This window comes from Brevundimonas sp. MEB006b, from assembly GCF_030209705.1.
GTDB lineage: Bacteria > Pseudomonadota > Alphaproteobacteria > Caulobacterales > Caulobacteraceae > Brevundimonas.
This window is the reverse complement of record NZ_JARVRL010000002.1, coordinates 281,082-500,899: the sequence shown is the minus strand read 5'-3', so window position 1 is coordinate 500,899 and position 219,818 is coordinate 281,082. Positions and strand designations below refer to the sequence as shown.

Below are 219,818 nucleotides of genomic sequence, written 5' to 3'. Positions count from 1 at the left end.
CCGGTTTTGATCCTGACGGCGCGCGGCGCCTGGTCGGACAAGGTGGCGGGCTTCGACGCCGGCGCCGACGACTATCTGACCAAGCCCTTCCACACCGAAGAGCTGCTGGCGCGTCTGCGGGCGCTGCTGCGCCGCTCGGCGGGCATCGCCTCGGCGACCTTGTCGTGCGGCGGCTTGCGGCTGGATCCCCGCGCGGCGCGGGCCAGCGTCAATGGCGAGCCCCTGCGCCTGACCTCGCTGGAATACCGGCTATTGCACTATATGATGATGCATCAGGGGCGCGTCATCAGCCGCACCGAACTGGTCGAACACCTGTACGATCAGGACTTCGATCGTGATTCCAACACGATCGAGGTCTTCATCGGCCGGGTGCGCAAGAAGGTCGGATCGGACCGGATCGAGACCGTGCGCGGCCTCGGCTATCGGCTGACGCCGCTGGCGGGCGAATCCGACCCGGCGTGACTGAGGCGACGGCTTCGAAACCCAACGCCGACGCGCTCCACGACTGGGGCCGCTGGTTCGGTCGCCCCGGTCGCTCACTGACGCGCCGGCTGATCTGGCTGGCCTCGGCCTGGATCGTGGTCGCTCTGGTCATTTCAGCGCTGGTGCTGACCCAGGCCTTTCAGGAATCCGCGCTGCGGCGTCTGGGCGCGATGCTCAACGAAACGATCGACGAGATCGTGGTCGGCGCCAGCCGCACGCCGCAAGGCGAGGCCATTCCGCAGATCCAGGACGCCAGAACTCTGCGGCTGCTGTCGGGCAAATACTGGCAGATCATGGAGGTTCGCCCCGACGGACGGCTGGTCAGCCTGGCGCGTTCGACCTCGCTGTGGCGCTATGACCTGGCCCTGCCCGCCGACCTGCCTGCGCGCCTGGATGCGGCCTTCGGCGACGTCATCACCTTCAACACCACCGGGCCCAAGGACGACGCCGAGACGCGCGAGCCGCTGCGTGTCGCCGCCAGCATGAAGTCCATCCCCCGGCACGAACACCCGGTCATCTTCATCGCCGCGCTGGATCGCTCCGACGTCGACGCGGACACGCGCCAGTTCGCGCGCGTCACCTGGATCGCCTTCCTGATCCTGGGGCTCGGACTCGTATCGGCGGTCTTCATCCAGGTTCGGATCGGCCTGCGCCCCCTGTTCGATCTTCGCGATGAGATCGCGGATGTGCGCAAGGGCAGGTCGGCGCGGATCGGCCGCTCCTATCCGCAGGAAATCCAGCCGCTGGCCGAGCAGGTGAACCGCCTGCTGGATCACAATCAGGAGGTCGTGGATCGACAGCGCACCCACGTCGGCAACCTGGCCCATGCGCTGAAGACGCCGATCTCCGTCATGCTGGCCGAGGCGGGGACGAGCGAGGGCGATCTGCCCGAGTTGGTGCGGCGCCAGACCAAGATCATGCAGGGCCAGGTCGATCACCACCTGCGCCGCGCCCGCGCCGCCGCCCGCGCCGCCCACGGTCTGGGCGAGACGACGCCCGTCGCCGAGGTTCTGGACGAGCTGGCGGTGATGATCGAACAGGTGTTCCGAGACAAGAACGTCGAGATCGACTGGCGCGCGCCCGACAGCCTGTCCTTCCTGGGCGAGCGTCAGGATTTGCAGGAAATCCTGGGCAATCTGATCGAAAACGCCGCCAAGTTCTCCAGGCGTCGGGTGCGCGTCTCCGCGGGCGGCAGCGGCCTGGGCCAGATGATCCTGGTGGTCGAGGACGATGGGGCGGGCCTGCCGGCCGATCAGCGCGACACGGTCATGCAGCGCGGCGCGCGGCTGGACGAAAGCGCGCCGGGGTCGGGCCTGGGCCTGTCGATCGTGGACGACCTGACGCGCGCCTACGGCGGGCGGCTGATGCTGGCGGACAGCGACATGGGCGGGCTGAAGGCGGTCCTCGAACTGCCGGCCGCCCAGGTCGACTAGGGCTGCCGGTCTCCGCCCCGGCGGTAGCATTCGCAGGCCGCCCGCTCCAAGGCGGCGCGATCCAGCACCGTGATCCGGCCGCGCGAATAGGCGATGGCCCCCGCCTTCTGAAGCCCCTGCGCCGCCTCGTTCACCGTGGTCCGCTGCGAGCCCAGCATGGAGGCCAGATACTCCTGCGTCAGGTTCAGGGTGTCGCCCTCGACCCGGTCGTGGCAGCGCAGCAGCCATTTGGCGAACCGCTGCCCGGCGTGGTGCAGGGCGTTGCAAGCGGCTGATTGCTCCAACTCGCCCTGAAGCCGCGCCATGTATTCGGCGACCGCGTCGCGAACCCCCGGCCGTTGCGCCGACAGGGCGCGGAACTTGGCGGCGTCCACCCGGCGCGCCGTCCCGGCGACCTGAGCCACGCTGCGGGTGTGGGCATGGTGCGGCACGACCGAGGCGACGACGCCCAGCACGCCTTCGCGCCCGATCATCACGGTCTCCACGGTGCGGCCGTCCTCCAGCACTGCGACCGAGGAGCAGAAGCCGCTGTCGATGAAATGCAGATGTTCGATGGCGTCGTCAGGCTCGCTGAACACATGGCCGGGCGCGAATTCCACCGGAGTGGCGATGGCGAGGAGAGCGTCGCGATCGTCGGGGTTCAGCCCTTGGATCAATCGGTTGCCAGGCGAGAGGCGGTTCATAAGTTCGCGCATAAGGCGATCTGAGCGCGGCGTCTGTCGAAACTCGACACAGCGTTGCTATATGTCACGCGGCTTTCTGGGGAAAAGTCGTGTCTTTACCGCGTTGTGTACGCGATCGGGCAGAGGGTGGCCGAGGCTCAGCGGGTGACGCGGCCGACCAGGCGCCCGGCTTCCAGCACTTCGACGCCCACGCAGGAGGCATGGCGCGCCAGCTGCGACCGCGCGGCTTCCAACGCCGTGGCGTCGTCGGCGCCGTCGAAGAAGTCGAGCAGCGGACGGCGATCCGCCTCGTCGAAGAAGTGAAACTCGTAGATGTTCACGCGAACGGCTCCCAACGATGCGAACCGTAGCGGCATACGCCAGCCGGTGTCTGTCGGATGTCGACACAGCGACAAGCGGAGCCTTTGCCTCGGCCGGGGCGTTAGGGCGGCCTGACGTGGGAGACATCATGAACGCCGCCAAGACCCTTCGCCTGCCGCCGCTGGCGACCCTAATCGAATGGGCGGCGCGGGTCGGCTATGGGGCGCGAGGCTTCGTTTACCTGTCGGCTGGAGCGCTGACCCTGCTGGCGGCGACGGACCGGATCGGCGATGCGGTGGGGACCAGCGGGGCGGCGGGCTGGCTGGCCGAGCAGCCGTTCGGCAAGGTCTGGCTGGTGCTGCTGGGGCTGGGGCTTTGGGCCTTCGTCGGCTGGCGGGTGTTGCAGGCGGTGTTCGACGCGGATCACGAAGGGACGGACCTGAAGGCCTGGACGACGCGGGCGGGTCAGGCGGTCAGCGGTCTGTTCTACGGCGTACTGGCGTCGGGGGTGTTCGAATATCTGGACGAGTTCGGCGAGGCGACGAACGCCTCGGCGGCCCAGGCCGAGAGCGTGGCCGAGAACCAGGAGAAGGCGGCGATGCTGCTGGGGATGCCGTTTGGCGAGGTGCTGCTGATCGGGGCGGGGCTGGTGGTGCTGGGCGTCGGCGTGGGCAATATCGTCAGGGCGATCCGCGACGACTTCGACGACGCCCTGGCCTGCCCCAAGGCCTTCTGCGGCACGGCGACAGCGCTGGCGCGGGCGGGCTATGCGGCGCGAGGGTTCGCCTATCTGCCCTTGGGGGTGTTCGTGGTTCTGGCGGGGCTGCATGCGCGCTCGGGTGAGGTGACGACGACGGCGGCGGCGCTGGATGCCCTGGAGGCCCAGCCGGGGGGGTCGTGGATCCTGGGGCTGACGGCGGCGGGGCTGATGGCCTTCGGCGCCTTCGCCTTCGTGGAGGCGCGCTGGCGCCGGATACGCCCGCCACGGGATTTGAGTCTGGGCTGAGACTTGTCGCGCGGCGCGGCGTCGCCATATCCTTATGCAACACACGCTGTTCCAGAAGGCCGCGCCATGAACGCTCCGCTCAAGACCCTGAAGATCGACTTCGTCTCCGACGTCGTCTGCCCTTGGTGCGTGGTGGGGCTGGGCGGGCTGGACACGGCCCTGGACGCGCTGAAGGACGAGGGGATCGCCGCCGACATCGCCTTTCAGCCGTTCGAGCTGAACCCCCAGATCGCGCCCGAGGGCGAGAATATCGTCGAACACATCGGCCGCAAATACGGCGCGTCGCCTGAGCAGTCCGCCGCCAACCGCGCCATGATCCGCGAGCGGGCGGGCGAGGTGGGCTTCGACATGCGGATGACCGACGACAGCCGCATCTGGAACACCTTCGACGCCCACCGGCTGCTGCACTGGGCGCACGAGACGGCGCCGGAGAAGCAGAAGGCGCTTAAACAGGCGCTGTTCACCGCCCACTTCACCGAGAACCGCAACCTGACCGACGCCGGGGTCCTGACCACCGCCGCGGAAAAGGCCGGGCTGGACCGGGCCGAGGCGGGCGAGGTGCTGGCCTCGGGCCGCTACGCCCAGGCCGTGCGCCAGGCCGAGGACCTGTGGCGCGCGCGCGGCATCACCTCCGTCCCGGCCGTGGTGGTCGAGGGCAAATATCTGATCTCGGGGGGCCAGCCGGCCTCGGTGTTCGAAGAGGCCCTGCGCAAGATCGCGTCGGAGGTCTAGGCCGTCTCCTCCCTGCGCAGCGGAGAGGCGGCGCGGCGCCGCCTGGCGCCGTGACGGAGGGGTTTCTTCTGTAAAATCGACGTCTGTAGGGCCTCAAGAGCCCCTCCACCCCGCCCGAAGGGCGCGGTCCCCCTCCCCATCGCAGGCGATGGGGAGGAGACGGTCAGTCCGGCGGTCGGGCGACAAAAACACCGTCTATTTCGTCTAATTCGTCTGATGTCGGGGCCGGTTTCAGGTCGTCGAGCGCCTCGAGGCGGGCCATCAGGGCGTCGCGGCCGGCGTAATCGCCGCGTTTGAGGGCGCAGGCCTCGCGGGCGATCAGGCCGACCTGTTCGGCGACGGCGGCGGCGCGTTCGCCCAGGTCCGGTTCCTTCGGTTGGCGCGGGAGCTTGGCGGGCGGCGGCGCGGGCGGGGACGGCGGCGGGGCGGCCGCCATCCGGCTCAGGTCGGCGTGCAGCCGGACCCAGCGCGCGGCCTCCAGCGCGCGCCCGGCCTGAAGCGCCCGGTTCAGCCGCACCAGGGCGTGGGCCGCCATGGCCCCATAGTCAGGCAAACCCTCGGCCGTCTCGGCCTCCAGGTCGATGGGTTCGCGAAGGGGATCGGGCTGATCCTCGCGCCGCCAGCCTTCGTCCTTGGCGCGGGCGCGAAAGGTGCTGACCGCCATGCCATAGACGGCGCTGACCTCCTCGGCCGTGGACCTCGCCAGATAGGCCGTGCCCGCCGCCTCCCACGCCTCCTTCGACAGGCGGCGATAAGCCCGGTTCTGCACCCGGTCGACCGCGCGCGCGGCGGGGTCCGAGGTGACCAGATCGGGCAGCCGCAACAGATGCATCGGCAGGCCGTGCGCGCGCCAGAAGGCCGCCTCGGCCTCGGGCGAGGAATCGTGATGCAGGGCGTCGCGATAGGTCTGCTCCAGACCCGCCTCGCGCAGGATGCGGATCTGATCCAGCGCCTGCTGGGTCATCGCATCGTAAAACGGATCGCGCGGCCCCTCGAACCCGCCGTCGTCATAGCTGTGGTCGTCGTCCATCCCATCCCCGGCCTGTCGCCCGCGCCCGACACAGAACGCGCCGCCAGTCTAAGGCCGCCCCGAAGCGTGATCGGGTAGAGGGCGTCGATTTCGCGAACGGCGAGGGATTTCAACGGCTGGGGTAGGGACGTCGTGTATAGGTAGGCGGGCTAGCTGTGCATTCCCTCTCCCGTTGGGAGAGGGCTTGAAGCCCGCAGAGCGTCAGCGATGCGCCTTGGCTGACCCGCAGGGCGGCGCGAAGCCGCCAAAGGGTGAGGGTCGTGCGTCTCCGGCGAGGTCCGACCCTCACCCTTTCGCGCAAGTCTGATCGCCTGACGGCTCTCAGGCGCTCAAGCCCTCTCCCAACGGGAGAGGGAGGCCGCATGCGGGTTCACGAACCGAAACGCCTCCGCCCGCTGACGCAGGAAGCCGTTGATGAAGGTGGTCTTGCCGGCGCCGTTCGGCCCGGCGAGGAGGACGAGGGTAGGCATGGGTGTCCTGAAAATTTAGGTCTGGGCAGTATGAGTCTGTACTTGTTCGAATGAAAGTTTCTGGAGCGAGGACGGAGTAAGATGAAGTTGGCTGCGCAATATCTCCGAATGTCTACGGACCACCAGCGCTATTCTTTAGCCAATCAGGCCGCTCTCATTTCTGACTTCGCTGCAGCGGAAGGCTACGAAATTGTGCGATCCTATGAAGATGCCGGAAAAAGCGGAGTTACGACCACCGGTCGAACAGGGTTGAAAGCTCTACTGCGGGACGTCCTCAGCGGAGCGCCGTTCTCCACGATACTTGTCGTCGATGTCAGTCGGTGGGGGCGGTATCAAGATCCCGACGAAGCGGCTCATTACGAGTTCCTCTGCCGCGATGCGGGTGTGCGAGTTCGATATTGTGCTGAACCGTTCGATGACGATGGGTCGCCAACTTCTGCTCTAGTAAAGAGTATAAAACGGGTAATGGCGGCTGAATACAGCAAGCAACTATCTGATCGAGTCAGAGCCGCTTTGCGGCGGAAGATGATGGCTGGATCGAAGGGGGGAGGTAACCCGCCGTATGGGTTTGCTCGACAAGTGCTGAATGCAGACGGGTCTTGGGGAGCCGTGCTCGCGACAGGAGAGCGGCGATCTCGCGAGGATCAGAGCGTTTGCATAGTACATGGACCGCAGAACGAGATTGATGTCCTGAGGCGAATATTTCGACTTTTTGTCAAAGATTTTCGCGGGGTGACAGAAATCGCAAACATGCTCAACGCGGCAGGTGTGCCTTATCGGCGGCCAGGTCCGTGGGATGAAGGGCGTGTGCGCGCAGTCTTGAAAAACGAAATCGCGATTGGCGTGTTCGCGTTTAACCGAACCACTTCAGTCTTCGGAGAAATCTTTCCGAATGACCGTTCGGAATGGATACGAGTTCGTATCACGGAACCGCTCGTTTCACGGTCTGTATTCGATGCGGCTCAGAGAAAGCTTACGCTACTCAAACGACGCGAGCTTTCAGACGATGACATGATTGGAAAGCTGCGTCGACTTCTGAAAAAAGATGGCCATCTATGTAGAAGTCAGATTGATGCGTCGCCTTTAGTTTCAAACGCGCAAGCCTATGTTCGTCGCTTCGGAACCCTTGACGAGGCGATGCGCCTGGCAGGTTTTGTGAGAACTCGGCGGTACGGAGTTCATCTTTGCAAGGCAGTTTACTCTGCCGACGATATCGCAAACGGTTTGCGGAGGTTGCTGAGTGAGAAAGGCTATCTCAGCGCCGATCTGATCAAAGAAGCTGAATACCTGCCCAGTGAAACGACGATATGTAAGCGTTTCGGTAGCCTGTCAGCCGCTTACGAGGTCATCGGCTATAGCTCTTCCCTTAGTGAACTTGTTGCTGCCGCTTGGGTCAGGCGCAGAGACCGTGAGAAGCAAACTCCCGAGCAGTAGGCGGTCTTCAATCGACACTTCCACGATGCCGACTGAAGACCTCGCCGCAGGGCTTTCACATGCCTGATCCGCAGCTATTTGTAGCTTATCGCAACCGTGCCGAGTGTCTAGCCTAGCGTTACATGTCCCGCCGCGTGCGTTGAAGATATCTTGAGCAGGTGACCTGGAGTCATCCTCCATGGCGTGTGTGCCCTCACACCTTCACCTCCACCACCCCGCCCCCGGCCCGGAACTTCGCGCTCATTTCCGCCATGCCGGCTTCGGCTTCCGACAGGGAGGCGCCGGCGTCGTTCTGGGCCTTGGCGGCGTCGCGGATGTCCTGGCTGATCTTCATCGAGCAGAACTTGGGGCCGCACATGGAGCAGAAGTGGGCGGTCTTGTGCGCCTCCTTGGGCAGGGTGGCGTCGTGGTATTTGCGGGCGGTTTCGGGGTCTAACCCTAAGTTGAACTGATCCTCCCAGCGGAACTCGAACCGGGCGCGTGACAGGGCGTCGTCGTGCAGGCGGGCGGCGGGGTGGCCCTTGGCCAGGTCGGCGGCGTGGGCGGCGATCTTGTAGGTGATGACGCCGTCCTTGACGTCCTGACGATCCGGCAGGCCCAGGTGCTCCTTGGGCGTGACGTAGCAGAGCATGGCCGTGCCGAACCAGCCGATCATGGCCGCGCCGATCGCGGATGTGATGTGGTCATAGCCCGGCGCGATGTCGGTGGTCAGCGGGCCAAGCGTATAGAAGGGCGCCTCGTGGCAGTGCTTCAGCTGCTCGTCCATATTCTGTTTGATCTTGTGCATCGGCACGTGGCCGGGGCCCTCGATCATGACCTGGCAGCCCTTGGCCCAGGCGATCTTGGTCAGTTCGCCAAGGGTACGCAGCTCGGCGAACTGGGCCTCGTCATTGGCGTCGGCGATGGAACCGGGGCGCAGGCCGTCGCCCAGGCTGAAGCTGACATCATAGGCGCGCATGATGTCGCAGATGTCCTCGAAATGCTCGTAGAGGAAGCTCTCCTTGTGGTGGGCCAGGCACCATTTGGCCATGATGGAGCCGCCTCTGCTGACGATGCCCGTCACCCGCTTGGCCGTCATCGGCACGAACGGCAGGCGCACGCCCGCGTGGATGGTGAAATAGTCCACGCCCTGTTCCGCCTGTTCGATCAGGGTGTCGCGGAACACCTCCCACGTCAGGTCCTCGGCTATGCCGTTCACCTTCTCCAGCGCCTGATAAATGGGCACGGTGCCGATGGGGACGGACGAGTTGCGGATGATCCAGTCGCGGATGTTGTGGATGTTGCGGCCCGTCGACAGGTCCATGACGTTGTCGGCGCCCCAGCGGGTGGCCCAGACCAGCTTGTCCACCTCGTCGTCCACGGAGGACAGGACCGCCGAGTTGCCGATGTTGGCGTTGATCTTCACCAGGAAGTTGCGGCCGATGATCATCGGCTCGACCTCGGGGTGGTTGATGTTGTGCGGGATGATGGCGCGGCCGCGCGCGATCTCTTGCCGCACGAACTCGGGCGTCACGAAGTCGGGGATGGCGGCGCCGAAATCCTCGCCGTCGCGGATGCAGGGGCTGTTCTGCTCGCGGCGCAGGTTCTCGCGGATGGCGACATATTCCATCTCGGGCGTGATGATGCCGGCTTTCGCATATTCGTACTGGGTGACCGGGCGGCCCTCGACGCCCTTGAAGACGCGGTGGTTAGAGGTGTCGAAGCGCGGGGCCAGGTGGCGGCCCGACGCATGGCCGTTGTCCTCGGGCTTGACCTCGCGCGGATTGGCGACCGGGGCGATGTCGCCGCGATCCAGCTGCCAGCTGGATTTGACGCGGGGCAGGCCGCGCTTGATGTCGATGGTCACGGTCGGGTCGGTGTAGGGGCCCGATGAGTCATAGATGGTCACCGGCGGCTCGTTGGCGGATGCGTGGACGGCGACCTCGCGGAAGGGGACGCGAATGTCGGGATAGAGTTCGCCGGCGACATAGACCTTGCGGCTGCCGGCCCGTTCGCCGGTCGGGATGGTTCCGGTCTCCTTCATCACCTGTTCGCGCGCGTCCTTGAGGGCGAGGTCGACGTTCGGCTCTTCGGGCAGGGCGGGCGGGGTGACTTGGATGTTCATGGCGGCCTCAAACGGTTTGAGGTCCGCCGACGTCGGGCGCGAGGGTCCTGTGACGTCAGGACCGATAGCGTTACTCATCCCTTCGCCGGCATGACCCGGATCAGGTTCGACGGGTCAGAGGAGAAACCTCTATCTCAGCCGCTCGATTGCGACCCCCCGGAGAACGCCTGCAAGCTAACCCGCGCCGCGGCGGATGTCGAGTTGTCCGAAACCGCACATAAGTCCTTGTAGGCGCGGCGGATTTATTGGGCTATGCGCAAAGCTTGGGCCGTATGCCGGCGTCGGCGGAGTGAAACGAGGATATGAGCCTGAACCTGGAACGCGTCCTCTACACCAGCCGCGCGCGGGGCAATGCCGACAGCCTGCTGATGCAGGTGGACATCCTGGCCACGTCGCAGCGGAACAATGCGCGCGACGACCTGACCGGCGCGCTGCTGATCCACGACGGACGGTTCCTGCAGGTGCTGGAGGGCGCAGCGCAGGATCTGGACCGGCTGATGACGCGGCTGGCGGGCGATCCGCGTCATGACGAGGTGGTGGTGATCGAGCGCAAGCCGATCCCGGCGCGCGGCTTTTCCGGCTGGGCCATGGCCAGCGTGCGCGTGACCCCGGCGCTGGAAGAGACGCTGCGGGCCACGGTGGACGGCGCCGGCGCGCCCCAGCAAACGGTCGAGCGGATGCAGGACGCGGTGCTGGCCCAGGCGGCGTGAGCACCCTCTAGGGCGCCGACCAGCCCTTGACCGAGACGGCCGCCGCGCGCGGATCGGCGTCGAAGCGGAGGTAGGCCTTGGCGTGGCCGTGGCCGGGAACATAGTCCAGGCTGGCGGTCGCGGTCTGGTCGCCTAGAACCCCTTCGATATCCACGGCGGCGGCGGTGTCGTCGCCGTCGTTCTGAACCCGGACGGTCGCGACCTGGCCTGCGGGGGTGACGTCCACGGCGACGATGCGGGCGCTGAGCGCGGGCGGGGCTGTGGGCTGGAGCGCCTCCCACACCACGATGCCGATGGCGGTCAGGGTGATGACGGCGCCGAGCAGAGCCATGCCCCATTGCAGCAGAGGGCGGGTCGACGTGGCGGGCTTCTTCTTCGTGGGCATGGGTCAGACCAACAGACGGGCGGCGGCGGCGCCAATGGCGGCGGGGAAGCCCAGGACGACCATGGTCTGGACCACGCCGGCGACGGCATGGCCGTCGGTGCGGCCGAACAGGAACAGGGTGAACAGGCTGACGGCCAGGGCGATGGCGTAGCCGGGCAGGGTGAAATGCAGGAAGGCCTTGATCGGATGATCGGCCTCTTCCTGACCGGCGAAGCCCGCCTTGAAGACGATCAGGTGGAGCAGAAGGATGGAGACGGCGATCAGGGCCAGGATGTGGGCGGGCGTCGCCTTGTAGGCGATCAGGATCATCTCTTCGGTCGGGGCGACGTTCAGGGCGAAGAAAAGGGCGCCGGCCGCCATCAGGAACAGTTCGCCGAAATAGGAGGCCTGATCTTCATCCGTGTCGCCCCCGCCATCCCCGCTGAGCTGACGCCGGGCCAGAAGCGCGCCCATGGCGCCGGGAATGGCCTGAAGCGCGACCATGCCCAAGCCCTCGCGCGGCGGCGCGTCCCATTCGACGACACCAAACAGGATCAGCAGCACCGAGGCGGTGATGAAGCCGACCGCCAGGGCCACGGCGGTGTCCAGCGCATCGTTGACCGGCCCGCGCCGCTTGGAGAAGCCGGCGTAATAGGCCAGGCCGTAAAGCAGCGGCAGGCCGGCGACGATGAAGGTCAGCAGCCGCCAGCGGTCCATGATCACGCCCTGCGCCCACATCTCCATCGTCATCAACAGCGGGATGTTGAACACCAGGGCGCCGGCGAAGGCGCGCCCCAGATCGCGGACATAGGCGCGCTCACGTTGCAGATCCAAAGGGGGCGCGGCGGCGGTCATGCGGCGGCAACGCTTGGACGCCGGCTTAGCTCCGGACCACTTGTCGAACGGCGTTCAGGCGGCGTTCATTCTCAGCCAAGCTTGGTATCAACTCTAGGGAGAGGGAGCGATGAAACAGATCAAGACGACCGCCGTGATCGCGGTTCTGGCGTGCGCGGGCTTGACGGCCTGCGCCTCGGTGGATGTCGGCGGCGCGCCGATGGCCCTGTCGCCCTCCATGGCCGAGCAGGCGCGGATCGGCAGCGTCACGACGACGACCGGCTGGCTGGACGCCGAGGACGACTTCGCCGACACCTTCAACGACGAGGTGCTGAACGAAATGGGGCTGTGCGCCGGCGGCCGGCATCGGCTGAACCTGAGCATCCATGTCGAGGCGCTGAGCCGGGCGCCGCGCCTGGCCATTCTGGCCGGCGATCGCGCCGAACACCGGATGCGGGCGACCGCCGAACTGCGCGATCCGGCGCAGGGTGGTCAGGTGGTCGGGCGTTATCCGCTGGTCGTGACGGTGGATGCGGGCGCCGGGGTGCTGGACGCCTTGATGGACCGGCAGGCGGTCACGTCCCACGCCTTCGCCCAGGCCCTGTGCGACGCCGCCTTCGTCGCGCCGACGCGTGTGGCCGAGGCCGGCGCGCCGGGCTGAGGTCGAGGGCGGAGCGGAGGGGCCGCCAGGTTGGGTGTGGCGCTTTTGAATGTCACGGGCGCGGGCTATCAAGACGGCGAACAGGAAACCGTCCCATGCATCTCGCACGTTTCGCCCGCATCCGCCTGGCCCATCTGCCGACGCCGCTGGAGCCGCTGCCCCGCCTGTCGGAGGAGTTGGGCCTGGATCTGTGGATCAAGCGCGACGACTGCACCGGGCTGGCCGGTGGCGGCAACAAGACGCGCAAGCTGGAGTTCCTGCTGGGCGCGGCGTTCGAACAGGACGCCGACACCCTGGTGACGCAAGGGGCGGTGCAGTCCAACCATGTGCGGCAGACGGCGGCGGCGGCGGCGGCCCACGGCCTGGCCTGCGAAATCATTCTGGAAGAGCGGACGGGGTCCAAGGCGGCGGACTATGTCGGCAACGGCAATGTGCTGCTGGATCGGCTGTTCGGGGCGACCCTGCGCACCGTGCCGGGCGGGACGGACATGGTCGCCGAGCTGGAGAAGACGGCGGCCGAGGTGCGGGCGCGGGGCGGCAAGCCCTATGTCATTCCCGGCGGCGGATCGAACCCGGTCGGAGCGCTGGGCTATGTCGATTGCGCGCGCGAGATCGTGGTCCAGGCCGATGAGATGGATCTGGAGGTTCACCGGATCGTGACGGCGACGGGCAGCGCGGGCACCCACGCGGGCCTGGTCGCCGGACTGGCGGTCATGGGGGCGGACATTCCCGTGCTGGGCATCGGTGTGCGGGCGCCCAAGGACAAGCAGGAGGCGAACGTCTTCAAACTGGCCGAGGAAACGGCCGCCCTGCTGGGCCAGCCGGGCCGGGTGACGCGCGAGCAGGTGGTCGCCGACTGCGACTATGTGGGCGAGGGCTATGGCCTGATCGACCAGGGGGTGATCGACGCCCTGACCCTGGCCGCGCGTCTGGACGGGATCGTGCTGGACCCGGTCTATTCCGGCAAGGCGATGAAGGGGCTGGTCGCCCTGGCGCGCGCCGGCCGGTTCACTTCTGGTTCTGGGGGCGAGACGGTGGTGTTCCTGCACACCGGCGGGGCGCAGGGGCTGTTCGGCTATCAGACCGAGATCGAAGGGGTGCTGTAGGCGCGCCGTCCGTCATGGATCCGCGCGAGGCGACGCTGGCGCTGCTGGCCGCCCGGGCCGAGGACGCCACCGTCTGCCCCAGCGAGGTCGCGCGGGTGGTCGCGGGCGAGGGCGGCGCGTGGCGCGAGGCGATGCCTGACGTTCATGCTGCGGTGGACGCCCTGGTGAACGAGGGCGCGGTGCGACTGAGCTGGAAGGGGCGGCCGCTGGTGATGCGTGCGGGGCCCTATCGGATCGCGCGGGCTCGAGGCGGTGAAGACGGGGGCGGCGACGTTGGATGATCGCGTCTATGCCGCGCTGCTTGTGCTGGTTTAGGCTGACGCCAGTTTCATAGCCGGGCTGCGGATCGGAAGGCGACATTGACGAAGGTGAGCATCTTGAAAGTTCTTGTCCCCCTGCTTGTCGCCGCGGGCCTTTTGGGTTGCGGGTCAGAATCCGCCACTTCCGCCGAAAATAAGCGTGAAGACAGCGCTGGCCAGGGTATCCAGCCGGTTGCCTCGAACACCCTGGGCCAATGCTCGACATTTATTGGCGCCTCGCTATCCGACGCCGATCGTGCGGCGCTTTGGGACGGTCGTGGCGACGCTCAGCCTCTGTGTCTGTTCGTGGCTTCGGTGGCTTGGGCGGATCATGATCGACAGAAGGCGTCTGACCTCTACGCACTGGCGATGGTCCGTTATCGATACGACGCCGTGAGATGCGCGGCGCCTGTCCCAGACGCACTCGTGTCATCGATGGTCGGCGCCCGCATGGCCACCGAAAGTCGGCTTGCCGACCTTGGCATTTTTGTCGGGCCTCAAGAGATCGGCGCCGCAGCGCAGCGATCGGAAAGCTACGTCTATCCCGTGGGCCACCTTCAACAGCAATGTGAGGGCAAGCTGAGGCCCGAAAGCGAGTGGGCCGGCTTGAGGGTGGAGATGCAGGACGCGGTCGCAAGAGCCATGGCCAGCCCTCAGTAAGGGCTGGCCTGACTTGCAAACCCTTTTCGCGAGATCAGGACTGATCGGATGATTGCGCCGCAGTCCGAACCTGTCCCGCCGGCGCTGTCTTTGACGGCGGTGTTTCTGCGGTTCCTGCGGTTCGGGCTGCTGGCGTTTGGCGGGCCGGTGGCGCAGATCGCGATGATCCGGCGCGAGCTGGTCGATCAGGACGGGTGGATGTCCAGCGCGCGGTTCAACCGGCTGCTGGCGGTGTTGCAGGTCCTGCCGGGGCCGGAGGCGCACGAGCTGTGTGTGCATATGGGCATGCGGGCGCGGGGGCGGATCGGCGGCCTGCTGGCGGGCCTGGGGTTCATGCTGCCCGGGCTGATGCTGATGCTGGGGATCGGCTGGGCCTATGTGGCGCTGTCGCCGGTCGTGGGCCTGCTGGCCGGGGCGTTCCTGGGGGTTCAGGCGGCGGTGGTCGCCGTGATCGTGCGCGCCGTCTGCAAGATCGGATCGCATATCCTGGAGGATCGCTGGCTGTGGGCCGTCGCCGTCGTCGGCTTTGCGGCGACCCTGGCCGGGGCGGCGTTCTGGATCGTGCTGGCGGCGGGCGGGGCGGCCTATGTGCTGGTCCGGGCCGGGCGGATCGGCCTGGCCGTCGGGGTCGTCGCGCTGGCGGGCGTCGCAGCCTTGGCGATGCATGGGCTGGGAAACGGCGGGCCGGTCTTGGGACAGGCGTCGGGGCAGGGGGGCGACGTGGGCGCAGCCGCGATGTTCTGGACGGGGCTGAAGGCGGGGCTGCTGACGTTCGGCGGCGCCTATACCGCCATTCCCTATGTGCGCGCCGATACGGTGGGGCGCGGGCTGATCGACGATGGGGCGTTTCTGGACGGGATCGCCTTTGCGGGGGTGATCCCGGCGCCGCTGGTGATCTTTTGCACCTTCGTCGGCTTCGTGGTCGCGGGCTGGGGCGGGGCGCTGGCGATGACGGCCGGGGTGTTCGCGCCCGCCTTCGCCTTTTCGATGATCTTCTATGAGCGGCTGGAGGCGGTGGTCGAGGACCGGCGGCTGCACGATCTTCTGGCCGGGGTCGCCGCCGCCGTCGTGGGGATCATCGCCGCGACCAGTGTGGAGCTGGGCTGGGCGACCTTGCAGCGGGCGCCGTCGATGGCGGCGGCTGCGGCGATCTTTGCGGTCGCCCTGGCGGTGGCGTGGGCCTGGAAGAGCCGCTACGCCGTGCCGGCAGTTCTGACCGCCGCCGCGGTCGTGGGATGGGGCGTGATGCGATGAGCAAGATCCTGGGCGTGATCGGCGGCATGGGACCGGCCGCGACGGTGGCGTTTCTGGCGCGGGTGCAGGCGCTGACGCCGGCGGACGGGGACGCCGATCACATCCGTGTGGTGATGGACCTGAACCCCCAGGTTCCCGATCGCAACACGCGTCCGGGCGAGGCCGAGGTGGTGCTGGGACAGATGGCCGAGGGGCTGGCGGCGGCGGGAGCCGAGGTGATCGCCATGCCCTGCAACACCGCCCACGCCCAGGCGGGCGGGATACGTGCGGCGTGCGAGGCGAAGGGCCTGCGCTTCATCGACATGATCGCGGCGACGGCGGATGCGGCGGCGTCTGGATTTGCGCGGATCGGGGTGCTGGCGACGGCGGGGGGCGAGCGGCTTTACACGCAGGCGCTGGCGGCGCGCGGGGTCGACACTGTGCTGCTGGAGGGCGCCGACCGCGAGGCCTTCATGGGTCTGGTCTATGGGGTGAAGCGCGGCGATGTCGGCGAGGCGGCGCGGGCAGGGATGTTGCGGCTGGCCCAGGCCCTGGCGGATGCGGGCGCGCATGGGCTGATCGCCGGCTGCACCGAGGTGCCGCTGCTGCTGAAGGCCGAGGATGCGCCGATCCCGCTGACGGATTCGGCCGAGGTGCTGGCCCAGGCCTGCGTGCAGGCGTGTCGGGTGTGAGGCGCGGTTGCGGCTTGCTCCGCGCGGCGGGCCTGCCTAGTCATGGGTGGTGTCTATTCAGTCCCTGATCATCGATTGCGACCCCGGCGTGGACGACGCCGTGGCGCTGTTTCTGGCCTTCGCCGCGCCCGAGCTGGAGTTGCTGGCCGTCACCACGGTCGGGGGCAATGTTCCCGGCGCCAAGACCCAGCGCAATGCGCGCATCATCCGCCAGATCGCCGGGCGCGAGGACGTGCCGGTTTTCGGCGGGGCGGAGCGGCCGCTGAAACGTCCGCCGGCGGGGGCGGGCGAGTTTCACGGCGTCGAGGGTCTGGGCGATCTGGAGCCGTTCGAACCGACGGGGATCGTCGGCGACGGGCCGGCCGCCAACGCCATCGTCGATCTGGTGATGAGCCGGCCCGAAGGCTCGGTCGCCATCGCCGTCCTGGGGCCGATGACCAATCTGGCGCTGGCGATGCGGCGTGAGCGGCGGCTGGCCGAACGGCTGGGGCCGGTGGCGGTCATGGGCGGGGCGCGGTCGGAAGGCGGCAATGTCACCGCATCCGCCGAATTCAACATCTGGGCCGATCCGGATGCGGCGGCGGTGGTGTTCGGATCGGGGTGTCAGGTCGTCGCCTTCGGCCTGGACGCGACCCATCAGGTGCGCGCGACCGAGGCCCGGATCGTGGCGATAGAGTCCATCGACAGCGAGGCCGCGCGGGCGGCGGCGTCAACGCTGCGGTTCTCGCAGCGGGTGGAGCGCGAGATCGTGGGGTGGGATGCTGCCCCGTTGCATGACCCGTGTCCCATCGCCTGGCTGATCAAGCCCGACCTGTTCGAGACGAAGCCCTGCCGGATCGAGGTGGAGACGGGTTCGGATCTGACGCGCGGGCATACGGCGGTCGAGTTCCGGATCGATCCGGCGACGGCGCGGCATCGCTGGGCGGTCGCGGCGGACGCGCAAGGGGTGTTCGATCTGATCGTCGCCAAGCTGAAGGCTCAAGCTCTGAAGGCTCAAGCTCTGAAGGCCCAAGCTCTGAAGGCTCAGGCGCTGGAGGCCGGCGCATGAGGATCACCGTCGTCGGCTCGATCAACCTGGATCTGGTGGCCACCGCGCCGCAACTGCCGGCGCCGGGCGAGACGGTGACCGGGGCGACCCTGGCGCGCCATCCCGGAGGCAAGGGCGCCAACCAGGCTCTGGCGGCCGAGAAGCTGGGGGCCGAGGTCTGTCTGATCGGGCGGGTCGGAAACGACGCCATGGCCGGCGAGGCCCTGGCCCTGATGGAGGATCTGGGCGTCGATCTGGCCGGGGTGGAGGTCGATGTGGCGGCGCCGACGGGCGTCGCCTTGATCGCCGTCGATCCGACCGGCGAGAACCAGATCGTGGTCGCGGCCGGCGCCAACCACATGGTCACCCCCGAACAGCTGCCCCAGCGGATCGAGGGCGCGCTGATCGTGCAGCTGGAGCTGCCGATCGAGACGGTCGAGGCGGCGGTAGGCCGGGCGACGGGCTTCGTCTGCGCCAATCTGGCGCCCGCCGCGCCGGTGTCGGAACTGCTGCTGCGCCGCGCCGACCTGATCGTCGTCAACGAGACCGAGGCGGCCTTCTATGGCGACGGCCTGCACCGGGGCGGGGGACGGGTCGTCGTCACCAAGGGCGCCCGGGGCGCGGCCATGTATCAGCGCGGCGTCGAAATGGCCTGGGCGACCCCGCCGGCCGTCGAGGCGGTCGATGCGACGGGCGCGGGCGACGCCTTCGTCGCCGCCATCACGGTGGCTTTGCTGGAAGGCATGGACCCGGCCGAGGCGCTGCGCTTCGCCTGCGCCGCCGGAGCCTTCGCCGCGACCCGCCCGGGCGCGCAGCCCTCAGCGCCGGAGCGCGATCAGGTCGAGGCGCTGCTGGCGGGGTAGGGACGCGGTCTGAGCCTCTGCGTCGTGCTCAGACCCCTGGCGGCGGACCGGGGGGCGTGGGGAAGGCGAGCGGCGCGACGGTCGCGCCGGGAAAACCGGCCGTGACGGTCTGGTAAAGCTGAAGGCCGAGCGGCGACCAGGTGAGGGCCTCGATCACTGCGATCATGGCGATCTGAACGCCCAGACCCCAGAACCAGGCGGGGTGGATCCGGCGGGTCTTCGCCAGATCGATGATCATGCCGATGACTGGAAACGCCAGGGTGACGAGCGTGGTCGCCTCCCAGGCCCAGGGGATCAGCAAGGGCATGGGCAAAAGCCGACCGACGGCCGGCCCCAGCAGGATCGCCATGGCGGAATAGTGCAGGCGGCGGTGCCAGTCCGTTGACCGACGAAGCCACACCGCCGCGACGGTGAGGCCGACGAAGGTCGCGAGCGAGAGGGGGTCGAAGACCAGAAACTGCAAGGGCCGGAAGAAGAAGGGCACGTCGCCCCGACGAACCATGGCCTCGGTGACCAGCCAGCCCAGGATGAGCATGGGCGCCAGCCATGCGGCCGCCAGCCAGCCCAGCGGCCGGTGCCAACGCAGCTGGCCCGTGGCGATCAAGAGGTTCTGAACCAGGAAGATGACGACCCAGCCCATGAAGACTACGGCGTGGGCGTGCACCAGCAACGGAGCCTCGAAGCTGGAGCGGCCCATGGCCAGCTGAAGCGAAAAGCCCGCCACGACGACAAGCGCCATGACGACGGCCAGCCCCGGAAAGACGCGGTCCGGCGTGCGGTCGGCCCCGCCCATCCTGTTCGCAGTCGCCATGACACACCCCCCGATGTTTCCGGCGAAACTTAACGCCGAAGCCCGACTGCGGCAATCTGGAATATCAGCGATATGTCGAGGATCGACTGGGCCAGGCGCAGGCGTCGCCGCGCCAATGTGACACTGTAACGCCGAAACGGGTTGTCGGCGGTGGAAAGGCGGGGTTAGGTCTCGAGTTCGGGATTTGTGGGGACTTCAGACGATGATGATGCGTGGACGTGGGGTTGGGCTGGTTCTGGCGGCGGTGCTGCTGAGCGGCGTGGCGGGTGGGGCGTTAGCCCAGAACGCGGGGGCCCAGAACGCGGCGCCGGCTGCGGGGCCGATGGTCTATCAGCAGCCGCCGGCGCCGATCGCGGACATCCTGGACGCCAAGCCGACGCCTTCGTCGATGCTGAGCCCGGATCGGCGGACGCTGGTGTTGATGGACCGGTCTAACCTGCCCAGCATCAAGGCCCTGGCCGAGCCGATGCTGCGGTTGGCGGGGACGCGGATCAATCCCAGGAACAACGGCGCGGCCGAAAGCCGGGTGGCGTGGCTGACGGGTCTGAGCCTGCAGGCGGTGGATGGCGGGCAACCTCGCGTCGTGGCCCTGCCCGACGGCGCGCGGTTCACGGCGCCGCGGTTCTCGCCGGACGCCAAGTCGTTGGCCTTCGTGCTGGACCGGCCGACGGGGCTGGAGCTGTGGGTGGTGGACGTGGCCTCGGCGCGGGCGCGCAAGCTGACCGATCCGGTGCTCAATATGACGGGCGGGACGGGTTATGAGTGGCTGCCCGACAGTTCGGGCCTGCTGGTCGAGGCGGTGCCGGCGGGGCGCGGTCCGGCGCCGGACGTGACGGCCGCACCCACGGGGCCGAACATCGAGGAGACGGCCGGGCGGGTCGCGCCGGTGCGGACCTATCAGGACCTGTTGTCGAACCCCGGCGACGAGGCCCTTTTCGACCATTATTTCACCAGCCAGCTGACGCTGGTTCCACTGAACGGCCGTGCACGGACGATCGGGGCGCCGGCGGTCTATCTGGACGCGTCGGTGTCGCCGGACGGCCAATACATCCTGCATGAGATCGCCAAGCGGCCCTATTCCTATGCGGTGCCCGACGACCTGTTCCCGACCGAGATCGTGGCGACGGATCTTAACGGTCGCGTGGTGCGGACCATCGCCGATCTGCCGCTGCGGGACGATGTGCCGACCGCCTTCGACGCCGTGGCGCCGGGGCCGCGCGCGGTCGAGTGGCGGGCCGATGCGCCGGCGACCCTGACCTGGGTGGAGGCGCTGGACGGCGGTGACATCCGCCGCGAGGCCGAGTTCCGGGACCGGGTCTTCATGCAGGCCGCGCCCTTCACCAGCGAGCCCGTCAAGCTGATCGACCTGAAGGAACGGTTTGGCGGCGTCGTCTGGGGCAAGGACGACCTGGCCATCGTCAACAGCCGCTGGTTCAACACCCGGCACGAGACGCGGTTCGTGGTCGATCCGTCCAATCCGGGCGAGGGCCGGGTGCTGCTGGAGCGGAACTATCAGGCGCGCTACGACAATCCGGGCCAGCCCGTGACCCAGCCGAATGCGCAGGGCCGTTCGGTGATCCGCTTCGATCCGCAAGGGCGCATCCTGATGTCAGGCGCCGGCGCCACGCCGCAGGGCGAGTTCCCGTTCCTTGCCGCCATGGACCCGGCGACGGGACGCAGCGAACGGCTGTGGACCTCGGCCAATACGGATTACGAGGCCGTGGTCGGCTTCCTGGATGCGGACGGCAAGCGGGTGGTGACGCAGCGCGAGACGCGGCTGGATCCGCCCAATCTGCAGATCCGCGATCTGACGACGGGCCAGACGACGCGGCTGACCAACTTCCCCGATCCGGCGCCGCAGCTGGCCGAGGCGACGCGGCAACTGGTGACTTATGAGCGGGCCGACGGGGTCAAGCTGTCGGGGACGTTGTATCTGCCGGCTGGTTACGACAAGGACCGCGACGGGCCGCTGCCGATGCTGATGTGGGCCTATCCGGCCGAGTTCACCGATGCGGCGGTGGCGGGCCAGACGGTGGACGTACAGAACAGGTTCGTACGGCCCGGCGGGTCCAGCCATCTGTTCCTGCTGACCCAGGGCTATGCGATCTTCGACAACCCCTCCATGCCCATCATCGGCAAGGACGGGGCCGAGCCGAACGACACCTATGTCGAGCAGTTGGTCGCCGACGCGAAGGCCGCGGTCGATGCGGTGGTCAGCATGGGCGTGGCGGACCGCGACCGGATCGCCGTCGGGGGGCACAGCTACGGCGCCTTCATGACGGCGAACCTGCTGGCGCACAGCGATCTGTTCCGCACCGGGATCGCACGGTCGGGGGCCTATAACCGCACCCTGACGCCGTTCGGCTTCCAGTCCGAGCAGCGCAACTACTGGGAGGCGACCGAGGTCTATACCGAGATGTCGCCCTTCACCTATGCGAACAAGCTGAACGAGCCGATCCTGCTGATCCACGGCGAGGCGGACGACAACTCGGGCACCTTCCCGGTGCAGTCCGAGCGCTTCTATGCGGCGCTGAAGGGGCTGGGGGCGACGGCGCGTTACGTCACCCTGCCGCTGGAGGCGCATGGATACCGCGCGCGGGAATCGGTGGGCCACACCCTGTGGGAGATGACCCGCTGGCTGGACCAGTATGTGAAGAACGCCCCGCCGAAGCCGGCCGCGAACTGAGCGATCAGGGCTTGGACGCCGCGGCCTCCGCCGCGGCGTTGACGGCCGCGAGACGCGCGTCCTGCTCCGACTGGGGCGGGACGCCGAAGACGGCGCGCAGGCTGTCGGGGATCAGGGCGCGGTCGTAGGGTTCGAGGGTGGCGGGGGCGTCGCGGGTCTTGCGGGTCTGGGTGCCGTAGATCTGCGGCTTTTCGGTCATCTGCAGATAGCGATCCAGCGTCGCGGCGGCGATCCAGGCGCCTTCGGGCGAGCCCTTGGCGACGGCGGCGACGGCCAGGCTATGGGCCAGCAGATAATCCTCGGGCGTGGAGCCGTGCTGGAAGACGAAGGCGGCGGCACGGTAGTCCTCGCCGGTGCTAAGCGCGCCGGCGTCCAGCAGAGCGCGGGTCTGGACGCGGCGTTCGGCGTCGGCGGCGAGCATTTCCGTGACGCGGGCGCGGTCTTTGAAAAAGTCCGGCGTCAGGTTCTGCCTTACGGCCTGGTCGGCGGCGAAGATGGCGGCCATCTCGGCGTTGTTTTGAGGCGGAGTCTCTTGAGCCCAGGCCGGAACGGCGAAGGCGAGGACGACGGCCGACATCGCGGCGGCGCAGGACAGGCGAGACGGGCGCATGGAAGATCTCCGCTGAAGCTTGAGCGGACATTGGTCTGCGGATTTGCGGCCGAAACCGGGCGGCGGGATTACACTGTCGTCACGGTTGAACGATCAGCCGCACGACCTCGCCGGCGTGGAGGCGGTCGAAGCCGGTGTTGATGTCGTCCAGGGGAATGACGCCGCTCATCAGGCGATCGACCGGCAGGCGGCCCTGGCGATACAGGGCGACGTAGCGGGGGATGTCGCGGCTGGGGACGCAGGTGCCGATGTAGGAACCCTTCAGCGTGCGCTCCTCGCCGACCAGGGAGACGACATTGACGGCCAGCGCCGCATCGGGCGGCGGCAGGCCGGCGGTGACGGTGGTTCCGCCGCGTTTGGTCATCTTCCACGCCGCCTCCAGCGCCCGGACCGAGCCGGCCATTTCGAAGGCGAAGTCGGCGCCGCCGTTCGTCAGGGCGCGGACCTGATCGACCGCATCGGGGTCGGCGGCGTTGACGGTTTCGACCGCGCCGAGGGTGCGAGCCAGGGCGAGCTTGTCCTTGGACAGGTCGACGGCGACAACGGGGCTGGCGCCCGAGGCCAGGGCGCCCAGCACGCTGGCCAAGCCCACGCCGCCCAGGCCGATGACGACGACGCTCTGGCCCGCCTTGACCCCGGCGGTGTTCACAACGGCGCCGACGCCGGTCAGGACGGCGCAGCCGAACAGGGCCGCCTCTTCGAACGACAGGTCGGGATCGATCTTGACCAGGGAGCGGCGTGAGACGACGGCCCGCTCGGCGAAGGCGGAGCAGCCGAGGTGGTGGTTGACCGGCTCGCCCTCGCGGGAAATGCGGCGGGCGCCGGACAGAAGCTCGCCCCGGCCGTTGGCGGCGGCGCCCGGCTCGCACAGGGCAGGACGGCCGCCAGCGCAGGGATCGCAATGGCCGCACGACGGCATGAAGACCATGACGACGTGATCGCCGATGGCGAGATCGGTGACGCCATCCCCCAGCGCCTCGACCACGCCCGCCGCCTCGTGCCCCAGGGCCATGGGGAGGGGGCGCGGGCGGTCGCCGTTGATGACCGACAGGTCCGAGTGGCACAGGCCGGCGGCCTTGATCGCGACCAGCACCTCGCCGGGGCCGGGCGGGTCCAGCGTGACGGTCTGGACCGACAGGGGGCGGCTATCGGCGTAGGGGCGGGCGGCGCCCATGTCAGACAGGACGGCGGCGCGGGTCGTGAGGGTCATGCTTCAAGCCTTCGTCATCAACGACCTATCGATAGGCGCTTGACCTAACGTCGTCCAAGCTAGAGCGTCGGTATCGAGAGCGACGGTTCGCGTCGCCGAGGGAGACGACGATGCCGAAACGAGACGAGGGCGCGCTGGCGCAACGGGCGACCTACAAGGCCTTCCACATGGTCTCCACCCGGTGGGCCGACAACGACCAGTACGGCCATATCAACAACGCCAAATTCTACGAGTTCGTCGACTCGGCGGTGAACGCCCATCTGCTGATCGCCAATGCGCTGGACGAGTCCATCGGCCTGGTGGTGGATTCGGGCTGTCGCTACACCTCGTCGCTGAAGTTCCCCGATGTGATCGAAGTCGGCATCAAGGTCGATGCGATCGGCACCTCCAGCGTCACCTACGGCTTTGCGGTCTTCAAGCGCAGCGTCGACGTTCCCGCCGCCATCGGCCATTTCGTCCACGTCTATGTCGACGCCGAAACCCGCCGGCCCAAGCCGTTGCCGGCGCGGCTGAGGAGCGTGGTGGAGAACCTTCGCGCGGGGTAGGGGCTGTCGCCGTTTTCCGCCGTTCCACGTCCAATTCCTAGATTCCGATGTCTTCCGACCCCGCTGATCTTGATGACGCCTTCTATCTGAACGTCTCGGAGACGGATGTGGCGACGACCGGGGAGGATCCCCGCGCCAGCCTGGAGCTGGTCGTGTCCATGCGCATCGCCTTCGTGGCCCGGGCGTGGATCACGCGCGCCAATGCGCTGTTTCGCGGTCGAGGCTATACGGCGGCCCAGCGCGCGCACCTGTATGTTCTGGCGTCCAAGCCCAAGGGGATGACGCAGGCGGAGCTGGCGGCGATCCTGCGGATATCGGAGGCGTCGCTGTCACGCCGCATCAAGCTGTCGATCGAAGAGGGGCTGGTGTCGCGTCATCCGTTTTGCGGCGACGGACGGGCCAATCTGATCCGGCTGGAGCCCAAGGGGCTGGATGCGCTGAACGCCTCCGATCGCGTCGCGCGTGAGGATCGCACCCGACTGCTGGCGGGCGTGACCGATGACGAACTGGCCATCACCGCCAAGGTCCTGAAGCTGCTGACGGATCGCATCCCGCAGACGCCTGAACGGTCCGACGCCTGACGGCATCGGACCGCCCTGAACGTCAGTCACCCGCCAGGACCCAGGTGCGTTCGTTGGTGGGGTCGAAGACGAACCGGAACTTGCGCATCATGGGCAGGCCGACATTGGGGGTTCCGCCCTCGATGAAGCGCAGCTTGGGGCTGTCGATCTCGACGCCGCCGACCTTGACCGGGCCGTCGGCCTGGGCCTCGTACACCGGCTGGGTTCCGGCGGCCGAGGTCGCGATGCCGATCTTGCGCGGCTCGCCCTTCAGCTTGATCTGGCTGACCAGAGACAGCGGCAGGAGGAAGGCGCTGTCGTTGCCGGTGTCCAGGGTCGCCTCGACCGAGGCGCCCGGCAGATCCAGGGCGACGACCGGCAGCCGTTCGTCGTCGGAATAGGCGTGTCCTGGGCCCTCGGGACGCTGGGGCGCGTCGGGCGCCATGATGCGCAGCTCGCCTTTCGCCAGGTTCATCTCGACCAGTTTTCCGCGAAAGCTGTTGGGGCCGAAGATGCCGACTTCGTCCTCGTCCCTGAACTCGAAGACGGTGGCGGGGCCCTCGGTGATCGCATAGCCGCCCAAGGTCACGCCCTTCAGGCTGGTCGTATAGCCGGGCACCATCAGGCCCGTACTGCCGTCCCTGGACTGGGACGGCCCCACATTCGGCATGCCGATGTCGTCGGCGTAGGACTTGTAGATCAGATTGCCGTTGGTGCCGGTGTCGAAGACGACGGGCGCAGGATGGCCGCCGTTGATCCGCATCATCAGAAGCGCGCGGCCGTCCGAGACATAGAGCGGGATGCGGGCCACAGCGGCCGCCGGCGCGGACGCCTGAGGGGTCGCTTGAGAGACGGGTGCGGCTTGCGCCGCAGCAAGGCCAGCCGATAGGCTGGCCCCGGCCAGGCAGGACGCCGCCATGGCGCGTTTGAACAGGGACCGGATCATGCATTCCTCCATGGACGTCGATAGTCCGATTAGGACTATCGACCCGGATCGGGTCAAATGAACAATCGGCAAGGAAGCCTGACGGAGCTGGAAGGCGCCATCCTGTCGGAAATCCATCACCGCGGCGCCTTGACCGCCTTCAAGGTCCGCAAGGCGTTCCAGGAGTCGATGTCTCTGGAATGGAGGGGCAGCGCCGGCGCCGTCTATCCGGCCATTCGACGATTGACGGATCGTGGCGTGATCGAAGCGGTCGAGACGGGCTCGGGCCGGGGCACGGTTCTTCTGTCCCTGACGCCGCAGGGGGTCGCGGTGATGGAAGACTGGATCTGCGACGCCGAGCGCGCCGCCAGTGTCGGTCTGGATCCCTTCCGCCTGCGCTCAGGCATGTGGGACCGCCTGCCGCCTGTCCGAAAGGCCGAGGCCATGGCGGCCCTGAGGCGCACGGTGGAGGCGGAAATCGCCGCCCTGCGTCAGTATGTGGTGTCTCTCGACGCGATCGAGCGTCCTCGCATCGAACTGGCCATCAACCTGCAGCTCAGCCGTCTGGACTGGCTGGACAGGCAACGCGCGTCATAGACCTCGCGCCCGCCCCTAGGCGTCGAGAATGACTTGGCCGTTTTCCTTGACGAAGGGCTTGGCGAGATGTTCGGGCAGCAGCTCCAGCACCGCCTCGGACGGGCGGCACAGTTTGACGCCCAAGGGTGAGACGACGATGGGGCGGTTCATCAGGATCGGGTGCGCCGCGATGGCGTCCAGCAGCTGGTCGTCAGACAGGCTTGTGTCGCCCAGGCCGAGGTCGGCGTAGGGCGTGCCCTTTTCTCGCAGGATATCGCGCACCGATACGCGCATCCGTTCGACCAGTTGGGCCACCAGCGCGCGGTTGGGCGGGGTCTTCAGATACTCGATCACATGCGGCTTGATCCCGACGTGGCGGATCAGGGCCAGGGTGTTGCGCGACGTGCCGCAGGCGGGGTTGTGATAGATAACGACGTCCATTGGCCTCAGTCGCAGCAGGGGGCCAGTTCGGCCAGCAGGGGTTGGCAAAGCTCGGCGCGGCCCTGGCAGCAGTCCTTCAGCAGGAACAGCACGACCTCACCCAGTCGATCCAGATCGGCCCGGTAGATGATCGACCGGCTGCGCCTCTGGGACGCGATCAGCCCGGCGCGAGACAGCACGCCCAGATGCGCCGACATCGTATTGGTCGGAACGGCGAGCCGATCGGCGATCTCTCCGGCCGGCAGGCCGTCCGGCGCATGGCGGACAAGCAGCCGGAAGGCGTCCAGTCGCGTGGATTGCGCCAGGGCGGCGAGCGCGAGAATGGCGGGTTCGGATTCCATTATTCCAAGATACTGGAAATATAGTTTCGTGCAAGCTAGAGAGGGCGGTGCGGTCGTCGTTCGACCGGGATGGAACCGCCCATGGTCGTCGCCTTTCTGATCTTCGCGGTCACCATCACCCTGGTGATCTGGCAGCCGAAGGGGTTGCAGATCGGCTGGAGCGCGATGGGCGGTGCGGCGGCGGCGCTGTTGCTGGGCGTCGTCACCCTGGCCGACATCCCCGTGGTCTGGGACATCGTTTGGAACGCCACGGCGACCTTCGTCGCGATCATCATCATTAGCCTGTTGCTGGACGAGGCGGGCTTCTTCGAATGGGCGGCGCTGCATGTCGGGCGATGGGGCGGCGGCCATGGACGCAGGCTGTTCGTCCTGTTCGTCCTGCTGGGCGCGGCGGTGTCGGCGGTCTTCGCCAACGACGGGGCGGCGCTGATCCTGACGCCCATCGTCATCGCCATGCTGCTGGCGCTCGGCTATGGCCCCAAGGCGACGCTGGCCTTCGTGATGGCGGCGGGCTTCATCGCGGATGCGGCCAGCCTGCCGCTGGTGGTGTCCAACCTGGTCAACATCGTCTCGGCCGACTTCTTCGACATCGGCTTCGACCGCTATGCGGCGGTCATGGCACCGGTGAACCTGGCGAGCATCGCGGCGACGCTGATGGTGCTGTTTTTCGTCTTCGGACGCGATATTCCCAAGGCCTATGACGTGGAGCGGTTAGCCGCGCCGTCCAGCGCGATTAAGGACCGGGCGACCTTCCTGTGGGGCTGGATCATCCTGGCGTTTCTGCTGATCGGCTTCTTCGTGCTGGAACCGCGAGGGGTGCCGGTGTCCGCCGTCGCCGCGACGGGGGCGGTCGTCCTGTTGGTCGTGGCGGGCCGCGGCGCGGTCATCAGCACGACGAAGGTGCTGCGCGAGGCGCCGTGGCAGGTCGTGATCTTCTCTTTGGGGATGTATCTGGTCGTCTATGGGCTGGGCAACGCCGGTCTGACACGCCAGATCGCGGGCCTGCTGGACGGCTTCGCGCAGGGCGGAGTCTGGGGCGCGGCCTTCGGAACCGGGTTTCTGACGGCCTTCCTGTCGGCCATCGCCAACAATATGCCCACGGTCCTGATCGGCGCCCTGTCGATCGACGCCTCGGGCGCGACGGGCGCGGCGAGGGAGGCGATGATCTACGCCAATGTCATCGGCAGCGACCTGGGGCCTAAGATGACGCCCATCGGCTCATTGGCCACATTGCTGTGGCTGCACGTCCTGGCGCGGAAGGGCGTGAAGATCGGCTGGGGCTATTATTTCAAGGTGGGCGTGGTGCTCACCCTGCCGGTCCTGGGCGTCGCCCTGGCGGCCCTGGCCTTACGCTTGAGCGTCTAGGGCCTCAGTCGTCCAGACGGCCGATCAGGAACAGGGCGCCGACGGCGGTCAGGGCGCCCAGGGTGAAGGCGGTGACGATGGCGCCGGTGGCGACGGCGGTGGAGACGGTGACCGGGCGGGCTTCGTACCACTCGACAATGTCGGCCTCGTGCAGGTCCTCGTCCATATAGCCTTCGGCTTCATAGATGGTGTCGTCTGCGGTCATGGCTTTACGCTCCGTCTGTCTTGCCCGGATCAATACGCCCAAACGGTACAGGTTCCACCCCTCTCGCCCCCGATCGGCGTATCGTGACAGGATGCCGCTCTTCGTTTAGGAGGCGCTGCTCAGGTTCAGAACGCTCAAAGACGATCCCATGGCCGGCCACTCGAAATTCAAGAACATCATGCACCGCAAGGGGCGCGCCGATGCGCAGCGCTCCAAACTGTTCTCCAAACTGTCGCGCGACATCACCGTGGCGGCCAAGTCGGGCCTGCCGGATCCGGCGGCGAACCCGCGCCTGCGCCTGGCGGTCAACAACGCCAAGGCCGAGAGCCTGCCCAAGGACGTGATCCAGCGCGCCATCAACAAGGCCGCCGGCGGCGACGTCGATACGATGGAAGAGGTCCGCTACGAGGGCCGGGGTCCGGGCGGCGTGGGCATTATCGTCGAAGCTTTGACCGACAACCGCAATCGGGCGGCGTCCAACATCGGCGCGGCCTTCAAGAAGAACGGCGGCGCCCTGAGCGAGATGAACTCGGTCGCCTTCATGTGGGACAAGGTGGGCAAGATCACCTACGCCGCCGAGGCCGGTTCGGAAGACGCCGTCATGGAGGCCGCCATCGAGGCCGGCGCCCAGGACGTCGAGAGCGATCTGGTCAAGCCCGACATCTATGAGGACGCGCCGGGCCACACGATCTGGACGGCCTTCGAGGACCTGAACGACGTCGCCGAGGCCATGTCCAAGGTGCTGGGCGATCCCAAGTCCACCGCCATCGTCTGGAAGCCGCAATCCGAAGTGCCGGTGACCGGCGAGGCCGTCGGCACCCTGTTCAAGCTGCTGGACGCGCTGGACGCCGAGGACGACGTGTCGGCGGTCTATTCCAACGAGGACATCTCCGACGAGGACGCGGCCAAGTACGCGGGCTGATCCCGAACGACCGCGAGTCGTTCGCACGGAACCGGGTCGTGCGCCGGGCGTAACGAGGCTTCACCGCTACGCCTGGAGCCCCCTATGGATATCACCCAGCTGATCCTCGACGACCATGCCGAACAGCGTCGGCTGTTTGCGATCATCGAACAGATCGACCCCAAGGACACCGATGCGCTGAGCGCCGTCTGGTCGCGGTTGTCGGCGTTCCTGGATGTGCACGCCGAGGCCGAGGAGCGGTTCTTCTATCCCGAGCTGCTGAAGCAGGGCGAAGGCGCCAATGACGCCGAGGACGGCACGGTCGAGGGCGAGACCGAAGACGCCATCGAGGACCACAACAAGCTGCGCGACGCGGTCAAAGCGGTCGAAAAGCACAAGGTCGGCACCAAGGCGTGGTTCGACGCCGTGGGCGAGGCCAACGTCGTCAACTCCAAACACATGGGCGAGGAAGAGCGGCAGGGGCTGACGGACTTCCGCATGAACGCCGACGTCGAGACGCGCCATGAGCTGGCGGTGAAGTTCGCCGCCTTCGAGGCCGAGTACATCACCGGCGTCAAGCCGGTGAACAAGGACCCCGAGACCTATATCGAAAAGCACGGCTGAAGCGGTCGCTGCGACCACGATGTCGCAGCATCGTCCGTCCAAGGAACATCCGCGCTCGGCCCGTCGTTGAGCGCGGATGAATCTGGGTAGTCTGGAAGGCGCCGTCCTCCCGATCCTCGGCGCGGTGATCGCGGGCGGGGTCATCGGCTTCGAGCGCGAATGGCGGGGCCGGGCGGCGGGCCTCAGAACGCACATCCTGGTCAGCCTGGCGTCAGCCCTACTGATGCTGGCGGCCATGTCGCAGGCCGATTGGGCGTTCCGCGCCCTGCCCGACGAGAACATCGTCACAGACCCGACGCGGATGGCGCACGGCGTGCTGACAGGGATCGGGTTCCTGTGCGCCGGGGTGATCTTCCGCACCGGATTTTCGATCCATGGGCTGACCACGGCGGCGTCGCTGTGGATCACCTCGGCGATCGGCATTCTGTTCGGGGCAGGGCTCTATGCGCTGGGGACGGCGGCGACGGTGGTCACGGCGCTGATCCTGATCGGCTTGAGACTGATCAACGGGCGTTTGCCGGCGCGCACGGTCGTGGACGCCGAAGTCTGCTGGGAGCGGCGCGAGGAGTCGCCGGAGCCGGCGATCGAGGCGGCGCTGAAAGCCATCGATGCGGACGCGCGACACGACCGGTTCGAGCTGATAGATGGACAGACCGTTCGACGGACCTGGCGATTGAAGGCCGCCGAGGAAGGCCAGCTGAAGCGGCTGGCGGAACAGCTGTGCGCCATACCGGGCGTGGTCGCTTACAGCCTGGACCCGCGCGACGACTGAAACCGTTCATTGCCCGATAACCCTCTTTGCGGCATGAGGGGAACGGATGGCGAACGAACCTGTCAGAATCATCGGCCTGGACCCCGGTCTGCGACGCACCGGCTGGGGGGTCGTCGTGTCGGATGGCGCGCGCCTGAGGTGGGTGGCGCACGGGGTGGTGGCCCCGCCCGAGACCGCGCCGTTCAGCGAGCGGCTGCTGCATCTGTTCGAGGCGCTGGGAACGATCTGCGCCGACCACGGCTGCGAGGAGGCGGCGGTGGAAGAGGTGTTCGTCAATGTGAACCCGTCCTCGACGCTGAAGCTGGGTCATGCGCGGGCGGCGGTGATGCTGGCGCCGGCCAAGGCGGGCCTGACGGTGGCGGAATATTCGCCGAACCTGATCAAGAAGGCGGTGGTGGGCGCGGGCCATGCGGACAAGAGCCAGATCGCCTTCATGGTCAAACGGCTGCTGCCGACCGCGGGCGACGTGAAGGCGGATGCGGCCGACGCCCTGGCGGTTGCGATCACCCATGCGCAACTCAGGAAGCGGTCCTTGCTGGAAGCGATGCACCGGGGGGCGGCGTGATCGGGCGGTTGAGAGGCGTGCTGGCCGAGGTCGGCGAGGCGGAATGCCTGATCGACTGCGCGGGCGTGGGCTATGTCGTGTCGTGCGGGGCGCGGACGCTGGGGCGGCTGCCGGCGCCGGGCGACGAGGCGACGGTGCATGTCCATTCGCAGTGGAGCGAGGATGCGGGGCCGCGCCTGTATGGATTTCTGACGCGCGACGAGCGGCGGGCCTTCACGACCCTGCTGGCCATTCAGGGCGTGGGGCCCAAGGCGGCGCTGGCGGTGCTGGACGTTCTGCCGCCCGGCGAACTGGCGTCGGCGGTGGCGCGCGAGGACAAGGCGGCGGTGGCGCGGGCCAACGGGGTGGGGCCGAAGCTGGCGTTGCGGATCGTGACCGAGCTGAAGGGCAAGCCCTTGGGCGATGTCGGTTTTGCGCCTGTCGCACCCGGCATGCACGTCGAGATCGCACCGCCCGTTCCGTCCATCACCGGCGAGGCCGTGTCGGCCCTGCTTGGACTGGGCGTCGCCGAGGTCAATGCGCGCCGGGCCGTGGATCAGGCTTTGATCCGTCTGGGCGAAGAGGCGGAGCTGTCGGCGGTGATCCGCGCGGCGCTGCAGGAGTTGGGCCGATGAGAGCCGCATCGACATGACCCGCGTCATCTCCCCCGAGGCCGAGACCGGCGAATCCTTCGACCGCGCGCTGCGGCCGCAGACGTTGTCGGAGTTCGTCGGCCAGTCGCAGGCCAAGGGCAATCTGAAGGTCTTCATCGATGCGGCGCGCGGCCGGGCCGAGGCGCTGGACCATGTGCTGCTGTTCGGACCGCCGGGACTGGGCAAGACGACGCTGGCGCAGATCGTGTCGCGCGAACTGGGCGTGGGGTTCCGGGCGACCTCCGGGCCGATCCTGGCCAAGGCGGGCGACCTGGCGGCGATCCTGACCAATCTCGAGCCGCGCGACGTCCTGTTCATCGACGAGATCCATCGCTTGAGCCCCCAGGTCGAGGAGATCCTGTATCCGGCCATGGAGGATCATGTGCTGGACCTGATCATCGGCGAGGGGCCGTCGGCGCGTTCGGTGCGGATCGACCTGGCGCCGTTCACGCTGGTGGGGGCGACGACGCGGGCGGGTCTGCTGGCCACGCCGCTCAGGGACCGGTTCGGCATTCCGCTGCGACTGGAGTTCTACACCCCCGACGAACTGACGGCGGTGGTGCGCGGCACGGCGCGCAAGATGGGCGCAGCCATCGACGAGGCGGGCGCGCGCGAGATCGCGTCGCGGGCGCGGGGCACGCCGCGCATCGCCGGGCGTCTGCTGCGCCGGGTGCGGGATTTCGCCTCGGCGGAAGGGGCCGAGACGATCTCGAAACTGGTGGCGGCGCGGGCGCTGGCGCGGCTGGAAGTGGACGAGGCCGGGCTGGACAGCCTGGACCGGCGCTTCCTGAAGGCGTTGATCGAGAACTACGGCGGCGGGCCGGTCGGGATGGACACCTTGGCGGCCGCCATCGCCGAGGCGCGCGATGCGGTCGAGGACGTGATCGAACCCTATCTGCTGCAACAGGGCTTCATCATGCGCACCCCGCGCGGCCGCATGGCCTGCGCCAAGGCCTATGCACATCTGGGCCTCAGCGCGCCGGCGCAACCGGCCGCCGGACCCGTGCCGGGCGACCTGTTCGAATAGGCGTTGCCAAGCGGGGCGGGCGGGGGTTTGCTGGGGGCGAACCGGAGCCGTCGTCCCATGATCCTGCGCACCCTGGCCGTGATGGCGTTTGCGGCCGGCCTGACCGGTCTGGCGCCGCCTGCGAGAGCGGCGGCCCCCGTCTTCACCGACAAGGCCTGTCCCAGTGATTGGCCGACGGGCCTGCGCGAGGTGCGGTGCGGGATCCTGACGGTGGACGAAACGCGCGACGGCTCGGTCAGCGATCGACGCATCGAAATCGCGGTGGTTATCTTCAAGGCCAGCGCGCCCTACAAGAACGCCACAGGCCAGGCGCTGCCGCCGATGGTGATGTTCCACGGCGGACCGGGCGGGGCCCTGACGCCCGGAGCGGGACGGATGCTGGCGGCGCTGCGTCGCAATCCCGAAGCCTTTGCGGTGGATCAGGACGTGATCCTGTTCGACCAGCGGGGCGGCGGGGCGAGCAACCCGTCGATGGACTGTCCGGGCGTCGAACTGACCGATGCGGGGCCGCCGTCCGACAAGGACCGCGACGGGCTGATCGCCTGTCTGAAGGGGTATCAGGCGCAAGGGATCGACCTGAACCAGTACAACGCCGCCGCCATCGCCGACGATGTGAAGGACATGGCCCAGGCCCTGGGTCTGGCCAAGATCGACCTGTGGGGCGGATCGTACGGGCCGCGCATCGAGGCGGCGGTCATCACCCACCAGCCCCAGATCGTGCGCGCCGCCGTGATGGACAGCCCCTGGCCGCCCGAGGGCAACTGGGCCGTCGGCACGCCCGAACAGGTCTCGGCGGCGGTGAAGATCATCCTGGCCAAATGCGCGGCCCAGGCGGCCTGCGCGGCGCAGCATCCGGACCTTCAGGCGCGGTTCGAGGCCGAGGCGCGCAAATGGCTGGCCGGTCCGGTGACGGGCAAGGACGGGCGCACCTTCAACGTCGACGACCTGTCGGCCTTCCTCATGGACACGACCTATAGCGCGACGGGCGTGCGCAGCCTGCCGGTCGATCTGGACAAGATCATCGCCGGCGACCTGACGCCGGTCGCGGAGATCGCCGAGGACCGGACCTATTATTTCGAGGGCCAGCACATGGCCCACCTGTGCAAGGAAGAACTGCCGTTCGAGTCCAAGGCGCGGCTGGCGGCCGGGGCGGCCGGTGATCCGGTCGCCGAGGTGCTGGTCCCGTCGCTGTCGCGGCTGTTCGACGTCTGCGCGGCGGTGGGCGAACGGCCGGCGCTGCCGATTGAGAACCTGCCGGTCCAGACCGACATCCTGACCCTGTTCGTCGCCGCCGAGATCGATCCGGGCTGCCCACCGCCGCTGACCGAGGCCGCCGCCAAGGGCTATGCGAACAGCCAGGTGGTGATCGTGACCAATGCGACCCACGGCGTCATCAACGCCAGTCCCTGCACGCGCAAGATGGCGCGCGACTTCCTGCGTGATCCGTCCAAACCGGTGGATCGAACCTGCCTGCCCGCCGCCGACACGCCGCTGGACTTCACCCTGGATGCGCCCGCCGCATGAGGGTGATGCGCCATCGTAGTCCGCTTCAGCAGCGGCTGATGATCGCGGCGGCGCTGGTTCTCGCCCTGTGCGCGGTCGGCGTCTGGATGCTGATGCAGCCGGCGCACACCCCGTCGCCCGAGGCGGCCGATGCGCGGGTGATGCGCCAGATCCGCACCCAGGCGGGGCGCGGCGCCGAGCTGCGCTACGCCGAGAACGGGCAAAGGCGATCGGTATGCGGCTATGTCGGGCGCGCTGCCGGCGGGCCGGCGGTGGGCTTCGTTTCCATCCCCAACCGCATCCTGTTCAGCGACGACCCCCTGCCGACCGAGTTCCGCGAAATGCGCCAAAGCTACTGCCCCGGTTTCATGGCCGCGCCGAACCGCCAGCCGTGATCCGTCGTCGGTTGAAGCGACCAGTACTCGTCCTGATCGCACAGATCACGGCGACAGCGGCGATCAGCCTGCTGGCGATCCGTACAGCGGGGGCGGGGACGGCGTCGGTTGAGGTCCAGGCCGCGGCGTTTCTGATCGGGGCCGTGGCGCTTTGGGCGGCGTCGCGGATGGCGCGGCCGGGCCGGGGTTCGAAGCTGACCTCGGCAGCGGCGATCCTGGTCGTCGCCGTCGTGATGCTGACGATGGGCGTGGAGATGCAGGGCGCGCATCGCTGGCTGGCGCTGGGGCCGGTTCTGATCCATCCCGCTTCGCTGCTGGGCGCCCCGCTGCTCTGGCTCGTGGCGCAGGATGCAGACGATGTGTGGACGGCAGGCGTCGCGGCCCTGACGATCCTGACGTTCGGTCTCGGCTTCGACGGGGCCGCCAGCCTGGCCTTCGCGGTGGGAACGACCGGGTTGCTGGCGGCGGCGAGAGGGTCGTGGAAGACGCTAGCGCCGCTGGCGGCCTTGTCGTGGATTTTGGCGCTCTGGAGCCTGACGCGTTCGCAGGCCCTGCCGCGCGTTCCCTATGTCGAGGATGTCGTGCCGATGGTCTGGGCGGTGGCGCCGGTTCTCGGTGTGGCGGCGGTGATGGCTCTGATCCTACTGTCAGCCCCTTTGCTTTGGATGAGATGGCGCGCGCGCGGCATTGGAGCCGCCGTCGGATTGGCCATGGCCGGGTTCTGGATCGGTCTGTCGGCGGCCAATCTGCTGGGCACCTATCCGGCGCCGGTGGTGGGATATGGCGCTTCGCCCGTGATCGGATGGCTTGTCGCGATCGGACTGGCTATGGCGTCTGCACGACGCACGAGGTTTCAGTGACCGCAATCTCCGACCAACCCACCGCCGGCCGTTTCGAGGGGCGCGATCACCTGTTGCCGGTGCGCGTCTATTACGAGGACACCGATTTCACCGGCCTGGTCTATCACGCCAACTATGTGCGCTATTTCGAGCGAGGGCGTTCCGATTTCCTGCGCGCCATCGGGGTGGGGCACGCCGACCTGCTGGAGGAGGCCGAGCCGCTGGCCTTTGTGGTGTCCGAGCTGAAAATCAAATATCTCAAGCCCGCGCGGATCGACGACGCCCTGGTGGTGCGCACCGTCTATGAGCAGGTGAAAGGCGTGCGGCTGATCATCCGCCAGAGCGTGGAGCGGGCCGGCGAGGTGTTGTGCCGGGCCGAGGTGACGGCGGTGTGCATTCATCTGGACGGGCGGCCGCGACGGCCGTCGAAGGGGCTGGTCGAGAAGGTCACGCCGTGGCTGGCGGCCGGCGGGACCGGCGACTAGGATCGCTCCAACGAGGGGGAAACGTCATGGCCGCAGAAACCTACAAGATGTCCGCCAGCGCGGTGATCGTCACGATCCTGCTGTTCGTGCTGCTGGTCGGCGGCGGGCTGGTGGGCTGTCCCTATTATAAGGTCTGGGAACGCAAGATGGCGGGCCAGGCCGAGCTGCAATACCAGCAGGGCGCGCGCCAGGCCCTGATCGCGCAGGCTGCTGCAGAAGACGAGGCGGCGATCAAGCGGGCCGAGGCGGCGACGCGCCGGGTCCTGGGCTGGACCGACGCGGCCAAGCGCGGCTGCGCCGAACTGGGCCGGGCGGGCGATCGCCAGTGCGAGGAGCAACTGCTGAAGGACGCCGCCACCTATTCCATCGCCAAGGAGGGCCACGAGGGCGTCATCATCAGCGTCGGCGCCCCGGTCTCTGTTGCGGTCGATCCGAATGCGCGGCGCACGGCGTCCGAGTAACCTGCCGTTAACCCTTATGACGCGCCTGTCAGATGACGGGCGGACGGGTCGGGGCTAAACGGGCCGGACGCCACACAATGGTCACGTCCGCTCGGTCGAAGAGGGAACGTGACGATCTCGATTCCGCCCGGAGCGCCTGAATGACCACGCCTGTCGACGCCGCGATGATGAACCCGGTCGAGCTGTTCCTGACCGCCGACTGGGTGGTCAAGAGCGTGATGATCGGGCTTGCGGCGGCCTCGATCTGGTCGTGGACGATCATCATCGACAAGGCGGTTCGGTTCACGGCGCTGAACAAGCGCGCCGACGAGTTCGAAAAGTCGGTTCAGTCCGGCCGGTCGCTGGAAGAGGTGGCGTCCCAGGCCGGACCCGAGCCGGACCACGCCTTGCCGCGCATGCTGGTGATCGCCCTGTCGGACTGGCGCGAGGCGCGTCAGCGCGGGGCGTTGAACGAGCATCAGGGCGACCTGCTGCTGGTGCGCATCGACAAGGCGATGAACAGCCTGATCTCGCGCGAGGGCCAGCGGATCGAGAACGGACTGGGCGTGCTGTCGGTCGTGGCCACGGCCTCGCCCTTCATCGGTCTGTTCGGCACGGTGTGGGGCATCATGAATGCGTTCGGGCGGATCGCGGCGGCGGGCAACACCAATCTGACGACGGTGGCGCCGGCCATCGCCGAAGCCCTGTTCGCCACCGCCATCGGCCTGGCGGCGGCCATCCCGGCCTATATCGCCTACAACAAATTCTCGATCGACGCGGGCAAGTTCGTCGGTCGGCTAGAGGCGTTCGCCGACGACCTGCAGGCCGCCGTGGCGCGCCGACTGGGCAGCCCGTCGGCCCCGCCGCCTCCGCCCCCGCCGTCAAGCGACCTCAGCCTGAAGCGGGGCGTCTGAGCCATGGCCCTGGGCGGTGGTGCGAGCGGAGGCGGGCGCCGGGGACGCAGGGGGCGTAAAGGGCCCCTGACCGAGATCAACGTCACGCCTCTGGTGGACGTGATGCTGGTGCTGCTGATCATCTTCATGATCTCGGCGCCCCTGCTGACGGTGGGCGTGCCGGTCGAGCTGCCCAAGACCGAGGCCAGCGCGGTCGAGATCAAGTCCGAACCCCTGTCGGTCAGCATCGACCAGCAGGGCGCGATCTTCGTCGGCGACAGCGAGACGGCGTTCGACGCCCTGTCCACGCGCCTGTTGACCGAGGCCGGCGGCGCCGACAAGGCGGCCGAGCGGCCGGTGTTCGTGCGGGCCGACGGGCGCGCGCCCTATCAGGCGGTGGCGCGGGTGATGGCGCGATTGAGCGCCTCGGGCTTCACCAAGCTGAACCTGATCACCGACACGGCGCCGGAGGCCTGAATTCTTTGCGTCGGCCGAGCCCCGCCATCCTCGGATCGCTCGCCCTGCACGCCGGGGTGGTCGCGCTCGCCTTCGTGATGGTGTCGCACAAGACGGACGAGGACGAGACGCCGCTGGTCGCCTCGGTGCCGGTGACCATCGTCTCGGAGGAGGTGATCCAGGCAGCGCCGGCGGACAATCCGCAGCCCGAACCCTCGCCCGACGACGCGGCGACCGCCCCGGTGCAGCAGCCCGATCCCTTGCCGCCGACGCCCGAGCCGACGCCGCCGCAACCCCAACCGCGCCCGACCCCGACGCCGCCGCGGCCCACGCCGCCGCGCCCGGCCCCGACGCCCGCGCCGACGCCGAAGCCCACGCCGACCCCGACGCCGCCGCGTCCGACGCCTCGACCCCAGCCGCCGACGCCGGCGCCGCCGACCAAGGCCCAGCCGACCCCGCGCCCGGCGACGCCCGCACCCGCCCGCCCCGCGCCCCAGCGCGCAGAGCCGAGCCTGGATTTGGACGCCCTGGCCGGACCGACGCGCCCGACCAACAATCGCGGCCGCCCGGCGACGGGACAGCAGGGGGCGGGCGCCGCGTCCCAGGCCACGGGCCCGCAGATCACGGCCATCTTCAATCAGGTCTATCCGAACTGGATCCTGCCCTGCGACATCCCCGGCGCGGATCAGCTGCGCATCCAGGTCGAGCTGACCCTTTCGGCCGACGGGCGGATCACGCGCGGCCCGAGCCTGATCAACGCCCAGTCGTCGAACGTCTACCGCGCCGCCGCCGACGGCGCCCTGCGCGCCCTGCGCCAGACCGCGCCCTTCGACGTGCCGCAGGGTTTCCCCGGCGGCGTCTATCGCCCCACCTTCAACACCGAACGGGCGTGCCGCAATCGCTGATCCGCCACACCTGAAAAACGCCGTCCCGAATGTCGCCCTATTCCCCGTGAAGCTGGCGAAAGTGGAACGGCCCGGCGATAAGGGGCGGCGATCCTTCGAGACTTATGGGAGCATCTGATGCGTCTGAACCTTCTCCTGGCCTCCGTGGCGGCTGTCGCGATGGCGGCTCCTCTGACGACGGCGGCGCAGACGCCTCAGCAGAACCAGCCGGTCGAGGTCGAGATCGATCAGGGCGTGCTGCGTCCCCTTCAGATCGCGGTCGTGCCGTTTGCCGGAACGCACGGGTCGGACATCTCCAATGTCGTCAGCGCCAATCTGAAGCGGTCGGGCTTCTTTGAGCCGCTGAACCCGTCCAGCTTCATCGAGACCGGGCTGACGCTGGCCAATGCGCCGAACTTCCCTCAGTGGACCCAGATCGGGGCGCAGGCGGTGCTGTACGGCGGGGTGACGACGCGCGGCGACGGGCGGCTGGACGTGGGCTTCCGCCTGTATGATCCCTACCGCCAGTGCCAGCTGGTCAGCTATCAGTTCACCGCGACCCAGGAGCAATGGCGCCGGATCGCGCACAAGATTTCCGACGTCATCTATCAGCGCATGACCGGCGAGGCCGGCTTCTTCGATAGCCGCGTGATCTTCGTGTCCGAGGAGGGCACGCAGCTGAACCGGATCAACCGCCTGACCATCGCCGACCAGGACGGGTTCAATCCGACCTATCTGACGCAGGGCGACGAGGTGATCATGTCGCCGCGCTTCTCGCTGTCGCAGCCGGACGAGATCACCTATGTCGCGCTGGGCAAGGATTACAGCCGCATCTACCTGTATAATCTGACGACCGGCCGGCGCGAGAGCCTGGGCGAGTTTGATGGGCAGGTGCTGGCGCCGCGCTTCTCCAACGACGGCAACAAGATCGCGTTTTCGATCATCCGGGGCGGCAATACCGACGTCTATGTGATGGACCTGCGCAGCCGCCAGATCACGCGCCTGACCAGTGATCCGGGCATCGACACCTCGCCGTCGTTCAGCCCGGACGGCAGCCAGATCGTCTTCACCTCGGACCGTTCGGGTTCGGCGCGGCTGTACGTCATGCGGTCGGACGGATCGGGCCAGCGGCCGATCTCGCGCGGCGGCGGCATCTATACCGCCCCGTCGTGGAGCCCGACCGGCAATCTGATCGCCTTCACTAAACAGGGCGGCGGCCGGTTCTCGACCGGGGTGATGAACGCCGACGGTTCGGGCGAGCGCATCCTGTCCTCCAGCTATTTCGAGGAAGGCCCAAACTGGGCGCCGAATGGCCGCTACGTGATGTTCGCGCGCCAGACGCCGGGCGGAGACACGCGTCTGTGGACCGTGGACCTGTCGGGGCGCGTGGTGTCGCAGGCGGGCTATAACGGACGCGGGACCGACCCGGCCTGGTCGCCGCTGCTCGACCGTGGCCCGAGCAATCTGGGCGTGAACCAGGGCGCCGACAGCTGCCCCGCCTAAACGCCGCACCGACACCGTCGGAGCCTTAAAGCTCAACTGTGCGTTATCGCCTCTAGCGTCGAAAAATCGGCCGAGGCAGACAGTAAAGCCAAGCTTGAGGCCCGCCCCTTGCCAGAAACGATACGTCAGGAGACGACCCCATGAAGACTTCCCGCATTCTCAAACTGGCGATGGTCGGCTGCGCCGTCGCCGCCATGGCCGCCTGCACCCGAAAGCCCCCGGTCGAGACCGGCGTGCCCGGTCCGAACGACGGCACGACGCAACCGACGGGTCCGGCCTATCCGACCGCGCCCACCGGGCCGGTGACCGGCGGAAACATGGGTTCGGCCGCGCCGGGCACCGAACAGGACTTTGTCGTCAATGTTGGCGACCGCATCTACTTCGACCTGGATTCCTATGAGGTTCGTCCCGAGGCCATGCCGCGCCTGGACGCCCAGGCTCAGTGGCTGCAACGCTATCCGTCCGTGACGATCCGCATCGAAGGCAACGCCGACGAACGCGGCACGCGCGAATACAATCTGGCGCTGGGCGCCCGCCGTGCGGAATCGGTGCGCACCTATCTGATCAACCGGGGCATTCCGGCCGGCCGGATCGACACCATCAGCTTCGGCAAGGAGCGGCCGATCGCGGAGGGTTCGAACGAGGACGCCTTCGCCCGCAACCGCAACGCCCACACCGCCATCGTGTCGGGCGCGCCGCGCTGACGACCGGCTGATCGGCTGATCTGAAGGAGGCGCCGGCCGCAGGGTCGGCGCCTCTTTTCGCTTCGGCGCTTGTCCTGACGCCGGGCGGGCGGCAAGAACGTCGTCACAGGGATCGGGGGATCAGCGAATGGATATCGAAGGGGCGGGCGCGGTCGTCACGAGCGGCCTGGTGGCGGGCGCGATCGAAAAGCCGACGGGCAAGGCCGGCGAGGATCACGCCCATGGCGTCTGTTCCGACTGCGGGGCGGAAACGAGCGGGAACTTCTGCGCAAACTGCGGCCAGCCGACGCACGTCCATCGCAGCCTGCTGCATCTGGGCGAAGAGCTGCTGCACGGGGTCATGCATTTCGACGCCCGCATCTGGCGCACCTTGCCGCTGCTGTGGCTGAACCCCGGCCGGCTGACGCGCGAGTGGGTCGAGGGCAAACGCACGCGCTACGTCTCGCCGCTGGCGATCTTCCTGTTCACCCTGTTCGTGATGTTCTTCGCGCTCAGCTTCATGCCGCACCCGGAATCCAGGACCGGCGAGGCGGCGGAGATGAGCGAACGGATCGCGTCTCAGCGCGTCGGCCTGGCCGAGGCCGAAAAGGCCCTGGTCCAGATGCGGGCCGAAAGCGGCGCCCAGCCGGACCCGACGATGCAGATGGCGATCAACGCCGGACAGAAGCTGGTCGATGACCGCCGCGCGGCCCTGGCCCGGCTGGAGATCGAGCAGCGCGACGGCCGCGCCGACGGTCTGAAGCCCGGCAGCTGGCAGGCCAGCATCAAGGACATGGCGACCGGCGAGAGCGGCGAGACCAAGTTGAAGGTCATGGGCAAGGACGCCGAGAAGGAAGGCCACGGCGTCGGCGCCACCGTGCTGAAGAAGCTGCAGAACCCGGACCTGGCGGTCTATAAGTTGCAGCAGACGATGTACAAGTTCGCCTTCCTGCTGGTGCCTTTGTCCATCCCGTTCGTGGCCCTGCTGTTCCTGTGGAAGCGCGGCTTCACCCTGTACGACCACGGGGTGTTCGTTCTGTATTCGCTGACCTTCATGGCCATGCTGCTGATGCTGATGGTGATGTCGGCGACGATCGCCGGGTGGTTGGGCGGCATCGTCATTCCGCTGGGGCTGCTGGCCGTGCCCGTGCATGTGTTCGCCCAGATGAAGGGCGCCTATTCGCTGTCCTGGTTCTCGGCCCTGTGGCGGACAATCGCGCTGTTGGTGTTCTGCAACATCGTGGTCGGCCTGTTCGTCACGGCCATCATCTATCTGGGTCTCGGCCACTAGCTCGGCCTTGCGGCGGCCCCAAATCGGTGAAAGCTAGAAACATGACCAAGCTCTCGATCTCTCGCGTTCATCTCCTCGCCGCCGCCGCCCTCGGCGTCCTATTGATCGGGGGCGGCGCGGTCGCTCAGCAGGCCCAGCCCAACATCATGGAGCGGACCGAGTGGGACAATCGGCGCCTGGACCAGCTGGACCGCAATGTGCGCCGGCTTGAGCGTGCCCTGACCCAGAGAAACGCCGCCGGCCAGCCCGTGCTGGTCGAGCCGGACCCCGAGGTGGTGACGTTGCAGGGGCAGTTCGCCCTGATGGACCGACGCCTGGGCGACCTGGAGGCCACGGTGCGCCGGATCAACGGCGACAACGAGCGGCTGACCTTCCAGCTGGACGAGGCCACGCGCGAGAACGAGACGCTGAAGACGCGTCTGGCGGACGCCGAGGGCCGGTTGCAGAAGCTGGAGACCCAGGCCGAACTGAATGCGCCGATCGAGGCGACCTCGCCGACCGGCGATGCGACGCGGGATCTGGCGGCGGCGGTGGCCCTGTTGGCGACCGACAAGCCGCGCGGCGAGCGGGCGCTGGAAACGGTGATCGCGGCTTGGCCCGATACGCCGCAATCGCGCGAGGCCAACTCGCGCCTGGGCGACCTGCGGGTGGCGGCGAACGACAGGGCGGGGGCGGTGCCCTATTACGCCGCCGCGCTGAAGGACTGGCCGCGCATCGGCTGGGCGGCGGATACGACGCTGAAACTGGCCGACGCCCTGTTCGCGACGCAGAGGAAGCCGCAAGGGTGCGCGGCCCTTGCTGAATTCACGCGTCGCTATGCGCCCGCCGCCTCTGACCCGCAAAAGGCGCGGGCGGCTCAGCTGAAGACGACGGGTTCCTGCGCCTGACGTCTGACCCGGATCTCAGAGCGCGGGTCTTCGCGCGGCTGGATGCGCGACTGACGCGCGATACCGGGCGGCCGCTGGCGGTGGCCCTGTCGGGGGGCGGGGATTCCATCGCCCTGTTGCGGCTGACGACGGACTGGGCGCGGACGCGTGGGCGTTCGGTGCTGGCCCTGACCGTCGATCATCGGCTGAATGCGGACAGCGGCCGCTGGACCGGCTTTGCACGCCGGGCGGCGCGGGACGCCGGGGCCGACTGGCGCGGGTTGAGTTGGGACGGGAACAAGCCCGCCGCCGGGCTGACGGCGGCGGCGCGGGCGGCGCGCCATGGACTGATTGCGGATGCGGCGCGCGAGGCGGGGGCGTCGGTCGTCCTGTTCGCCCATACCGCCGACGATATCGCCGAGGCCGATCTGATGCGGAGCGAAGGTTCCACCCTGGGGCGGGTCCGCGAATGGTCGCCGTCGCCGGCCTGGCCCGAGGGTCGATGTCTGATGCTGTTGCGGCCGCTGCTGGGCGAGCGGCGGGCGGGCTTGCGCGACTGGCTGGCGGGGCAGGGGGCCGACTGGATCGAGGATCCCGCCAACGCCGATCCCCGTTTCGGCCGCAGCCGGGCGCGGCAGGTGCTGGCGGGCGCGGCGCCCCGGTCGATCGAGCAGGCGGCGGCGCAAACCAGGGCGCGGCCGATGATCGAGGGCGAGGCCATGGTGCGTGTGGACCGGGACGTGGGCGCGCGGGCGCTGGCGGCGGCCCTGGTCTGCGTCGGCGGCGGATCGACGCCGCCTCGCGGCGCGCGGTTGGACGCCCTGATGGCGCGGCTGAAGGCGGGCGAGGATTTCGCGGCGACCCTGTGCGGGGCGCGGATCGAGGCCGTCGGCGCGACGGCGCGGCTGATGCGCGAGGCCGGCGAGCTGCGCAGACGAGACATTTCGCCGCTGGCGCTGACGCCCGGCGTCGAGGCGGTGTGGGACGGGCGGTTCGTCTTCTGCGCCGATCGTCCCGGCTGGTCTGTGGTTTCGGCGAGGGGGCGGTTGGCCAGCCTGTCGGACGCCGACAGGGCCGAGATCAATCGGCTGCCGGCGGCGACGCGCGGGGCCTGGCCTGTGTTGATCAGGGACGACGCGGTGGCCCCGGTTCTTGCAGGCGAAGGGGTCGAACGGCGCGGCCTTGTCGCGGAACGGCTCAGGCTGGCGCTGGACGAAACGACGCACGAAGACGACCTGATTTCCGCCACCCGATAGCGTAACGCTGATTAAGCCCCTATTTTCCCAGACAGACACATCCAGACCGTCGATCCCACCGGGGTCGCGGACGACCGAGGACCTCAATGAACCTGCGTAATCTGGCGATCACCGGCGTGATCATTCTGGCGTTGCTGGCGGGCTATGCGGCGCTGTCGCAGGGCGGCGCCATGAACGGCGTGACGGGCCAGCCGGCCGGCAAGCCCGAGGCCATCAGCTATTCCCAGCTGGTGCAGCGCGTGAACGCGGGCGAGGTCAAACAGGTGACCATTCGCCTGGACAAGGTGAACGGCGAGCTGAAGAACGGCGAACGATTCACCTCCACCACCGTCTACCCGAACGAACAGCTGGTGGCCCAGATGCTGGCCGCCAACGTCGAGATCGACGCCAAGTCGGGCGGCCAGTCGATCTGGATGAGCCTGCTGCTGGGCATCCTGCCGATCGCGCTGCTGATCGGGGTGTGGATCTTCTTCATGCGCCAGATGCAGGGCGGGGCGAAGGGCGCCATGGGCTTCGGCAAGTCCAAAGCCAAGCTGCTGACCGAGCACAAGGGACGCAAGACCTTCGACGACGTCGCCGGCGTGGACGAGGCCAAGGACGAGCTGCAGGAGGTCGTCGACTTCCTGAAGGATCCGGGCAAGTTCCAGCGTCTGGGCGGCAAGATCCCCAAGGGCGCCCTGCTGGTCGGCCCTCCCGGCACCGGCAAGACGCTGCTGGCGCGCGCGGTCGCGGGCGAGGCGGGAGTGCCCTTCTTCTCGATCTCGGGTTCGGACTTCGTCGAAATGTTCGTCGGCGTCGGCGCCAGCCGCGTGCGCGACATGTTCGAACAGGCCAAGAAGAACGCGCCCTGCATCATCTTCATCGACGAGATCGACGCCGTGGGTCGCCACCGGGGCGCAGGCCTGGGCGGCGGCAATGACGAGCGCGAACAGACGCTGAACCAGCTGCTGGTCGAGATGGACGGCTTCGAGGCGTCCGAGAACATCATTCTGATCGCCGCGACCAACCGTCCCGACGTGCTGGACCCGGCGCTGCTGCGTCCCGGCCGTTTCGACCGCCAGGTGGTGGTGCCGAACCCCGACGTCTCCGGCCGCGAACGCATCCTGCGCGTCCACATGAAGGACGTGCCCCTGGCCGCCGATGTGAATGTGAAGACCATCGCGCGCGGCACACCCGGCTTCTCGGGCGCCGACCTGGCCAACCTGGTCAACGAGGCGGCCCTGACGGCGGCGCGCAAGGACCGTCGCATGGTCACCCACCGCGACTTCGAGGACGCCAAGGACAAGGTGCTGATGGGCTCGGAACGTCGCTCCATGGCCATGAACGAGGAAGAAAAGCGCCTGACCGCCTATCACGAGGCCGGTCACGCCATCGTCGCCATGAACGTCAAGATGGCCGACCCGGTGCACAAGGCGACCATCGTGCCGCGCGGCCGGGCGCTGGGCATGGTGATGCAGTTGCCGGAAGGCGACCGCTATTCGATGAAATATCAGCAGATGATCGACCGGATCGCCATCATGGCGGGCGGCCGCGTCGCCGAGGAACTGATCTTCGGGCCGGAAAACATCACCTCGGGCGCCAGCTCGGATATCGAACAGGCGACCAAGCTGGCCCGCGCCATGGTCACCCGCTGGGGCTTCTCCGATAAGCTGGGCACGGTGGCCTACGGCGAGAACCAGGAAGAGGTCTTCCTGGGCCACTCGGTCGCCCGCAGCCAGAACATCTCCGAAGAGACGGCGCGCACTATCGACGAGGAAGTCCGTCGCCTGGTGACCTCGGGCTGGGACGAGGCGCGCACGATCCTGACGACCAAGGCCGAGGACCACGAGAAACTGTCTCAGGCCTTGCTGGAATACGAGACCCTTTCGGGCGAGGAGATCAAGGATCTGCTGGAGAAGGGCGTCGCGCCGAACCGCGACGAGAACAACTTCCCCAACGCCGGGCCTTCGGTCTCGGTGCCGGTGACGCCGGTGTCGGACGGCACGGACATCGAAGTCCCGGTCGCCGCCCCGGCCGCGACCAGCGTGCCGACGGTTCACTGAGCCCAGGCCTGATCTGAAAACGAACCCGCCGGGAGAGCGATCTCCCGGCGGGTTTTTTTTCTTTGGGCGTCTGGCTGACCCACTGCCCACAAAAAGCATCATGACGAACAAGTTTGCAATTCAAACCTGTCTGTGAAATATGGCTGTCTCGATTTTGGGAGGGACGTCATGGTGATATCGCAAGCAGAGAAGGTGGAGCGGCTGCACGGACTGGATGCGTTGCGCGCCGGGGCGCTGCTGCTGGGGGTGCTGCTTCACGCCAGTATGTCCTTCTTTCCGCAGCAGATCTGGATCGTGGCGGACGACAGCCGGTCGATCGGCGCCGCCTGGCTATTCTTCGCCATTCATCTGTTTCGCATGACGGCCTTTTTCTTCATCGCGGGTCTGTTCGCCCATAGGATGCTGACGCGGCGGGGCTGGGTCGCCTTCGCCAAGGATCGCGTGGTGCGGATCGCCGGGCCGCTGGCGGCCTTCTGGTTTCCGGTCATGGCGGGGATCGTTACGGCCCTGGTCTGGAACGCTCATGCCAATGGTCTGGTGACGCCGGGGGCGCCGCCGCCCCCGCCGCCGACCTATGACTGGACCAACTTTCCGCTGACCCACCTGTGGTTTCTGTGGGTTCTGACGCTCTTCTACGCCGTCGTCCTGATCGTGCGGGCCGTGTTCGGCGTCTTGGATCGCGCGGGGCGAGCGGGTCCGGTCGTGGACGGGATCACCGGCGCGCTGATCGGCCCGTGGACGCCTGCCGCGCTGGCCGCCCCGCTCGCCCTGGCGCTGTGGCTGGATCCGAAGTGGATCGCCTTCTTTGCCGTGCCGACGCCGGACGCGGGCGTGATCCCGAACACCTCCGCCCTGGTCGGGTTCGGCCTCGCCTTCGGCCTGGGGTTCGCGCTGAACCGGCGGCGTGATCTGCTGGGCCGCATCGCAAAGGGGGCGCCGCTGTTCCTGTGCATGGCGCTGATTTCGGGCGTGACGGCCTATATCCTTGCGGGCGGCCCGAACATCACGCCGATGGGCGATCCGACGGGCGGCAAGGCCTTGGCCGCCGCCGTCACGGCGGTCGCCGTCTATGCCTCGGCCCTGGCGGCCATGGGACTGTGCCTGCGCTTCGCCTCGGGCCACAGTGCGGTTCGGCGCTACCTCTCCGACGCCTCCTACTGGATCTATATCGTGCATCTGCCGCTGGTCATGCTGGCCCAGGTCTGGGTGCAGGATTGGGCCGGGCCGTGGTGGGTAAAGCTGATCGGCGTGTCGGCGGGCGTCTTCGCCGTGTGCCTGGCGTCCTACGAACTGCTGATCCGCCACCGCTTCATGGGGCGGTGGCTGAATGGCCGGCGCGTGCCGTGGCGCAACCGGCCTGCGCCTGCCCTGATCCCCGCCGAATAATTTGCAAACCCTTCCGGCGGCGTCCATCCGAGGGACGCGCCCGTCGCACAGGAATCACACAGCGATGTCCGACAAGTTCCGCACCGGCCCCGAGGCCGACCTGGCCTTCATGAAGGCCATTGTTCAGGGCGGCAATAATCCCAGGGCGACCCTGACGCTGGGCGTCGCCTATCTGGCAGGCGGTCTGCTCTATGGTCTGCAATGCCTGTTCCATATCGGTCAGGTGTGGGGGATCGTGCGCTGGCCGCCGCTGGTGAATCTCAGCTTCGTGGTCGCCGTCACGGTCGCCTTCCTTGTCGTCCTGACCTGGGCCGTGCGTGAGGACCGCAAGACGGGAACGGCCGGCCCCATCGTCACCCGCACCCTGAATGCGGCCTTCAGCGGCGCGGGCATGGCCAATCTGGCGATCATAATCGTGTTCGGCGTCGGCGCGCGCCGCGATCAGGACTTCGCGGTCTGGCTCTATTATCCGGCGATGATCTTCGCGCTTCAGTCGGCGGCCTGGTTCGTGGCCTACAGCCTGAAGAAGAAGCCATGGATGCTGGCGACGTCGTTGGGCGGCTGGATCACGGCGGTCGCGCTGGGTGTGCTGGTTCGCGACGCGGTGATCTATCTCTACGTCTGCACCCTCGCCCTGTTCGTGCTGTTCGCGGGACCGGGCTGGATCATGACGCGTGCGGCGCTAAAGGCCCGCGCCAATGATGTGGACGCCGGCTGATCCATGGGACTGGACGCGCTCGGCAAGATCGACGAGGTCATCCACGGCCGGATGCGGCTGGGGATCATGGTCTATCTGGCCGACGCCGAGGCCGCCGACTTCACCGAGCTGAAGACGGTGCTGGAGGCGACGCAGGGCAATCTGTCGGTCCACATCAAGAAGCTGGAGGAGGCGGGATACGTCGCCGTGGCCAAGAGCTTCGTGAACAACAAGCCCCTAACCCGCGTGTCCATCACTCCGTCAGGGCGCAAGGCATTCGCCGCCTATCTAGAGGCGCTGGGCGGCCTGATCGGGCGGTCGGCCTGATGGCGCCGATGGTCGTTGATCCGGACAAGGTGCGGGCGTTCGAGACGCCCGTGGCGTTCGAGGCCTGGCTGGCGGCGAACCACGACCGCGAGACCGAGCTCTGGATCCGCATCTTCAAGGTCAAGTCGGGCGTCGCCTCGATCACCTGGGTCGAGGCGGTGGATGTGCTCCTGTGCTGGGGCTGGATCGACGGGATCAAGAAAAGCCTGGATGCTGACAGCTTCCTGCAACGTGTCTCGCCGCGCGGTAAGAAGAGCGTCTGGAGCCAGATCAACGTCGCCAATGTCGCGCGTCTGATTGAGGAAGGGCGGATGACGCCGCACGGGCTGAAACACGTCGAGGCGGCCAAGGCGGACGGGCGCTGGGACGCGGCCTACCGCATCAAGGGCTCGACCGCGCCGGACGACCTGATGGCCGCCATCGACGCCGAGCCGCAGGCACGGGCGACGTTCGACACCCTGACGGCACAGAACCGGTTCGCCCTGACCTATCGCGCCGAGGCGCCGAAGACCCCGGCGGGCCGCGCCAAGGCCATCGATCGTCTGGTGGAGATGCTGAAACGGGGCGAGACGCCCCACCCGCAGAAGAGGGCATGACCGTGTTGTTTTCGCAGGTGATGGGCATCGTCAATGTGACGCCCGACAGCTTCTCGGACGGGGGGCGATGGGCCTCTACTGAAGGCGCGATTGATCAGGCCATGCGGCTGGTCGCGGACGGGGCCGATGTGCTGGACATCGGCGGGGAGAGCACCCGGCCGGGGGCCGAGCCGGTGGGCGAGGCCGAGGAGATCGAGCGGGTCGCGCCCGTCATCGCCGGCGTCCGCGCGCGCTGGGGCGGGGCGATCAGCGTCGATACGATGAAGCCCTCCGTCGCCCGCGCCGCCGTCGCGGCCGGGGCGACGATGTGGAACGACGTGACGGCTTTAAGCCATGCGCCCGACAGTGCGGCGGTCGCGGCCGAGCTGGGTTGCGACGTCGTGCTGATGCACATGCAGGGCGAGCCGCGCACGATGCAGGCAAACCCGCGCTATGATGACGTGGTGGGTGAAGTGCGCGACTATCTGCACGAGCGGGCCGCGGCGGCGATGGCGGCGGGCGTGGCGCGCGAGCGGATCTGGCTGGATCCCGGCATCGGTTTCGGCAAGACGCTGGCGCATAACATGGCGCTGACGGCGCGGTTGGACGCGCTGGTCGATCTGGGCTTTCCGGTGCTGTACGCCGCCAGTCGCAAGCGCACGATCCAGGCCATCGATGCGACGGCGGTCGCGGCGACGGACCGGCTGGGCGGGTCGCTGGCCTTGGCGCTGGAAGGCGCGCGGCGCGGGGCGCGGATGGTGCGGGTCCACGACGTGCGCGAGACGGTGCAGGCGCTGAAGGTCCAGGCGGCGGTGACGGCGGCGGATTGAAGGCCCGCGACGGACGGTCGCAGCCGGTGTAGAGGGCAGGTCTGCAACAGCCCTGATGCGCCCCATGACCCTGACCGCCTACATCGCCCCCATCGTCATGCTGTGCCTGTCGAACGTCTTCATGACCTTCGCCTGGTACGGTCATCTGAAGTTCGACCACAAGCCGCTGTGGATCCTGGTCATCGCCAGCTGGGGCATCGCCTTCTTCGAATATTGGCTGGCGGTGCCGGCCAATCGGATCGGCATCCAGGTCTATTCGCCGGCCGAGCTGAAGACGATGCAGGAGGTGATCACCCTGTTGGTCTTCGCCGGCTTTTCGGTCCTGTATCTGGGCGAGAAGCTGACGGTGAACCATCTGGTCGGGTTCGCCTTTATCGCGCTTGGAGCCTTCTTCATCTTCAAGGGGCCGCTGGGCGGCTGATCGCGGCTTGCTCCGGACCGCGGCCTGTTCCATCTGGTCGCCATGTCCTGGGTGATGTCGATCAATCCGTGGGCGACGCTGGTCGTCGCCGGTCTGCTGGAGGTCCTGTGGGCCTCGGGCCTCAAGAACGTGGGCGTCAGCCGGCCGTGGACCTCGCTGGGGGTTCTGATCGCGCTGGCGGGCAGCATGATCCTGTTGTGGGTCGCCACGCAGAAGCTGCCGATCGGCACGGCCTATGCGGTCTGGACCGGCATCGGGGCGGTGGGCGCGGCCGTGGTGGGCATCCTGGTCTATGGCGAGCCGGCGACGGCGGTCAGGGCCGTGTGCATCCTGCTGATCGTGGCGGGCATCGTCGGGCTGAAATTGTTTTCGGGAGCGGCGGCATGAGCGCGCTTCATCAAGGACGCGTCTTGATCCTGGCGGGGTCGGACTCGGGCGGCGGCGCGGGCATTCAAGCCGACATCAAGGCCGTGACGATGATGGGCGGGTTCGCCGCCACCGCCATCACGGCCATCACGGTGCAGAACACCCTGGGGGTCCACGGCGTCCATCCGCTGCCGCTGGATTTGATCGCAGCACAGGCGCGGGCGGTGCTGGAGGACATCGGGACCGATGCGGTCAAGACCGGCATGCTGGGCTCGGTCGAGGTGGTCGAGACGGTCGCGGCCCTGCTGGACGAGGCGGACGCCCCGGCGGTGGTCGACCCGGTCATGGTGGCCAAGGGCGGGCACGCGCTGTTGCCCGATGCGGCGGTCGAGGCGGTGAAGCGGCTGATGATCCCGCGCGCGGCCCTGCTGACGCCCAATGCGCCTGAGGCCGAGGCCCTGACGGGCTTTGCGGTTCACGACCTGGACGGCCAGAGGCGGGCGGGCGAGGCGCTGCTGGCCATGGGGGCGCGGGCGGTGCTGATGAAGGGCGGGCATGTGTCCGGGCCGACCGTGATCGACCTGCTGATGACTGCAGACGGCGAGACGGTGCTGGAGGCCGAGCGGGTCGACACCCGCCACACCCACGGCACCGGCTGCACCCTGGCCAGCGCCTGTGCAGCCGGGCTGGCGATGGGGCGGCCGCTGGAGGTCGCGGTGGCCGAAGCCTGGGCCTATGTTGGCGAGGCGATCCGCCGGGCGCCGGGCCTGGGCGGCGGGCACGGGCCGCTGGATCACGGCTGGCCGGTGCGGGGATGAGCGACCTGGAGGCGGAACTGGCCGCCATCGTGCGCGCCGACGCTGGTTTGATGCACGTCCTGACGACCGTCCGGGCGCTGGACCTGCCCGACTGGCGGCTGGTGTCGGGAGCGGTCTATCAGGCCGTGTGGAACGCCCGGACAGGGCGGCCGGCGGGCTATGGGGTCAAGGACTACGACCTGGCCTATTTCGACGGTTCGGACCTGTCCTACGAGGCCGAGGACGTCGTCATCAAACGCGTCGCCGCCGCCTTCGACGAACCGTTCCGCAGCCAGGTCGAGGTCCGCAACCAGGCGCGGGTGCATCTGTGGTTCCAAAACCGGTTCGGCGAACCCTATGCGCCGTTGCCTTCGACCGACGAGGCGCTGGAGAGGTTCGTGGCGCCGACCTTTGCGGTCGGGGTGCGGCTGGAGGCGGACGACAGCCTCAGCGTCGCCGCGCCGTTCGGGCTAGCCGATGTGTTCGCCCTGACGATCCGGCCCAACCCGAACCGGCTGGTGGCCAAGGGCTGGGCCAAGGCCGTCGACAGTGCGCGGGCGCGCTGGCCCGAGCTGACGGTGATCGAACCCTAGAAGGGCCCGTGCTTGCCGTTCGAGGAGAACTCGGGCGGGGCGGCCTTGTGGACATATTGTTCGGCGACCAGCCAGGCCTTGAAGGGGCGCAGGCACCCCAGGCACAGGGCGACCAGGATCGGCAGGGTCACCACCAGATGCACCCAGATCGGCGGGTGGACGGTGAAGTCGAACACCATCAGCAGGATCATCCCCACCACCCCGACGGCCGTCATGACGAAGAAGGCTGGGCCATCCGCCGGATCGGCGAAGGCGTAGCTGAGCCCGCACTCCGGACATTCCGTCTGTAGCGTCAGGTAGCCTTTGAATAGCGGACCCTTGCCGCAGCGGGGGCAGCGACAGGCCAGGCCGGTCTTCAGGGTGCTGAGGCGCGGATAATCGGTCATGGGACGACTATGGGCGCTTAAAACGGCGCTGTCGCGTGGACCGGTTGTCCTAACGCCATCCATCATTACGGTGAACGGCGGTTAACTGCGATTAAAGGCCTTGTGCGGCATGGGTCGGGAGATATGTCCGGGGCCTCGCCGACAAAGCGCATCCTGAAGACGACCGTGGCCGCCGCCACGGCCGGCGCCGTCGTGTTCGCGCCGATGGCGCCGCTGGCCCAGGAAGTCGGCCGGTCGCGCGATCCGCTGTCCATCAATATCGGCGCCAACGCCGAGTTCACGCGGGTCGAGTTCGGCGGCGTCATCGGAGTGCGCTCGCGCATCAGCCGCGAGGGCGACAAGGTCGTCGTTCGGCTGGGGACCACCGCCGCGCCCGACGTCTCGCGATTGAAGGTCGATCCGCCGGCGGGGGTGAAGTCGGTCGAGACGCGGCCGAGCCGGGGCGCGGGCGGCACGGACCTGATCCTGACGCTGGAACAGGGCGCAGATGCGCGCTCGGGCGTGGCGGATGGGGCGGTTTGGCTGAACCTCTATGCGCCCGGCAAGGCGCCGGAGGGCGGGGACGCCGCCGCGCCGCAGACGACCAAGGCCGTGGTGCCGGTGCGGGCTGAGACGGCCGGCGGCAAGACCGTTCTGACCTTCGACTGGGGCGCGCCGGTGGGGGCGGCCGTCTTCCGCCGGGGCGATGCCGTATGGGTCGTGTTCGACACGGCCGCCCGCATGGATATGAGCGGCGCCAAGGCGCTGGGATCGGCCAAGAACGCCCAGTGGGCGGCCGGGCCGGGCTATACGGCTCTGAGGATCGCCGAACCTGAGGGGCTGGGCGTCTCGGCGCAGGGTCAAGGCGGGACCTGGACCGTGACCCTGGGCGGCCCAGACGGTGCGGCGGGCGGGGTCGAGGTCGGCCGGTCCGACGACGGCGCGCCGGTGCTGGTGGCGCAGATGGCCGGGGCGACCAAGGCGGTCTGGCTGACCGATCCGCTGGTTGGGGACCGGTTCGCGGCGGTGACGGCCCTGGCGCCCGGCAAGGGTTACGCCGGCGGACGGCGCACGGTCGATCTGAGCCTGATCCCGACGGCGCAGGGTCTGGCCGTGGAGACGGCGGCTGACGACCTGAAGATCGAGGCGGCGGGCGATCTGGTGACGCTGAGCCGGCCCAAGGGGCTGGCCTTGTCGTCGCCGGCGGCCGGGCTGGAGACGGGCGACCACAATGCGGATGCGCCCAAGCGGGCGGCCTATCCGGCGCTGATCGACGAGGCCTGGGCCGCGACGGGCGAGGCGGGCTTCTCGGACCGGTATCGCCGGCTGCAGGATGCGGCCGGGCTGGAGACGATCGCGGCGGCAGACAATCCGCGCGCGCCGATCGAGGCGCGGATGGCGCTGGCGCGGTTCCTGGTCGGGTCGGGCCTGAACTATGAGGCCATCGGGGTGCTGAACGCCCTGATCGCCAAGGCGCCGAACCTGCAAGGCGAGCCCGAGGTACGCGGCCTGCGCGGCGTGGCGCGCGTCGGCGTCGGGCGTCTGGAGGAGGCCCAGGTCGATTTCGCGGGCGCCGCCCTGGCCAACGATCCAGCGACCAAGGTCTGGCTAGGCTATATCGCCTCGGAGATGGGCGACTGGGAGGGGGCGCGTCGCAACTTCGCCGCCGGCGCCCCGGCCATCGACAGCTTCCCCAAGGAATGGCGCGCGCGGTTCGGCGCGGCCCACGCCATGGCCGCGATCCAGTTGAACGACCTGCCGGCCGCCCAGCAGCTATTGGCCTATGTGTTCAGCCAGGATGCGCCGGCGGTCGATCAACTGACCGCGCGGCTGGTGCAGGCGCGTATGTTCGAGCTGAACGGCGACAAGAACCGGGCGCTGGCGGTGTATAAGGCCGTGGCGCGCGCGCCGCTGGACGGAATCGCGACGCCGGCGAAACTGGGCGCCATCAGCCTGGAGCTGGACAAGGGCGCGATCACGCCGGATCAGGCGACGGCCCAGTTGGAACAGCTGAAATGGCGCTGGCGCGGGGATGCGACCGAGATGGCGGTCGTGCGCAAACTGTCGGGCATCTATCTGCAGCAGGGGCGATATCGCGAGGCGCTGGACGCCCTGCGCGGCGCGGGCAAGCGGATGGCGGGCGTGCCGGGCGCAGCCGAGGTGCAGGCGGATCAGGCGAACGCCTTCCGCGCCCTGTTCCTGGACGGGGCCGCGGACGGTTTGCAGCCGGTGCAGGCGTTGGCGCTGTTCTATGACTTCCGCGAACTGACGCCGATCGGGGCGGACGGCGACGAGATGGTGCGGCGTCTGTCGCGCCGGCTGATCGACGTGGACCTGCTGGATCAGGCCGCCGAACTGCTGAAGCACCAGGTGGACGAGCGTCTGGACGGGGTGGCCAAGGCCCAGGTCGCGACCAATCTGGCCACCGTCTATCTGATGGACCGCCAGCCGGAGAAGGCGTTGCAGGCCATCTGGGGGTCGCGCACCACCCTGCTGCCCAATGCGATGAACAGCGAGCGCCGGGCGCTGGAGGCGCGCGCCCTCATGGATCTGGGCCGGTTCGACCATGCGCTGGAGGTGCTGGACCGGGATCAGTCAAACCCGGCGCGCGAGGTGCGGGCCGACATCTTCTGGAAGCAGCAGAAGTGGGGCGAGGCGGCGCCGATCTATGAGGCGCGGCTGGGCGATCGCTACAAGACCGCGACCACGCCGCTGACGCCGGCCGAGGAAAGCTGGCTGATCCGGGCGGGCGTCGGCTATTCGCTGGCGGGCGATCGGGCGGCGTTGCAGAGGCTGAGCGGGCGCTTTGGGCCGATGGTTCCCGGCGCGCGGTCGGCGGCGGCGCTGCGGGTCGCGCTGGATGATAATCTGTCGGGCGTGGCGGGGACGGGCGACTTCGCCAATCTGTCCAGCCAGGCCGACACCTTCGTCGGCTGGGTCAACAGCGCCAAACAGGCGTTCAGAAAAGAAGCTGACGCGAAGAGCGCCGCCTGAAATTGAAGCGGGCGGAGATCGCATCGCGACCCCCGCCCGTCATCTAAATGATCCTCCCCCGCGATGCGGGGGAGGATCTAAAGGCTTAGCCGTTGACGGCGTCCTTCAGCGGCTTGGAGACGCGGAAGCGCACGGCCTTAGAGGCGGCGATCTTGATGGTCGCGCCGGTAGCCGGGTTGCGGCCTTCGCGCTCAGCGCGATCGGCGGTGTCGAAGACGCCCAGGTTCGAGATGCGGATGTCGCCGCCCGACTTCAGGGTCGAGTGGATGTTTTCGACGATCGCGGTCAGCACCTTGCCGGCGTCGGCCTGCGAAACACCAGCGTCTTTGGCGACGGCGGCGATCAGTTCGGCTTGAGTGGTCATAAGAAGCGTTTCCAGTGTTAGTCGCCCGATTCCGAGCGAGGACCGGGGGATCAACACGGATTTCCATACGCTTTGCAAGCGCCGATGACGCTTAAAGCCATATGGGGCGGGGGATTATCCGGTACCGGACGCCCGCTGGAAGCTCTCGACCAGGCTTCCGGCGACCAGTCGCCAGCCGTCCACCAGCACGAAGAAGATCAACTTGAAGGGGAGGGAAACCACCACCGGAGGGAGCATCATCATGCCCATGGACATCAGCACGCTGGCCACCACCAGATCGATCACAAGGAACGGAACGAAAAGGAGAAATCCGATTTCGAAGGCCTTCTTCAGCTCGCTGATCATGAAGGCCGGGGTGACCACACGCAGGGGCAGGTCCTGGACGTTCTGGGGCGGGTCGATCTTCGACAGCCGGGTGAACAGGGCGAGGTCCCCACGGTCCACCTGGGCCAGCATGAAGGTTTTTACGGGTTCGGACGCCTGATCGAAGGCCTGGGGCAGTTCGATCTGCTGATCCATCAGCGGACGAATGCCCGAATCATAGGCGTCCTGCCAGGTCGGGGCCATGACGATGGCGCTCAGGAACAGCGACAGGGACACCAAGACGGCGTTCGGCGGCGACTGTTGCAGGCCCAGCGCCGTGCGCAGCAGCGACAGGACCACGATGATCCGCACGAAGCTGGTGGTCATGATGACGATGGACGGCGCCAAGGACAGGACGGTCATCAGACCGACCAACTGGACCACGCGCTGGGTCAGGCCCGCGCCGGTGCCCAGATCGATGTTGAGGGCCGAGCCGCTTTGCGCCGCCTGCTGAGCCAGGGCCGCGACAGGCCAGGCCAGGCAGACAAGAGTGGTGAACAGCGACAGCAGGGCCGCGCGTTTCAGCTCGGCGCCGGTCGGCTTGACGAAGACGGCGGGCTTCACTGGCCGCCTCCCATTTTGCCGATAGTGGGCTGACGCGGTTCGATCAGTTCGCGGCCTTCGCCCAGCAGGATCAGCCGTTCCTCGTCATCGACGCGGACCAGAACGAGGCGACGGGCGGGGTCCAGCACCAGGGTCTCGACGACCTGAAGCCGGCGCTCGCCGCGCTCCGCATTCAACCGGGCCAGGATTTGCGGCGCATAGCGGCGCGCAGCCCAGGCCGCGATCCCGATCAGGCCGAGGGTGAAGGCCAGGCCGAAGACCGCCCGGGCGAGATCGAGGAAATTCATGACGCTGCAAAGGCCCCGCGCAGTCCGCGCTCAGGCCGCGAATGTTAACCACCACGGTTAACGACCCGTTGAGATAACCCCCTATTAACCATCCAGGCGGCATTTTCTGCCCATCGCGCGCATTCGCGTCGCACGGGAGACCGCCATGGGCGTCGCCGACATACCGCTGCTGGGGCAGATCAAGGGCCGGCTGGGCTGGCTGGACGCCCGCCAGCGGGTCATCGCCGAGAACGTCGCCAACGCCGATACGCCGGGCTTCGTTGGGCGCGACCTGAAACAGCCGACCGACTTCGCCGCCGCCATGCGCTCGGGCGGGGGGCTGCAGATGGTGCGCACCAATGCGGCCCATATCGCGCCGGCCGGTTCGCCGGTGCGGTTCGCTCCGACCAAGGCGCCCGATTCGGAGACCACGCTGGACGGCAATTCGGTGGTGGTCGAAGAGCAGATGCTGAAAATGGCCGAGAGCCGCATGGCCTATGACGCCGCCATCGGCTTCTACCAAAAATCCATGTCGATGATCCGCATGGCCGCCAAGCGGCCGGGCGCCTGAGCTGATGGCCGAGAAGGACTGACCCATGCCTGATCCCATCCCCCCTTCGAACAGCGCCATGGCGGTGGCGGCCTCGGCCCTAAAGGCGCAGCAGTCGCGCATGCGCGTGATCGCCGAGAACATCGCCAACGCCCAGTCGACGGCGCGCACGCCGGGCGGCGAGCCCTATCGCCGCCAGATCCCGGTCTTCCAGGCGCGCGAGGTCGATGGGGCGACCGGCGTCACCCTGGCCGAGGTTCGGCCCGACCAGGGCGACTTCAAGATGGACTATGACCCGTCGCACCCGGCCGCGAACGCGCAGGGCTATGTGATGCGGCCCAATGTCGACACACTGGTCGAGGCGATGGACATGCGCGAGGCGCAGCGCGCCTATGAGGCCAATCTGAACGTCATCGAGACGGCGCGGTCGATGGACAGCCGCACCCTCGACATCATCAAACGCTGAGGACTAGGCCATGAATCCGATGATGGCCGCCAAGGCCTATGCCGCCGTTCAGGGCGGCGCCATGCCGACAGCAGCCCAGGCGCCCGGCGTCGGGGACGGCGGCTTCGCCGACCTGGTCAAGAACGCCATGACCGACATGACCCAGCAGTCGCGCGCGGCCGAAACCCAGATGACCCGCTCGGTCCAGGGCCAGGGCAATCTGATCGATGTGGTCACGGCGCTGAGTTCGGCCGAGGCGTCGCTGGAAACGGTGATCTCGGTCCGCGATCAGGTGATTTCCGCCTATAAGGAAATCATGGCGATGCCGATCTGACAGCGGGTCAGAAGTAGCGTTCGCCGATCCGCAAAGTGTCGCCGGGCGAAACACGCGCATCGGCGGTCAGCGGCTGGGCTTCTTCGACCGGTGATCCGGCGCGACGCACGAAGACGCGGCGCGTGTTGGCGCGATAGGTGAAGCCTTGGGCCGTCGCCACGGCGTTCAGCACCGTCAGGTCCGGCAGATAGGGGTATTCTCCCGGCCGATTGACCTCGCCCAGGATGTAGATCGGCCGATAGGTCAGGACCTGGGCGGTGACGCGCGGCTGGTTCAGATAGCCCTGGCTCAAGGCTTGAGCGACGGCGTCCTGAAGCTGGGCGCTCGTCAGACCCGCAACCTGGACCTCGCCGATCAGGGGCAGGGCGATACGTCCGTTGGCGTCGATCACGAACTCGCCGCCCAGCGCTGCCTCGCCGAAGACGTCGATGCGCACCTTGTCGGCGGAGGCGAGCCGATAGTCCGACACGCTCTGAGGCGCAAAGGCCGTCAGGCCCAGCGACAGGACCGCGATCAGCAGGCCGATGCCTCTTCTTGCCCCCACTGTCATCGCCCCCGATGGTTCCGAGTGTGAAGGCTAAACGCGTCGGTTGTTCCGGTCTAGGGGCGGTTCGACAGGATACGGGCGGCGAGATCGCGCGCCTGGCCGCGCAGGTCGGGCACGGCCGTCATCTCCCAGAAGGCGCCGCGCGTCAGGGGGCCGATGGCGTGAAGGCCGAGCGCTGGGGCGCCCGCCCCGTCCAGCAGACCGCCCTCGTCATCGACCTGCAGGCCCAGGCCCAAGGGGTCCGGGCGTCCGTAACCCTTGTCGAGGATGTCGCGGATCATCGGCTCGGTGCTCTTGGAGATCACGCCCAGCGGCCCGGTGCAGTTCACGACCAGATCGAACCGCTCCTTGATGGCGCGCTTCTTTCCGCGCGGACGCCACGAGACCTCGATGACGTCGGTCGCCTTCAGCTCGGTCAGCTTGCCGGCCAGGATCGTCAGTTCGCCGGCAGCCAGCATGGAATGGATGTCGCGGGCCGGGCCGGGCGACAGGCGGTGGCGATGCACGTCCCACAGGGGACGCAGATGGCGCAGGAAGCGGCTGCGCTCGACCCGCGACCAGCCGCGCCAGATGTCGCGCGCGGAATGGCGCAGGCGGTCGAACACGGCGCGCCAATCCGCCTCGGCCGTCGCGTTGCGGATCTGACGCAGGATTTCGGCCGGGCTGCCCGAAAAGGCGCCGACATAGGGCGTGGGCGGCACGGTCGCGTGGGCGCGGGGCAAAAGCCCGTGACGCGACAGGGCGGTCAGGCGGCGTCCGGGTCGGCGCAGGGTGATGGCTGCATCCACCATCGTCAGGCCCGAACCGATCAGCAGGACATTGCGGGCGTCGCGCGCCGTCTGGGGATCGAACCGCCAGGGGTTTTCGACATAGGCGGGGGAGGCGCGCACCGCGTCCTCGACGCCGGGGGGCGAGGCGGGCTCCAGATTGCCCAGCGCCAGCACGACCTGATCGGCCGCGACTGCTCCGTCGCTGGTCAGGATACGCCAGCCGTCGTCCTGACGATCGATGGACTGAGCCTCGGCGCCGATCAGGTTCAGTCGGTCGGGGGCGTCGTCCAGCGCCTCATCCAGCAGGGCTTGAAGATAGTCGCCATAGACGCCGCGGGTGATGAAGCCGTCCTGGGCGCGCCACGACGGCTGTTCGGCCAGCCACTCGGCGAGGTGGCTGGGCTGGTCGGGAAAGGCGCTCATATTGTCCAGGCGGACGTTCAGCAGATGGCCGGGATTGCCGGTGTCATAGGCGGTGCCGGGACCGAAAACGCCGCGCCGTTCGATCAGGGTGACGCGCACATCGCGCGAGGCCTTCAGCAGATTGACGGCAGTCAGCAGGCCGCTGAAACCCGCGCCGACGATGGCGACATGCGGTCCATTCTGCTGCGGCACGCGCACCCCCGTTTCCCGTTTCCGTCGCTGTCGATAACACGCGGCGGGCCAGAGGGATCATGGCGATAAATATCTATCTGGCCAGTAGGAATAACGTGATCAGGGGCTGCGACCTCTGGTCTTGCGGATGTCGCGCAGGGCCAGAGGGAGCAGCGTCCAGGGCTCGACGCAGTAGCGGACGAACAGCCGTTTGGGATCGTGCAGCAGGCGATAGGCCCATTCGACGCCCGCGCGTCCCATCCAGCGCGGGGCCGCGCTTTGAGCCCCCGCCTCATAGTCGAAGGCGGCGCCGACCGACAGGATGACGCAATCGGGCAGGCGCTCGAAGTTTTCGGCGATCCATAGCTCCTGGCGCGGCATCCCCATGCCGACGAACAGGATATGGGGCTGGAAGGCCGTGATCCGATCCAGGACGGCGGCGTTCTCGGACGAACCGGGCCGAGCGTCGAAGAAGCCGTGGTGGATGGCGATGTCGGCTTCGGGATAGCGGAGCTTCAGCCGGCGGGCCGCCTCGTCGCCGACGCCGGGCGCGCCGCCGACGGACAGGACGCGCCAGCCCTGACGGTTAGCCACGCTCCAGAAATGGTCGCGCCAGTCCAGATAGGTGCAGCGATGAAAGCCCCGGCTGTGCAGACCCAGGGCGCGCGAGAAGGCCAAAAGCGGCGTCGAATCGACCTCGATCAGATCGGCCTTGTCGTAGAAGGCGCCGAGTTCAGGTCGCTTCTGCATCAGATAAAGGCTGTGCAGATTGTGATTGGCGATCAGGCTTTTTTCGCCCTGTCGCACCGCCTGCTGAATGTGGTGCAGCACCTCTTCAGGCTTCACCAGATCCATCGATTGACCCAGGATCGTCACTCGCTCGTGGGCGCGGCGGTTCTGGCGAAACGGCGCGCGCGGCTTGGCGCGGCGCTCCGTGGCGAAGCGCTCTGGCGCAGAGGGGCTGAGAGACGGGTCCGCCATGAAGCGCTTCTAATCGACCTGACCTCAAGACGGGGTTAGAAAACAGGCTTAGCGCCCATTAAGTCGCCGCCGAACGCGGATCGAAAATGATGTCCGGCCAGGCTTGCCGCGCTGCGTGCGCAAGAAATCTCGCAAAGGCGAAAAATCCTTGTTGACCCCGCCCGGAGCCTCCCTTAGAGGTCCGCGCCTTCCCGATGGAAACGCCGCAAGGCGCTGCCGACGGGGCCCAGATGGCGGAATTGGTAGACGCGCTGGCTTCAGGTGCCAGTGGCTTAACGGCCGTGGAGGTTCGAGTCCTCTTCTGGGCACCATCTTTCAGAAAGCGTCGCACCGAACGGTGCGGCGCTTTCTTTGTTTTGGCCTATCGCCTCGCGCGCGCCGCCCCGCTGCTTGAGGCCATATTTTTGGGCCTATAGGAATGCGCGCGGCGCATTCCTGCTTGAGGCCGTTCCGTGAATGCGGCGCGCGGCGCTCAGCATTGCTGTAGGCCGTTTCGCGCGCCGCGTTCGCCGTGTAAGAGCCTGAGCATGACCGTTTACCTGCATGAGGGCGACCTGCCCGACGATCTGGACCTGGGGTCCGAGGTCGCCATCGATTCCGAGACGATGGGCCTGCGTTTTCGCCGCGATCCGCTGTGCGTGGTGCAGTTGTCGTCGGGCGACGGAAACGCCCATGTCGTGCGGCTGAACCGGCCCGCCTATGACTGTCCGAACCTGAAGCGGGTGCTGACCGATCCGGCGGTGACCAAGATCTTCCACTTCGGCCGGTTCGACATCGGCATGTTCCTGCTGCACCTCGGCGTCGAGACGCGGCCGGTCTATTGCACCAAGATCGCCTCCAAGCTGGCGCGCACCTATACTGACCGGCACGGGCTGAAGGACGTGGTGCGCGAGACGGTGGGCGTGGACCTGTCCAAGGCGCAGCAGTCCTCGGACTGGGGCGCCGAGACGCTGAGCCAGGCGCAGCTGGACTATGCGGCGTCGGACGTCCTGTATCTGCACGCGGCCAAGGCCAAGCTGGACATGATGCTGGCGCGCGAAGGGCGAACCGATTTGGCCGCCAAATGTTTCGACTTCCTGCCGACGCGGTCGGCGCTCGACCTGGCCGGCTGGGACGAGACCGACATCTTCGCCCACAGCTGAGGCGCGCTTGACCGAACACGGCGAACAGTCCCGCATCGAGGCCGACGAGGCCAGGGTCGCCCTGGCCGGCGCGCGCTGGCGCGCGCGCTCGCGGCGGGTGAAGCTTTATCGCCGCGTCCTGCCGATCGTCATCCTGGTGCTGGCGGGCGGCGCCCTGACCTGGACCGTGTTCCGCACCGTCATGTCGGGGGTGGAGCGCAAGGCCAGCCAGAGCCAGGAAGTCCGCCTGGATGCGCCCCTGTTCCACGGGCAGGATGCGCAGGGCCGCGCCTTCACCGTCGGCGCGCAAGGCGCCGTGCGCGATCCCAATACCGGCAAGTTCAAACTGATCGGCCCGGCGCTGAAGCTGAACCTGGGCGGACGCAAGGTCACGGAACTGACCGCCGACGGGGGCATCTATGACGAGCAGGCGAAGACGGTGACGATCGGTCCAAACGTGCGCATTTCGGACGGGGGCACGGGCTTTGTCCTGACCACGCCCGAGGCGGTGGTCGACACCTCGACCGGAAACGTCACCGGTTCAAAGGGCGTTCAGGGTTCCGGCCCTATTGGAACCATCAACGCATCGTCCTATGCGATCTACGATCAGGGACAGCGCGTCGTGTTCGACGGCGCAGGCGACAACAAGGTGAAGGGCGTTCTGACGCCCAAGGGGTCAGGCGGATGATCGTGACGAAGATTTCGAAGGCGCTGGCTGTCGTCGCGGCGGCGGCCGTCGTGGGCATGCCGGCCCTGGTCGATGCCCAGGCTCAGGCGACCAATCAGCCCGTCGCCTATGGCGCGGACTCGGTCGAATACGCGCCCAACTGCATCATCCTGCGCGGCCGGGCCGAGGCGACGCAGGGCGGCAACCGCTTTCGCGCCGACACCCTGACCCTGGTCAGCGGCGAGGGCGGCGATCTGCAACGCGCCGAGGCCAGCGGCACCGTCTATTTCGTGACGCCCGACCAGTCGATGCGCGGCGACCGCGCCGTCTATAATCTGGGCAATGGTGAGATCGTGGTGACGGGCAACGTCATCCTGACCCAGGGCAAGAACGTCCTGACCGGCTCGCGCCTGGTCTACAACATCAACACCGAGACCGCCCGCATGGACGGCGCGCCGCGCGGCGCCGCCGGAAGCCGCGTGCAGGGCGTCTTCTATCCCAACTCGAACTGAGGCCGTCTGGCCGTCACGGACCTGAGCATTTGGCGCGCAAGGAACTGTCAGCCCTGAACCTGGACGAGCGGCCGCAGCCGGCCGCCGTGGCGCCCGCGCCTGCGGAAAAGGGCCTGCGGGTGATGAACCTGGCGCGGTCGTTCGGCCAGCGTCAGGTCGTGCGCGACGTGTCCCTGACGGTCCAGCGCGGCGAGGTCGCGGGCCTGCTTGGCCCGAACGGCGCGGGCAAGACCACCTGCTTCTACATGATCACCGGCCTGATCCCACCGGATTCGGGCGCGATCTGGCTGGACGGCGAGAACATCACCGGCCAGCCGATGTATCAGCGCAGCCGCATGGGCCTGGGTTATCTGGCGCAGGAAGCCTCGATCTTTCGCGGCATGACGGTCGAGCAGAACGTCAAGGCGGTGGTCGAGCTGAACTATCCGCGCGACCAGATCCGCGCCGAGACCGACCGGCTGCTGAACGAACTGCACATCGACCATCTGCGCCATGCGCGGGCCACGGCGCTGTCGGGCGGCGAGCGTCGGCGAGTGGAGATCGCGCGGGCGCTGGCCGGACGGCCGTCCTTCATGCTGCTGGACGAACCCTTCGCCGGCATCGACCCCCTGGCCATCGCCGATATCCGCACCGTGATCCGCTATCTGGCCAGCCAGGGCATTGGCGTGCTGATCACCGACCACAATGTGCGCGAGACCCTGGACATCACCGACCGGGTGTCGATCATCTCGAACGGCGCGGTGCTGTTCGAAGGCACGTCCGACGAGGCGATCCACGACGCCGAAGTGCGCCGTGTCTATCTGGGCGAAAACTACATCTGACGATGAGCGTCTCCTCCCTGCGAAGCGGGGAGGGGGACCGCGCGCAGCGTGGTGGAGGGGTTCTTTGAGTCCCTACCGGCGCTAGTGATGCGGTGAAGACCCCCTCCGTCACGGCGCTTGAAGGAAGCGCCGCGCCACCTCCCCATGAAATGGGGAGGAGACGAAGAGCGCGTTCGTCTCGCGTTAACCGGTTCGGCGACATTCTGTCCCAGCAAGTTCCGGGCCACTCGGCGGCCGGGCGGGAAGATTTCGGACGTGATCGGGCAAAGGTTAGAGGTCAGGCAGGGGCAGGGGCTGGTCATCACGCCCCAGCTGCAGCAGGCGATCAAGCTGCTGCAACTGTCGAACCTCGAGCTGGAGGACTTCGTCGAGGCCGAACTGGAACGCAATCCGCTGCTGCAACGCGAGGAACCGGAAGGCGAGACGCACGAACCGGTCGAGCGCGTCGAGGCGGCCTCGGATAGCGAAATGTCGTTCGGCGACGGCGTCGCGGACGCAGCGGCGTCCTCGATGGACGCCGGTTCCGACGATGTCTACGGCGACGCCGCCCCGGGCGAGCGCACCAGCGACCGGATGACCGACGAGGCCCAGCCGGGTCTGTCGGACTGGTCCAGCGCCGGCAAGGGCGGCCAGATGTTCGAGGGCGAGGGCGAGCGGCCCGACGCGCACGAGTTGACCCTGTGGGAACATCTTCAGGCCCAGGCGTCGAGCGCGGGCCTGTCGCCGGCCGACCACGGCATCGCCCTGACCCTGATCGATGCGACCGACGAGGGCGGTTATCTGCGGGGGGAACTGACCGAATTCGCCGACCGGCTGGGCGTGCCGCTGGAGCGGATCGAGGCGGTGCTGAGCGTCTGTCACGGCTTCGAGCCGACCGGGATCATGGCGCGGTCGGTGCCGGAATGCCTGAAGCTGCAGCTGATCGAGCGCAATCGGTTCGATCCGGCGATGGCGGCGCTGCTGGACAATCTGGACCTGCTGGCCAAGCGCGATCTGGCGGGCCTGCGCCGCGTCTGCGAGGTCGATGGCGAGGATCTGACCGACATGATCGCCGAACTGCGGGCGCTGACGCCGCGTCCGGGCGCAGGCTTCGGCGGCGAGCCGGCGCAGACGGTCGTGCCCGACGTGCATGTGAGGCCGGACCCCGCCGGCGGCTGGCGGGTTGAGCTGAACGCCGACACCCTGCCGCGCCTGTTGGTCGACAAGCGCTATCACGGCCTGGTTCAGGCCGGCGCGCGATCGGACACCGAAAAGACCTTCGTCGCCGACTGCGCCGCCCAGGCCAACTGGCTGGTCAAGTCGCTGGATCAGCGGGCCAAGACCATTCTGAAGGTCTCATCCGAGATCGTGCGCCAGCAGGACGCCTTCCTCGCCTTCGGCGTCGAGTTCCTGAGGCCGCTCAATCTGAAGACCGTCGCCGACGCCATCGGCATGCACGAATCGACCGTCAGCCGCGTCACCTCGAACAAATATATCGCCACGCCGCGGGGCGTGTTCGAGCTGAAATTCTTCTTCACCGCCGCCATCCAGTCGGTGGACGGGGCATCGACCCATTCGGCCGAAGCCGTCCGTCACAAGATCAAATCCATGATCGACGGCGAGGGGGTTGAAGGTGACGTTTTGTCCGACGACCGGATCGTCGAAATCCTGAAGGAAACGGGCATCGACATCGCCCGCCGCACCGTGGCCAAATATCGGGAAGCCTTGAGGATTCCGTCCTCGGTCGAGCGCCGCCGGATGATGAAGACCGGCTGACATCCACAGCCAAGCGTGACCACAAATCGGTGATCTGGATTGACACCAAATCGGGTCGGGCGCGTTCTATCGGCATGCAAGTCCAAGTCAGCGGCAAGCAAGTGGATGTCGGCGAAGCGTTAGGCTCGCGCATCTCCCAGGAACTCGAAGACGGGGTTGGAAAATACTTCGCCCGAGGCGGTGAAGACGCCGAGGTCGTGGTGTCCAAGGACGGCCACAACTTCAAGGTGGACTGTTGGGTCCGCCTCGCGTCGGGCCAGACCCTGGTGACGACCGGAATGGGCGGCGACGCCCACTCGGCCTTCACCGAGGCGCTGGATCGGCTCGAAAAGCGGGTTCGCCGCTACAAGCGCCGGCTCAAGGACCACCACATCGGACCCAAGGGTCTGTCGCCCGAGAAGACCGAAAACGCCGCCCGCGAAGTCGCACGCAGCATCGTGCTGCGTGATCCCGACAGCGTGGAAGACGATGTCTTCGGCGACACCGGCGAGAACGACGGCCCGCCGCCGGTGGGCATGGTAATCGCCGAGACCGAGCACGAAATCCGCACCATCACGGTCGGACGGGCTGTGCTGGAGCTGGACATGACGGGCTACCCGGTCGTGCTGTTCCGCAACGCAGCCCACGGCGGTCTCGCGGTCGTCTATCGTCGTCCGGACGGCAATGTGGGATGGATCGATCCCGAACGGACGGCCAAGTCCAACGGTTCGGTGAACTAAAGCCTCAGTTTGACTTCGGCGCGGTTGTCTCTAAACGGGCGGCCGCGCCGTTGTCTGCTGCGTGTATCGAGGTTGTGTAATGGACATCGGTGATCTGCTCGCGCCCAAGGGCGTGGTGCTGCGCAGCGGCGCGTCGTCTAAGCGACAGGCGCTTCACGCGCTGGCGGAGGCGGCGTCCCATGCGCTGGGCCTCGACGAAGCCCGTATTTTCGACGCCTTGATGGAACGCGAGACGCTGGGATCGACCGGGCTGGGATCCGGGGTCGCGGTGCCGCACGCGCGTCTCACCGAGGTCGAGAAGGTGACGGCCGTTTTCGTGCGACTGGATACGCCTGTGGCCTATGATGCAGTGGACGACCGGCCCGTCGATCTGATCGTCGGCCTGTTCGCCCCGCCCAAGGCGGGCGCCGAGCATCTGCGCGCATTGGCGGCGGTGTCGCGCGCGCTGCGGTCGCCTGAACTGCGTGAGCAACTGAGACAGGCGCGAACGACCGATGCGATCCGCGCCCTTTTCGTCAAGGACGCCACGGCCGCGACGGCGGCCTGAACTGCGTCATGAACGGCGGCGCCTGCGCGCCGCCATCCATCAGATCAGTGAACGGAAACCGGCTCCAGCTCGTGCGCCACGGCGGCGGCGAAGGCGGTGTCGCGGTCGATCATGACCGCCAGACGCTCGCCGTCGGCGCTGTGGACGGCATACAGCATCTGGCCGGGGTTCAGATCCACGTCCTTGATCTCGACCGCCTCTTCAAGCAGGTCCGAGGCCTTGATCTCGCGCACATACACGAGGTCGGGGGCGCCCAGTCCGGCAAAGTCTTCCTTGGTCATCGTCATCGGCGTCATTAGGACCGCCTCCTTCATATTTGACAACGCCCGGATCGCCGGGCGGTTCGAATGGCTATGGTTTTCAGCCGGCCGTGATGGGCCCAGACGTAATTGGAATGCGCCGCACCTGGCGCTCGGCCTCGGGCCGGATCAGGTCGACGTGGAGCAGGCCGTGCTCCAGTCGGGCGCCCTCGACCTCCAGCCCGTCGGCCAGGACGAAGTTGCGAACGAAGCCACGCGCCGCGATGCCGCGGTGCAGAAAGGCCTGTTCGCCCCTGCCGGCGTCGTCGCGTTTGCCGGCGATGGTCAGCTGGCGGCCGTCCAGGGTGATGGCCAGTTCGTCCGGCGCAAACCCGGCGACGGCCAGGCTGATGCGGACGCCCGCATCGCCGATCTGTTCGACATTGTAGGGCGGATAGCTTTCGGCCGCGGCCTTGGCGGCGCGGTCGATCAGGGCGCGGGTATGGTCAAAGCCCAGCAGAAAGGGGCTGTCGAACAGGAGGGTGCGCGTCGTCGTCATCTGGGGTCCTTGCGTCAGCGACCGAGCGGTCGGTCTCCCGCAATCGGCAAGACCGTCCGTCACAGATGAAGATGGGGGCTGGCGAGGGCGGGATCAACCGGCAGCGCCTGTGGGGTCAGTGGATGGCCTCGCCGTGCTGGGTATAGTCCAGCCCCTCGACCTCTTCGTCCTTGGTGACGCGCAGGCCCGTGGTGAACTTGCAGATCATCAGGACGACGAAGGTGCCCACCGCGCTCCAGGCGATGACGCCGACCAGGCCGACGGCCTGTTTCCACACCGTCGTCCCCTCCGAAAGGGCGTTGACGGTCGTGGTGGCGAAGACGCCGGTCAGCAGGGCGCCGACGATGCCGCCGACGCCGTGAACTCCGAAGGCGTCCAGGCTGTCATCGTATTTCAGCGCGTGCTTCAGCCAGACCGCGCCCGCATAGCAGGCCGGGCCGCCGATCAGGCCGATGAAGAAGGCGCCCTTGGGATCGACGAAACCGGCGGCGGGAGTGATGGCGACCAGACCGCCCACGACGCCCGACAACAGGCCCAGCAGGGTCGGACGCTTGCGGTCGAACCATTCGACGGTCATCCAGCCCAAAGCGGCGCTGCCGGCGGCCAAGATGGTGTTGAAGGCGGCCGTGGCGGCCAGCGCGTCCGCCGCGCCTGCTGACCCCGCGTTGAAGCCCAGCCAGCCGACCAGCAGCAGGCCTGTGCCGATGGCGCTATAGACCAGGTTGGCGGGGGCCATGTTGTCGCGCCCGAAGCCGTGACGCGGCCCCAGCATCAGGGCGCAGACCAGGCCGGCGATACCGGCGTTGACGTGGACGACCGCGCCGCCCGCAAAGTCGAGCACGCCCAGTCCGCCCAGATAGCCGCCGCCCCAGACCTGATGACAGATCGGCGCATAGACGATCAGGTGCCACAGGCCGAAGAACAGCAGGCTGGCCGAGAACTTCATCCGCTCGGCGAAGGCGCCGGCGATCAGGGCTGGGGTGATGATGGCGAAGGTCATCTGGAAGGCGACGAACAGCAGTTCGGGTAGGCCGGGCAGCAGGCTGTGGGACGTCTGGGCCGTCACGCCGTTCAGGAAGGCGGCCTGTACCCCGCCGATGAAGCCGTTGATCGCGTCCGGTCCCTTGCCGAACGACAGGCTGTAGCCGACCAGGAACCACAGCACCGAGACGATGGCGAAGGCCGCCGCCGACTGGGCGACGACGCTGATGATGTTCTTCTTCCTGACCATGCCGCCGTAGAACAGCGCCAGACCCGGCAGGGTCATCAGCAGCACCAGCGCCGTCGAGGTCAGGATCCAGGCCGTCGCCGCCGTATCGATGGCCAGCGGCGCCTGATGCGCCAGCAGGGCCGGGGCCACCAGGGTTGGGGCCGCCAGGGCCGGTGAGGCGAAGGTCGCCGCCCCGGCGACGAGCGTGACGGCGAGGGCGGCGGATCGGGTCATGGCGGCTTTCTGAGGCAGGCGGTTCGGTGTCAGGCGGAGGTCTTCAGGCGTTCCGTGCGGGCGACGATGTCGGTCAGGGGCACGATGCGGACGAAGCGGTTCAGACTGCTGTCCCAATCCGCCAGCAGACGCCGCGCCAGGGGCGAGGCCGTCGCGGCCAGATGGGCCTCGATCAGGCCCTTCAGTCGATCGGCCGCCTGTGCGTCCATGTCGGTCACGCCCGACAGGTCGCCGTTCAGGGCGCGCTCGGCATGGCCCGGCTGGTCCAGCACGAACAGCTCGCCGCCGCTCATGCCCGCCGCCAGGTTCCAGCCGACCGAGCCCAGGACGACCACGCGCCCGCCGGTCATATATTCGCAGCCGTGCGCGCCCAGACCCTCGACCACGGCCTCGGCGCCGGAGTTTCTGACCGCAAACCGCTCGCCCGCCGCACCGGCGACGAACAGACGGCCCGAGGTCGCGCCATACAGGGTGGTGTTGCCGCAGATCAGCTGATCCTCGCGCCATTCGGGCGTGCGGATCGAGATTTCGGCGCCCGACAGCCCCTTGCCGACATAGTCGTTGGCCTCGCCGGTCAGGTGCAGTTCCAGACCCTTGGCTGCAAAGGCGCCGAAGCTTTGGCCCGCGATGCCTTCCAGCCGCAGCTTCAGACGACCGGCCGGCCCTTGCGCGCCGAAGCGCCGCACGATGGCCGAGGACAGGGCCGCGCCGACCGTGCGCTGGGTGTTGTTCAGCGGATAGGACAGCTCCAGCGTCTGGCCGCGATCCAGGAAGCGCACGGCGTCCTTCAGCACGGCGGCGTCCAGGCTGTCGGCGATGGGCTTGCGCGTCGTCTTGTCGGCCCATTTGCCGGCCGCGCCCTCGTCCACCTGAACCAGCAGCGGGTTCAGATCCAGGTCGTCCAGGTGCGAGCCGCCGCGCCGGACCTGACGCAGCAGGTCTGTGCGGCCGATGATCTCGTCCATCGTGCGCGCGCCGATCGACGCCAGGATCTCGCGCGTCTCCTCGGCGATGAAGGTGAACAGGTTCACCACCTTGTCAGGCGTGCCGGTGAACTTGTCGCGCAGCCGCTCGTCCTGGGAGCAGACGCCGACGGGACAGGTGTTGGAATGGCACTGCCTCACCATCAGACAGCCCATGGCGATCAGGGCGGCGGTGCCGACGCCGTATTCCTCGGCCCCCAGCATGGCGGCGATGACCACGTCACGGCCGGTGCGGACGCCCCCGTCGGTCCTCAGTGTGACCGAGCCGCGCAGATTGTTCAGCGTCAGCACCTGATGGGCCTCGGCCAGGCCGATCTCCCACGGCAGGCCGGCGTGTTTGATCGAGGTCTGGGGCGAGGCGCCAGTGCCGCCGTTGTGGCCGGCGATCAGGATGGCGTCGGCGTTGGCCTTGGCCACCCCCGAGGCGATGGCGCCGATGCCCGAGGCGGACACCAGCTTCACCGTCACCCGCGCATCGGGATTGATGGCCTTCAGGTCGTAGATGAGCTGAGCCAGATCCTCGATCGAATAGATGTCGTGGTGCGGGGGCGGGGAAATCAGGGTCGTGCCGGGCACGGCATGGCGCATCCGGGCGATGAATTCCGTGACCTTAAAGCCGGGCAGCTGGCCGCCCTCGCCGGGCTTGGCGCCTTGCGCCACCTTGATCTCGATCTCGCGGCACTGGTTCAGATATTCGGCCGTGACGCCGAACCGGCCCGAGGCCACTTGCTTGACCGCCGAGTTGGCGTCGTCGCCGTTCGGGCGCGGGTGATACCGTTCCGGATCCTCGCCGCCCTCGCCCGAGACCGAGCGGGCGCCGATGCGGTTCATGGCGATGTTCAGCGTCTCGTGCGCCTCCGGGCCGAGCGCGCCCAGCGACATGGCCTGGGTCAGGAAGCGGCGGCGGATGTCCGACACGCTCTCGACCTGGTCCAGCGGAATGGGCGTGCCTTCGCGGAAGTCCAGCAAATCGCGCAGGGACAGGTCGGCCTGGGCGCGAACGACCTCGGAGAACTGCTTGAAGCGGCGATAGTCGCCCCGGTTGCAGGCGTCCTGCAGCAGGTGGATGGTCTTGGCCTCGTGGGCGTGGGCCTCTCCGCCCGAACGGATCTTGAAGAAGCCGCCGATGGCGGGCGACGGCACGGCCTCGCCCCAGGCCATGCGGTGCCGCTTCATCGCCGCCTGTTCCAGACCGGCCAGGCCGATGCCGGAGATGCGCGACGGGGCGCCGGGGAAGAATTCGGCGGTCAGGGCGCGCGACAGACCCAGCACCTCGAACTCGCATCCGCCGCGATAGGCGGAGATGACGCTGATCCCCTTGCGCGCCAGGGTCTTCAGCAGGCCCGCCTCGATGCCGGCCTTGTAGTTCAGACAGGCGTCGCGCAGCGTCAGGCCGGGATACAGGCCCCGATCCAGACGCTCCTGGAACAGGTCCTGGGCCAGCCAGGCGTTGACGGTGGTGGCGCCGACCCCGACCAGGACCGCGAATCCGTGCGGATCCAGCGTCTCGGCGGTGCGGACCACGATCGAGCAGTAGGAGCGCAGGCCCGCCTTGGTCAGGCGGCCGTGGACCCCGGCGGTGGCCAGGATCATCGGCGCGGCCAGACGATCCGCCGAGCCGGCCTGGTCGGTCAGCACGATCAGGGCGGCGCCGTGGCGGGCGGCGGCTTCGGCCTCGTCCATGATGCGGTCCAGCGCGGCGCGAAGGCCGGCGCCAGGCCTGTAGGCTTCCTTGGCGTCGTCGGACGGCAGGGCGTAGCTGCAGTCGATGACCACGGTCGAACCGGCGCCGACCGTGTCGACCATCCGTTCGTACATGCCGTTGGTCAGGACCGGGCTGTCCAGCACGAAGACGTCGGTCTGGGCCTCTTCCTCGGCCAGGATGTTGCCCAGGTTCTTGAACCGGGTCTTCAGGCTCATGGCGCCCGCTTCGCGCAGCGGGTCGATGGGCGGGTTGGTGACCTGGCTGAAGTTCTGGCGGAAGTAGTGCGACAGCGGGCGGGGCAGGGCCGACAGCACGGCGGGCGGGGCGTCGTCGCCCATCGAACCGACCGCCTCCTTGCCATCGCGCACCAGGGCGTCCAGCAGCAGGTCCAGATCCTCGCGGCTGTAGCCGGCAGCGATCTGGCGGCGGGTCAAGGCCTCGCCCGAGGCCGAGCGCGGTTCGGGTCCAGGGCCGATGATCGGCTCCAGATCGACCATATTGTCCAGCCACGCCTCGTAGGGGTGGGCGGCGGCCAGGGCGTCGACGGCCTCATGTTCGTCATAGACGCGGCCGTGCTTCATATCGACGGCGATCAGCTTGCCGGGGCCGATGTGCAGGCGGCGCTTCACCCGGCTCTCGGGGATCGGCACCAGACCGGCTTCCGAGCCCGCCATCAGCAGACCATCGACGGTCTCGACGGCGCGCAAGGGACGCAGGCCGTTCCTGTCCTTGCCCGCCACGATCCAGCGGCCGTCGGCGGCGCAGATGGCGGCCGGGCCGTCCCACGGCTCCATCACCGCATTGCAATAGGCGTAGAAGGCCCGGTGTTCGGGCGGCATGACCACGTCGTCCTTGGCCCAGGCCTCGGGGATCAGCAGGGCCTTGGCCATCGGCGCAGGGCGACCGGCGTGGACCAGCACCTCCATGACATTGTCCAGGGCGGCGGAGTCCGATCCGCCCGGCTGGACCACCGGCTTGACCTCGCCGTCGCGGTCGCCAAAGGCGCCGGCCGCCATGCGGATCTCGTGCGACTTCATCCAGTTCAGATTGCCCTTCAGCGTGTTGATTTCGCCGTTGTGGGCCATCATCCGGAAGGGCTGGGCCAGCTTCCATTCCGGGAAGGTGTTGGTCGAATAGCGCTGGTGGAAGACCGCGTAGGCCGAGACGAAGCGCGGGTCCTCAAGATCGGGATACAGGTCGCCCAGCAGTTCGGCCCGCACCATGCCCTTGTAGGCGATGGAGCGTGCGGACAGGGTGCAGATATAGACGCCGGCCAGGTTCTCGGTCTTGACCGTCTTTTCGATGCGGCGGCGGCACAGATACAGTTCGCGCTCCAGCGCCTCGCCGTCCAGCGGTTGGCCCGCGTCGTCCAGCGGCGGGGCCAGCATGATCTGTTCGATCTCGGGCCGGGTCGCGCCGGCCTTGGTCCCGACGACCGACAGGTCGATGGGCGTCTGACGCCAGCCGTAGATCCAGAAGCCTCCGCGCAGGGCCTCGGTCTCGACGATGGCGCGGGCGCGGTCCTGGGCGCCCAGGTCGGTGCGCGGCAGGAAGACCTGGCCGACGCAGATGGGCCCAGGACGCAGGGACTGGCCGATGGAGGCCACCTGTTCGGCGAAGAAGCCTTGGGGCAACTCCGCCATGATGCCGGCGCCGTCGCCCGACAGGCCGTCGGGATCGACCGCGCCGCGGTGGGCCACGGCCTTCAGGCTGCGGATCGCATATTCGACCACGTCACGGCGGGGGGTGCCGTCGATGGAACAGACCAGGCCGACGCCGCAGGCGTCGCGCTCGGAGGCGCGGTCATAAGCGTTGCCGGCTTCCAGCCGGTTACGGGTCTCTTGGTACTTGTTCAGCCAATCGGTCATGCCGCGACCTCCTCGGTGCGGGTCTTGAAGTAGCGGTCGATCTCGGCGGCGGCGTCCTGGCCCTCGCGGACGGCCCAGACGACCAGGGAGGCGCCGCGCACCGCGTCACCGGCGGCGAAGACGCCGGGCAGGCTGGTGGCGAAGCTGATGGAGCCGACCTTGATGGTGCCGTCGTCGCGCAGGCGCAGGTCGGGCTCATGCGCCGCGAACGGCTCGGGCGAGAAGCCCAGGGCCTCGATGACGATGTCGGCCGGCACGTCGAAGTCGGCGCCGGGCACGGGCACGATGTCGCGACGCTGGCCGGGAGCGGCCTCGGTCAGTTGCATGCGCGCGGCGCGCACGCCCGTAACCTTGTCGCCTTGCGATAGCAGGGCCTTGGGCGCGGCCAGCCATTCGAAGACGACGCCCTCTTCCTCGGCGTTGACGACCTCGCGGGCCGAGCCCGGCATGTTCTCGCGGTCGCGACGATACAGGCAGGTGACGCTGGCCGCGCCTTGCCGGACGGCGGTGCGGACGCAGTCCATGGCGGTGTCGCCGCCGCCGATGACGACGACCCGCTTGCCGCGCGCCTCGTGCCAGCCGTCCTGTTCGGCGTCACCCAGGTCGCGCCGGTTCTGATGGGTCAGATAGGACAGGGCGGCGACGGTCGAATCCGGCCCGCGACCGGGAGCGGACAGGATGCGCGGCTGATAGACGCCCATAGCCAGCAGGACGACGTCATGCTTGTCGCGCAGCTCGGTCAGGGTCACGTCCTTGCCGACCTCGCAGCCCAGCACGAACTGGACGCCGCCGTCGATCAATCGGTCCACGCGACGCTGCACGACGTGCTTTTCCAGCTTGAAGCCGGGGATGCCGTAGATCAACAGGCCGCCGGCGCGGTCGTGGCGATCATAAATCGTGACCTGATAGCCCTCGCAGCGCAGGCGGTCTGCAGCCGCCAGACCGGCCGGGCCGGCGCCGACGATGCCGACCGTTTCGCCGCGTTCCGCCGCCGGGCGAATGGGTTCGACCCAGCCGTTGGCGAAGGCCTGGTCGCCCAGCCAGGCCTCGACCGAGCCGATGGTCACAGCGTCCCAGCCGGACTGGTTCAATGTGCACGACCCCTCGCACAGTCGGTCCTGCGGACAGATACGACCGCAGATTTCGGGCATGGTCGAGGTCAGGGACGCGACGCGCCAGGCCTCGCGCGGCTCGTTCTCGGCCGAAAGGCGCAGCCAGTCGGGGATGTTGTTCTGAAGCGGGCAGGCGTTCTGGCAGAAGGGCACGCCGCAGTCGGTGCAGCGCGACGCCTGTTTCTCGGCCGTCTCGGTCGAGGGCGGAATCGTGATCTCGCCGAAACCGCGTGCGCGCAGTTCGGCCGAGGCCTTGGACAGGCGGCGGGGTTCGACGACGAATGTCCCGCCTTGCTTCAGGGTCTTATGCATATCTCGCATATGCCGCAAACGACGCGTTAGAGGCAAATATTATTGCCACGAGGCGTTCTCAGCGAAACAAAAAGAATAAATCATCCAATCGGACGCGTTTCGTCGTCAAAAGTTGCTGATGTTGGCCGTTTGCGCCGCAACAGGATTTTGTTCCAGGGGTGCGACAATAGGAACCGGCGCAGTCTCGAGGCGTTCGAAGGACTGATTTCAGCAGACCACAGCGAGTGCGCCTATGCCCCGATGGACAACCCCGACCGGCCTTGGGGGATGGCTGACGTTGCTTCTTGGGGTCCTGCTGGCCGTGATCGGTTTGGTGTTGACGGTCGGCGGCGTTCAGCTCGCGATGCTGGGCGGCTCCTGGTACTACCTGATTGCAGGCCTGGCGCTGATCGTGTCGGGCCTTCTGCTGGTCTATCGCGACGTGCGCGGGGCTTGGCTCTATGGCGCGGTTTTCGTCGCCACGGTGATCTGGGCGCTGTGGGAGAAGGGCCTGAACGGCTGGGCCATGATCCCGCGCCTGGTCGGACCGTTGGTGCTGATGTTCCTGGTGCTGGCGACGCTGCCGGTGCTGCGGTCGCGCGGCGGCGGCAAGACGGCGGGCTTCGGCGCGCTTGGGCTGGCGGTGCTGACGGTCGTGTTCGGCCTGGTGGTCGGTCAGATCAACGCGCCCGGCGTCGATAGCCCGGTGCCCGGCGCGCGGGGACCGTTCGGCGATCCCGCCCTGATCAAGGCCGGCCTGGACTGGCCCGCCTATGGCGGATCGGACGCGGCCCAGCGCTATTCGCCGCTGAACCAGATCAACAAGACCAACGTCGGGCAGCTGGAGCGGGCCTGGACCTTCCGCACCGGCGACCTGCCCGGCGAACGGTTCGGCGCCGAGACCACGCCGCTGAAGATCGCAGACACCGTTTATCTCTGCTCGGGTCGCAACAAGATGTTCGCCCTGGACGCCAACACTGGTCGGCAGAAGTGGGCCTATGATCCCAAGGTGGCGGACGAGCAGATCCCCTACACCGCCGCCTGCCGGGGCGTCACCTACTACGCCGCGCCCAACGTCGATCAGGCCCAGCCCTGCGCGACGCGCATCATCGAAGGCACGCTGGACGGCCGCATCATCGCAGTCGATGCGCGCACCGGCGTGCCTTGCCCCGCCTTCGGAACCAACGGCGCCGTCAGCATCAAGGAAGGGATGGGCAATCCCTATCCCGGCATGGTGTCGATCACATCGCCGCCCGTCGTCGTGCGCGGCGTCATCGTCACGGGCCATCAGGTTCTGGACGGCCAGAAACGGTGGAACGCCTCGGGCGTCATCCAGGGCTATGACGTCGTCACGGGTCAGCTGCGCTTCGCCTGGGACATGATGCGTCCCGACATCACCACCGCTCCGCCGGCCGGTCAGACCTATACGCCGGGCACGCCGAACATGTGGACGACGGCGACGGGCGACGAAGCTTTGGGCCTGGTCTATCTGCCGATGGGCAACTCGGCCGCCGACTACTATTCGTCGCTGCGCCGGCCCCAGGAGAACCAGTATTCCAGCGCCTTGGTCGCGCTGGACGTCACGACCGGCAAGCCGCGCTGGAGCTATCAGACCGTTCGCCGCGACGTCTGGGACTATGACCTGGGTTCGCAGGTGACGCTGGTCGACATGCCGACCGCAGGTGGCGTGACGCCTGCGGTGATCCTGCCGTCCAAGCGCGGCGAAATCTTCGTGCTGGATCGCCGCACGGGCCAGCCCCTGCATGGCGTGCAGGATCGTCCGGCCCCGCGCGGCGGCGTCGAACCGGCGCAGCGTGCGGCGACCCAGCCCTATTCGCTGTTCAACACCCTGGCCAAGCCTGACCTGCGCGAAGTTGACATGTGGGGCATGTCGCCGATCGATCAGATGATCTGCCGTATCCAGTTCAAGAAGGCGTCGTACCAGGGCCAGTTTACGCCCCCGACCGCCGACCGTCGCTTTATCGAATATCCGGGCTACAACGGCGGTTCGGACTGGGGCAGCGTGGCTCTGGATCCGCGTCGCGGCGTGATCATCGCCAACTATAACGACATGCCCAACTACAACCGTCTGGTGCCCCGCGCCGAGGCGAACAAGCTGGGCTGGTTCCCGCGCGACGACCCCCGCTATCAGGAAGAAACGACCGGCGAGGGCGCGAAGGCCGAGGGCGCGGGCGATCCGCAGATGGGCGTGCCCTATGCGATCGACGTCAACGCCGGTTGGCGGATGCCCTTCACCGGCCTGCTGTGCAAGGAGCCGCCCTATGGCGGGATCCGCGCCATCGACGTGCAGAGCGGCAAGACTCTGTGGGACCGTCCGTTCGGCACGGCTCGCAAGAACGGCCCGTTCGGCATCCCCTCGATGCTGCCGCTGGAAATCGGCACGCCGAACAACGGCGGCTCGGTGGTCACGGCGGGCGGCCTGATCTTCATCGCCGCAGCGACCGACGACCTGATTCGCGCCATCGACATCGAGACAGGCAAGACCGTCTGGTCCGATGTCCTGCCCGCAGGCGGCCAGGCCAACCCGATGATCTATGAGCAGAACGGCCGCCAGTATCTGGTGATCGTCGCCGCCGGCCATCACTTCATGGAAACGCCCGAGGGCGATTACGTCATCGCCTACGCCTTGCCCAAGCGGAGTTGAGTTGATCTTCTTCCTCCCTCCCTCCTGCGGGGTAGGGGAACGTCAGGGCCGCGTCTGCCCCTGGCCGCGCACCACATATTTGTAGGTGGTCAGCTGTTCCGCCCCGACGGGCCCGCGAGCGTGGAGGCGGTTGGTGGAGATGCCGATTTCGCCGCCGAAGCCGAACTCGCCGCCGTCGGCGAATTGGGTCGAGGCGTTGATCAGGACGATGGCGCTGTCGACCTTGGCGGTGAACCGTTCGGCGGCCTCGGCGTCGGTGGTGACGATGGCCTCGGTGTGGCCAGAGCCATAGCAGGCGATGTGGTCGGTCGCGGCGTCCAGATCCTCGACGATGCGCACGGACAGGATGGGCGCCAGATATTCGGTGGTCCAGTCGGCCTCGGTCGCGGGCGTCATGGCGGGGACCAGGGCGCGGGCAGCGTCGTCGCCGCGCAGTTCGCAGCCGGCGGCGATCAGGTCGGCGGCGACGGGGGGCAGCAGGCGTTCGGCCCCGGCCCGGTCCACCAGCAGGGTCTCGGTCGCGCCGCAGACGGAGACGCGGCGCATCTTGGCGTTCAGCACGATGGCGCGGGCGGCGTCGAGGTCGGCGTCGTGGTGCAGATAGGTGTGGTTCAGACCTTCCAGATGGCTGAGCACAGCCGTGCGGGCCTCGGCCTGGACGCGGGCGACCAGGCTCTTGCCGCCGCGCGGGATGATGACGTCGATTGCGCCGTCCAGGCCGGTCAGCATCAGGCCCACGGCCTCACGGTCGGGGGTGTCGACCAGCTGGATCGCATCGGCGGGCAGGTCGGCCTCGGCGAGCGCTTCGGCGATCAGGGCGGCGATGGCGAGGGAGGATTGCAGACAGTCCGAGCCGCAGCGCAGGATGGCCGCATTGCCCGAGCGGATGCACAGGGCGGCGGCGTCGGCGGTGACGTTGGGCCGGCTCTCATAGATGACGCCCAGCACGCCGATGGGGGTGCGGACGCGGGCGATGTCCAGACCGTTGGCGGGGGTCCAGCGTTCGGTCTCGACTCCCAGGGGATCGGGCACGGCGGCGATGACAGCGACGGCCTGGGCCATGCCGGCGACGCGGGCGGGCGTCAGCGACAGCCGGTCGATCAGGGCCTCGGTCATGCCGTTGGCGCGGGCGGCCGATACGTCTCGGGCGTTGGCGGCGAGGAGGGCGGGTTCGGCCGTCGCCAGCTTTGCGGACAGGATTTCCAGCGCGCGGGTGCGGGCGGCGGAGGGGGCTTCGCGCAAGGCGGTTGCGGCGGCGCGGGCGCGCCGGCCCAAGTCGAGCATTCGGGTCGAGAGGTCGATCATCGGTCGTCCAGCACCATGTCGTCGCGGTGGATCAGGACCGAGGCCCCGCGATAGCCAAGCAGGGTCTCGATCTCGTCCGAGCGTCGGCCGCGAATGCGCGAGGCCTCGTCGGCGGCGTAGGCGGCCAGACCAACGCCGACAGCCCGACCATTCGGGTCGATCAGACGCACGCAATCGCCCTTTTCGAAGCCGCCCGAGACGGCCGTGACTCCGGCGGGCAGCAGGCTCTTGCCCGCCTTCAGCGCCGTGACGGCGCCGGCGTCCAGCGTCAGGGCCCCAGCGGGCGACAGGCTGCCGGCGATCCATTGTTTGTAGGCGGCCATCGGACCGTCGGGCGCGGCGATCAGGGTGGCGCGGGCGCCGTCGCGAACAGCGGCCAGCGGCGACAGGGTCTGGCCCGAGGCGATGATGGTGGCGCATCCGGCCGAGCGCGCGATCTGGGCCGCCGCCAGCTTGGTCGCCATGCCGCCGGTTCCGACGCCCGCGTCGGCGTTGGCGCCCCCGCCCATGGCCAGGATGTCGGCGCTCAGCGTCTCGATCAGGGGCAGCTGGGCGGCGTTCGGATCGCGGCGCGGATCGGCGGTGTAGAGGCCGTCCACGTCCGACAGCAGGATCAGCAGGTCCGCACGCGCCAGCTGGGCCGTGCGGGCGGCCAGCCGGTCGTTGTCGCCGTAACGGATTTCCTCGGTCGCCACCGTGTCGTTCTCGTTGACGATGGGGATGACGCCGTGGGTCAGCAGGGCCTCGACGGTCGCGCGGGCGTTCAGCCACCGCCGACGGCGTTCGGTGTCGTCGCGCGTCAGCAGCACCTGGCCCGCGATCAGGCCGTGGGGGTCCAGCGCCCCGGACCAGGCCGCCATCAGCAGCGACTGTCCGACCGAGGCCGCCGCCTGCTTGTCCTCCAGCCGTGCGCCCAGGTTGGGCAAGCGGCCCCGACCCAGGGCGATCGAGCCGGACGAGACGACGATGACCTCGCGCCCCTCGGCCTTCAGCGCCGCCAGATCCGAGGCGACGGCGGCCAGCCAGTCGCGCGTCGGCTGGCGCGTGGCCGCGTCAATCAGCAGGGAGGATCCGATCTTGACCACGACCCGCCGGGCGGCGCCCAGCGCCGACGCAGCGCTCGGGCCGACGGGAAGGGCGGCGCGCTGGGACATGAAGCTGTCTCTAACGCCACGGTTCGGGCTTGTCTCTTGCTGTGTATCGCCGCAATGCAGACGCATGATGGAATCCGTTTCCCCCATCGCCGCAGGCGGTCTGGGCAGTCTGGCGGCGGGCATGATGACGGCGGTGGGCGCCGTGCCTCTGCTGTTCTTCCGCAAGGCGGGGGTGCAGACCCAGAGCGCCCTGCTGGGTTTCGCCGCCGGGGTCATGCTGGCGGCCTCCTTCTTCTCGCTGATCATTCCGGGCGTCGACGTGTTGCAGGCGGGCGGGGCCAGCCAGTCGGCGGCGGCCGGCGTCATGGGGGCAGCGGTGCTGATCGGGGCGACGGTGATCGGCCTGATGAACCGGTTCGCGCCGGTGGACATGCTGGCCATCGGGCCGGCGGGATCGCGCGACCTGTCGCGGCGCATCTGGCTGTTCATCATCGCCATCACCCTGCACAACTTCCCCGAGGGGGCGGCGGTGGGCGTCAGCTTCGGCGGCGGCGACATGCATCAAGGGCTGTCCACGGCGCTCGGCATCGGCATCCAGAACATGCCCGAGGGGTTGGCGGTATCGGCGGCGATGGCGACCCTGGGATACGGTCGCTGGCCGGCGTTCGCGGCGGCCCTGGCCTCGGGCCTGGTCGAGCCGGTCGGCGGGCTGATTGGGGCCAGCGTGGTCGATCTCTTGCCCGGCGCCCTGCCGTGGGGGCTGGGGCTGGCGGCGGGGGCGATGATCTATGTCGTCACCGCCGAAATCATTCCCGAGACCCGCGAGAAGTCCAAGGGCGAGGGGTCGATGATTGGCCTGATGATCGGCCTTGTGGGGATGATGTTCCTGGACATCGCCTTGGGATGAGGCGGGGCGGCGAAACGCGGCGTGACCGCGCACCGGGGCGTTACATCGATTTACATGGCAGGCGGGGGTTGAAGCCGTCGGGGCCGAGAGGCTAGGCCTCTCCTTTCGCTGCTCGATTGTCCCCCGAAAGGAGCGCCAGCCTAAATGACGCGACCTCTCAAGCCTGCGGCTTCCCGTAGAAATTTCTTGTCTGGCCTGGGGCTTTTGGCCCTGATGGGCGCCGGAGTGTTCCCCATGCCTGTTTCCGCCCAAGCGTCCCGCACCGTCGCCCGTCACCGCCAGAAGATCGAGGATCTGATCGCGGCCATGACGGTCGAGGAGAAGGCGGGCCAGCTGAACCTGCTGGCCGATCCGTTCCGCTGGATGCCGACGGCGGTGAACCCGCTGGACGGCACGGGCGATCCGGCGCGCGTCACGGCCCTGATCCGCGAAGGCAAGGTCGGCAGCCTGTTCAATGGCATCGGCGCCGAGAGCGGGCGCCGAATTCAGCAGGTGGCGATGGAGGAAAGCCGGCTGAAGATCCCGCTGCTGTTCGCGGCGGACGTGATCCACGGCCTGTCCACCATCTTCCCCGTGCCGCTGGCCGAGGCCGCAGCTTTCGACACAGAGTTGGCGCGGCGCACCGCGCGGGCGGCGGCCATCGAGACGGCGGCGTCGGCCGTTCACCAGACCTACGCCCCCATGGTGGACGTGGCCCGCGACCAGCGCTGGGGCCGCAACGTCGAGGGCGCGGGCGAGGACGTTCTGCTGAACAACCTGCTGGCCGCCGCCCGCGTGCGCGGCTTCCAGGGCGAAAAGGGTCTGGACGACCGTGACGCGGTCCTGGCCACTGCCAAACACATGGCCGCCTATTCCGCCGCCGTGGGCGGGGTCGAGTACAACACCACCGACATGAGCGAGCAGACGCTGCGCGGGGTCTTCCTGCCGCCGTTCAAGGCGTCGGTGGACGCCGGCGCCCTGTCGATCATGAGCGCCTTCAACGACGTCAACGGCGTGCCGGCGTCGGGCAGCCGCAAGCTGCTGACTGACATCCTGCGCGGCGAATGGGGCTTCGAAGGCTTCGTCGTCTCCGACTACACCTCCGAGCAGGAGCTGGTGGCCCACGGCTTCGCCGAGGACGGCCGCGACGCCGCCCGCCTGGCCTTCAATGCCGGGGTCGATGTGTCGATGGTGTCGGGTCTCTATCTGGAACATCTGCCCAGCCTGGTCGCCTCCGGCGAGGTGTCGATGGCGCGCCTGGACGAGGCGGTGCGCCGCGTCCTGAACACCAAGGCGGCGCTGGGCCTGTTCGACGACCCCTACCGCGGCACCGATCCGGTGCGTGAAAAGGCGGTGGTCGGGTCGCGCGAGCACGTCGAGCTGTCGCGCGAGGCGGGCCGCAAGTCGGTCGTGCTGCTGAAGAACGACAACGGCCTGCTGCCGCTGAAGAAGAGCCAGAAGATCGCCCTGGTCGGCCCGTTCGCCGACGACGTGGACAATGTCTGGGGGCCGTGGACCATCTGGGGCGCGCCCGAGCGACGTGTTTCGCTGGAGGCGGGCTTCCGCGCGGCCATGAGCGATCCGCAGAACCTGACCCTCGCACGCGGCTCGGGCGTCGAGACGCCGCTGGACGGCGGGATCGAGCAGGCTATCGCCGCCGCCCGCGACGCCGAGGTCATTGTCCTGGCCATCGGCGAGGCGACCAATATGTCGGGCGAGGCCCAGTCGCGCACCGAGATCGTGGTGCCCGCGCCGCAGGTCGCCCTGGTCGACGCCATGGCGGCGCTGGGCAAGCCCATGGTCATCCTGCTGAGGAACGGCCGGGCGCTTGCGCTGGAAGGCAATGTGAAGAACGCCCAGGCCATCGTCGTGACCTGGTTCTTGGGCGAACAGATGGGCCATGCCGTCGCCGACGTCCTGTTCGGCGATCACGGCCCGTCGGCGCGCCTGCCGGTCAGCTTCCCGCACAAGTCGGGCCAGCAGCCCTATTCCTACGACCGCAAGACCACCGGTCGCCCGGCCAATCCCGATCTGGCGAGCGAGGAATACAAGGCCCGCTATCGCGAGACGACGAATACGGCGCTGTATCCCTTCGGCTATGGCCTAACCTATGGCGCGATCAGCTATGGGCCGGTTGAGATGGAGAGCGACAAGCTGGCCTGGGCCGGCACGCTGGATCTGGCCGTGACCGTGACCAACACCGGATCGCATCCGGCCGAGGAGCTGGTGCAGCTCTATATCCACGACCGGGTCGCCAGCCTGACCCAGCCGGGCCGATTGCTGAAGGACTTCAAGCGCGTGTCGCTGAAGCCGGGCCAGAGCACAAAGGTGACCTTCACCCTGAACGCCCGCCAACTGGGCTTCATCGGCGCGGACGAGACCTGGCGCATCGAGCCCGGTCTGTTCGACGTCTGGCTGGCGCCGCACGCCCAGGGCGGGGCCAAGGCGACGTTCCAGCTGATCGGTCCGGCGTCGATCACCGACGGGCGGTGACGCGCGCCACGTTGACGGGGCAGGCGGCAGGGCTTAACGACGCCGCCGTTTGCCTTCGGCCTTCGTATCGGCCGGATTCGATTTTAGGAGCGCGCCCATGACGACGAAGATTCTTCCGGGCGCCACCGGCGTTCTCGCGCTCGCGGACGGCACGATCCTGCAGGGCATTGGCGTGGGCGCCGTCGGCTCGGCCTTGGGCGAGGTGGTCTTCAACACCGCCATGACCGGCTATCAGGAAATCCTGACCGACCCGTCCTACATGAGCCAGATCCTGGCCTTCACCTTCCCGCACGTCGGCAATGTGGGGACCAATGTCGAAGACATCGAACAGATGGGCGGCGGGTCCGACACCTCGGCGCGCGGCGCCATCTTCCGCGACGTGCCGACCGACCCGGCCAACTATCGCTCGGACGCCAGTTTCGACGACTGGATGAAGCGGCGCGGCGTCGTGGGTCTGGCCGGGGTGGACACCCGCGCCCTGACCAAGATCATCCGCGACAAGGGCGCGCCCCACGCCGTCATCGCCCACGACCCGGACGGAAACTTCGACCTGGAGGCCCTGGTCGCCCAGGCCAGGGGCTGGACGGGGCTGGTCGGTCTGGACCTGGCCAAGCCCGCCTCGACCCTGCAGGCGTTCGAATGGAACGAGGGGCTGTGGGACTGGCCGGAAGGGCACCCGAAGACCGAAGGCCGCAAGGACGTGGTCGTCATCGACTACGGCGTGAAGCGCAACATCCTGCGCGCCCTGGCCTCGACCGGCGCGCGCATCACCGTAGTCCCGGCGACGACGACGGCGGAGGAAGTTCTGGCCCGCAATCCTGACGGCGTGGTTCTGTCCAACGGTCCGGGCGATCCGGCCGCGACTGGCGAATACGCCGTGCCTGAAATCCAGAAGCTGGTCGCCAGCGGCAAGCCGTTGATGGGCATCTGCCTGGGCCACCAGATGCTGGCCCTGGCCTTGGGCGCTAAGACGGTGAAGATGGATCAGGGCCACCACGGCGCCAACCATCCGGTCAAGGATCTGACCACCGGCAAGGTGGAGATCGTGTCGATGAACCACGGCTTCACAGTCGATCGCGACAGTCTGCCCGACGCCGTGACCGAGACCCACGTCAGCCTGTTCGACGGCACCAACTGCGGCATCGCCGTCAAGGACAAGCCGATCTTCAGCGTCCAGCACCACCCCGAGGCCTCGCCCGGGCCGACCGACAGCCTGTATCTGTTCGACCGGTTCGCCGATCTGATGGGCGCGCGCTGAGGCCATGAAGCAGGGGGCGGTTCGGTCGGACTATCTGGACTGGCTGGCCGAGGCGTTCGAGGTCGGTCACCGGTTTACGCCCTTGCCGGACGGGGATGTCGTCGTCGGCTATGCGACCGGATACGACGCGGCCGACATCGCGCCTTTCGTCCTGTCGCTGCGGGCCGTGTTCGAGGGGCCTGTGGCCCTGGTGGTCGACGCCGAACCGGCTCTGCGCGCCTTTCTGGCCCAGCATCGGGTGACCGCCATAGATGCGCCGGTCTGGCGCGGATGGGCGCCGCATCCGGTGATGCAACGGTTCGTGGCCTTCGCTGGTTTGCTGGGCGAGCGGCCGGGCGCGGCCCTGGCCTGCGACGTGCGCGACGTGATCTTTCAGGCGCCGCCCTTCGATCCGGCGCCCAAGGGCCTTGAGGCCTATGTCGAGGCCGAGACGCCGCTGGCCGATCACGCCTTCAACATGAAGTATCTGCGCGCCCTGTTCGGCGAGGCGCAGGCGCGGCAGCTGGCTGACAAGGCCTGTCTGTGCGTCGGCACCATCGTTGGGCCGCGCGCCGAGGTCTCGCGCCTGTCACGGCTGATCCTGTCGCTGGCGGCGACGCCGCGATCCGAGATCGGCGGGGCGTTCGGCGCTGATCAGGCGGCCTTCAACATGGCGATCCATCAGGGTCTGACGGCGATGACCGTGCGCCCCAACTATGGTCGCGTGGCGACCCTGGGCCTGACGCCCGGCGAAACGCTGAGGTTCGAAGGCGGCAAGGTCGTCAATCCCGACGCCAGCGTCAGCCCCATCGTCCATCAGCATGATCGCCATCCGCATCTTGAAGCGCCTGTCCACGCGCTGTGGGGTGGAGGGCTGGAGCTGCGTCGGCGGGTAAGGCCCAAGTCGGCGGGGCAGAAGTTCGAAAAGCTGAAAGCCTCGCTGCGCCGCCGGATGCCCGAACTGCGCTGACCCGGCTGTGCCAGGCCCAGGCGCTGGCGACGATGGAAGGCAGGTCCGACTGGCGTGGCTCAAAGCCCAGCGCCTGGCGCGCCAGAGTGATGTCCGACACCAGGTGCGGCGGGTCGCCCGCGCGACGTGCTCCGGCTGCGTCGGGCAGTCGAAGGCCGCTGTGCGCCATGATGGCCTCAAGTACCTGCCGCACCGAATGGCCGCGACCGGCGCCCAGATTACAGGCGAAGAAGCCGCGGCGGTCGCCGAGCAACTGGGTCAGGGCGGCGAGGTGGCCCAGAGCTAGGTCGCAGACGTGGACATAGTCGCGCACCGCTGTGCCGTCGGGCGTGGGATAATCGGTCCCATGAACGGCGAAGTCGTCGATTTGGCCGCGCAAGGCCATCATCGCGCGTGGGATCAGATGGGTCTCGACCGGCCGATCTTCGCCGATCAGGCCTGACGCCGAGGCGCCGCTGGCGTTGAAATAACGCAGCGCGATGATGTTCAGCCCATGCGCGGCGCTGGCGTCCGACAGGATCTGCTCGCAGCTTAGTTTGGAGCGGCCATACGGGGTGACGGGGGCCAGCGGCGTCGCCTCGGTGATCGGATTTTCGCCGGGATCGCCATAGACGGCGCAGGTGCTGGAAAAGACGAGCCGGTTCACACCCGCTTCCCGCATCCCGCCCAGCAGGCCGAACAGACCGCCGACATTGTTGCGGTAGTAGTCCAGCGGCGCGCGCACCGATTCAGGGACCACGGACGAGCCGGCGAAATGCATGACGGCACAGATGTCGTGGGCGATCAGGGTGTGGCGCACCTTGTCCACGTCCCAGACATCGCCCTCGACCAGCGGCCCCCAGCGCACGAAACGGCGCCGGCCGGTCGACAGGTTGTCGTAGGTGACGGGCCGATAGCCGGCGGCCGCTAGGGCCTCGCACACATGGGCGCCGATATAGCCCGCGCCGCCCGTGACCAGGATCGCCTTCGCAGATGTCAGCGCCGATCCGAATCCGCCCATCCGCTCTTGTCGGATACCGAAGGTCTGTAAATCAACCCCAAATCACGGTCGTGGGTATTAAGGGGTGTGCGACGATTGTCAGGGGATCGGCGAGAAACTGCGTTCTTCGCGCAGGGCGCTGGCTTTCCGGACGGCGATCGGTGCGGCGTGCAGCCAGTAGTCGGCGTCTTCGAGACGCTGCTCTCTGCGGCGCTCCAGTCCGCGCAGGCGGCGCAGGGCGGCGTTCTGGAGAAGGCGCGCATGCAGGGCGCGGGGCGACAGTTCGGCGATGGCGGGAGAGCCGGGGACGGCGACGGCGTCGGGGCCTTTGGGCTCCACCGCCGGGCGGGCGATGGCGATGAACATGAGGATCTCGGTGCAGGAGGGAGAGGCGCTTCTGCGCCGAGCTAACGAGGGGTTAACCACAGTCCCTGTGGATAGTTCCTGACTGCGTCCGAAAAAAGTCTGTGAATCGAAAGACTTACTGCCCGTTTCCGAACAAAATAGTTACCGAAATCTTAATCCGGGGTCGGAGCGTTCGCTCGACGATGGTCGGGAAGTGCGCTGCAAAGGCGCCGCCGGTGGCAGTCCCTAGGGGAGTCGAACCCCTCTTTTCAGGTTGAAAACCTGACGTCCTAACCGATAGACGAAGGGACCGCGGCCGGGGCGGCGCATTTGCCCCGGTTCGGCCCCTCCTGCAAGCAAAAAGTTATGCGGCCGCGGCGGTTGCGGGCACGAGGGCGTCCAGCGCCGGGAACAGGTCGGCGATCAGATCCTCGACATGCTCCAGACCCACCGACAGGCGCACCAGGCCGTCGCCGATGCCGGCCGTCGCGCGCTGTTCCGGCGTCATGGCGGCGTGGGTCATGGTGGCGGGGTGAGCGATCAGGCTTTCGACGCCGCCCAGCGATTCCGCCAGGGTGAAGATCTCCAACGTCTCGACCAGATCGCGCACGGCGTCCGTGCCACCCTGCAGTTCGAAGCTGAGCATGGCGCCGGGGCCGGCCTGCTGGGCCGCGACCAGGGCGTGGTTGGGGTGCGACTTCAGGCCCGGATAGTGGACGGCCTTGACCGCCGGGTGGGCGGCGAGCTTTTTGGCGATCTTGCCCGCCGTGGCCTGTTGCCGCTCGATGCGCGCGAACAGGGTGCGCACGCCGCGCAGGGTCAGATAGGCGTCGAACGGCGAGCCGGTCACGCCGGTGCAGTTGGCCCACCAGGCCAGGGTCTGGTGATCCTCGGCGTCGGCCGAGATGACGGCGCCGCCGACCACGTCGGAATGGCCGTTGATGAACTTGGTCGTCGAGTGGACGACGAAGTCGGCGCCCAGCTTGATCGGGTTTTGCAAGGCCGGCGACAGGAAGGTGTTGTCGCAGACGACCTTGGCGCCCGTCGCATGGGCGCGGGTGCAGATGTCGGCGACATCGACCAGACGCAGCAGCGGGTTAGACGGGGTCTCGACCAGCACCAGCTTAGGCTTCAGGGCCAGTGCGGCCTCGAAGGCGACGGGGTCACCTTGATCCACCAGCAGCAGTTCGAAATGCCCCTTCCTGGCGCGGGCGTTCAGCAGGCGACAGGTGCCGCCGTAACAGTCGTGCGGCGCGATCAACAGATCGCCCGGCTCCAGCAGGGTCAGGGGCAGGTCAACGGCGGCCATGCCGGTTGCGGTAATGACGCAGCCGGCGCCGCCTTCCAGCTCGGTCAGGGTCTCGGCCAGCACGTCGCGGGTCGGATTGCCCGAACGGCTGTAGTCGTACTTCCGCTTCTGATCGAAGCCGGCGAAGGAATAGTTGGACGACAGATACAGCGGCGGCATGACCGCGCCATGGGCCGTGTCCGTATCCACGCCCGTGCGGGCGGCGATGGTGTGCGGATTGGCGGGGCGGGAAGTCATGCTTTGATATCCTTCAGGGCGGCGCGGAGGATGTCGCCGACGAAGGCGTCCTCCTTCAGAAAGGCGTCGTGGCCATAGAGGGAGGGCGCTTCGACGAAGCGCCACAGGGTCGGCAACCGCGCGGCCAGTTCGCGGATGTCGTCGATCGGCACCAGACGGTCGGAGGTGAAGCCGATCAGGGTGACGGGGGGGGTGATGGCTTCCGGCGTCACGCTGTGGCGGTCCAGGGAATCGGACACCGACAGCCAGCGGGCCGGGGTGGTGTGGGTGCGGTAGGCCTGGCCCCGCGCCGTCAGATAGTCGCAGACGGGATAGGCGCCGCCGACAGCCGTGGGCGCGGTGGTGTCGAAGCGATCGTCGAATTCCTCGGCCGTGCGATAGGTGGTCATGGCCAGTTCGCGGGCCAAGGCGACGCCTTCCTCGGGACGGCCGGCGGCGACGGCGAATTGCAGGATGCGGCGCTGGATGCCGCGCCAGGCGGTGGCCTGGGGATGGGCGCGGTGGGCGGCCGACACGATGATCAGCTGCTCGGCCCAGTCGGGGAACAGTTCGGCGAAGGCCAGGCCTACCATGCCGCCGTACGAGCAGCCGACGAAGGCGGCGACGCGCTCGATCTTCAGATGGTTCAGCACCAGCGCCAGCAGGCGCGCCTGGTCGTGGGTGGTGATGGTGACGGGCTTGTCCAGGAACTCGGCGCCGGGGGCGAAATCGACGGCCAGGACCTGAAGCCGGCTCAGATCGATGGGCCCGCGCACCGATACGGCGCCCGACCACCAGCCCAGGCCGTTGGTTTCGGTCCGGTGGACGAAGCGTCCGGCCGAGATGCCGCCGGCGACCACGACGACAGGGGCGCCGATCCGGCCATGCAGGCGGCCGACGATATTGGGCTGGTTCAGCTTTTCGCCCGAGGCGAGGCGGAAGTCGGCGGGAATGGGAACGATGACGTCGCGGGCGCCGCCGCGCTCACGCGTCGGTTCGCGGACAGGAGTAAGGGCTGTCGCGCGGCGACAGTCGGGGTCTTCGAGCAGGGTGGTTTCGGCCAGTGTCATCGTCGTTCCGCATCGTTCTCGCTCAGCAAGTCTCGATGCGGTGACAGAGCGTGGAGCGTCGTCTCGTCGATGCTCCACTCATCTCTCGCGACCCCGAAGGACCCCGCAGGAGTTGGCACCGTTTCGAGCTGTGAGACCCGATGGTTGCCCCAGCGTCAAAGGGCCTAATCCCTCGGCTGGTCTTGATGAGTGACTTTACGTTGATGATCGAGGCGGCGCCGGTCAAGCGAAAAATTCAACCTCATTGACGGCGTGCGCCCACTCCCAGCGGGTGAAAACGCACCGTAAGCGCCCTGTCGCGAAAAAATCATCCACTACGACTTGACAGAGCGGGGGTCGTCCGACCACCCTAAGTTCAGATTTCAACCGGACCTGCCCTGTGCAACAGCGCTCGCTCATCGCCGAAGTTTCGACCGTCGCCGGCCTCGCCGCGACGCGTTTCGGCATGATCCTCGGCGGCGCGATTATCGGCGGTACCACCGGCACCACCACCATGCCCGAACGGGCGGGACGAGTTTAGCGCGCCGAACGCCGGCAACCGCAGAACCCGAACCCCGCCCGGTCCGCCAGGCGGGGTTTTTCTTTTCACCCCACCCCATCCCGACCTTTCCCGAGAACCCCGATGTCCGCCCAACTCGCCGTCGTAGAAAAATCCGAAAGCCTCGATCCCAGCAGTCAGCCTTCACCCGACTTGGTTGGGCCCGAGGTGGTGGTGCTGAAGTTCGGGTCGTCCATCCTGCGCAGCCCGGCAGAGGCGCCGCTGGTCGCCTCGGCCGTCTATGGCCATGTGCGGGCGGGCCGAAAGGTGGTGGCGGTGGTCTCGGCCTTTGGCGGGGCGACGGACCGGCTGCTGGGCGAGGCGCGGGCGCTGGGCCTGGCCCATTCCAACGACCTGCTGCCCGGCTATGTCGCTTTGGGCGAGGAGAAATCGGCCGCGCTCGTGGCCATCGCCTGCGACCGGATCGGCCTGGACGCCTGCGCCCTGTCGGTGCGCGAACTGGGCATCGTGGCGGAGGGCGAGCCGGAGCATTCGCGCCCCTGCGGCCTGCGACCCGACCATCTGAAACAGGCGCTGGATCGGCACGAGGTGGTGGTGGTGCCCGGGTTCGGCGCGGTGCGGCCGGACGGCAAGGTGGCCCTGCTGGGACGCGGCGGATCGGACCTGACGGCGGTGTTCCTCGCAGCCGAGTTGGGGCTGAAGAAGGTGCGATTGGTCAAGGACGTGGACGGCCTTTACGACCACGACCCCAACGACAAGACGGCCCCAGCCCTGCGCTATCGCCGCGCATCGTGGGACGTGGCGCGCAAGCTCGGCGGCGCTCTGGTCCAGCACGACGCCATCGACCTGGGCGAAAGCCGCGGGGTCGAGATCGAGGTGGCGGCGCTGGATCGCGCCGACGGCACGGTCATCGGCGACAAGTCGGCGCCGCCCGGTCCCGCGCCCGCCCTGCCGCCGCTGAAGGTCGCGGTCGCCGGATGCGGCGTGGTCGGCGGCGGCGTGCTGGCCAAGCTGCTCGATGATCCTCGCTACGAGGTCGTGGGCGTGCTGGTCCGCAATCCGAAAAAGGCGCGCGACGTGGACTGTCCGGCCTCGTTGTTCACCTCCAACCCGGCGGACCTGTGGGCCAGGAAGCCCGACATTGTGCTGGAGGCCCTGTCGGAAGGCGAGGCGGGCCACGCGGTGATCCGCGCTGCGCTCGAGGCCGGCTGCGATGTCGCCAGCGCCAACAAGCAGGCGGTCAGCCGCGATCCGGGCGGGCTGCAAGAACTGGCGAAAGCCAACGGACGGCGCATCTTCTGGTCGGCCTCGGTCGGCGGCGGATCGCCGATGATCGAGACGGTGCGCGCCGCCCGCGCGGCCGGCGAGGTGGTCGGCTTCGAGGCGGTGCTGAACGGCACGGTCAACTTCATGCTGGAACGCCTCGGCGACGGGGCGGCCTTCAACGAAGCCCTGGCGGACGCCCGGGCGGCAGGCTTTGCGGAGGAGGACCCGTCTTCGGATCTGGAAGGTCTGGATGCGGCGGCCAAGGTGCGGCTGCTGTGCCACGAAGCGTTCGGCCGTTCGCCCGACGGCGAGGTGCCGCGCGATCACCTGACCGAAGCGACCTCAGCCGCAGGCGGCGTGCGCCAGATCGGCGCCGCCCATCTGAAGGACGGGGTGATCCGCCCGTCGGTGTCGCTGAACGCCGACCATGGCGATCCGCTGTTCTCGACCCTGCGCGGCGAGGGCAATGCGCTGAAGGTCTACGGCGCCGACGGGCGCGTGTGGCGCTGCCGGGGCCGAGGCGCCGGGCGTTGGGCCACGACCGAGAGCATCATGGCGGACCTGGCCGAGATCGTGCGTGCACGGCGCGCCGATGCGGGCCTAAACTAAGGCCATGGCCGTCTTCACCCCCGTTTCCATCGCCGACGCCAAGGCGTTCCTAGCCGGCTACGACATCGGCGAGGTGGTCGAACTGACGGCCATCGCCGAGGGGGTGGAGAACACAAACTATCGCCTGGACACGACGCGCGGCCGGTTTGTGCTGACCCTGTTCGAGGGGCGGACGGACGAGGCCTCGCTGCCCTTCTGTCTGGGGCTGACGGCGCATCTGGCGGCGCGCGGTTTTCCTTGCCCGACGCCGATCGAGGTCCGGTCGGGAGTATGGCTTGGACGACTGAACGGCCGGGCGGCGGCGGTGATCGAATGGAAGACCGGCGCCTGGCTGCGCGCGCCGTCATCGGCCGATCAGGCGGCGGCGGGGGCGGTGCTGGCGCGGCTTCATCTGACGGCGGCTGATTTTGATTTGAAACGGGTCAATCCGGTCGGGCCGGCGATGTGGCGCCGGCTGGTCGATCGGTGCGTCGAGGGAGAAGGGCGGGCGTCCGACGCGGATCGCGCGCTGCTGAGACAGGTCCAGGCGACGCTGGCGCGCTTGGGCGATCCCTTTACGACCGATCTGCCGGGCGGGGCGATCCATGCCGACTATTTCCCCGACAATGTGCTGTTCGAGGACGACGCCGTTTCGGCGGTGATCGACTTCTATTTCGGCTGCAGCGGCGCCTTCGCCTATGATTTGGCCATCGCTCTTTCCGCCTGGGGCTTCGACGCCGAGGGGCGACCCATGCCGGACGCCCTGACGGCTTTCCAGCGCGGCTATGAATCCGTGCGGCCGCTGAGCCGCGCCGAGCGAGCGGCCTTGCCGCGTCTGGGCGAAGCGGCGGCCCTGCGGTTCACCGTGACGCGGCTGCACGACCGCATTTTCCACGACCCCGCCAATCTGGTGACGCCCAAGGATCCGGCGGTCTTCCTGCGTCGGATGGACCACTGGCGCGCGACCGAACCGGCCTGAGGCGCCTGCGCGGCTTCGTCGCTGGAACCGAAAGCTTGGCCGGGATTTTGATGGTGCAACGGCGAAGTCCGCCGCTCCCCGAGGACGAAGATCATGACTGACGAAACCATCAACGGCGCCGCCTCGCAGGCGCAAGGCAAGTTCCAAAAAGGCGTCGGCAAGCTGGTCGGCGACCAGAAGCTGCAGGTCGAAGGCGCCTACAATGACGCCAAGGGCCGCTCGCTGGAAACCTTCGGCAAGGCGATGGATTCGGTCGATCGCCTGGTCGAGAAGGTCCCTGCCGACTACCGCGACAAGGCCCGCACCGTCGCCGCCGAGGCGCGCAAGCGTCCGCTGGTCACGACCCTGTCGGTCGCCGGCGTCGGCCTGCTTCTGCTGCGCGCCCTCACCGGCGGCGGTCGTCGCTAAGAGGTTTTAGTGGCGGCCTGAAAAGGCCGCCACGGCTTCACGCGCTGCGTCCATCGTCCCTTCGACGATCGTCAACCGCTCGGGCTTGTCGCCCAGGGCGGCGATGACGTTTGCGGGTTCGGGTTCGAAGCCCAGGACGTTCGAGACGAAGTCGCCGAACTTTGACGGATGGGCGGTGGACAGGGCGATGACGGGGCCGTTCGACCGGTCCTGGCGACGCGCAACGGCCAAGGCCACGGCCGTATGCGGGCAGACAACGCGGTCCCAGGCCTGATAGGCGTGGGCGATCTCGGCGCGCGTCTCGTCCTCGTCGATCGAGACCGCCGATACCTGGTCGCGCAGGGCGGTCAGCAGGTCCGGATCGAAGGCGATGGCGCCGTCGCGGGCGAAGGTTTCGAGCACGGTGCGCGTCGCCCCGGCGTCGCGGCCCGTGGCCTCGAACACCAGCCGCTCGAAGTTGGACGGCGCCTGCACATCCATGGAAACGCTGCCGCTTTCGATCGCCGGGCGGCGCGAATACAGGCCGTCTTTCAGCGCGCGGGCCAGGGCGTCGTTCTGGTTCACCGCCGCGACGAAGCCGTTCGACGGCAGGCCCATCTTCGTCGCCGCGATGCCGGCGAAGGCGTCGCCGAAGTTGCCGGTCGGAACGACGAAGGTCGCCGCCTCGCCCAACTGGGCCGTGGCGGAGACATAGTAGGGGATCTGGCCGGCCAGCCGCGCCCAGTTGATCGAATTGACCGAGGACAGGCGGCCGCGTTCGCGCAAGGCCTCGTCGGCCAGCAGGCCCTTCACCAGACGCTGGCAATCGTCGAAATCGCCACGCACGGCCAGGTTCAGGACATTGTCCGCCTCGACCGTCGTCATCTGTCTGCGCTGAACCGGCGATACGCGGTCCAGAGGGTGGAGCACGACCAGATCGACCGATTTGGCGCCGGCGAACGCGCGTACGGCGGCGGCGCCGGTGTCGCCAGAGGTGGCGGTCAGTATGGTTAGACGCTCGCCCGAGGCGGCCAGCGCCTCGTCCGTCATGCTGGCGACCAGCTGCATCGCCAGATCCTTGAAGGCGGCGGTCGGGCCGTGGAACAGCTCCAGCACGAACAGGCCCGGCTCCAGTTCGACCAGAGGCGTAACCAGCGGATGGTCGAACCCGGCGGTCAGTCGGTCCAGCGCCCGGTCCAGAGCGCCAGCGGGCAGGGCGTCGCCGATGAAGGGGGCGATGGCTTGCAGGGCGATGGATTTGTAGTCGGCCGTTCCGGTCCAGCTGTCGGGCGACAGGCCGGGCCAGGCGGTTGGCATATAGAGACCGCCGTCGGGCGCGATGCCGCGCAGCAGGGCGTCGGCGAAATCGGTTTCGGGCGATTGGCCTCGGGTCGAGACGTAGCGGGCGCTGGAGGTGCTCATGACGCCGACGGTCGTAGCCAGACGAGGCGGCGGCGTCACCCGCTTTCTGGATGATTTTGTCGGGTTTTCGCGGGCTGTGGCCCGACAATCCGCGTCTGGGCGGGGAGGCGGTGGTTTAGGCGCACATTTTTGCCGCTTCAGGGGTGATGTCGTCGGTCCTGCAAGAGGGGTTGCGACATCGCCCCGCTGGCGCGGATCGCTGCGACGGTCCATGTCAGGAGCATGAGACGACGCGATCTTCTGATCCGGCTGGGGCTGGTCGCCGGCGGCGCAGGCGGGGCCTGGTGGCTGCGCGACCATGTGGTCTGGCGCGGGCCGACGGTCGCCTTCGCGGCGAACGGCTCCAGCGGCTGGCTGCCCTATGCCGAGCCGCGCGCGCCGACCCCGACGGTCGAGGTGACTGTGAACGGACAGCCGGTGCGGGCCCTGATCGATTCCGGGGCGCAGTATTCGGTCATCGACCGGTCGCTGGTCGACCGGCTAGGCCTGACCAACGTCTTCAACATCCCGATGGTGGCTTACGGCGTCGGCGGCGACGCCCAGGTCGGACGCGGGACGACGCTGGATGTGGCGATCGGCGGCTTGCGGCTGACCGGATTGCGGGCGGCGATCCTAGGCCTGGGGCCGCTGGCCAGCGATCAGGGATTGGGTGCGGCGCTGATCCTGGGGCAGGACGTGCTGCGTGAACTGGTGCTGGAACTGGACACGGCGGAGCATCGGGTCCGGTTCCTGCCGCGCGAGGGCTGGACGCCGCCATCGTCGCTGAAGCCCGTGCCAGTGACACGGGCCGGCAAGGCCTTGCAGGCGGGCATCACCCTGGAAGGGGCGACGGTCAATGCGGTGATCGACACCGGCGCCTCGGCCGTGCTGGCCGTCACGCGCGAGACGGCCGAGGCCGCCGGCGTGCTGGACGGCCGCGAACGCACGCCGGGCCAGAGCATCGTCTTGGGCGGCACGGTGCGCGCCGAGACCGTCGTCGTGCGCACCCTGACCATCGGGGACGAACTGTATCGTCAGGCGACGGTCGCCATCTATGACGACGTCGCGGTGCCGGGCTTCCCCAAGGCCCTGGTCGGCATGGCCGCGTTCGAGAACCGTCGGCTTGCGCTGGACCTGGGCGGCCCCGGCCTGTTCGTCGAACGGCCGATGGAGATTACGGTCGGGGCTTGAGCACTGTGATCGACCGAACCGCGCCCGGCCAGAGCTGGATGCGATAGCGGTCGTCGCCGTCAAGCCCGTCTTCGGACAGGGTGTTCAGTCCGCCGTGCGAAATGCGGGCCGCATAGTCGCCGGCGGGCACGGCGATCCGCTCGGCCTGATCCGGATCGTCCGTGCAGCCGAACACGATCAGCGCGCCGCTGGCCAGGCGCAGGCCGCAGTCGCGGATCTGGTCCCAGGCGTCCGCGTCGGGCTTCGGCGCTGTGGTCAGGATTTCAAGTTCGACCGGGACCAGCATGTTGCGAACCGTGCCGATCGCGATCAGGTCGGGGCCGACGGCCAGCATGGGGTCGCTGTCCGAGCTCCACAGGGCGGCGGTGTCGGTGACGTAGGTCTCGTCGCAAACGTAGAACTGGAAATAGTCCGCGAAAATCTCGAAACGGCGGACACACACCGACTTCAGCTCGCCAGAGCCGTCGCCACCACGGCCCTGGCCTCGGCCTGAACGGTCGCCAGATGGTCGGGGCCGAGGAACGATTCGGCGTAGATCTTGTAGACGTCCTCGGTGCCCGAGGGACGGGCGGCGAACCAGGCGTCGGCGGTGACGACCTTCAGCCCGCCGATAGCTTCGCCGTTGCCGGGGGCTTTCGTCAGAATGTCGGTGATCGGCTGACCAGCCAGGGTGGTCGCGGACACATCCGAGGGGCTGAGCGCGGCAAGCCGGGCCTTTTCCGACCGATTGGCCGGAGCATCGACGCGGGCGTAGGCGGGGGCGCCGTACTGGTCGGTCAGGCCCGCGTAGAGTTGGCTGGCGCTCTGGCCCGTGCGGGCCTGGATTTCGGCGGCAAGCAGGCACAGGAGGATGCCGTCCTTGTCCGTCGTCCACACCGTGCCGTCGTGACGCAGGAAGGAGGCCCCGGCCGATTCCTCGCCGCCGAAGCCGACGGTTCCGTCCAGCAGGCCGGGCACGAAGTGTTTGAAGCCGACGGGGACTTCCAGCAGGCGGCGACCCAGGCCGGCGACGACGCGGTCGATCATCGATGACGAGACCAGGGTCTTGCCCACCGCCACGTCCGCGCCCCAGCCGGGTCGGTTCGCGAACAGATAGGCGATGGCGGCGGCCAGGAAATGGTTGGGGTTCATCAGGCCCGCGTCGGGCGTGACGATGCCGTGGCGATCCGCGTCGGCGTCGTTGCCGAAGGCGACGTCATAGGCCGAGCCGCCCTTCATCATGCAGATCAGACCGGCCATGGCGCTGGGCGATGAGCAGTCCATGCGGATCTTGCCGTCGGCGTCCAAGGGCATGAAGGCCCAGCGCGGATCGACGGCGTCGTTGACAACGGTCAGGTCCAGTCGGTGACGCTCAGCGATCTCGCCCCAATAGGCCACGGCCGCGCCGCCAAGAGGATCGGCGCCGATACGGACGCCGGCGTTGCGGATGGCTTCCAGGTCGAGAACGCTGGGCAGGTCGTCGATATAGGCGGCGAGGTAGTCGAACCGGCCCGCCGCCGCATGGGCCTGGGCGAAGGGGACGCGACGGACCTCGGTCAGGGCGCCTTCGATCAGCTGATTGGCGCGGGCGGCGATGGCGGATGTGGCCTCGCCCCCGGCCGGGCCGCCGGAGGGGGGATTGTATTTGATGCCGCCGTCGCGGGGCGGATTGTGCGAAGGCGTGATCAGGACGCCGTCCGCCTGCCGGCTATTCGTGCGGTTATGGGTCAGGATGGCGTGCGAAACGGCTGGCGTAGGGGTGAAGCCGTCGCGGGCGTCGATCAGCACCTCGACCCCGTTGGCGATCAGCACCTCCAGCGTCGTGCGGAAGGCGGGCTCGGACAGGCCGTGGGTGTCGCGACCGAGAAACAGCGGCCCGTCGACGCCCTGCGCCGCGCGGTATTCGGCGATCGCCTGGGCGATGGCCAGGATGTGCGCCTGATTGAAGGCGCCGTCCAGGCTGGAGCCGCGGTGGCCGGACGTGCCGAAGACGACCCGCTGCTGCGGATCGCCCATGTCGGGCCGGGTCGTCTCATAGGCGCCGAGCAGGGCGTCGAGATCGATCAGGTCTTCGGGGCGTGCGGTCGTGCCGGCGCGGTCGTGCATCGTCAGTCAATCAATCGTTCTGAGGGGGCGCGGCGATCAGGCGCCGCTGAAGGTGTCGCAGGAGGCCGGATCGCCCGACTGATAGCCGCGTTGCAGCCATTCCACCCGCTGCGCAGAAGAGCCATGGGTGAAGCTTTCGGGAGAGACGCGGCCGCCGCTGCGCCGTTGCAGGGTGTCGTCGCCGATGGCCTGGGCGGTCTTCATACCCTCCTCGAACTCGCCAGCATCCAGGGCGACCTGACCGTTCGAAACGGTTGAGGCGTTCCGGGCCCAGACGCCGGCGTAGCAGTCGGCTTGAAGCTCCAGCGCGACCGAATACTGGTTGGCTTCAGCCTGACCCGAGGCGCGCTGCTGGGCTTGGCGAACCTGATCTGAGGTGCCGGTCAGGGTCTGGACGTGATGGCCGAACTCGTGGGCGATGACATAGGCGCGGGCGAAGTCGGCGCCCGAGGCCCCGAGCTTGTTCTCCATCTCTTGCCAGAAGCCGAGGTCCAGATAGACCGTCTTGTCGTTGGGGCAATAGAAGGGGCCCATGGCCGACTGACCATAACCGCAGCCGGTGGGCGTGCCCTGTTCGTAGATGACGACATTGGGCCGCTGATAGCCCTCAAGCTTCTGCGCCCAAACGTCGTTGATGTTGCCGCCGATAACATCGACGAACTGACCCGCCTGATCCTTGGGTGTGCCGGTCTGACCCTGCTGCTGTTCGGCGCCGACGCCGCCGAACTGGCTGGCGAGCTGCGTCGTGGTCGAAGGATCGATGCCGAAGACAAGATAGCCAATAATGGCCAGCACCCCAACGCCCAGGCCGCCGCCAGCGATGGCGCCGCCGCCCAGCCCGCGCCGATCCTCGATGCCGCCGCCGCCTGTCCGTCCACCTTGCCAGCGCATGCCCTATCCTCCGCCCGATCCTGGTTAAGCTAGGCAGGAACGCGGGTGCAAGGGAAGGGATGCGTCAGTTCGGACGCATCATTGCGAACGGGCCAGCCAGTTGTCGATCTGGCTCATGCCCTGGGCCGTCTGCTGGCGGCGCTCGGCAGCGGACTGGCGCAAGGTCCGCTCCTGTTCGAGGCTGTAGAGCGGGCGGGGCGGCAAGGGCTGGGCGACGGTCGGTTCGCGTGCGCCTTCGATGGTGCGCAGGCGAAGCTGGGTTTCGATCTGCTGTTGACGCGCTTGGTCCGCATTCGACTGCGCCTGAGAACGCAGACGGTCGTTCTCGTAGCGGTGCTGGTCGGCGATCGCGGCGGGGACCCCGCCCGGATAGGCGCCATAGGGGCGGCCGGCCTGCGGATAGGTCTGGGCCAACGCCGGTGTGGCGGCAGCGGCCAACAGGGCGGTCAGGGTCAAGAGCGATCGCATGGACACGATGTGGGGATGCGCGCCATCGCCGCCAAGCGGAGCCGCAACCCTTTGAGCCGCCGTGGGTTCATCGCGCCGAACCCCCTTTACGAACGGAGCATTCCTCATGGCCCAATCCCTTTCCGGCAAGACCGTCGCCATCTTGGCGACCGATGGCGTCGAGCTGGTCGAACTGAATGAACCGATGAAGGCGCTGAAGGATGCGGGCGCGGTGGTCGAGATCGTGTCGCTGAAGGCCGGCGAGTTCCAGGGCTTCGACCATCTGACGCCCGGCGACAAGGTCACGGCCGACAAGGCGGTGGCGGCGGTCGACGCCTCGACCTATTCCGCCCTGCTGCTGCCGGGCGGGGTGGCGAACCCGGACCTGCTGCGGGCGGACGAAGACGCAGTGAAGTTCGTTCAGGCCTTCTTCGACGCCGGCAAGCCGGTCGCCGCCATCTGTCACGCGCCCTGGCTGCTGATCGAGGCGGGCGTGGTCGAGGGGCGCACGATGACGTCGTTCGAAAGCCTGCGCACCGACCTGAAGAACGCCGGGGCCAATGTGGTCAATGAAGCGGTGGTGGTGGACCGGGGCCTGGTGACCAGCCGCTGCCCCGACGACATTCCCGCCTTCAACGCCAAGATGATCGAGGAGTTCGCCGAAGGCCGCCACGAGGGCCAAGCCGCCGCTTAAGGCATCGCCCAGACGGAGGACCGCTTGATTTCCTGGTCCTCCAGTTCGCGCGAGGTCGGGACGCGGTATTCGGCCAGGAAATCCAGGCCCGTGCGCGGGAAATATGTGCGTCCCGGATCGCCGATCAGGACGCGCGTGCCCCTGGCGCGGGCCTGGGCCAGCCAGACCAGAACGGCGTCGGTCATCGGGCGCTCGTAGCAGATGTCGCCCGCGCAGATGACGTCCACATCCGGCGGGGCGGCGTCCAGCAGATTGGTCTGGGTGAAGTCCAGCGCCACGCCGTTCGCCGCGGCATTGGCGGCGACGGCGGCTTGGCAGAAGGGATCGATGTCGGCGCACAGGACATGGGTCGCCCCCGCCTTCATCGCCGCCACGCCGACAAGGCCCGAACCGGCGGCGAAGTCCAATACGCGCTTGCCGACGACCTCATGCGGATGATCCAGCAGATACCGGCTCAGCGCCTGTCCGCCGGCCCAGGCGAAGGCCCAGAAGGGCGGCGGCACCCCCAGTTCGCCCAGCTCTTCTTCCGTCAGCCGCCAGATGGGCGTGATCTCGTCGGCCAGCCACAAAGAGATTTCCGGCGCATGCGGCACGGGCTGGAGCCGCGTGTTGTCACGGATGAAGGCGGCGGGATCGAGGAAGGTCATTCCGGCTGGCGCGTAACAGCCTTCAGCACGCTGGCATAGCCGGGTGCGACCTCCATCGCCTCGGCTTGCGGCTTCGCATGGATGGCGCGGTGGAGGCGCGGCAGCTTCCAGCAGGGCACATGCATGAACAGGTGGTGCTCGGCGTGGAAGTTGACCCAGTAGGGCGCGATGAAGGCGCGTTCCCACAGGCTGGCCTTGGTAGTGCGAGCGGCGCGAAAGGGGTCGGCCGACGAACCCTCGACGCAGGCGTGTTCGGCGATGTTTCGCAGGCGCGTCACCATCGGAAACCATGTCGCCATCGGCAGCAGCCACAACACGAAAAAGGCCCACCAGACACCAGCGGCGATGAAGCCCGCCAGCAGGACCGCGTTGAAGGCGAGGAAGGGCAGGACGGATCGGCCCGTCACGATCGACTCGTAATCATGGGCGCTATCACTCATTCCTTTTGCGCTATCGCCCCTCGAGCTGCTTGAGCGCGCGTGCGCTTGGGCTAGCGGCAGCAGCACCCGCTGCTTGAAGAAGGTCTGGCCCGTCAGGTCGCGGATCAGCTTGCGGCGCAGCGAGGCCGGACTGACGGGAAACGGCGCCGACAGCATCAGATCGGGATCCTCCGCCTGCTGGGCGAAGCGATGATGCGTCAGGTGATAGGGGCGATAGGCCTTCAGGCTGGCGCCGATCGGCACGGCGCATAGACAATGGCCGAGAAAATCGTTCAGGCGGTTCGACTTCGACAGGCCGCCATGCGCCGCTTCGTGCATCAGAATGGCCAGACCCAGCTGACGTGTGCCGACGATCATTATGCACAGCGGGATCAGCCAGGGGATCAGGACGCCCGCAATCACAGCCAGCGCGATCACGGCCCAGCAGTGGACCACCAGCAGCGGGCCGGCCCAGGCCGAGCGCATTTGAAACGGCGTCCACTCCTGGGGTGTGAACAGGGCCGACGGGGCGATGCGTGGGGCGGCGGACATGAGACGAGTCTAGCCCCAGGCGCGCGTCTGGAAAAGCAACGCAAGAATGTTGGGCGCGCCTGACAAAAAGTCAGGTTGACATGACATCCGGTCGGTGTCAGGTTGTCCTTACACAAGGAGACCCGATATGTTCACCGCCTGGAAGACCGGAACGCCTGCGCATCGACGCTACATCGTCCGCACGATGGCCTTCTCCGTGCCCTACGTCGCGATCTGCATCGCCATGATGACGACGGACGCGTTCGACGATCTGATGGGTAAGCCGGCGGCCTGGGTGCTGGCGGCTGCGGTGTCGGCCCCGGTCATCGGGCAGATCTGGGCGACCCTGGCGCTGATGCGCGAAAGCGACGAGTTCGTGCGCGGCGTCACCGCCAAACAATTCATCATCGCGGCCGGACTGGCGTTGGCCGTCGCCACCTTCTGGGGCTTTGGCGAGAGTTTCGCCGGGGCGCCGCATATGCAGACCTGGTTGATCGTGCCGGTCTTCTGGGGCCTGTACGGCGTCGTTTCACCCTTCATCCGGAGCAGCCGATGAAGAACCGTCTGAAGCTTCTACGCGTCGAGCGCGGCTGGACCCAGGAACAGATGGGTCTGGCGCTAGGGGTCTCGCGTCAGGCGGTGATCGCCCTGGAGACAGAGCGGCACGATCCATCGCTGGACCTCGCTTATCGGATCGCCGCCGTATTCGCGCGGCCGGTCGAAGAGATCTTCGAAAACCCGCACTCGGGCTGACCGAAAAGTCAGAATAACCTTACAATTGGAGACTGTGATGTCGAACGTCATTCGCCCTTGCCGGGGCGTCTTCGCCCCGTCGCGCCTTGCCATCATCCTGGGCGTTGTGATCGCCTGCGCCGTGGCCAGCGATCATGCTCGCGCCCAATCCGCGCCACCTGTGGCTTCCTCCGCCACGCCCTTCGTCTCCGACCGGCTGTCGGTCGAGGTGGTGGGCCAAGGCCCCGACGTCATCCTGATCCCCGGACTGGCGTCTTCGCGTGAAGTGTGGCGAGCGACAGCGGATCGGCTGAAGGCGTCGCACAGAGTACATCTGGTGCAGTTGGCGGGTTTCGCCGGCGAACCCTGGACGCACGGCGACGGCGCCTTCATCCAGCCCGAGGTGGATGAACTGGCACGCTATATCCGTCAGGCGCGGCTGGATCGGCCGGCGGTGATCGGCCATTCGATGGGCGGTCTGAGCGGACTTTTGCTGGCGCAGCAGCAGCCGGATCTGGTCGGGCGGGTGATGACGGTCGACTCGCTGCCCTTTTACAGCGCCATGTTCGGGCCAACCGCGACGGCAGAGAGCGCAAAGCCTCTCGCGGATCAGGCGGCCAATATGATCCTGTCTGCGGACACAGCGAGCTTCCGCACCCAGCAGGAGGCGACGGCGCAGGCGCTGTCGCTAACCCCGTCGGAACAGGCGCGGATCGTGGCCTGGTCGTTGGCGACCGACCGACACGCCATGGCATCGGCCATGAAGGATGTGATGACTACCGATGCGCGGCCGGGGCTGGCGACCATGACGACGCCGGTGACGGCGCTTTACGCCGCCGATGCGGACGGTGGGGCGCCCGTGGCGATGGCCGATGCGATGTGGACCCGAGAGTATGCGGCCTTGCCCGGCGTGAGCCTGATCCGCGTCGATGGATCGCGCCACTTCATCATGGCCGATCAGCCGGCGCGGTTCGCCGAACTGGTCGACGCGTTTCTAGCGAATTGTGCCTTGAAGATCCTTCCCGCAAACGGGGGAGGATTGGTTCAGCCGTTCTTCGGCGTCACGTCGCCGGCCTTGACCGGGGCGCCGTCAAACTGGTCGGCGTAGGCGGGGTTGAGCAGGGCGCGGAAGATGCTTTGCGGCAGGGCGATCCAGTAGGGGCCGTCTGAATAGGGGCCGATCTGATAGGGTCCCATCAGAAAGGTCACGCCGCCCGCCTTGCCCGGCGTCGTGCCCGGCGTCAGGACGAACGGCGTCGAGACGGCCTTGGGACAGGTCCACATCTTGCCGTCCAGGGTCGCGGCCTCCGAGCCCGGCGAGCGGGCCTGTTTGGCGGCGTTGGCGGCGGCGCACAGGGCCTTGTCCAGAACCGACAGGTCGGCGCCCGGCCGGAACAGGTCGGCGAAGCCCAGTCGCTTGTTGGTCGTCTTGTCCCAGATCACGGCGTCGAAACTGGTGTTGGGATGGGCGCCGCCGGTGAACTCGAAATCGGTGCGGGCCAGGCTGACCAGTTTGCCGGTCTCGGCGCCCGGCGCGAAGGCGATGGTCTTTTCATAAGGGTTCGGGCCGCCGCCGGCCTCGCTGAGGTCGGCCTGGGCGCCTTCTTCGAACTGCTTCAGGTCGCGCACCGTGTCGGCATAGAGGGCGGCGTGCAGGGCGGGCGTGGTCTTGATCGCCTGGGGCAGGGTCAGTTTGACGGCGGCATAGGGGGTCTTGCTGTCATAGCCGACGGGCGTGTTCGACATGGCCGGCGCAGCGGCCGGGGCCTGTGCGGCCGGCGCCTGGGCCTTGTCCTCCTTGCGCTGGCAGGCGGCCAGAGACGCGGAAAGCGTGGTGGCGACAGCGGCGGACAACAGCAAGATGCGGGCGGTGCGCGACATGGGAAACTCCATCATCGGGGGAATCACAGGGAGATTGAGCCAAGAGCGATAGCGGCCAGCAGGATCAGGCCGGCCTCGCGATTGGACTTGAACAGTTTCAGCGCCAGGGCGCCGTCGTTGCGGTCGAGGCGGATGACCTGACACGCCAGATGAACGGCGTAGATCACCAGACAGAGCCCGAACAGCGGCCCAAGTCCCGCGGCGAAGCCGGTCAGGGCGGCAAGGATTACGGTCAGGCCATAGAAGACCGCCACGCCGGGCTGCACGGCCGAGGCCAGGCGGCGGGCCGAGGACTTCACGCCGATCATGGCGTCGTCCTCGATGTCCTGAAGCGCATAGATGGTGTCGTAGCCCAGGGTCCAGAAGACGCCGCCGATCCACAGCAGGACGGCGGGAAGATAGGTCTGCCACGTCAGGGCGATCGCATGGCCGCTGTCGCTGGCCGGGGACCACAGAAAGGGCCGGAACTCGCCCGCGAGATCGGCGGGCAGCAGCAGGGCGGCCGCCGCCAAGGGCAGGGCAGCGGCGAACCCCATCAGGGCGCCCCAGTTGAAGGTCAGGCCAAGCCAGGCCTGGGGCCACCAGGTGATCCGCTTCATGAAGGGATAGGCCGCGACCAGGACCAGCGACCCGACGCCCAGCCCGATGGCGACGGCCGGCAGGGTGAGCAGGACCAAAAGGCTGATCAGGCTGCATCCCACCACAAAGACCCAGGCCTGTTTGACGCTAATCCGGCCCGACGGGATGGGGCGCTGGGCGGTGCGGGCGACCTGGGCGTCGAAATCCCGATCGACGATGTCGTTGAAGGCGCACCCCGCCGCTCGCATCAGGCAGGCGCCGATGCCGAAACCAACGAACAGCCACAGATCATAGAGACCCGGCGCCTGCCGATACTGCGCCAGGGCCAGGGCGATCCCCTGCCAGCCGGGCAGCAGCAGCAGCCAGATGCCGATGGGCCGGTCGAACCGCCCCAGCTTCAACCACGGCTTCAGCCCCTCCGGCGCATGCCGATCGACCCAGTTAGCGCCGGCGTCGGGGAGGGGAGCGAAAGTCATGCGGCTGACTTAGCGCGTAGGGCCCGAGGGGTGAAGGCGCCGCTCCCCGTTTCCAAGGCGGGCGCACAGAAAAAAGGGGCTGGTGAACCCAGCCCCTTTCCACAGTGATCGGCGCGATCGTCAGTCCTGATAGACGTCGCCGGAGCCGGAGACGGTGCTGTTCAGGTTGGCGGGGCGGGTGGCCAGGGCCACGTCGCCGGAGCCGGCGATGGCGACCTTGACGTCGCCGGTCGGGGCGATGCGGGCGTCGCCGGAGCCGGCGATGTCCACCCAGGCGTCGCGGGTCGCCAGGTCGCCGAGGGACGCATCGCCCGAGCCGGCGATGTCCAGCTTCAGCTCGTCGGTGCGACCCGAGGCGGTGACCTCGGCCGAACCGGCGATGTCGACCGTCAGCGAAGGCTGGTCATAGCCGGTGATCTGCAGGTCGCCCGAGCCCTTGGCGTTGAAGCGGTTCACCTTGGGCGCGGTGATGACGACCTTCAGTTCGTCGCGCTCGGAGCGGGCGGAGAAGTTGCCGTTGCTCCAGCCGAACACGACCCGCTCGTCGCCGTCGCCCAGATCGAGGCGGCCGTCGACCAGACGGACCCGGTCGGTCAGACCCTTGGGCCCGGTGATGACGACGGTGTTGGCGTCGCCCTGGACATAGTCGACGTCAATGCTGGAATCGACGGTCAGGGTCTCGCCGCCGGTCCAAGGCAGGGTGCGGGTGGTAAGCGGGCCGAGGTCGTCGGTCCCGCCGCCCTTGACCCGCTCGAAGCGGATGGTCTCGCCGTCCTGGTCCTTGATGGTCCAGGCCCAGCCGTGGCGCTGGAGGTCATGGCCGCCGATCGCCAGCGCGCCGCCGACGGTGACCAGGCACAGCACCAGAGCGGCGCCGGCGATGATGAACAGGGTGCGGATCATGCCGAGACTCCCGAGGTCGAGGTGGATTGAACGCTGGTCGGCTCAAGCGCTGGCTTCAGCAGGCGGTAGTGCAGGCGGGCGAACCAGACGACGCCGTTGACCAGCCAGATGGTGAAGATGGTCAGCAGGGCGCCGATGAAGACGGCGCCGGCCATCAGGCCCAGCCCCATCAGGATCGCCGCGAACGGCCCGCCGGGGAAGCCGGCGAAGGGGCCGGCGACCATGATCACGCCGCCTGCGATGAACAGGCCGATGGCGGCGATGAAGAAGCCGAACACGGTCCCGATCACGCCCATCAGCAGGGGCAGGAGGATCAGGATGTCCAGCGCCCCCAGGCCCAGGACCGCGAAGACGGCGCCGGCGGCGGCGGAGGGGTTCTTCTCCTGATGCCAGCGCTGGATGCCGGCCTCGGCCTTCAGTTCGCGAGCCAGGCGGACCGGATCGCCGAGCGCGGAGGCGACCTCGGCCTCGGTGCGGCCGGCGGCCAGGCCGTCGTCGAAGTGGGTCTGATAGTCGGCGATGATGTCGTTGGCGGTCGTGGTCGGCAGGCCGACGAGGCCTTCCTTCAGACGATCGATGAATTCGGCGCGCGTCATTGAGCGGCTCCCTGATCGGCGTCGTTCGCCACGATGGCGTCGACGGCCTTGGTGAAGGCGGACCATTCGGCAGTCTGGGCAGCGAGGGCCCCCCGGCCCGCTTCGGTCAGTCGGTAGTATTTGCGTGACGGCCCGGCGGAGGATTCGACCAGATAGGTCTCGACCTGTCCTTCGGACTGCATGCGGCGCATCAGGGGATAGATCGTGCCTTCCCCCATATCGATCGCGTCCGACAGGCGGCTGGCGATCTCGTAGGCGTAGCTGTCCGCCCGGTTCAGAAGGGCCAGGACGCAAAGCCCCAGCACTCCTTTTTTCAGCTGTATCTCGATGGTTTCTGGCACCTCGGCTCTCCCGTTGATGACCATTGACTACGACAAGGTATCTTGTGACGCAAGGTAGCTATCGAAACATGACAGCGATTTAATCGAGGCAGGCTGAAGGCGGCTTTGCGGCCTGAGCGCCGTTGATCGCTTGGCAAGCCGAAAGCGATCCGATAGGTGACCGAGAACGCCGGGCGTGGGAATCGCGCCAGCGTGATCTCTTGCGAGCCATTCGCAAGTATCTGCTGCATAACGGTTTTATGGGGAAGTCTCATATGGGGATGGGCAAGCGAGCCCAAGGGACGTTGAAGAAGGCCGCGACTTGCGCGTCCTCCATCGTTCTGGGCGCCGGACTGGCGATGTTCGCTGCGGCGCCGACGTGGGCGCAGGACCTGATGGGTCAGCCGACCCCGGGCGGCATCACGCTGCAACCGGCGGCGTCGCCGCTGAAGCATGATGCGCACTTCTTCCACGACGTGATCCTGATGCCGATCATCACGGCCATCACCCTGCTGGTGCTGGGCCTGCTGGCGTGGATCGTGTTCCGCTACAACAAGAAGGCCAATCCGACGCCCGCGCGCTGGAGCCACAACACCACGATCGAGATCATCTGGACCGTGCTGCCGGTGCTGATCCTGGTCTTCATCTCCCTGTTCTCGTTCCGCCTGCTGTTCGCCTATCACGACATGCCGTCGCCGGATCTGACGGTGAAGGTGACCGGCAACCAGTGGAACTGGGCCTATGAGTATCCGGACCAGGGCGTCGCGGAATACATCTCCAACATGCTCCCGGAAGAGGAAGCCAAGGCCAAGGGCGTGCCCTATCGCCTGGCCGCGACCGAGCCGATGGTCGTGCCGGTCGGCAAGACGGTGCAACTGGTCATCACCGCCTCGGACGTCATCCACGCCGTCGCCCTGCCGGCGTTCGGTCTGAAGACCGACGCCGTTCCCGGCCGCATCAACACCACCTGGTTCAAGGCCGAGCGCACCGGCGTCTTCTATGGTCAGTGCTCGGAACTGTGTGGCGTCGACCACGCCTTCATGCCGCTGGAGATCCGGGTCGTAACCCAGGCCCAGTTCGAACAGTGGATCGCCTCCAAGGGCGGTTCGATGACGCCCAAGGTCGCCGCGCCCGCCGCGGCTCCGGCTGCTGCCGCGCCCGCGCTCGCCGCCGATGCCGCGACCCCGGTCGCCGCCCCCGTCGGCGCCACCGCTGACCAACCCGTTCCCGCCGCGGCGTCCGCCGCGCCGGCCGCCCAGTAAGAGGCGAACAGAGACACATGGCTGACGCTACCGTAACCCGCGACGCGACCCACCTCGGTCACGCTCACGACGACCACCATCACGACCACAAGCTGGGCTTCTTCACCCGCTGGTTCCTGTCGACCAACCACAAGGACATCGGCACCCTGTATCTGATGTTCGCCATCATGGCGGGCATCGTGGGCGGCGCTCTGTCGGGCCTGATCCGCTGGGAACTGGCCGAGCCGGGCATCCAGATCTTCAAGGAAGGCTCGTCGATCCAGCTGCTGGGTCTCGTGGAGCAGTCCAAGCACGGCTATAACGCCGTCGTGACGGCCCACGCCCTGATCATGATCTTCTTCATGGTCATGCCCGCCATGATCGGCGGTTTCGGCAACTGGTTCGTGCCGATCATGATCGGCGCGCCGGACATGGCCTTCCCGCGCATGAACAACATCTCCTTCTGGCTGCTGGTCGCCGCCTGGTGCCTGCTGATCCTGTCGATGTTCACCGACGGCGGACCGGGCAAGGGCTTCGGCGGGGGCTGGACGGCCTATCCGCCGCTGTCGACCACGGGCCACGTCGGCCCCGCCTTCGACCTGGCCATCTTCGCCCTGCACGTCGCGGGCGCCAGCTCGATCCTTGGCGCGATCAACTTCATCACCACCATCCTGAACATGCGCGCGCCGGGCATGACGATCCACCGGATGCCGCTGTTCGCCTGGTCGGTGTTGATCACCGCCTTCCTGCTGCTGCTGTCGCTGCCCGTGTTGGCCGGCGCCATCACCATGCTGCTGACGGACCGCAACTTCCACACCCACTTCTTCGATCCCGCCGGCGGCGGCGACCCGATCATGTACCAGCACCTATTCTGGTTCTTCGGTCACCCGGAAGTGTACATCCTGATCCTGCCGGGCTTCGGCATCATCAGCCACATCGTCTCGACCTTCAGCCGCAAGCCGGTGTTCGGATATCTGGCCATGGCCTACGCCATGGTGGCCATCGGCTTCGTCGGCTTCATCGTGTGGGCCCACCACATGTACACGGTCGGCATGAGCATCAATCTGCGCGCCTATTTCATCGCCGCCACCATGATCATCGCGGTGCCGACGGGCGTGAAGATCTTCAGCTGGATCGCCACCATGTGGGGCGGCTCCATCAGCTTCAAGACGCCGATGCTGTGGGCGATCGGCTTCATCTTCCTGTTCACCGTCGGCGGCGTGACCGGCGTGGTCCTGTCGAACGCCGGCATCGATTACAGCCTGCACGATACCTATTATGTGGTGGCGCACTTCCACTACGTGCTGTCGCTGGGCGCCGTCTTCGCCATCTTCGCGGGCTTCTACTACTGGTTCGAGAAGATGTTCGGGGTGAAGTACAACGAGTTCCTGGGCGCGACCCACTTCTGGATCATGTTCGTTGGCGTGAACCTGGTGTTCTTCCCGCAGCACTTCCTGGGTCTGCAGGGCATGCCGCGTCGCTACATCGACTATCCGGAAGCCTTCACCCTGTGGAACCACGTCTCGTCGATCGGCTATGCGATCACGGCGGTCGGCGTTCTGGTCTTCCTGATCATGCTGGCCGAGGCGGCGATCCGTCGTCGTCCGGGTGTCGACAATCCGTGGGGCGAAGGCGCCACGACCCTGGAGTGGACCCTGTCCTCGCCGCCCCCGGCCCACCAGTTCAACGAACTGCCGGTCATCAAGGCGGAAGAGCACTAAGCCTTTCCAGCGATATGAAATCGAAGGCCGCTCTTTCCGTCGGAAGGGGCGGCCTTCTTCATTTGGGTATGCTATGCGGCCCTCACCGATGACCGAAGTTCAGACCCGCCCCGCCATCTCGACCGCCCAGCCGGAGGATTTCTTCCAGCTGCTGAAGCCGCGCGTGATGTCGCTGGTGGTGTTCACCGCCGCGACCGGCCTGATCGTCGCGCCCGGATCGGTCAATCCGCTGGTCGCGGCCATCGCCATCCTGTGCATCGCCGTGGGGGCCGGGGCGGCCGGGGCGCTGAACATGGCGCTGGAAGGCGAGACCGACGCCCTGATGCGGCGCACGCGCGGCCGGCCGGTGGCGGCGGGACGTGTGCGCAAGAACGACGCCATGGCGTTCGGCGTCATCCTGAGCCTGTTCTCGGTCATGCTGTTGGGAATGAACACCAACTGGCTGGCGGCCGGTCTGCTGGCCATGACCATCGTCTATTACGCCGGCTTCTACACCTTGCTGCTGAAGCGGCGGACGCCCCAGAACATCGTCATCGGCGGCGCGGCGGGGGCCTTTCCGCCCGTGATCGGCTGGGCGGCGGCGACGGGCCATGCGCCGTGGCAGGCGTGGCTGCTGTTTCTCATCATCTTCCTGTGGACCCCGCCGCACAGTTGGGCGCTGGCGCTGTATTCGGCCGGCGATTACGCCAAGGCGGGCATTCCGATGATGCCGGTGGCCAAGGGCGCCAAGTCCACGCGGTTGCAGATTCTGCTCTACACCCTTGTCTTCGTGCCGGTCGCGATCGCCCCGGCCTTCGCGGGCCTGGGCGGGATCATCTATCTGGTCGTGTCGGTCGCGGGCGGCCTGGGCTTCCTCGGCTTGGCGGTGCGCCTTTATCGCTCGCGCGCCGGCGACGAGCCGGACAAGGCCGAGGCCGTGGGACGCGAGGCCGCATTGTATGACGTCAAGGTCCAGGCCAAACCGGCGCGGGACCTGTTCGCCTTTTCCATCCTCTATCTGATGGCGCTGTTCTCGGCGCTGCTGGTCGAGGCCCTGTCCGGTCTTGGAGCGTAAAACAATGCGTCTGACGCCTGAGGAACTTCGCGCGCGCAAGCGTCGCAACGTCTGGATCGCCTCGGCGCTGGTGGCCTTCATCGTGCTGGTGTTCGCCACCACGGTGCTGCGCCTGCAACAGAACCAGGCGGCCGAGCGCGGGCTGGCGACGGCGGTGGAGACGTCCCAGCCATGAAGGCGGGCCGCAAGAATCTGATTGCCATCATCTGCGTCTTCGGCGTGATGGGCATGACCGGGGCGGCGTTCGCGGCGGTGCCGCTCTATCGAATGTTCTGTCAGGTCACGGGCTTTGGCGGCACGACGATGAAGGCCGACAAGGCCTCCGACACCGTGCTGGACGAGACGGTGCTGGTGCGGTTCGACACCAATGTGCGCGGCGTGCCGATGACCTTCCGCGCCGAGCAGTCGACCCAGCGGGTGCGGATCGGCGAGACGGGCCTGGCCTATTTCGACGTGACCAACACCTCGGACAAGCCGATCCAGGTGCGCGCCAGCTACAATGTCTCGCCCGAGCAGACGGGGCCGTATTTCCAGAAGCTGCAGTGCTTCTGTTTCACCGATCAGACGCTGGCGGCGGGCGAGACGCGCCAGTTCCCGGTCCAATATTTCATCGCCCCCGAACTGGCCACGGACCGTGAGGCCAAGGGCGCGCGCGACATCACCCTGAGCTACACCTTCTACCCCTCCGTGGACGCGCCCAAGGCGTGACTTCGAAGCCGGGCGTGGACTTTCCCGGCGTCGGCTGCGGCCTGGTGATCCAGCGCGCCGACAGGCGGGTCTTGCTGTGCAAGCGGCTGAAGGCGCCCGAGGCCGGGTTCTGGAACATCGTGGGCGGCAAGGTCGACCTGATGGAGCGCTCCATCGACGCCGCGCGGCGCGAAGCCGAGGAGGAGAGCGGGCTGAAGATCGGCGCGGTCGATTTCCTGTGCCTGGCTGAAGAGATCATTCCGGCCGACGGCCAGCACTGGGTGTCGCTGATCTATGTCACCCGGGACTTCACCGGCGAGCCGACGCTGACCGAGCCGGACAAGCTGTCGGAGATCGGCTGGTTCGCGCTGGACGACCTTCCCCAGCCGCTGTCGGCCTTTTCGGCGAAGGCGTTCACGGCGATGAACGGCTGATCACACGGCGCCGTTCGCGTCGGCGCGCGTTTCATCTCAAGGTGTACGCTGCACGCGGAGACGGAGACGGGATTTGCGCGGTCTGGATTTCACCAACTGGCACAGTCTGTTGCTGACCCTGGTCGGGCTGGCGCTCGTGACGCTGATCGGCATGGGCATCCGGCTGGTGATGATGTTCACCATCCAGCAACGGCGCGAGCGGATGAACCGCCAGATCAACGAACGACTGAAGACCCTGATCGCCGCCTACAAGGTGCTGGGCGGGTCTTTCACCGGCGACCTGACCGTCGATCCGACGCACAAGCGCGACCTGAGCCGCCGCAACGTCCCGCAAGGCGAGGCGGGACTGGATCTCAGCGCCGAGGCGACGGCGGGGTCGGACCGGACCCGGCGTATCCGCGACGCGGTCGAGGCCAGTCTTGCGGATATCATCCTGCTGGGCACCGAGGACCAGGTGCGACTGGCGCAGCAGGCGGCGCGTGAACTGGTCGCCGGGCGGCCGGTGCGGACGCATGATCTGGTGGTTTCGCTGCGCGACTTCATCCGTCAGGCGCTGGACTTGGCGCCCGTGCCGACCGGACCGGACATTCCCTTGCAAGGCCCGACGCGCCCGTCCTCGACCGGAGGCCGCGGCTCAGGCGCCGGCGCAACGGGCGGCCGTGGCGAGGGCGGGGGCGGCATGGGCGGAGGAATGGGCGGCGGTGGAATGGGCATGGGCGGCGCATTGGGCGACAGCCCGGACGACCCCGCCGATCCAATGGCCCGCAAGGGCTGAGCCCCGTCCGCATGCCCGAACAAGGCGGAAAGACGGCGTGGCTCTGGCGTCGGGGAAAATCGAAGGCTATAGCCGCTATAACAACCGACTCTGGCCGACGAAGAGACGCGATTCATGGCTGACGCCCACGCCACTCCGCAGCACGACTACCACCTGGTGGCGCCCAGCCCCTGGCCGCTGGTGTCCTCGGTCGCTGCGACCATCATGTTCATCGGCGCGGTGATCTGGATGAAGGGCCTGGCGCCGGCGGACGGCGGCCCGATCGCCGCCAACTTCCTGGCCGAAGGCAAACCGGGCGTCTTCTTCGCCGGTCTGGCCGGCGTGCTGATCTCGGCCTTCTGCTGGTGGGCGGACGTCATCAAGGAATCCAAGGCGGGCGACCATACGCCGGTCGTGTCGCTGGGCCTGCGCTACGGCATGATCCTATTCATCGCGTCGGAGGTGATGTTCTTCGTCGCCTTCTTCTGGATGTTCTTCGACATGGCCCTGTTCCATGAATCGCGGGCGCTTACGCCGGAAGTCGGCACCTGGGCCGACACCGCCAAGGCCTGGTCGACGTGGCCGCCGAAGGGCGTCGAGGTTCTGTCGCCGTGGCAACTGCCGCTGCTGAACACCGTGACCCTGCTGCTCTCGGGCTGCACCGTCACCTGGGCCCACCACGCGATCCAGGTCGGCGACCGCAAGGGCGCCAAGATCGCCCTGATCATCACTGTGGCCCTGGGCGTGCTGTTCACCTGCGTCCAGGCCTATGAGTACAACCACATCCTGCACGAGAAGCTGTTCTTCAACGAGGAGGCCGTGAACTCGGGCCTGTACGGCTCGATCTTCTTCATGGCGACGGGCTTCCACGGCTTCCACGTCCTGATTGGCACCATCTTCCTGGCGGTCTGCCTGATCCGTCTGCTGAAGGGAGACTTCACCCCGCAGAAGCATTTCGGCTTCGAGGCGGCGGCCTGGTACTGGCACTTCGTGGACGTGGTCTGGCTGTTCCTGTTCGCCTTCGTATATGTCGTCTTCGGTTGATCCAAGACGGCCCTGAAGACATCGCAGCGGCGCGGGACGAGGAATCGTCCCGCGCCGTCGTCGTTTCCGATACGCCGGTTCGCTGGGCGCTGCGGGGGCGTTGTCCCCGGTGCGGCCAGGGCGCGTTGTTCGCAGGATTTCTGAAGGTGGCGCCCGGCTGCACGGCCTGCGGTCTGGACTATTCCACCATCCAGACGGGCGACGGCCCCGCCAGCTTCATCATGCAGATCGCCGGCTTCATCGTCGGCTTCTCGGCCCTGTTCGTGGAAATCAAATACCATCCGCCCATGTGGGTGCATCTGATCGTCTGGCTGCCGCTGGTGGTCGCCCTGTCGCTGGCCCTGATGCGGCCGGGGCGGGGGCTGATGATCGGGCTGCAATATCGGAACCAGCGATGAAGCGTTTCCCCTGGATCCTGACCGTGCTGACGGTGCTGGGCCTGATCCTGCTGATCGGGCTGGGCGTATGGCAGGTCGAGCGGCTGAAGTGGAAGGAAGGGCTGATCGCGGCGGCCGATGCGGCGGCGGCGAAACCGCCCGCGCCGTTGGAGCAGGTGCTGGGGGAGGGCGACCTGGAGTTTCGCAAAGCCTTGATCGTCTGTCCGGGCCTGGCCAGCGCGCCCTTCATCGAGTTGCAGTCTATCCATGACGGCGAAGCCGGGGTTCGTCTGATCTCGGCGTGCAAACCGGCGGGGGCGGACTTCAGCCTGCTGATCGACCGGGGCTTCGTCGGCGATGGGGTGACGGCCCGGCCGCGCGTGATCGAGACGACCCTGCCCCTGGTGATGGTCGGGGAGTTCCGCACCTTCGACAAACCGGGCGCCCTCAGCCCTGCGCCGAGGGACGACCGTTTCTACGCCCGCGACACCACCGCCATGGCCAGGGCGCTGAACGTCACGGGCCCGGTGCGGCCCGAGGCGGTGTTCGCCATCACCACCGTCAATCCCGAGTTCCCGGCGCTGAGACCGTCCGCGCCGCCTGCGGCCTTTTCCAACAACCATTTCGGTTACGCCCTGACGTGGTTCGGACTGGCGATCGCGCTTGCAGGTTTCTATGTGGCCCTGCTTCGCCGTCGAATGAAGAAAGACGGTCCTCAAGCAGCCGCGCACCGCGTGCGCGGCGATAGGAAAGACTAAAGTCCTGACCGCTACGCTCCACACCCTGTCCAACGGCGTCCGCGTCATCTGCGATCCGATGCCGGGGCTGAAGACTCTGGCCGTCGTCGTCACCGTCAAGGGCGGGGCGAGGTGGGAGCCGCTGGATCGGTCCGGCTGGTCGCACCTGCTGGAGCATCTGGTGTTCAAGGGCGCCGGCGACATGGCCGCGCGCGAGATCGTCGAGCGGATCGAGGCTGAGGGCGGCACCATCAACGCCTCCACCGGATACGAGCGGACCAGTTTCGAGGTGCGCGGCCTGGACGGCTCGCTCCCGTTGGCCATGAAGGTGCTGTCGGACCTGGTGTTCCGCCCGACGCTCGATCCTGCCGAGATCGAGCGCGAGAAGGACGTGGTGGCCCAGGAGATCGCCGAAGCCTTCGACACGCCCGACGACCATGTGTTCGAGATGGTGCAGACGCGCGCCTTCGCCAAACAACCGCTGGGCCGTCCGATCCTGGGCTCTGTCGCCAGCCTGAAGTCGGCCGACAAGGCGACAGTCGAGGCCTGGCGCGCGCGGCTGTATTCGCCCGACCGGATGGTGGTGTCGGTCTCAGGCGCGGTGGACGAGACCGAATTGCTGGCCCTGGCCGAGCGCTGGTTCGGCGATGCGGTGGCGACGCCGGCTGACGCGCCCGCGCCGGCCGCCTTCGTCGGCGGCCATGCGAAGCTGACGCGCAAGATCGAACAGGCCAATCTTGTGTTCCAGCTGCCGGCCCTGTCCGCAACCGACCCGGCGCTTTCGGCCATGCGGCTGTTCGGCGAGATCCTCGGCGGGGGCATGGCCTCGCGCCTATTCCAAAGCGCGCGCGAGGAGCGGGGCCTGGCCTACGCCATCGACGCCTATCAGGAGCCGTACGAGGATACGGGCGTGTTGGGAATCTACGCCGGGGCGGCGGCGGATCGGGCGAAAGAACTGGCCGAGGTCTCGGCGGCCGAGGTGCGCGCCTTGGCCGAGACCGGCCCGACCGAAAAGGAGCTGTCGCGGGCCAAGGCGGTGATGAAGGCCGGCCTGTGGATGTCGGACGAAAACCCGATGAGCCGGGCGGGACGCAACGCGGCCCAGACCCTGATCTTCGGCGCCCCGCGCTCCAGCCTGTCGATGACCGAACAGCTGGAAGCCCAGACGATCGAGGACGTGCGCGCGGTCGGCGGCCGGGTGCTGGCCTCGGGCCACGCGGCCAGCGCCGTCCTGGGCCCGAAGTCGGCCGCACCGGCGGGCGAAGCGTTCGCGACAGCCCTGTTCGGGGGTTAGGCTTTCGGCTGGTCTTTGCTGACTTCAGTCGCTCTCGCGCGGAGGTTCAGCGGCAGATTATCCCAGCGGCGGCCGTCTGAATGTCCGGACCAGGGCACGAGGCAAACTTCTCTTCACGACCCGTTGCGGACATTCAAGCCATCGCCGAAAGTGCTCTCACATCAGGAGGTATGATCATGGAAGATCGTGACCGTGAACGCTGGGGCGAACCTTGGAGACGGGCAGGCTTTTACGCGGCTTTGGCAGCCATGCTCGCGGTAGCTGTCGTTGGGCTGGTCCGAGGCTTTAGCTGACAATATCCATCCGCTAGCCACCCATCAGTGACATGCAACCCGGACCGGTCTTCGGACTGATGGTGACGTCCGCTCTCAGCGCTTCAGGCTGGGACCGCAATCGACCTATAGGCAACATTGCGTGGGCATGGTTAGCTTTGCTGGTGACACCATCCATCCTAGCTTTTGCCCTCGTATTTTCTGGACAGGCCCTTACGACCGAGCGGCCGGTCAATGATGCGCCAGCTGTAGTCGTCGCCTATGCGGACAACGAAAAGGCCACTGCGGTTGGCGCTTCCTTTCGGTTGGACGACGGCCGGCTGAGAGCTTGGGCTTACACGGTCTTTCGGAATGGCTCGGCTTTCTCAGCCGGGGAAACGCCAGCCTATAGTGAAGAGTGGCTCGTTTTTGATTGCCGGGATGAATCGGTCAGAGTCCACCACGCTAAGTATTACAGACCAAATGCCGATCCATTTAGACCGGCGCCCATTCCATCTGGGTTCGAACCGGTCGAAGGGAATGTTCTTCGTCAGCATCAACTGGACGTCGCGTGCGGAACGGCCGCGAGACCTCAATACTCAGACTATTTTCGGTTTATGGAAGCTTACGGCCTGAACGATGGGCGCACGCCTCGGTCCCCACCAGGTCCGCTTGTGCGATAAGTCCGCCTCTCACCCCTAGATGACGCCAATCGCGAACGCGTCCAGGCCAGAAGACCGACGTCGCCTTTCATCGCCTTCAGCTAGGACCGCAATCGACCCGTTGCGGACATTAAGTGTGGGTTGAGTTGGAGGAATTGCGCGAAGGACTGTAAGGCCGATTGCATGACGACGAACGTAGGCCCTCAGACACCCTTCCGATCTCTCTTGGCGGCCTGCGGAGGGCTGCTGACCATTGGTTGCTCCTCAGTGTCAGGATTAGATCAGTGTCGGTCAAAAGCAGCGTTGGTAGGAGTGGTTCTAGGTGAACCAACAACGGTAGATGCTGTTAGACCGGCTGCTGGAGGCGAGTTCACAGAGTATCAATGGCGTCAGGCCGGCGCGATGGGGTTCAGCTGCCGGGTCACCGGAAATCGTCTGATCGGCGTTGCTGCATTTCCGATCCCAGACGACACCGACGAAGTCCGCTAACCACCCGTAACAGCCCTTCGCGATGTCCGCTTTGTGCGCAGGTGAACGGCTGGGCGGGTTAAAACGGAACATCCGGCCGCCGGGATCGGTTATGCTGGCGCTTGAACCCGTCCAGCCCGGAGACCTTCCATGACCGTCCGCGTCGCCCTGATCGTCGGCAGCTTGCGCAAAGGCTCCTATTCGCGCGCCATCGGCATGGAGTTGAAGGCGCTGGCCGAGCCGGGGCTGGAGATCGAGCCGGTCGAGATCGGCGACCTGCCGCTCTATGACCCCGATCTGGAGACCGACAACCCGCCGCCGGCCTGGGAGCGGTTCCGCGAGGAGGTGGCGACGACCGAGGCGGTGCTGTTCGTCACGCCCGAATACAATCGCTCCATCCCCGGCGCGCTGAAGAACGCGCTGGACGTCGGCTCGCGCCCCTATGGCCACAGCATCTGGCAGGGCAAGCCCGCCGCCATCGTCAGCGTCTCGCCCGGCGCCGTCGCGGCGTTCGGCGCAAACCACCACCTGCGCCAGCCGCTTGTGTTCCTGAACATGCCGACGATGCAGCAGCCCGAGGCCTATATCGGCAATGTCGCCGACCTGCTGGACGAGAACGGCAAGCTGAAGAAGGACGACACCAAGACCTTCCTGAAAAGCTTCACCGACGCCTTCGCCGCCTGGATCGACAAGACGAAGCCCTAGACCTGAAAAGCTGATATGAATTTCGCGGGGTCGCTTACCCGAAGATCGACAACGACGGGATTGTCCATGTCGGTGAGACGCAGTCGGACGTTCATACCTGTCCATTCCCTACGCGCCTCGGCTCTGACGACGGCGAGAGGTTTGCGGAACTCAAGCCCGAACGTCCCGTAGGGCATAAACAGGGTGATCGGGAAAATAGGCGAAAGCCAAAGCTCTTCGCCATCGATGACCACCATCAGGCAGTTGCTCGCGCCTCCCCACTTCCCCTTTTGTTTGCCAGAGGCGCGGGTGTCAGCGTAACGCGCCGAAGCGGGAGGCTTGGGCATGAGGGGTTCGCCCCGACCTCGTCGGCTATTCACGGCAAACCAGATCAAGGCTGGCCATGTGATAACAACGCCTATTACCCAGACGGTTAGAAAAACGATCTCTGGTTTCATGTGGCTAAGCTAGGGCTGGGTCAGACGAGAGTCATCTGTTCCATTGGACGGTCGAAATTGAAAACGGCGGCTCCGTGAGGAGCCGCCGTCGCCAGATCAGCTGTGACGCTGAAATCAGCCGATGGTTTGCAGCTGGCCAGCCGATTCCTTGCCCGAACGCTTGTCGCGTTCCAGCTCGTAGGAAACCTTCTGGTTTTCATCCAGGCCGCGCAGGCCAGCGCCTTCGACGGCCGAGATGTGGACGAAGACGTCCTTGCCGCCGTCGTCGGGTTGGATGAAGCCGTAACCCTTGGTCGGGTTGAACCATTTGACAGTGCCGGTAGCCATTTTGAGACCTCCGTTAGAAATTGACCGAGGGAACGTCCCTGCGGCCTGTCGGGTCTGAATGGGAGCGGCCTTGACTCGTGCGTTCGCAGAGAGAGTGGGCGTTACGCAGAGAGATCGACGAGCTCTATGTGCGCAGATATTCATGACAGATGCAAGCGCGGGCCGGTCGGGCCGAAAATCCAATAATGGGAACGGTTTAGCTTGGCGCACGTTGTTGGAAGGCACGAAAGGCTTCCAACATGAACCGCACCCACGTCGTGGAGCGCGCCTACCAGCTCGCTCGGACCAACGATTGTCTGAACACCGGCGATGTCGTCAAAGCGTTGTCGGGCGAGGGCTATTCGGGCGCCGAAATCTCGCACTTCCAAGGCAGCTCGATCCGGGCCGACTTGAACCGCATCTGCAAAATGCCCAAGCCCGACCTCGAACCGACCTCCAACGCCGCCTGACGGCTCAATGCGCGCCGGCGCCGTCCGGCAGATGCATCTTCTCGAACCGCCCCACCCGCGTGACCAGGGTGCGGGCGGCGTCGTTCATGCCCAAAACCTGCACGTCCGCGCCCTGACGGCGGTAGCGGAAGATGACCTTGTCCACGGCGGCGACGCCGGTCAGATCCCACAGATGGGCGTCGCTGAGATCGATCTCGACACGTGTGGGATGGCCGTGATGCTCGAAGCTGGCGGCGAACAGATCGGCCGAGGCAAAGAACAGCTGGCCTGAGACGCGGTAGCGCAGGACGCCCGGTTCCGGCGTCGGAACCTCGGTTACGGCGATGGTCTTGCCGACCTTGCGCATGAAGAAGATCGCCGACAGCAGCACGCCCAGGATGACGCCCTTGGACAGGTCGTGGGTGGCCACGACCGTCACGGTCGTGGCGATCATGACTATGGATGACTGAAGCGGAGTGGAGCGCAGCTTCATCACCGACGACCAGTCGAAGGTGCCGATCGAGACCATGATCATGACGGCGACCAGGGCGGCCATCGGGATCTGAGCGACCCATGTCTGAAGCGCCAGCATCAAAAACAGCAGGAACAGGCCGGCCCACAGGGTGGACAGACGCCCGCGCGCGCCCGAGGTGACGTTGATCATCGACTGGCCGATCATTGCGCAACCGGCCATGCCGCCGAACAGGGGCGACAGGATGTTGGCGATCCCTTGGCCGCGCGTCTCGCGATCCTTGTCCGACGGGGTGTCGGTGATGTCGTCGATCAGGTTCGCGGTCAGCAGGCTTTCCAGCAGGCCGACGAAGGCCAGGGTCGCCGAGATCGGGGCGATGATGACCAGCGTCTCCCACGTCAGGGGGACGGCGGGCAGATGGAACATCGGCAGGCTGGTCGGCATCTGGCCCATGTCGCCGACGGTGCGCACGTCCAGCTTCAGCACGATCACCAGGGCGCTGATGGCGACGATGGCGACCAGGGGCGAGGGCACGGCCTTTGTGAGGCGTGGAAAGCCGTAGATGACGACCAGGGCCGCCGCGACAAGGGCGTAGGTGATCCAGCCCCGGCCAATCAGCTCAGGCATCTGGGCCAGGAAGATCAGGATCGCCAGCGAGTTGACGAAGCCGGTCATGACGCTGCGGCTGACGAACTTGATGTAGCGGCCCAGCTTCAGCAGGCCGATGACGATCTGGAACACGCCGCAGAGCAGCGAGGCGGCGAACAGATATTCCAGGCCGTGGTCGCGCACGAGCGTGACCATCAGCAGGGCCATGGCGCCGGTCGCGGCCGAGATCATGGCCGGCCGGCCGCCCACGAAGGCGATGGTCACGGCGATGACCACGCTGGCGTAGAGGCCGACGGCGGGATCAACGCCGGCGATGATGGAAAAGGCGATGGCTTCGGGGATCAGGGCCAGGGCCACGACGGTCCCCGCCAGAAGATCGCGGCGAGGATTGGCGAGCCATTGCTGGCGCGCGGAGGCGATAATGGACATTTCAGGATTTCATCTGGATGAGCCTTACCGATGCTTCGGTTTCTGGCGGCTCGGTTTCCCAGCGGATCGGCGGCGGGGATAGCCACCCGTCGCCTGCGAACAGGGCCGGGTCCAAGGTGATGGCGTCCTGATGCGATGTTGCGCCGCGAAAAGCAAGCGTGACGGCTAGGCCAATCCGTTCATCGCCGGCGCTTCGGCGGCGCTGCCGGGGAAGACGCGGGCGTCCAGGGCGGCGCGATCGAGGCCCATGTGATCGCGCAACACGCCCTTGAACACCGAACGGATATCCAGGGTCGGCGCCAGGTCGCGGTTCTCGAACAGGCGGTTGTCGGCGAGGGTCGGCCAGTCGCCGATGGGGCCGCCACGCTTAACCGCGCCGCCCGCCAGCAGAAGCGAGGAGCCGGTGCCGTGATCAGTGCCCTGGGTGCCGTTGGCGCGGGCGGTGCGGCCGAACTCGGTGGCGACGATGACCGCCGTGCGTGACCAGGTCTCGCCCAAACCGTCCTGCAAGCCCGTGACCAGCTGATCGAGGCCCGTCAGCCGGGTCTGAAGCTGGGCGAGCTGACCTGCGTGGGTGTCCCAGCCGTCCAGCGAGACGGCGACGATATCGGCGCCCTCTGGCCCGGTCATCAGCTTGGCGACGGCCTGGCCCAAGCCCTGGACGTCGTTGCGGCGCAGGCGTTGGTCGCCGCCCTCCATGCTGAGCAGCTGCTCGGTCGCCAGACCCCGCGCCAGGTTCTGGCCCAGCATCGGATCCTCGACATAGAGATCCTGCAGCAGGGAGGCGATGCGGTCGCCGTCGCGCACCAGACCGCCGGGCGCCCAGCTGGACACCGGGGCGTCGCCGCGCAGGATCAGGGGCGTCTGGGCGCCGATGGACAGGCCTTTCAGCGACGTTCCGCCGGCCGCGACGATGGCGCGGTTCAGCCAGCCGTCGGATTGCTGGCGGAGACCTTCGCCGCCGTTCTCCAGCACGTCCTGGGCGTCGAAGTGCGAGCGGATGCGCACGGGCAGGGCGACGGCGGGGGCGAACCGCATCTGACCCTGACCATAAAGGGCGTGCAGGCCGGTCAGCGCCGGGTGCAGGCCGAAGCCTTCGCTCAGGGCCAGGGCGCCGTTCGCCTCGCCGGGCGCGGCGATGGCCAGACCGCCGCGCAAGGGGACGTAGTTCGGATCGGCGTAGGGGACGGTGACCGACAGGCCGTCCATGGCGCCGCGCGCGATGACGACAACCAGCTTGTTGGCCGGGCCGCTGGTCTGGGCGGCGACACGGCCGGCGAAGGCCAGACCGATCCCGGCCGAGGCGGCGGCCAGCAGATGGCGGCGGTTTAGATTGAGGGTGGTCATCGGCGTTGGAACTCCGGCGACATGAACAGAAGGGTGAGGGCCTCGGGGCGGCTTTCGGCGCGGGCGACGGCGAGGCGCGTGCGGTCGCTGAGGCGCGCACCGAGGGCGGCGGCGGCGACGGCGCTCGGGTCGGCCGCCTGGGCCGCGTCGGCGGCGGTGCGCGACCAGTTCAGCCGTTTGACCAGGGCGTCGGGACCGGCCCAGTCGGCGGCGGCGTCGGGCCAGCCCTCGGGCGAGGGGGCGGCGAACGGCGGCTGGCCCATGTCGAGCAAGGCCTGACGCAGGGGCTGGATCCGCTGCGGCCGGGTTCCCAGGGCGCGGTGGGTGGAGACGACGAAGTCGTAGGGCGTCTTGATCTTGGCGGGCTGGGGCGTCCAGGTTTCGGGCGCCTCGACCAGGGCGCGGGCGACCTGGGCCAGGTCGCCGCCCGAACGGGTCCAGGCCTCTTCCAGCCGGTCGACCAGGGCGGACGGCGGATCGTCGGCGACGAAATGGGCGGCGAGGCGGCGCGACAGGCGTTTGGCGGTCGCCGGATGGCGGGCCAGGTCGCGCAGGATGGCCTGACCCTGGGCGAGGCCTGCGGCCGGATAGGTCTTGCCCATCACCGTGCGGGCGCCCGGTTCGTGGACATTGGGGCGGAAGACGAAGCCGTTCGCCTCCGGCTGGGCCTGTGCGACCGCCATGCGCGCCCTTCTTGGGCGGGCGGCCTGACGTTGATCGCGCGCTGTTGGGATGGACCAGCCGGTCAGGGCCCGGGCCAGTTCGGTCACGTCGGCCTGGGTATAGCCGCCGTCAGCGCCGACGGTATGCAGCTCCATCATCTCGCGGGCCAGGTTTTCATTCAGCCCGGCGTTGCGGCGGGCGCCGGCCATGCTGTCGGGACCGACCGAGCGGGCCTGATCCAGATACAGCAGCATGGCGGGATGCTGTTCGGCGGCCAGGACCAGATCCTCGAACCCGCCGAAGACATGGGGGCGGATGGCCTCGCGCTCGTACTGGCCGACGAAGGCGCCGCTGGCGAACTTGGCGGCCGAGACGGTCAGGGCGTTCGACCAGAACAGGGCCCAGCGCTCGGCGAAGCCCTCGTCGGTGGTCGCGCCGAGCTGGGCGCGGGCCAGGAACTCCTGCGCCGTGTCCTGGGTGATGTCGCGGCGGGCGGCTTGACGGGCTTCGCGTCGGGCGACGGCTTGCGGATCGGCGGCATCCGGCATGGCTGGCGAGGGGGCGGGGGCAGGGGAGGGTGCGGCCTCGGCCGTCGCCGAAGCGGCGGCGCGTCGGTCGCGGCGGACCAGACCGGCGTCGCTCTGATAGTCGATATATTGGGCGACGCGTTCGGCGGTGTCGGCGAACGGGCCAGACGGCTGGGGCGCACCTTGGGGCCGAATCTGGCCTATGGCCCAGCCGCGCGAATCGGCGGCGATGCGGTCGATCTCGCCAGGCCGGGCGCCGAGACCCAGGCGCGTCAGGGCGACGGCGGCGTCGGTCGGTGATGAAGCCATTGGCCTTCTCCTCGTCCGTCCCCCGCACACTGTAACGCCTTTGGGCGAGAACTCCGTCGCGGGGTCGGATTTGAGAGTCAGGCCGGTTGGGCCAGGCCGGCCTCCGCGTCCGCGATCAGGTCGCGGTCATCGACCTGCCACGGGTGGAAGTCGGGTTTGTAGAAGGCCAAGTAGTCGCCGATCATCCGGCGATACAGGCCCGGCTTCAGCCACAGCCAGCGGAACAGGCCCAGACGCGCGCGCCAGCCGACGATGCCGTCTTGCTTCAGCAGCATGAAGGTCGTCTCGCGCACCGTGCGGGTGAACAGCAGCGTCGTCAGGAACATGGCCCAGCGTCGGATGCGCCAGCGCTTCAGCGGACTGAGGTCCCGGGTCGCGTGCAGGAAGACGTCATAGGCCACGCCCTTGTGCTCGATCTCCTCGATGGAGTGCCAGCGCCAAAGGCGAGCCAGGTCGTGGGGAGAGCCCTTCAGCAGCTCCGGATCGGCCAGCAGCCGATGGGCGAAGGCGGCGGTGAAATGCTCCAGCGCCATGGTCGCCGCCAGCTGGGCCAAGGCGGGACGGGCGCGGGCGATGTCGAGACGGGCGGTGACGTAAGCCTCGATCTCGGCGGTGTCGTAGCCGGCGCGTTCGGTGATGGCGTTGAAGGCCATGTGTTCGCGGGTGTGGGCGCCTTCCTGGACCGTGAAGGCGCGGATGTCGGCGGCCAGAGCCGGGGGCGCGTCCTTGGCGAACCGCTTGACCGACTGGATGAAGAACCGCTCGCCGTCGGGGAAGGTCAGGCTGAGGGCGTTCATTACGGCGGTGCCGAACGGGTCGCCGTTCAGCCACCAGCGTGGCGTCGGAGCCTCGCGGTCGATATGCAGGTCGCGCGGCTTGATCTGGAGGTCGGCGGGGGTGGCGGATTTCGCCATGGTTCTGCTCCTCGATTTCGAGCGGAGGATGGAGTTAACTGACATCAATGTCAACTAAAGGTCCGGTGAAGCGACGCCGCGGGGCGGTGGCGCGTGAAGAGGCGCTGGAAGCGGCGCGCGACCTGCTGCTGTCGGGCGGGCCGGCGGCGGTGACGCTGAAGGCGGTGGGCGAGCGGATGGGCGTGGGGCACGCCAATCTGATCCACCATTTCGGCTCGGCGGCCGGGCTTCAGGGCGCGCTGATGGATGCGATGGTGCGCGATCTGGCGCAGCGGATCGAGGCTGGCCTGAACGAGGGCATGGGAGAAGGGCGCGACGGCGTCGAGCCGGGGCGGCTGATGAGCGTCGTGTTCGACGCCTTCGGACCGGGCGGCGCCTCTCAGATGGCGGCCTGGCTGGCGCTGGCGCGCGAGCAGGGCCGGGCGGAGAGCTTCGCCGAGGTGGTGCGCGATCTGGCCGAACGGCTGGCGGCCATGGCGCCTGATGATCCGAGGGCGGCCGAGCGGGCCAAGGCCCTGGTGGTGACGGCCGCCTATATGGCCTTCGCCGACGGGCTGATCGGGGACATCCTGACGCCGATGCTGGGCGCGCCCGAGGGGCTCGGACGCGACTTGGCGCTGAAGCTGACCGCGACACTTTTGGCCGAACCGTAAGGTTCAGAGCCGAATCTTGATGCTATAGTCACCACCGATGGCGCTTCTGGACTGGATGAGCGATGTGGCCGGACCCGTGATCCGGGGGGACGGCGTGATGCTGCGCCCGCCGCGCGCCGCCGACTACGCCGCCTGGTCCACGCTGCGCGACGGCTCGCGCGACTATCTGCAACCGTGGGAGCCGGCCTGGCCCGAGGACGACCTGACCAAGGCGGCCTTCCGGCGCCGGCTGTCGATCTATGCGCGCGAGATGGAGCTGGGCAACGCCTGGCCCTTCTTCGTCTTCGTGCAGGACGGCAAGACCCTGGCGGGGGCGGTGACCCTGTCGAACGTGCGGCGCGGCGTCGCCGAGACGGGGACGCTGGGCTATTGGATCGGTCAGCCCTTTTCCGGTCAGGGCGTGGCGACGGCTGGCGTTCGGGCCGTTGTCGGCTACGCGTTCGACAAGCTGAAGCTGCACCGGCTGGAGGCGGCCTGTCTGCCCACCAACCACGGGTCGCGACGGGTGCTGGAGAAATCCGGCTTTCGCAACGAAGGTCGGGCTCGCGCTTATTTGAAAATTAACGGCGAGTGGGCAGACCATTTGTTGTTCGGCCTGGTCGAGGACGAGCGTTGACGGCCGGGGGCCGTCTGGAAGGGCGAGACGCGTGACACCACGATCCCGATCGCTGGCCTGGGACGCCACGACCGCCATCGAGGCGCTGGCCGCTGCCGAGACGGCCCTGTGGGTCTGGACCCCGGCGACGGACGAACTGCGGTTCACCGGTGCTACGCGATCTCTGGGCCTGGGACCTTTGGCGCCGGAATGCACGGCCGCCGGTTTTGTCGCCCTGGCCATGCCGCAGGATCGCAGTTTAGCCGAGCGGATGCTCAAACCCCAGGATGAGGGCGCCGAGATCGCCGTGCGTCTGCGCATGCGTGGGTCCGAGACCTGTCTGTGGCGCGGCGTCTGGCTGGAGGACGGGCTGCGCGCCGCCGGCGTCGTGGCGCTGGAGACCAAATTCGCCGGATCGGACCGCGATACGCTGACGGGCCTTCTGGATCGTCGCGCCTTCCTGGCTCGCGTCAGCGAGGTGCTGACCCAGCCCGGCGAATATGAGATCGTGGTCGGCGACGTCGACCGGCTGCGGCGTCTGAACGAGGCGCTGGGGCATGAGCGGACCGACCTGGTGCTGTCGGCCCTGGGTTCGCGCCTCGCCGCCGCCTTCAACAAGGACGCCTCGGCCGCGCGGATCGGCGAGGACGAGTTCGCCATCATCGTCCCCAAGACCGCCTCCCACACCAGCTATCGCGTGCGCGACGCGCTGGAACAGCCGCTGCGGGTCGCGGGCTTCGACATCTATCCGACCGTCTCCATCGGGGCGGTGATGGTGGAGGGCGGGCCGGATGCGCCCGACGCCGCCGAACTGTTGCGCCGGGTCGAGCTGGCGGTGGAATCGGCCAAGGGCGCCGGGCGCGGCGGATCGGCCGCCTATGGCCGGGCGCTGGAAAGCGACAGCTTGAGCCGTCTGGCGTTGGAGGCGGACCTCAGGAACGCCTTCGTGCGCGGCGAGATCGTGCCCTTCTTCCAGCCCATCGTGAACCTGAACACCGGGGCGGTGGCGGGTTTCGAGGCCCTGGCGCGCTGGCGTCACCCGCGCCGCGGCCTGGTGCCGCCGGACGAGTTCCTGGGCCTGACGGCCGACCTGGGGATGATGAACGACCTGGGCCTGCTGATGATGACCCAGTCGGCGCGGCAACTAGCCGAATGGATCGAACGCCATCCGCTGGCGGGCAAGATGTTCTGCAGCGTCAACTTGTCGGTCGGCGAGATCGAACGCCCGCACCTGTGCGAGGACGTGGCGCGCATCATCAAGGAGACCGGCCTGCCCAGGGGCGCGCTGAAGCTGGAAGTCACCGAGGGCGACATCATGCGCGACACCGCGCGCGCCGCCGAGGTGCTGCAATCGCTGAAGGACGTCGGGGCCTCGCTGGCGCTGGACGACTTCGGCACCGGCTTCTCGTCGCTTTCCTATCTGGCGCGCCTGCCGTTCGATACGCTGAAGATCGACCGCTATTTCGTGCTGACGATGAACAAGGACGAGGGCTCGGCCAAGATCGTCAAGTCGGTGGTCAACCTGGGCCGCGACCTGTCGCTGGAAGTCGTCGCCGAGGGCGTGGAGAACGCCGAACTGGCCCGCCTGCTGCTGGACGCCCAATGCCACTACGGCCAGGGCTTCGGCTATGCCCCCGCCCTGCCGGCGCAGGAAGCCGAGGTCTATCTGGCTGAGAGTCTGGCCGACGGCACCGCGCCGCTGAAGCAGCGGTCGGCGTAAACATCGCTGGAAAGCGAGCGAGCCAAGGTCGACAGTTCCGCCCATGACCGACGCCAGACTGGAGATCGCCGCCGGCTTTGCGACTATGCAGGGGCCCAAGGCGGATAATCAGGATTTCGGCGGCGTCCATATCGGCACGGCGGCTGAGCAGCGCGAGCATGGGGTGGTGGCGGTGATCGCCGACGGGGTGTCGGGATCGAAGGCCGGGCGGATGGCGGCGGAGCTGACGACGCGCAGCTTCATCGACGGTTATCTGGACCAGAACCCGCTGAACGGCATCGCCGCCAACGGCATCAAGGCGCTGCGAGGCTTCAATCGTTGGCTCCATTCACGCGGGCGGATCGATCCGGCGATGGAGGGAGCGGCGACCACCTTCACAGCCCTGATCCTGCGCGGGCGCGAGGCGACGGCGCTTCATGTGGGCGACAGCCGGGCCTGGCATTTCCGCGACGGGGTTCTGACGCGGCTGACGGAAGATCACACGCGGGCCCAGCAGGGGCTGAGCCATGTGCTGTACCGCGCCGTCGGCATCGAGGCGGATGTGAAGCTGGACGTCCGGCAAGTGCGGCTGGAGCCGCACGATCGTCTGCTGCTGACCACCGACGGGGTGCATGGGGTGCTGGCCGATGCGGTGATCGCGAGCCTGTTGGGACGGCGCAGTTCACCCGATGCGGACGCCAGGGCGATCCTCGCCGAGGTCGAGGCGGCGGGGCCGCGCGACAACGCCACCGCCATCGTCATCGACGTGGTCCGCACCGGCGCGCCCGATTGGGAGGCGATCACGGCCGAGGCGGAAGGGCTGGCCATCCTGCCGCCGCCGGCCGTCGGCGATAATGTCGACGGCTTCGCGCTTCAGCGGGTCGTGGCGGACGGGCGCTATACGACCCTGTTTCTGGCCAAGGATACGCTCGGCGACGCGGGCATGGTGGTGCTGAAGTTTCCCAAGCCCGCCGTGGTGTCCGAGCGCGGGGCGCGCACCGCCTTCCTGCGCGAGGCCTTTATCGGGCGGCGCATCGACAGCCCCTTCGTCGGCAAGGTGCTGAGCCTGGATGCGGGCCGTCAGAGCCGCCTCTATATCGCCCAGCCCTTCCATGCCGGACAGACCCTGCATGCGCGGTTGGCGGAGGAAGGGCCGTTCGAGATCGCCGACGGGATCGGCGTCGCGCTGCGCCTGTCGCGCGCGGTTTCGGCCCTGCACCGGGCGGGAGTGACGCACCGCGACATCAAGCCGGACAATGTGATCCTGGAGACACAGGGCGGGCTGAAACTGGTCGATCTGGGCGTCGCGCGGCTGCGGCTGGCCGAGGAGTTCGCCGAGGCCGAGGCGCCGGGCACCGCCGGCTATAAGGCGCCGGAAATGTATGCCGGCGAGAGCGGCGACGCCGCCACGGATCAGTTCGCCCTGGGGGTGACGCTATATCGTCTGTTCACGCGCACCTATCCGTGGGGCGAGGTGGATCCGACCGATGCGCCGCGTTTCGATCGGGCGCCTGCGCCGCCGACGCGACACCGGCCGGATATGCCCGCCTGGCTGGAGGCGGCCATCATGCGCGCCGTCGCCATCGACCCGAACGAGCGGTTCGAGGATGTCGAGGAACTGATCCATGTGCTGGAGACCGGCAGCGCTGTCGCCGCTCCGCCGCCGCGCCAGCTGTCCCTGATCGAGCGTGATCCGGTGCGGTTCTGGCAGGGGATCAGCCTGGTCCTGCTGATCGCTTTTCTGGTGTCGATGGCGACGCGCTAGGCCGGCCTACGTTCAACCGAAGCCTTTGGATGTGCGACATTTGGCGATGGGAACTATAGGGAACCTGTGGCCGCCTTCGGCTTTTGTGACGGCGAGCGGGGATGTCGCGCCCGCACTTTCGGCACGAAAGCCTCCCCAAATGATCAAGACCCTCGCCTCCAGCGCCCTGGCCCTGGCCGTGGTTTCCACCCCCGCCCTGGCCCAGTCCGTGGCCCCCGACTGGTCCGGCCCCTACATCGGCATCTTCGGCGGCTACAACCAGTCGAACGACGACGGCGACGAGATCCTGCGCTTCGACCGCAATCTGGACGGCAACTATGGCGACCAGGTCACCACTGCGCCTGTCGCCCCCGCCACCGTCGGAACCAACGCCTTCAGCCCCGGCTTCTGCGGCGGCATGGCGACCAGCACCGTACCCACCACGGGATGCCGTGATGACAACGACGGTGTCGAAGCGGGCGTGCGCGCCGGTTACGACATGCAGTTCGGCAACTTCGTCGTCGGCGCCCTGGCGGAATACAGCGTCAACAATGTTCAGGATTCGGTGACCGGCTTTTCGACCACCCCGGCCTTCTACACCTTCACGCGCGAGCTGCAGAGCACGGCGGCCGCCCGTTTGAAGCTGGGCTATGCGGTCGGCCCGGCGCTGATTTACGGCACCGGCGGTTACGCCTACGGCAAGTTCGAGAACAAGTTCCGCACCTCGAACCTGGCCAACAGCTTCACTGAAACCAGCGAGGGCGATGACGGCGACGGCTGGCAGGCCGGCGGCGGCGTAGAATACGCCCTGGGTCGCGGTCTGACGGTCAGCGGCGAATACCTCTACACCTCGCTGGACGTCGACAGCCCGGTCATCCGCGTCGGCCGTGGCACGGCGCCCGCCACCAACCCGTTCGTCCTGGCCCCGAACACGACGGGCACGGACATGGTGCGCGGCAACGGTCGCTTCGGAACCCACATGTTCCGCATCGGCATGAACTACCGCTTCTAATCGTCAAACGGGGCGGTCTGGCTTCAGGCCCGGCCGCCCTGGCTTGACAGCATGGCCGCGTCCACGCCCAGCTGGGCGAGGGCGCGCGTCCATTTCGACGTGTGTTCGCCGTCGAAAATCAGGTCCAGATCCGCGTCGGCGGTCAGCCAGACGTTGTCGGCCAACTCTTCCTCCAACTGCCCCTCGCCCCAGCCGGCATAGCCCAGCAACAGGGCCGAGCGGCGCGGACCGGCGACCTCGTCGGTCATAGCGGCCAGCGCCTCGCGCGTGCCGGTCATCGCCAGACCGTCGCCGAAGGCCAGGGTGTCGTCGCCCACCGTCCAGTCGTCGGTATGCAGCACGAAGCCGCGCTCGCGCTCGACCGGTCCGCCCATCAGGACCGCGCGACCGATGGACTGATCCGGCGCCGGTGCGTCCAGCTTGTCCAGAACCGTCTTCAGATCCACGCCCGGCGCCGGTCGATCCAGCCGCAGGCCCATGGCGTGATCCGGTCCGTGGGCGCAGATCAGGATGACGGCGTGTTCGAACCGGGCGTCGTCGATCCCGGGCATGGCGACCAGCAGTCGGCCGGTCAGGGTGGAGGCTTGGCTCATGATCCTGGCATCATCCGTCCGGAAAGCGGCGCAAGCAAGCCGAACCGGCGCTTGCGGTGTCGCGCGTGGTGTCTATGTGTCGCACACGGCCGTTAAAACGCGCCGGCCTCAAACCTCAGCGAGACAGACATGACCATCCAGATCGGCGATCGCATCCCCAACGCGACCCTCGCCCAAGCGACCGCCGAGGGCCCCAAGCCCGTCAGCACCGACGACATCTTCGCCGGCAAGACCGTGGCCCTGTTCGCCGTGCCGGGCGCCTTCACCCCCACCTGCTCGGCGCGTCACCTGCCGGGCTTCAAGGATCATCTGGCCGACATCCAGGGCAAGGGCGTCGACACGGTCGCCTGCATCTCGGTCAACGACGCCTTCGTCATGAAGGCCTGGGGCGAGAGCCAGGGCATCACCGACGACAGCATCGTCATGCTGGCCGACGGCAACGGCGAACTGACCCGCGCCCTGGGTCTGGTGCTGGACGGTACGGGCTTTGGCCTGGGCGAGCGCTCGCAGCGCTATTCCATGCTGGTCAAGGACGGCGTGGTCGAGCAGCTGAACATCGAACAGGGCGGCGAGTTCAAGGTGTCCTCGGCCGAGCATCTGCTGGCGCAGCTTTAAATTGGATCAATCCACGCTACCGCTCCGCTACTTGAGCGTGGATTGATCGTGAACTCGGATGTGTTCAGCCCCGAGAAGCGCAGCGCGGTGATGCGTCGCGTGAAGGGGCGGGACACCTCGCCGGAACTGGCCGTGCGCGGGATCTTGCGTGCGGCCGGTATCGGGTATCGGCTGGGCGGCATGGGTCTGCCGGGTCGCCCGGATGTGGTGATGAAGGGCCGCAAGGTCGCCCTGTTCGTCCATGGCTGCTTCTGGCACGGCCATGATTGCGCCCGTGGGTCACGCCAGCCCAAGACCAACGCCGATTACTGGATCGCCAAGATCGACCGGAACCGCGCGCGCGACGCCGCCGCCGAGAAGGCGCTGGCGGCGTCAGGCTGGCGCGTGGTCGTCGTCTGGGAATGCGAGATGCGACAGGCCGATTTCGCCGCGCGCCTTATCGCGGCCGTCCGGGGTCAGGCGGCCTCCGTCGCGGCCTGAGCGGCGGTGTCGTTCAGGACGTGCTGCAAGGCGCCGATCAGGGCGGGCGGCGTCAGGGGCTTGGAGACGAAATAGGCCATGCCGGCCGCCTGACAGGCCGCGACGTCCTCGGGCGCTGTGTCGGCGGTGACGGCGACGACCGGGGTGGCGGCGTTGGGTCCGCCGCCGGCGCGCAGGCGACGCGTCGTCTCTCTCCCGTCCAGCTCGGGCATCCGGACATCCATGAAGATGACGTCGAACACCGCCTCCTGACAGCGCTCCAGCGCGATCATGCCGTCGGCGGCGGTCGTGATCTCGCAGCCCAGCGGCTGAAGGATCAGCTGCACCGCGCGGCGGTTGATGTCGTGATCGTCCACGACCAGCAGGCGCAGCGGCTGGTCCTCGGCCTCGTCGGCGGCCGCAGGCGTCGCAGCGACCGGCTTGGGCTCAGGCGCGGGCGAAGGGGCCACGGACGCGGGCTGGGGCGTGGGCGCGACCGAGGGCGTCAGCGAGCGGGCGATGTCCAGGCGGCTTTCATCGACGACCTCGACGATCTGCGTCGCCTCGTCGCCGCGCGGCAGGATCAGCGAGACGGTGAAGCGCGAACCCTGACCCGGCGCGCTGCGAACGGTCAGCCGGCCGCCCATCAGATCGATCAGATTGCGGCTGATCGCCAGCCCCAGGCCCGAGCCGCCATAGCGGGCGGAGACGCCGTCGGCGGTCTGGTCGAACGGGGTGAACAGGCGCGCCAGTTGATCGCTCGTCATGCCCGGACCCGTGTCCACGATCTCGAAAAGCAGGGCGTATCCCGACGGCTCCTCGGGCCAGGCCTGGACCCGCAGGGTGATCTGGCCCTGCTCGGTGAACTTCATGGCGTTGGACATCAGGTTGTTCAGCACCTGACGGATGCGCATGACGTCGCCCTTGACGTGGCGCGGCATGGCCGAGGCGCCTTCGATGCGCAGTTTCAGCCCCTTGGCGTCGGCGACGCCGCGCCACAGCATCAGGGTCTGGGCCAGCATTTGCCGCAGGTCGAAGTCCTTGGCCTCCACCGTCATCCGTCCGGCGCCGATCCGGGTGTGGTCCAGCAGGTCGTCCAGCAGGGCCTTCATCATCAGGCCGGCGTCGGTGATCAGGTTTGCGCTGTTGCGCGACTGGGCGTCGGGCGCGCGCAACTCGGCGGCGCCGGCCAGGATCGCGCCGATCGGGGTGCGCAGGTCATGGCCGATCGCGGCCAGGAAGGTGGTGTGGTCAGCCAGGCTGCGCTCGGCCCTGAGACGGGATTCTTCGGCGAGAGCGTGGGCGCGAACGACGGTGACGCTGGCCTCGACCATGCGCTGACCGGTGATGGCGACATAGAAGGTGAACAGCACCACGGCCGCTGCGGCCGACATGACCAGCGGACCGGGCGCATGCAGCGCATAGACGAAGAAGGGTGTCGCCAGCAGGAAGCCGACCTGGGGCGCGAGGCCGGCGATCATCACGGCCTGGCATCGGGTGGCGTTCACGATCGCCGTCAGCATGACCGCAGTCAGCATCAGGACGGCGCAGACACCGCCAATCGCGCCGCCGATCCACCATAGGACCAGGGAAAGCGAGGAGAAGACCGTCGAATTGGCGAAGACGACGGCCAGGATCGCAAGCTTGCGGCCCGTCGAAAGCTCGTCGGGACCCTTCAGGATCGGTCGATAGACGACCACTTCCATGGCCTGGACCGCCATATACAGGACGACCCAGCCCAAGGTGAACCGCACCCCGACCATCGGCGTCACCACCAGGGCGACAGCCGCCGCCGCCACGAGCCGTTGCACCGCAGCGGCCGAGCGTTGGCGAACGGCGGCGGTCCAGCTGCTTTCAGCGATATCGACGGCGGTCGATTTCATTCAGGCTCTCGGATGACGAACGCAGATCGCTCGCATCGGTCACCCTAGACGTGTCGACACTAACGCTCCGTCAACGGGCGGAACCGACCGCGTCTGTGACTGCGGAAAAGCCGTCGGCGCGCAGGCGGGCGGCCAGGTCACGCTTGATGCGGGCGACCAGGCCGGGGCCCTCGTAGATCAGGGCGGAATAGATCTGGACCGCCGATGCCCCCAGGCGGATGCGGGCATAGGCCTCGGCCCCGCTGTCGATGCCGCCGACGGCGATCAGCGGCAGACGGCCGGCGGCGGCCTCGGTCGCCGCGCGCAGGGCCTTTTCCGCGAAGGGACGGATGGGCGCGCCGGACAGGCCGCCGGTTTCGTGTGCGTCCGAAGAGCGCAGGGTCTCGGGGCGCTCCAGCGTGGTGTTGGATACGATCAGGCCGTCGATCCGATGGGCTAGCGAGGCCTCGACGATCATGCCGATCTCGTCGGCGATCAGATCGGGCGCGATCTTCAGGAAGACGGGTACGCGGTCAGGCTTGGCGGCCGGCCGGGCGGCGTCGATACGGCCCAAAAGGTCGTCCAACTGCTCGCGGCCCTGAAGCGCGCGCAGGCCCGGCGTATTGGGCGAGGAGATGTTGACGGTGAAATAGGAAGCGCGGCCGGCGAGGCGTTGCAGACCGGCGACATAGTCGGCCGCCTTGTCCTCAGTGTCCTTGTTGGCCCCCAGATTGGCGCCGACGACGACGCCCGTCGGGCGCTGGTCCAGCCGCTCGGCGAAGGCGTCGAGCCCGGCGTTGTTGAACCCCATCCGGTTGATGATGGCCCGGTCCTCGCTAAGGCGGAACAGGCGCGGCTTGGGATTGCCGGGCTGTGGCCGGGGCGTGACCGAGCCGCATTCGAGGAAGCCGAAGCCGAGGCGCGACAGGCCGCGCAGGGCCTCCCCGTTCTTGTCCAGACCCGCCGCCAGACCGACCGGATTGGGCAGGTCCAGCCCCGCCAGCCGTGTTCTCAGGATTGGATCGTCGGCGGGCGTGGCGGGCAGGGGGGCGAGCGCCAGACCCTTGATCGCCATCTGGTGCGCCTGTTCCGGGTCCAGCCGACGCAGCAGGGCGGCGCCGAGATCAGCCAGGCTCATGCGTCGTTCTCGAACATCATTTCGCCCGCGGCCGTGACCGAGAAGGCGCGCGAGGCCGTGACGGCGGCGACGGGCAGGGGGGCGTAGAGATGCGGGAACAGATCGCCGCCGCGCGACGGCTCCCAGATCAGGTCGTCGCCGAACCGGCTGAGATCGACGGTCAGCAGCAGCAGGTCGCCACGGCCGGCGAAATGCCGCCGTGCAGTCTCGGCCAGTTGCGCCTGGGTGGACATATGGATGTAGCCGTCGGCCAGATCGACCGGCGCGCCGTCGTATCGGCCCTCGGCGACGGCGGCGCGCCATTCGGCGGCGTCGACGATCTTGTAGGCGACGTCGCTCATGCGGATGGCGCGCCCAGCGACCGCGGCGTCAGGAAGCCTTCGTAGGTGCAGCGGCCGGCGACATCGACGCTGAACAGGGCGGCGGCGCCGGTCGGAAAGCCGGCTGAAAGCTTGTCCACCACCGCCGGCGAGGCGGCGCTTTCGATCAGATATTCGGCGGCCAGCACGTGGACGCCCGGATTGTGGGCCAGGATCAGCAGGCAGCCGGCCTCGTCCTCGCTGGCCTCGACGAAGCGGCGGATCACGTCGGAGGGGGCGTTGTAGAGGGCGTCCTCGTCGCGGACTTCCACATCGCCGAAGGCGTCGTGCATCTGCTCCCAGGTCTGGCGTGTGCGCACGGCGGTGGAGACCAGCGCCAAGTCCGGCTTCAGCCCCCGCTCGGCCAGGGCGCGCCCCATCAGCAGAGCCTCGGCGCGGCCGGCGGCCGACAGGGGACGGGCTTCGTCGCCGCCGGAGGGAGCGGAGGCTTCGGCCTGGGCGTGCCGCATCAGGATCAGTCGGTGCATGGCCTTCGCCATAAGGCGGTTTCGCCCGCCCCGCCAGATGGAGCGACGGTCAACTCCCCGTCAGTCGCGATGTTCGCCCCGCGAAGAGACGGAGGCGGCGGGTTGGGGCGCCAGGACGGGGGCGGCGACGCGCTGGGCATGGCCGCTGGGGCGGATGCGGGCGTAGCTGTGGCGCGAGGCCTCCAGCAGGATCAGCCCGGCGGTTCCGGGAAAGACCCGGCGACCGACCTGTTCGAACCCTTCCGCCAGCGGCAGCATCGGCCCCCAAGGCGGTACATACAGGGTCTGGGACCAGGCCATCGGTTCCAGCCCGACATCGCGCACCAGCCGTTCCAACTGGCGCCGGGTGAAGGGTCGGCCATGACCAAAGGGGGTGTTGTCCGCCCGCGCCCACAGGCCGCCGCGCGCCGCCGCCGCCAGGATGATGCGTCCGGTCGGCGACAGCGCGCGCACCGCTTCCATCAGCAAGGCGGCGGGATCGTCGGCCTCTTCCAGGGCGTGGACCAGCAGGATGCGGTCGAACGATCCGGCGGGGAAGGGCAGGCGGCGATCATCCACCAGCAGGGTGCGGTTGCGCCCCACCGTCGGCCAGTGCTCGACCCCCTGGCCGCCCGGCATGGCCGCGACCACGCGCCGGGCGCCGACGAAGGCGTCCAGCCACGGCGTCGCATATCCGACGCCCAGCACGTCGCAGTCGGCCGCCTCGCCCCAGGCGTCGTCCAGCCGCCGCGCCACCAGCCGTCGCGCCAGCGCCCCGGTCGGCTCGCCGTAGAAGGTTCGAAGCTCGTCGATGCTGCGCCGCATGGCCCCACTATAGGCCTGTCGGCGGCCCTGCTGCTAGGATGGGCGCATGACCCTGGACGTGCATCTGTTTCCCTGCCGCGCCGACAACTACGGCTTCCTGATCCGCGACGCCGCGACCGGCGTGGTCGCGGCGGTCGATACGCCCGATGCCGCGCGCATTCTGGAGGAGCTGGAAGGCCTGGGCTGGGGCCGGCTGGACCTGATCCTGAACACCCACTGGCACCCTGATCACACCGAGGGCAATGCGCGGCTGAAGGCCGACTGGGCTTGCGAAATCGTCGGGCCGAAAGAGGTGCGCAAGGTCGCGCCGCTGGACAGGGTGATCGCTGACGGCGATGTGGTGATGGTGGGCGAGACGCGGTTTGAGGTCACCGAAACGCCCGGCCATACGCTGGGCCATGTGGCGTTTCATGCGCCGGGGGACGATCTGGCCTTTACCGGCGACACCCTGTTCGCCATGGGCTGCGGCCGATTGTTCGAAGGCACGCCGGAGCAGATGTTCGGAAGCCTGCAGCGGCTGAAGGCCTGGCCCGATCAGACCGTGATCTGGTGCGCGCACGAATATACGGCCTCGAATGCACGCTTCACCCTGAGCCTGGATGACCGGCCCGAGACCGCCGCCCATGCCGAGGCGATCTTCGCGGCGCGCGCGCGGGGCGAACCGACCGTCCCGACGACGCTGGGGGTGGAGAAGCGGTTCAATCCGTTCCTGACCGCGACGGATGCGGAGCAGTTCGCCGCGCGCCGGGCGGCCAAGGACAGCTTCCAGAGCTAGCGGTTCAGGGCGTCCCCGCCCACGACCCGCACGATCCGGGCCGACGACGGGCGGCCGGCGATGCCGGCATCGGCGTCGATGACGATCCGCAGCGTGCCCTGGATCAGGCTGACGCCGGGACGCCCCTGATCCGACACGACGACGCGGCGCACCCGCTCGACCTGGGCGCGCAGGTTGGAGGACCGCGCCATGCGCACGATGGCGTCGCTGGCGGCAGAGACGGTGTCCGCTGCGACCTGTTCAGAGCCGGGCTGGATATCCACGTCGATGACGATCAGCCGGCCCATCGCCTGGCTGGCGCGATAGCTCTGGCGCATAAAATAATCGACCAGCTGCGCGCCGGTCATGGCCGCGCTGGCCAGGCCCTGCGCTTCGCCGACGCGCGAGGCGGGCGAGCCTTGGGGCGTCGCGGTCGTATACAAGGTGACGGCGCCGTCGGGCGTGACGCGCAGCACCTGATCGCCGTTGTCATTGCGATAGATGATGTCGCCGCGCGGCGCGGGCGTGGGGCGCAGCACCCAGACCTCGGTCGAGCGTTCCAGCCGCATCAGCGGCCGCGATCCGGAGGTGTCCAGAATGAAGCCCTGGCCGCTGCTGCTGACATAGCGGGCGGTCGGCGGCACGGTCCGGCGGGACTGGGCCTGGCTTTCGGTCGGGACGACCACAGGCGCGACAACGCCCACGCCGATGACCGCGATGGCGGCGACCGCCATCGCGGTCACGCGTGGCGATTTTTTCGCCCTGACCGATCCCAACAACTTCATGACAGACTTGATGAAACCCGCGCGCGGCGGATTTTGGGCGAAGCCCGCCTCAACCCACCAGGTACTGACCGCCGTTCAGCGACAGTGTGCAGCCTGTGACATATCCGGCACGCTCGCCCACCAGCCAGGACACCATGTCGGCGATCTCTTCGCCCTTGCCCAAGCGGCCGACGGGGATGTGGCTGATGATGCCTTCCAGCACCTTGGGGTCCATGGCGCCGACCATTTCGGTGTCGATATAGCCGGGCGCGATGCAGTTCACGGTCACGCCCTTGCGCGCATTCTCCAGCGCCAGCGCCTTGGTGAAGCCGATCATCCCGGCCTTGGCGGCGGAATAGTTGGTTTGGCCGATCTGACCCTTCTGACCGTTGATCGAGGAAATGTTGACGATGCGCCCGTGGCCCCGGTCGCGCATGCCGTTGATGACCTGGCGCGTCATGTTGAAGACGCTGTCCATATTGACACGGATGACGTCGGACCACTGGTCGTGGCTCATCTTGTGGAAGAAGCCGTCGCGCGTGATGCCGGCGTTGTTGACCAGGATGTCGATGGGGCCGAGCTGATCCTCGACCTCCTTCACCGCGCGGGCGCAGTCGTCGAAGCTGCCGACGTTGCCCTTGACCACCATGACGTCCAGCGCATCGGCAATGGCCTTGGCCGCCTCGTCGTTGCCGGAATAGCCGGCGGCGACCTTGAAGCCGTCCTCATGCAGGCGCTGAACGATCGCCTTGCCGATGCCCCGGGTCCCGCCCGTCACGAAAGCTACGCGCGCCATATCGTCTCCTGTCCCTGTGCAGACCCTTCAGAAGGCCTTGTCGCGGTTCAGGATTAACGTGCGAGCGCTAGCGCGCAAGGCGAGAATCTGACGCGACGGAAGTTTCATGCCTCCGTCGCGTTTCGTTGATCTTCGCCCCGGCGATCAGGCGGCCAGCTTTTCCATATCGATGACGAAGCGGTAGCGGACGTCGGATTTCAGCATCCGCTCGTAGGCGTCGTTGATCTGGTCCGGGGCGATAGTCTCGATGTCGCAGGCGATGCCGTGCTCGGCGCAGAAGTCCAGCATCTCCTGCGTTTCGCGAATGCCGCCGATCAGCGAGCCGGCGATGCGGCGACGACGCCACAGCAGCGGCAGGGCGAAGACCGGCAGGCCCTCGTTGGTCAGGCCCAGCATGATCATGGTGCCGTCGCGGGCCAGCAACTGGATGTGGCTGGCGATCTCGTGCGTGGCCGAGACGGTGTTGATGATCAGGTCGAACTTCTCGGCCGCCGCCTTCATCGCATCCTTGTCGGAGTTGATCAGGAAGTGTTTGGCGCCCATCCGCTCGGCGTCGGCCTTCTTGCGGTCCGAGGTGGACAGGACGGTGACTTCCGCCCCCATCGCCGCCGCCAGTTTGACGGCCATGTGGCCCAGGCCGCCCAGGCCGATGACCGCGACCTTGGAGCCGGGGCCCACGCCCCATTCCTTCAGCGGCGAATAGGTGGTGATGCCGGCGCACAGCAGAGGGGCGGCGACGTCCAGCGCCAGGCTGTCGGGGATGGACAGGACGAAATGCTGATCGACGGTGATGTGGTCGGAATAGCCGCCCTGGGTGATGGCTTCCGACGTGCCGCCCTTCTTGTCCTTGCCGCCGTAGGTGCCGGTGAAGCCGGGGATGCAATATTGTTCGACGCCTTCCTGGCAGGAAGCGCATTCACGGCAGCTGTCGACCATGCAACCGACGCCGACGCGGTCGCCTTCCTTGAAGCGGGTGACGTTCGATCCGACCGCCTTGACCACGCCCGCGATCTCATGACCCGGCACCAAGGGGAAGGTTGTGCCGCCCGTCTCGCCGCGCGCGGCATGCAGGTCGGAGTGGCAGACGCCGCAATATTTGATGTCGATCAGCACATCGTCCGGATCCGGATCACGGCGCTCGAAGCTGTAGGGCGTCAACGGCTTGTCGGCGGCGGTCGCGGCGAAGGCGCGTGTGGCGATCGGCATGGGAAAAGTCCTTCAGGCTTTGCATTGAGCCGGCCTCAGATGTGAGGACGGCTGCGGGTCCGCAAGCGTACGGAGCCCTATTTCAGCTTGGCGATCAGCGCCTGAGCAGCCGCCGGGTTCCGCACCTTCGCGCCCGAGATGAAATAGGCGAAGACCTCGCCGCGTTTGGCCCAGGCTTTGGCTTGGTTCGCGACCGCATCAAGCTCGGTCGCCGTCATGCCGGTCGGCTCCTCCTCGCGGCTGGACATCAGTCGGGCGTAGCTGAAGTCGGCGGTCGCCTCGTCGATCTGGGGCCAGGTCGGCTCCTCGTCATCGACCGCATAGACGATGGCCGCGCCGTATTTGCGGGCCAGGTCATAGAATTGTTCGGTGGCGAAGGTCGGGTTGCGAACCTCCAGCGCGTGCCGCAGCCGCACTCTGTCCTTCTCCTTGGGCAACAGCTTCAGGAAGCCCTCGAAATCCTCTGGGTCAAACTTCTTCGTGCCCATGAACTGCCAGTTGATCGGACCCAGCTTATCGCCCAGTTTGGTCAGGCCCTGGCTCAGAAACTTGTCGAAGCTGTCGGCGCCTTCGGACAGCACCTTGCGATTGGTGCAATAGCGGCTGGCCTTGACCGAAAAGACGAAGCCGTCCGGCGTCTCGTCGCGCCATTTGCGCCAGCTGTCGGGCTTAAAGGTCGAATAATAGGTGCCGTTGATCTCGATCGAGGTCAGTTTCGACGCCGCATATTCCAGCTCGCGCTTCTGAACCAACCCTTCAGGATAGAAGACCCCGCGCCACGGCTCGAACGTCCAGCCGCCGATGCCGACATGGATGGAATGGGTCATGGCTCGTCTCCGGCTTCGCGGTCTCGGATGGGATCGGCTGTCCAGTCCTCTCGCGTATGTCGGATGCGGAGCACCAGAACGCCCTGATCGTCGATGGCATAGACGATGACGTGCGCCTTGTAAGGATGAACTCGCACAGGCGGCGCGGTCTCTGCTCTTTCCCGGTTCGACTTGGGATATGTCGCGATGAGATCGAGCGCGTGGTGAAGAGCGGCGACGTAGGCGTCAGCCTGGCTCAACCCAAACATCTCGACGCTCTGTCGAAAGATCGCACGCATATCGGTTCGCGCGGCCTTGGATACCCGCAGCTTGGCCAAGTCAGCCTGCCTTGCGAGTCGTTTAGGCCAGATATTCGGCGCGAACCTCTTCGAAAATTTCTCGTGGCGTTTGGTCGCTGATGCCTGATGCATAGGCTTCGTCGATCAACCTTTGCATGTTGGCGATCTTCTCGGCCTTGACCTGCTCGCGGCGGATCAGGTCGCGCACCACGTCCGACGTGTTGGCGTAGCGCCCGGATTTCGCCTGTTCCTCGACCCAGGCCTTCATCGGATCGGGCAGGGAGATGTTCATCGTCGCCATGGTCGGCCTCCTCTCGAAAAGAATGGCTCGTTGGCAAACTTTGTCAACTTCGGATCAGGGCGCGGTCGCTGCCTGTATTCCGGCCAGCAGGCTGGCGGCGGTGATGGGTTTGGGGACGTGCAGGTCGGCGCCGGCATCGCGCGCCTGGTCGCGGTGCTCGCTCATGGCGTTGGCGCTCAACATGATGATCGGCGTACGGTCCTGATCGGGACGGGCGGCCTCGATCCGGCGAATGGCGCGGGTGGCGGTCAGGCCGTCCATTCCCGGCATCTGCATGTCCATCAGGATCAGGTCGAAGGTCTCAGACTGTAAAGCGGCCAGGGCCTGTTCGCCATCCGCGACGGTGACGACCTGCATGGCGTGCGCCGCCAGGATCAACTGCACGACGCGCTGATTGACCGGGTGATCCTCGGCCAGCAGCACGCGCAGCGGCGACAGAGCGCGGTCGGCCTCGGCCGCACGCGCGCGTCGTTGCGCATCGTGTTCGGTCAGGGAGGCGGCGCGCGTCAGGGGGATCTCGACGGTGAAGCAGCTGCCGACGCCCGGGGTGGAGGCGGCGGAAATCCGCCCGCCCATCAGCTCGACCAGCGAACGACAGATCGACAGGCCCAGTCCCGTGCCGCCGAACCGACGCGTGATGGTGCTGTCGGCCTGGCTGAACCGATCGAACAGACGGGCCGCGTGGTCGGAAGAGAAGCCGACGCCCGTATCCTCAACCCGCAGCGTCAACTGGGTCAGGCCGTCGGAGTCCTCGTCCACCGCAATGGCGACGCCGACCGAGCCCTGATGGGTGAACTTGATGGCGTTGGACAGCAGATTGTCGAGCACCTGACGGATGCGGGTGCTGTCGCCGACGAACATGCCGCGCGCATCGGCGTCGCGGCGGATGTCGAAAGTCAGTCCCTTGGCTTCGGCCTTCAAACGCATGACGTCCAGCGGGGCGGCGACGGCCTCGTCCAGATCGAAGGGCCGGCTTTCCAGGTCCAGATGCCCGGCCTCGATCTTGGACACATCCAGAATGTCGGACACCAGCCGTTCCAGCGTTACGCCGGAGCTTGCGATAAGGGCCACCATCTCAGCCTGCTCGGGCGTCAACTCGGTGCGCGACAGGGCGTCGACGATCCCGATCACGCCGTTCAAGGGCGTGCGGATCTCGTGGCTCATATTGGCCAGGAACTCGGACTTCGCGGCATTGGCGGCCTCGGCGGCGGCGGTCGCTTCGCGCAGGGCCTGCTCTGCCGCGACCTTTTCGGTCACGTCGCGGGCGATGCCATAGATGCGGTCGCCCTGACGATGGGCGCGCCATTCGACGGTGACGTAATGACCAGCCTTGTGGCGATAGCGGTTGACCTGACCCAGGACTGGATCGCCCGGCCGCCGGTTTTCGACCTCGACGATGCTCTGGCGGGTGGCGGCATGGTCGTCCGGGTGGATCAGCCGCAACAGGCCTTGGCCCTCGATCTCGTCGGGGCGATAGCCCAGCATCGTGAACCAGGAGGCGCTGGCCTTGACCACGCGCCCATCCAGCTCGCGCACCACCAGCAGATCCAGCGACACATCGAAGAAGGTGTCCAGATCCACATCGGCTGTGGGGAAGGCCAGGGCCGCAACGGGCGAACAGGTCATTGCGCACTCTCTCGAACTCAAACCCATGTTACGGCGCATCCGTTAAGCTCGCCTTTGCAGCGGGTCGAAAAGAGCCGATGGCGTCGTGCGGCGTCTCGGCTAGGATCGGCGTATGATCTTGCTCCTCGCCGCGATCGCCATGCTCCAATTCCCGCTATCAGGGGACGGAATCGAACCCCTGACGCGGGCCGAGGATCGGGCCTGCACGGCCGACGGGGCCCTGTGCGTTGGTCTGACACAGCAGACGCGTGACGGCGAGCCGGTCTTCACTCCGGTCATCCGTGCGCCCGACGCCCTGCCGGCCGCGCCGCAAGAGGCGTCGGGCGAGGTGGAAAATTACAAGCCATGGAATGGCCTGATCAGGCTGGCGGACGGCGGGTTTCTGGCCGGGGTCGAGATGGAGAGCCGCAGCATGTATTCCGGCGGCGGCGGGCAGGCGACGGAGTTGCGGCTCTATCGGCTGGATGCGGACGGCGAGGTTGGCGCCGCCCCGGTGCTGACCGTGCCGATCCAGGGTTCGCTGATGATCCGCGCCTGTTTCAGCGAGGAGGACATGACCCAGCGCGCCGGCGCATGCCGCGACGAATACAGTTTCGCTGCGACCCTGACCGCGAGCGACGCGGCGGATGCGATGCCGGTCCTGACCTATGAGACGACCGCCACGGCCTATCCGCGCGGCGCCTCGCGATCCGAGGACTCGCTGGAGAAGCCGCCGCTGAAGCCTGCCGACCTGATCGCCGCGCGCGATCCGAAATGCAGCTTCATTCGTCGGTTCACCTTCGACGCCAAGGCCGGCGAATACAAACCGGACAGCCCGCTGCCCGACTGCTCGGACTACACCGTCCCTTAGTAGGCGAAGTCGGCGTAGATGCGCTTCACGTCGCCCTGCCAGGCGCCGTGATACAGGTCCAGCAGGCGCTCGGCGGGGGTGATCCCGCTGTCGGCGATGTCTTCCAGTTCGGACAGATAGCCGCGCTCGTCCACCATGCCGCCCGAGAATTTGGCGCGGTTCTTAAGCCCCTGTTTGGCGATGTTCACCAGATCGACGGCGATGTCGCGCACCGATCGGCCCGCCACCTCGGCCTTCAGACCCAGGCGCGTCACGTCGCGGCGCAGGCGTTCGTGGTCGGCGATGTCCCAGTCCTTGACCAGGTCCCAGGCGGCGGCCAGCGACGGCGCGTCATACAGAACCCCGGCCCACAGGGCGGGCAGGGCGCAAATCCGGCTCCACGGCCCGCCGTCGGCGCCGCGCATTTCCAGATAGGCCTTCAGCCGCACCTCGGGGAAGAGGGTGGTCAGGTGGTCGTTCCAGTCCTTCAGAGTCGGATATTGGCCGGGCAGGGCGGGCAGTTTGCCGGCCTGGAAATCGCGGAACGACTGGCCCGAGGCGTCGACATAATGGCCGTCGCGCTTGGCGAAATACATCGGCGTGTCCAACGCATAGTCGGCGTAGCGCTCGAAGCCGAACCCCTCCTCGAACACGAAGCCCAGCATGCCGGTGCGGTCGGCGTCGGTGTCGGTCCAGACGTTGGCGCGGGCCGACAGGAACCCGTTAGGCCGTCCCTCGGTGAACGGCGAGCAGGCGAACAGGGCGGTGGCGATGGGTTGCAGCGCCAAGGAGGTGCGGAACTTCATCACCATGTCGGCTTCGGAATCGAAGTCCAGGTTCGCCTGGATGGTGCAGGTGCGCAGCATCATGTCCAGACCCAAGGTCCCGACCTTGGGCATATAGGCGCGCATGATGTCGTAGCGGCCCTTGGGCATGACCGGCACCTGTTCGCGGGTCCACAGCGGGTCGAAGCCGGCGCCCAGGAAGCCGACGCCGATCTGGTCGGCGACCTGCTTGACCTCCATCAGGTGCTGGCCGGTCTCGTTGCAGATGTCGTGGATGGTCAGAAGCGGCGCGCCCGACAGTTCGAACTGACCGCCCGGCTCCAGGCTGACGGAGGCGACGAAGCCTTCGCTGTTCCGGCGCTCCAGTCCGATCAGAAAGCCGTTTTCCTCGACGGGCGACCAGCCAAAGCGTTGCAGCCCCTCCAGCATGGCCTTGATGCCGTTCGGGCCGTCATAGGCGGGGCGCGCCAGGGTGGTCTTGTCGAAGCCGAACTTCTCGTGCTCAGCGCCGATGCGCCACTGGTCCTTGGGCTTGATCCCCTTGGACATGGCCTCAATGAGGTCGGTCCGGGTCAGCGGCGCGGTGTCGGTCATGCGTCAGTCCCCTGCGGGCGCATCGTAAGCGACCGTGTGTCGCGGCTAGATGGGCAAGATTGCGGCAAGGCTCAAGAGGGCTTTCGTCTTTCCCTGACGCTCGTCGCGCGTCGGCTAGTGCCTGAGGGGCTGACTTATCGTTCCCAATCACCGACGGCCGCCTGCCACAGGGTCATGGCGGCGATGGCGGCGGTGTCGGCGCGCAGGATACGCGGGCCCAGCGACACGGCGGTGGTGAAGGGCAGGGACCGCAGCCGCTCGCCCTCTTCCGGCGAGAACCCGCCCTCCGGCCCGATCAGGATGGACCAGGGGCCTTCGCCTGCGTCGCGCAGGGACGAGACGGCGGGCGCCCCGCCGGTCTCGTCGCAGAACATCAGCCGGCGTCCGGTCTCCCAGCCGTCCAGCAGGGCATCCAGCTTGATCGGATCATCGACGGCGGGCACGTCCATCCGCCCGGTCTGTTCGGCGGCTTCCTCGGCGATGGCGTCCAGCCGGTCCAGGCGGATGCGGTCGGCGTTGGTGCGTTTCGTCAGGACCAGCCGCACCCGGCGCGCGCCCAGCTCGGCGGCCTTTTCCACGATGGTCTCGACCCGCGCCTTCTTCACCACCGCCACGATCAGGTCCAGGTCAGGACCGAAGGTCTGGGGTCGCACCTGTTCCTCGGCGCGCAGGATCACGCCCTTCTTCAGCACTTCCGCGACCGTGCAGCGCCACTCCCCGTCGCGCCCGTTGAACACCAGCAGATCATCCCCGGCCTTCAACCGCATGACCTGGGTCAGATAGCGCGACTGGTCCAGCGTGGGCGCGACGGGAGCGGCTACGGAAAGGGGCTGGGTTACGTGGAGGCGGATCATCGGTCGTAGTGATAGCGGCATTGGGCGATCAAAAGCGCATCGTCGGTCACGCGATAGACGAGCCGATGTTCCTGGTCGATGCGCCGCGACCACCATCCCGCAAAATCGCCCTTCAACGGTTCAGGCTTTCCAGTCCCAGAAAAAGGCGTCCGCTGGCATTCCATGATCAGCCGATTGAGCTTTCGCAGCATCTTTCGATCATGGTCTTGCCAGTGAAGGTAATCCTCCCACCCGTAGGTCTGGAAGGTCAGCTTCATTCTTCGATCAGTTCGCGAACCTGACCGCCGCCCGCATCGAGTTCGGCGATCGCTTCACACAGCCGCGCGGCGTTCGCCGGGCTGCGCAGCAGATACTCCGTCTCCTGCCAGGAGGCGAAGTCCTCCAACGACATCAGCACCGCCGCCGGCTTACCGCCCTCGCGCGTGATGATGGTGTAGTCATGATCCGCCGTCACCCGGTCGATGGCCGCGGCGAGGTTCTTGCGCAGTTCGGTGACGGACATCGCATTCATGGCCCAAATGTACAGAATTCTGTACATTTGGGCAAGCGGGCTGTCAGAGCGTCCGCGCGATCAGCAGCTTCATGATCTCGTTCGTGCCGCCGTAGATGCGCTGGACGCGGGCGTCCTTGTACAGCTGGGCGATCGGATATTCGTTCATATAGCCATAGCCGCCGTGCAGTTGCAGCATCTCGTCGATGGTCTCGCCCTGAATGTCCGTGACCCAGTATTTGGCCATGGAGGCGGTGGCGGCGTCGAGTTTGCCCTGCAGATGCAGGCCGATGCAGTGGTCGGTGAAGACCTTGGCGACGGTCAGCTTGGTCTTGACCTCGGCCAGTTTGAACTGGGTATTCTGGAAGTCGATGACGCGTTTGCCGAACGCCTTGCGCTCCTTGACGTAGGCCAGCGTCGCCTCAAGGCCGCGCTCGGCGGCGGCGACGCCCTGGACGGCGATGTTCAGCCGCTCCTGGGGCAGCTGCTGCATCAGTTGGACGAAGCCCTGGCCCTCGGTCCCGCCGATGATGTTGTCGCCGGGGACCTTCACATCGTTGAAGAACAGTTCGGAGGTGTCGTTGGCCTCCATGCCGATCTTGTGCAGGTTGCGACCACGTTCGAACCCTTCCGCGCCATCGGTCTCGACTACGATCAGGGAGGTGCCCTTGGCGCCCTCGGTCGGATCGGTCTTTGCGACCACGATCAGGAAGTTGGCCAGCTGGCCGTTGGTGATGAAGGTCTTGGAGCCGTTGACGACATAGCCGTTGCCCGACTTGACCGCCGTGGTCTTGACGCCTTGCAGGTCCGAGCCCGCGCCCGGTTCGGTCATGGCGATGGCGCCGACCAGTTCGCCCGATTGCAGGCGCGGCAGCCAGCGCTGCTTCTGCTCCTCGGTGCCGTAATGCCAGATGTAGGGCATGACGATCGCATTGTGCAGCGAAATGCCGAAGTGGTCCGCGCCCTTCCAGCCCAGCTGACGCATCAAGACGACCTCGTGCCGATAGTCGCCGCCAAAGCCGCCGTCCTCTTCCGGCAGCGACAGACCCAACAGGCCCGCCTCGCCCGCGTCGTTCCACAGCTGACGCGGCACCGAGGAGTCGGCGATCCATTGCTGCACCTTCTCAAGCGGCGCGTGCTCGTCGATCCATTTGCCGACGCTGTCGGAGAAGAGGGTGATCTCTTCTTCACGCATGAAATCGGGATCGGGGCTGCCCAGTACGTTCATCGGTTTCGTCCCTGAGGTTCGCGGGCTTTTGCCCATCTGGCCGGTAAGAAAAACGGGCCGGCGAGATCGCCGACCCGTTTCGTTGTCAGTCTGAGATCAGAACGCCTCGGCCGGCATGGCCATCAGCACGTCGGCGCCGGTCTTCATCTTCTTCAGATGGGCTTCGGCGTCGGGTAGGATGCGCTCGACGAAGTAGCGGCCGGTCTGAAGCTTGGTGGCGTAGTAGGGGTCGGTCGAACCGGCCTCGACCTGGGCTTGAGCCACCTTGGCCATCTGCGCCCACATATAGGCCAGAGCCGTCAGGCCGAAGACGTTCAGATAGTCGGTCGATGCGGCGCCGGCGTTGTCCGGATTGGCCATGCCGTTTTGCATCAGCCACATGGTGCCGTCCTGCAGCTTGGCCTTGGCGTCGGCCAGGCCGTCGACGAAGGGCTTGATGGCCTCATTGCCGCTGTTTTCGGCGACAAAGGCGTCGATCTCGCCGAACCAGGTCATGATCGCGCGGCCGCCGTTGGCGGGCAATTTGCGGCCGACCAGATCCAGCGCCTGGATGCCGTTGGTGCCCTCGTAGATCATGGTGATGCGGGCGTCGCGCAGATACTGCGAGGCGGTGAAGTGTTCGGTGTAGCCCGAACCGCCGTGCACCTGCATGCCCAGCGAGGCGACGTGGAAGCCCTTGTCGGTCAGATAGGCTTTCAGCACCGGCGTCAGCAGGCCCATGTAATCCTTGGCCTTCTGGGCGACGGCGGCGTCTTCGGACTTCTCCAGGTCTGCGTGAAGCGCGGTCCACAGGATGAAGGCCTGGCCGCCCTCGACGAAGGCCTTGGACTCCAGCAGCATGCGGCGCACGTCGGGGTGGACCATGATGCTGTCGGCCGGGCCGTCCGGGTTCTTCGGTCCGGTCAGCGAACGGCCTTGCAGGCGGTCCTTGGCGAATTCGACGGCGGCCTGATAGGCGGCGGTGCCGATGGCCAGGCCCTGCAGGCCGGTGCCGAGGCGCGCCTCGTTCATCACGACGAACATATTGTTCATGCCGCGGCCTTCTTCGCCGATCAGCCAGCCCTTGGCGCCGTCGTACTGCATGACGGCGGTGGCGTTGCCGTGGATACCCATCTTGTGCTCGAGGCCGGCGCATTCCAGGCTGTTGCGCTCGCCCAGCGAACCGTCCTCATTGACCAGGAACTTGGGCACGACGAACAGCGACAGGCCCTTGATGCCCGGAACCGCGCCTTCGACGCGGGCCAGCACCGTGTGGATGATGTTGTCGGCGAAGTCGTGCTCGCCCGCCGAGATCCAGATCTTCTGGCCGGTGATCGAATAGGAGCCGTCGCCGTTCGGCACGGCCTTGGTGCGCACCATGCCCAGGTCCGTTCCGCACTGCGGCTCGGTCAGGTTCATCGTGCCCGACCATTCGCCGGTCGCCATCTTGGGCAGATATTTCTGCTTCAGCTCTTCGGAGGCATTGGCGTGGATGCCGGCATAGGCGCCCGCCGTCAGTCCCGGATACATCGAAAAGGCGGCCGAGGCGCCGGCCGTCATCTGACCGAAGGCCGAGGCCACCACGCTGGGCATGCCCTGACCGCCGTAGGCCGGGTCGGCGGCCAGCGCCATCCAGCCGGCTTCGGACATGGCCTTATAGGCTTCCTTCCAGCCCTTGGGTCCCGTCACCACGCCGCCTTCGGCCCAGTGGCAGCCTTCCTTGTCGCCCGGATTGTTGATCGGGGCGATGACCTCGTCGGCGAACTTGGCGCCTTCTTCCAGGATCTGGCTGACCAGATCCGAAGAGACGTCCTGGAAGCCCGGCTGGTTGGTGTAGCGGTCGATCTCCAGCACTTCATTCAGGATGAAGGTGAAGTCGCGGACAGGCGCCTTGTAGGCCATGGATTACGCTCTTGCTTTGAAGGGGTGGTGGTGGTCGTGGTTGAGACGCGCGCGCAGCAGCTTCTCATAATCTTCGGCGCCCGGCAGCAGGTCGGGGCGGTGTTCGGATAGTTTGGACTCCATCCAAGCGCAGGCCTGTTCGGCCGTCTCGATGGCGCCTTCGATATCTTCCAGCTGCTGTTTCAGCGCCGCGATCTGGGCGCGGTGCCGCACCAGGGCCACGGCCATCTGGTGGACGTTGTGATCCTTCTGATCATAGAGATCCATCATGTCCTGGATCTCCTGAAGGGTGAAGCCGATGCGGCGGCCCCTCAGGATCAGTTTCAGCCGGGCGCGGTCGCGCGCGTCATAGACGCGGGTCTGGCCCTTGCGTGCGGGCGTCAGCAGGCCCTTGTCTTCATAGAATCGAAGCGCGCGCGCCGTGGCGCCGAACTCGCGGCACAGCTGGCGAATGGAATAGGTGCGGTGGTCGTCGGCGGTGGCCATACGCCTTCATAACTTGACGTGCGCGTAAAGGGAAGAGGCTTACGCGCACGTAAGGGTAAGCTTTTCTCCCTTACCGGCGATCAGGCATGAAAAAGCCCGGAGCCGGGGGGGAGGCTCCGGGCGCAAACGCCGGACTGCAGGGGGGAGAGGGGTCCGGCGTTCGATCTCTTTCAACCAGGCCTGCAGCAATCAGGTTCTGCGGCGGCCCAGCAGCACCGGGACGGTGATGGCCAGCAGGACGGCGTTGACCGCCGCCAGTCCCAGGTCCTGGCTCAACGCGTGGATCGTCATCATGGTCGCTTCCATGACGATCAGGCCGACCGCCGCCGTCAGCAGCAGGGGGCGACCCACTCGCCACGAGATCAGCGGGCTCAGCACGCCCATGGCCAGAACGATCTCGACCACGCCCAGGCCGCGCACCATGTTCTCGGGCGCGACGGCGGGCCAGCCCATCAGATTGATCAGGTTGGTCATCGGCTCGGTCAGCTTGGCGTAGCCGGCGGCGATGAAGAACATCGCGATCCAGCCCTGCAGCGTCCAAAGGGCGATGTTGGCGTAGGCGGCGCGGTTGCGCGACGGCGCGGTGGTGAAGGTCGAGGTGGTCATCGGGGAGGACGCCTGAAGGTCATGAACGGCTGCGATCCGGTCTTGGGGCGTTCCCAGGGGAGCCGTTCGCTGAAGCCTATATAGCGGCGCTTCAGACGGTTGTCATCATGCGATGACATCAACTGATGACATCAGTTGATGACTTTCTGTTACGGGCCGGGGGCATTGGGCCGATTCCCAATGCCCCACAAGGATTCGCGACGCGCAATTTCAGTCTTCGGGCTGCGGCCCCGGCGTCTGGACGATCAGGTCGCCGGGCTGGCAGTCCAGTTCGCGGCACAGGGCGTCCAGGGTGGAGAAGCGCACGGCGCGGGCCTTGCCAGTCTTCAGGATCGACAGATTGGCCAAGGTGACGCCGACGCGGTCGGACAGTTCGGTCAGGGACATCCGGCGTTCGAGCAGCAGCCGGTCCAGTTGGATCATGATCATGGCGCGCGCTCCTCAGACCGTGGTCAGCTGTTCGTCGCGCATGGCCGACCCTTGCCGGAACACCTCGGCCAGGATGAAGACCACCAGAATGCCCAGCCAGGACCCCAGGTCGAAGTCATAGTCGGATGGTGACTGGCCTATGCTCTGCGGGGCGACGAAGACCAGCAGCAGCGCCGTCAGCTGAATGCCGATCAGGCCGAGACCCACGCCTTGCAGCCGTTTGACGTTGGCGAACTCGAAGGCGTCGCCCTGATTGACCGACAGCAGGATGCGTCGCAGCCGGTTGATGATCCACCAGGTGAAGCCGCAGGCCATCGCCGCGCCGAGGAAGGTCAAGCGTCCGGTCCATTGCAGGGTGTTGCTCGGATCCGCGCTCGCGCCCTTCAGCCCGTCGATCAGGCCTGCGCCGAAGCTGGGTACGATCAGGGTGAACAGGAAGACCAGGATCGTCGCGACAGCGCCGATCATCACGAACACATTGACGAAGCCCAGCAGCCAGCGCAGGGCGCTGGCGACGGAATATTTGCCGATCATCTTCATCTCGAAAGCCCTTCCATTCGGGTCGCCCTCCGCGACCGCCTTGGTGACTATCGATATGGATTTATCGATAAACGGGCAAGAACATTATCGATAAACGAGATGAAGCTTTCGTAAGGTTCGGCGTCAGGCCGTGAAGCCCCAAGCCAGAAGCGCCGCCTCCAACCGATCCAGCTTGGCGTGGAACGGCGCCCAGTCGTCGGCGTCCTCGACGGCGGCCCAGATCGCCTCGACCTCGTCGATCAGCATCTCTTCCGGTTCGCGCGCGGCGAACATCGGATGCTCCAGCCGTTCGATCCGGTCCGGTTCGTGGTCCATCAACGCAAAGCGGAATGCGTCGAAGGCCTCGCCCTGATACCGTTTCGCGCGCGGTCCCGACAGGGCGCGGGCCGAGGAGGCGAAGCCGCCGAACCAGTCGAAGAACAGCGGCTCCCAACGCAGGGCCGCGCCGCCCTCACGCAACAGGGCCAGCGTCGTATCGACCAGCCGCTGATCCGCCGCCTCGCCCAGGCTGTGGACGCCCAGCCGCATCAGGAAGGCGGCGCGCAGTTCGCGGATATAGGCGGGACCGAAGCCGTTCAGCGCATCGGTCAACGGCTCGACCTCGGCGACCAGTTTCAGGCACCCGGCAAGCTGCGTCAGGTTCCAGAACACGGCCTCGGGCTGACGCGCGAAGGCGTACAGGCCCGTCTGGTCGAAATAGGCGGCGATGAAGGCCGGGTCGTATTCGGGCAGGAACCGCCAGGGGCCGTAGTCGAAGCTCTCGCCGGTGACGTTCAGATTGTCGGTGTTCAGAACCCCGTGCACGAAGCCCGCCGCGATCCACCGCGCCGTCAGTTTCGCCGAGGCCTCGACGACCGCCTGCAGCAGGCCGGGCGCATCGCCGGCGGCGACGTCCGGATGATACAGGCTGCGCACATGTTCGATCAGCGCCTCGATCTGGTCCTTGCGCCCCAGATAGGCCGCGCGCTGGAAGGTCCCGAACCGCACATGGCTGTGCGACAGCCGCACCAGAACGGCGGACCGCGTCGGCGACGGCTCGTCTCCGCGCTCCAGCGCCTCGCCGGTCTCGATCAGCGAAAAGGCGCGGCTGGTCGGGACGCCTTGCGCCTCCAGCATCGTCGCCGCCAGAACCTCGCGCACCCCGCCCTTCAGCGTCAGCCGCCCATCGCCCCCACGCGACCAGGGCGTCTGGCCGGTGCCCTTCGTCCCCAAGTCGAGTAGTCGGCCCGACACATCACGCATTTGCGCCGCCAGGAACCCGCGCCCGTCGCCCAGGTCGGGATTGTAGTGCCGGAACTGATGCCCGTGATAGCGCATGGCGATCGGACCGGGTTGGCCCGGCAGGGGCTCGAACCGCCCGAACGCCGCGATCCATTCCGCCTCGCTCAGCCCCGCCAGCCCGACCATGGCCGCCGTGCGGTCGTTGCGAAACCGCAGGATCGTCTGAGGAAAATCTGCGGCCTGAACCGCATCGGCATAGTCCGCGCCCAAGTCAAAGAAGCGCGGTTCGGGGCGATAGTCGGAAGAGACGGGCATGGCAGGCTAGGTGCGTGTCCGAGGAGGGGAGCGCAACCGCGCGCCCTTCTTTCTTTCGTCATCCTCCAGTTTCGACCTGCTCGGCGCAGGATGACGAAGGGATGGGCCAGCCATCCTATTCGCGTGAGGTCAGTCTCGTTTTTTCAATCCCCTATCGCCCGCCAGCATCATCTTCCTGCCCACGCTTCCGATCCGTGCGATCCTGTCTCGGTTCGTCCGCACGAAACGCGTCGCATAGTCGGGGAGGGAGAAATCAGACGAATTAGACGAATTAGACGGTGTTTTTGCCGACGACCGTCTGAATGGGCGTCGGCGCGTCAGCCCGCGCCCAGCAGGTCCGCCCAGCGCCAGCTGCCCTTGCCCAGGGCCAGTTGCGCGCCGCCGGGGCGGTCTTCCAGCTTCAGCACGGCCAGGCCCGTCATGCGCTGGCTCTTGCACTCAGCCGGGGCGAAGGCGACTTCCAGGGCGATGGCCTGGCGCACGCCCGCCAGACCCTTGCCCGCCTGGTTGCGGCTTTGCAGCCAGTCGCCGTTCCAGACCAGGATGGCGCGGCCGTTCGCGTCCATGTCTTGGGACGCAGCGATGACGGCGCGGCGCACGGCTTGGTCGTCGCGCACCGCGTTCTGGACCCAGCGCACCATGTCGCACGCCCCGCCGCCCGAGCCTGAACCCGCGCCGGTCCCTCCCGAACCGCCCGATCCGCCGACGCCCGTTCCGCCGCCGCCGCCCGAACCTGCGCCGACCGTCATGGCGCCGGCGATCTGGGCCGCGCCCAGCAGGGGCAGGGGCGGACCCGGCGGGGCGGGCGCGGCAGGCAGGGGTTCGACGTCGGGCGGGCGTTTGCTCACCACCAGTCGCGGTCGCGCCGCCGCCACGGCTGGCGGTCGCCGCTGGGGCGCGGGCTTGGGCGGCGCAGCCGCCTGGGCGGCGGCGGCCGGCGCGTCGGGCTTTGGCGAGAGATCGGGTGCGATCACGCGCGCGGGCGGCGGCGGAGGCGGCGGGGGCGGCTCGACCAGTTCGACCATCATCGGCGGCGTCTGCGGCGTCTCGACGATCGGCTCCGCCTGGCCGTGCATCAGCAGCGCCAGCCCCAGATGCGCGGCCAGGATCGGCGTCGCCGCCAGCGCCCAGCGCCGTGTGCGCGCCGCGCTCAATCGCCTATCCGTGATGGGAGTTGAACACGCCGCCGCATGGTCATCGGGACAAAACGCCTGTAAAAACCGCCATGCCCCGTTGAAAACATTCGGTCGCGTCAGGAAAGTGGCGTCGTCGTGAATACAACCACGCGACGGCGCAGAGCGGCGATAGATGAGCGTGTCCGCCCTCCGGCATCGGCCGTCGGCGGCGCAACGTCTGCACTGAGTCGATGGTTCCGTGCTCATGCAAGAATAACGCGAATATTCGATGTGCTTATGGTCAAGCTGACATGATGCCGCCCAAAGCGCGTCATTACTCCGCCTTGTCTCATACGCCATTTTCATCTTGCGCATGAACTGGGTGTGGCGCTCCCGGCAAGAAGGAGACAGAACTTGAGCAGATCGAAACTCAGGACGGCGGTCGTCGGCGGCGCCCTCATCGCCCTCGGCTTTGCGGCCAGCGGCTGCGCCAGCCATCGTTTCGTGCGTGATCAGGTCGAAGTCGTCGACAACCGCGTGACCACCGTCGAAGGCACCGCAGGCCAGGCCCTGCAACGCGCCAACGACGCGCACAAACTGGCCGAGGGCAAGTTCCTCTATCAGGTCGTGCTGTCGGACGATTCCGTGAAATTCCCCACCGACGCGGCGGCCCTGTCGCCCGAGGCCGAGCAGCGCCTGGCCCAGTTCGCCCAGCGTCTGCAGGGCGAGAACAAGAACGTCTATCTGGAAATCCAGGGCTACACCGACTCGACCGGCACGCCCGAGCATAACGACCAGCTGGGCGAGCAACGCGCCGAGGCCGTGCGTCGCTTCCTGAACCGCCAGGGCGTCGCCCTGAACCGCATGGCCACCATCTCCTATGGCCAGGAACAGCCGGTGGCCTCGAACGACACGCCCGAGGGCCGTTCGCAGAACCGCCGCGTAACCATCGTCGTCCTGGCCTAAGCCGCCGCGACCTCGAACGCCGGAACGGCGGCCGCCTTCCCAGCGGCCGCCGTTTTCGTTTCTACAGCGTGCTGAAGAAGGCCGGCACGGCCTGCGTCGCCGGCCCGTAAACGCCTTCGTCGAACAGGCGCGCCCCCGACGTCGGCTCCAGGTTGATCTCGACCGTCCGCGCCCCGGCATACTGCGCCGCCTGCACGAACCCCGCCGCCGGATAGACCGCGCCCGACGTGCCGATGGACACGAACAGGTCGCAGGCCTCCAGCGCCCGCTCGATCCGCTCCATCTGAAGCGGCATCTCCCCGAACCAGACGATGTGCGGCCGCATGACGCCTTCGGGATGATGCGGCGAGGCCTCATCCGCCGCCATGTCCCCGGCCCAGCCCATCACTACGCCCGACCGGGTGCAGCGGCCTTTCAGCAGTTCGCCGTGCATATGGATCAGCTCGAACCCGGCGGCCGGCGGCGTCTCTTCATGCGCTCGGTCGTGCAAATCATCGACGTTCTGCGTCACCAGCAGGAAGTCGCCCCGCCACCGCGCCGCCAACGCCGCCAGCGCCCGGTGCGCCGCATTGGGCTGAACCTCGGCCAACTGCCGCCGCCGCTGATTGTAGAAGTCCTGCACCAGCGCCGGATCGGCCGCATAGCCCTCGGGCGTCGCCACGTCCTCGACCCGATGCCCGCACCACAGCCCGTCCGACGCCCGAAACGTCGGCACGCCGCTCTCGGCCGATATGCCGGCTCCGGTCAGGACGACGAGGTTTGTGTGTGACATGACGGCTTCATACCATCTTGCGCCTGCCCTAGAAGAGGAGGGAATCGTTCAGGAGCCCCCGCCATGAAAACCCGCGCCGCCGTCGCTTTCGAGGCCAAACGTCCGTTGGAGATCGTCGAGGTCGATCTGGAGGGGCCGCGCGCCGGCGAGGTGCTGATCGAGATCAAGGCCACCGGCATCTGCCATACCGACGCCTATACGCTGGACGGGCTGGACTCCGAGGGCGTCTTCCCCTCGATCCTGGGGCACGAGGGCGCGGGCGTGGTGGTCGAGGTGGGGCCGGGCGTGACCTCGGTCGCGGTCGGCGATCACGTCATCCCGCTGTACACGCCGGAATGCCGCCAGTGTAAGTCGTGCCTGTCGCGCAAGACCAACCTGTGCACCGCCATTCGCGGCACCCAGGGCAAGGGCGTCATGCCCGACGGCACCAGCCGCTTCAGCTATAAGGGTCAGGCGATCGCCCACTATATGGGCTGCTCGACCTTCTCGAACTACACCGTCTTGCCCGAGATCGCGGTGGCCAAGATCCGCAAGGACGCGCCCTTCGACAAGGCCTGCTACGTCGGTTGCGGCGTGACCACCGGCGTCGGCGCCGTGGTCAATACGGCCAAGGTCGAGCCGGGCGCCAACTGCGTCGTCTTCGGCCTGGGCGGCATCGGCCTGAACGTCATCCAGGGGCTGAAGATGGTCGGGGCCGACATGATCGTGGGCGTGGACATCAACGGCGACAAGGAAGAATGGGGCCGTCGCTTCGGCATGACCCATTTCGTCAATCCGAAGGAGGTTTCTGACGTCGTGGCCCATCTGGTCCAGCTGACCGACGGCGGCGCGGACTACACCTTCGACTGCACCGGCAACACCGTCGTCATGCGCCAGGCGCTGGAGGCCTGCCACCGCGGCTGGGGCGAGAGCGTCGTCATCGGCGTCGCCGAATCCGGCAAGGAGATCGCCACCCGCCCGTTCCAGCTGGTGACCGGCCGCGTCTGGCGCGGTTCGGCCTTCGGCGGAGCGCGCGGCCGCACCGACACGCCCAAGATCGTCGACTGGTACATGGACGGCAGGATCGAGATCGACCCGATGATCACCCACACCTTCGCCCTGGACGACATCAACAAGGCCTTCGACCTGATGCACGAGGGCAAGAGCATCCGCTCGGTCGTGGTGTTCTGACGCCTTGCGCGCCGCCGGGTTCGTTGTTTAAGAAAACGGACTGAAAGAGGGAGGTCTGACCATGTTCACCCACGTCACCGTCGGCGCCGACGACATCGAGGCGTCGCGCCAATTCTATGACGCCGCGCTCGGCGCCCTGGGCGTCGAGCCGGGCCAGGGGCCGGACCCCAAGGGCCGCTACTGGTGGCGCACCCGCATGGGCGCCTTTGCGATCGGCGCGCCGATCGACGGCGAGCCGGCCTGCCACGCCAACGGCGGCACCATCGGCTTTCACGCCAAGACGTCCGAGATGGTCCAGGCCTTCCATGACGCGGGCGTCGCCGCCGGCGGTCGCGCCATCGAGGACCCGCCCGGCGAACGCAAGGGGCCCTTCGGCCCCATGATCCTGGCCTATCTGCGCGATCCGTCCGGCAACAAGATCTGCGCCATGCACAGGCCGGGCTGAAGGCGTCAGCCGGCGGCTTGGGCCTCGCGGTATCGCATGTCGCGCGGACCATGGGCGGCGATGGTCGCACACTGGTCCGCGACGGCCTTTCGATAGGCCGGGCGGTTCAGGCAGCGGTCGAAATAGGCCTGTAGCGCCGGATAGGCTTTGAGCAGGTCCAGAGACGCGGCGATTTTCAGCACCGAACTCATCATCAGGTCGGCGACCGTGAACGTTTCGCCGACCAGCCACCGCCGGTCGCCCAGCGCGAGTTGAAGCGCGGACAATCGCTTTTCGGCGAAAGGCAGAACCTGCGCCCGCCGCACCGCCTTGGCCGCTTCGTCAGGCAGGAAGAACTCAGCCTCGGCGACATTGTTCAGCGCGCCTTCGACACTGTTCAAGGCGGCGAAATACCAGGTCAGAACCTGCGCTCGCTTCGCCGGATCGGGTGGGATTAACACTCCCGCCCGTTCAGCGATGTCCCAGACGATGGCACCGCTTTCGAACATCGGCGGGCGGCCGTCTTCTTCCAGCGTCGGCACCTGACCAAAGGGTTGAAGCGCGCGGTGTTCCGCCGACTTCTGGTCGACTGCATCCAGCAACCGAATTTCGTAGGCCCAGCCCGCCTCGTTCAGGATCCATCGCACGCGGTGATCCCGAACTTGTCCGGCGGCGAAGGGCGGAACCCATTTGAAGGCGGTGACGGTGATCATCGGCTGTCCTCATGGTCGGTCGCGCGCCGACCCTATCACGAGCTTCGCGCATTGCGGACATCGGCAGGTTGCACTAGCCAGATGTCATGACCTTGCAGACCATCAAGACCCACGCCGTCCACGGCGGAACCCTGCGCTATCTGAAGCACGACAGCACAGCGACCGGCACGCCGATGACGCTGTCGGTCTTCACGCCGGCGGGCGAGGGGCCTTTCCCGGTGCTGATCTGGCTGTCGGGCCTGACCTGCACCGAGGATAATTTCACCACCAAGGCGGGGGCCTACCAGGCCGCCGCCGAACACGGCGTCATCATCGTGGCGCCCGACACCAGCCCGCGCGGAGAGGGCGTCGCCGACGATCCCGCCTATGACCTGGGCCAGGGCGCGGGCTTCTATCTGGATGCGACGCAGGCGCCCTGGGCGCCGCATTTCCGCATGGAGACCTATGTCACCGAGGAACTGATCGCCCTGATCGACGCCGAGTTTGCGACCACGGGCGTCCGCTCGATCAGCGGCCATTCGATGGGCGGCCACGGCGCCCTGACGCTGGCGCTGAACCACCCCGACCTGTTTCGTTCGGTCTCCGCCTTCGCGCCGATCTGCTCGCCCACACGATGCGCCTGGGGCGAAAAGGCCTTCACCGCCTATCTGGGCGACGACCGTGCGACGTGGGACCGCTACGACGCCGCCAAACTGATCACCGCCGGCGCGGCGCGCGGCGTCTATGACGACATCCTGATCGACCAAGGCGACGCCGACAGCTTCCTGGCCGAGCAGCTGAAGCCCGAGCTGCTCCAAGCCGCCGCCGACGCCGCCGGCCAGAAGATCACCCTGCGGATGCAGCCGGGCTACGACCACTCCTACTTCTTCATGGCCAGCTTCATCGCCGACCACGTCGCCTTTCACGCCGAACGTTTGAAGACCTGAGCCGTCATCGGTGCTAAGCGGCCGGCATGAGCGCTCCTGATCCCTACGAACCCATGTTTTCCGCCCTGTGCCGCGAGGTGGGCTATTGCCTGCACGCCAAGGGGCAGAAGCGGGTGATCGAGGCGCTGCCAAAGGGGCTGGACGCCGCCGTGCGCGCCGTCTTCGCGGCAGAGGGCGTGGATGAACCCAATGCGCCGGGCGATGTGAAGCGGGCCGTTCGCGATTGCCTGAAGGCGAACTTGCCAGCTTGACCGTTACGGGTCGATAAGTCGGAACAAATCCAGGCGCTGTCGCTTGGGTTTCATGAACGGGCGCCTAGATGAGGCGCATCGGAAACTTGTCGCGAGAGGAACCTCCCATGGCCTTCACCCTGCCCCCGCTGCCCTACGCCTATGACGCGCTGGAGCCGGCCATCGACAAGGAGACGATGACCTTCCACCACGACAAGCACCACCAGACCTATGTCGACAACCTCAATAAGGCCGTCGACGCCGACGAAAACCTGAAGGGCAAGTCGCTGGAGGAAATCTTCACCAGCATCTCCACTGCGCCCAAGGCCGTGCGCAACAACGGCGGCGGTCACTGGAACCACAGCCTGTTCTGGGAACTGCTCGCCCCGGCCGATCAGGCGGGTGAGCCCTCGGCCGAGCTGAAGGCCGCCATCGACGCCGATCTGGGCGGCATGGACAAGTTCAAGGAAGACTTCAACGCCGCCGGCGCCGCGCAGTTTGGTTCGGGCTGGGCCTGGCTGATCGTGCAGAACGGCAAGCTGAAGATCACCTCGACCCCGAACCAGGACAATCCGCTGATGGACGTCGTGGACGAGCGCGGCGAGGTCATCCTGGGCGCCGACGTCTGGGAGCACGCCTACTATCTGAAATACCAGAACCGCCGCGCCGACTATCTGAAGTCGTTCTGGACGGTGGTGAACTGGAACAAGGTCAACGAACTCTACGCCGCCGCCAAATAAGGCCGGTCCAGCTTAGAGACCGAGAGATGACGACGCCCGCCGGAACCTCCGGCGGGCGTTTTCGATTGCGTCATCGCAAACGGAGATCGAAGCGATGCGGATGATGATGACGGGGGCTGCTTTCGCGGCTCTGATGCTGGCGGCCTGTAACCCCAACGCGAACGCGCAGAAGCCCGGCGATCCCGCGCCGCCCAACCCCACCCAGACCGTCGCGGCCCCGGCCGAGAAGCCGGTCTATCGCTTCAAGATCGGCGCGCTGGACGCCATCGCCCTGTTCGACGGCGAGAACCCGGTCAAGAACGACAACCAGACCTTCGGCGTCGGCCTGACGCCGCAGGCGGTCGCCGCGCCGCTCACCGCCGCCGGACAGCCGGCCGATCCGATCATGCTGGAAATCCATCCGCTTCTGGTCAGGAACGGCGCCCGCACGATGCTGTTCGACACGGGCCTGGGCGAGGGCAAGGGCCAGTTGATGGACAGCTTGCAAAAGGCGGGCGTCGATCCGGCCTCGATCACCGACGTGCTGATCTCGCACGGCCACCCGGACCATGTCGGCGGCCTGATCCGCAACGGCGGCCTGGCCTTCCCCAATGCAGCGATCCGGATGTCGCAGGCGGAATGGGCGTCCGTCCGCGCCAATCCCGAACTGGCCGATCTGGTGCGGATCATCACGCCCAAGGTCCAGGCCTTCGAGCCGGGCGGCGAGGTCGCGCCGGGCGTCCAGTCCCAGGACACGGCCGGCCATACGCCGGGCCACGTCGCCTATCTGATCGCCGATGGCCAGAACCAGCTACTCTACACCGGCGACCTGATGCATCACTGGATCCTGTCGGTCGAACATCCGGACTGGAAGGTCGGCTATGACGACGATCAGGCGGCAGGTCTGAAGGCGCGGCTGGACGAGGTGACGGCGCTGCGCAACTCCGGCGCCCACATCTACGCCTATCACTTCCCCTTCCCGGGCCTGGGCAAGGTGGCGACCCGCGAAGGTCGGGCGATGTTCATCTCCGAAGCCCAGTCTGCAAAGGATTAGGCCGCGAAGGACTAGATGCGAAGATCCACGCCGTGCCGGGTGCGCTCGTTCATACGCTCGGCATGGTGCTGGCGAACCATACGGCGCTGGCGCAGCATCTCATGGATACCGTCTGCGAGATCGAGCAGTTGATGATCGCTCAAAGGCTCGACCAGATCGACCAGCTGCGTCTTCAGCGTTTGCATGGCCTTGTCGGACAGGCCGGTCTGAAAGCTGTTGGGTTCGGTCTGCATTCCACTCCTCCTTGTCCTCATGCGTGGTTCGGTTGCGTCAAGGGAAGGGTGGGGCGACGGGATCGTTCCATTCCATCGTGCTTAACGGCCCGCCGTGCTTGACTCCGCCGTCCTCGCTGGCCATAAGCGCCGCCTTCCACGGGTCCGCTTCGGCGGAGCTGGGATGAATGACGGAAGATGCGTGGACCGCCGTTGAGATCGCATTCCCAATCCAGGGGATGCCGGGCCGTATCGTCGAAAAGAGAATAGAATGTCCAAGCGCCACAGCGCCAAGTACAAGATCGACCGGGCCATGGGTGAGAACCTGTGGGGCCGCGCCAAGTCGCCGGTCAACAAGCGTTCTTACGGTCCCGGCCAGCACGGCCAGCGTCGCAAGTCCAAGGTTTCGGACTTCGGTCTGCAACTGAAGGCCAAGCAGAAGCTGAAGGGCTACTACGGCAACATCACCGAAAAGCAGTTCGCCAAGACCTATGACGAGGCCGCCCGTCGCAAGGGCAACACCTCGGAAAACCTGATCGGTCTGCTGGAATCGCGCTTGGACGCCGTCGTCTACCGCGCCAAGTTCGTCCCGACCGTCTGGGCCGCTCGCCAGTTCGTCAGCCACGGCCACGTCCTGGTCAACGGCAAGAAGGTCGACATCGCCTCCTACCGCGTGAAGCCGGAAGACGTCGTCACCGTGAAGGAAAAGTCCCGCAACATGGCTCTGGTGCTCGAAGCCCAGCAGTCGTCAGAACGCGACGTGCCGGATTACCTGGAACTGTCGGACCGCTCGTTCTCGGTTCGCTACGTCCGCGTGCCGGAACTGTCGGACGTGCCGTACGCCGTGAAGATGGAACCGAACCTGGTCGTCGAATACTACGCTTCGTAAGCGGAGTTTTCTTCAGAGCGGCTATCGGCCTTCGGCCTACTTGAGCCGCTTCTGGATTTGAGTTTGGAGGGCCTCGGATTCGTCCGGGGCCTTTCGTTTTTATCCTGTTCCCTCCAAGGGCGAACAGGCGCATTCTCGGCCGGTTCAGGCTTTGAGGCAGGGGAGGTCGTCAGTTGCGCGACTCCATCATGAAACGCTTGGCTTTGATCGCCGCCGTATCGGCGGGCCTGGCCGCCTGCGCCAGCCGCGGCGAGCCCACCGTCTCCACCGCGGGCATGCCCGGCGCGCTGGAGCCGATCCACGCCGCCGCCTTTACCAAGGACCAGGCCGTCTTCTGGGTCAGTTCGAACGGCTGCACGGCCAAGGAAGACCTGATCCCGATCGTCAGCCTGCAGGGCGGCAGCGCCGTCATCACCCTGCGCCGCATCGACGAGGACAAGTGCAAGCAGGACCTGGTCCAGGGCGTAGAGCTGAAGTGGTCGTTCGAGGAGCTGGGCCTGACGCCCGGCTCGCCCGTCAGCGTCAACAACCCCTATCAGATGCCCCGCTCCTGAAAACGGCCGTAGCGTTTCGTTAAGCCTGTTCGAGCGCGTCTGATTAAGCAACGTCCGTTACGACGACAGACCGTCCCCCCAAGGTCTGTAGCTTCATGCGCTTCTTCACCTGCCTGACCGACGACCATAATCTCTGGCTCGTCGCGTTGGCCGCCGGCCTGTGCCTGATCGGTTCGATCATCACCTTCCGCCTGTATCGCCGCCTGCGCGCCGCCGAAAAGGGCACGCGTCTGGCCTGGGCCTTCATGGGCGCGGTGGCGACCGGGGCGACGATCTGGTGCACCCACTTCGTGGCGATGATCGCCTATGAGCCCGGCGTCACCATCACCTATGGCCCCGTGCTGACCGGCCTGTCCCTGGGCGTCGCCATCGCCGGCAGCGCGCTGGCGCTCTGGGTGGCCTCGCGCCGGATGCCGGCCTCGGCCGAGATCGGCGGCGTGCTGTTCGGCCTGACCGTGGTGGCCATGCACTATACCGGAATGGCGGCCTTTGCGACCGACGCCGTCATCCACTGGTCGGCCGCCTATGTCGCCGCCTCCGTGGCGGGGGCGGTCGTCCTGGGCGCCCTGGCGTTCAATCGCGCCCGACAGTCCGGCAAGGTCGTCCCGGTCGTGCTGATGGTCCTGGGCATCGTGGCCCTGCACTTTACCGGCATGGCCGCCATGACGATCGTACCGGTCGGTGCGTTGGTCGATATGGGCGCCGTCGGATCGACCAATCTGGTCCTGGCCTTCGCCGTCTCCGCCGTCGGATTGATGATGCTGGGCACCGGCGTCGCCAGCCACGCCTTGGACGTCCAGTCCCGTCTGCAGGCCAAGGCGCGCCTGGATCACCTGATCGAGGGCAGCGTCGATGGCATGGTGGTCGAACAGGACGGCGTGATCCTGGCCGCCAACGCCGCCTTCGCCGATCTGGCGGGTGTCCCTCACCACGCCCTGATCGGCGAACCGCTGTCGCGCTGGATCGCCGGCGTCGCCGATCTGGCGGTCAACGGCCTGAGCCAGTCCAAACTGGTCGCCGAAGGCGGGGCGGACATCCCCGTCGAGATCGCCGTGCGCCGCGACTGCGGTATGGATCACGTCATGATCTACGCCGTGCGCGATCTGCGCATGCGTCAGGCGCAGGAGCGTCGCATCGCCCATCTGGCGCGCAACGACGGCCTGACCGGCCTGCCCAACCGTTCGTCCTTCCTGGAATGGCTGACGCGCCAGACCGCCGATCTGACCGTTCCGAGCAAGGTCGCCCTCTTGGCCATGGACCTGGACCGGTTCAAGGAGGTGAACGACGTTCACGGCCATGCCGCCGGCGACCAACTACTGATCCAGATCGCCGAACGGATGCGCGCCTGCCTGCGCCACGACGAGTTCATCGCCCGCCTGGGCGGGGACGAGTTCGTCGCCGTCGTGTCGATCCAGCACAAGGACGACGCCTTGGATCTGGTCGCGCGCCTGCGCGACGCCGTCACCGCCCCGGTCGTGCTGGACCATGCCGAGGTCGCCTGCGGTCTCAGCACCGGCATCGCGATCTGGCCTGACGACGCCCACGACCCGTCCGCCCTGATCAATGACGCAGACCTCGCCATGTACCGTGCCAAGGCCTCGCTAGGGACCGACGTCTGCTTCTACGAGGAGGAGATGGACGAGGCGGTGCGCAATCGACGTCGCATGGCCCAACAGATGCGCGAGGCCCTGGATCAGGGCCAGTTCAGCCTGAACTGGCAGCTTCAGGCCGCCGTCGATACCGGCGACATCACGGGCTATGAGGTGCTGCTGCGCTGGATCCAGCCGGATGGGACCTTCATCTCGCCAGCCGACTTCATTCCTCTGGCCGAAGAGAACGGCCTGATCCTGCCGATCGGCGAATGGGTGCTGCGCACCGCCTGCGCCGAGGCCGCCAGCTGGACCGAACCGCACAAGATCGCCGTCAACCTGTCGCCGGTCCAGCTGGGCCACGTCGACCTGCCGCGCCTGGTGCATCAGGTCTTGGTCGAGACCGGCCTGGCGCCGTCGCGGCTGGAGCTGGAGATCACCGAGACGGCCATGATCACCGACATGGAGCGCACGACCCACGTCCTGCGTCAGTTGAAGCTGCTGGGCGTCTCCATCGCCATGGACGACTTCGGCACCGGCTATTCATCGCTGTCGACCCTGCGCGCCTTCCCGTTCGACAAGATCAAGCTGGATCGCTCCTTCATGTCCGAACTGGACGGCGGACCTCAATCGGCCGCCATCATTCGCGCCGTCCTGGCCCTGGGCGAGAGCCTGCATATCCCCGTCCTGGCCGAGGGCGTCGAGACGCTGGAGCAGCTGGCCTTCCTGCGCGACCAGGGCTGCGACGAGGTCCAGGGCTATCTGCTCGGCCGCCCGCAGAAGACGGCCGAGGCGGAAGTCCAGGCGGCCGCACGGGTCTTGTGGGCCGTCGATCCTTCGATGGAAAAGGCCGCCTGATCAGGCGGGAGTGTTGGCGCGATCATAGGCGGGCCAAACGCCCTTGGCGGCGCCGCGATACTGGACCGGCAGGCCTTCATCCTCACCCAGGGCGACGGCCGCGTGGTGCGCCCAGTGCGGGTCGTCCAGCGCCGCGCGGGCGATGGCGATGAAGTCCGCCTGACCGGACGCCACGATGTCCTCGGCCTGCTGCGGATCGAAGATCATGCCGACGGCCATGACATTGGCCTGCGGCGTCGCCGCCTTCACGGCCTGGGCGAACCGCAGTTGATAGCCCGGCTCGCCGCCCGGAATCTTCGCCTGCGCGACGTTGCCGCCCGACGTCAGGTGCAGATAGTCATAGCCCATGTCGTGCAGCGCCTGACCAAGGGCCGTCACCTCGTCCAGGGCGATGCCGCCCTCGACCCAGTCCGAGCCGTTGAAGCGCACGCCCAGCGCCTTGGTCCGGGGCCAGGCGTCGCGCAGGGCCTGCGCGACCCGCAGCGGGAAGCGCGCCCGGTTCTCGTACGATCCGCCGAACTCGTCGGTGCGGTGGTTGGACACCGGCGACAGGAACTGGGTCAGCAGATAGCCGTGGGCGGCGTGCAGTTCGACCAGATCGAACCCGGCGCGGTCCGCCCGCCGCGCCGCGTCCTCGAAGGCGGCGACGACGCGATCCATGTCGGCCGGGGTCATGGCGGTTGGTGTGTGCCAGTCATCTTTGAACGGTTCGGCCGAGGCGCTGAAGGTTTCCCACGCGCCGTCTTCGGCCTTCAGGGCGCCGCCGCCCTTCCACGGCGCGCTGGTCGAGGCCTTGCGTCCGGCGTGAGCCAGCTGGATGCCGATCGGGGTGTCGCTGTAGGTGCGGATGTCGCGGATGATCCGGGCGAAGGCCTCTTCCTGGACGTCGTTCCACAGGCCGGTGTCGTCCGGCGTGATCCGTCCCGCCGCCTCGACTCCCGTGGCCTCGACAATGACCAGTCCCGCGCCGGAGATCGCCAGTCGTCCCAGATGCTGCACGTGCCAAGGCTGGGGCACGCCGTCGATGGCCGAATACTGGCACATCGGCGCGATGGCGACGCGGTTCTTCAGCGTCAGGGGGCCGACGGCGCGGGGCGAGAACAGCTGGCTCATGAAGGACGATCCGTGGGGCAGGAGAGGGGGGACTGTAGCTATGGCGGTTGCGGTCACGTTCAACCCCGATCCTTTCCGATTGTTCACCCAGCTTTCCGATTATTCACGTGTGCGCGCCGGGCCCGCGCGGCACAAAAGGGTCAAGCTTCAACTGGGGAACACACCAATGCTTCGTCTCGCTCTCGCCATCGCCATCGCCGCCCCGCTGCTGTCGGGCTGTATCATCGTCTCGACTGAAAAGCCGACCACGCGCGTCATCACCGCGCCGGCCTCGGGTCGGTGATGCGCAGCCTGGTCAAGAGCCAGATGATGAAGGGTCAGATGATCAGGGGTCAGATGATGAAGGGTCTGGCGGTCGCGGCCCTGGTCGCGCCGTTGCTGTCGGCCTGCGTCATCTATGACAGCGACGCGGGCGAGAGTGTCTCGGTGAACCTGCGCCGCGACGACGCCCCGCCGGCCGAGGCCATCCGCGAAGCCCGGTTCGCCGACGGCGCCCTGGTCGCGCGCGTCGATTCCAACGGCTGCACCCAGGCGTCGGATTTCGAAGTGTCGGTGTCGGACGGCTCGCCGGCCGAGATCACGCTTCGCCGCACCAAACAGGACCTGTGCAAGGCCCTGGTCCCGGACGGCGTCGAGCTGCGCTGGACCTATGCCGACCTGGGCTTGGAGCCCGGCACGCCGGCACGCATCCTCAATGCGCTGAAGTAGGCGTCTCGAACACGACCAGCATGTCTGGCGGAATACGCTGCGGTCTCAGGGTCGCAGCGTCCACCAGCACCCATTCGGTGACGCCCTGGGCGCAGACGCGGCCCTGGGCGTCCTCGATCCGGACATAGCGGGTGAAGCGCGGTCCCTGCGGATCGCCGACCCAGGTGCGGGCGACCACGCCTTCGGCGCCCGGCTCGATGCCGCGCAGATAGTCGATCTCATGCCGGGTCGCGACCCACGACCATTTCGCCCGCGTCGCCTTGTCGAAGCGCGCGTTCCAATGGGCCGTGCCCGCATCCTGCAGCCAGCCGACATAGACGACGTTGTTGACGTGGCCGTTGGCGTCGATGTGCTCGGGCCGCACGTCCAGCGGCACGACGAAGACCTCGCGGTCTTCGCGCGGCGTGAGGGTCTTCCTGGCCATCAGGCCTCGCCGAGCGGCACGCCCTTCTCGACCATAAGGGCCTGAAGTTCGCCGGCCTGGAACATCTCGCGGATAATGTCCGATCCGCCCACGAACTCGCCCTTCACATAAAGCTGCGGAATGGTGGGCCAGTCGGTGAAGCTCTTGATGCCTTCGCGCAGGGCTTCGTCCTGCAGCACGTCCACGCCCACGAAGCCGGCGCCGACATGGTCCAGGATCTGCACCGCGAGGGACGAGAAGCCGCAGCGCGGCTGGTCCGGCGTGCCCTTCATGAACAGAACCACGTCGTTCTGGGCGACGGTTTCGCCGATGAAGGCGTGGACGGGATCGGCGGCTTGGGCGGTGTCGGTCACGGATAAGGGCCTTTCGTGAAGCCCGTCAGCTAGGGAGCCGAACGGGCGCGGTCAAGGCGTCCGCGACGTTCTGCACAGTCGCTGAGGCCGGTCAGGCCGCCTGATTGGCTACGACGCGCGCCATCTCGATCTGCGCGGCCAGGCCCGGCGGCATGTCCCGCTCGGGCGCGGCGGCCAATGTCGCCAGCCGATCGGTGTCGGTCGGATTGACGATGACGCTGGAGACCGACGGGTCGGTCAGCACGTAGGACAGGCAGATCGCCTCGGCCGTCCAGTTATGGGTGCGGTACAGGAAGCCGAAGGCGTCCTTCTTGGGCGTATCGACGGGACGTTTGTCCTTGCCGAAGCCGAACAGACCCTTTTTGAAGATCGGCGCATCGGGCGCCCGCGCGCGCCGGTCGGCGTAGAAGTCATAGGCGAAGACCGCCATGTCCTGCTCGCGCGCCGAGCGGATGCGGTTTCGGATCTTCCAGTCGGCGTTGATGTCGAACGGCGTCAGCAGGGCGTCGAATGCCCCTGTCGACACATAGGCGTCCATCACGTCGCCGCCGCCGGCGATGCCCAAAAGCTTGATCCGTCCGGTGGCGCGCATCGCCTTCAGCGCGCTGAGAGACGACTGCGCCAGTTCGGTCTCGCCCGGCTCGTGCAGCACCGCCACGTCGATCCATCCCAGGCCCGAGAAGTGCAGCACCCGGTCGATGGCCGCCGTCATCCCCTGGGCCGAAAAGTCGCGCTGCTGGTCGCGACCGTCGCCGGCGCCAAGCGTCAGGCTGACATAGACCAGCTTGCGATCCACATGCGACAGGGCCTCGCCCAGCACCTCGGCCGCCACCGGATCGGCGTTCTCGAGCCGATAACTGTTCACCCCGGCTTCCAGCGCCGAATACAGCAGGTCCAGCCCGGCCTCGCGCCCGCGCTTCAGCACGTCGGCGCCGAAACTCAGCGTCAGGTTGGAAATGGCGGAGCCGGAGACGCCGAAGGGGCGATAGCGCATGGCCGTCAGCCCTCCTTGGCCGGCGCGGAGGTCTCCAGCGCCAGGGCGTGCAGTTCGCCGCCCATCTGACCCTTCAGCGCGGCATAGACCATCTGGTGCTGACGCACGCGCGGCAGGCCGGTGAAGGCGCTCGACACGATCCGCGCGCGATAGTGGTCGCCGTCGCCCGCCAGATCCTCGATCTCGATCTCGGCGTCGGCGAAGGCTTCGACCAGATGCTGGCGCAGCGTTTCCACGGACATGGGCATGACGGGCACTCACACTTCGTTGGACGCCAGTTTGCCCGATAATCCTTAATGCCGACCTACGGCGCGCGGCGGGGGCGTTCGAACAACTGCACCGCATGATCCTTGTAGATCGCGCGCGCATAGGGACGATAACCTACCCGCGCCGCCAGCTTCAGCGAGGCCAGGTTCTCGGGCGAGATCATGCAGACGGTTCGCTCCTCCAGCCTCCGGTCGGTCCAGGCCAGGGCCGCCGTCAGGGCCTCGGCCGCATAGCCCCGCCCCTGAAACCTCGGCGCCACGCCCCAGCCCAGCTCCGGCGCATCGAACGTCGGCTCCAGCTCGCGGCGATAGTCGAACACCCCGACGCTGCCCAGATAGGCGCCGCCGTCCCGCAGCCGGATCGTCCAGTTGCCATGGCCCATCGCCGCCCAATGGCCGAGATCGCGCAGCAGCCGGAACCAGACCTCCTCGCGCCCCAGCGCCCGGCCCATGATGTGGCGCGTGAAATCCTCATCGGACCAAAGGGTCAGCAGGTCGTCGAAATCGTCGGTCGAGACGGGGCTCATCACCAGTCGCTCGGTCGTCAGAATTCTGTCGGTCACATCAGGCCCAGTTGCTTGAAGCTGGCCACCCCGTCGCGGCCGACGACTAGATGGTCGTGAACCTCGACGTTAAGGGCGCGGCCGGCCTGCACAACCTGTTTCGTGATCTCGATGTCGGCGCGGCTGGGGGTGGGATCGCCCGACGGATGATTGTGCACCAGGATCAGGGCGCTGGCCGACAGCTCCAGCGCGCGCCGCACGACCTCGCGCGGATAGACCGGCGCATGATCGACCGTGCCGCGGTTCTGCACCTCGTCCAGGATCAGCTGGTTCTTCTTGTCCAGATACAGAACCCGGAACTGCTCGCGCGGCTCGTGCTGCAAGGCAACGCGGACATAGGCCAGGAGCGCCGTCCACGACGAGATCACCGGCCGCTTGGCCGTCGGCTCCTTCGCGATCCGCCGCGTCACGTCGAAGATCAGCTGAAGGTCGAGCGCCACCGCCCGCGTCGCCTTGCCGACGGCGTATCCCATCGACCGCGCCACCTGATTCTCGATCGCCTCATGGCTGGCCGCCCCGATCCCCTCCAGCCCGCCGAACCGCGCCAGCAGATCCTTGGCCAGCGGCTTGGTGTCCTTGTACGGCACGCTGCGAAACAGCAGCAGTTCCAGCAACTCATAGTCGGGCAGGGCGCCCAGGCCCCCTTTCGCCGCCCGCTCACGCAGCCGGTCGCGATGGCCGCTGTGGCGGGGTTTGGGTTTGGTGAGACTCTCGTCGGTCATACGCCGTCAGGCTCGCAGATGCGCAACCTTCACAGGATCGGTCGATCCGAGGACGTGTGCAAGCTCGACGTGTGCACGTACACCGTCTTTCGTCATTCTCCGGCAAGCCGCTTGCGGCGCAGACCGGGGGACCCAGCGGCGCCGAAGGCGATCCGTCAGCGCGCGAAATTTCGAAAGACCGAAACCGCAGCAGGTTCGCGCTCGCGCGCGCCGCTGGGTCCCCCGGTCTCGCTTCGCTCGCCGGAGGATGACGAAAACGAAATCAGTTCGGTCGGAACAACCCCGCCGGCGACGCCGTAAAGATTTCCAGCCCGTCTTCCGTCACCCCGATGGTGTGCTCGCACTGGGCGGACAGGGACTTGTCGCGCGTCACGGCGGTCCAGCCGTCGGACAGCACCTTCACGTGCGGCTTGCCCAGGTTGACCATCGGCTCGACGGTGAAGAACATGCCGGGCTTCAGCACCGCGCCCTCGCCGCGACGGCCGTAGTGCAGGACATTGGGGCTGTCGTGGAAGACCCGGCCGATGCCGTGGCCGCAGAAGTCGCGCACCACGCTCATGCGCTGGGCCTCGACGAACTTCTGGATCGCATAGCCGATGTCGCCGAACGTATTGCCCGGCTTGACCTGTTCCAGGCCCAGATCCAGCGACTGATAGGTCACGTCGATCAGCTTTTTGGCGCGCGCATTAATCTCGCCCACCGCATACATGCGGCTGGAGTCGCCATGCCAGCCATCGACGATGACGGTGTGGTCGATGTTGACGATGTCGCCGTCCTTCAGCACCCGGTCGCCGGGAATGCCGTGGCAGACGACGTGGTTGATCGAGGTGCAGACGGTCTTCTCATAGCCCTTGTAGCCCAGGCAGGCGGGCAGGCCGCCATTGTCCAGGGTGAACTCGCGCACCAGATCGTCGATCGTGCTGGTCAGGACGCCCGGCTTCACATGGGCGGCGATCATGTCCAGCGCCTCGGCGACCAGACGGCCGGCCTTGCGCATGCCCTCGAAGTCTTCCGCCTCATGGATGCGGATGGCGCTGGAGCGGACCAGGACGTCGGTTTCGAGTTCGGGCGTTTCGTACATGGGGCGATCGGTCTGCAAAAGGCGGGATACGGCGCAATCCGTTCGCCGCAGATGGGCGTTATAGCATGAAACCTCAAGCCTGCCCCCGGATTCCCGCATGACCGACGCCGCCTCAATCGCCTCTGCGCCAACCGCCGCCGTCCTGGTCATCGGCGACGAAATCCTGTCGGGCCGGACCCAGGATACGAACACCAACACCATCGCCCGGTTTCTGGCGGCGTTGGGGATCGACCTGATGGAGGCGCGGGTCGTCAGCGACGATCACGGCCGGATCGTCGAGGCGTTGGACGCCCTCCGCTCACGCTGGGACTATGTCTTCACCACCGGCGGCATCGGTCCGACCCATGACGACATCACCGCCGACGCCGTGTCGGCCGCCTTCGGCGTGGCCCTGCCTGAACATCCCGACGCGCTGGCGATCCTGTCGCGCCGCTATGGCGACGAGTTCAACGCCGCGCGCCGTCGCATGGCGCGCATCCCCGAAGGCGGCGTTCTAATCGCCAATCCGGTCACCGATGCGCCCGGCTTCCAGGTCGGCAATGTCTTCGTCATGGCCGGCGTGCCCAAGATCATGCAGGCCATGCTGGAGGATGTGGCTCCGCGCCTGCGCACCGGCGCCATCGTTCATGCCCAGACCTTGAAGGTCAGCGGGGTGGGCGAGGGGGCGGTGGCCGATGTGCTGCGGGCGGCGGCCAACCAGCGTCGCGACCTGTCCTTCGGCAGCTATCCGTTCGGCCATGGCAGCGTCGGCGAGATCGGAATCTATCTGGTTATTCGTGGCCGCAACGCCGATCAGGTCGATGCGGCGGCGCATGATTTGATCGCAGAACTGCGTAATCTAGGCATCGATGTTGCCGCTGCGTAACCTCGCAAAGCCGTGATCGTGTGCGGCTCAGGCGCCACGGTTTCGCCTGTTTCCGGTCCGATGGGGGCCTTGCCCGCAACGCTTTCGCGCCGCGAACGCTGAGAGGGCTCCTCCCCTGATCGACCGCGCGTAATGCGGCCGGCGCTTACTTAGGTGTATGAAATGACCTCCAGGAACTTCGCCCGCGTGGGCGGGATCGCCCTGACGACCGCCCTGCTGGCCGGCGTCGCCGCCCCGGCCATGGCCGGCTCCTTCTATGTCCAGGAACAATCGACCCGCGGCCAGGGTCGCGCCAACGCCGGCGTCGGCGCCGACAAGGGCGTCCAGTCGCTGTCGTGGAACCCCGCCGCCATCGCCGGAACCCAGCGCGAAGTCTACCTCGGCGCCCACGGCCTGATCCTGGACTCCGACGTCGACAATCGCGGCTCGACCCTGACCTACAACGTCCCCGTCGCCGGCGTGGGCGTGGTCAGCCGTACCTATCCGGTCAACGGCGACCCGCACGTCCATGACGTGGTCGAAAGCGGCATCGTGCCGAACTTCGCCGTCTCCATGCCGATCGGCGACCGCTTCAACGTCGGCCTGGCCGTCCAGGCGCCCTACAACTTCACCACCAAATATGAGCCGACCGACTTCGCGCGTTACGACGCTCTGACGTCGGAACTGCGCTCGGCCAACGTCAGCCTGGTCGCCGCCATGACGGTCACCGACTGGCTGGACATCGGCGCCGGTTTCGACGCCCAATACGCCAAGGCGACCCTTTCGTCGGCCCTGCCGAACGCGCCGATCCCGGCCGTCCTGTCGCCCGCCTATGTCGTCTCGCCGTCGACCGATGGCCGCAACCAACTGGAAGGCGACGGCTGGGATTACGGATGGAACGCCGGCGCCCAGATGCACTTCGGCAAGCTGGACCTGGGTCTGTCTTACCGCTCCAAGATCGAACACGAGCTGGAAGGCTCGGTGAACATCTCGGGCCTGACCGGCGTCCTGGCCGGCGCCAACGTCTCGACCGATGGCGGCGCCTCCTTCACCACGCCTTGGTACGCCACCGTCTCGGCCCGCTACGCCGTCAACGATCGCCTGACCCTGAACGCCCAGGTCAACCAGATCGGATGGAGCGAGTTCGACGCCATCCGCGTCGCCTACACCGGCGGCGGCTCGACCATCGTTCAGGACTATGACGACGTCACCACCGGCGCGATCGGCTTCGACTACAAGATCGATCCGTCGATGACCTTCCGCGCCGGCCTGGGCTACGACCCGACCCCGACGCCGGACGATCACCGCACCGCCCGTATTCCGGACGGCGACCGCTGGCTCTACGCCGCCGGTCTGTCCAAGACGATCGGTTCGATGACCTTCGACGGCGCCGTGACCTACATCGACATCGACACCGCGACGATCAACGACACCCGCGACGTCTATGGCAACGGCCTGGTCGTCTCGAACCTGCGCGGCGAAGCGCAAGGCTCGGGCGTCGGCTTCTCGCTGGGCGCGACCTGGAACTTCTGAGTTCCGCTCAGCCCCGGCTGACATGAGAACGGCGGCTCCTTCGCAGGAGCCGCCGTTTTTTTATCGCCTCAACATGAAGGCGGCGGGGAGCAAACGCTCCCCGACCCGCAGGCTCAGCCCTTGGCGGCGCCGCCGTAGCCCTTGCCGCCGTTCGACGGGCGGCGACGGGGGCGGCGCTTCATTTCGCCCTCGGCCGGTTTGACGTTGTCGTTGATCGAGGGGACGCGCTCGCCGGCCAGGGGGTTGTAGGCGCGCTCGGGACGGGGGGCCGCCGGGGTTTCGCCCGGACGGTTGCGACGCTGGCGGTGCGGCTGGCCGCCGCCTTCCGGACGCACGCCCTCGCGGTGCGGCGCGCGACGGCCGCGGCCGCCTCGTCCCTGGCCGCCCTCGTTACGCTCGCCGCCCTCGCGTTCAGGCATCGTCGCCTTCTTGCCGACGCCGGTGGCCATGATGGTGGCGTCCAACTGGCCCAGGGCCTTATCGTTACGACGGTCGATGGCGGGGATCTTCTGGCGCGTGACCTTTTCGATGTCCCGCAGCAGCTTCATCTCGTCGCCGGCGACGAAGCTGACCGCGGTGCCGTCCTTGCCCGCCCGCGCGGTGCGGCCGATGCGGTGGACGTAACTCTCCGGCACGTGCGGCAGTTCGAAGTTCACGACGTGCGAGACGCCGTCCACGTCGATGCCGCGCGCGGCGATGTCGGTGGCGACCAGGACGCGCAGCTTGCCCTTCTTGAAGGCTTCCAGGGTGCGTTCACGCTGGGGCTGGCTCTTGTTGCCGTGGATGGCCCCGGCCTCGACGCCGCCGGCTTCGAGATAGGCCGCGACCTTGTCGGCGCCGTGCTTGGTCTTGGTGAAGACCAGGCAGCGCGTGTATTCGGGATCGCTGAACATCTCGGTCAGCAGGGCGCGTTTGCGGCCTTGTTCGATATAGACGACCGACTGGCTGATACGCTGCACCGTTGTCGACTGCGGCGTGACCTGGACCTTGACCGGGTCCTTCAGCAGTTCGCCCGCCAGCTTGCCGATCTCCGACGGCATGGTCGCCGAGAAGAACAGGTTCTGGCGCTTGGCCGGGATCTTGGAGACGATCTGGCGGATCGGCTTGATGAAGCCCAGGTCCAGCATCTGGTCGGCCTCGTCCAGGACGAAGATCTCGGTCGAGGACAGGTCCAGGTTCTTCTGCTGGATGTGGTCCAGCAGGCGGCCGGGGGCGGCGACCAGGATGTCCAGACCCTGTTGCAGGGCCCGCTCCTGCCCGCCGTATTTCACGCCGCCGAAGATCACCGCGACCCGGAAGCCCAGGTGCGCGCCATAGGCCTTGAAGCTGTCGCCGATCTGGGTCGCCAATTCACGCGTGGGGCTCAGGACCAGCACGCGCGTCGTGCGCGGCCGGGGCGGAATGCGGTTTTCGGCCAGGCGATGCAGGATCGGCAGGGCGAAGGCGGCGGTCTTGCCGGTGCCGGTCTGGGCGATGCCCAGCAGGTCCTTGCCGGCCATGACGTCGGGGATGGCCTTTTCCTGGATCGGGGTCGGCTTGGTGTAGCCGGTCGAGGCCAGGGCCTGCAGCAGGGCCTTGTTCAGGCCCATGGATTCGAATGTGGTGCTCACAGCAATGTCTTTCGCGTAGCGGCAGGGCGCGATCAGCCATGGCATGACGCCGTCGGGCCGCGCACCGCCAGTCCCGACGGAGCCTGCGACAGCGGGCCTGCGGGGTGGATCGGGCGCCGCCCCGCGTGTCCGGGCAGCGAATGGATATGAGGGGCCGGCGGCTTCTACAGACAGGTCCGAGGGGGACCCACACGCGCTGGAGACGCCGGAGATCGCGAGTGTGCGACGCCGCGCAAATGGGCGCTTATCGCCGATAAGTCAACTGCGGCGCCCATCAGGGCGCGTATCGCGTCGCCGCCTCGGGCAGGCCGTCGGGCAGGCCGATGGCCGCGCGCCAGTCCTCGGGATGCAGCCGCGCCATCTCCAGATCCAGCCACGCCAGCGGCTTCAGCGCCCCGTCCTCGTCCCAGAACCGCTCGGCCCACGACTGGCCCGTCTCGATCGCCCGCGCCCGGTCGCGCGCCGTCGCCTCGGGCCCCAGATGCGTCGCGCGCCAGTGATACAGCCACGGAATATGCCAGTGCGGCGCCCGGCTCAGCCGCTCGTCCGTCATCGCCGCCGCCAGACATTCCGCCAGCGCCCGCGCGTCCTCCAGCTGGGCGGTAAAGGCGTCGCGCCGCGCCTGGATATGCCGGTCCCAGCCCTCGGCCGGCTCGATCGGCGCCAGCGTCGGCTCGGGCCGTTTCCAGCCCTCCGCCTCGCGCCGCTTCCACAGGGCGTGCACCCCGACGTCATAGCGTGCGGCGACCGACCGCGCGGTCTCGCCGTCCTCCCACGCCTTCCTGACCTCGGCCCAGACGGCGTCCGGCCGGATCTTGCGATGTATGCCCTGGCTCATGGGTCAGGGGTGTCGCACGCCCCTGCGTCATCATCGGTCGCACCCGCGCCCTATGCACAGCTGGCGCGTGACCCCTGACATGTCGCGATGTGGAAAATCAAATCTCTAGCCTCGAAAATCGGCCTTCTTCCGGCCTGGGGTAGAGACCGCCCCATAATGCCCGCATGGAAAAACGCCGCTACAAGATCAAACCGCCCGAGGTCTGGACCCAGGTCCGAAAGGACTATCTGTCCGGCCTCGACGCCAGGACCGTCGCCGCCCGCCACGACGTGACCGAGGCCTCAATCCGCGCCCGCGCGACGAAGGAGGGCTGGTCCCGCCATCCGCGCAGCGAGGCCGCGCCCCCCGCGCCCCAGCCCCTGTCGCCTCAGGCCGCCGCCGACCTGTCGCCCGACGACCCCAACGACCCCGCCGCCCTGGCGCGCGCCGCCGCCCAGGCTTCGGGCCGCGCCCTGCACGCCCAGGACTTCGCCCAGGCCCGCGCCCTGGCGGCGTTAGCCGAGACCTATCGCAAACTGGCCGACCGCGACGGCCCCGGCCGCGCCGCCCGCCTGACGGTGAAGACCGCGCCCCTGCAACTGGTCTTCGACATCCTGACCAATGAGGCCGAGGCCGAAAACCGCTTCGCCATGAACACCAACGACAAGAGCGACTGGGAGCTACGCGGCCAATACTGGCAGGCGAAGCAGAAGCTGGAGCGCGCCAACACCGAATGGGGCCACGCCCAACTGGCCCGCCGCGTCCAGCTGGACCGCCGCATCGCCGCGCTCGAGGACCAGCTCCGCGCCGCCGGCCTCGACCCCGTCATCGAACGCGAACAGGACCGCCGCATCTCCAAGGGCCTCGACCTTTACGTTGGCGAGCCGCGCGGGACCATCACGATGGAGGAGTGGGAGAAGACGCTGGATGAGTTGTGAGAAATAGCTGCGACAACTTTTGTGGGTGGCCTTTAGCTGGCTAGTCACCAAGCGTGACTCAACTCACCGCCTCGAGTGCGGGGATCAGCGTTGCTTCGTAGTGCTGACGCACGTCCCAACCCTCGTCCCTCAATCTATAGGCAAAGAAATGGAGACAAAGCCCTGCGAAGCTGTCTTCTGACATTTGGCCGCTGTGCCCTCGCGACACCATCAGATTGCGAGCTATGCGATAGTTTGCCCACCAACATAAGTGGCCCAAAATCCGTCGCCAGAAAGCGTGATCGGCGGGAGGAGGGGAAGAAACTGCGCGCGATTGCGATATTCCTGTTCTCTGCGCCGCAAGCCGTGCACGAGCGCGTGGGCGAGACAGTTTAGGGATGTCACTGGCTCCTCGTGCATCATATATTGAACGAAACTTCCCAGTCTTTCGATCAAAGAGCGATGAAAAGTGAAATGAAAGTATTTGGTCGGCGATAACGCACCAGTGCGATTCTTTCGCGAATCTATCACGCCTCTTTCTTATTTCATCTCGAATCTCGATAATCGATACATTTCCCGGAAGAGATGCATCTACGGCCGAGGCGAGTATATTAACGTCACATAAGTCGTTCTCAAAAGCGTATCCGTAAGTGTAAACAACACATGGTAACAAGCTTTTGTCCTTATGAAGATCGTCAAAATCTAAATCAACCAAACATAACGATCTGTGGCCGGTGGATTTGCCGAGCCCATCTGCGACCTTTAGGACGCCACTTTTGCTTCCTTGGGGTTTGAATATGTACGATATATCTGGAAAAAATTCGCGTAAAACCTTGCTCCAGTATCCTACATCCCACGACATTCCTTCAGGGCAATCAGGGTGTGACTCGCAATAAACTATGTATTGAGCGGAGTGAAACCGGTGCGCGTTCCGAAGGCCTGCCGGTGTTCTAACAAAGGCTTCAGCCATTTATAGAACCTCAACATCGATTGCATTATCTCCATAAGGGCCAAGAATGTCAGGAGAGTGAGTGGCAAATATAACTTGGCACTTAGGGTTTAGCTTGAATATATTTTCAACCAAAAATTGTTGCCACTCTACATGGAGAGAAAGCTCTGGTTCGTCAGCTAGGTAAACGGCTTGCTTTTCTTCCTGAACTAGAGCCTCAGAGAGTATAATATATACCTGTTTCTCGCCAGAAGACAGATCTGTTAGGGAGAGCTTTCGATTTCCCGGTATATTAAACACGGGTTGGTTTCGCTCAGAGAACTCTAAAGTTTTGTTTATAAACAGTTCATTTATAATCTGAATAAATATAGTTCGTGGTGAAAAAATCTCGGCCCTATCCTTTTCAAAGGAGGACCATTTTTCATTTAGTTCGTGTATACGAATTGTGTCCGCAATAGTGAGGGCGTCCTGAACCGTATAGCCAACGCCTGCTTTTTCGGCCACCTGTCTCGCGTTTTCAAAATGTGACGACAGTTTGAATTTGAAATCTAGAGGGCCAAGCTTAAGGTGATTCAGAATACGGCCTAGTGTTTCTTCCTCTTTGTCCAAGTTTAGGACATTGAACTGCGAGGCTGCTTTTCCCCAGGCGTCGAAGCCTTTGTAATCAATTAGTGAAAGAAAATAATCTTTCTGAAATCTGGCGCTTCTATCGGACGCTCTGCTCTCCAGAGCGGATAGATAACGTGTTGTGCGAAGGTTGAGCTCCTCAAGTTTCCGGTCTATGGGGCTTCGCATTTGAGCTTCTGGTGAAGCTGCGCGCAATGCGTCAGCCCGCAGAATGCTAAGCCAAGTGATATTCGGGCGAACTTTATTGAGTCTATTAAACGTAAAATCGATCGACGACTCAAAGTCGTCGTACGCAGGCCGCGCCCTGTTGTTTCGGTAGCTGTACCGCTCATGATCGTAGAAGTATTGTTCGTAGAGTTCTCCACCTCGTGGGCCTAGAATAGAGAACTTAATGCTGGGAACGGGCACGTCTTCTCGTCCAACTTTCTCATAACAAAGAGAGTAGCGAGAATTCTTTTGGCCGAATGTCATCTGAAGTGTTAGCGACTGAAACCGAGACCTAAACAACACTGAGAGATCACCGGACAAGCCCGAATTGATCAGATTGATCAGCGTTGTCTTGCCGCAACCATTTTTCCCGATAAGAAAATTCGCGTTCTGAGAAAAATTGATCCCGAATTTTCGGTTGCCTTGAAATCCGCTGATTTCAAGTCTTTCCAGCCACGGAGACTCTATCGGTGCGCCGTCGCCCTCTTGCAGGTCTGTGGTAGATTGCATTTTGTCCTCCCCAAGACACTTCCTCGTAGGCCTTCTTGCAAGCCAAAGGTGATATTTGTCAAAGGGTCGGCCGGCTGCATTTAGGCGTGAGCAGAAGCCAAATGCGGGACAACTGCCGTCGTTGAATGGTCGCAGCCCGTCTTTTGCCTGCACTCAAAGGGGTTTTCCTTTCTTGCGAAGGCACCGCGAGGCTACCGCCCCTTCCTGAACCGCTCCTGCGCTTCCGCCGCCGCTTCCGCCCGCCACCGTTTGGGCGCGGACTTGTCGACGGCTTCGCCGGCGCCGGTCAGGGCTTCGTTGGCGAACTCCAGGTCCATCAGCTTCATGCGCTTGATCTCGTCGCGCAGGCGGCCGGCTTCCTCGAACTCCAGGTTGGAGGCGGCCTCGCGCATGCGGCCTTCCAGGTCGCGCAGGGCGGCCTGGAAGTTGGAGCCGACGAAGGGTTTGGAGGCTTCGGCCACGCCCGGTTTGGTCAGGCGATCCATCTCGCGCGACTCATAGGGGCTGTCCATGATCTCCTTGATGTCGCGCTTGACCGTTTCGGGCGTGATGCCGTGTTCGGTGTTGTAGGCGACCTGGCGTTCGCGGCGGCGGTCGGTCTCGGCGATGGCGCGCTCCATGCTTCCGGTCATGCGGTCGGCGTACAGGATGACGCGGCCGTCCACATTGCGCGCGGCGCGGCCGATGGTCTGGATCAATGAGGTCTCCGAGCGCAGGAAGCCCTCCTTGTCCGCATCCAGGATGGCGACCAGGCCGCACTCGGGGATGTCCAGACCCTCGCGCAGCAGGTTGATGCCGATCAGACAGTCGAACGTCCCCAGCCGCAGGTCGCGCAGGATCTCGATCCGCTCCAGCGTGTCGACGTCGGAGTGCATGTAGCGGACGCGGATGCCCTGCTCATGCATATATTCCGTCAGGTCCTCGGCCATCTTCTTGGTCAGGGTGGTGACCAGGCTGCGATAGCCCTTGGCCGTCGTCGCCTTGACCTCGTCGATGACGTCGTCGATCTGGTTGCGGGTCTTGCCCGAGACGGGGCGGATCTCGACCGGCGGGTCGATCAGGCCGGTGGGGCGGATCACCTGTTCGACGAAGACGCCGCCCGCCTGTTCCATCTCCCACGGGCCGGGGGTGGCGCTGACGTGGACCGTCTGGGGGCGCATGGCCTCCCATTCCTCGAACTTCAGCGGGCGGTTGTCGATGCAGGAGGGCAGGCGGAAGCCGTATTCCGCCAGCGTCGACTTGCGGCGGTAGTCGCCCCGGAACATGCCGTTGATCTGGCCGATGGTGACGTGGCTCTCGTCCACGAACAGCAGGGCGTTGTCGGGGATGTATTCGAAGAAGGTCGGCGGCGGCTCGCCCGGCGCGCGGCCGGTAAGCCAGCGGCTGTAGTTCTCGATGCCGGCGCAGCTGCCGGTGGCCTCCATCATCTCCAGGTCGAACCGGGTGCGTTGCTCCAGCCGCTGGGCCTCCAGCAGCTTGCCGTTCTCGACCATCCAGTCCAGCGTCTCCTTCAGCTCCGCCTTGATGCCGGCGGCGGCCTGGTTCAGCGTCGGGCGCGGGGTCACATAGTGGCTGGCCGCATAGACGGTGATCTCGTTCAGATCGGCCGTCTTCTTGCCCGTCAGCGGATCGAACTCCTGGATCGCCTCCAGCTCGTCCCCGAACAGGCTGATGCGCCACGCCCGGTCTTCCAGGTGGACCGGGAAGATTTCGATCACGTCGCCCCGCTTCCGGAACATGCCCCGGTCGAAGTTCAGATCGTTGCGCTTGTACTGCAACGCGATCAGATCCGCCCGCAGCTTCGCCTCGTCGATCTGATCCCCCACCTGCAGCGTGAACGTCATCGCCGTATAGGTCTCAACCGACCCGATGCCGTAGATGCAGGACACCGACGCCACAACAATGACGTCTTCGCGTTCTAGTATAGCCCGCGTCGCAGAGTGCCGCATGCGGTCGATTTGTTCATTGATGCTTGAGTCCTTTTCAATGTACGTGTCCGTACGTGGGACATAAGCCTCTGGCTGATAGTAGTCGTAGTAGCTGACGAAGTATTCTACCGCGTTATCGGGGAAAAACGACTTGAACTCGGAATAGAGCTGGGCCGCCAGCGTCTTGTTCGGCGCCAGGATCAGGGCCGGGCGCTGGGTTTCCTCGATCACCTTGGCCATGGTGAAGGTCTTTCCCGAGCCGGTGACGCCCAGCAGGACCTGGTCGCGGTCCCCGGCCTGGGCCTGGGCTACCAATTCGGCGATGGCGGCGGGCTGGTCGCCCGCGGGCGTGTATTTGGTCTCCAGTCGGAAGCGGCCGCCCTTCTTCTTGCCCTCGTGCGAGGGGCGGTGCGGCACCCAGTCGGCGGGCGCGGCGACCGGCTCTTCCGGCGTCAGGCGCGGCCCGGCGACCGGGGCGAACATCGGCATCTTGCCCGTGTCGCGGATGAAGGCGGCCGAGGCCTCCTGCACCCCCGGATTTGGGACGTGAACGGGCTTGGCCGGCTTGGCGGCGGCGGGCTTCGGCGTCGAAGAACGGTTCATGAACAGAACTTAGTGCGTGAGGGCGTGTCTCGCCATAGCGCGCTGAGTTGCGCTGGGTTGCGGTCGGTTCAGCTTGACTCCCTCGCACAGTATGTCCCATACACTGTGTGTCAAACACTATGTGGCGTACGGAGGTGGTGGGTGAGCGAGAACGACGAGGCGCTGCTGTTCGAGAGCCTGCGGCTGGAGCTGCGGCGGGGGTCATTGATCCTCGCCGTGTTGGCCAGTCTCAGGCGCGAGCAATACGGCTATTCGCTGCGGGTCGCCCTGGGCGAGGTCGGGGTCGAGATGGAGGAGAGCACCCTCTATCCGCTTCTGCGCCGGCTGGAGAGCCAGGGGCTGCTGGACAGCGAATGGCGCGAGGAGGAGCGGCGCAAGAAGCGGTTCTACCGCCTGTCGTCGCGCGGGGAGGCGATGCTGGAACGGCTCGCCGTGGAATGGCGCGGCCTGTCGGCCTCGCTGGAGAAGATGCTGTGAAGATCGGGAAAGAGGGAGAGACCGGCATGGACCTGGTCGAACGTTATCTGAAGGCCGTGGCGGCCCAGCTGCCGAAGGACAACCGTGACGACATCGTCGCCGAGCTGCGCGACGAGATCATGGGGCGTCTGGAGGCGCTGGAGGCGCATCTGGGCCGGGCGCCCACCGACGACGAGGTCGAGGGCCTGCTGCGCGAAGTCGGTCACCCGCTTAGCGTAGCGGCGCGCTATCGCGCAGGACCGCAGGCGCTGATCGGGCCTGAGCTTTATCCGTGGTGGATGTTCGGGCTGAAGGTCGGGCTGACGGTGATGGCGGCCGTCACCCTGATCGGTCTGGCGGTGCGGGTTCTGGTCGGCGACGTCTATGTGGGCCAGGCGATCGGGCAGGGGATCTCCAGCCTGATCAGCGGCGCGATCACGGTCGTTGGTTTGCTCACCGCCGTCGGCTTCGTGCTGGAGCGTCAGTCTAAGAAGCCTGACTTCATCGCCAAATGGCGCGTCAAGGATCTGGGCCTGTTCGAGCTGGGTGGCGATTTCGACGCCGAACAGTGGGGACAGAAGCTGGCGAACGGCGACTGGTCGGGACGGAACATGGGTCAGGCCAAGTCAGGCCGCGCCGTGCGCAAGAGCGCCGAGATGTCGCCCGTAGCGCGTGCGGTGGCCAGCGCCATCGGCTGGACCGTGGTGCTGCTGTGGTGGACGGGCCTGTTGCAGGTCGCGCCGATCCGGCCGGAGGAACTGGCCGGAGTCGTCGACGGCGTCGATTACGGGCGCATTCTGGCCGACATGGTGCGGGTCGCCTATTGGCCGGTCGCCCTGTTCGCCGCCTGCCGTATCGGCTTCGATCTGATGCGAGCGGCGTCGGGTGGCAATGTGCGGGTCACGGCGCTGGGCGACCTGGCTTTCGGGATCGCCGCCGCCTGGGGCCTGCTGTGGGTCTGGTTCTGGTCGGCGCTGTCGCCGCTGATCTGGGTCGGCAGCGTCACCGATTTCGTGGATCGGATTCGGGTTCTCATCGGCCGCTCCGGCGACGATGTCGGCGGGGTGGCGACGATCCTGATGGTCGTGGTCGTCTGGGCCTTCGCCGCAGAGGTGGTGCGGGTCATCCGGGCGGCGGCGCGACTGGTCGTCGGTCGATAAGGCGACATCTCCTCTTGACGGCGTGTAACCTATAGGTGATATGTCACCTCAAGGTTACTTCAGGAGGAAGTCGTGAACAAGGACGAAAACGCCGCGGTTCTGCGGGTGCAGTCGAGCCGGCGTCGATACTGGTGGGGCGGCGTCGCCATGCTCGTCATCGGCGCCGCCGCCTTGGCCGGCGGCGCCGGTTTCGCGCTCATGCATGGAACGGAGGGCGATCAGGCGACGACCGCGGGCGTGGCGGCCGGCTTCGGGTTCGGGCTGTTGATCATCGGGGCCATGATGGCCTGGTGTGGCCGCCCCGGACAGCCGATCGATGTGGCGGAAAGCCGTGACGGCGCCCGCCGCGAAAAGCTGCAGCGGGGGCGCACGCAACAGCTGGTCCTCTATCCGTTGGTGCTGCTGCTGTTCATGGCTCAGGCGCATCTGGCCATGCAGCGGGTCTTGGGCGGCGACCACAACCTCGGCGCCTATGTGCAGATCCTGCTGCCGGTTCTGTACGGCTGGCTGATTCCCGTGCTCGTCATGGGCTGGGATTGGAATGCGCAGAAAAATCGCCGCTTGATGGAAGACGAGCTGACGCAGGTGCTGCGGGCGCGATCGATGATCCTGGCCTTTGTCGTGCTGATGGGCGGGGTGACCGTAGCGCTGGGTCTGGGTCTGTGGCGCGCGGACTATGGCGTGCTGGCTCTGCCCTATGTCCTGGCGCTGGGCGGGGCGTCAGCGGGTCTGCGATTCGCCTGGCTGGATCGCGAGGCCGGTCGCGATGGGTGATCCCAGGCTCGGCTCGCGGCTGAAGGAGGCGCGCACCGCCGCAGGCCTGACGCAGCAAGGGCTGGCCGACAAGGCCAGCGTCTCGCGCAAGACCATCAACACGGTCGAGAACGGCGTCTTCGTGCCCTCGACCGTGCTGGCCCTGGAACTGGCGCGGGCCCTGGACACGACGGTGGAGGCCTTGTTCTTCCTGAGAGACTGATCCGATCCATGTCCGAAAACCGCGAGACATCGTCGGGCCGGCGGCGCATCCTGCGGGCATGGATCAGCTGTTGGATCAGAAGGCCTGCTGGCGCGCCGTCGTGGCGCGGGACGCCCGTTTCGACGGGCGCTTCTTCACCGGCGTGACCTCGACGGGCATCTACTGTCGGCCCGTCTGCCCGGCGCGGACGCCGAAGCGCGAGAATGTGGCCTTTCACCCCAGCGCCGCAGCGGCCGAGGCGGCGGGCTTGCGGGCCTGTCTGCGGTGCAGGCCCGAGACGGCGCCGGAAATGGGCGCCTGGCGCGGCACGTCCAACACTGTCAGCCGGGCCCTGGCCCTGATCGAGGCGGGGGCATTGGATGTCGGCGACACGGACGCACTGGCGACACGGCTGGGCATGGGCGAGCGGCAGCTGCGCCGCCTGTTCCGCCAGCATCTGGGCGCGGCCCCGGTCAGCGTGGCCCAGACGCGGCGCGTGCTGTTGGCCAAACAGTTGATCCACGAGAGCGCCCTGTCGATGGCCGAGGTGGCGATGGCGTCGGGTTTCGGCAGCGTGCGACGATTCAATGAGACGTTTCAGGCCCTCTACGGCCGCGCGCCGTCCGACCTGCGGCGTCGCAAGGTCGAGGCCGAAGCGGGCGGGGTGATCAAGATCGGTCTGTCCTATCGCCCGCCTTACGACTGGGACGCCATGATGACGACCTTGGCGACGCGCGGCTTCGCGGGCGAGACGGTTGTCGATGGCGCATGGACCCGGCGGCTGCGCCCCGACGTGGACGGCACGGAGGGTGCGGTGACGGTGCGCCCCGCCCAACCGGGCAAGGCGGCGATCGAGGCGCGGATCGACAATCTGAAAGCATTGTCGGGCGTGCTGGCGCGGGTCCGACGGATGTTCGACCTCGCCGCCGATCCCGAGGCGATCACGCGCGACCTGTCGGCCGATCCCGTTCTGCATGCCGCAATGAGGGCCAGGCCGGGGTTGAGACTTGCGGGCGACTGGATCGACGCCGGCGCGGATGCGCCCAGCGACCGGCTGACGACGACGGACGCCGCGCTGCTGGCGCGCGCCGAGCGGTGGCGGCCGTGGCGGGCCTATGGCGCGCTCTACTGGACCCTGAGCGAAGAGCGGCGAGATGACCAAGCAGCCTGACATGCATCTGACCCTGGATCGCATCCCGTCCCCTGTAGGCGAGATGCTGGTCGTCACCGACGCCGACGGCGCGGTGCGGGCATTGGACTTCCACGACTACGAAGCCCGTCTGCGCCTGCTGCTGCGCCGACACTACGGTGAGGTCGTGCTGACCGAAGGCCGCGCGCCGGAGCCGGTGCGCCGGGCGGTCGAGGCCTGGTTCGGCGGCGACCTGACCGCCTTCGACGCCATCACGGTCTGCACCGGCGGCACGGATTTCCAACGCGCGGTGTGGAAGGCCTTGCGCGACATCCCGACCGGCGAGACCCGCACCTATGGTCAACTCGCTGCGGCGATCGGCGCGCCAAAGGCCGTCCGGGCCGTGGGCCTGGCCAACGGCGCCAATCCGGTCGGCGTCATCGTGCCCTGCCACCGCGTGATCGGAGCGAATGGAACGTTGACCGGCTATGCGGGCGGGCTCGAGCGCAAACGTTGGCTGCTGGCGCATGAGGCGGGCGGCCGGCTGCTTTAGCCCCGCGTGAACCGTTCAAGCGGCAGGGCGGCGTGGGTGAAGCGGGCCTGACGCACCGCGCCCTTGAAGTAGTTCAAGCGGTTGATGCGGCAACCGACCGAGGCGCGGCCTGGCCCTTGCGGCTTGAACGGCACCGGGTGTTCGCCCTGCAGGACACCGTCGATATAGGCCCGGTACAGGACGCCGTCGAAGGTTTGCGCGACGTGGAACCACTGTCCGCATGGATGGAGCCGCTCGGGAAAGATCAGGGTGTGGTTGTAGCCGGGGCCGCGCGTGAAGGCGTCCAGGTACCAGCGGTCCTGAACCACGCGGATCTCGAACAGGAAGCGCGTCTGCGACGGCGGCTGACCGGCCGGCGCCTCTTCGGCCAAATGAAACCAACGTTGCTCGAAGGCGCCGCCGTCGGGTCGGAACAGGGCCTCGAAAGTGAAGGTTTCGGCCCCGGCCAGTGGATGCTGATCGATGAACAGGGCGTCGTCCACGCCGTCGAACTGAACCGCTCGGCCAAACGGACTGTCGATCAGGCTCGGCGCGCCCTCGACGCGGGTTTCGATCCCCCCGATGTCGGTCAGGCGATCGAAGGTCCATACCGACTGGCGTGGCGATGCAGCCGTCATGGTCGCGCACCCCGGCAGGATCGTAGCCGCGGCGCCCGATGCGCCCAAGGCCATCAGGCGGCGGCGGTCCAGCGGCAGGACGTCAGGCATGGTTCATCTCTCGGCGGTTTTGTCGCGCGACACTATGGGATCGGCGGCGTGAGGCAACGGCCTGCGTCCCGGTTCGTTGTCTCGATCCCTACAGACTGGAGTATCGATGATGAAACTTTCCAATGGCGCGCTGGTGGCGGTGGTCGATGGCGAGAAGCTGGCCCTGTTCAAGAATACGAACGCTTCGGACATCAAGCTGACGCCGCTGGAAACCCCGGCCATCGCGGATCGGGTTTCGGGTTCGGCCGGCCGCCGATCCAATGAAGCCAACCCCGACAATGACACCCAGGCCGAGGACGGTTTCGCCATGGGCGTCGCCGAGGTGCTGAACAAATGGTCGGTCACCAACAAAATCGACGAACTGCTCGTGATCGCAGCGCCCAAGACGCTCGGCGAACTGCGCAAGCATTGGCACAAGGACCTTCAAGCCAAGCTGGTCGGCGAGATCGCCAAGGATCTGACCGGCCATTCCAGCGATCAGATCGCCGCCGCCATCGACAAGGCGTGAAGATTGTCAGACGGGCTCTAATGTGGCGCCCGTCGCTTGATCAGGCGGCGCGTCTCGACTGCGCCGCCTGACCCAGGTCGAAGCGGCTGATCAGACCCTCCAGTTCGCCGGCCTCGTTCGTCAGGGCGTGGCTGGCGGCTGTGGATTCCTCGACCATGGCGGCGTTCTGCTGCGTGAACTGATCCATCTGATTGATCGCCACATTGATCTCGCCGATTCCGACGGACTGTTCGCGCGTCGCGGCGGCGATGGTGCGAACCAGGGCGTTGGCCTCTGCCACCTGGACAGCGATGGCGCTGAGGCTATCGCGCGTCAGCGACACTTGATCTGATCCGCGCTGCACATTGCTTTGCGACAGGGCGATCAGCGCCTTGATCTCCTTGGCGGCGCTGGCTGACCGTTCGGCCAGGCCCCGCACCTCGGATGCGACGACGGCGAAACCGCGTCCGGCTTCCCCGGCCCGGGCGGCCTCGACGCCGGCGTTCAGGGCCAGCAGGCTGGTCTGGAAGGCGATCTCGTCGATGACGCCGACGATCTGGTTGATTTGGGTCGAGGACTGCTCGATCTCTGACATGGCGCCGATTGCGTCTTGCACGACGGCCTCGCCCTTGTCCGCCGCCGCCTGAGCGGCCTGAGTGATGTCTCGGGCGCGCTCGGCGTTTTCGGCGCTGCTGCGCACCGTCTGCGTCAGCTCATCCAGCGCGGCGGCGGTCTGCTCCAGACCGGCGGCCTGCTGTTCGGTCCGGCGCGACAGGCTGTCGGCGGCGGCGGCGATGTCCTGGCATCCGCCGCGCATCGACTGAGCCGTGGTCCAGATGCCGGTCATCGTCGTGTGCAACTGATGCAGGGCGGCGTTGTAATCCTCCGGGATGCGACGCGTGTCGGCGGTGAAGCCCGCCTCTGGCATCCGCCAGGCCAGTTCGCCGGCGGCGAGACGCGACAGGCCTTCGCCCAAAGTCTCGACGGCGCGGGTTTGCGAGGCGGCGAAAAGCTCGGTCTCCTCGGCGTGCCGGCGACGATCGGTTTCTGCGGCCGCACGCTCGCGTTGCTGCTGATCGCGCCGCGCCAGACCGTCGGCAAGCTCGAGCCGGAACCCTTCGAGCGCCCGCGCAATCTGGCCCAGTTCGTCGGCCTCGTCCGCACCGGCGACGGGAATGTCATAACGTCCTTCGCTCATCGTCCGCACATCGGCGGTCAGACGCGCCAGTGGGCGTCGGATCAGACGGTCGCTGGTGATCAAAAGGGCGACGATGATGGCGGCGATGATCAGAACGCCGCCGACCAGAAGCATCAAAGCCAACTGCCGCGCCGGGCCCTCGATCGTCTTGACGGGGATGTCCAGCACGACGGCCCAGGTCGCCTTTTGGCCGGGCAGGATCACGGGCTGAATCAGACGTCGAACCGGCTCGCCGTTCACGCTGACGCCCTCGACCGCCTGGGCCTGTCGTTTGGCGATGACGTTGCGCACGATGTCCGCGCCGGCGTCGGCATAGGCCTGGCCTCGCACGGCGGCGTCGGGATGCGCGACCCAGACGCCCTTGTTCGACACCAGAGTGACGCGACCGGTGCCCAGCGGCTTCATCGCCGCCAAGCGCTGCGACAGGTTGGCCAGGGTGATGTCCAGTCCCGCGACCCCCATGATGCGGCCGTTGGCGCGCACCGGATAGGCGACAGAGGTCATCGCGACCTTGCCGCCTGCGATGCTTTCTTCATAAGGCTCGACCACGACCGGCGCGCCGCTGGCCATCGGCTCGGTGTAATAGGCTTGTTCGAAGTCCGATCCGTCAGCTTCGGGCTCCAGAGAAATCTGACCGTCGCGGCGCACCCAATAGACTGAAAGTCGTCCGTTGACGTTCGAACTGCTCGCCGCATCACCGATGTGGGCGGCGTCGGCGCCGACGGCGTCAGGGGCGGCCATGAACCAGGCGCCCATGACCTGATCGGTAACTTCGGCGTTCGGCTTGACCAGGGCCATATAGGCGGCGCGGTCGGTCAGGCCCGTCTGTCGTGCGGCGCCCAGGGTTGCGGCCAGGGTCTTGGCACCCGTGCCCGCCGAGACGATCTCGTTGCGGATTTCTTGCGAGGCCTCTTGCGCAGCGCTTTCGGCGTATCGGCCCGCCATGTCGCGGACGATCGCACCGGAATAGGCCGTCACGCCGACGGCGGCGACAATCATCAAGGCGCCGATGGCGAGTCCCGCCACAACGGCGAGCTTCAGGGCGATGGACAGGCGATTGAACGAGAACATGACGGGCTCCGTAGGCCTGTATCCATGCGCCGCCGCCCGCAAACGTCCGGTTAAGGTCGCACTACGTAGTTACGCACCGTCCAGAAACAGGCGGCACGCCGGGTTGGCGGTCTCGTCGACGTAGGGGTAGCCCAGGTCGGCCAGGGCGTTGGTCAGCTGGGCCTGCTCCTGAGGCGGCACGCTGATCCCCGCCAGCACCCGGCCGACGTCGTCGCCGTGGTTGCGATAATGGAACAGCGTCAGGGCCCAGGCGGGCTGGAGGCTGTTCAGGAACCGCAGGAAGGCGCCGGGGCGCTCGGGGAACTGGAAGCGCAGGATGCGTTCGTGGGGCAGGCCAACGGTGCGGCCGCCGACCATGTAGCGGACATGCAGCTTGGCGGTCTCATTGTCGCTCATGTCCTCGACGGCGTAACCGCCCGAACGCAGGGCCGCGATCAGGTCGTCGCGCTCGTGCGGACCGTTTCGCAGGGCGACGCCGACGAAGATTTGCGCCCGCCCGTCCCCGGACCAGCGGTAGTTGAATTCGGTGACCGAACGGCCGTCCAGACTGTCCAGGAATCGACGGTAGTCGTCGCGGTCGTCCTTCATGGCGACCGCCAGCAGAGCCTCGGCGCCCTCGCCGATTTCGGCCCGTTCGGCGACATGACGCAGCCGGTCGAAGTTCAGATTGGCGCCCGAGTTTACGGCGATCAGACTGCCGCTTCCAGGATGGGCAACGGCCCAGGCCTTCAGCCCGGCCAGTGCGACGGCGCCCGAGGGTTCGGCGATGGCGCGGCTGTCGTCGAAGATGTCCTTGATCGCGGCGCAGATGGCGTCGGTGTCCACCAACACGATCTCGTCCAGCAGATCCTTGCACAGCCGAAAGGTCTCGGTCCCGGCTCGACGCACGGCGACGCCGTCGGCGAACAGGCCGACCTCGTTCAGGGTCACCACCTCGCCGGCGTCGATGGCGGACTTCATCGTCGGGGCATCCACCGGCTCGACGCCGATGATCCGGGTCTCGGGACGCAGGAATTTGAAGATGGCGGCGACCCCGGCGGCCAGGCCCCCGCCGCCGATGGGCACGAAGATGGCTTCGATCGGATCGGCGTGCTGACGGGCGATCTCGAGGCCCACCGTGCCCTGGCCCGCGATGACATCGGGGTCGTCGAAGGGATGGATGAACGCCGCGCCGGTCTGGCTTTCCAGGTGGCGGGCGTGGGCATAGGCCTCGTCGAAACTGTCGCCGTGCAGGACCACCTCGCCGCCCAAAGCGCGGACGGCCGCGACCTTTATGCCGGGGGTGGTGGTGGGCATGACGATGGTGGCGGGAATGTCGCGACGTGCGGCCGCCAGAGCCACCCCTTGCGCGTGATTGCCGGCCGAGGCGCAGATGACGCCCCTGGACAGTTCGTCCTCCGACAGGCCGGCGATCTTGTTGTAGGCGCCGCGGATCTTGAACGAAAAGACCGGCTGCAAGTCCTCGCGCTTCAGCAGGACGGGCCGGTCGAGCCGGGCCGACAGGCGGCGCAGCGGGTCGAGGGGCGTTTCCTCCGCCACGTCATAGACGCGGGCGGTGAGGATGCGGCGGATGGTGTCCTGCATGGAAATGCTGCGGATAGGCGCTTGGAAGCAAAGAAGTGGGCTGCCCTCTAGGCGATATTCGCCGAAATGGGAACGGTTTTTGCAAATCTTTGTCTTCGGTGGCGGATAGGAGGCGGCATGCATTTCCTCTTGCACAGCGCCCGCATAGGCCTACATTGCGCCTGCTTATGCTAAATGTGAGCATAAGGGTATGGAGATGATCATGGCTGACGGCGCCTTTGGTCTGACGAAAGAGCTGGCGCGGGAAACCGCCGGGGTGTGGGCCAAGGTCAAGGACCACGTCACGCCTTTGGAGTGGCCCGAACAGGCGCGCCTTATCAGCGAGATCAACCGGCTGAAGCGCGAGCGCGACGCCGTAATCCTGGCCCACAACTATATGACGCCCGAGATCTTCCACGGGGTCGGCGACTATGTCGGCGACAGCCTGGGCCTGGCCAAGGAGGCCGCGCGGTCGGACGCCAAGGTGATCGTCCAGGCGGGCGTCCACTTCATGGCCGAGACGTCCAAGATCCTGTCGCCCGAGAAGACCGTGCTTATCCCCGACCTGCGCGCCGGGTGCTCGCTGGCTTCATCGATCACCGGGGCGGATGTGCGGCTGATCAAGCAGCGCTACCCCGGTCTGCCGGTCGTGACCTATGTGAACACCACCGCCGATGTGAAGGCCGAGACCGACATCTGCTGCACCAGCGCCAATGCTGTTCAGGTGGTCGAATGGGCGGCCAAGGAATGGGGCGTGGATCGGGTCATCCTGATCCCGGACGAGTTCCTGGCGCGCAATGTCGCGGCCCAGACGACGGTCGGCATCATCGCCTGGAAAGGTCGCTGCGAGGTGCACGAGCGGTTCACGGTCGCCGATATCGCCGAGATGCGCGCCGCCTATCCGGGGGCCGAGATCCTGGCCCACCCCGAATGCCCTGAGGACGTGCTGGCGGCGGCGGACTTCGCCGGCTCGACGGCGGCGATGACCGACTATGTCGAGGCGCGCCGGCCCAAACAGGTGATGATGATCACCGAATGTTCGATGGCCTCGAACGTCGCTGGCGACGTGCCGGGCGTGCAGTTCATCGGCCCGTGCAACCTGTGCCCGCACATGAAGCGGATCACGCTTCAGAACATCCATGACTGCCTGCTGCACATGCAGTTCGAGGTGATCGTGCCCTCTGACATGATCGAACGTGGACGCCTGGCGGTGCAGCGAATGATCGACCTGCCGCCGCCCGCCATTCCCGCGCGCTACGATCTGGTCAAGGCGCGCCACCACGTCGATGTGGAGCTGATCTGAGCGTGACGCGGCGATCGGTCCCGGCGACGGGACGGTCGTCCGCGCCCATCTGGACGCCATGAGCAACACAGACACCACAGATCAGACGCCTGGCCGTACGCCGGGACCTTGGGACGCCAAGCCCGAAGCGACGTCGGCGCGTGAAACCGCGCCGACGCCGGCAGTCGAAGCGCCGGTCGAGAAGGACCAGAGCCTGGTGTGGGCGATGCTGTCCACGGCGTTGATGGGCGGCTTCCTGTGGTGGATCACGGGCAGCGCCATCGTGGCGGGCGCGGTGCTGATCGGCCTGTTCGTCCATGAGGCGGGTCACGCTCTGGTGATGAACAAGCTCGGCATGGGGCCGGCCCGCATCTACATCATCCCCTTCCTTGGCGGCCTGGCCAAGGCGCGGCGTGAGCCGAAAAGCGAGTGGGACGGGGTTCTGGTGTCGTTGGCCGGACCGGCGTTCGGCCTGCTGGCGATGATCCCCTTCGTCGGGGTCTGGATCGTGCTCGGCCAGGGGGAGTGGCTGATTGGCGCCTTCTTCATCGCCATGCTCAACCTCGTGAACCTCGTGCCTGCGCCGCCTCTGGATGGATCCAAGGCTCTTGGCCCGGTGCTGACGCGTGTGCATCCGCGTCTGGAGCAGATCGTGCTGCTGGTGATCGGCGTGGCGGTGGTCTGGTGGGGGCTGACGACCGGGCGGTTCATCCTGGCCGCCTTCCTGGCTCTGTCGGTGTTCAGCCATCTGAAGCGCGGCGTCTGGCGTCCGGCCTGGGGAACGCTGAGCTGGCCCGAGGCGGCCAAGAGCTTGGCCCTCTATCTGCTGACCCTGGCGGTGTGCGCGGCGGCGGCCGTCGGCGCGCTGATGCCGATGACGGGGGGTGATCCGGCCGGCGCGGTGCAGTTGGGCCTCAACTATTTGGGCTTTGGACGATGAACCGAATGCGGCATGACGGACCTCTGATCGTCGGGGCGGGCCTGGCGGGGCTGTCGGCCGCGCTGGAGGGGGCCAAGACCGGCGCGAAGGTTCTCGTCGTGACGCCCGAGCCCTTGCTGAACGCCTGTTCGTCCGCCTGGGCGCAGGGCGGGATGGCGGCGGCGCTGACGGCGCAGGATTCGGCCGCATTGCACGCCAAGGATACGGAGGCGGCGGGCGCGGGTCTGGTCGAGCCGGTCGCGGCGCGCGCCCTGACCGACGCCGGGCGTGAGACGGTGGAGTGGCTGGCGGCCCTGGGCGCGCCGTTCGATCAGGATGCGGACGGCGGCTTCGTCGTCAGCCTCGAGGCGGCCCATTCCGTTCCGCGCGTGGCCCGGGTCGGCGGCGACGGGGCGGGCCGGGCCATCCTGTCGGCCGTCGTTGCCGCGGTGCGGGCTGAAAAGCTGATCGAGGTCTGGGACGACGCGCGGCTGAAGGCTTTGCTTCAGGACGCCGACGGCCGAGTAGTCGGGGCGGTGGTGATGCGTGGCGACCGCCTGGTCGAGATCACGGTGACGGCGGTGGTGCTGGCCACAGGCGGGGCGGGTGGTCTGTTCACGGCGACCACGACGCCAGCGGTGTTGAAGGGCGAGGGGATGGCGTTGGCCGCGCGAGCCGGGGTGGAAATTCTCGATCCCGAGTTCGTGCAATTCCACCCCACCGCCATCGACGTGGGACTGGACCCCGCGCCGCTGGCGACCGAGGCTCTAAGGGGCGAGGGCGCGCGGCTGATCGATGGTCAGGGGCGCTTTCTATTGGGCGACGAGGCCGACGCCGATCTGAAACCGCGCGACGTGGTGGCGCGAGCGGTCCATGCGGCGCGCGCGGACGGGCGAGGGGCCTTTCTGGATGCGCGCACGGCGATCGGGGACGAGTTTCCCCATGCGTTTCCCGCCGTCTTCGCCGCCTGCATGCGCGCTGGGCTGGACCCGCGCGTCAGCCCAATCCCGGTGATGGCGGCCTGCCACTATCACATGGGCGGGATCGCCGCCGACGCGGACGGCCGCACGACGGTTGCGGGCCTTTATGCGGTCGGAGAATGCGCGGCGACCGGCGTGCACGGCGCCAACCGGCTGGCGTCCAACTCCCTGCTGGAAGCGGCGGCCTTCGGTCGGCGCGCGGGCCGGTCGGCGGCCGAGGAACTCGGCGGCGGCCGCGCCTTGACGGCTGATATTTCGCCTGACCTGCCGGATGCAGCGATGGCCGAACTGCGGACCGCCATGACGGCGCATGCGGGTGTGGTGCGTGATGCAGAGGGGCTGTCGGGCCTGATCGCCCTGATCGACCGGCTGGAGAGCCAGTACGGGCCGGCGGCCGTTCTGTTGGCGGCGCGGCTCATCGCTCAGGCGGCGCTGGACCGGCATGAGAGCCGGGGCGGGCACTACCGGTCGGACTATCCGCAGACGGACGGGGTCGCTGTGCATACGCGTGTGCGGATGCCATACCCGGCGGCGTTGGAGGCGGCGGAATGAGACGACTTCCCGATGTCCTGATCGAACCCGTCGTCCGTATGGCCCTGGCCGAGGATCTGGGTCGTGCCGGCGACATGACCGCCATGGCATGCATCCCAGAGGATGCGCGGATGAAGGCGGCCTTTGCGGCCAGAAAACCCGGCGTGCTGGCCGGCATCGACTGCGTGCGCTTGGCCGTGCTGGCCATGGACCCCAACGCCTCGGTCGATCTGCGGCTGAGGGATGGCGACGCCTTCGAGGCCGGCGCCGTGCTGGCGGTTGTCGAGGCCGACGCGCGGGCCTTCCTCTCGGCCGAGCGGACGGCGCTCAATCTGGTCGGACGGCTCAGCGGGGTGGCGACCTTGACGCGCACCTATGTCGAAGCCGTCGCCGGGACCAAGGCGCGGATCGCGGATACGCGCAAGACCACGCCAGGCCTGCGCGCGCTGGAGAAGCACGCCGTGGCCTGCGGCGGCGGTATCAACCATCGCTTCGGGCTGGATGACGCCATCCTGATCAAGGACAACCACGTCGCTGTCTGTGGCGGCGTCGCCGAGGCGGTGCGGCGGGCCAAGGCCTTCGCCCCGCATTTGATGAAGGTCGAGGTCGAGGTCGATGGGCTGGATCAACTGGGCGCCGTATTGGCTCTGATCGACGAGGGCGCGGCGCCCGATGTCATCATGCTGGACAACTTCAGCCTCGACGCCCTGCGCGCCGCCGTGGCGCGCGTCGCAGGGCGGATCGTGCTGGAGGCCTCGGGCGGGGTCGATCTGACGACGGTGCGCGGCATCGCCGAGACGGGCGTGGACGTCATCTCGGTCGGCGCCCTGACCCATTCGGCGCCGGTTCTCGATATCGGCCTGGATGCGTTCTGAAGGCTTCCAGGCCTCCGCCGATCAAGCGGGGCTGGAGGCCGTCTCGGCGACGTCGGTCTTGGCCGGCGTGTCGTTCGCCCGCGCGGCGCGGGAAGCCGGTTGGGCCGCGGCGGCACGTGTGGCGGAGGGCGAAGGCGTCGTCGACTGGGCAGCTGGCGTGGGCAGGGCGCGACCTTCCTGCGCCAGCACCATCGAATAGGCGACCGCCTGTCCGGCCTGACGCGCGGTTTCGACCGGGTTGAGGCCGGCCTGGATCAGGCGCGGCTGGTCCGCCGGCGCCGCGCGGCGTGCGGCGTAGGTAAAGGTCCCGCCGGTGCTTGAGCGGCCGCCGAAGCGATAGAACAGATGGCTGCCGACCTGGCTGACCTGCACCAGCGACGAACGCCAACCCGGCGTCACGGCTGTGGTGTGGAAATGGGTCGCATTGCCGACGCGCGAGAAGACCGACCCCGACATGGCGTTCGAGGCCACGGTCCTGGCGCGGTTCCAGGCGGCCTGGTTGACGCGGCCGCGCATCGCGCCGGAGCAGGTGAAGGAGAATTGGCAACCGGTGCTGCGCGCTGCGCCCTGGAAGACGACGCCGCAGACGGTCTTGGGGAAGGCGGGGTGGCGAACGCGGTTCAGGACGACCTGGGCCACGGCCTTCATGCCGTCGGCGCCTTCGCCACGGGCCTCATAATAGACGGCTTGGGTCAGGCAATCGAGATCGCGGCTGGCGTCCAGGGCGTTGGCGACGCGGAACGCGGGCGCGGCGGTCGGTGCTGTCAGGCTGGCGCGGCGAAGGTTGGGGTCGCCCGGCGCACGGAGTTGTTCGAGACGGGCGGCCAGCAGTTCGGCCTGGCGATCGCGCTGGGCCGAGCCCGCGCTGGTGTAGGGATCGTGTCGACGCGCGATGGTCAGGGCGCTGGCGTCGAGGCCGCCGGCGGCGGCGGCGAGGGCTTCTTCCGTGAAACCGGCGGCGGTGGCGCCTTGAATCCGTTCGGCCTGGGCGCGCAGCGTCGTCGCGCGCGCCGTCGTGCCGCCCAGATAGGCGCATCCGATCGCCAGTCCCAACAGACCGCCAAAGGCTGCAGCAGCCGTCATGGGCTTGATCTTGGCCACACGATCGGCGCGCAAAATGGCGCGCGTCTGCGAAGAATGCGACAACGAGGTAGTCCTGTTCAGCAGGGCGAGAAACGCGGCCCCCGGGGTAGTCTTGCCGGCGAGGCGACCCATTGCGGTCGCGGTCCAGCCTGCAAATTCCGGCGCTCGGCTCAGTGGCCCGGGCGTCGAGGACGGGCCTTTAGCCAGCCTTTTATGGCCTCAATGTGTTCGATTCGCAATCCGATGGTTAACGCCTCGGATTTGGTAGGTATTTTTCAGTCGCGGCGACCCGTGTGGCTGCAAAACGGCAAGACTAGATAAATCTATAGATCGAATACTGTATCCATCAACAGTTGAACTTGTTATGTCTAGATATGCTGCATCGCAGCAAACTAACTGGAGCGAACAAAGCTGTTTAGAATTGTGGCGGTGGTCGTCGGCGCAACTAGAGCCTAAGCCAGGAACCGCTATGCCGCGTTCGCGTTCAAGCGTGGCCTTTGGAGAGAAACCCATGACAAAAATTATCACCGCGACCGTAGCGGCTGCGGCGGCCATCGCCCTGTCCGCCTGTGGCGCGACCATCGAACAGAAGGCCGCCAGCGGTGCTATCGCCGGCGCGGTCGTCGGCGGCCCGGTCGGCGCCGCCGTGGGCGGTGCGGCCGGGACGGCTGTCGGCCAAGCGCAGAAGCCGAACTAAGACCGCCTCGGTCGACGCACGCTCTTATCGCCGCGCTTGCGATCAGGCCTGCGGCGCCTATCTGATCGAAGTGTTGCGGCCACGCCGCCGCGACGCTCCAAATGACGCATCGGGCCGATTTGCGGGCTGCGAACCTTGATTTTCGCGCGCTTATCGGCTTTGTGCGCCCCGCTTCGGGCCGTGCGTGGCGCAGCCTGACCCCCGACGACCGCCCTGGTCGCTCACAAGGAACCCTGACGCTTTCGCATGAAAGATCTGAAGACCGGATTCTCCGACCGCATTACCGCCCAGCAAGAGGCCAAGAAGGCCCTGCTCGCCAAATTCAAGCCCAAGGCCGCCGCGCCCGATCCCGAGTTCGAGCGTCTGGCTGAAAAGCGCGCCGCCGAAAAGGAAGCTCTGCGTCAGCAGCACGAGCTAGCCAAGGCCGAGCAGCGTCGTGAAAAGGCTGAAAAGGAAGCCGCTCGTCTGGCCGCCGAACTCGCCGCCCAGGAAGAGATCGACGCGGAAAAGCGCGCCGACCGCAAGGCGCGCAAGCAACTGACCAAGGAAGAGCAGAAGGCCAAGCGCGACGCGCGTTACGCCGCCCGCAAGGCCCGCCGCTAAATCCAGCTGCAGCTCCAAACAGATCGACGCGTCGCATCGCTGCGGCGCGTTTTTCTTTGGCCGTCAGTTCCCTTGTTAGTTAGTTAGTTCGTCGTCGCGGCGCTGAGGCGTTCCAGCAGGGCGCGCAACTGATCCGACGAATAGGGTTTGCGCAGCAGCGGCCAGACCGTGTCGGCTAGCACCGCATCCACGTCCTCGCCGACGTAGCCCGAGGTCAGGGCGATCCGCAGGTCCGGCCAGCGCGCCGCCGCCTCGCGCGCCAAATCGATCCCGCTCATGCCGCCGGGCATCACCACATCGGTCAGCATCAGATCGAAGTCGTCTGCCTGAAGGAACTTCAGCGCATCGTCGCCCGTCTCGGCCCAGTCGACCTCCAGCCCGAAACCTTCCAGGATTTCGAGCGCGATGGCGGCGACGCCGGCGTCGTCCTCCACCAGCAACATCCGCCCGCCCTCGACCAAGGGGGCGCCATCGGCGGTGACCAGGTTCAACGTCATCGCGGCGTCGTCTGCCGACAGGGGCGGCAGGAAGATGCAGATCTCGGCCCCGCGTCCCGGCTCTGAGATGATCTGGACGCCGCCGCCCGATTGGCGCGCGAATCCATAAACCTGGCTCAGCCCCAGGCCCGTCCCTTTGCCGACGCCCTTGGTGGTGAAGAAGGGTTCGAACACCCGGTCGCGGATGTCCGGCGACATGCCTTCGCCATTGTCGGCGACGCTGACGCAGACATAGTCGCCGGCCGCCAGCTCTGCGATCTGTCCGGCCTCGACCGTGCAGGTCCGCGTCTGCACGGTGATGCGGGCTTGGCGGCCCTTGGCCCCGGTCACATCGCCCAGGGCGTCGCGCGCATTCACGATCAGGTTCAGCAGCGCGGCTTCGAACTGGGCCGGATCGACATTGGCGGGCGCGCCGCCGCGCTTCAGCTTGACCTTGAAGTCCACCGCCTCGCCGACGGCCCGACGCAGCAGCGGTTCGCTCTCGCGGATCAGGGCGTTCAGGTCGATGGGCTCGGGCCGCAGCGCCTGACGACGCGAGAAGGCCAGCAGCTGATGCGTCAGGCTCTCACCCCGTCGCGCCGCCGCCAGCGCCGCCTCGCCCAGCTTCTTGCGCTTGGCCGCATCCTCGCTGCGCAAGATGATGTCCAAAGCGCCGATCACGACGGTCAGCAGATTGTTGAAGTCATGCGCGACCCCGCCGGTCAGCCGCCCGACCGCCTCCATACGCTGGGCGTGGACCAGTTGCGCCTCGGCCTGGGCCTTTTCGATCAGGGCTTCATCGACCCGTTCTTCCAGCAGTTCATTGATGCGTTTGAGGTCGTCTTCGGCCCGCTTGGCATCGGTCACATCAAGGCAGGCGCCGACATAACCCTGGAATAGGCCCGAGGCGTCGAAGCGCGGCACGCCTTCGGTTCGCAGCCAGCGCGGGCCGAGCGTCGGGTGGTTGATCCGCGTCAGCGCCTCGAACCGATCCCGGGCCTCGAAGGCGCGCATGAAGGCGGCGGCGAAGACCCCTTCATCGTCCGGGTGGATCAGGCGTCGCCAGCTATCAGGCAGGTGCGCATCGGCCTCCACGCCGAAGAAGGTGCGATAGCGCCTGTTGGCAAACACCATCTGGGCGGCGTCGTCGCTCATCCAGATCAGGGCGGGCGCACTGTCGGCGACGGTGCGGAAGCGGTTTTCGGATTCCTCCAGTCGCGCCTGGGCCGTGCGCATGTCCGTCACGTCGAACGCCACGCCCACGAAGCCGACGACGTCCTGACCCGCCAGACGGGGGCGGGAGAAGGACTTCAGCCAACGCCATTCGCCATCGTGGCGGCGATAGCGCGCCTCCATCGAAAAAGGCTCGCGCGTCGCCTCGCCGCTCAGAGATTCCGCCAGGATCCGCGCCTGATCTTCGGGATGCAGCGCGCTGCGCCAATCCAGGTTAAGGACGGTCTGATAGTTCGAGCCATGGAAATCGACATAGGCGCGGTTGACGAAGGCGCGCGTGCGATCCTGTTTGGTGACCCAGATGAGCACCGGGGCGGTGTCGGCGATGGCGCGGAACCGCTGCTCGCTCTCACGGGTCTCGTTTTCCGCGCGGGCGCGCTCGACCTCGGCCCAAGTGCGCGCGGCGACTTCCTCGACAAGGCTCACCTCGGCCTCGGTCCAGTCGCGCGGGGTCGCGGAATGGACATAGAGAAATGCGCGCAGGCGTCCGGTGCGGATCAGCGGCGCGCGAACCAGGGCGCGGGTCTGGATGGCGTCGAAGGCGTCGGCGACCGCCGCCGTGCGAGGGTCCTCGCGCACATCGGAAATCTGAATAGTGCGGCCTGCGTTCAGGTCCGCTATGAGACCTTCGCCAAAGGCGTTCAGGCTGAACTGACCTTGGGCGCTTTCGACGCCGGCGGTCCAGTCGCGGCTCATGGAGACGACGCCTGCTGCCTGATCCACCTCGCCATAGCCCACCCGCTCGACATCCAGCAGGGCGCCAAGGGTGCTCTCCACATCGGCCATGATGTCTTCGGGATCTGTCAGGTCGCGCAGTCGGTCGCTGAGGTCCAGCAGGAACGCCTGACGGCGCGCGGCGCGCGCTGCGGCATCCAGCGCCTCGTGGGTTTCGGTCACGTCGAACGAAATGCCGGCATAGCCGACGAAGGCGCCTTGGCCATCGAAGCGTGGACGCACGACGGCCCGCATCCAGCGCCAGACGCCGTCCTGTCCCTGAACGCGCGCCTCCATCTGAAACGGCTTGCGATCAGCGGCGCCGGCCTTCTCGGCCGCCTTTACGGTCTCCAAATCGTCGGGGTGCACGGCCGTCTTCCAGCCGCCCTCGCGCAACGCCTCGATGTCCAGCCCATGCAAGGCGAAGACGGCGGCGTTGACGAACTCGAACTCGCCCTTGGCGTCCAGCAGCCAGATCGGCGAGGGGGCGGTATCGGCCAGTTCGCGGAACCGGGTCTCGCTTTCACTCAGCCGCGACAGAGCCTTGCGCAGCGACGCGCCAACTGCCGCGATGAACAGGCCGACGAGAACGAAATTCCAGGTCGCCGCACCGCCGATTGCGTCAAGCACGCCATCGCGACCGGTCGCCGTCAGGGCGACGATCGCCCAGCCGCCGCCGGTGCAGACCGCAAGCGCCGCCAGGGCGCCGGTCCAGCCGGCCGCCAGCGCCGCCAGCGTCACCGCAGGCAACAGGATGGTGAAGCCGGTCACCTCGCCATACAGCGGCGACGCCGCCGCCCGTATCACCAGCCCGGCGAGCCCGATGCCGATCCCGATCAAAAGACGACGCGACGCAGAGGTCGCGGGCAAGCGCGCCAGGCCGACCAGCCAGCGATCCATGCCTGCGATCCGCCCTTTCGATCCGCCTGCGCTCATATCGTCGGTTCGCCCCACCAGCGACGCGTTTGCGCCGCTGGAACATAGCTTTACACCTTGCGTTTGGGGCGACCACCCCTGACGCGCAAAGGGGTGCGATAACGGCGGTCGTCGTGGCGCCGGAAAATGGCCTATAAGTCGGACTAGACGCGCGATCTCAGCGAAAGGCCGGTGCGCCGATCGCGGCTATTGGACCCTGAATGACCCGGTTGCCCTGGAAGACGATGTGGAAGGCGCTGCGGCGTTCGGCGGCGGCCTTGCCCGCGGCCGGCGCGGTGCTGGGCGTCGCCATGGCGGCGGGGTCCAGCGTGCGACCCGATATGGATCGGACGGCAGAGGCTGTCTCGCGCATCACCGGCGGCGACCTCGGCGCGGGCGGGTTGGCCGCGATCAAGGGGCGATTGACGTCGTCGCAGCTGGCCGTCGCCATGCGGCATGATCCCAACCTTCTGCAGCCGGCTCTCTACGGACTGACGCCGGGCTGGGAGAGCTTGACGCTGGCCGGCAAGCCAGGTCTGGAGTCGGGCAAGAGCGGCCTCGAGGCCCAACGTCTGAACGCAGCCATGGCGCCCGCGTCCGGCGCGCTGCGTCCCGCCTTGCCTTTCGTGTTCAAGGGCAGCGCCGAGGATCGCAGGCGGGCTTTGCGCTGTCTGACCCAGGCGGTCTATTATGAGGCGGCGCTGGAGCCGGACAACGGCCAGGCGGGCGTGGCCCAGGTGGTCCTGAACCGCGTGCGCGATCCGAACTACGCCAACACCGTCTGCGGCGTGGTGTTCGAGGGCGCCGAACGCGTCACGGGATGTCAGTTCAGCTTCACCTGCGACGGCTCGCTAGGCCAGGCGCCGGTCGGCTGGGCGTGGGAGCGGGCGCGCAAGGTGGCGGAGCGCGCGCTGAACGGCGCCGTGGCTCAGGAAGTCGGCACAGCCACCCACTATCACGCCGACTATGTGCATCCCTGGTGGGCGCCGACGGTGGCCAAGGTGACGCAGATCGGCGCGCACATCTTCTATCGTTGGAAGGGCGTCTATGGCGAAACGGCCGCCTTCCGCAAAACCTACAATGGGCGCGAGCCGGCGATCGACGAGGCGCGTTTCTCGCGTCCGCGCATGACGATCGCCGCCGGATCTGCAACCGGCGGCGCCGATCCCGACGCTCCGCTGAAAGACGCGCCTCTGAAGACGGTCGAGATCGATGGTCAGCAGCGGGTCGTCGGTGTGGTCAGCCTGGGCGGTCGCCGCCTGCCCACGCGTGACGAAGTCGCCGCCATCAACGCGCGCCTGAACGCCCTGGAGCGGCCCGCATCGTCGATCAAACCCGCCGCTCCGGCGCCCGCGGGCGTCACGACAATGGATGTGGAGGAAGTCGGTCGCCCCGCGAACTGACATCCTGCATTGCAACGCTTCGCCACTCCGAGCATTGATGTCGATGGCCGGACCTGACCGGCCCAGCGAGGACGCCTGCTTGACCCACCCCGAAGTCGATTGTCCGAGGTGGGACGAAGGCGACCGTCTGAAGGCCCTGACAAGTTACGGCGTCCTGGACACGACGCCCGAAGGGTCGTTCGACGATCTGGCGTCGCTCGCCGCGCGCATCTGTGAGGCGCCGATGGCCGCCGTCAGTCTGGTCGATTCCCAGCGTCAGTGGTTCAAGTCCGAGGTCGGTCTGGGCGTGCGCGAAACGCCGCGCCCGCTGTCGTTCTGCGCCCACGCCATGCTGGGCGACGACGTCATGGTCATCCCCGACGCGATGCAGGACGACCGCTTCATCGACAATGACCTGGTGACGGGCGCGCCGCACATCCGCTTCTATGCCGGCTATCCGCTGAGGACGCCCGACGGCGTGCCGCTGGGCGCCCTGTGCGTGCTGGACGACACGCCGCGCCCGCAAGGGCTGACCGAGCTTCAGCTGATCGCGCTCAAGACCCTGGCGCAACAGGTGATGACGCAATTGGAGCTGCGGCGCGCCTTGTTGGACCGGGACCTCAGCGACCGCACCGCGCGGTTGGCGATGGAGGCCTCGGCCTATGTCGGGGCCTGGGACTGGGACATTCCCGAAAACCGCGTGATCGCCGACGAACGCTTTGCGCGGATGTATGGCGTGGATCCCGAAGCCGCGCGCGAGGGCGCGGCTATCGAGGTTTTCACCTCCAGCGTCCATCCCGACGACGCCCAACGCGTCACCGACGAGATCGACCGGGCCATGACGGGCGACGGCGCCTTCGTCAGCGAATATCGTCTGGGCCAAGGCGATGACGTGCGTTGGGTTCTGGCGCGCGGTCAGGTCTATTTCGACGCAGAGGGCAAGCCGATCCGCTTCCCCGGCGTCGCGGTGGATATCACCGAACGCAAGACCATCGAGACAGACCTCGCCGAAACCGCTCGTGCTCTCAGTGAGAGCGAGACCCGGTTCCGGGTTCTGGCCGACGCCATGCCGCAGATGGTCTGGTCCACCCAGCCCGACGGTTTCCACGACTACTACAATGCGCGTTGGTATGAGTTCACCGGCGTGCCGGTCGGCTCTACCGACGGCGAAGGCTGGAACGACATGTTCCATCAGGATGATCAGGAGCGAGCCTGGGCGGCTTGGCGGCATTCGCTTGAGACGGGAGAACCCTACGAAATCGAATACCGCCTGAAGCATAATAGCGGCGTCTATCGCTGGACGCTGGGACGCGCGGTGGCGATCCGTGATGAAGACGACCAGATCACGCGCTGGTTCGGCACATGCACCGACATCGACGAGTTGAAGCGGCTGGAGCAGGGCCGCGAGCTGGTCAGCCAGGAGCTGAGCCACCGGATCAAGAACATCTTCGCCGTTGTCACCGCCCTGGTCGCCCTTTCGGCGCGCCAGTATCCGGAAGCCAAGGCGTTTTCGGCCTCTCTCCGCACACGCATCGCCGCCCTGGCCCGGGCGCATGAGTTCGTGCGGCCGCACACCGAGACGTCCAAGACCACGATCGGGGCGACAACCCTGCATTCCTTCCTGTCCGACCTGTTCAAGGCCTATGCGGACGAGACGGGCGGTTCACGCGTCGTCATCCGCGGCGAGGACGCCGTCTTCGACGATCAGGCAGCGACCTCCGTGGCCTTGCTGTTCCATGAATTGGCGACCAACGCCGCCAAATACGGCGCGCTATCCGAGCGTGGCGGCGTGGTCACGCTGACGACGGAACGGCAGGAAGACCGCTTCGTCCTGACCTGGTCGGAAACGGGCGGTCCGGTCATCCAGGGCATGCCGCAACGCACCGGCTTCGGCTCGTCCTTGGCCAGCCTTTCAGTCGAGGGACAACTCGGCGGGCGGTTGTCGCGCGAGTGGCGGCCGGAGGGGCTCCAGGTGGTCGTGGACCTGCCGGCGACGGCCCTGTCGAGGCGCCGCGCGGCAGGCGGATATTCAAATTAGTCTTCTATTGAAACCTATCCCTCACACTGACGTTACGTACGCTCCCGAGCACTGATTGAACTATGACTGCGCGTATCCTCATCATCGAAGACGAAGCTCTCGTTGCGATGGAGCTCAGGTTCGTCCTGGAGGACCTCGGCCACGAGGTTCTGGGCGTCGCCGCGACCGCACAGGCCGCGCGCGATCTGGTGCGCGAGAACGATGTCGATCTGGCGCTGGTCGATATCCACCTGTCCGACGGTCCCACGGGAATCAATCTGGGCCGCGAACTGGGTCAGGACATGGGCGTGTCTGTCCTGTTCATGACGGCCAACCCCGGCATGGTGCGTGACGGCGTCGCCGGCACTATCGGCGTCTTGTCCAAACCGACAGACGAACATGCGGTACAGACGGCTGTGGACTACGCCCTGCGCCGTCGCCAGGGACAGCCGGTCGATTACGCGCCGCCGGGTCTTCAACTGTTCGCCTGACCGCCGCCGAGGCGGTTGCGGTCGCAATGATGCGGCATATGTCGATGTCTCCCCAAGAGGAGATCTCCGCATGACCACCCTTTCCAAACGCAAGCTCGGCTCCAGCGGCCTGGACATCGCCCCCCTGGTGTTCGGCGGCAACGTCTTTGGCTGGACGGCGGACGAGGCGACGTCATTCGCCTTGCTGGACGCCTTCGTCGAGGCCGGTTTCGACGCCATCGACACCGCCGACGCCTATTCGCGCTGGGTTCCGGGCCATTCCGGCGGCGAAAGCGAGACGATCATCGGCAAGTGGCTGAAGGCGCGCGGCCGGCGCGACGACGTCAAGATCCTGACCAAGGTCGGATCGGATATGGGGCAGGGCCACAACGACCTGTCACCGGCCTGGATAGAGACGGCGGTTGAGGCGTCGCTGCGCCGGCTCCAGACCGACTATATCGACCTGTACCAGACCCACTGGCCCGACCCGAAGACGCCGCAAGAGGAGACGCTGCGCGCGCTGGATAAGCTGGTGCAGGCCGGCAAGGTGCGCGCCATCGGCACGTCCAACCATTCGGCCGAGCAGGTGTCCGAAGCTCTGGACATCTCGCAGCGCGAGGGTCTGGCCGCCTATGCGACGATCCAGCCGCACTATAACCTCTACAGCCGCGACACCTTCGAGGGCGAACTTCAGGACCTGGCCGTCGAACAGGGCCTGGGCGTCATCACCTACTTCAGCCTGGAGAGCGGTTTCCTGACCGGCAAATACAAAAGCGTCGATCAGATCGCCGGGACCAAGCGCGAGGGAATGCTGAAGGACAAGTTCGACCCGCGCGGCGTGCGTATCCTGGCGGTCCTGGACGCCGTGGCCCAGAAGGCCGAGGCCACCTCGGCCCAGGTCGCCTTGGCCTGGCTGCTGGCCCAGCCGGGCGTGACGGCCCCGATTGTAAGCGCGACCTCGACCGAACAGCTGGCCGACACGCTGAAGGCGGCGACCCTGATGCTGTCGGACGAGGACGTGGCGGAACTGATGGAGGCGAGCGCCTACTGATCGCGCAGGATCGGGGTCACCAGACCCCGATCTTCTCCGCCTCGGCGTGGCTGATGGGATGGTGGGCCTTGGCGTGGTCTTCCTCGGCGAGGAAGCGGCTGACTTCCAGGGCGGCCATGCAGCCCATGCCGGCGGCGGTGACGGCTTGGCGATAGACGTCGTCGGTCACGTCGCCGGCGGCCCAGACGCCTTCGATCTCGGTCGAGGCCGTGCCGGGCTTGACCCGCAGATAGCCGCCGGCGTTTGTCTCCAACTGGCCCTTGAACAGTTCCGACGACGGGGCGTGGCCGATGGCGATGAAGACGCCGTCGGCGGGAATTTCCCGGGTCGAGCCGTCCTGGACATTCTTCAGCCGAACGCCGGTGACATTTTTGGCCATGCCGTCCACGACGCCGACAATCTCCTCGATCGCCGAGTTCCAGATCACCTCGACCTTGGGGTGGGCGAACAGCCGATCCTGCAGGATCTTCTCGGCGCGAAACTCGTCGCGACGGTGAACGACCGTGACCTTGGAGGCGAAGTTGGTCAGGAACAGCGCCTCTTCGACGGCGGTGTTGCCGCCGCCGACGACCACGACTTCCTTGCCGCGATAGAAGAAGCCGTCGCAGGTGGCGCAGGCCGAGACGCCGAAGCCCTGATAGGCGGCCTCGCTCTCCAGCCCCAGCCATTTGGCCTGGGCGCCCGTGGAGATGATGATGGTCTCGGCCAGCATCTCTTCGCCGCTGTCCAGCTTCAGGCGGAACGGGCGTTGCGACAGGTCGGCGGAGACCACGATGTCGTGGATGACTTCGGTCCCGACATGCAGGGCCTGGGCCTGCATCTGCTCCATCAGCCAGGGGCCCTGGATGGTGTCGGCGAAGCCGGGATAGTTCTCGACGTCGGTGGTGATGGTCAGCTGGCCGCCGGGCTGGATGCCGGCGATGACGACGGGGTTCAGCGAGGCGCGGGCGGCGTAGATGGCGGCAGTCCAGCCGGCGGGGCCGGAGCCGATGATGGCGACGCGAACGGTACGAGCTTGGGTCATGGCCCCTATTTAGGCGGTGATTCCCGTTTGCGCGATGCTAGTCTCGCCTGACACGCAGGGGAGATGGGGATGACGAACAAGAACGCAGCCTTTCTGCCGATCGGGATCGGCATGGGGGTGGGGATGGGCGTGGCGATCGGCGCTGCGACCGACAATATGGGGTTGTGGCTAGGCGTCGGCATAGCGATCGGAGCGGGCCTCGGCGTGGCCTTGACGGGGGCGGCGAACGCCAAGGTCAAGAAGGGCGACGGATCAAAGAGCGGCGGCGACGCGGTTTCGTCCTCGGAAAAGCATCACCAGAGCGGTCATGACGCAAGCTTGGACGGCGGTGGAGACAGCGGCGGTGGCGGCGATTAAAACGCCAATGCAATTTTTTTGAGTGCACTTTAGTGCAAATTTTTGCGAACCGTTCTCAGCAAACTCCCAAGTTCGGGGAATAAAGGACGGAAGCTGCGTCAGGATCGGACGTGGGTCGCGCTATCGCGTCCGCATCGCTTCCAGGACAGCGCGCGCGGCGCGGTCGGTTTCGGCCAGCGGCTCGTAAGTCCAGCCGTCCAGCGCGCCGTTGAACGGACGGGTAGCGCCGCGCGATTGCAGGTCGTGGTGCAGGCGAGCGAATTTGTCGCCGGCTTTCAGCGGGATCATCGGTAGGACGTGGACCGGCTTGCCGGTCGAGGCGGCTTCGGCCGCCATGTTGGCGCTGTCCTCGGTGACAAGGATGTGGTCGGCGAAATGCAGGAAACCGAACAATGGATTTTCGCCTGTCCCATCCCAGATCCACCCCGGCAGATCCGAAAGGCGAGCGGTCATGAGGGCCTTCGCCGCATCGGGCGTGCGACGTGAGAAGGTCAGCATCAGCGCGCCGCCAGATGCTCGAACGGCGTCCGCGATCCGGTCGGCCAAGTCAGCTGCATGGGCCTCGGTCAGGTCGAAAGCCTTGGACTTGCCGCCGATCAGCACGGCGACGCGCGGATGGGGCAGGGGGGCGATCCGGTCGGCGAAGGCGGGCGCGGCCTCGGCGATGCGCTGGGGCGTGATGCGATGGGGTGAGCCGGTGATTTCAAAGACATTGTCGCCCGACAGACCGTCATGGGCGGGCGCGACGATCAGATCGTAGCGGTCATTGGCCCAGCGGGGATCCTGCGTCTGGACGACGAAGGTCTTGCCGCCGCTCCAGGCCTTGACGCGCGTCGACAGCGGCAGAGTCGCACGACCCGTGGCGATCCACAGATCGGGCCAAGGGGAGATCGGCGGCGCGGACGCCAGCATGGCCGGGGTCTTTAACGCCGACGGCAGGCGGTCGAAGATCGGCCGCCAGCGGATGTGTTTGATCGTAACCTCGGCCGGGGTCAGGCGCTGTACGGCCTCGGCGAGACCCAGCGCCTGATTCTCGATGCCGGCGCGGCCGTCGGAGACGACCCAGATGGCCAAAGGATTGGGAGAGAGGGGCTGCGCGGACGCTGCCCCCGCCACCGCTGTTACTTCCACTCGACCTTGAGGATCTCGTAGGCCTTCACGCCGCCAGGGGTGTTGACCTCCACGACGTCACCGACCTCCTTGGAAATCATGGCGCGCGCGATCGGCGAGGCGATCGAGATCTTCCCCTTCTTCACATCGGCTTCGTGTTCGCCGACGATCTGATAGGTGGCCTCTTCCTCGGTGTCCTCGTCCACCACGGTGACCGTGGCGCCGAACTTGACCTGACTGCCCGACAGTTTGGACACGTCGATGACCTGGGCGCGGCTGATCTTATCCTCGATCTCGGCGATCTGGCCTTCGATCCAGCCCTGACGCTCCTTGGCGGCATGGTATTCGGCGTTTTCGGACAGATCGCCGTGCTCACGCGCCTCGGAAATGGCGGCGATCACGCTCGGCCTTTCGACCGACTTCAATTGCTTCAGTTGATCGTCGAGGGCACGGTAGCCCTCGCCCGTCATCGGCACTTTTTCCATTTGTGTCGTGATTTTTCTGGTTCGCCCGGAGACTGGAAAGACGCGAGATAAGCACACAAAAGGCCGCGGGGCGGGCGCGGCCGGGCATCAAGACTAGGGTTTCTCGCTCAGGAATTCAAGAGCGCAGCGCCCGCAGTGGTTGACTGCTCAGGCGCGGGCCGGCGGTTCGGGCTTGTGATCACGACGCAGGACGCCCTTTATGAGGCTGTAGGCCAGCCAACCGACGGCGGCGAGGCCGGCGAGCATGAAGACGCCCGAGATCAGGGCGGCTCCTGCCGCCATGAAGGCGAGGACGAAGGCGACGGCAGCAGCCAATCCGGCCACGATCTGAATAGTTTGAAGGCGCATGAGACCTTAACGCCCTCGACCACGGCGGGTTGCGCCGCCGCGATCACGATCCGATCACGCGTAGCTGTAGGGACCGCCGCGTTCGAGCGCGCGTTGATAGGCAGGCCGCGCATGGATGCGGTTCAAGAAGGCCTTTAGACGGGGCTTGGTCTCGGCATTGAAGGCACGGTCGGCGCCGGCCTCGACTGGAAAGCTCATCATGATGTCGGCGGCGGTGAAATGATCGCCCGCGAACCATTCCGAGCGGCCCAGTTCGTCCTCCCAGAAGCCGACATGGGTGCGCAGTTGCGGGTCGACAAAACTGGTGATCGCCTTGTTGGCGACGCCATTGACGATGGGCTTCAGGAGGGCGGGCGCGCGGCGCGGCAGCATGCTGAAGACCAGCTTTAGCAGCAGGGGCGGCATGGCCGACCCCTCGGCATAGTGCAGCCAATAGGTGAACCGACGGCCGTCCTCGGTTCCTGCTGCGGGACGCAGCCGGCCCTGACCGTAGGTATCGAGCAGATATTCGACGATGGCCCCAGTCTCTGCGACCTTCACCGCGCCGTCCTCGATGACCGGCGACTTGCCCAGCGGATGGATCGCCAGCAGTTCTGGGGGCGCCAGCCGGTTGCCGGGGTTTCGTTCGTAGCGCACGACTTCATAGTCCAGGCCCAACTCTTCGAGCAGCCACAGGACGCGTTGCGAGCGGCTGTCGTTCAGATGGTGGACTTTGATCATGTGTCGGCTCCGGGCGGCGAGGCGTGACTATTCGCAACGCCGCTCCAGAAGTCGAGCGGCGATTGCGGGCTCAGCGCGGGCGGCGGCCGCTCAAGCGTCCGCGCGGTTGCGGCGCGACCTTGGGCTTGGCGCCCTCGCGGCGGTTGCGCCAAACCTCATAGGCCAGGGTCGCCAGGGCCAGTTTACCGGCGTGACGACCGGCGACGCGGCGGCCGCCCTTGGAGAGCAGCAGGCTGCCGATCAGCGGGACGAGTTTGTTCAGACGGGACATGATTGAGTTCCTTTCGTCGTCCCAACGCGCCGTGCGCGATCGGGGTTCGCCCTGCGACGACATGAACTGTCAGCGACCGGTAGAAGGTTTGCCGCGCGCGATACGCCGAGCGGTGCTAGCGCTAGGGCATGAGCCAATCCCGCATCGCCGCCTTCTTCACCTCTCTGAGCTTTTTCGTCATCGCCGCCCTGGTCGCCGGCGTCGTCGTCGGCGCTCTGGCGCAAGGGTCGCAGGCGGCCTTGCTGACCGGCGCCTTGGGCGTGGTCGAGAGCCTGGGCCAGGTGTGGCTGAACGCCCTGCGCATGACCGTCATTCCCCTGGTGTTCAGCCTGCTGGTGACCGGCATCGTCTCCATCGCCGATGCGGCGGCGACGGGCCGTATCGCGGTGCGGTCGTTGGTGGTGTTCGCGGTGCTGCTGGTCGGGGCGACGATCTATGCGATCCTGGCGGGGCTGGGCCTGCTGGCGGTCTGGCCGATCGATCCGGAGGCGGGGCGTGGACTGCTGGCGGGCGTCAGCGCCGAATCGCTGGCGACCGTGGGTGAAGCGGCGCGCACCGACGGGCTGCGCGCCTTCCTGGCCAGTCTGGCGCCAGCCAACGTCATCAAGGCGGCGTCCGACGACGGGGTGCTGGCGGTGGTGGTCTTCGCCGTCGCCTTCGGCTTCGCCGCAACGCGGATCAAGGCCGAGCTGCGGCGGCCCCTGGCCGGCTTCTTCGAGGCGGTGGCCGAAACCATGGTGGTCATCGTCCACTGGGTGCTGCTGGCCGCGCCGTTTGGTGTGTTCGCTTTGGCGCTAGGCGTGGGTTTGCGTGCGGGCCTCGGGGTGGCGGGGACGCTGGCCCATTATGTCGCCATCGTCTGCCTCAGCCAGATTGGGCTGATCCTGATCATCTATGTCGTGGCGATTGTGTGGGGGCGGATTTCGCTGGCCCGTTTCGCGCGCGCCGTGGCTCCGGCCCAGGTCGTCGCCGTCTCGACCCAGTCGTCGCTGGCCAGCCTGCCGGTCATGATCGAGCGCGCGCGCGACTGGCTGGGCGTGCCGCAGACGTCGGCGGGTCTGGTGCTGCCGCTGGCGGTGGCGGTTTTCCGCATCACTAGCCCTGTCGCCAACCTGGCGGTCTGCCTCTACGTGGCGCAGTTGCACGGGGTGGAGCTAGGCCTCGGCGTACTGATCGCCGGCGGACTGACAGCCATCGCCGTGTCCATCGCCTCGGTGGGCCTACCGGGCCAGGTCAGCTTCTTCGCCGCCATCGGCCCCATCTGCCTGGCCATGGGCCTGCCGCTTGGCGTGCTGCCGCTGCTGCTGGCGGTCGAGGTCATCCCCGACATCTTCCGCACCGTCGGCAATGTCACCGCCGACCTGGCCGCGACCCGGATCGTGGCCGGCGAAGATGGGGCAGGCGAGGACGGTCGCGTTACAGAATGACCCAGGCGGCGCCGCCCGCCAGCAGGATCAGGTGAAGCAAGACGATCAGGCCGAACTGGGTCCTGAACGGCTCCTTGCGCGTCTTGTGGCGCAGGATGTGCTGACCCATCCAGGCGCCCAGCCCGCCGATCAGGCCGAACAGCAAGAGCATGGATTCCGGCGTGCGCCACAGGCCGGCCCTGGCGCGCCGCTTGTCCCTGGCGAAGGCGAGAAACCCCAGCATTTCGCCGCACAGGATGGCGATCAGGGCGAGGTCGAGATTGGACATCGGCGTATCTCCGGCGTTCGGCCGCTACAGCCTTGCAGCGTGCGGCCGAAAACCGGAGATTTCGTCAACGTCAGGCGTAATCCTGGATCGCCCGTACATCCAGGTCGCCAGCCTTGATGGCGCCGATGGCCTGGGCCGCCGCCAGGGCGCCGGCTGTGGTGGTGTAGTAGGGCATCTTCATCATCAGGGCGGTGCGGCGCAGCGAGAAGCTGTCCTGCAGCGACTGCTTGCCCGATGTGGTGTTGAAGACCAGCTGGACCTCACCGTTCTTCATCGCGTCTACGATGTGGGGGCGGCCTTCCAGCACCTTCTTGACCAGCTTCACCTCCAGCCCCTGTTCGACCAGATAGGCGTGGGTGCCGCCGGTGGCCATCAGGCTGAAGCCTTCAGCCAGCAGCGTTTTGGCGGCGTCGACGATGAAGGGCTTGTCCTCGTCCTTGACCGAGATGAAGGCGCAGCCCGAGGTCGGCAGGGTGGTGCCGCCGCCGATCTGGGACTTGGCGAAGGCGCGGGCGAAGGCGGGGGCCATGTCGGCCTCGCCCGGCCGCTTGAAGTCCAGGCCCATGACCTCGCCGGTCGAGCGCATTTCCGGACCCAGGACGGTATCCACCCCGGCGAAGCGGGCGAACGGGAAGACGGCTTCCTTGACCGCGATATGGTCGTAGGGCTTGTCCGTCAGACCGAACGACTTCAGCGGCACGCCGGCCATGACCTTGGCGGCGATGGAGGCGATAGGCTGGCCGATGGTCTTGGCCACGAAGGGCGCGGTGCGGCTGGCGCGCGGATTGACCTCCAGCACGAAGATGCGCGGACTTTCGCTGTGCGGCTCCTCGATGGCGAACTGCACATTCATCAGGCCGCGCACCTTCAGGGCCTTGGCCATTTCGGTGGTCTGACGCTTCAGCTCGTCCACGATCTCGGGCCGCAACGAGAAGGGCGGCATGGAGCAGGCGCTGTCGCCCGAGTGCACGCCGGCTTCCTCGATATGTTCCAGGACGCCGGCGACGAAGACCGTCTTGTCATCGCACAGGGCGTCCACGTCCACCTCGGTGGCGCGGTTCAGATAGTGGTCGATCAGGACCGGATCGTCGCCCGAGACGCGCATGGCCTCGTGGACGTAGCGGTCAAGTTGCTCGCGGTCGTGGACGATCATCATGCCGCGACCGCCCAGGACGTAGGAGGGGCGCAGGACGACGGGATAGCCGACCTCTTCGGCCTTTTGCGCGGCCTCCTCGGCGGAACGGGCCAGGCCGTTGGGCGGCTGGCGCAGGCCGATGCCTTCCAGCATCTGCTGGAACCGCTCGCGGTCCTCGGCCAGGTCGATGGAGTCGACGCTGGTGCCCAGAACGGGAATGTTGTCCTCTTGCAGGGCGTGGGCCAGCTTCAGCGGGGTCTGCCCCCCGAACTGGACGACGCAGCCGATCAGGTCGCCGTTCGAGCGCTCGACCTCGATCAGCTCCAGCACGTCCTCGGCCGTCAGCGGCTCGAAATACAGGCGGTCGGAGGTGTCGTAGTCGGTCGAGACGGTCTCGGGGTTGCAGTTGACCATGATGCTCTCGACGCCGATCTGGTCGAAGGCAAAGGCCGCGTGGCAGCAGCAGTAGTCGAACTCGATACCTTGGCCGATCCGGTTCGGACCGCCGCCCAGGATGATGGCCTTCTTCTTGTTCGTCGGTTCGGACTCGCACTCGGGGATTTGGCCCAGAGCGCCGGTCTCATAGGTCGAATACATATAGGCGGTGGCGCTGGCGAACTCGGCGGCGCAGGTGTCGATCCGCTTGAACACCGGGCGCACGTGCAGGCCGCGACGAGCGGTCCGGACTGATTTTTCGCTCTGGCCGGTCAGCTGAGCCAGACGGGCGTCGGAGAAGCCCTTGGACTTCAGGCGGCGGAACTCGGTCGGGTCGGTCGGCAGGCCCTTGACCCGCACATGGCCTTCCTCGCGCACGATGTCGGCGATCTGGCGCAGGAACCAGGGTTCGTAGGCGCAGGCGGCGTTGACCTCCTCGACCGTCAGGCCGTGGCGGAAGGCCTGGGCGATGACGCGGATGCGGTCGGGGGTCGGAACGCCCAGGGCGCGCACGACGGCGCCGCGGGCCGTGGCGTCGTCTTCGGCGCCGGCCACCCCTTCGATCTCGATCTCGTCGAAGCCGGACAGGCCGGTTTCAAGCCCGCGAAGCGCCTTCTGCATCGATTCCTGGAAGGTGCGGCCGATGGCCATCACCTCGCCCACCGACTTCATCGAGGTGCCCAGCAGGGGCTCCGAGCCGGGGTATTTCTCAAAGGCGAAGCGCGGGATTTTGGTGACGACATAGTCGATCGACGGCTCGAAGCTGGCCGGCGTCACCTGGGTGATGTCGTTGGTCAGTTCGTCCAGGGTGTAGCCGACCGCCAGACGCGCCGCGACCTTGGCGATGGGGAAGCCGGTGGCCTTGGACGCAAGGGCCGACGAGCGCGACACGCGCGGGTTCATCTCGATCACGACCATGCGGCCGTCGGCAGGGTTGATCGCCCACTGGACGTTCGAACCGCCCGTCTCGACGCCGATTTCGCGGAGCACATTGATCGAGCCGGTCCGCATCCGCTGATATTCCTTGTCGGTCAGCGTCAGGGCGGGGGCGACCGTGATGGAGTCGCCGGTGTGGACGCCCATCGGATCGACGTTCTCGATGGAGCAGATGATGATGCAGTTGTCCGCCGTGTCGCGGACGACCTCCATCTCATATTCCTTCCAACCCAGAACGGACTCTTCAATCAGGACCTCGGTCGTCGGCGACAGGTCCAAGCCGCGCAGGACGATCTCCTCGAACTCCTCGCGGTTGAAGGCGATGCCGCCGCCGGTGCCGGCCAGGGTGAAGGACGGGCGGATCACGGCGGGCAGGCCGACGAACTCCAGCCCCTCCAACGCCTCTTCCATCGAATGGGCGGCTTTGGAGCGGGGGCTCTCCAGGCCCAGCTTGTCCATGGCGTCGCGGAACTTCTGGCGATCCTCGGCCTTGTCGATGACCTCGGCCTTGGCGCCGATCATCTCGACGCCGTGCCTGGCCAGGGCGCCGGATTCATGCAGGGCCAGGGCGGTGTTCAGCGCGGTCTGGCCGCCCATGGTGGGCAGCAGGGCGTCGGGCTTTTCCTTGACGATGATCTTCTCGACCATCTCGGGCGTGATCGGCTCGATGTAGGTGGCGTCGGCCACCTCCGGGTCGGTCATGATGGTGGCGGGGTTCGAGTTGACCAGGATGACCCGGTAGCCTTCCGCCTTCAACGCCTTGCAGGCCTGAACGCCGGAATAGTCGAACTCGCACGCCTGGCCGATGACGATCGGGCCGGCGCCGATGATGAGGATGGACTTGATGTCTGTGCGCTTGGGCATCGCCAGCTCTTCTTCTTATTGAACGCTAGTGGGTCACGACCGCGCATTCCCAGCCGTCATACTCAAGCTGGAAGGCCGCGGCCCAGGTCTGCATCATGGCCGAGGTCGCCGCAAAAGACGCCGCGTCCACCGCCATGGTCGTTTCGAGCACCGTCATGTCGTCGGCGCCGCGCGTCAGAAAGCCGGCGCGCCGGGCGACCTCGTTCAGGTCGCCGTGGTCGCCCTCGCCATAAAAGTAGAACAACGTATGGCGCGGCGTCACGCCGCTGTCGCCCTGTTCGGCCAGCGCCGCGCGCACCATGGCGTCGCGTTCGTCATGACGGATGTCCGAGGCGTCCAAGGGAGTGCGTCGTCCTTCGTTCTCTACGCGCGCGAGAAGCCCCCGCAGAGCCTGGCCCTGCGACGCTCACGTCTGCTTGTCGGTTAAGCGGCCGGTTTAGAGAGGCAGCCGCAGCCTGGCAAGACGGATGGCCATGAACCGAAAAAAAAGGGGCGGCCTGAGGCCGCCCCTTCTCGTCTTTCAGTCTTGTCGTCTTACCAAGGGCGGTAGTTCAGCCCGATGAAGAAGCGACGGCCGTAAGGATCGAAGTTGCTGTAGAGCGTCTGACCCAGTTGCGGCGCCTGTTCGGCGTCGAAGGCGTTGACGACGCCCACGCGGAGCGACAGGTCGTCACGGACATTGTAGCGGACCGTGAAGTCGTTCCGCATGAAGTTGCCCGTGTTGTTCAGGCTCTGCTCGCGGGTGTCGGCGTTCAGGACCAGATCGCGGTTGCGGTTGATGTTCTGAGCCGACTGCCAATCCACGGACCAGTTGACGCTCCAGGTGTCGTTGGGCGTGTAGGTCAGCGACGAGGTGAAGCGGACGTTCGGGAAGAACAGGTTGCCGCGATCGCTGGTGAAGTTGGCGGCGTTGGTCGAGTCGAGGAAGTTTTCCTGCTCGATCAACCACGAACCCGCCAGCGAGTAGTCCAGGCGACCCCAGTTCCGGCCCATCATCTCGTCGAAGTCGAAGCCATAACGAGCCGTGAAGTCCAGACCACGCGTGGTCAGAGCGGCGTAGTTCAGGGCGCCTTCGATGAAGCCGCCGATCGGATCGTTCGCCGGAGCGCCCAAGCCGAACGGGATCTGCGGGTTGTTGCGGAAGATGGTCGCGCAAGCCGCGTTGTTCAGACCCGGACCGTTGACGCAGTTGTTGGCTGCGGTTTGGGCCGACACGGCGGCGATCACCTGCGTGATCTCGATTTCATAGTAATCGAGCACCAGGCTGAAGTTCGGGATGAACCGGGGCTGCAGCACGGTGGAGAAGGTGAAGGACTCCGATTCTTCCGGGGTCAGATTGGGGTTGCCGCCCGTGACGCCCGATACGCCGCTGCCATACACCGGGTTGAAGTCGTCGGTGTTGGTCGCGGTCGTTCCAGCAAAGTCGAACGTCAAGCCGCGCGCTTGGGCCAATGCCGTACAGTTGGCGATCCGGTTAGCGCGGATCTCCGCCGTCTGCAGGGCGATGTTGGTGGTGGCGCAGGGATCGACAAAATTGTTGGCGAAGGTTTCACCCAGCGGGGAGAAGTTTTCGCTGAGGTCCGGCGCGCGGAACGAGGTGTTGAAGCTGGTCTTGAACGTGATGTCCCGGATCGGACGGTAGATCAGGTTGACGCCATAGACGTCGCCCGTGCCGACCGTGCTGTAGTCGAAGTAGCGGTAGGATCCGCTCAGTTCGGCATACTCACCCAGGATGGAATCGCGGAACAGGGGCAGCGAAAGCTCGGTGAAGCCTTCATCGCTGGTGTATTCCGCACCCGGGAAGTCCGGGCCGCCGTTCAGGAACAGCGCGCGACCCGCGGTCGACGCGTCACGTCCAACCGCTTCGGTGTATTCGCGGCGATGCTCATAACCCAAGGCCACTCCGATAGGACCGGCGCCCCAGAAGTCCCAAAGCTGGCCGGAGACCGACGCGATGGCGTCTTCCTGCTCGTTGCGCTCGGTGTAGTTGACGGCAGCGTTGATGTAGTCGCGAGCAGCCTGGCTTTGGTTGCCGGCGCCGAAGATGTTTAGCGGCTGGCAGTTAGCCACCGCGTCGCGACCGACCTGGCTATCGCGCAGATCGTTGAACGGCAGGAAATAATCGTCCAGAGGCAGGCCTTGGGCGTTAAGCAGGCGCGAGCGGCAGACGATGGCGCCGGGCGTGCCGAGGATGCCGGCGGTGTCGCGCACGGCGTCGGCGGCCAAATTGACCCGCAGGG

At 67.1% G+C, this 219,818-nt stretch carries 233 protein-coding genes, 2 tRNA genes, 1 pseudogene, 2 riboswitches and 1 other annotated feature (2 of these 239 cut by a window edge); of the genes and pseudogenes, 129 read left to right on the top strand and 107 right to left on the bottom strand.

The window, feature by feature from the left end:
• Together QRN13_RS04200 and QRN13_RS04195 are read left to right on the top strand one after the other, a co-directional pair.
• Positions 1-462, top strand: the 3' portion of a protein-coding gene (locus tag QRN13_RS04200) for a response regulator transcription factor (protein ID WP_017505887.1). 219 nt of this gene lie to the left of the window's left edge; 462 of the gene's 681 nt are visible here — the last part of the coding sequence; the start codon falls outside the window, past its left edge; the stop codon is at positions 460-462.
• Positions 459-1,916 carry a sensor histidine kinase gene (locus QRN13_RS04195; RefSeq protein WP_284876950.1) on the top strand — a complete coding sequence of 486 codons (1,458 nt, stop codon included), beginning with the start codon at positions 459-461 and terminating at the stop codon, positions 1,914-1,916. Before QRN13_RS04200 ends, QRN13_RS04195 begins: the two co-directional genes overlap by 4 nt.
• Here QRN13_RS04195 and QRN13_RS04190 read toward each other — a convergent pair.
• Together QRN13_RS04190 and QRN13_RS04185 are read right to left on the bottom strand one after the other, a co-directional pair.
• Positions 1,913-2,611 (bottom strand): Crp/Fnr family transcriptional regulator, encoded by a 699-nt coding sequence (locus QRN13_RS04190; RefSeq protein WP_153923351.1) that lies wholly within the window; start codon positions 2,609-2,611, stop codon positions 1,913-1,915. The two genes, QRN13_RS04195 and QRN13_RS04190, sit on opposite strands and share 4 nt — an antisense overlap.
• 125 nt (positions 2,612-2,736) lie before the next feature.
• Positions 2,737-2,919, bottom strand: a complete 183-nt coding sequence (locus QRN13_RS04185; RefSeq protein ID WP_284876949.1) for a hypothetical protein — start codon at positions 2,917-2,919, stop codon at positions 2,737-2,739.
• Positions 2,920-3,047: 128 nt separating this feature from the next.
• Between QRN13_RS04185 and QRN13_RS04180 the strand changes: the two genes are divergently transcribed.
• Both QRN13_RS04180 and QRN13_RS04175 read left to right on the top strand, forming a co-directional pair.
• Entirely contained in the window at positions 3,048-3,905 is an 858-nt protein-coding gene (locus tag QRN13_RS04180) for a DUF1206 domain-containing protein (RefSeq protein ID WP_284876948.1), read from the top strand.
• 66 nt (positions 3,906-3,971) lie between these two features.
• On the top strand, positions 3,972-4,637 hold the full coding sequence (locus QRN13_RS04175; RefSeq protein ID WP_161638275.1) for a DsbA family oxidoreductase: 666 nt from the start codon (positions 3,972-3,974) through the stop codon (positions 4,635-4,637).
• A gap of 163 nt (positions 4,638-4,800) precedes the next feature.
• Here QRN13_RS04175 and QRN13_RS04170 read toward each other — a convergent pair whose 3' ends face one another.
• Positions 4,801-5,667 (bottom strand): hypothetical protein, encoded by an 867-nt coding sequence (locus tag QRN13_RS04170; protein ID WP_284876947.1) that lies wholly within the window; start codon positions 5,665-5,667, stop codon positions 4,801-4,803.
• Between the two features lie 329 nt (positions 5,668-5,996).
• Entirely contained in the window at positions 5,997-6,137 is a 141-nt protein-coding gene (locus tag QRN13_RS04165) for a hypothetical protein (protein ID WP_017505880.1), read from the bottom strand.
• Between the two features lie 81 nt (positions 6,138-6,218).
• On the opposite strand from QRN13_RS04165, the gene QRN13_RS04160 reads away from it, so the two are divergent.
• Positions 6,219-7,571 carry a recombinase family protein gene (locus QRN13_RS04160; RefSeq protein ID WP_284876946.1) on the top strand — a complete coding sequence of 451 codons (1,353 nt, stop codon included), beginning with the start codon at positions 6,219-6,221 and terminating at the stop codon, positions 7,569-7,571.
• 193 nt (positions 7,572-7,764) lie between these two features.
• Here QRN13_RS04160 and thiC read toward each other — a convergent pair whose 3' ends face one another.
• Complete coding sequence (gene thiC / locus QRN13_RS04155) at positions 7,765-9,594, bottom strand: phosphomethylpyrimidine synthase ThiC (protein WP_502868576.1); 1,830 nt, start codon at positions 9,592-9,594, stop codon at positions 7,765-7,767.
• 140 nt (positions 9,595-9,734) lie between these two features.
• Positions 9,735-9,844: riboswitch (TPP riboswitch) on the bottom strand.
• Between the two features lie 133 nt (positions 9,845-9,977).
• Between thiC and QRN13_RS04150 the strand changes: the two genes are divergently transcribed.
• Complete coding sequence (locus QRN13_RS04150; RefSeq protein ID WP_091750051.1) at positions 9,978-10,385, top strand: BLUF domain-containing protein; 408 nt, start codon at positions 9,978-9,980, stop codon at positions 10,383-10,385.
• A gap of 7 nt (positions 10,386-10,392) precedes the next feature.
• Here QRN13_RS04150 and QRN13_RS04145 read toward each other — a convergent pair whose 3' ends face one another.
• Entirely contained in the window at positions 10,393-10,770 is a 378-nt protein-coding gene (locus QRN13_RS04145; RefSeq protein ID WP_284876944.1) for a hypothetical protein, read from the bottom strand.
• A gap of 3 nt (positions 10,771-10,773) precedes the next feature.
• A complete protein-coding gene (locus QRN13_RS04140) occupies positions 10,774-11,604 on the bottom strand; it encodes a TIGR02587 family membrane protein (protein WP_045809874.1) in 831 nt (276 codons plus the stop codon).
• Positions 11,605-11,713: 109 nt separating this feature from the next.
• Here QRN13_RS04140 and QRN13_RS04135 point away from each other — a divergent pair, with 109 nt between their 5' ends.
• The 8 genes from QRN13_RS04135 (at position 11,714) to QRN13_RS04100 (ending at position 18,124) form a co-directional block, all read left to right on the top strand.
• Positions 11,714-12,244, top strand: coding sequence for a hypothetical protein (locus QRN13_RS04135; protein WP_284876943.1), 531 nt, complete (start codon positions 11,714-11,716; stop codon positions 12,242-12,244).
• 95 nt (positions 12,245-12,339) lie between these two features.
• Positions 12,340-13,350, top strand: coding sequence for a D-cysteate sulfo-lyase (gene cuyA, locus QRN13_RS04130; RefSeq protein ID WP_284876942.1), 1,011 nt, complete (start codon positions 12,340-12,342; stop codon positions 13,348-13,350).
• 14 nt (positions 13,351-13,364) lie between these two features.
• Positions 13,365-13,631 (top strand): DUF3253 domain-containing protein, encoded by a 267-nt coding sequence (locus QRN13_RS04125; protein WP_284876941.1) that lies wholly within the window; start codon positions 13,365-13,367, stop codon positions 13,629-13,631.
• A 96-nt stretch (positions 13,632-13,727) separates the two neighbouring features.
• Positions 13,728-14,309, top strand: coding sequence for a hypothetical protein (locus QRN13_RS04120; protein WP_284876940.1), 582 nt, complete (start codon positions 13,728-13,730; stop codon positions 14,307-14,309).
• Positions 14,310-14,357: 48 nt separating this feature from the next.
• Positions 14,358-15,563 carry a chromate efflux transporter gene (gene chrA / locus QRN13_RS04115; RefSeq protein ID WP_284876939.1) on the top strand — a complete coding sequence of 402 codons (1,206 nt, stop codon included), beginning with the start codon at positions 14,358-14,360 and terminating at the stop codon, positions 15,561-15,563.
• A complete protein-coding gene (gene cuyB / locus QRN13_RS04110; protein ID WP_284876938.1) occupies positions 15,560-16,234 on the top strand; it encodes a cysteate racemase in 675 nt (224 codons plus the stop codon). Before chrA ends, cuyB begins: the two co-directional genes overlap by 4 nt.
• 49 nt (positions 16,235-16,283) lie before the next feature.
• The gene (locus QRN13_RS04105; protein ID WP_284876937.1) at positions 16,284-17,282 is read left to right on the top strand and encodes a nucleoside hydrolase; all 999 of its coding nucleotides are present in this window, start codon (positions 16,284-16,286) and stop codon (positions 17,280-17,282) included.
• A complete protein-coding gene (locus QRN13_RS04100; RefSeq protein ID WP_284876936.1) occupies positions 17,279-18,124 on the top strand; it encodes a ribokinase in 846 nt (281 codons plus the stop codon). The genes QRN13_RS04105 and QRN13_RS04100 overlap by 4 nt, the downstream gene beginning before the upstream one ends.
• A gap of 28 nt (positions 18,125-18,152) precedes the next feature.
• On the opposite strand, the gene QRN13_RS04095 is transcribed toward QRN13_RS04100, so the two are convergent.
• Positions 18,153-18,935 (bottom strand): hypothetical protein, encoded by a 783-nt coding sequence (locus QRN13_RS04095; protein ID WP_284876935.1) that lies wholly within the window; start codon positions 18,933-18,935, stop codon positions 18,153-18,155.
• 202 nt (positions 18,936-19,137) lie between these two features.
• On the opposite strand from QRN13_RS04095, the gene QRN13_RS04090 reads away from it, so the two are divergent.
• A complete protein-coding gene (locus tag QRN13_RS04090; protein WP_284876934.1) occupies positions 19,138-21,621 on the top strand; it encodes a S9 family peptidase in 2,484 nt (827 codons plus the stop codon).
• Between the two features lie 4 nt (positions 21,622-21,625).
• Here the strand turns inward: QRN13_RS04090 and QRN13_RS04085 are convergent, their stop codons facing one another.
• Positions 21,626-22,231, bottom strand: a complete 606-nt coding sequence (locus tag QRN13_RS04085) for a hypothetical protein (protein WP_284876933.1) — start codon at positions 22,229-22,231, stop codon at positions 21,626-21,628.
• Positions 22,232-22,310: 79 nt separating this feature from the next.
• Positions 22,311-23,441, bottom strand: coding sequence for a zinc-dependent alcohol dehydrogenase family protein (locus QRN13_RS04080; RefSeq protein WP_284876932.1), 1,131 nt, complete (start codon positions 23,439-23,441; stop codon positions 22,311-22,313).
• A gap of 110 nt (positions 23,442-23,551) precedes the next feature.
• Between QRN13_RS04080 and QRN13_RS04075 the strand changes: the two genes are divergently transcribed.
• Together QRN13_RS04075 and QRN13_RS04070 are read left to right on the top strand one after the other, a co-directional pair.
• Positions 23,552-23,986 carry an acyl-CoA thioesterase gene (locus QRN13_RS04075; RefSeq protein WP_055806518.1) on the top strand — a complete coding sequence of 145 codons (435 nt, stop codon included), beginning with the start codon at positions 23,552-23,554 and terminating at the stop codon, positions 23,984-23,986.
• 47 nt (positions 23,987-24,033) lie between these two features.
• A complete protein-coding gene (locus tag QRN13_RS04070; RefSeq protein WP_284876931.1) occupies positions 24,034-24,567 on the top strand; it encodes a MarR family winged helix-turn-helix transcriptional regulator in 534 nt (177 codons plus the stop codon).
• Between the two features lie 22 nt (positions 24,568-24,589).
• Here QRN13_RS04070 and QRN13_RS04065 read toward each other — a convergent pair whose 3' ends face one another.
• Positions 24,590-25,492 carry a pepsin/retropepsin-like aspartic protease family protein gene (locus QRN13_RS04065; protein WP_284876930.1) on the bottom strand — a complete coding sequence of 301 codons (903 nt, stop codon included), beginning with the start codon at positions 25,490-25,492 and terminating at the stop codon, positions 24,590-24,592.
• A gap of 57 nt (positions 25,493-25,549) precedes the next feature.
• Between QRN13_RS04065 and QRN13_RS04060 the strand changes: the two genes are divergently transcribed.
• Positions 25,550-26,068 (top strand): PadR family transcriptional regulator, encoded by a 519-nt coding sequence (locus tag QRN13_RS04060; protein WP_284876929.1) that lies wholly within the window; start codon positions 25,550-25,552, stop codon positions 26,066-26,068.
• A 15-nt stretch (positions 26,069-26,083) separates the two neighbouring features.
• On the opposite strand, the gene arsC is transcribed toward QRN13_RS04060, so the two are convergent.
• Together arsC and QRN13_RS04050 are read right to left on the bottom strand one after the other, a co-directional pair.
• Positions 26,084-26,488, bottom strand: a complete 405-nt coding sequence (gene arsC / locus QRN13_RS04055; protein ID WP_284876928.1) for an arsenate reductase (glutaredoxin) — start codon at positions 26,486-26,488, stop codon at positions 26,084-26,086.
• 5 nt (positions 26,489-26,493) lie between these two features.
• Positions 26,494-26,829, bottom strand: a complete 336-nt coding sequence (locus tag QRN13_RS04050; RefSeq protein ID WP_017506449.1) for an ArsR/SmtB family transcription factor — start codon at positions 26,827-26,829, stop codon at positions 26,494-26,496.
• Positions 26,830-26,910: 81 nt separating this feature from the next.
• On the opposite strand from QRN13_RS04050, the gene QRN13_RS04045 reads away from it, so the two are divergent.
• Positions 26,911-28,194 (top strand): arsenic transporter, encoded by a 1,284-nt coding sequence (locus tag QRN13_RS04045; RefSeq protein ID WP_165118337.1) that lies wholly within the window; start codon positions 26,911-26,913, stop codon positions 28,192-28,194.
• A 4-nt stretch (positions 28,195-28,198) separates the two neighbouring features.
• Here the strand turns inward: QRN13_RS04045 and QRN13_RS04040 are convergent, their stop codons facing one another.
• Entirely contained in the window at positions 28,199-28,399 is a 201-nt protein-coding gene (locus tag QRN13_RS04040; RefSeq protein ID WP_055753936.1) for a hypothetical protein, read from the bottom strand.
• 148 nt (positions 28,400-28,547) lie between these two features.
• Here QRN13_RS04040 and QRN13_RS04035 point away from each other — a divergent pair, with 148 nt between their 5' ends.
• The 29 genes from QRN13_RS04035 to QRN13_RS03895 all read left to right on the top strand — a co-directional run bounded on the left by QRN13_RS04035 (position 28,548) and on the right by QRN13_RS03895 (position 52,448).
• Positions 28,548-29,321, top strand: coding sequence for a YebC/PmpR family DNA-binding transcriptional regulator (locus tag QRN13_RS04035; protein ID WP_055753937.1), 774 nt, complete (start codon positions 28,548-28,550; stop codon positions 29,319-29,321).
• Between the two features lie 84 nt (positions 29,322-29,405).
• Positions 29,406-29,924: a hemerythrin domain-containing protein gene (locus QRN13_RS04030; protein ID WP_055753938.1), complete on the top strand. Its 519-nt coding sequence runs from the start codon at positions 29,406-29,408 to the stop codon at positions 29,922-29,924.
• 76 nt (positions 29,925-30,000) lie between these two features.
• Positions 30,001-30,696, top strand: a complete 696-nt coding sequence (locus QRN13_RS04025) for an MgtC/SapB family protein (RefSeq protein ID WP_284876927.1) — start codon at positions 30,001-30,003, stop codon at positions 30,694-30,696.
• A gap of 46 nt (positions 30,697-30,742) precedes the next feature.
• Positions 30,743-31,261, top strand: a complete 519-nt coding sequence (ruvC, locus tag QRN13_RS04020) for a crossover junction endodeoxyribonuclease RuvC (protein ID WP_055753940.1) — start codon at positions 30,743-30,745, stop codon at positions 31,259-31,261.
• A complete protein-coding gene (gene ruvA, locus QRN13_RS04015) occupies positions 31,258-31,875 on the top strand; it encodes a Holliday junction branch migration protein RuvA (RefSeq protein ID WP_026108607.1) in 618 nt (205 codons plus the stop codon). Before ruvC ends, ruvA begins: the two co-directional genes overlap by 4 nt.
• A gap of 13 nt (positions 31,876-31,888) precedes the next feature.
• Positions 31,889-32,920, top strand: a complete 1,032-nt coding sequence (ruvB, locus tag QRN13_RS04010) for a Holliday junction branch migration DNA helicase RuvB (RefSeq protein ID WP_017506438.1) — start codon at positions 31,889-31,891, stop codon at positions 32,918-32,920.
• A 57-nt stretch (positions 32,921-32,977) separates the two neighbouring features.
• Complete coding sequence (locus tag QRN13_RS04005) at positions 32,978-34,444, top strand: alpha/beta fold hydrolase (protein WP_284876926.1); 1,467 nt, start codon at positions 32,978-32,980, stop codon at positions 34,442-34,444.
• Positions 34,445-34,449: 5 nt separating this feature from the next.
• Positions 34,450-34,818, top strand: coding sequence for a hypothetical protein (locus tag QRN13_RS04000; RefSeq protein WP_284876925.1), 369 nt, complete (start codon positions 34,450-34,452; stop codon positions 34,816-34,818).
• Positions 34,815-35,678 carry a hypothetical protein gene (locus tag QRN13_RS03995; protein WP_284876924.1) on the top strand — a complete coding sequence of 288 codons (864 nt, stop codon included), beginning with the start codon at positions 34,815-34,817 and terminating at the stop codon, positions 35,676-35,678. Before QRN13_RS04000 ends, QRN13_RS03995 begins: the two co-directional genes overlap by 4 nt.
• 5 nt (positions 35,679-35,683) lie before the next feature.
• Complete coding sequence (gene ybgC / locus QRN13_RS03990) at positions 35,684-36,142, top strand: tol-pal system-associated acyl-CoA thioesterase (RefSeq protein ID WP_284877040.1); 459 nt, start codon at positions 35,684-35,686, stop codon at positions 36,140-36,142.
• Between the two features lie 26 nt (positions 36,143-36,168).
• Positions 36,169-36,603, top strand: a complete 435-nt coding sequence (locus QRN13_RS03985; protein ID WP_174087206.1) for a hypothetical protein — start codon at positions 36,169-36,171, stop codon at positions 36,601-36,603.
• A gap of 140 nt (positions 36,604-36,743) precedes the next feature.
• Complete coding sequence (gene tolQ / locus QRN13_RS03980) at positions 36,744-37,496, top strand: protein TolQ (protein ID WP_165118321.1); 753 nt, start codon at positions 36,744-36,746, stop codon at positions 37,494-37,496.
• A 3-nt stretch (positions 37,497-37,499) separates the two neighbouring features.
• Positions 37,500-37,952, top strand: coding sequence for an ExbD/TolR family protein (locus QRN13_RS03975; protein WP_066554427.1), 453 nt, complete (start codon positions 37,500-37,502; stop codon positions 37,950-37,952).
• A 5-nt stretch (positions 37,953-37,957) separates the two neighbouring features.
• Complete coding sequence (gene tolA / locus QRN13_RS03970) at positions 37,958-38,836, top strand: cell envelope integrity protein TolA (RefSeq protein ID WP_284876923.1); 879 nt, start codon at positions 37,958-37,960, stop codon at positions 38,834-38,836.
• A gap of 117 nt (positions 38,837-38,953) precedes the next feature.
• Positions 38,954-40,318, top strand: a complete 1,365-nt coding sequence (tolB, locus tag QRN13_RS03965; RefSeq protein ID WP_112861281.1) for a Tol-Pal system beta propeller repeat protein TolB — start codon at positions 38,954-38,956, stop codon at positions 40,316-40,318.
• 140 nt (positions 40,319-40,458) lie between these two features.
• Positions 40,459-41,022, top strand: a complete 564-nt coding sequence (gene pal, locus QRN13_RS03960) for a peptidoglycan-associated lipoprotein Pal (protein WP_055753951.1) — start codon at positions 40,459-40,461, stop codon at positions 41,020-41,022.
• 127 nt (positions 41,023-41,149) lie between these two features.
• A complete protein-coding gene (locus tag QRN13_RS03955) occupies positions 41,150-42,292 on the top strand; it encodes a DUF3667 domain-containing protein (protein ID WP_284876922.1) in 1,143 nt (380 codons plus the stop codon).
• A gap of 41 nt (positions 42,293-42,333) precedes the next feature.
• Positions 42,334-43,179, top strand: a complete 846-nt coding sequence (locus QRN13_RS03950; RefSeq protein ID WP_284876921.1) for a tol-pal system protein — start codon at positions 42,334-42,336, stop codon at positions 43,177-43,179.
• Positions 43,170-44,414: a tRNA lysidine(34) synthetase TilS gene (gene tilS, locus QRN13_RS03945; RefSeq protein WP_502868575.1), complete on the top strand. Its 1,245-nt coding sequence runs from the start codon at positions 43,170-43,172 to the stop codon at positions 44,412-44,414. The genes QRN13_RS03950 and tilS overlap by 10 nt, the downstream gene beginning before the upstream one ends.
• Before the next feature lie 86 nt (positions 44,415-44,500).
• Positions 44,501-46,456 (top strand): ATP-dependent zinc metalloprotease FtsH, encoded by a 1,956-nt coding sequence (gene ftsH / locus QRN13_RS03940; protein WP_055753954.1) that lies wholly within the window; start codon positions 44,501-44,503, stop codon positions 46,454-46,456.
• 168 nt (positions 46,457-46,624) lie between these two features.
• Positions 46,625-47,842, top strand: a complete 1,218-nt coding sequence (locus QRN13_RS03935; RefSeq protein ID WP_284876919.1) for an acyltransferase family protein — start codon at positions 46,625-46,627, stop codon at positions 47,840-47,842.
• A 64-nt stretch (positions 47,843-47,906) separates the two neighbouring features.
• Complete coding sequence (locus QRN13_RS03930) at positions 47,907-48,560, top strand: hypothetical protein (protein ID WP_284876918.1); 654 nt, start codon at positions 47,907-47,909, stop codon at positions 48,558-48,560.
• A gap of 3 nt (positions 48,561-48,563) precedes the next feature.
• The gene (locus QRN13_RS03925) at positions 48,564-48,866 is read left to right on the top strand and encodes a winged helix-turn-helix domain-containing protein (protein ID WP_066554448.1); all 303 of its coding nucleotides are present in this window, start codon (positions 48,564-48,566) and stop codon (positions 48,864-48,866) included.
• On the top strand, positions 48,866-49,462 hold the full coding sequence (locus QRN13_RS03920; protein WP_153923039.1) for a YdeI/OmpD-associated family protein: 597 nt from the start codon (positions 48,866-48,868) through the stop codon (positions 49,460-49,462). Before QRN13_RS03925 ends, QRN13_RS03920 begins: the two co-directional genes overlap by 1 nt.
• A complete protein-coding gene (gene folP, locus QRN13_RS03915) occupies positions 49,459-50,271 on the top strand; it encodes a dihydropteroate synthase (protein ID WP_284876917.1) in 813 nt (270 codons plus the stop codon). Before QRN13_RS03920 ends, folP begins: the two co-directional genes overlap by 4 nt.
• 64 nt (positions 50,272-50,335) lie before the next feature.
• Positions 50,336-50,692: a DMT family protein gene (locus QRN13_RS03910; RefSeq protein ID WP_284876916.1), complete on the top strand. Its 357-nt coding sequence runs from the start codon at positions 50,336-50,338 to the stop codon at positions 50,690-50,692.
• A gap of 42 nt (positions 50,693-50,734) precedes the next feature.
• On the top strand, positions 50,735-51,079 hold the full coding sequence (locus QRN13_RS03905; RefSeq protein WP_017506766.1) for a DMT family transporter: 345 nt from the start codon (positions 50,735-50,737) through the stop codon (positions 51,077-51,079).
• On the top strand, positions 51,076-51,876 hold the full coding sequence (thiD, locus tag QRN13_RS03900; RefSeq protein WP_284876915.1) for a bifunctional hydroxymethylpyrimidine kinase/phosphomethylpyrimidine kinase: 801 nt from the start codon (positions 51,076-51,078) through the stop codon (positions 51,874-51,876). Before QRN13_RS03905 ends, thiD begins: the two co-directional genes overlap by 4 nt.
• On the top strand, positions 51,873-52,448 hold the full coding sequence (locus QRN13_RS03895; protein WP_284876914.1) for a nucleotidyltransferase family protein: 576 nt from the start codon (positions 51,873-51,875) through the stop codon (positions 52,446-52,448). Before thiD ends, QRN13_RS03895 begins: the two co-directional genes overlap by 4 nt.
• On the opposite strand, the gene QRN13_RS03890 is transcribed toward QRN13_RS03895, so the two are convergent.
• Positions 52,445-52,834: a DUF983 domain-containing protein gene (locus tag QRN13_RS03890; protein ID WP_055753964.1), complete on the bottom strand. Its 390-nt coding sequence runs from the start codon at positions 52,832-52,834 to the stop codon at positions 52,445-52,447. The two genes, QRN13_RS03895 and QRN13_RS03890, sit on opposite strands and share 4 nt — an antisense overlap.
• Positions 52,835-52,957: 123 nt before the next feature.
• Here QRN13_RS03890 and QRN13_RS03885 point away from each other — a divergent pair, with 123 nt between their 5' ends.
• Positions 52,958-55,807, top strand: coding sequence for a tetratricopeptide repeat protein (locus QRN13_RS03885; protein ID WP_284876913.1), 2,850 nt, complete (start codon positions 52,958-52,960; stop codon positions 55,805-55,807).
• Positions 55,808-55,892: 85 nt separating this feature from the next.
• Here QRN13_RS03885 and QRN13_RS03880 read toward each other — a convergent pair whose 3' ends face one another.
• From QRN13_RS03880 to QRN13_RS03870, 3 genes are all read right to left on the bottom strand, one after another.
• Positions 55,893-56,171: an HU family DNA-binding protein gene (locus QRN13_RS03880; RefSeq protein ID WP_017506838.1), complete on the bottom strand. Its 279-nt coding sequence runs from the start codon at positions 56,169-56,171 to the stop codon at positions 55,893-55,895.
• A 114-nt stretch (positions 56,172-56,285) separates the two neighbouring features.
• Positions 56,286-57,098, bottom strand: a complete 813-nt coding sequence (gene fliP, locus QRN13_RS03875; RefSeq protein WP_039244769.1) for a flagellar type III secretion system pore protein FliP — start codon at positions 57,096-57,098, stop codon at positions 56,286-56,288.
• Entirely contained in the window at positions 57,095-57,385 is a 291-nt protein-coding gene (locus tag QRN13_RS03870) for a FliO/MopB family protein (protein ID WP_153923046.1), read from the bottom strand. Before QRN13_RS03870 ends, fliP begins: the two co-directional genes overlap by 4 nt.
• 145 nt (positions 57,386-57,530) lie before the next feature.
• On the opposite strand from QRN13_RS03870, the gene flgB reads away from it, so the two are divergent.
• The 3 genes from flgB to fliE are packed head-to-tail and all read left to right on the top strand — an operon-like array spanning position 57,531 to position 58,693.
• Positions 57,531-57,935 (top strand): flagellar basal body rod protein FlgB, encoded by a 405-nt coding sequence (gene flgB, locus QRN13_RS03865; RefSeq protein ID WP_017506835.1) that lies wholly within the window; start codon positions 57,531-57,533, stop codon positions 57,933-57,935.
• 25 nt (positions 57,936-57,960) lie between these two features.
• Positions 57,961-58,380 (top strand): flagellar basal body rod protein FlgC, encoded by a 420-nt coding sequence (flgC, locus tag QRN13_RS03860; RefSeq protein ID WP_369796239.1) that lies wholly within the window; start codon positions 57,961-57,963, stop codon positions 58,378-58,380.
• A gap of 10 nt (positions 58,381-58,390) precedes the next feature.
• The gene (gene fliE, locus QRN13_RS03855; protein WP_045809720.1) at positions 58,391-58,693 is read left to right on the top strand and encodes a flagellar hook-basal body complex protein FliE; all 303 of its coding nucleotides are present in this window, start codon (positions 58,391-58,393) and stop codon (positions 58,691-58,693) included.
• A 7-nt stretch (positions 58,694-58,700) separates the two neighbouring features.
• Here fliE and QRN13_RS03850 read toward each other — a convergent pair whose 3' ends face one another.
• From QRN13_RS03850 to QRN13_RS03840, 3 genes are all read right to left on the bottom strand, one after another.
• Positions 58,701-59,243: a polysaccharide biosynthesis/export family protein gene (locus QRN13_RS03850; protein ID WP_502868574.1), complete on the bottom strand. Its 543-nt coding sequence runs from the start codon at positions 59,241-59,243 to the stop codon at positions 58,701-58,703.
• Between the two features lie 50 nt (positions 59,244-59,293).
• Entirely contained in the window at positions 59,294-60,625 is a 1,332-nt protein-coding gene (locus tag QRN13_RS03845) for an FAD/NAD(P)-binding protein (protein ID WP_284876911.1), read from the bottom strand.
• Between the two features lie 99 nt (positions 60,626-60,724).
• Positions 60,725-61,585, bottom strand: coding sequence for a WecB/TagA/CpsF family glycosyltransferase (locus QRN13_RS03840; protein ID WP_284876910.1), 861 nt, complete (start codon positions 61,583-61,585; stop codon positions 60,725-60,727).
• Between the two features lie 224 nt (positions 61,586-61,809).
• Here QRN13_RS03840 and QRN13_RS03835 point away from each other — a divergent pair.
• From QRN13_RS03835 to ptsN, 8 genes are all read left to right on the top strand, one after another.
• Positions 61,810-61,896: transfer RNA gene (locus QRN13_RS03835), tRNA-Leu, on the top strand.
• A gap of 216 nt (positions 61,897-62,112) precedes the next feature.
• Positions 62,113-62,727 (top strand): ribonuclease D, encoded by a 615-nt coding sequence (locus QRN13_RS03830; RefSeq protein WP_284876909.1) that lies wholly within the window; start codon positions 62,113-62,115, stop codon positions 62,725-62,727.
• 7 nt (positions 62,728-62,734) lie between these two features.
• Positions 62,735-63,394, top strand: coding sequence for an LPS export ABC transporter periplasmic protein LptC (gene lptC, locus QRN13_RS03825; protein ID WP_045809723.1), 660 nt, complete (start codon positions 62,735-62,737; stop codon positions 63,392-63,394).
• Entirely contained in the window at positions 63,391-63,885 is a 495-nt protein-coding gene (locus QRN13_RS03820; RefSeq protein ID WP_502868573.1) for an LptA/OstA family protein, read from the top strand. The genes lptC and QRN13_RS03820 overlap by 4 nt, the downstream gene beginning before the upstream one ends.
• Before the next feature lie 29 nt (positions 63,886-63,914).
• Positions 63,915-64,706 carry an LPS export ABC transporter ATP-binding protein gene (gene lptB, locus QRN13_RS03815; protein WP_174087076.1) on the top strand — a complete coding sequence of 264 codons (792 nt, stop codon included), beginning with the start codon at positions 63,915-63,917 and terminating at the stop codon, positions 64,704-64,706.
• Between the two features lie 255 nt (positions 64,707-64,961).
• The gene (gene rpoN, locus QRN13_RS03810; protein ID WP_284876907.1) at positions 64,962-66,461 is read left to right on the top strand and encodes an RNA polymerase factor sigma-54; all 1,500 of its coding nucleotides are present in this window, start codon (positions 64,962-64,964) and stop codon (positions 66,459-66,461) included.
• A gap of 74 nt (positions 66,462-66,535) precedes the next feature.
• On the top strand, positions 66,536-67,180 hold the full coding sequence (gene hpf / locus QRN13_RS03805) for a ribosome hibernation-promoting factor, HPF/YfiA family (protein ID WP_055754032.1): 645 nt from the start codon (positions 66,536-66,538) through the stop codon (positions 67,178-67,180).
• Between the two features lie 79 nt (positions 67,181-67,259).
• Positions 67,260-67,727, top strand: coding sequence for a PTS IIA-like nitrogen regulatory protein PtsN (ptsN, locus tag QRN13_RS03800; protein ID WP_039244754.1), 468 nt, complete (start codon positions 67,260-67,262; stop codon positions 67,725-67,727).
• A 44-nt stretch (positions 67,728-67,771) separates the two neighbouring features.
• Here the strand turns inward: ptsN and QRN13_RS03795 are convergent, their stop codons facing one another.
• From QRN13_RS03795 to QRN13_RS03775, 5 genes are all read right to left on the bottom strand, one after another.
• Positions 67,772-68,023 carry a DUF1150 family protein gene (locus tag QRN13_RS03795; RefSeq protein WP_017506777.1) on the bottom strand — a complete coding sequence of 84 codons (252 nt, stop codon included), beginning with the start codon at positions 68,021-68,023 and terminating at the stop codon, positions 67,772-67,774.
• Between the two features lie 64 nt (positions 68,024-68,087).
• Positions 68,088-68,525, bottom strand: a complete 438-nt coding sequence (locus QRN13_RS03790; protein WP_091749944.1) for an Hsp20 family protein — start codon at positions 68,523-68,525, stop codon at positions 68,088-68,090.
• 115 nt (positions 68,526-68,640) lie between these two features.
• Entirely contained in the window at positions 68,641-69,969 is a 1,329-nt protein-coding gene (locus QRN13_RS03785; RefSeq protein WP_284876906.1) for an ammonium transporter, read from the bottom strand.
• A 29-nt stretch (positions 69,970-69,998) separates the two neighbouring features.
• Positions 69,999-74,525: a glutamate synthase large subunit gene (gltB, locus tag QRN13_RS03780; RefSeq protein WP_284876905.1), complete on the bottom strand. Its 4,527-nt coding sequence runs from the start codon at positions 74,523-74,525 to the stop codon at positions 69,999-70,001.
• A complete protein-coding gene (locus QRN13_RS03775) occupies positions 74,522-75,949 on the bottom strand; it encodes an NAD(P)-dependent oxidoreductase (protein WP_284876904.1) in 1,428 nt (475 codons plus the stop codon). The genes gltB and QRN13_RS03775 overlap by 4 nt, the downstream gene beginning before the upstream one ends.
• 232 nt (positions 75,950-76,181) lie before the next feature.
• Between QRN13_RS03775 and QRN13_RS03770 the strand changes: the two genes are divergently transcribed.
• A complete protein-coding gene (locus QRN13_RS03770; RefSeq protein WP_284876903.1) occupies positions 76,182-78,593 on the top strand; it encodes a membrane-bound PQQ-dependent dehydrogenase, glucose/quinate/shikimate family in 2,412 nt (803 codons plus the stop codon).
• Between the two features lie 42 nt (positions 78,594-78,635).
• Here the strand turns inward: QRN13_RS03770 and QRN13_RS03765 are convergent, their stop codons facing one another.
• Together QRN13_RS03765 and proB are read right to left on the bottom strand one after the other, a co-directional pair.
• Positions 78,636-79,898 (bottom strand): glutamate-5-semialdehyde dehydrogenase, encoded by a 1,263-nt coding sequence (locus QRN13_RS03765; protein WP_284876902.1) that lies wholly within the window; start codon positions 79,896-79,898, stop codon positions 78,636-78,638.
• Positions 79,895-81,052: a glutamate 5-kinase gene (gene proB, locus QRN13_RS03760; protein ID WP_284876901.1), complete on the bottom strand. Its 1,158-nt coding sequence runs from the start codon at positions 81,050-81,052 to the stop codon at positions 79,895-79,897. The genes QRN13_RS03765 and proB overlap by 4 nt, the downstream gene beginning before the upstream one ends.
• 67 nt (positions 81,053-81,119) lie before the next feature.
• Here proB and QRN13_RS03755 point away from each other — a divergent pair, with 67 nt between their 5' ends.
• The 4 genes from QRN13_RS03755 to QRN13_RS03740 all read left to right on the top strand — a co-directional run bounded on the left by QRN13_RS03755 (position 81,120) and on the right by QRN13_RS03740 (position 86,578).
• The gene (locus tag QRN13_RS03755; protein ID WP_284876900.1) at positions 81,120-81,899 is read left to right on the top strand and encodes a ZIP family metal transporter; all 780 of its coding nucleotides are present in this window, start codon (positions 81,120-81,122) and stop codon (positions 81,897-81,899) included.
• A 234-nt stretch (positions 81,900-82,133) separates the two neighbouring features.
• On the top strand, positions 82,134-84,371 hold the full coding sequence (locus QRN13_RS03750) for a glycoside hydrolase family 3 N-terminal domain-containing protein (RefSeq protein WP_284876899.1): 2,238 nt from the start codon (positions 82,134-82,136) through the stop codon (positions 84,369-84,371).
• Between the two features lie 97 nt (positions 84,372-84,468).
• Positions 84,469-85,629 (top strand): glutamine-hydrolyzing carbamoyl-phosphate synthase small subunit, encoded by a 1,161-nt coding sequence (gene carA, locus QRN13_RS03745; protein WP_284876898.1) that lies wholly within the window; start codon positions 84,469-84,471, stop codon positions 85,627-85,629.
• Positions 85,630-85,633: 4 nt separating this feature from the next.
• Positions 85,634-86,578, top strand: coding sequence for a hypothetical protein (locus QRN13_RS03740; protein ID WP_284876897.1), 945 nt, complete (start codon positions 85,634-85,636; stop codon positions 86,576-86,578).
• 55 nt (positions 86,579-86,633) lie between these two features.
• Here QRN13_RS03740 and galE read toward each other — a convergent pair.
• The 5 genes and pseudogenes from galE to metX all read right to left on the bottom strand — a co-directional run.
• Positions 86,634-87,578, bottom strand: a pseudogene (gene galE / locus QRN13_RS03735) (UDP-glucose 4-epimerase GalE); the annotation flags it as partial.
• Positions 87,579-87,656: 78 nt separating this feature from the next.
• A complete protein-coding gene (locus QRN13_RS03730; RefSeq protein ID WP_039244738.1) occupies positions 87,657-87,923 on the bottom strand; it encodes a hypothetical protein in 267 nt (88 codons plus the stop codon).
• Positions 87,924-88,139: 216 nt separating this feature from the next.
• Positions 88,140-88,214: transfer RNA gene (locus QRN13_RS03725), tRNA-Glu, on the bottom strand.
• A 52-nt stretch (positions 88,215-88,266) separates the two neighbouring features.
• Positions 88,267-89,448: a cystathionine gamma-synthase gene (gene metB / locus QRN13_RS03720; RefSeq protein WP_284876896.1), complete on the bottom strand. Its 1,182-nt coding sequence runs from the start codon at positions 89,446-89,448 to the stop codon at positions 88,267-88,269.
• Complete coding sequence (metX, locus tag QRN13_RS03715; protein WP_284876895.1) at positions 89,445-90,497, bottom strand: homoserine O-succinyltransferase MetX; 1,053 nt, start codon at positions 90,495-90,497, stop codon at positions 89,445-89,447. Before metX ends, metB begins: the two co-directional genes overlap by 4 nt.
• A gap of 75 nt (positions 90,498-90,572) precedes the next feature.
• A riboswitch (SAM riboswitch) is annotated at positions 90,573-90,689 on the bottom strand.
• A gap of 187 nt (positions 90,690-90,876) precedes the next feature.
• On the opposite strand from metX, the gene QRN13_RS03710 reads away from it, so the two are divergent.
• The 4 genes from QRN13_RS03710 to QRN13_RS03695 all read left to right on the top strand — a co-directional run bounded on the left by QRN13_RS03710 (position 90,877) and on the right by QRN13_RS03695 (position 94,237).
• Entirely contained in the window at positions 90,877-91,017 is a 141-nt protein-coding gene (locus QRN13_RS03710) for a hypothetical protein (RefSeq protein ID WP_168189957.1), read from the top strand.
• 102 nt (positions 91,018-91,119) lie between these two features.
• Positions 91,120-92,871, top strand: coding sequence for an amino acid kinase family protein (locus tag QRN13_RS03705; RefSeq protein ID WP_284876894.1), 1,752 nt, complete (start codon positions 91,120-91,122; stop codon positions 92,869-92,871).
• 4 nt (positions 92,872-92,875) lie between these two features.
• Positions 92,876-93,829, top strand: a complete 954-nt coding sequence (thrB, locus tag QRN13_RS03700; RefSeq protein WP_284876893.1) for a homoserine kinase — start codon at positions 92,876-92,878, stop codon at positions 93,827-93,829.
• A gap of 93 nt (positions 93,830-93,922) precedes the next feature.
• Entirely contained in the window at positions 93,923-94,237 is a 315-nt protein-coding gene (locus QRN13_RS03695; protein ID WP_017505700.1) for a CsbD family protein, read from the top strand.
• A 6-nt stretch (positions 94,238-94,243) separates the two neighbouring features.
• Here the strand turns inward: QRN13_RS03695 and thrC are convergent, their stop codons facing one another.
• A complete protein-coding gene (thrC, locus tag QRN13_RS03690; protein WP_284876892.1) occupies positions 94,244-95,677 on the bottom strand; it encodes a threonine synthase in 1,434 nt (477 codons plus the stop codon).
• 183 nt (positions 95,678-95,860) lie between these two features.
• On the opposite strand from thrC, the gene QRN13_RS03685 reads away from it, so the two are divergent.
• Positions 95,861-96,808 (top strand): retropepsin-like aspartic protease, encoded by a 948-nt coding sequence (locus QRN13_RS03685; protein WP_284876891.1) that lies wholly within the window; start codon positions 95,861-95,863, stop codon positions 96,806-96,808.
• Here the strand turns inward: QRN13_RS03685 and QRN13_RS03680 are convergent.
• The 4 genes from QRN13_RS03680 to QRN13_RS03665 all read right to left on the bottom strand — a co-directional run bounded on the left by QRN13_RS03680 (position 96,792) and on the right by QRN13_RS03665 (position 100,240).
• Positions 96,792-97,250 carry a hypothetical protein gene (locus tag QRN13_RS03680; protein ID WP_284876890.1) on the bottom strand — a complete coding sequence of 153 codons (459 nt, stop codon included), beginning with the start codon at positions 97,248-97,250 and terminating at the stop codon, positions 96,792-96,794. The genes QRN13_RS03685 and QRN13_RS03680 overlap by 17 nt on opposite strands.
• 5 nt (positions 97,251-97,255) lie before the next feature.
• Positions 97,256-98,893, bottom strand: coding sequence for a phosphoglucomutase (alpha-D-glucose-1,6-bisphosphate-dependent) (pgm, locus tag QRN13_RS03675; RefSeq protein WP_284876889.1), 1,638 nt, complete (start codon positions 98,891-98,893; stop codon positions 97,256-97,258).
• A 36-nt stretch (positions 98,894-98,929) separates the two neighbouring features.
• Positions 98,930-99,784 carry a KPN_02809 family neutral zinc metallopeptidase gene (gene ypfJ, locus QRN13_RS03670; protein WP_284876888.1) on the bottom strand — a complete coding sequence of 285 codons (855 nt, stop codon included), beginning with the start codon at positions 99,782-99,784 and terminating at the stop codon, positions 98,930-98,932.
• A 78-nt stretch (positions 99,785-99,862) separates the two neighbouring features.
• Complete coding sequence (locus QRN13_RS03665; protein WP_284876887.1) at positions 99,863-100,240, bottom strand: hypothetical protein; 378 nt, start codon at positions 100,238-100,240, stop codon at positions 99,863-99,865.
• 118 nt (positions 100,241-100,358) lie between these two features.
• Here QRN13_RS03665 and QRN13_RS03660 point away from each other — a divergent pair, with 118 nt between their 5' ends.
• Complete coding sequence (locus QRN13_RS03660; RefSeq protein ID WP_284876886.1) at positions 100,359-100,925, top strand: type 1 glutamine amidotransferase domain-containing protein; 567 nt, start codon at positions 100,359-100,361, stop codon at positions 100,923-100,925.
• Here QRN13_RS03660 and QRN13_RS03655 read toward each other — a convergent pair.
• Both QRN13_RS03655 and QRN13_RS03650 read right to left on the bottom strand, forming a co-directional pair.
• The gene (locus QRN13_RS03655; RefSeq protein WP_284876885.1) at positions 100,922-101,572 is read right to left on the bottom strand and encodes a class I SAM-dependent methyltransferase; all 651 of its coding nucleotides are present in this window, start codon (positions 101,570-101,572) and stop codon (positions 100,922-100,924) included. The two genes, QRN13_RS03660 and QRN13_RS03655, sit on opposite strands and share 4 nt — an antisense overlap.
• Positions 101,569-102,543: a fatty acid desaturase family protein gene (locus tag QRN13_RS03650; RefSeq protein WP_284876884.1), complete on the bottom strand. Its 975-nt coding sequence runs from the start codon at positions 102,541-102,543 to the stop codon at positions 101,569-101,571. Before QRN13_RS03650 ends, QRN13_RS03655 begins: the two co-directional genes overlap by 4 nt.
• Before the next feature lie 127 nt (positions 102,544-102,670).
• Between QRN13_RS03650 and QRN13_RS03645 the strand changes: the two genes are divergently transcribed.
• The 3 genes from QRN13_RS03645 to QRN13_RS03635 are packed head-to-tail and all read left to right on the top strand — an operon-like array spanning position 102,671 to position 104,362.
• Positions 102,671-103,078: a hypothetical protein gene (locus tag QRN13_RS03645; RefSeq protein ID WP_284876883.1), complete on the top strand. Its 408-nt coding sequence runs from the start codon at positions 102,671-102,673 to the stop codon at positions 103,076-103,078.
• Positions 103,075-103,275 carry a helix-turn-helix transcriptional regulator gene (locus QRN13_RS03640; protein ID WP_284876882.1) on the top strand — a complete coding sequence of 67 codons (201 nt, stop codon included), beginning with the start codon at positions 103,075-103,077 and terminating at the stop codon, positions 103,273-103,275. Before QRN13_RS03645 ends, QRN13_RS03640 begins: the two co-directional genes overlap by 4 nt.
• 37 nt (positions 103,276-103,312) lie before the next feature.
• Positions 103,313-104,362: an alpha/beta fold hydrolase gene (locus tag QRN13_RS03635; RefSeq protein ID WP_284876881.1), complete on the top strand. Its 1,050-nt coding sequence runs from the start codon at positions 103,313-103,315 to the stop codon at positions 104,360-104,362.
• On the opposite strand, the gene QRN13_RS03630 is transcribed toward QRN13_RS03635, so the two are convergent.
• The 5 genes from QRN13_RS03630 to QRN13_RS03610 all read right to left on the bottom strand — a co-directional run bounded on the left by QRN13_RS03630 (position 104,299) and on the right by QRN13_RS03610 (position 108,030).
• Complete coding sequence (locus tag QRN13_RS03630) at positions 104,299-105,135, bottom strand: DUF3298 and DUF4163 domain-containing protein (RefSeq protein WP_284876880.1); 837 nt, start codon at positions 105,133-105,135, stop codon at positions 104,299-104,301. The genes QRN13_RS03635 and QRN13_RS03630 overlap by 64 nt on opposite strands.
• A gap of 23 nt (positions 105,136-105,158) precedes the next feature.
• A complete protein-coding gene (locus tag QRN13_RS03625; RefSeq protein ID WP_284876879.1) occupies positions 105,159-106,190 on the bottom strand; it encodes a UbiA family prenyltransferase in 1,032 nt (343 codons plus the stop codon).
• A 120-nt stretch (positions 106,191-106,310) separates the two neighbouring features.
• Positions 106,311-107,093 (bottom strand): GIN domain-containing protein, encoded by a 783-nt coding sequence (locus QRN13_RS03620; protein ID WP_165118217.1) that lies wholly within the window; start codon positions 107,091-107,093, stop codon positions 106,311-106,313.
• A complete protein-coding gene (locus tag QRN13_RS03615; protein ID WP_066549694.1) occupies positions 107,090-107,689 on the bottom strand; it encodes a DUF1700 domain-containing protein in 600 nt (199 codons plus the stop codon). Before QRN13_RS03615 ends, QRN13_RS03620 begins: the two co-directional genes overlap by 4 nt.
• On the bottom strand, positions 107,686-108,030 hold the full coding sequence (locus QRN13_RS03610) for a PadR family transcriptional regulator (RefSeq protein ID WP_039244893.1): 345 nt from the start codon (positions 108,028-108,030) through the stop codon (positions 107,686-107,688). Before QRN13_RS03610 ends, QRN13_RS03615 begins: the two co-directional genes overlap by 4 nt.
• Positions 108,031-108,284: 254 nt before the next feature.
• Between QRN13_RS03610 and coxB the strand changes: the two genes are divergently transcribed.
• The 12 genes from coxB (at position 108,285) to QRN13_RS03550 (ending at position 119,438) form a co-directional block, all read left to right on the top strand.
• Positions 108,285-109,271 carry a cytochrome c oxidase subunit II gene (gene coxB / locus QRN13_RS03605; RefSeq protein WP_502868572.1) on the top strand — a complete coding sequence of 329 codons (987 nt, stop codon included), beginning with the start codon at positions 108,285-108,287 and terminating at the stop codon, positions 109,269-109,271.
• Between the two features lie 17 nt (positions 109,272-109,288).
• The gene (ctaD, locus tag QRN13_RS03600) at positions 109,289-110,971 is read left to right on the top strand and encodes a cytochrome c oxidase subunit I (protein WP_153923079.1); all 1,683 of its coding nucleotides are present in this window, start codon (positions 109,289-109,291) and stop codon (positions 110,969-110,971) included.
• A gap of 88 nt (positions 110,972-111,059) precedes the next feature.
• A complete protein-coding gene (gene cyoE / locus QRN13_RS03595) occupies positions 111,060-112,025 on the top strand; it encodes a heme o synthase (protein ID WP_055754184.1) in 966 nt (321 codons plus the stop codon).
• A 4-nt stretch (positions 112,026-112,029) separates the two neighbouring features.
• Entirely contained in the window at positions 112,030-112,200 is a 171-nt protein-coding gene (locus tag QRN13_RS03590; protein WP_284876878.1) for a cytochrome c oxidase system small membrane protein, read from the top strand.
• Positions 112,197-112,733, top strand: a complete 537-nt coding sequence (locus QRN13_RS03585; protein ID WP_045809756.1) for a cytochrome c oxidase assembly protein — start codon at positions 112,197-112,199, stop codon at positions 112,731-112,733. The genes QRN13_RS03590 and QRN13_RS03585 overlap by 4 nt, the downstream gene beginning before the upstream one ends.
• Positions 112,730-113,146, top strand: a complete 417-nt coding sequence (locus QRN13_RS03580) for an NUDIX domain-containing protein (protein ID WP_284876877.1) — start codon at positions 112,730-112,732, stop codon at positions 113,144-113,146. The genes QRN13_RS03585 and QRN13_RS03580 overlap by 4 nt, the downstream gene beginning before the upstream one ends.
• Positions 113,147-113,219: 73 nt before the next feature.
• Complete coding sequence (locus QRN13_RS03575; RefSeq protein WP_284876876.1) at positions 113,220-113,921, top strand: hypothetical protein; 702 nt, start codon at positions 113,220-113,222, stop codon at positions 113,919-113,921.
• 114 nt (positions 113,922-114,035) lie between these two features.
• Entirely contained in the window at positions 114,036-114,944 is a 909-nt protein-coding gene (locus QRN13_RS03570) for a cytochrome c oxidase subunit 3 (protein WP_055806286.1), read from the top strand.
• A 146-nt stretch (positions 114,945-115,090) separates the two neighbouring features.
• Positions 115,091-115,342, top strand: coding sequence for a DUF983 domain-containing protein (locus tag QRN13_RS03565; RefSeq protein ID WP_350224832.1), 252 nt, complete (start codon positions 115,091-115,093; stop codon positions 115,340-115,342).
• Positions 115,339-116,079 carry an SURF1 family protein gene (locus QRN13_RS03560; protein WP_284876875.1) on the top strand — a complete coding sequence of 247 codons (741 nt, stop codon included), beginning with the start codon at positions 115,339-115,341 and terminating at the stop codon, positions 116,077-116,079. Before QRN13_RS03565 ends, QRN13_RS03560 begins: the two co-directional genes overlap by 4 nt.
• Positions 116,080-116,137: 58 nt before the next feature.
• Complete coding sequence (locus tag QRN13_RS03555; protein ID WP_284876874.1) at positions 116,138-117,352, top strand: M16 family metallopeptidase; 1,215 nt, start codon at positions 116,138-116,140, stop codon at positions 117,350-117,352.
• A 1,531-nt stretch (positions 117,353-118,883) separates the two neighbouring features.
• Complete coding sequence (locus tag QRN13_RS03550; protein ID WP_284876873.1) at positions 118,884-119,438, top strand: NADPH-dependent FMN reductase; 555 nt, start codon at positions 118,884-118,886, stop codon at positions 119,436-119,438.
• Here QRN13_RS03550 and QRN13_RS03545 read toward each other — a convergent pair.
• A complete protein-coding gene (locus tag QRN13_RS03545; protein WP_284876872.1) occupies positions 119,435-119,764 on the bottom strand; it encodes a hypothetical protein in 330 nt (109 codons plus the stop codon). The two genes, QRN13_RS03550 and QRN13_RS03545, sit on opposite strands and share 4 nt — an antisense overlap.
• Positions 119,765-119,989: 225 nt before the next feature.
• The gene (locus tag QRN13_RS03540) at positions 119,990-120,202 is read right to left on the bottom strand and encodes a cold-shock protein (protein ID WP_008260410.1); all 213 of its coding nucleotides are present in this window, start codon (positions 120,200-120,202) and stop codon (positions 119,990-119,992) included.
• A 239-nt stretch (positions 120,203-120,441) separates the two neighbouring features.
• Here QRN13_RS03540 and QRN13_RS03535 point away from each other — a divergent pair, with 239 nt between their 5' ends.
• The gene (locus QRN13_RS03535) at positions 120,442-120,651 is read left to right on the top strand and encodes a hypothetical protein (protein ID WP_055753991.1); all 210 of its coding nucleotides are present in this window, start codon (positions 120,442-120,444) and stop codon (positions 120,649-120,651) included.
• Between the two features lie 4 nt (positions 120,652-120,655).
• Here QRN13_RS03535 and QRN13_RS03530 read toward each other — a convergent pair whose 3' ends face one another.
• From QRN13_RS03530 to QRN13_RS03515, 4 genes are all read right to left on the bottom strand, one after another.
• Entirely contained in the window at positions 120,656-122,140 is a 1,485-nt protein-coding gene (locus tag QRN13_RS03530) for a SulP family inorganic anion transporter (protein WP_284876871.1), read from the bottom strand.
• A 52-nt stretch (positions 122,141-122,192) separates the two neighbouring features.
• Positions 122,193-122,256 (bottom strand) — a sequence feature (sul1 is cis-regulatory element that is thought to sense ions involved in sulfur or methionine metabolism; They are found in Alphaproteobacteria).
• Positions 122,257-122,305: 49 nt separating this feature from the next.
• A complete protein-coding gene (locus QRN13_RS03525; protein ID WP_284876870.1) occupies positions 122,306-123,487 on the bottom strand; it encodes a DUF1501 domain-containing protein in 1,182 nt (393 codons plus the stop codon).
• The gene (locus tag QRN13_RS03520; RefSeq protein WP_284876869.1) at positions 123,484-124,986 is read right to left on the bottom strand and encodes a DUF1800 domain-containing protein; all 1,503 of its coding nucleotides are present in this window, start codon (positions 124,984-124,986) and stop codon (positions 123,484-123,486) included. The genes QRN13_RS03525 and QRN13_RS03520 overlap by 4 nt, the downstream gene beginning before the upstream one ends.
• Before the next feature lie 77 nt (positions 124,987-125,063).
• Positions 125,064-125,900: a metal-dependent hydrolase gene (locus QRN13_RS03515; RefSeq protein ID WP_066549725.1), complete on the bottom strand. Its 837-nt coding sequence runs from the start codon at positions 125,898-125,900 to the stop codon at positions 125,064-125,066.
• A gap of 65 nt (positions 125,901-125,965) precedes the next feature.
• Between QRN13_RS03515 and QRN13_RS03510 the strand changes: the two genes are divergently transcribed.
• From QRN13_RS03510 to QRN13_RS03490, 5 genes are all read left to right on the top strand, one after another.
• Entirely contained in the window at positions 125,966-126,553 is a 588-nt protein-coding gene (locus QRN13_RS03510) for a TetR family transcriptional regulator (RefSeq protein WP_284876868.1), read from the top strand.
• A 37-nt stretch (positions 126,554-126,590) separates the two neighbouring features.
• Positions 126,591-127,169: a GNAT family N-acetyltransferase gene (locus QRN13_RS03505; RefSeq protein ID WP_284876867.1), complete on the top strand. Its 579-nt coding sequence runs from the start codon at positions 126,591-126,593 to the stop codon at positions 127,167-127,169.
• Between the two features lie 31 nt (positions 127,170-127,200).
• Positions 127,201-128,868, top strand: coding sequence for a putative bifunctional diguanylate cyclase/phosphodiesterase (locus QRN13_RS03500; protein ID WP_284876866.1), 1,668 nt, complete (start codon positions 127,201-127,203; stop codon positions 128,866-128,868).
• A 43-nt stretch (positions 128,869-128,911) separates the two neighbouring features.
• Positions 128,912-130,612 (top strand): bifunctional protein-serine/threonine kinase/phosphatase, encoded by a 1,701-nt coding sequence (locus QRN13_RS03495; protein ID WP_284876864.1) that lies wholly within the window; start codon positions 128,912-128,914, stop codon positions 130,610-130,612.
• A gap of 139 nt (positions 130,613-130,751) precedes the next feature.
• Positions 130,752-131,603 (top strand): outer membrane protein, encoded by an 852-nt coding sequence (locus QRN13_RS03490; RefSeq protein WP_284876863.1) that lies wholly within the window; start codon positions 130,752-130,754, stop codon positions 131,601-131,603.
• A 23-nt stretch (positions 131,604-131,626) separates the two neighbouring features.
• On the opposite strand, the gene QRN13_RS03485 is transcribed toward QRN13_RS03490, so the two are convergent.
• Positions 131,627-132,196 carry a YqgE/AlgH family protein gene (locus QRN13_RS03485; protein WP_039244846.1) on the bottom strand — a complete coding sequence of 190 codons (570 nt, stop codon included), beginning with the start codon at positions 132,194-132,196 and terminating at the stop codon, positions 131,627-131,629.
• 129 nt (positions 132,197-132,325) lie between these two features.
• Here QRN13_RS03485 and QRN13_RS03480 point away from each other — a divergent pair, with 129 nt between their 5' ends.
• Positions 132,326-132,811 carry a peroxiredoxin gene (locus tag QRN13_RS03480; RefSeq protein WP_066626935.1) on the top strand — a complete coding sequence of 162 codons (486 nt, stop codon included), beginning with the start codon at positions 132,326-132,328 and terminating at the stop codon, positions 132,809-132,811.
• 48 nt (positions 132,812-132,859) lie between these two features.
• Positions 132,860-133,291, top strand: a complete 432-nt coding sequence (locus tag QRN13_RS03475) for a very short patch repair endonuclease (RefSeq protein ID WP_284876862.1) — start codon at positions 132,860-132,862, stop codon at positions 133,289-133,291.
• Here the strand turns inward: QRN13_RS03475 and QRN13_RS03470 are convergent.
• From QRN13_RS03470 to QRN13_RS03450, 5 genes are all read right to left on the bottom strand, one after another.
• Positions 133,267-135,153 (bottom strand): ATP-binding protein, encoded by a 1,887-nt coding sequence (locus QRN13_RS03470; RefSeq protein ID WP_284876861.1) that lies wholly within the window; start codon positions 135,151-135,153, stop codon positions 133,267-133,269. The two genes, QRN13_RS03475 and QRN13_RS03470, sit on opposite strands and share 25 nt — an antisense overlap.
• A gap of 70 nt (positions 135,154-135,223) precedes the next feature.
• The gene (locus QRN13_RS03465) at positions 135,224-136,270 is read right to left on the bottom strand and encodes a quinone-dependent dihydroorotate dehydrogenase (RefSeq protein WP_284876859.1); all 1,047 of its coding nucleotides are present in this window, start codon (positions 136,268-136,270) and stop codon (positions 135,224-135,226) included.
• Positions 136,267-136,611 carry a DUF952 domain-containing protein gene (locus QRN13_RS03460; protein ID WP_284876858.1) on the bottom strand — a complete coding sequence of 115 codons (345 nt, stop codon included), beginning with the start codon at positions 136,609-136,611 and terminating at the stop codon, positions 136,267-136,269. The genes QRN13_RS03465 and QRN13_RS03460 overlap by 4 nt, the downstream gene beginning before the upstream one ends.
• Positions 136,608-137,117: a SixA phosphatase family protein gene (locus QRN13_RS03455; protein WP_026108519.1), complete on the bottom strand. Its 510-nt coding sequence runs from the start codon at positions 137,115-137,117 to the stop codon at positions 136,608-136,610. Before QRN13_RS03455 ends, QRN13_RS03460 begins: the two co-directional genes overlap by 4 nt.
• A 60-nt stretch (positions 137,118-137,177) precedes the next feature.
• The gene (locus QRN13_RS03450) at positions 137,178-137,921 is read right to left on the bottom strand and encodes a class I SAM-dependent methyltransferase (protein WP_055806214.1); all 744 of its coding nucleotides are present in this window, start codon (positions 137,919-137,921) and stop codon (positions 137,178-137,180) included.
• 46 nt (positions 137,922-137,967) lie between these two features.
• On the opposite strand from QRN13_RS03450, the gene gloB reads away from it, so the two are divergent.
• Positions 137,968-138,696, top strand: a complete 729-nt coding sequence (gloB, locus tag QRN13_RS03445; RefSeq protein ID WP_284876857.1) for a hydroxyacylglutathione hydrolase — start codon at positions 137,968-137,970, stop codon at positions 138,694-138,696.
• Here the strand turns inward: gloB and QRN13_RS03440 are convergent.
• The 7 genes from QRN13_RS03440 to QRN13_RS03410 all read right to left on the bottom strand — a co-directional run bounded on the left by QRN13_RS03440 (position 138,693) and on the right by QRN13_RS03410 (position 144,473).
• On the bottom strand, positions 138,693-139,409 hold the full coding sequence (locus QRN13_RS03440) for a DUF4908 domain-containing protein (RefSeq protein ID WP_284877037.1): 717 nt from the start codon (positions 139,407-139,409) through the stop codon (positions 138,693-138,695). The two genes, gloB and QRN13_RS03440, sit on opposite strands and share 4 nt — an antisense overlap.
• Before the next feature lie 100 nt (positions 139,410-139,509).
• A complete protein-coding gene (phbB, locus tag QRN13_RS03435) occupies positions 139,510-140,235 on the bottom strand; it encodes an acetoacetyl-CoA reductase (protein ID WP_017505756.1) in 726 nt (241 codons plus the stop codon).
• Positions 140,236-140,379: 144 nt separating this feature from the next.
• Positions 140,380-141,441 carry an NAD(P)-dependent alcohol dehydrogenase gene (locus tag QRN13_RS03430; protein ID WP_284876856.1) on the bottom strand — a complete coding sequence of 354 codons (1,062 nt, stop codon included), beginning with the start codon at positions 141,439-141,441 and terminating at the stop codon, positions 140,380-140,382.
• A 77-nt stretch (positions 141,442-141,518) separates the two neighbouring features.
• The gene (locus QRN13_RS03425) at positions 141,519-142,268 is read right to left on the bottom strand and encodes a DUF72 domain-containing protein (RefSeq protein ID WP_284876855.1); all 750 of its coding nucleotides are present in this window, start codon (positions 142,266-142,268) and stop codon (positions 141,519-141,521) included.
• The gene (locus QRN13_RS03420) at positions 142,265-142,585 is read right to left on the bottom strand and encodes a type II toxin-antitoxin system RelE/ParE family toxin (protein WP_066549794.1); all 321 of its coding nucleotides are present in this window, start codon (positions 142,583-142,585) and stop codon (positions 142,265-142,267) included. The genes QRN13_RS03425 and QRN13_RS03420 overlap by 4 nt, the downstream gene beginning before the upstream one ends.
• A gap of 22 nt (positions 142,586-142,607) precedes the next feature.
• Positions 142,608-142,847, bottom strand: a complete 240-nt coding sequence (locus QRN13_RS03415) for a type II toxin-antitoxin system ParD family antitoxin (protein WP_066549799.1) — start codon at positions 142,845-142,847, stop codon at positions 142,608-142,610.
• A gap of 54 nt (positions 142,848-142,901) precedes the next feature.
• Positions 142,902-144,473 carry an ATP-binding protein gene (locus tag QRN13_RS03410; RefSeq protein WP_284876854.1) on the bottom strand — a complete coding sequence of 524 codons (1,572 nt, stop codon included), beginning with the start codon at positions 144,471-144,473 and terminating at the stop codon, positions 142,902-142,904.
• 112 nt (positions 144,474-144,585) lie between these two features.
• On the opposite strand from QRN13_RS03410, the gene QRN13_RS03405 reads away from it, so the two are divergent.
• Positions 144,586-145,323, top strand: coding sequence for a hypothetical protein (locus tag QRN13_RS03405; RefSeq protein ID WP_284876853.1), 738 nt, complete (start codon positions 144,586-144,588; stop codon positions 145,321-145,323).
• Here QRN13_RS03405 and QRN13_RS03400 read toward each other — a convergent pair.
• The 12 genes from QRN13_RS03400 to QRN13_RS03345 form a co-directional block, all read right to left on the bottom strand.
• Positions 145,320-146,681 (bottom strand): glutamate--cysteine ligase, encoded by a 1,362-nt coding sequence (locus QRN13_RS03400; RefSeq protein WP_284876852.1) that lies wholly within the window; start codon positions 146,679-146,681, stop codon positions 145,320-145,322. The genes QRN13_RS03405 and QRN13_RS03400 overlap by 4 nt on opposite strands.
• Positions 146,682-146,815: 134 nt before the next feature.
• On the bottom strand, positions 146,816-147,535 hold the full coding sequence (locus tag QRN13_RS03395) for a 16S rRNA (uracil(1498)-N(3))-methyltransferase (protein ID WP_284876851.1): 720 nt from the start codon (positions 147,533-147,535) through the stop codon (positions 146,816-146,818).
• On the bottom strand, positions 147,532-147,792 hold the full coding sequence (locus tag QRN13_RS03390) for a Txe/YoeB family addiction module toxin (RefSeq protein ID WP_039244790.1): 261 nt from the start codon (positions 147,790-147,792) through the stop codon (positions 147,532-147,534). The genes QRN13_RS03395 and QRN13_RS03390 overlap by 4 nt, the downstream gene beginning before the upstream one ends.
• Positions 147,789-148,037 carry a type II toxin-antitoxin system Phd/YefM family antitoxin gene (locus tag QRN13_RS03385; RefSeq protein WP_284876850.1) on the bottom strand — a complete coding sequence of 83 codons (249 nt, stop codon included), beginning with the start codon at positions 148,035-148,037 and terminating at the stop codon, positions 147,789-147,791. The genes QRN13_RS03390 and QRN13_RS03385 overlap by 4 nt, the downstream gene beginning before the upstream one ends.
• A 52-nt stretch (positions 148,038-148,089) precedes the next feature.
• A complete protein-coding gene (locus tag QRN13_RS03380; protein ID WP_284876849.1) occupies positions 148,090-149,253 on the bottom strand; it encodes an acyl-CoA dehydrogenase family protein in 1,164 nt (387 codons plus the stop codon).
• A 96-nt stretch (positions 149,254-149,349) separates the two neighbouring features.
• Entirely contained in the window at positions 149,350-151,134 is a 1,785-nt protein-coding gene (locus tag QRN13_RS03375; RefSeq protein WP_174085315.1) for an acyl-CoA dehydrogenase C-terminal domain-containing protein, read from the bottom strand.
• A 3-nt stretch (positions 151,135-151,137) separates the two neighbouring features.
• Positions 151,138-151,620 (bottom strand): MerR family transcriptional regulator, encoded by a 483-nt coding sequence (locus QRN13_RS03370; RefSeq protein WP_039244783.1) that lies wholly within the window; start codon positions 151,618-151,620, stop codon positions 151,138-151,140.
• A 189-nt stretch (positions 151,621-151,809) separates the two neighbouring features.
• Complete coding sequence (locus tag QRN13_RS03365) at positions 151,810-152,226, bottom strand: DoxX family protein (RefSeq protein ID WP_165118137.1); 417 nt, start codon at positions 152,224-152,226, stop codon at positions 151,810-151,812.
• 210 nt (positions 152,227-152,436) lie between these two features.
• Positions 152,437-152,655 (bottom strand): helix-turn-helix domain-containing protein, encoded by a 219-nt coding sequence (locus tag QRN13_RS03360; protein ID WP_039244779.1) that lies wholly within the window; start codon positions 152,653-152,655, stop codon positions 152,437-152,439.
• Positions 152,656-152,667: 12 nt separating this feature from the next.
• Positions 152,668-153,195: a DUF2975 domain-containing protein gene (locus QRN13_RS03355; protein ID WP_055754022.1), complete on the bottom strand. Its 528-nt coding sequence runs from the start codon at positions 153,193-153,195 to the stop codon at positions 152,668-152,670.
• 123 nt (positions 153,196-153,318) lie between these two features.
• The gene (locus QRN13_RS03350) at positions 153,319-154,731 is read right to left on the bottom strand and encodes a protein adenylyltransferase SelO (RefSeq protein WP_284876848.1); all 1,413 of its coding nucleotides are present in this window, start codon (positions 154,729-154,731) and stop codon (positions 153,319-153,321) included.
• A gap of 317 nt (positions 154,732-155,048) precedes the next feature.
• On the bottom strand, positions 155,049-155,885 hold the full coding sequence (locus tag QRN13_RS03345) for a hypothetical protein (RefSeq protein ID WP_284876847.1): 837 nt from the start codon (positions 155,883-155,885) through the stop codon (positions 155,049-155,051).
• A gap of 375 nt (positions 155,886-156,260) precedes the next feature.
• Between QRN13_RS03345 and QRN13_RS03340 the strand changes: the two genes are divergently transcribed.
• Positions 156,261-156,812 carry an OmpA family protein gene (locus QRN13_RS03340; RefSeq protein WP_039244254.1) on the top strand — a complete coding sequence of 184 codons (552 nt, stop codon included), beginning with the start codon at positions 156,261-156,263 and terminating at the stop codon, positions 156,810-156,812.
• A gap of 61 nt (positions 156,813-156,873) precedes the next feature.
• On the opposite strand, the gene QRN13_RS03335 is transcribed toward QRN13_RS03340, so the two are convergent.
• On the bottom strand, positions 156,874-157,584 hold the full coding sequence (locus QRN13_RS03335) for an NAD-dependent deacylase (RefSeq protein WP_284876846.1): 711 nt from the start codon (positions 157,582-157,584) through the stop codon (positions 156,874-156,876).
• Between the two features lie 63 nt (positions 157,585-157,647).
• Between QRN13_RS03335 and QRN13_RS03330 the strand changes: the two genes are divergently transcribed.
• Together QRN13_RS03330 and QRN13_RS03325 are read left to right on the top strand one after the other, a co-directional pair.
• Positions 157,648-158,754, top strand: a complete 1,107-nt coding sequence (locus QRN13_RS03330; protein ID WP_284876845.1) for an S-(hydroxymethyl)glutathione dehydrogenase/class III alcohol dehydrogenase — start codon at positions 157,648-157,650, stop codon at positions 158,752-158,754.
• Between the two features lie 61 nt (positions 158,755-158,815).
• A complete protein-coding gene (locus QRN13_RS03325) occupies positions 158,816-159,199 on the top strand; it encodes a VOC family protein (RefSeq protein ID WP_284876844.1) in 384 nt (127 codons plus the stop codon).
• A gap of 5 nt (positions 159,200-159,204) precedes the next feature.
• Here the strand turns inward: QRN13_RS03325 and QRN13_RS03320 are convergent, their stop codons facing one another.
• Positions 159,205-159,891 (bottom strand): glutathione S-transferase family protein, encoded by a 687-nt coding sequence (locus QRN13_RS03320; RefSeq protein ID WP_284876843.1) that lies wholly within the window; start codon positions 159,889-159,891, stop codon positions 159,205-159,207.
• A gap of 86 nt (positions 159,892-159,977) precedes the next feature.
• Between QRN13_RS03320 and fghA the strand changes: the two genes are divergently transcribed.
• From fghA to QRN13_RS03300, 4 genes are all read left to right on the top strand, one after another.
• The gene (gene fghA, locus QRN13_RS03315; protein ID WP_284876842.1) at positions 159,978-160,817 is read left to right on the top strand and encodes an S-formylglutathione hydrolase; all 840 of its coding nucleotides are present in this window, start codon (positions 159,978-159,980) and stop codon (positions 160,815-160,817) included.
• A gap of 26 nt (positions 160,818-160,843) precedes the next feature.
• On the top strand, positions 160,844-161,068 hold the full coding sequence (locus QRN13_RS03310; RefSeq protein ID WP_017504686.1) for a hypothetical protein: 225 nt from the start codon (positions 160,844-160,846) through the stop codon (positions 161,066-161,068).
• A 107-nt stretch (positions 161,069-161,175) separates the two neighbouring features.
• The gene (locus QRN13_RS03305) at positions 161,176-161,787 is read left to right on the top strand and encodes a superoxide dismutase (protein WP_017504687.1); all 612 of its coding nucleotides are present in this window, start codon (positions 161,176-161,178) and stop codon (positions 161,785-161,787) included.
• Positions 161,788-161,881: 94 nt separating this feature from the next.
• Positions 161,882-162,820 (top strand): MBL fold metallo-hydrolase, encoded by a 939-nt coding sequence (locus QRN13_RS03300; protein ID WP_284876841.1) that lies wholly within the window; start codon positions 161,882-161,884, stop codon positions 162,818-162,820.
• 11 nt (positions 162,821-162,831) lie between these two features.
• Here QRN13_RS03300 and QRN13_RS03295 read toward each other — a convergent pair whose 3' ends face one another.
• Positions 162,832-163,053, bottom strand: a complete 222-nt coding sequence (locus QRN13_RS03295) for a hypothetical protein (RefSeq protein ID WP_153925935.1) — start codon at positions 163,051-163,053, stop codon at positions 162,832-162,834.
• Between the two features lie 250 nt (positions 163,054-163,303).
• Here QRN13_RS03295 and rpsD point away from each other — a divergent pair, with 250 nt between their 5' ends.
• From rpsD to QRN13_RS03280, 3 genes are all read left to right on the top strand, one after another.
• Positions 163,304-163,921: a 30S ribosomal protein S4 gene (gene rpsD, locus QRN13_RS03290; RefSeq protein ID WP_055806141.1), complete on the top strand. Its 618-nt coding sequence runs from the start codon at positions 163,304-163,306 to the stop codon at positions 163,919-163,921.
• Positions 163,922-164,109: 188 nt separating this feature from the next.
• Positions 164,110-164,475, top strand: coding sequence for a hypothetical protein (locus QRN13_RS03285; protein WP_284876840.1), 366 nt, complete (start codon positions 164,110-164,112; stop codon positions 164,473-164,475).
• Between the two features lie 95 nt (positions 164,476-164,570).
• Complete coding sequence (locus tag QRN13_RS03280) at positions 164,571-166,922, top strand: bifunctional diguanylate cyclase/phosphodiesterase (RefSeq protein ID WP_284876839.1); 2,352 nt, start codon at positions 164,571-164,573, stop codon at positions 166,920-166,922.
• On the opposite strand, the gene QRN13_RS03275 is transcribed toward QRN13_RS03280, so the two are convergent.
• The gene (locus QRN13_RS03275; RefSeq protein WP_284876838.1) at positions 166,923-168,035 is read right to left on the bottom strand and encodes an NADH:flavin oxidoreductase/NADH oxidase; all 1,113 of its coding nucleotides are present in this window, start codon (positions 168,033-168,035) and stop codon (positions 166,923-166,925) included.
• Between the two features lie 282 nt (positions 168,036-168,317).
• Between QRN13_RS03275 and QRN13_RS03270 the strand changes: the two genes are divergently transcribed.
• Positions 168,318-168,743: a hypothetical protein gene (locus QRN13_RS03270; protein ID WP_284876837.1), complete on the top strand. Its 426-nt coding sequence runs from the start codon at positions 168,318-168,320 to the stop codon at positions 168,741-168,743.
• Here QRN13_RS03270 and QRN13_RS03265 read toward each other — a convergent pair.
• The 7 genes from QRN13_RS03265 to map all read right to left on the bottom strand — a co-directional run bounded on the left by QRN13_RS03265 (position 168,727) and on the right by map (position 173,146).
• Positions 168,727-169,167: an acyl-CoA thioesterase gene (locus QRN13_RS03265; RefSeq protein WP_284876836.1), complete on the bottom strand. Its 441-nt coding sequence runs from the start codon at positions 169,165-169,167 to the stop codon at positions 168,727-168,729. The two genes, QRN13_RS03270 and QRN13_RS03265, sit on opposite strands and share 17 nt — an antisense overlap.
• Positions 169,167-169,520 carry a Grx4 family monothiol glutaredoxin gene (grxD, locus tag QRN13_RS03260; RefSeq protein ID WP_017504696.1) on the bottom strand — a complete coding sequence of 118 codons (354 nt, stop codon included), beginning with the start codon at positions 169,518-169,520 and terminating at the stop codon, positions 169,167-169,169. Before grxD ends, QRN13_RS03265 begins: the two co-directional genes overlap by 1 nt.
• 91 nt (positions 169,521-169,611) lie before the next feature.
• On the bottom strand, positions 169,612-170,514 hold the full coding sequence (locus QRN13_RS03255) for an aldo-keto reductase family protein (RefSeq protein ID WP_284876835.1): 903 nt from the start codon (positions 170,512-170,514) through the stop codon (positions 169,612-169,614).
• 5 nt (positions 170,515-170,519) lie between these two features.
• Complete coding sequence (locus QRN13_RS03250) at positions 170,520-170,762, bottom strand: BolA/IbaG family iron-sulfur metabolism protein (RefSeq protein ID WP_199060416.1); 243 nt, start codon at positions 170,760-170,762, stop codon at positions 170,520-170,522.
• A gap of 56 nt (positions 170,763-170,818) precedes the next feature.
• Positions 170,819-171,343, bottom strand: a complete 525-nt coding sequence (locus QRN13_RS03245) for a GNAT family N-acetyltransferase (protein WP_284876834.1) — start codon at positions 171,341-171,343, stop codon at positions 170,819-170,821.
• Positions 171,340-172,065 (bottom strand): RadC family protein, encoded by a 726-nt coding sequence (radC, locus tag QRN13_RS03240; protein ID WP_284876833.1) that lies wholly within the window; start codon positions 172,063-172,065, stop codon positions 171,340-171,342. The genes QRN13_RS03245 and radC overlap by 4 nt, the downstream gene beginning before the upstream one ends.
• Before the next feature lie 262 nt (positions 172,066-172,327).
• The gene (gene map / locus QRN13_RS03235) at positions 172,328-173,146 is read right to left on the bottom strand and encodes a type I methionyl aminopeptidase (RefSeq protein ID WP_017504701.1); all 819 of its coding nucleotides are present in this window, start codon (positions 173,144-173,146) and stop codon (positions 172,328-172,330) included.
• 97 nt (positions 173,147-173,243) lie between these two features.
• On the opposite strand from map, the gene QRN13_RS03230 reads away from it, so the two are divergent.
• Together QRN13_RS03230 and QRN13_RS03225 are read left to right on the top strand one after the other, a co-directional pair.
• On the top strand, positions 173,244-174,011 hold the full coding sequence (locus QRN13_RS03230) for a competence/damage-inducible protein A (RefSeq protein WP_284876832.1): 768 nt from the start codon (positions 173,244-173,246) through the stop codon (positions 174,009-174,011).
• 162 nt (positions 174,012-174,173) lie between these two features.
• Positions 174,174-175,523, top strand: coding sequence for an OmpP1/FadL family transporter (locus QRN13_RS03225; RefSeq protein ID WP_284876831.1), 1,350 nt, complete (start codon positions 174,174-174,176; stop codon positions 175,521-175,523).
• Between the two features lie 113 nt (positions 175,524-175,636).
• On the opposite strand, the gene QRN13_RS03220 is transcribed toward QRN13_RS03225, so the two are convergent.
• Together QRN13_RS03220 and QRN13_RS03215 are read right to left on the bottom strand one after the other, a co-directional pair.
• Positions 175,637-177,133 (bottom strand): DEAD/DEAH box helicase, encoded by a 1,497-nt coding sequence (locus QRN13_RS03220; protein ID WP_502868571.1) that lies wholly within the window; start codon positions 177,131-177,133, stop codon positions 175,637-175,639.
• Between the two features lie 274 nt (positions 177,134-177,407).
• On the bottom strand, positions 177,408-177,971 hold the full coding sequence (locus QRN13_RS03215; RefSeq protein WP_284876830.1) for a hypothetical protein: 564 nt from the start codon (positions 177,969-177,971) through the stop codon (positions 177,408-177,410).
• A 164-nt stretch (positions 177,972-178,135) separates the two neighbouring features.
• On the opposite strand from QRN13_RS03215, the gene QRN13_RS03210 reads away from it, so the two are divergent.
• Positions 178,136-178,888, top strand: a complete 753-nt coding sequence (locus QRN13_RS03210; protein ID WP_284876829.1) for a hypothetical protein — start codon at positions 178,136-178,138, stop codon at positions 178,886-178,888.
• A gap of 58 nt (positions 178,889-178,946) precedes the next feature.
• On the opposite strand, the gene QRN13_RS14660 is transcribed toward QRN13_RS03210, so the two are convergent.
• The 3 genes from QRN13_RS14660 to uvrB all read right to left on the bottom strand — a co-directional run bounded on the left by QRN13_RS14660 (position 178,947) and on the right by uvrB (position 183,577).
• On the bottom strand, positions 178,947-179,729 hold the full coding sequence (locus QRN13_RS14660; RefSeq protein WP_350224836.1) for a DUF4435 domain-containing protein: 783 nt from the start codon (positions 179,727-179,729) through the stop codon (positions 178,947-178,949).
• 108 nt (positions 179,730-179,837) lie between these two features.
• Positions 179,838-181,160, bottom strand: a complete 1,323-nt coding sequence (locus QRN13_RS03205; protein WP_284876828.1) for an AAA family ATPase — start codon at positions 181,158-181,160, stop codon at positions 179,838-179,840.
• Positions 181,161-181,351: 191 nt separating this feature from the next.
• Positions 181,352-183,577 (bottom strand): excinuclease ABC subunit UvrB, encoded by a 2,226-nt coding sequence (uvrB, locus tag QRN13_RS03200; RefSeq protein WP_284877035.1) that lies wholly within the window; start codon positions 183,575-183,577, stop codon positions 181,352-181,354.
• Between the two features lie 255 nt (positions 183,578-183,832).
• Here uvrB and QRN13_RS03195 point away from each other — a divergent pair, with 255 nt between their 5' ends.
• From QRN13_RS03195 to QRN13_RS03170, 6 genes are all read left to right on the top strand, one after another.
• Positions 183,833-184,168: a PadR family transcriptional regulator gene (locus QRN13_RS03195; protein WP_161638426.1), complete on the top strand. Its 336-nt coding sequence runs from the start codon at positions 183,833-183,835 to the stop codon at positions 184,166-184,168.
• A gap of 26 nt (positions 184,169-184,194) precedes the next feature.
• Positions 184,195-185,307, top strand: coding sequence for an HAAS signaling domain-containing protein (locus QRN13_RS03190; protein ID WP_284876827.1), 1,113 nt, complete (start codon positions 184,195-184,197; stop codon positions 185,305-185,307).
• Between the two features lie 72 nt (positions 185,308-185,379).
• Complete coding sequence (locus tag QRN13_RS03185; protein ID WP_091749641.1) at positions 185,380-186,081, top strand: hypothetical protein; 702 nt, start codon at positions 185,380-185,382, stop codon at positions 186,079-186,081.
• On the top strand, positions 186,074-186,283 hold the full coding sequence (locus tag QRN13_RS03180) for a helix-turn-helix transcriptional regulator (protein WP_017504712.1): 210 nt from the start codon (positions 186,074-186,076) through the stop codon (positions 186,281-186,283). The genes QRN13_RS03185 and QRN13_RS03180 overlap by 8 nt, the downstream gene beginning before the upstream one ends.
• A gap of 58 nt (positions 186,284-186,341) precedes the next feature.
• Positions 186,342-187,433, top strand: coding sequence for a bifunctional transcriptional activator/DNA repair enzyme AdaA (locus tag QRN13_RS03175; protein ID WP_284876826.1), 1,092 nt, complete (start codon positions 186,342-186,344; stop codon positions 187,431-187,433).
• On the top strand, positions 187,417-187,944 hold the full coding sequence (locus QRN13_RS03170; RefSeq protein WP_284876825.1) for a methylated-DNA--[protein]-cysteine S-methyltransferase: 528 nt from the start codon (positions 187,417-187,419) through the stop codon (positions 187,942-187,944). Before QRN13_RS03175 ends, QRN13_RS03170 begins: the two co-directional genes overlap by 17 nt.
• On the opposite strand, the gene QRN13_RS03165 is transcribed toward QRN13_RS03170, so the two are convergent.
• Entirely contained in the window at positions 187,941-188,651 is a 711-nt protein-coding gene (locus QRN13_RS03165) for a LamG-like jellyroll fold domain-containing protein (protein WP_284876824.1), read from the bottom strand. The two genes, QRN13_RS03170 and QRN13_RS03165, sit on opposite strands and share 4 nt — an antisense overlap.
• A gap of 109 nt (positions 188,652-188,760) precedes the next feature.
• On the opposite strand from QRN13_RS03165, the gene QRN13_RS03160 reads away from it, so the two are divergent.
• Positions 188,761-189,159 carry a host attachment family protein gene (locus tag QRN13_RS03160; protein ID WP_017504716.1) on the top strand — a complete coding sequence of 133 codons (399 nt, stop codon included), beginning with the start codon at positions 188,761-188,763 and terminating at the stop codon, positions 189,157-189,159.
• Positions 189,160-189,199: 40 nt separating this feature from the next.
• Here the strand turns inward: QRN13_RS03160 and QRN13_RS03155 are convergent, their stop codons facing one another.
• Both QRN13_RS03155 and ilvA read right to left on the bottom strand, forming a co-directional pair.
• Complete coding sequence (locus QRN13_RS03155) at positions 189,200-191,407, bottom strand: methyl-accepting chemotaxis protein (RefSeq protein WP_284876823.1); 2,208 nt, start codon at positions 191,405-191,407, stop codon at positions 189,200-189,202.
• A gap of 69 nt (positions 191,408-191,476) precedes the next feature.
• On the bottom strand, positions 191,477-192,991 hold the full coding sequence (gene ilvA / locus QRN13_RS03150; protein WP_284876822.1) for a threonine ammonia-lyase, biosynthetic: 1,515 nt from the start codon (positions 192,989-192,991) through the stop codon (positions 191,477-191,479).
• Positions 192,992-193,193: 202 nt separating this feature from the next.
• Between ilvA and nadA the strand changes: the two genes are divergently transcribed.
• From nadA to nadC, 4 genes are read left to right on the top strand one after another with little or no spacing between them, the layout of a single operon-like run.
• Entirely contained in the window at positions 193,194-194,273 is a 1,080-nt protein-coding gene (nadA, locus tag QRN13_RS03145) for a quinolinate synthase NadA (RefSeq protein ID WP_502868570.1), read from the top strand.
• Positions 194,274-194,331: 58 nt separating this feature from the next.
• The gene (locus QRN13_RS03140; RefSeq protein WP_284876820.1) at positions 194,332-195,192 is read left to right on the top strand and encodes a metalloprotease; all 861 of its coding nucleotides are present in this window, start codon (positions 194,332-194,334) and stop codon (positions 195,190-195,192) included.
• Entirely contained in the window at positions 195,189-196,703 is a 1,515-nt protein-coding gene (locus QRN13_RS03135) for an L-aspartate oxidase (RefSeq protein WP_284876819.1), read from the top strand. Before QRN13_RS03140 ends, QRN13_RS03135 begins: the two co-directional genes overlap by 4 nt.
• Positions 196,700-197,557, top strand: a complete 858-nt coding sequence (nadC, locus tag QRN13_RS03130; protein ID WP_284876818.1) for a carboxylating nicotinate-nucleotide diphosphorylase — start codon at positions 196,700-196,702, stop codon at positions 197,555-197,557. The genes QRN13_RS03135 and nadC overlap by 4 nt, the downstream gene beginning before the upstream one ends.
• Positions 197,558-197,578: 21 nt before the next feature.
• Here nadC and QRN13_RS03125 read toward each other — a convergent pair whose 3' ends face one another.
• Positions 197,579-198,640: a cell wall hydrolase gene (locus QRN13_RS03125; RefSeq protein WP_284876817.1), complete on the bottom strand. Its 1,062-nt coding sequence runs from the start codon at positions 198,638-198,640 to the stop codon at positions 197,579-197,581.
• Positions 198,641-199,151: 511 nt separating this feature from the next.
• Between QRN13_RS03125 and QRN13_RS03120 the strand changes: the two genes are divergently transcribed.
• Positions 199,152-199,337 (top strand): hypothetical protein, encoded by a 186-nt coding sequence (locus QRN13_RS03120; protein WP_284876816.1) that lies wholly within the window; start codon positions 199,152-199,154, stop codon positions 199,335-199,337.
• A 246-nt stretch (positions 199,338-199,583) separates the two neighbouring features.
• Entirely contained in the window at positions 199,584-199,940 is a 357-nt protein-coding gene (locus QRN13_RS03115; RefSeq protein WP_055752926.1) for a DUF6481 family protein, read from the top strand.
• Between the two features lie 83 nt (positions 199,941-200,023).
• Here the strand turns inward: QRN13_RS03115 and QRN13_RS03110 are convergent, their stop codons facing one another.
• The gene (locus QRN13_RS03110; RefSeq protein WP_284876815.1) at positions 200,024-203,263 is read right to left on the bottom strand and encodes a PAS domain S-box protein; all 3,240 of its coding nucleotides are present in this window, start codon (positions 203,261-203,263) and stop codon (positions 200,024-200,026) included.
• Between the two features lie 236 nt (positions 203,264-203,499).
• Between QRN13_RS03110 and QRN13_RS03105 the strand changes: the two genes are divergently transcribed.
• The 4 genes from QRN13_RS03105 (at position 203,500) to QRN13_RS03090 (ending at position 208,198) form a co-directional block, all read left to right on the top strand.
• On the top strand, positions 203,500-204,681 hold the full coding sequence (locus tag QRN13_RS03105) for a cell wall hydrolase (protein WP_284876814.1): 1,182 nt from the start codon (positions 203,500-203,502) through the stop codon (positions 204,679-204,681).
• A gap of 79 nt (positions 204,682-204,760) precedes the next feature.
• Positions 204,761-206,698, top strand: a complete 1,938-nt coding sequence (locus QRN13_RS03100; RefSeq protein WP_284876813.1) for a PAS domain-containing protein — start codon at positions 204,761-204,763, stop codon at positions 206,696-206,698.
• Positions 206,699-206,760: 62 nt separating this feature from the next.
• Complete coding sequence (locus QRN13_RS03095) at positions 206,761-207,168, top strand: response regulator (RefSeq protein ID WP_055806060.1); 408 nt, start codon at positions 206,761-206,763, stop codon at positions 207,166-207,168.
• Positions 207,169-207,238: 70 nt separating this feature from the next.
• Entirely contained in the window at positions 207,239-208,198 is a 960-nt protein-coding gene (locus QRN13_RS03090) for an aldo/keto reductase (protein WP_284876812.1), read from the top strand.
• Positions 208,199-208,214: 16 nt separating this feature from the next.
• Here QRN13_RS03090 and trxB read toward each other — a convergent pair whose 3' ends face one another.
• Positions 208,215-209,222, bottom strand: a complete 1,008-nt coding sequence (trxB, locus tag QRN13_RS03085; protein WP_284876811.1) for a thioredoxin-disulfide reductase — start codon at positions 209,220-209,222, stop codon at positions 208,215-208,217.
• 69 nt (positions 209,223-209,291) lie between these two features.
• Here trxB and QRN13_RS03080 point away from each other — a divergent pair, with 69 nt between their 5' ends.
• Positions 209,292-209,579, top strand: coding sequence for a glycine zipper domain-containing protein (locus QRN13_RS03080; RefSeq protein ID WP_284876810.1), 288 nt, complete (start codon positions 209,292-209,294; stop codon positions 209,577-209,579).
• A gap of 120 nt (positions 209,580-209,699) precedes the next feature.
• On the opposite strand, the gene QRN13_RS03075 is transcribed toward QRN13_RS03080, so the two are convergent.
• The 5 genes from QRN13_RS03075 to QRN13_RS03055 form a co-directional block, all read right to left on the bottom strand.
• Entirely contained in the window at positions 209,700-210,695 is a 996-nt protein-coding gene (locus QRN13_RS03075) for a mitochondrial fission ELM1 family protein (protein ID WP_284876809.1), read from the bottom strand.
• A 5-nt stretch (positions 210,696-210,700) separates the two neighbouring features.
• Entirely contained in the window at positions 210,701-211,174 is a 474-nt protein-coding gene (gene greA / locus QRN13_RS03070; protein ID WP_055752933.1) for a transcription elongation factor GreA, read from the bottom strand.
• A 147-nt stretch (positions 211,175-211,321) separates the two neighbouring features.
• Entirely contained in the window at positions 211,322-211,522 is a 201-nt protein-coding gene (locus QRN13_RS03065; protein ID WP_055752934.1) for a hypothetical protein, read from the bottom strand.
• A 54-nt stretch (positions 211,523-211,576) separates the two neighbouring features.
• On the bottom strand, positions 211,577-212,242 hold the full coding sequence (locus QRN13_RS03060) for a glutathione S-transferase family protein (RefSeq protein ID WP_284876808.1): 666 nt from the start codon (positions 212,240-212,242) through the stop codon (positions 211,577-211,579).
• A 70-nt stretch (positions 212,243-212,312) separates the two neighbouring features.
• Positions 212,313-212,513, bottom strand: coding sequence for a cysteine protease (locus QRN13_RS03055; RefSeq protein WP_284876807.1), 201 nt, complete (start codon positions 212,511-212,513; stop codon positions 212,313-212,315).
• A gap of 128 nt (positions 212,514-212,641) precedes the next feature.
• On the opposite strand from QRN13_RS03055, the gene QRN13_RS03050 reads away from it, so the two are divergent.
• Positions 212,642-213,940 (top strand): dicarboxylate/amino acid:cation symporter, encoded by a 1,299-nt coding sequence (locus QRN13_RS03050; protein ID WP_284876806.1) that lies wholly within the window; start codon positions 212,642-212,644, stop codon positions 213,938-213,940.
• Here the strand turns inward: QRN13_RS03050 and QRN13_RS03045 are convergent.
• From QRN13_RS03045 to QRN13_RS03030, 4 genes are all read right to left on the bottom strand, one after another.
• Positions 213,930-214,208, bottom strand: a complete 279-nt coding sequence (locus tag QRN13_RS03045) for a DUF1294 domain-containing protein (protein ID WP_055752938.1) — start codon at positions 214,206-214,208, stop codon at positions 213,930-213,932. The genes QRN13_RS03050 and QRN13_RS03045 overlap by 11 nt on opposite strands.
• A 70-nt stretch (positions 214,209-214,278) precedes the next feature.
• Entirely contained in the window at positions 214,279-217,578 is a 3,300-nt protein-coding gene (carB, locus tag QRN13_RS03040) for a carbamoyl-phosphate synthase large subunit (protein WP_284876805.1), read from the bottom strand.
• 25 nt (positions 217,579-217,603) lie between these two features.
• Complete coding sequence (locus QRN13_RS03035; protein WP_284876804.1) at positions 217,604-217,918, bottom strand: ribonuclease E inhibitor RraB; 315 nt, start codon at positions 217,916-217,918, stop codon at positions 217,604-217,606.
• 194 nt (positions 217,919-218,112) lie between these two features.
• Positions 218,113-219,818 carry the 3' portion of a TonB-dependent receptor domain-containing protein gene (locus QRN13_RS03030; protein WP_284876803.1) on the bottom strand. 1,639 nt of this gene lie beyond the right edge of the window, so the window shows 1,706 of its 3,345 coding nt (coding positions 1,640-3,345); the start codon falls outside the window, past its right edge — the gene reads right to left on this strand; it ends in the stop codon at positions 218,113-218,115.

Bases quoted from the DNA above. Each gene is read 5' to 3' on its own strand.
- QRN13_RS03655 (WP_284876885.1), bottom strand. From the start codon at position 101,572: ATGACCTTCCTCGATCCCGCCGCCTTCATCCGTGACAACACGCGGCTC.
- QRN13_RS03890 (WP_055753964.1), bottom strand. From the start codon at position 52,834: ATGACCGATTATCCGCGCCTCAGCACCCTGAAGACCGGCCTGGCCTGT.
- QRN13_RS03650 (WP_284876884.1), bottom strand. From the start codon at position 102,543: ATGTCCGCCGCCCCACGCATCGCCCCGTCGGCCCTGTTCACACCCCAG.
- thiC (WP_502868576.1), bottom strand. From the start codon at position 9,594: ATGAAGGAGACCGGAACCATCCCGACCGGCGAACGGGCCGGCAGCCGC.
- QRN13_RS03405 (WP_284876853.1), top strand. From the start codon at position 144,586: ATGATCTTGCTCCTCGCCGCGATCGCCATGCTCCAATTCCCGCTATCA.
- QRN13_RS03135 (WP_284876819.1), top strand. From the start codon at position 195,189: ATGAACCGAATGCGGCATGACGGACCTCTGATCGTCGGGGCGGGCCTG.
- QRN13_RS03550 (WP_284876873.1), top strand. From the start codon at position 118,884: ATGACCGTCCGCGTCGCCCTGATCGTCGGCAGCTTGCGCAAAGGCTCC.
- QRN13_RS04085 (WP_284876933.1), bottom strand. From the start codon at position 22,231: ATGCGCCCGTCTCGCCTGTCCTGCGCCGCCGCGATGTCGGCCGTCGTC.
- QRN13_RS03560 (WP_284876875.1), top strand. From the start codon at position 115,339: ATGAAGCGTTTCCCCTGGATCCTGACCGTGCTGACGGTGCTGGGCCTG.
- metB (WP_284876896.1), bottom strand. From the start codon at position 89,448: ATGACTTCCCGCCCCGCCAATCCGCACACCATCGCCGCCCGCACGGGC.
- QRN13_RS03300 (WP_284876841.1), top strand. From the start codon at position 161,882: ATGCGGATGATGATGACGGGGGCTGCTTTCGCGGCTCTGATGCTGGCG.
- QRN13_RS03415 (WP_066549799.1), bottom strand. From the start codon at position 142,847: ATGGCGACGATGAACATCTCCCTGCCCGATCCGATGAAGGCCTGGGTC.
- flgB (WP_017506835.1), top strand. From the start codon at position 57,531: ATGGGCGTCGCCGACATACCGCTGCTGGGGCAGATCAAGGGCCGGCTG.
- ilvA (WP_284876822.1), bottom strand. From the start codon at position 192,991: ATGCAGGACACCATCCGCCGCATCCTCACCGCCCGCGTCTATGACGTG.
- QRN13_RS03930 (WP_284876918.1), top strand. From the start codon at position 47,907: ATGTCCGACAAGTTCCGCACCGGCCCCGAGGCCGACCTGGCCTTCATG.
- QRN13_RS03325 (WP_284876844.1), top strand. From the start codon at position 158,816: ATGTTCACCCACGTCACCGTCGGCGCCGACGACATCGAGGCGTCGCGC.
- QRN13_RS04135 (WP_284876943.1), top strand. From the start codon at position 11,714: ATGAAACAGATCAAGACGACCGCCGTGATCGCGGTTCTGGCGTGCGCG.
- QRN13_RS03045 (WP_055752938.1), bottom strand. From the start codon at position 214,208: ATGTCCAATCTCGACCTCGCCCTGATCGCCATCCTGTGCGGCGAAATG.
- QRN13_RS04070 (WP_284876931.1), top strand. From the start codon at position 24,034: ATGTCTTCCGACCCCGCTGATCTTGATGACGCCTTCTATCTGAACGTC.
- QRN13_RS04045 (WP_165118337.1), top strand. From the start codon at position 26,911: ATGGTCGTCGCCTTTCTGATCTTCGCGGTCACCATCACCCTGGTGATC.
- QRN13_RS03490 (WP_284876863.1), top strand. From the start codon at position 130,752: ATGATCAAGACCCTCGCCTCCAGCGCCCTGGCCCTGGCCGTGGTTTCC.
- ftsH (WP_055753954.1), top strand. From the start codon at position 44,501: ATGAACCTGCGTAATCTGGCGATCACCGGCGTGATCATTCTGGCGTTG.
- cuyB (WP_284876938.1), top strand. From the start codon at position 15,560: ATGAGCAAGATCCTGGGCGTGATCGGCGGCATGGGACCGGCCGCGACG.
- QRN13_RS03630 (WP_284876880.1), bottom strand. From the start codon at position 105,135: ATGTCGCGCACCGCCCGCATCTTGCTGTTGTCCGCCGCTGTCGCCACC.
- QRN13_RS03740 (WP_284876897.1), top strand. From the start codon at position 85,634: ATGAAGCAGGGGGCGGTTCGGTCGGACTATCTGGACTGGCTGGCCGAG.
- tolQ (WP_165118321.1), top strand. From the start codon at position 36,744: ATGACCACGCCTGTCGACGCCGCGATGATGAACCCGGTCGAGCTGTTC.
- QRN13_RS03175 (WP_284876826.1), top strand. From the start codon at position 186,342: ATGGATCAGCTGTTGGATCAGAAGGCCTGCTGGCGCGCCGTCGTGGCG.
- QRN13_RS03105 (WP_284876814.1), top strand. From the start codon at position 203,500: ATGACCCGGTTGCCCTGGAAGACGATGTGGAAGGCGCTGCGGCGTTCG.
- QRN13_RS03535 (WP_055753991.1), top strand. From the start codon at position 120,442: ATGAACCGCACCCACGTCGTGGAGCGCGCCTACCAGCTCGCTCGGACC.
- QRN13_RS03275 (WP_284876838.1), bottom strand. From the start codon at position 168,035: ATGAGCCAGCTGTTCTCGCCCCGCGCCGTCGGCCCCCTGACGCTGAAG.
- QRN13_RS03110 (WP_284876815.1), bottom strand. From the start codon at position 203,263: ATGGATCGCTGGCTGGTCGGCCTGGCGCGCTTGCCCGCGACCTCTGCG.
- QRN13_RS04100 (WP_284876936.1), top strand. From the start codon at position 17,279: ATGAGGATCACCGTCGTCGGCTCGATCAACCTGGATCTGGTGGCCACC.
- QRN13_RS03285 (WP_284876840.1), top strand. From the start codon at position 164,110: ATGAAACGCTTGGCTTTGATCGCCGCCGTATCGGCGGGCCTGGCCGCC.
- QRN13_RS03695 (WP_017505700.1), top strand. From the start codon at position 93,923: ATGACTGACGAAACCATCAACGGCGCCGCCTCGCAGGCGCAAGGCAAG.
- QRN13_RS03570 (WP_055806286.1), top strand. From the start codon at position 114,036: ATGGCTGACGCCCACGCCACTCCGCAGCACGACTACCACCTGGTGGCG.
- QRN13_RS03460 (WP_284876858.1), bottom strand. From the start codon at position 136,611: ATGAGCGACGTCGCCTACAAGATCGTCGACGCCGCCGAATGGCGCGCC.
- uvrB (WP_284877035.1), bottom strand. From the start codon at position 183,577: ATGCCGATGTTCGCCCCGGTCGCCGGGCCGCGCCTGACGCCGGAAGAG.
- QRN13_RS03080 (WP_284876810.1), top strand. From the start codon at position 209,292: ATGACGAACAAGAACGCAGCCTTTCTGCCGATCGGGATCGGCATGGGG.
- arsC (WP_284876928.1), bottom strand. From the start codon at position 26,488: ATGGACGTCGTTATCTATCACAACCCCGCCTGCGGCACGTCGCGCAAC.
- QRN13_RS04090 (WP_284876934.1), top strand. From the start codon at position 19,138: ATGATGATGCGTGGACGTGGGGTTGGGCTGGTTCTGGCGGCGGTGCTG.
- QRN13_RS03255 (WP_284876835.1), bottom strand. From the start codon at position 170,514: ATGCGCTATCGCCCCTTCGGCGTCTCCGGCTCCGCCATTTCCAACCTG.
- QRN13_RS03230 (WP_284876832.1), top strand. From the start codon at position 173,244: ATGACCGACGCCGCCTCAATCGCCTCTGCGCCAACCGCCGCCGTCCTG.
- QRN13_RS03225 (WP_284876831.1), top strand. From the start codon at position 174,174: ATGACCTCCAGGAACTTCGCCCGCGTGGGCGGGATCGCCCTGACGACC.
- QRN13_RS04125 (WP_284876941.1), top strand. From the start codon at position 13,365: ATGGATCCGCGCGAGGCGACGCTGGCGCTGCTGGCCGCCCGGGCCGAG.
- carA (WP_284876898.1), top strand. From the start codon at position 84,469: ATGACGACGAAGATTCTTCCGGGCGCCACCGGCGTTCTCGCGCTCGCG.
- QRN13_RS04140 (WP_045809874.1), bottom strand. From the start codon at position 11,604: ATGACCGCCGCCGCGCCCCCTTTGGATCTGCAACGTGAGCGCGCCTAT.
- QRN13_RS03765 (WP_284876902.1), bottom strand. From the start codon at position 79,898: ATGATCGACCTCTCGACCCGAATGCTCGACTTGGGCCGGCGCGCCCGC.
- pal (WP_055753951.1), top strand. From the start codon at position 40,459: ATGAAGACTTCCCGCATTCTCAAACTGGCGATGGTCGGCTGCGCCGTC.
- QRN13_RS03705 (WP_284876894.1), top strand. From the start codon at position 91,120: ATGTCCGCCCAACTCGCCGTCGTAGAAAAATCCGAAAGCCTCGATCCC.
- QRN13_RS03320 (WP_284876843.1), bottom strand. From the start codon at position 159,891: ATGATCACCGTCACCGCCTTCAAATGGGTTCCGCCCTTCGCCGCCGGA.
- QRN13_RS03950 (WP_284876921.1), top strand. From the start codon at position 42,334: ATGACCAAGCTCTCGATCTCTCGCGTTCATCTCCTCGCCGCCGCCGCC.
- QRN13_RS03830 (WP_284876909.1), top strand. From the start codon at position 62,113: ATGACCGTTTACCTGCATGAGGGCGACCTGCCCGACGATCTGGACCTG.
- QRN13_RS03880 (WP_017506838.1), bottom strand. From the start codon at position 56,171: ATGACCACTCAAGCCGAACTGATCGCCGCCGTCGCCAAAGACGCTGGT.
- QRN13_RS04075 (WP_055806518.1), top strand. From the start codon at position 23,552: ATGCCGAAACGAGACGAGGGCGCGCTGGCGCAACGGGCGACCTACAAG.
- QRN13_RS03265 (WP_284876836.1), bottom strand. From the start codon at position 169,167: ATGGCCAGGAAGACCCTCACGCCGCGCGAAGACCGCGAGGTCTTCGTC.
- QRN13_RS03785 (WP_284876906.1), bottom strand. From the start codon at position 69,969: ATGACCCGATCCGCCGCCCTCGCCGTCACGCTCGTCGCCGGGGCGGCG.
- QRN13_RS03555 (WP_284876874.1), top strand. From the start codon at position 116,138: ATGCCGGGGCTGAAGACTCTGGCCGTCGTCGTCACCGTCAAGGGCGGG.
- QRN13_RS03165 (WP_284876824.1), bottom strand. From the start codon at position 188,651: ATGCCTGACGTCCTGCCGCTGGACCGCCGCCGCCTGATGGCCTTGGGC.
- thrB (WP_284876893.1), top strand. From the start codon at position 92,876: ATGGCCGTCTTCACCCCCGTTTCCATCGCCGACGCCAAGGCGTTCCTA.
- gloB (WP_284876857.1), top strand. From the start codon at position 137,968: ATGACCCTGGACGTGCATCTGTTTCCCTGCCGCGCCGACAACTACGGC.
- QRN13_RS03645 (WP_284876883.1), top strand. From the start codon at position 102,671: ATGTTCACCGCCTGGAAGACCGGAACGCCTGCGCATCGACGCTACATC.
- QRN13_RS03505 (WP_284876867.1), top strand. From the start codon at position 126,591: ATGGCGCTTCTGGACTGGATGAGCGATGTGGCCGGACCCGTGATCCGG.
- QRN13_RS03170 (WP_284876825.1), top strand. From the start codon at position 187,417: ATGACCAAGCAGCCTGACATGCATCTGACCCTGGATCGCATCCCGTCC.
- QRN13_RS03425 (WP_284876855.1), bottom strand. From the start codon at position 142,268: ATGACCCATTCCATCCATGTCGGCATCGGCGGCTGGACGTTCGAGCCG.
- metX (WP_284876895.1), bottom strand. From the start codon at position 90,497: ATGACACTGGCCGAAACCACCCTGCTCGAAGACCCCGACTGTCGCCGC.
- QRN13_RS03615 (WP_066549694.1), bottom strand. From the start codon at position 107,689: ATGACGCGCGCCGAATTCATCGATCGTCTGAAGGAAGGCCTCGTCGGC.
- QRN13_RS04030 (WP_055753938.1), top strand. From the start codon at position 29,406: ATGGATATCACCCAGCTGATCCTCGACGACCATGCCGAACAGCGTCGG.
- QRN13_RS03955 (WP_284876922.1), top strand. From the start codon at position 41,150: ATGGATATCGAAGGGGCGGGCGCGGTCGTCACGAGCGGCCTGGTGGCG.
- QRN13_RS03480 (WP_066626935.1), top strand. From the start codon at position 132,326: ATGACCATCCAGATCGGCGATCGCATCCCCAACGCGACCCTCGCCCAA.
- flgC (WP_369796239.1), top strand. From the start codon at position 57,961: ATGCCTGATCCCATCCCCCCTTCGAACAGCGCCATGGCGGTGGCGGCC.
- QRN13_RS04145 (WP_284876944.1), bottom strand. From the start codon at position 10,770: ATGCCCACGAAGAAGAAGCCCGCCACGTCGACCCGCCCTCTGCTGCAA.
- QRN13_RS03310 (WP_017504686.1), top strand. From the start codon at position 160,844: ATGAGCGCTCCTGATCCCTACGAACCCATGTTTTCCGCCCTGTGCCGC.
- QRN13_RS03790 (WP_091749944.1), bottom strand. From the start codon at position 68,525: ATGACGACGACGCGCACCCTCCTGTTCGACAGCCCCTTTCTGCTGGGC.
- QRN13_RS03470 (WP_284876861.1), bottom strand. From the start codon at position 135,153: ATGAAATCGACCGCCGTCGATATCGCTGAAAGCAGCTGGACCGCCGCC.
- QRN13_RS03330 (WP_284876845.1), top strand. From the start codon at position 157,648: ATGAAAACCCGCGCCGCCGTCGCTTTCGAGGCCAAACGTCCGTTGGAG.
- QRN13_RS03430 (WP_284876856.1), bottom strand. From the start codon at position 141,441: ATGCCGATCGCCACACGCGCCTTCGCCGCGACCGCCGCCGACAAGCCG.
- QRN13_RS03985 (WP_174087206.1), top strand. From the start codon at position 36,169: ATGGCCGCAGAAACCTACAAGATGTCCGCCAGCGCGGTGATCGTCACG.
- QRN13_RS03360 (WP_039244779.1), bottom strand. From the start codon at position 152,655: ATGATCATGATCCAACTGGACCGGCTGCTGCTCGAACGCCGGATGTCC.
- QRN13_RS03385 (WP_284876850.1), bottom strand. From the start codon at position 148,037: ATGTCCGTCACCGAACTGCGCAAGAACCTCGCCGCGGCCATCGACCGG.
- QRN13_RS03125 (WP_284876817.1), bottom strand. From the start codon at position 198,640: ATGACGGCTGCTGCAGCCTTTGGCGGTCTGTTGGGACTGGCGATCGGA.
- QRN13_RS03095 (WP_055806060.1), top strand. From the start codon at position 206,761: ATGACTGCGCGTATCCTCATCATCGAAGACGAAGCTCTCGTTGCGATG.
- pgm (WP_284876889.1), bottom strand. From the start codon at position 98,893: ATGCACGACCGCGCCGGCACGACCGCACGCCCCGAAGACCTGATCGAT.
- QRN13_RS03850 (WP_502868574.1), bottom strand. From the start codon at position 59,243: ATGACAGTGGGGGCAAGAAGAGGCATCGGCCTGCTGATCGCGGTCCTG.
- QRN13_RS03465 (WP_284876859.1), bottom strand. From the start codon at position 136,270: ATGAGCCTGGCTGATCTCGGCGCCGCCCTGCTGCGTCGGCTGGACCCG.
- QRN13_RS03250 (WP_199060416.1), bottom strand. From the start codon at position 170,762: ATGCCCATGTCCGTGGAAACGCTGCGCCAGCATCTGGTCGAAGCCTTC.
- QRN13_RS03395 (WP_284876851.1), bottom strand. From the start codon at position 147,535: ATGATCCGCCTCCACGTAACCCAGCCCCTTTCCGTAGCCGCTCCCGTC.
- carB (WP_284876805.1), bottom strand. From the start codon at position 217,578: ATGCCCAAGCGCACAGACATCAAGTCCATCCTCATCATCGGCGCCGGC.
- hpf (WP_055754032.1), top strand. From the start codon at position 66,536: ATGCAAGTCCAAGTCAGCGGCAAGCAAGTGGATGTCGGCGAAGCGTTA.
- QRN13_RS04025 (WP_284876927.1), top strand. From the start codon at position 30,001: ATGAATCTGGGTAGTCTGGAAGGCGCCGTCCTCCCGATCCTCGGCGCG.
- QRN13_RS03895 (WP_284876914.1), top strand. From the start codon at position 51,873: ATGAGCGACCTGGAGGCGGAACTGGCCGCCATCGTGCGCGCCGACGCT.
- QRN13_RS03730 (WP_039244738.1), bottom strand. From the start codon at position 87,923: ATGTTCATCGCCATCGCCCGCCCGGCGGTGGAGCCCAAAGGCCCCGAC.
- QRN13_RS04000 (WP_284876925.1), top strand. From the start codon at position 34,450: ATGCGCCATCGTAGTCCGCTTCAGCAGCGGCTGATGATCGCGGCGGCG.
- thiD (WP_284876915.1), top strand. From the start codon at position 51,076: ATGAGCGCGCTTCATCAAGGACGCGTCTTGATCCTGGCGGGGTCGGAC.
- folP (WP_284876917.1), top strand. From the start codon at position 49,459: ATGACCGTGTTGTTTTCGCAGGTGATGGGCATCGTCAATGTGACGCCC.
- QRN13_RS03210 (WP_284876829.1), top strand. From the start codon at position 178,136: ATGGAAAAACGCCGCTACAAGATCAAACCGCCCGAGGTCTGGACCCAG.
- QRN13_RS03920 (WP_153923039.1), top strand. From the start codon at position 48,866: ATGGCGCCGATGGTCGTTGATCCGGACAAGGTGCGGGCGTTCGAGACG.
- QRN13_RS04050 (WP_017506449.1), bottom strand. From the start codon at position 26,829: ATGGAATCCGAACCCGCCATTCTCGCGCTCGCCGCCCTGGCGCAATCC.
- QRN13_RS03280 (WP_284876839.1), top strand. From the start codon at position 164,571: ATGCGCTTCTTCACCTGCCTGACCGACGACCATAATCTCTGGCTCGTC.
- QRN13_RS03485 (WP_039244846.1), bottom strand. From the start codon at position 132,196: ATGAGCCAAGCCTCCACCCTGACCGGCCGACTGCTGGTCGCCATGCCC.
- QRN13_RS04170 (WP_284876947.1), bottom strand. From the start codon at position 5,667: ATGGACGACGACCACAGCTATGACGACGGCGGGTTCGAGGGGCCGCGC.
- QRN13_RS04065 (WP_284876930.1), bottom strand. From the start codon at position 25,492: ATGATCCGGTCCCTGTTCAAACGCGCCATGGCGGCGTCCTGCCTGGCC.
- QRN13_RS03975 (WP_066554427.1), top strand. From the start codon at position 37,500: ATGGCCCTGGGCGGTGGTGCGAGCGGAGGCGGGCGCCGGGGACGCAGG.
- cuyA (WP_284876942.1), top strand. From the start codon at position 12,340: ATGCATCTCGCACGTTTCGCCCGCATCCGCCTGGCCCATCTGCCGACG.
- QRN13_RS04165 (WP_017505880.1), bottom strand. From the start codon at position 6,137: ATGCCTACCCTCGTCCTCCTCGCCGGGCCGAACGGCGCCGGCAAGACC.
- QRN13_RS03775 (WP_284876904.1), bottom strand. From the start codon at position 75,949: ATGCATAAGACCCTGAAGCAAGGCGGGACATTCGTCGTCGAACCCCGC.
- QRN13_RS03055 (WP_284876807.1), bottom strand. From the start codon at position 212,513: ATGTCCCGTCTGAACAAACTCGTCCCGCTGATCGGCAGCCTGCTGCTC.
- QRN13_RS04005 (WP_284876926.1), top strand. From the start codon at position 32,978: ATGATCCTGCGCACCCTGGCCGTGATGGCGTTTGCGGCCGGCCTGACC.
- tolB (WP_112861281.1), top strand. From the start codon at position 38,954: ATGCGTCTGAACCTTCTCCTGGCCTCCGTGGCGGCTGTCGCGATGGCG.
- QRN13_RS04175 (WP_161638275.1), top strand. From the start codon at position 3,972: ATGAACGCTCCGCTCAAGACCCTGAAGATCGACTTCGTCTCCGACGTC.
- QRN13_RS03685 (WP_284876891.1), top strand. From the start codon at position 95,861: ATGAGACGACGCGATCTTCTGATCCGGCTGGGGCTGGTCGCCGGCGGC.
- map (WP_017504701.1), bottom strand. From the start codon at position 173,146: ATGTACGAAACGCCCGAACTCGAAACCGACGTCCTGGTCCGCTCCAGC.
- QRN13_RS03870 (WP_153923046.1), bottom strand. From the start codon at position 57,385: ATGAATTTCCTCGATCTCGCCCGGGCGGTCTTCGGCCTGGCCTTCACC.
- QRN13_RS03190 (WP_284876827.1), top strand. From the start codon at position 184,195: ATGGACCTGGTCGAACGTTATCTGAAGGCCGTGGCGGCCCAGCTGCCG.
- ptsN (WP_039244754.1), top strand. From the start codon at position 67,260: ATGGACATCGGTGATCTGCTCGCGCCCAAGGGCGTGGTGCTGCGCAGC.
- QRN13_RS04150 (WP_091750051.1), top strand. From the start codon at position 9,978: ATGAGCCTGAACCTGGAACGCGTCCTCTACACCAGCCGCGCGCGGGGC.
- QRN13_RS03660 (WP_284876886.1), top strand. From the start codon at position 100,359: ATGGCCCAATCCCTTTCCGGCAAGACCGTCGCCATCTTGGCGACCGAT.
- gltB (WP_284876905.1), bottom strand. From the start codon at position 74,525: ATGACCGATTGGCTGAACAAGTACCAAGAGACCCGTAACCGGCTGGAA.
- QRN13_RS03905 (WP_017506766.1), top strand. From the start codon at position 50,735: ATGTCCTGGGTGATGTCGATCAATCCGTGGGCGACGCTGGTCGTCGCC.
- QRN13_RS03350 (WP_284876848.1), bottom strand. From the start codon at position 154,731: ATGCCCGTCTCTTCCGACTATCGCCCCGAACCGCGCTTCTTTGACTTG.
- QRN13_RS03355 (WP_055754022.1), bottom strand. From the start codon at position 153,195: ATGAAGATGATCGGCAAATATTCCGTCGCCAGCGCCCTGCGCTGGCTG.
- ruvC (WP_055753940.1), top strand. From the start codon at position 30,743: ATGGCGAACGAACCTGTCAGAATCATCGGCCTGGACCCCGGTCTGCGA.
- QRN13_RS03585 (WP_045809756.1), top strand. From the start codon at position 112,197: ATGAAGGCGGGCCGCAAGAATCTGATTGCCATCATCTGCGTCTTCGGC.
- chrA (WP_284876939.1), top strand. From the start codon at position 14,358: ATGATTGCGCCGCAGTCCGAACCTGTCCCGCCGGCGCTGTCTTTGACG.
- QRN13_RS04190 (WP_153923351.1), bottom strand. From the start codon at position 2,611: ATGCGCGAACTTATGAACCGCCTCTCGCCTGGCAACCGATTGATCCAA.
- QRN13_RS03820 (WP_502868573.1), top strand. From the start codon at position 63,391: ATGATCGTGACGAAGATTTCGAAGGCGCTGGCTGTCGTCGCGGCGGCG.
- QRN13_RS04035 (WP_055753937.1), top strand. From the start codon at position 28,548: ATGGCCGGCCACTCGAAATTCAAGAACATCATGCACCGCAAGGGGCGC.
- QRN13_RS03215 (WP_284876830.1), bottom strand. From the start codon at position 177,971: ATGAGCCAGGGCATACATCGCAAGATCCGGCCGGACGCCGTCTGGGCC.
- QRN13_RS03115 (WP_055752926.1), top strand. From the start codon at position 199,584: ATGAAAGATCTGAAGACCGGATTCTCCGACCGCATTACCGCCCAGCAA.
- QRN13_RS03270 (WP_284876837.1), top strand. From the start codon at position 168,318: ATGCGCAGCCTGGTCAAGAGCCAGATGATGAAGGGTCAGATGATCAGG.
- QRN13_RS04180 (WP_284876948.1), top strand. From the start codon at position 3,048: ATGAACGCCGCCAAGACCCTTCGCCTGCCGCCGCTGGCGACCCTAATC.
- QRN13_RS03495 (WP_284876864.1), top strand. From the start codon at position 128,912: ATGACCGACGCCAGACTGGAGATCGCCGCCGGCTTTGCGACTATGCAG.
- QRN13_RS04095 (WP_284876935.1), bottom strand. From the start codon at position 18,935: ATGGCGACTGCGAACAGGATGGGCGGGGCCGACCGCACGCCGGACCGC.
- radC (WP_284876833.1), bottom strand. From the start codon at position 172,065: ATGACCGACGAGAGTCTCACCAAACCCAAACCCCGCCACAGCGGCCAT.
- QRN13_RS03335 (WP_284876846.1), bottom strand. From the start codon at position 157,584: ATGTCACACACAAACCTCGTCGTCCTGACCGGAGCCGGCATATCGGCC.
- QRN13_RS03365 (WP_165118137.1), bottom strand. From the start codon at position 152,226: ATGACCACCTCGACCTTCACCACCGCGCCGTCGCGCAACCGCGCCGCC.
- nadA (WP_502868570.1), top strand. From the start codon at position 193,194: ATGGCTGACGGCGCCTTTGGTCTGACGAAAGAGCTGGCGCGGGAAACC.
- QRN13_RS03545 (WP_284876872.1), bottom strand. From the start codon at position 119,764: ATGCCCAAGCCTCCCGCTTCGGCGCGTTACGCTGACACCCGCGCCTCT.
- QRN13_RS03840 (WP_284876910.1), bottom strand. From the start codon at position 61,585: ATGGCGGACCCGTCTCTCAGCCCCTCTGCGCCAGAGCGCTTCGCCACG.
- QRN13_RS03620 (WP_165118217.1), bottom strand. From the start codon at position 107,093: ATGATCCGCACCCTGTTCATCATCGCCGGCGCCGCTCTGGTGCTGTGC.
- QRN13_RS03390 (WP_039244790.1), bottom strand. From the start codon at position 147,792: ATGAAGCTGACCTTCCAGACCTACGGGTGGGAGGATTACCTTCACTGG.
- fliE (WP_045809720.1), top strand. From the start codon at position 58,391: ATGAATCCGATGATGGCCGCCAAGGCCTATGCCGCCGTTCAGGGCGGC.
- fghA (WP_284876842.1), top strand. From the start codon at position 159,978: ATGACCTTGCAGACCATCAAGACCCACGCCGTCCACGGCGGAACCCTG.
- QRN13_RS03050 (WP_284876806.1), top strand. From the start codon at position 212,642: ATGAGCCAATCCCGCATCGCCGCCTTCTTCACCTCTCTGAGCTTTTTC.
- QRN13_RS04160 (WP_284876946.1), top strand. From the start codon at position 6,219: ATGAAGTTGGCTGCGCAATATCTCCGAATGTCTACGGACCACCAGCGC.
- QRN13_RS03925 (WP_066554448.1), top strand. From the start codon at position 48,564: ATGGGACTGGACGCGCTCGGCAAGATCGACGAGGTCATCCACGGCCGG.
- QRN13_RS03795 (WP_017506777.1), bottom strand. From the start codon at position 68,023: ATGACGCCGATGACGATGACCAAGGAAGACTTTGCCGGACTGGGCGCC.
- QRN13_RS03525 (WP_284876870.1), bottom strand. From the start codon at position 123,487: ATGACCACCCTCAATCTAAACCGCCGCCATCTGCTGGCCGCCGCCTCG.
- QRN13_RS14660 (WP_350224836.1), bottom strand. From the start codon at position 179,729: ATGTCGTGGGATGTAGGATACTGGAGCAAGGTTTTACGCGAATTTTTT.
- trxB (WP_284876811.1), bottom strand. From the start codon at position 209,222: ATGACCCAAGCTCGTACCGTTCGCGTCGCCATCATCGGCTCCGGCCCC.
- QRN13_RS03295 (WP_153925935.1), bottom strand. From the start codon at position 163,053: ATGCAGACCGAACCCAACAGCTTTCAGACCGGCCTGTCCGACAAGGCC.
- rpsD (WP_055806141.1), top strand. From the start codon at position 163,304: ATGTCCAAGCGCCACAGCGCCAAGTACAAGATCGACCGGGCCATGGGT.
- QRN13_RS03305 (WP_017504687.1), top strand. From the start codon at position 161,176: ATGGCCTTCACCCTGCCCCCGCTGCCCTACGCCTATGACGCGCTGGAG.
- QRN13_RS03400 (WP_284876852.1), bottom strand. From the start codon at position 146,681: ATGACCGACACCGCGCCGCTGACCCGGACCGACCTCATTGAGGCCATG.
- ctaD (WP_153923079.1), top strand. From the start codon at position 109,289: ATGGCTGACGCTACCGTAACCCGCGACGCGACCCACCTCGGTCACGCT.
- QRN13_RS04080 (WP_284876932.1), bottom strand. From the start codon at position 23,441: ATGACCCTCACGACCCGCGCCGCCGTCCTGTCTGACATGGGCGCCGCC.
- QRN13_RS03120 (WP_284876816.1), top strand. From the start codon at position 199,152: ATGACAAAAATTATCACCGCGACCGTAGCGGCTGCGGCGGCCATCGCC.
- QRN13_RS03410 (WP_284876854.1), bottom strand. From the start codon at position 144,473: ATGACCTGTTCGCCCGTTGCGGCCCTGGCCTTCCCCACAGCCGATGTG.
- QRN13_RS03060 (WP_284876808.1), bottom strand. From the start codon at position 212,242: ATGATCAAAGTCCACCATCTGAACGACAGCCGCTCGCAACGCGTCCTG.
- QRN13_RS03375 (WP_174085315.1), bottom strand. From the start codon at position 151,134: ATGGCCTACAAGGCGCCTGTCCGCGACTTCACCTTCATCCTGAATGAA.
- QRN13_RS03520 (WP_284876869.1), bottom strand. From the start codon at position 124,986: ATGGCTTCATCACCGACCGACGCCGCCGTCGCCCTGACGCGCCTGGGT.
- QRN13_RS03450 (WP_055806214.1), bottom strand. From the start codon at position 137,921: ATGCGGCGCAGCATCGACGAGCTTCGAACCTTCTACGGCGAGCCGACC.
- QRN13_RS03370 (WP_039244783.1), bottom strand. From the start codon at position 151,620: ATGGCCACCGCCGACGACCACCGCACCTATTCCATTCGCCAGCTGTGC.
- QRN13_RS03140 (WP_284876820.1), top strand. From the start codon at position 194,332: ATGAGCAACACAGACACCACAGATCAGACGCCTGGCCGTACGCCGGGA.
- ruvB (WP_017506438.1), top strand. From the start codon at position 31,889: ATGACCCGCGTCATCTCCCCCGAGGCCGAGACCGGCGAATCCTTCGAC.
- QRN13_RS03910 (WP_284876916.1), top strand. From the start codon at position 50,336: ATGACCCTGACCGCCTACATCGCCCCCATCGTCATGCTGTGCCTGTCG.
- QRN13_RS03935 (WP_284876919.1), top strand. From the start codon at position 46,625: ATGGTGATATCGCAAGCAGAGAAGGTGGAGCGGCTGCACGGACTGGAT.
- QRN13_RS03625 (WP_284876879.1), bottom strand. From the start codon at position 106,190: ATGACTTTCGCTCCCCTCCCCGACGCCGGCGCTAACTGGGTCGATCGG.
- QRN13_RS03755 (WP_284876900.1), top strand. From the start codon at position 81,120: ATGGAATCCGTTTCCCCCATCGCCGCAGGCGGTCTGGGCAGTCTGGCG.
- QRN13_RS03540 (WP_008260410.1), bottom strand. From the start codon at position 120,202: ATGGCTACCGGCACTGTCAAATGGTTCAACCCGACCAAGGGTTACGGC.
- QRN13_RS03205 (WP_284876828.1), bottom strand. From the start codon at position 181,160: ATGCAATCTACCACAGACCTGCAAGAGGGCGACGGCGCACCGATAGAG.
- proB (WP_284876901.1), bottom strand. From the start codon at position 81,052: ATGTCCCAGCGCGCCGCCCTTCCCGTCGGCCCGAGCGCTGCGTCGGCG.
- cyoE (WP_055754184.1), top strand. From the start codon at position 111,060: ATGACCGAAGTTCAGACCCGCCCCGCCATCTCGACCGCCCAGCCGGAG.
- QRN13_RS04060 (WP_284876929.1), top strand. From the start codon at position 25,550: ATGAACAATCGGCAAGGAAGCCTGACGGAGCTGGAAGGCGCCATCCTG.
- QRN13_RS03440 (WP_284877037.1), bottom strand. From the start codon at position 139,409: ATGGCGGTCGCCGCCATCGCGGTCATCGGCGTGGGCGTTGTCGCGCCT.
- nadC (WP_284876818.1), top strand. From the start codon at position 196,700: ATGAGACGACTTCCCGATGTCCTGATCGAACCCGTCGTCCGTATGGCC.
- QRN13_RS03750 (WP_284876899.1), top strand. From the start codon at position 82,134: ATGCCTGTTTCCGCCCAAGCGTCCCGCACCGTCGCCCGTCACCGCCAG.
- coxB (WP_502868572.1), top strand. From the start codon at position 108,285: ATGGGGATGGGCAAGCGAGCCCAAGGGACGTTGAAGAAGGCCGCGACT.
- QRN13_RS03160 (WP_017504716.1), top strand. From the start codon at position 188,761: ATGAAACTTTCCAATGGCGCGCTGGTGGCGGTGGTCGATGGCGAGAAG.
- QRN13_RS03635 (WP_284876881.1), top strand. From the start codon at position 103,313: ATGTCGAACGTCATTCGCCCTTGCCGGGGCGTCTTCGCCCCGTCGCGC.
- QRN13_RS04040 (WP_055753936.1), bottom strand. From the start codon at position 28,399: ATGACCGCAGACGACACCATCTATGAAGCCGAAGGCTATATGGACGAG.
- QRN13_RS03180 (WP_017504712.1), top strand. From the start codon at position 186,074: ATGGGTGATCCCAGGCTCGGCTCGCGGCTGAAGGAGGCGCGCACCGCC.
- QRN13_RS03590 (WP_284876878.1), top strand. From the start codon at position 112,030: ATGCGTCTGACGCCTGAGGAACTTCGCGCGCGCAAGCGTCGCAACGTC.
- QRN13_RS03515 (WP_066549725.1), bottom strand. From the start codon at position 125,900: ATGGCGAAATCCGCCACCCCCGCCGACCTCCAGATCAAGCCGCGCGAC.
- QRN13_RS03090 (WP_284876812.1), top strand. From the start codon at position 207,239: ATGACCACCCTTTCCAAACGCAAGCTCGGCTCCAGCGGCCTGGACATC.
- ypfJ (WP_284876888.1), bottom strand. From the start codon at position 99,784: ATGCGCTGGCAAGGTGGACGGACAGGCGGCGGCGGCATCGAGGATCGG.
- QRN13_RS03380 (WP_284876849.1), bottom strand. From the start codon at position 149,253: ATGAACGTACTGGGCAGCCCCGATCCCGATTTCATGCGTGAAGAAGAG.
- greA (WP_055752933.1), bottom strand. From the start codon at position 211,174: ATGGAAAAAGTGCCGATGACGGGCGAGGGCTACCGTGCCCTCGACGAT.
- QRN13_RS03770 (WP_284876903.1), top strand. From the start codon at position 76,182: ATGCCCCGATGGACAACCCCGACCGGCCTTGGGGGATGGCTGACGTTG.
- QRN13_RS03885 (WP_284876913.1), top strand. From the start codon at position 52,958: ATGTCCGGGGCCTCGCCGACAAAGCGCATCCTGAAGACGACCGTGGCC.
- QRN13_RS03065 (WP_055752934.1), bottom strand. From the start codon at position 211,522: ATGCGCCTTCAAACTATTCAGATCGTGGCCGGATTGGCTGCTGCCGTC.
- QRN13_RS03640 (WP_284876882.1), top strand. From the start codon at position 103,075: ATGAAGAACCGTCTGAAGCTTCTACGCGTCGAGCGCGGCTGGACCCAG.
- QRN13_RS03530 (WP_284876871.1), bottom strand. From the start codon at position 122,140: ATGTCCATTATCGCCTCCGCGCGCCAGCAATGGCTCGCCAATCCTCGC.
- phbB (WP_017505756.1), bottom strand. From the start codon at position 140,235: ATGGCGCGCGTAGCTTTCGTGACGGGCGGGACCCGGGGCATCGGCAAG.
- QRN13_RS03455 (WP_026108519.1), bottom strand. From the start codon at position 137,117: ATGCACCGACTGATCCTGATGCGGCACGCCCAGGCCGAAGCCTCCGCT.
- QRN13_RS03155 (WP_284876823.1), bottom strand. From the start codon at position 191,407: ATGTTCTCGTTCAATCGCCTGTCCATCGCCCTGAAGCTCGCCGTTGTG.